217 protein-coding genes, 7 tRNA genes, 2 pseudogenes and 1 riboswitch (2 of these 227 only partly in view) are annotated in these 226,126 nt (G+C 71.8%); of the genes and pseudogenes, 167 read left to right on the plus strand and 59 right to left on the minus strand.

What is annotated here, in order from left to right; genetic code table 11:
* Positions 1-650, minus strand: partial view of an ethanolamine permease gene (gene eat / locus ACV7NM_RS25545; protein ID WP_463412470.1) — the 5' portion only. The gene continues 823 nt to the left of window position 1, outside the view; only the first 650 of its 1,473 coding nucleotides appear in the window; the start codon lies at positions 648-650; the stop codon falls past the left edge of the window.
* Between the two features lie 188 nt (positions 651-838).
* Entirely contained in the window at positions 839-1,585 is a 747-nt protein-coding gene (locus ACV7NM_RS25550) for a FadR/GntR family transcriptional regulator (protein ID WP_463412471.1), read from the minus strand.
* 77 nt (positions 1,586-1,662) lie between these two features.
* On the opposite strand from ACV7NM_RS25550, the gene ACV7NM_RS25555 reads away from it, so the two are divergent.
* The 4 genes from ACV7NM_RS25555 to ACV7NM_RS25570 all read left to right on the plus strand — a co-directional run bounded on the left by ACV7NM_RS25555 (position 1,663) and on the right by ACV7NM_RS25570 (position 6,700).
* Positions 1,663-3,027, plus strand: coding sequence for a glutamine synthetase family protein (locus ACV7NM_RS25555; protein WP_463412472.1), 1,365 nt, complete (start codon positions 1,663-1,665; stop codon positions 3,025-3,027).
* Between the two features lie 20 nt (positions 3,028-3,047).
* On the plus strand, positions 3,048-4,439 hold the full coding sequence (locus ACV7NM_RS25560; RefSeq protein WP_463412473.1) for an aldehyde dehydrogenase family protein: 1,392 nt from the start codon (positions 3,048-3,050) through the stop codon (positions 4,437-4,439).
* Between the two features lie 5 nt (positions 4,440-4,444).
* Positions 4,445-5,257: a 3-oxoacyl-ACP reductase gene (locus ACV7NM_RS25565; protein WP_463412474.1), complete on the plus strand. Its 813-nt coding sequence runs from the start codon at positions 4,445-4,447 to the stop codon at positions 5,255-5,257.
* Between the two features lie 126 nt (positions 5,258-5,383).
* Positions 5,384-6,700: a haloacid dehalogenase-like hydrolase gene (locus ACV7NM_RS25570; RefSeq protein ID WP_463412475.1), complete on the plus strand. Its 1,317-nt coding sequence runs from the start codon at positions 5,384-5,386 to the stop codon at positions 6,698-6,700.
* On the opposite strand, the gene ACV7NM_RS25575 is transcribed toward ACV7NM_RS25570, so the two are convergent.
* Together ACV7NM_RS25575 and ACV7NM_RS25580 are read right to left on the minus strand one after the other, a co-directional pair.
* Complete coding sequence (locus ACV7NM_RS25575) at positions 6,690-7,193, minus strand: FBP domain-containing protein (protein ID WP_463412476.1); 504 nt, start codon at positions 7,191-7,193, stop codon at positions 6,690-6,692. The genes ACV7NM_RS25570 and ACV7NM_RS25575 overlap by 11 nt on opposite strands.
* A 131-nt stretch (positions 7,194-7,324) precedes the next feature.
* Positions 7,325-8,518 carry an amino acid deaminase/aldolase gene (locus ACV7NM_RS25580; protein WP_463412477.1) on the minus strand — a complete coding sequence of 398 codons (1,194 nt, stop codon included), beginning with the start codon at positions 8,516-8,518 and terminating at the stop codon, positions 7,325-7,327.
* Positions 8,519-8,672: 154 nt separating this feature from the next.
* On the opposite strand from ACV7NM_RS25580, the gene ACV7NM_RS25585 reads away from it, so the two are divergent.
* Genes ACV7NM_RS25585 through ACV7NM_RS25595 form a run of 3 tightly spaced genes read left to right on the plus strand, consistent with a single transcriptional unit; the run spans position 8,673 to position 11,382 of the window.
* The gene (locus tag ACV7NM_RS25585; RefSeq protein ID WP_463412478.1) at positions 8,673-9,464 is read left to right on the plus strand and encodes a hypothetical protein; all 792 of its coding nucleotides are present in this window, start codon (positions 8,673-8,675) and stop codon (positions 9,462-9,464) included.
* Positions 9,461-10,639, plus strand: coding sequence for a type VII secretion-associated serine protease mycosin (mycP, locus tag ACV7NM_RS25590; RefSeq protein ID WP_463412479.1), 1,179 nt, complete (start codon positions 9,461-9,463; stop codon positions 10,637-10,639). Before ACV7NM_RS25585 ends, mycP begins: the two co-directional genes overlap by 4 nt.
* Positions 10,640-10,641: 2 nt before the next feature.
* Entirely contained in the window at positions 10,642-11,382 is a 741-nt protein-coding gene (locus ACV7NM_RS25595; protein WP_463412480.1) for an SseB family protein, read from the plus strand.
* 89 nt (positions 11,383-11,471) lie between these two features.
* Here ACV7NM_RS25595 and ACV7NM_RS25600 read toward each other — a convergent pair whose 3' ends face one another.
* Entirely contained in the window at positions 11,472-11,858 is a 387-nt protein-coding gene (locus ACV7NM_RS25600) for a DUF1844 domain-containing protein (RefSeq protein ID WP_329193830.1), read from the minus strand.
* A gap of 355 nt (positions 11,859-12,213) precedes the next feature.
* Between ACV7NM_RS25600 and infC the strand changes: the two genes are divergently transcribed.
* The 9 genes from infC to ACV7NM_RS25645 all read left to right on the plus strand — a co-directional run bounded on the left by infC (position 12,214) and on the right by ACV7NM_RS25645 (position 22,961).
* Positions 12,214-12,948: a translation initiation factor IF-3 gene (gene infC, locus ACV7NM_RS25605; RefSeq protein WP_463412481.1), complete on the plus strand. Its 735-nt coding sequence runs from the start codon at positions 12,214-12,216 to the stop codon at positions 12,946-12,948.
* A gap of 101 nt (positions 12,949-13,049) precedes the next feature.
* On the plus strand, positions 13,050-13,244 hold the full coding sequence (gene rpmI, locus ACV7NM_RS25610; protein ID WP_030012385.1) for a 50S ribosomal protein L35: 195 nt from the start codon (positions 13,050-13,052) through the stop codon (positions 13,242-13,244).
* 104 nt (positions 13,245-13,348) lie between these two features.
* Positions 13,349-13,735, plus strand: coding sequence for a 50S ribosomal protein L20 (gene rplT, locus ACV7NM_RS25615; RefSeq protein WP_007263143.1), 387 nt, complete (start codon positions 13,349-13,351; stop codon positions 13,733-13,735).
* Between the two features lie 187 nt (positions 13,736-13,922).
* Complete coding sequence (locus tag ACV7NM_RS25620; protein ID WP_463412482.1) at positions 13,923-14,783, plus strand: TrmH family RNA methyltransferase; 861 nt, start codon at positions 13,923-13,925, stop codon at positions 14,781-14,783.
* Between the two features lie 55 nt (positions 14,784-14,838).
* A complete protein-coding gene (locus ACV7NM_RS25625) occupies positions 14,839-16,002 on the plus strand; it encodes a sensor histidine kinase (RefSeq protein WP_463412483.1) in 1,164 nt (387 codons plus the stop codon).
* A gap of 150 nt (positions 16,003-16,152) precedes the next feature.
* Positions 16,153-17,280: a phenylalanine--tRNA ligase subunit alpha gene (gene pheS, locus ACV7NM_RS25630; protein ID WP_463412484.1), complete on the plus strand. Its 1,128-nt coding sequence runs from the start codon at positions 16,153-16,155 to the stop codon at positions 17,278-17,280.
* On the plus strand, positions 17,280-19,808 hold the full coding sequence (gene pheT, locus ACV7NM_RS25635; protein ID WP_463412485.1) for a phenylalanine--tRNA ligase subunit beta: 2,529 nt from the start codon (positions 17,280-17,282) through the stop codon (positions 19,806-19,808). Before pheS ends, pheT begins: the two co-directional genes overlap by 1 nt.
* Positions 19,809-21,041: 1,233 nt before the next feature.
* Positions 21,042-22,379: a transcriptional regulator gene (locus ACV7NM_RS25640; protein WP_463412486.1), complete on the plus strand. Its 1,338-nt coding sequence runs from the start codon at positions 21,042-21,044 to the stop codon at positions 22,377-22,379.
* Between the two features lie 51 nt (positions 22,380-22,430).
* Complete coding sequence (locus ACV7NM_RS25645) at positions 22,431-22,961, plus strand: NUDIX hydrolase (protein ID WP_463412487.1); 531 nt, start codon at positions 22,431-22,433, stop codon at positions 22,959-22,961.
* Between the two features lie 58 nt (positions 22,962-23,019).
* Here the strand turns inward: ACV7NM_RS25645 and ACV7NM_RS25650 are convergent, their stop codons facing one another.
* On the minus strand, positions 23,020-23,913 hold the full coding sequence (locus tag ACV7NM_RS25650; RefSeq protein ID WP_463412488.1) for a 3-hydroxybutyryl-CoA dehydrogenase: 894 nt from the start codon (positions 23,911-23,913) through the stop codon (positions 23,020-23,022).
* Between the two features lie 154 nt (positions 23,914-24,067).
* Here ACV7NM_RS25650 and ACV7NM_RS25655 point away from each other — a divergent pair, with 154 nt between their 5' ends.
* A complete protein-coding gene (locus ACV7NM_RS25655) occupies positions 24,068-25,324 on the plus strand; it encodes a glycoside hydrolase family 10 protein (protein WP_463412489.1) in 1,257 nt (418 codons plus the stop codon).
* Positions 25,325-25,365: 41 nt separating this feature from the next.
* On the opposite strand, the gene ACV7NM_RS25660 is transcribed toward ACV7NM_RS25655, so the two are convergent.
* The gene (locus ACV7NM_RS25660) at positions 25,366-25,563 is read right to left on the minus strand and encodes a DUF1918 domain-containing protein (RefSeq protein WP_190185235.1); all 198 of its coding nucleotides are present in this window, start codon (positions 25,561-25,563) and stop codon (positions 25,366-25,368) included.
* Positions 25,564-25,619: 56 nt separating this feature from the next.
* The gene (locus ACV7NM_RS25665; protein WP_463412490.1) at positions 25,620-26,525 is read right to left on the minus strand and encodes a DMT family transporter; all 906 of its coding nucleotides are present in this window, start codon (positions 26,523-26,525) and stop codon (positions 25,620-25,622) included.
* Here ACV7NM_RS25665 and ACV7NM_RS25670 point away from each other — a divergent pair.
* Both ACV7NM_RS25670 and ACV7NM_RS25675 read left to right on the plus strand, forming a co-directional pair.
* Entirely contained in the window at positions 26,524-27,966 is a 1,443-nt protein-coding gene (locus ACV7NM_RS25670) for an aminotransferase-like domain-containing protein (RefSeq protein ID WP_463412491.1), read from the plus strand. The two genes, ACV7NM_RS25665 and ACV7NM_RS25670, sit on opposite strands and share 2 nt — an antisense overlap.
* Positions 27,967-28,023: 57 nt before the next feature.
* On the plus strand, positions 28,024-28,782 hold the full coding sequence (locus ACV7NM_RS25675; protein WP_463412492.1) for an N-acetyltransferase: 759 nt from the start codon (positions 28,024-28,026) through the stop codon (positions 28,780-28,782).
* 32 nt (positions 28,783-28,814) lie between these two features.
* Here the strand turns inward: ACV7NM_RS25675 and ACV7NM_RS25680 are convergent, their stop codons facing one another.
* Together ACV7NM_RS25680 and ACV7NM_RS25685 are read right to left on the minus strand one after the other, a co-directional pair.
* Positions 28,815-28,949, minus strand: coding sequence for a hypothetical protein (locus ACV7NM_RS25680; RefSeq protein WP_463412493.1), 135 nt, complete (start codon positions 28,947-28,949; stop codon positions 28,815-28,817).
* Positions 28,950-29,023: 74 nt separating this feature from the next.
* Positions 29,024-30,403, minus strand: a complete 1,380-nt coding sequence (locus ACV7NM_RS25685) for an MFS transporter (protein WP_463412494.1) — start codon at positions 30,401-30,403, stop codon at positions 29,024-29,026.
* 84 nt (positions 30,404-30,487) lie between these two features.
* Here ACV7NM_RS25685 and ACV7NM_RS25690 point away from each other — a divergent pair, with 84 nt between their 5' ends.
* From ACV7NM_RS25690 to ACV7NM_RS25720, 7 genes are all read left to right on the plus strand, one after another.
* Positions 30,488-31,057, plus strand: coding sequence for a CGNR zinc finger domain-containing protein (locus ACV7NM_RS25690; RefSeq protein ID WP_463414067.1), 570 nt, complete (start codon positions 30,488-30,490; stop codon positions 31,055-31,057).
* A 190-nt stretch (positions 31,058-31,247) separates the two neighbouring features.
* Entirely contained in the window at positions 31,248-32,306 is a 1,059-nt protein-coding gene (locus ACV7NM_RS25695; protein WP_463412495.1) for an MBL fold metallo-hydrolase, read from the plus strand.
* Positions 32,307-32,387: 81 nt separating this feature from the next.
* Positions 32,388-33,416 carry an N-acetyl-gamma-glutamyl-phosphate reductase gene (gene argC / locus ACV7NM_RS25700; protein WP_463412496.1) on the plus strand — a complete coding sequence of 343 codons (1,029 nt, stop codon included), beginning with the start codon at positions 32,388-32,390 and terminating at the stop codon, positions 33,414-33,416.
* 37 nt (positions 33,417-33,453) lie between these two features.
* The gene (gene argJ, locus ACV7NM_RS25705; protein WP_463412497.1) at positions 33,454-34,632 is read left to right on the plus strand and encodes a bifunctional glutamate N-acetyltransferase/amino-acid acetyltransferase ArgJ; all 1,179 of its coding nucleotides are present in this window, start codon (positions 33,454-33,456) and stop codon (positions 34,630-34,632) included.
* The gene (argB, locus tag ACV7NM_RS25710; RefSeq protein ID WP_463412498.1) at positions 34,629-35,567 is read left to right on the plus strand and encodes an acetylglutamate kinase; all 939 of its coding nucleotides are present in this window, start codon (positions 34,629-34,631) and stop codon (positions 35,565-35,567) included. The genes argJ and argB overlap by 4 nt, the downstream gene beginning before the upstream one ends.
* The gene (locus tag ACV7NM_RS25715; RefSeq protein WP_463412499.1) at positions 35,564-36,817 is read left to right on the plus strand and encodes an acetylornithine transaminase; all 1,254 of its coding nucleotides are present in this window, start codon (positions 35,564-35,566) and stop codon (positions 36,815-36,817) included. The genes argB and ACV7NM_RS25715 overlap by 4 nt, the downstream gene beginning before the upstream one ends.
* A 7-nt stretch (positions 36,818-36,824) precedes the next feature.
* Entirely contained in the window at positions 36,825-37,388 is a 564-nt protein-coding gene (locus ACV7NM_RS25720) for an arginine repressor (protein ID WP_463412500.1), read from the plus strand.
* Positions 37,389-37,427: 39 nt separating this feature from the next.
* Here the strand turns inward: ACV7NM_RS25720 and ACV7NM_RS25725 are convergent, their stop codons facing one another.
* A complete protein-coding gene (locus tag ACV7NM_RS25725; protein WP_463412501.1) occupies positions 37,428-38,117 on the minus strand; it encodes a L,D-transpeptidase family protein in 690 nt (229 codons plus the stop codon).
* Between the two features lie 186 nt (positions 38,118-38,303).
* Here ACV7NM_RS25725 and ACV7NM_RS25730 point away from each other — a divergent pair, with 186 nt between their 5' ends.
* Both ACV7NM_RS25730 and argH read left to right on the plus strand, forming a co-directional pair.
* The gene (locus tag ACV7NM_RS25730) at positions 38,304-39,497 is read left to right on the plus strand and encodes an argininosuccinate synthase (RefSeq protein ID WP_463412502.1); all 1,194 of its coding nucleotides are present in this window, start codon (positions 38,304-38,306) and stop codon (positions 39,495-39,497) included.
* Between the two features lie 110 nt (positions 39,498-39,607).
* Positions 39,608-41,035 carry an argininosuccinate lyase gene (argH, locus tag ACV7NM_RS25735; RefSeq protein WP_463412503.1) on the plus strand — a complete coding sequence of 476 codons (1,428 nt, stop codon included), beginning with the start codon at positions 39,608-39,610 and terminating at the stop codon, positions 41,033-41,035.
* Positions 41,036-41,089: 54 nt separating this feature from the next.
* Here argH and ACV7NM_RS25740 read toward each other — a convergent pair whose 3' ends face one another.
* On the minus strand, positions 41,090-41,599 hold the full coding sequence (locus ACV7NM_RS25740) for an HAD domain-containing protein (RefSeq protein ID WP_463414068.1): 510 nt from the start codon (positions 41,597-41,599) through the stop codon (positions 41,090-41,092).
* 98 nt (positions 41,600-41,697) lie between these two features.
* On the opposite strand from ACV7NM_RS25740, the gene ACV7NM_RS25745 reads away from it, so the two are divergent.
* The 3 genes from ACV7NM_RS25745 to ACV7NM_RS25755 all read left to right on the plus strand — a co-directional run bounded on the left by ACV7NM_RS25745 (position 41,698) and on the right by ACV7NM_RS25755 (position 45,333).
* Positions 41,698-42,249 (plus strand): TetR/AcrR family transcriptional regulator, encoded by a 552-nt coding sequence (locus ACV7NM_RS25745; RefSeq protein ID WP_463412504.1) that lies wholly within the window; start codon positions 41,698-41,700, stop codon positions 42,247-42,249.
* The gene (locus tag ACV7NM_RS25750) at positions 42,246-43,790 is read left to right on the plus strand and encodes an MFS transporter (protein WP_463412505.1); all 1,545 of its coding nucleotides are present in this window, start codon (positions 42,246-42,248) and stop codon (positions 43,788-43,790) included. Before ACV7NM_RS25745 ends, ACV7NM_RS25750 begins: the two co-directional genes overlap by 4 nt.
* Before the next feature lie 67 nt (positions 43,791-43,857).
* A complete protein-coding gene (locus ACV7NM_RS25755; RefSeq protein WP_463412506.1) occupies positions 43,858-45,333 on the plus strand; it encodes a membrane-associated oxidoreductase in 1,476 nt (491 codons plus the stop codon).
* Between the two features lie 16 nt (positions 45,334-45,349).
* On the opposite strand, the gene ACV7NM_RS25760 is transcribed toward ACV7NM_RS25755, so the two are convergent.
* Positions 45,350-45,982 carry a lysophospholipid acyltransferase family protein gene (locus tag ACV7NM_RS25760; protein WP_463414069.1) on the minus strand — a complete coding sequence of 211 codons (633 nt, stop codon included), beginning with the start codon at positions 45,980-45,982 and terminating at the stop codon, positions 45,350-45,352.
* A 294-nt stretch (positions 45,983-46,276) separates the two neighbouring features.
* Here ACV7NM_RS25760 and ACV7NM_RS25765 point away from each other — a divergent pair, with 294 nt between their 5' ends.
* From ACV7NM_RS25765 to ACV7NM_RS25775, 3 genes are all read left to right on the plus strand, one after another.
* Positions 46,277-47,440, plus strand: coding sequence for a glycerophosphodiester phosphodiesterase (locus ACV7NM_RS25765; protein ID WP_463412507.1), 1,164 nt, complete (start codon positions 46,277-46,279; stop codon positions 47,438-47,440).
* 148 nt (positions 47,441-47,588) lie between these two features.
* Positions 47,589-48,128 carry a sigma-70 family RNA polymerase sigma factor gene (locus ACV7NM_RS25770; RefSeq protein ID WP_463412508.1) on the plus strand — a complete coding sequence of 180 codons (540 nt, stop codon included), beginning with the start codon at positions 47,589-47,591 and terminating at the stop codon, positions 48,126-48,128.
* 37 nt (positions 48,129-48,165) lie between these two features.
* Positions 48,166-48,672, plus strand: coding sequence for a GNAT family N-acetyltransferase (locus ACV7NM_RS25775; RefSeq protein WP_463412509.1), 507 nt, complete (start codon positions 48,166-48,168; stop codon positions 48,670-48,672).
* 68 nt (positions 48,673-48,740) lie between these two features.
* Here ACV7NM_RS25775 and ACV7NM_RS25780 read toward each other — a convergent pair whose 3' ends face one another.
* Both ACV7NM_RS25780 and ACV7NM_RS25785 read right to left on the minus strand, forming a co-directional pair.
* A complete protein-coding gene (locus tag ACV7NM_RS25780; protein WP_463414070.1) occupies positions 48,741-49,175 on the minus strand; it encodes a hypothetical protein in 435 nt (144 codons plus the stop codon).
* Position 49,176: 1 nt separating this feature from the next.
* Positions 49,177-49,545 (minus strand): hypothetical protein, encoded by a 369-nt coding sequence (locus ACV7NM_RS25785; RefSeq protein WP_463412510.1) that lies wholly within the window; start codon positions 49,543-49,545, stop codon positions 49,177-49,179.
* A 442-nt stretch (positions 49,546-49,987) separates the two neighbouring features.
* On the opposite strand from ACV7NM_RS25785, the gene ACV7NM_RS25790 reads away from it, so the two are divergent.
* From ACV7NM_RS25790 to ACV7NM_RS25825, 8 genes are all read left to right on the plus strand, one after another.
* Positions 49,988-51,073, plus strand: coding sequence for a methionine ABC transporter ATP-binding protein (locus ACV7NM_RS25790; RefSeq protein WP_463414071.1), 1,086 nt, complete (start codon positions 49,988-49,990; stop codon positions 51,071-51,073).
* Complete coding sequence (locus ACV7NM_RS25795; RefSeq protein WP_463412511.1) at positions 51,070-51,738, plus strand: methionine ABC transporter permease; 669 nt, start codon at positions 51,070-51,072, stop codon at positions 51,736-51,738. The genes ACV7NM_RS25790 and ACV7NM_RS25795 overlap by 4 nt, the downstream gene beginning before the upstream one ends.
* 120 nt (positions 51,739-51,858) lie before the next feature.
* The gene (locus tag ACV7NM_RS25800) at positions 51,859-52,722 is read left to right on the plus strand and encodes a MetQ/NlpA family ABC transporter substrate-binding protein (RefSeq protein WP_463412512.1); all 864 of its coding nucleotides are present in this window, start codon (positions 51,859-51,861) and stop codon (positions 52,720-52,722) included.
* A gap of 215 nt (positions 52,723-52,937) precedes the next feature.
* Positions 52,938-53,636: a GNAT family N-acetyltransferase gene (locus tag ACV7NM_RS25805; RefSeq protein WP_463412513.1), complete on the plus strand. Its 699-nt coding sequence runs from the start codon at positions 52,938-52,940 to the stop codon at positions 53,634-53,636.
* Between the two features lie 78 nt (positions 53,637-53,714).
* A complete protein-coding gene (gene cbiE / locus ACV7NM_RS25810; protein ID WP_463412514.1) occupies positions 53,715-54,947 on the plus strand; it encodes a precorrin-6y C5,15-methyltransferase (decarboxylating) subunit CbiE in 1,233 nt (410 codons plus the stop codon).
* Positions 54,948-55,175: 228 nt separating this feature from the next.
* Complete coding sequence (cobT, locus tag ACV7NM_RS25815; RefSeq protein WP_463412515.1) at positions 55,176-58,475, plus strand: nicotinate-nucleotide--dimethylbenzimidazole phosphoribosyltransferase; 3,300 nt, start codon at positions 55,176-55,178, stop codon at positions 58,473-58,475.
* A gap of 174 nt (positions 58,476-58,649) precedes the next feature.
* Positions 58,650-59,867 carry a uroporphyrinogen-III C-methyltransferase gene (gene cobA, locus ACV7NM_RS25820; RefSeq protein WP_463412516.1) on the plus strand — a complete coding sequence of 406 codons (1,218 nt, stop codon included), beginning with the start codon at positions 58,650-58,652 and terminating at the stop codon, positions 59,865-59,867.
* Positions 59,868-59,930: 63 nt separating this feature from the next.
* Complete coding sequence (locus ACV7NM_RS25825) at positions 59,931-60,779, plus strand: TrmH family RNA methyltransferase (RefSeq protein WP_463412517.1); 849 nt, start codon at positions 59,931-59,933, stop codon at positions 60,777-60,779.
* Here the strand turns inward: ACV7NM_RS25825 and ACV7NM_RS25830 are convergent.
* Entirely contained in the window at positions 60,776-61,954 is a 1,179-nt protein-coding gene (locus ACV7NM_RS25830; RefSeq protein ID WP_463412518.1) for a serine/threonine-protein kinase, read from the minus strand. The two genes, ACV7NM_RS25825 and ACV7NM_RS25830, sit on opposite strands and share 4 nt — an antisense overlap.
* 552 nt (positions 61,955-62,506) lie before the next feature.
* Here ACV7NM_RS25830 and ACV7NM_RS25835 point away from each other — a divergent pair.
* On the plus strand, positions 62,507-62,692 hold the full coding sequence (locus tag ACV7NM_RS25835; protein ID WP_463412519.1) for a hypothetical protein: 186 nt from the start codon (positions 62,507-62,509) through the stop codon (positions 62,690-62,692).
* 241 nt (positions 62,693-62,933) lie between these two features.
* Here the strand turns inward: ACV7NM_RS25835 and ACV7NM_RS25840 are convergent.
* From ACV7NM_RS25840 to ACV7NM_RS25860, 5 genes are all read right to left on the minus strand, one after another.
* A tRNA-Val gene (locus tag ACV7NM_RS25840) sits at positions 62,934-63,008 on the minus strand.
* 50 nt (positions 63,009-63,058) lie between these two features.
* Positions 63,059-63,130: transfer RNA gene (locus ACV7NM_RS25845), tRNA-Val, on the minus strand.
* A gap of 20 nt (positions 63,131-63,150) precedes the next feature.
* Positions 63,151-63,222 (minus strand) — tRNA-Val (locus ACV7NM_RS25850).
* Position 63,223: 1 nt separating this feature from the next.
* Positions 63,224-63,297, minus strand: a tRNA-Cys gene (locus ACV7NM_RS25855).
* 38 nt (positions 63,298-63,335) lie between these two features.
* Positions 63,336-63,408 (minus strand) — tRNA-Gly (locus ACV7NM_RS25860).
* A gap of 179 nt (positions 63,409-63,587) precedes the next feature.
* Here ACV7NM_RS25860 and ACV7NM_RS25865 point away from each other — a divergent pair.
* From ACV7NM_RS25865 to ACV7NM_RS25875, 3 genes are all read left to right on the plus strand, one after another.
* Positions 63,588-64,682 carry a chorismate-binding protein gene (locus ACV7NM_RS25865; protein WP_463412520.1) on the plus strand — a complete coding sequence of 365 codons (1,095 nt, stop codon included), beginning with the start codon at positions 63,588-63,590 and terminating at the stop codon, positions 64,680-64,682.
* Entirely contained in the window at positions 64,679-65,500 is an 822-nt protein-coding gene (locus tag ACV7NM_RS25870) for an aminotransferase class IV (protein WP_463412521.1), read from the plus strand. Before ACV7NM_RS25865 ends, ACV7NM_RS25870 begins: the two co-directional genes overlap by 4 nt.
* A gap of 71 nt (positions 65,501-65,571) precedes the next feature.
* On the plus strand, positions 65,572-66,396 hold the full coding sequence (locus ACV7NM_RS25875; RefSeq protein WP_463412522.1) for a GNAT family N-acetyltransferase: 825 nt from the start codon (positions 65,572-65,574) through the stop codon (positions 66,394-66,396).
* A 4-nt stretch (positions 66,397-66,400) separates the two neighbouring features.
* Here the strand turns inward: ACV7NM_RS25875 and ACV7NM_RS25880 are convergent, their stop codons facing one another.
* Complete coding sequence (locus ACV7NM_RS25880; protein ID WP_463412523.1) at positions 66,401-66,937, minus strand: DsbA family protein; 537 nt, start codon at positions 66,935-66,937, stop codon at positions 66,401-66,403.
* Between the two features lie 187 nt (positions 66,938-67,124).
* Between ACV7NM_RS25880 and ACV7NM_RS25885 the strand changes: the two genes are divergently transcribed.
* On the plus strand, positions 67,125-67,565 hold the full coding sequence (locus ACV7NM_RS25885) for a hypothetical protein (RefSeq protein WP_463412524.1): 441 nt from the start codon (positions 67,125-67,127) through the stop codon (positions 67,563-67,565).
* 253 nt (positions 67,566-67,818) lie between these two features.
* Here ACV7NM_RS25885 and ACV7NM_RS25890 read toward each other — a convergent pair whose 3' ends face one another.
* A complete protein-coding gene (locus ACV7NM_RS25890; RefSeq protein ID WP_463412525.1) occupies positions 67,819-68,439 on the minus strand; it encodes a CGNR zinc finger domain-containing protein in 621 nt (206 codons plus the stop codon).
* A gap of 252 nt (positions 68,440-68,691) precedes the next feature.
* Positions 68,692-69,105, minus strand: coding sequence for an SsgA family sporulation/cell division regulator (locus ACV7NM_RS25895; protein WP_030011909.1), 414 nt, complete (start codon positions 69,103-69,105; stop codon positions 68,692-68,694).
* 188 nt (positions 69,106-69,293) lie between these two features.
* Between ACV7NM_RS25895 and ACV7NM_RS25900 the strand changes: the two genes are divergently transcribed.
* The 4 genes from ACV7NM_RS25900 (at position 69,294) to ACV7NM_RS25915 (ending at position 70,734) form a co-directional block, all read left to right on the plus strand.
* Complete coding sequence (locus ACV7NM_RS25900) at positions 69,294-69,731, plus strand: TIGR02611 family protein (RefSeq protein WP_463412526.1); 438 nt, start codon at positions 69,294-69,296, stop codon at positions 69,729-69,731.
* 64 nt (positions 69,732-69,795) lie between these two features.
* A tRNA-Val gene (locus ACV7NM_RS25905) sits at positions 69,796-69,867 on the plus strand.
* Positions 69,868-70,126: 259 nt separating this feature from the next.
* Positions 70,127-70,624 (plus strand): SRPBCC family protein, encoded by a 498-nt coding sequence (locus ACV7NM_RS25910; RefSeq protein WP_463412527.1) that lies wholly within the window; start codon positions 70,127-70,129, stop codon positions 70,622-70,624.
* 38 nt (positions 70,625-70,662) lie between these two features.
* Positions 70,663-70,734 (plus strand) — tRNA-Val (locus tag ACV7NM_RS25915).
* Positions 70,735-70,879: 145 nt separating this feature from the next.
* Here ACV7NM_RS25915 and ACV7NM_RS25920 read toward each other — a convergent pair.
* Positions 70,880-71,605 (minus strand): exonuclease domain-containing protein, encoded by a 726-nt coding sequence (locus ACV7NM_RS25920; protein ID WP_463412528.1) that lies wholly within the window; start codon positions 71,603-71,605, stop codon positions 70,880-70,882.
* A gap of 211 nt (positions 71,606-71,816) precedes the next feature.
* Between ACV7NM_RS25920 and ACV7NM_RS25925 the strand changes: the two genes are divergently transcribed.
* Together ACV7NM_RS25925 and ACV7NM_RS25930 are read left to right on the plus strand one after the other, a co-directional pair.
* Complete coding sequence (locus ACV7NM_RS25925) at positions 71,817-72,407, plus strand: DUF4365 domain-containing protein (RefSeq protein WP_463412529.1); 591 nt, start codon at positions 71,817-71,819, stop codon at positions 72,405-72,407.
* The gene (locus tag ACV7NM_RS25930) at positions 72,407-73,645 is read left to right on the plus strand and encodes a hypothetical protein (protein WP_463412530.1); all 1,239 of its coding nucleotides are present in this window, start codon (positions 72,407-72,409) and stop codon (positions 73,643-73,645) included. The genes ACV7NM_RS25925 and ACV7NM_RS25930 overlap by 1 nt, the downstream gene beginning before the upstream one ends.
* 47 nt (positions 73,646-73,692) lie before the next feature.
* On the opposite strand, the gene ACV7NM_RS25935 is transcribed toward ACV7NM_RS25930, so the two are convergent.
* Positions 73,693-74,181 (minus strand): GNAT family N-acetyltransferase, encoded by a 489-nt coding sequence (locus tag ACV7NM_RS25935; protein ID WP_463412531.1) that lies wholly within the window; start codon positions 74,179-74,181, stop codon positions 73,693-73,695.
* Between the two features lie 122 nt (positions 74,182-74,303).
* Here ACV7NM_RS25935 and thrS point away from each other — a divergent pair, with 122 nt between their 5' ends.
* Positions 74,304-76,280, plus strand: a complete 1,977-nt coding sequence (thrS, locus tag ACV7NM_RS25940; protein WP_463412532.1) for a threonine--tRNA ligase — start codon at positions 74,304-74,306, stop codon at positions 76,278-76,280.
* Positions 76,281-76,291: 11 nt separating this feature from the next.
* Here thrS and ACV7NM_RS25945 read toward each other — a convergent pair whose 3' ends face one another.
* Positions 76,292-76,978 carry a potassium channel family protein gene (locus tag ACV7NM_RS25945; protein ID WP_463412533.1) on the minus strand — a complete coding sequence of 229 codons (687 nt, stop codon included), beginning with the start codon at positions 76,976-76,978 and terminating at the stop codon, positions 76,292-76,294.
* 67 nt (positions 76,979-77,045) lie between these two features.
* On the opposite strand from ACV7NM_RS25945, the gene ACV7NM_RS25950 reads away from it, so the two are divergent.
* Positions 77,046-77,606, plus strand: a complete 561-nt coding sequence (locus ACV7NM_RS25950; RefSeq protein WP_463412534.1) for an HIT family protein — start codon at positions 77,046-77,048, stop codon at positions 77,604-77,606.
* A 36-nt stretch (positions 77,607-77,642) separates the two neighbouring features.
* Here ACV7NM_RS25950 and ACV7NM_RS25955 read toward each other — a convergent pair whose 3' ends face one another.
* Together ACV7NM_RS25955 and ACV7NM_RS25960 are read right to left on the minus strand one after the other, a co-directional pair.
* Positions 77,643-79,292, minus strand: a complete 1,650-nt coding sequence (locus tag ACV7NM_RS25955) for a hypothetical protein (protein ID WP_463412535.1) — start codon at positions 79,290-79,292, stop codon at positions 77,643-77,645.
* A gap of 139 nt (positions 79,293-79,431) precedes the next feature.
* Positions 79,432-81,627, minus strand: a complete 2,196-nt coding sequence (locus ACV7NM_RS25960) for an elongation factor G-like protein EF-G2 (RefSeq protein WP_463412536.1) — start codon at positions 81,625-81,627, stop codon at positions 79,432-79,434.
* A gap of 243 nt (positions 81,628-81,870) precedes the next feature.
* Between ACV7NM_RS25960 and pgsA the strand changes: the two genes are divergently transcribed.
* From pgsA to ACV7NM_RS26035, 15 genes are all read left to right on the plus strand, one after another.
* Positions 81,871-82,536: a phosphatidylinositol phosphate synthase gene (pgsA, locus tag ACV7NM_RS25965; protein ID WP_463412537.1), complete on the plus strand. Its 666-nt coding sequence runs from the start codon at positions 81,871-81,873 to the stop codon at positions 82,534-82,536.
* Complete coding sequence (locus ACV7NM_RS25970; protein WP_463412538.1) at positions 82,536-83,438, plus strand: phosphatidylinositol mannoside acyltransferase; 903 nt, start codon at positions 82,536-82,538, stop codon at positions 83,436-83,438. Before pgsA ends, ACV7NM_RS25970 begins: the two co-directional genes overlap by 1 nt.
* A complete protein-coding gene (locus ACV7NM_RS25975; RefSeq protein WP_463412539.1) occupies positions 83,438-84,598 on the plus strand; it encodes a glycosyltransferase family 4 protein in 1,161 nt (386 codons plus the stop codon). The genes ACV7NM_RS25970 and ACV7NM_RS25975 overlap by 1 nt, the downstream gene beginning before the upstream one ends.
* Before the next feature lie 211 nt (positions 84,599-84,809).
* Complete coding sequence (locus ACV7NM_RS25980) at positions 84,810-85,349, plus strand: LemA family protein (RefSeq protein WP_463412540.1); 540 nt, start codon at positions 84,810-84,812, stop codon at positions 85,347-85,349.
* Between the two features lie 159 nt (positions 85,350-85,508).
* Positions 85,509-86,426, plus strand: coding sequence for a pyridoxal 5'-phosphate synthase lyase subunit PdxS (gene pdxS / locus ACV7NM_RS25985; protein ID WP_030157377.1), 918 nt, complete (start codon positions 85,509-85,511; stop codon positions 86,424-86,426).
* Positions 86,426-87,016 (plus strand): pyridoxal 5'-phosphate synthase glutaminase subunit PdxT, encoded by a 591-nt coding sequence (gene pdxT, locus ACV7NM_RS25990; RefSeq protein ID WP_463412541.1) that lies wholly within the window; start codon positions 86,426-86,428, stop codon positions 87,014-87,016. Before pdxS ends, pdxT begins: the two co-directional genes overlap by 1 nt.
* Before the next feature lie 57 nt (positions 87,017-87,073).
* Positions 87,074-87,826, plus strand: coding sequence for a YebC/PmpR family DNA-binding transcriptional regulator (locus tag ACV7NM_RS25995; RefSeq protein WP_329193708.1), 753 nt, complete (start codon positions 87,074-87,076; stop codon positions 87,824-87,826).
* Positions 87,827-87,953: 127 nt separating this feature from the next.
* Positions 87,954-88,490, plus strand: coding sequence for a crossover junction endodeoxyribonuclease RuvC (ruvC, locus tag ACV7NM_RS26000; protein WP_463412542.1), 537 nt, complete (start codon positions 87,954-87,956; stop codon positions 88,488-88,490).
* On the plus strand, positions 88,487-89,113 hold the full coding sequence (gene ruvA, locus ACV7NM_RS26005) for a Holliday junction branch migration protein RuvA (protein WP_463412543.1): 627 nt from the start codon (positions 88,487-88,489) through the stop codon (positions 89,111-89,113). Before ruvC ends, ruvA begins: the two co-directional genes overlap by 4 nt.
* A 143-nt stretch (positions 89,114-89,256) precedes the next feature.
* A complete protein-coding gene (gene ruvB, locus ACV7NM_RS26010) occupies positions 89,257-90,315 on the plus strand; it encodes a Holliday junction branch migration DNA helicase RuvB (RefSeq protein ID WP_463412544.1) in 1,059 nt (352 codons plus the stop codon).
* 163 nt (positions 90,316-90,478) lie between these two features.
* The gene (yajC, locus tag ACV7NM_RS26015) at positions 90,479-90,961 is read left to right on the plus strand and encodes a preprotein translocase subunit YajC (RefSeq protein WP_463412545.1); all 483 of its coding nucleotides are present in this window, start codon (positions 90,479-90,481) and stop codon (positions 90,959-90,961) included.
* A gap of 153 nt (positions 90,962-91,114) precedes the next feature.
* On the plus strand, positions 91,115-92,932 hold the full coding sequence (gene secD / locus ACV7NM_RS26020) for a protein translocase subunit SecD (protein ID WP_463412546.1): 1,818 nt from the start codon (positions 91,115-91,117) through the stop codon (positions 92,930-92,932).
* Between the two features lies 1 nt (position 92,933).
* On the plus strand, positions 92,934-93,995 hold the full coding sequence (gene secF, locus ACV7NM_RS26025; protein WP_463412547.1) for a protein translocase subunit SecF: 1,062 nt from the start codon (positions 92,934-92,936) through the stop codon (positions 93,993-93,995).
* Entirely contained in the window at positions 93,992-94,543 is a 552-nt protein-coding gene (locus ACV7NM_RS26030) for an adenine phosphoribosyltransferase (RefSeq protein ID WP_463412548.1), read from the plus strand. Before secF ends, ACV7NM_RS26030 begins: the two co-directional genes overlap by 4 nt.
* A gap of 199 nt (positions 94,544-94,742) precedes the next feature.
* On the plus strand, positions 94,743-97,205 hold the full coding sequence (locus ACV7NM_RS26035) for a RelA/SpoT family protein (protein ID WP_463412549.1): 2,463 nt from the start codon (positions 94,743-94,745) through the stop codon (positions 97,203-97,205).
* 80 nt (positions 97,206-97,285) lie between these two features.
* On the opposite strand, the gene ACV7NM_RS26040 is transcribed toward ACV7NM_RS26035, so the two are convergent.
* Positions 97,286-98,515, minus strand: coding sequence for a DUF349 domain-containing protein (locus tag ACV7NM_RS26040; protein WP_463412550.1), 1,230 nt, complete (start codon positions 98,513-98,515; stop codon positions 97,286-97,288).
* 195 nt (positions 98,516-98,710) lie between these two features.
* Positions 98,711-99,490 (minus strand): peptidylprolyl isomerase, encoded by a 780-nt coding sequence (locus ACV7NM_RS26045; protein ID WP_463412551.1) that lies wholly within the window; start codon positions 99,488-99,490, stop codon positions 98,711-98,713.
* 163 nt (positions 99,491-99,653) lie between these two features.
* Between ACV7NM_RS26045 and ACV7NM_RS26050 the strand changes: the two genes are divergently transcribed.
* The 19 genes from ACV7NM_RS26050 (at position 99,654) to nusB (ending at position 118,537) form a co-directional block, all read left to right on the plus strand.
* The gene (locus tag ACV7NM_RS26050; protein WP_463412552.1) at positions 99,654-100,364 is read left to right on the plus strand and encodes an MBL fold metallo-hydrolase; all 711 of its coding nucleotides are present in this window, start codon (positions 99,654-99,656) and stop codon (positions 100,362-100,364) included.
* A 10-nt stretch (positions 100,365-100,374) separates the two neighbouring features.
* Positions 100,375-101,634 (plus strand): histidine--tRNA ligase, encoded by a 1,260-nt coding sequence (hisS, locus tag ACV7NM_RS26055; RefSeq protein WP_463412553.1) that lies wholly within the window; start codon positions 100,375-100,377, stop codon positions 101,632-101,634.
* Positions 101,635-101,923: 289 nt separating this feature from the next.
* The gene (locus ACV7NM_RS26060) at positions 101,924-102,535 is read left to right on the plus strand and encodes a vitamin K epoxide reductase family protein (RefSeq protein WP_463412554.1); all 612 of its coding nucleotides are present in this window, start codon (positions 101,924-101,926) and stop codon (positions 102,533-102,535) included.
* 41 nt (positions 102,536-102,576) lie between these two features.
* A complete protein-coding gene (locus ACV7NM_RS26065; RefSeq protein WP_463412555.1) occupies positions 102,577-103,932 on the plus strand; it encodes a replication-associated recombination protein A in 1,356 nt (451 codons plus the stop codon).
* Positions 103,933-104,408: 476 nt separating this feature from the next.
* Positions 104,409-105,020 (plus strand): 30S ribosomal protein S4, encoded by a 612-nt coding sequence (gene rpsD, locus ACV7NM_RS26070; protein ID WP_008740451.1) that lies wholly within the window; start codon positions 104,409-104,411, stop codon positions 105,018-105,020.
* 180 nt (positions 105,021-105,200) lie between these two features.
* A complete protein-coding gene (locus tag ACV7NM_RS26075) occupies positions 105,201-105,629 on the plus strand; it encodes a DUF948 domain-containing protein (RefSeq protein WP_463412556.1) in 429 nt (142 codons plus the stop codon).
* 8 nt (positions 105,630-105,637) lie between these two features.
* Positions 105,638-106,000, plus strand: coding sequence for a DUF6167 family protein (locus ACV7NM_RS26080; RefSeq protein WP_463412557.1), 363 nt, complete (start codon positions 105,638-105,640; stop codon positions 105,998-106,000).
* Positions 106,000-108,684, plus strand: a complete 2,685-nt coding sequence (gene alaS, locus ACV7NM_RS26085; protein WP_463412558.1) for an alanine--tRNA ligase — start codon at positions 106,000-106,002, stop codon at positions 108,682-108,684. Before ACV7NM_RS26080 ends, alaS begins: the two co-directional genes overlap by 1 nt.
* A gap of 2 nt (positions 108,685-108,686) precedes the next feature.
* Positions 108,687-109,157, plus strand: a complete 471-nt coding sequence (gene ruvX, locus ACV7NM_RS26090) for a Holliday junction resolvase RuvX (protein WP_136210922.1) — start codon at positions 108,687-108,689, stop codon at positions 109,155-109,157.
* Between the two features lie 125 nt (positions 109,158-109,282).
* Complete coding sequence (mltG, locus tag ACV7NM_RS26095) at positions 109,283-110,995, plus strand: endolytic transglycosylase MltG (RefSeq protein WP_463412559.1); 1,713 nt, start codon at positions 109,283-109,285, stop codon at positions 110,993-110,995.
* 175 nt (positions 110,996-111,170) lie between these two features.
* A complete protein-coding gene (locus tag ACV7NM_RS26100) occupies positions 111,171-112,001 on the plus strand; it encodes a shikimate dehydrogenase (RefSeq protein WP_463412560.1) in 831 nt (276 codons plus the stop codon).
* 182 nt (positions 112,002-112,183) lie between these two features.
* Positions 112,184-113,368: a chorismate synthase gene (gene aroC / locus ACV7NM_RS26105; RefSeq protein WP_463412561.1), complete on the plus strand. Its 1,185-nt coding sequence runs from the start codon at positions 112,184-112,186 to the stop codon at positions 113,366-113,368.
* Entirely contained in the window at positions 113,365-113,883 is a 519-nt protein-coding gene (locus ACV7NM_RS26110; protein WP_463412562.1) for a shikimate kinase, read from the plus strand. The genes aroC and ACV7NM_RS26110 overlap by 4 nt, the downstream gene beginning before the upstream one ends.
* Positions 113,880-114,971 (plus strand): 3-dehydroquinate synthase, encoded by a 1,092-nt coding sequence (gene aroB / locus ACV7NM_RS26115; RefSeq protein WP_463412563.1) that lies wholly within the window; start codon positions 113,880-113,882, stop codon positions 114,969-114,971. The genes ACV7NM_RS26110 and aroB overlap by 4 nt, the downstream gene beginning before the upstream one ends.
* Entirely contained in the window at positions 114,968-115,408 is a 441-nt protein-coding gene (gene aroQ, locus ACV7NM_RS26120; RefSeq protein WP_463412564.1) for a type II 3-dehydroquinate dehydratase, read from the plus strand. The genes aroB and aroQ overlap by 4 nt, the downstream gene beginning before the upstream one ends.
* Before the next feature lie 117 nt (positions 115,409-115,525).
* Positions 115,526-116,314, plus strand: a complete 789-nt coding sequence (locus tag ACV7NM_RS26125) for an AAA family ATPase (RefSeq protein ID WP_463412565.1) — start codon at positions 115,526-115,528, stop codon at positions 116,312-116,314.
* Between the two features lie 59 nt (positions 116,315-116,373).
* On the plus strand, positions 116,374-117,480 hold the full coding sequence (locus ACV7NM_RS26130; RefSeq protein ID WP_463412566.1) for an aminopeptidase P family protein: 1,107 nt from the start codon (positions 116,374-116,376) through the stop codon (positions 117,478-117,480).
* Between the two features lie 59 nt (positions 117,481-117,539).
* On the plus strand, positions 117,540-118,106 hold the full coding sequence (gene efp / locus ACV7NM_RS26135) for an elongation factor P (protein WP_351375249.1): 567 nt from the start codon (positions 117,540-117,542) through the stop codon (positions 118,104-118,106).
* A 2-nt stretch (positions 118,107-118,108) separates the two neighbouring features.
* Positions 118,109-118,537: a transcription antitermination factor NusB gene (gene nusB, locus ACV7NM_RS26140; protein WP_136210902.1), complete on the plus strand. Its 429-nt coding sequence runs from the start codon at positions 118,109-118,111 to the stop codon at positions 118,535-118,537.
* 195 nt (positions 118,538-118,732) lie between these two features.
* Here nusB and bldD read toward each other — a convergent pair whose 3' ends face one another.
* A complete protein-coding gene (bldD, locus tag ACV7NM_RS26145) occupies positions 118,733-119,233 on the minus strand; it encodes a transcriptional regulator BldD (RefSeq protein ID WP_030026184.1) in 501 nt (166 codons plus the stop codon).
* A 259-nt stretch (positions 119,234-119,492) separates the two neighbouring features.
* Here bldD and pyrR point away from each other — a divergent pair, with 259 nt between their 5' ends.
* The 14 genes from pyrR (at position 119,493) to ACV7NM_RS26215 (ending at position 136,075) form a co-directional block, all read left to right on the plus strand.
* Positions 119,493-120,071, plus strand: a complete 579-nt coding sequence (gene pyrR, locus ACV7NM_RS26150) for a bifunctional pyr operon transcriptional regulator/uracil phosphoribosyltransferase PyrR (protein WP_361315829.1) — start codon at positions 119,493-119,495, stop codon at positions 120,069-120,071.
* A 111-nt stretch (positions 120,072-120,182) separates the two neighbouring features.
* On the plus strand, positions 120,183-121,187 hold the full coding sequence (locus ACV7NM_RS26155; RefSeq protein WP_463412567.1) for an aspartate carbamoyltransferase catalytic subunit: 1,005 nt from the start codon (positions 120,183-120,185) through the stop codon (positions 121,185-121,187).
* A gap of 2 nt (positions 121,188-121,189) precedes the next feature.
* A complete protein-coding gene (locus ACV7NM_RS26160; protein ID WP_463412568.1) occupies positions 121,190-122,476 on the plus strand; it encodes a dihydroorotase in 1,287 nt (428 codons plus the stop codon).
* On the plus strand, positions 122,473-123,054 hold the full coding sequence (locus tag ACV7NM_RS26165; RefSeq protein WP_463412569.1) for a PH-like domain-containing protein: 582 nt from the start codon (positions 122,473-122,475) through the stop codon (positions 123,052-123,054). Before ACV7NM_RS26160 ends, ACV7NM_RS26165 begins: the two co-directional genes overlap by 4 nt.
* Complete coding sequence (gene carA / locus ACV7NM_RS26170) at positions 123,051-124,208, plus strand: glutamine-hydrolyzing carbamoyl-phosphate synthase small subunit (protein ID WP_463412570.1); 1,158 nt, start codon at positions 123,051-123,053, stop codon at positions 124,206-124,208. The genes ACV7NM_RS26165 and carA overlap by 4 nt, the downstream gene beginning before the upstream one ends.
* Positions 124,201-127,509: a carbamoyl-phosphate synthase large subunit gene (gene carB / locus ACV7NM_RS26175; RefSeq protein ID WP_463412571.1), complete on the plus strand. Its 3,309-nt coding sequence runs from the start codon at positions 124,201-124,203 to the stop codon at positions 127,507-127,509. The genes carA and carB overlap by 8 nt, the downstream gene beginning before the upstream one ends.
* 84 nt (positions 127,510-127,593) lie before the next feature.
* Positions 127,594-128,703, plus strand: a complete 1,110-nt coding sequence (locus ACV7NM_RS26180; protein WP_463412572.1) for a quinone-dependent dihydroorotate dehydrogenase — start codon at positions 127,594-127,596, stop codon at positions 128,701-128,703.
* Positions 128,700-129,554 (plus strand): orotidine-5'-phosphate decarboxylase, encoded by an 855-nt coding sequence (gene pyrF / locus ACV7NM_RS26185; protein WP_463412573.1) that lies wholly within the window; start codon positions 128,700-128,702, stop codon positions 129,552-129,554. Before ACV7NM_RS26180 ends, pyrF begins: the two co-directional genes overlap by 4 nt.
* A gap of 300 nt (positions 129,555-129,854) precedes the next feature.
* The gene (locus tag ACV7NM_RS26190; RefSeq protein WP_030234009.1) at positions 129,855-130,178 is read left to right on the plus strand and encodes an integration host factor; all 324 of its coding nucleotides are present in this window, start codon (positions 129,855-129,857) and stop codon (positions 130,176-130,178) included.
* Positions 130,179-130,239: 61 nt separating this feature from the next.
* The gene (gene gmk / locus ACV7NM_RS26195) at positions 130,240-130,803 is read left to right on the plus strand and encodes a guanylate kinase (RefSeq protein ID WP_463412574.1); all 564 of its coding nucleotides are present in this window, start codon (positions 130,240-130,242) and stop codon (positions 130,801-130,803) included.
* A gap of 61 nt (positions 130,804-130,864) precedes the next feature.
* Positions 130,865-131,137 (plus strand): DNA-directed RNA polymerase subunit omega, encoded by a 273-nt coding sequence (gene rpoZ / locus ACV7NM_RS26200; RefSeq protein WP_030879741.1) that lies wholly within the window; start codon positions 130,865-130,867, stop codon positions 131,135-131,137.
* Positions 131,138-131,235: 98 nt separating this feature from the next.
* On the plus strand, positions 131,236-132,450 hold the full coding sequence (gene coaBC / locus ACV7NM_RS26205) for a bifunctional phosphopantothenoylcysteine decarboxylase/phosphopantothenate--cysteine ligase CoaBC (RefSeq protein WP_463412575.1): 1,215 nt from the start codon (positions 131,236-131,238) through the stop codon (positions 132,448-132,450).
* A 195-nt stretch (positions 132,451-132,645) separates the two neighbouring features.
* Complete coding sequence (metK, locus tag ACV7NM_RS26210; RefSeq protein WP_463412576.1) at positions 132,646-133,854, plus strand: methionine adenosyltransferase; 1,209 nt, start codon at positions 132,646-132,648, stop codon at positions 133,852-133,854.
* Positions 133,855-133,942: 88 nt separating this feature from the next.
* Complete coding sequence (locus ACV7NM_RS26215) at positions 133,943-136,075, plus strand: primosomal protein N' (RefSeq protein WP_463412577.1); 2,133 nt, start codon at positions 133,943-133,945, stop codon at positions 136,073-136,075.
* A 152-nt stretch (positions 136,076-136,227) separates the two neighbouring features.
* Here the strand turns inward: ACV7NM_RS26215 and ACV7NM_RS26220 are convergent, their stop codons facing one another.
* On the minus strand, positions 136,228-136,758 hold the full coding sequence (locus ACV7NM_RS26220; protein ID WP_463412578.1) for a hypothetical protein: 531 nt from the start codon (positions 136,756-136,758) through the stop codon (positions 136,228-136,230).
* A gap of 251 nt (positions 136,759-137,009) precedes the next feature.
* Between ACV7NM_RS26220 and fmt the strand changes: the two genes are divergently transcribed.
* The 17 genes and pseudogenes from fmt (at position 137,010) to ACV7NM_RS26305 (ending at position 151,954) form a co-directional block, all read left to right on the plus strand.
* Positions 137,010-137,954: a methionyl-tRNA formyltransferase gene (fmt, locus tag ACV7NM_RS26225; protein WP_463412579.1), complete on the plus strand. Its 945-nt coding sequence runs from the start codon at positions 137,010-137,012 to the stop codon at positions 137,952-137,954.
* A 134-nt stretch (positions 137,955-138,088) separates the two neighbouring features.
* Positions 138,089-139,597 carry an RsmB/NOP family class I SAM-dependent RNA methyltransferase gene (locus ACV7NM_RS26230; RefSeq protein ID WP_463412580.1) on the plus strand — a complete coding sequence of 503 codons (1,509 nt, stop codon included), beginning with the start codon at positions 138,089-138,091 and terminating at the stop codon, positions 139,595-139,597.
* 180 nt (positions 139,598-139,777) lie between these two features.
* On the plus strand, positions 139,778-140,161 hold the full coding sequence (locus tag ACV7NM_RS26235; protein ID WP_136210872.1) for a DUF6507 family protein: 384 nt from the start codon (positions 139,778-139,780) through the stop codon (positions 140,159-140,161).
* On the plus strand, positions 140,158-142,485 hold the full coding sequence (locus tag ACV7NM_RS26240; RefSeq protein WP_463412581.1) for a hypothetical protein: 2,328 nt from the start codon (positions 140,158-140,160) through the stop codon (positions 142,483-142,485). The genes ACV7NM_RS26235 and ACV7NM_RS26240 overlap by 4 nt, the downstream gene beginning before the upstream one ends.
* The gene (locus tag ACV7NM_RS26245; protein WP_463412582.1) at positions 142,466-143,125 is read left to right on the plus strand and encodes a pentapeptide repeat-containing protein; all 660 of its coding nucleotides are present in this window, start codon (positions 142,466-142,468) and stop codon (positions 143,123-143,125) included. Before ACV7NM_RS26240 ends, ACV7NM_RS26245 begins: the two co-directional genes overlap by 20 nt.
* 326 nt (positions 143,126-143,451) lie before the next feature.
* Entirely contained in the window at positions 143,452-144,258 is an 807-nt protein-coding gene (locus ACV7NM_RS26250) for a hypothetical protein (RefSeq protein WP_463412583.1), read from the plus strand.
* On the plus strand, positions 144,255-145,685 hold the full coding sequence (locus ACV7NM_RS26255; protein WP_463412584.1) for a DUF6177 family protein: 1,431 nt from the start codon (positions 144,255-144,257) through the stop codon (positions 145,683-145,685). The genes ACV7NM_RS26250 and ACV7NM_RS26255 overlap by 4 nt, the downstream gene beginning before the upstream one ends.
* A gap of 144 nt (positions 145,686-145,829) precedes the next feature.
* Positions 145,830-145,988: pseudogene (locus ACV7NM_RS26260) on the plus strand (ribulose-phosphate 3-epimerase); the annotation flags it as partial.
* 126 nt (positions 145,989-146,114) lie between these two features.
* A complete protein-coding gene (locus ACV7NM_RS26265) occupies positions 146,115-146,651 on the plus strand; it encodes a pentapeptide repeat-containing protein (protein WP_463414072.1) in 537 nt (178 codons plus the stop codon).
* 41 nt (positions 146,652-146,692) lie between these two features.
* A complete protein-coding gene (locus ACV7NM_RS26270) occupies positions 146,693-146,926 on the plus strand; it encodes a hypothetical protein (protein ID WP_463412585.1) in 234 nt (77 codons plus the stop codon).
* A 149-nt stretch (positions 146,927-147,075) separates the two neighbouring features.
* Positions 147,076-147,261, plus strand: coding sequence for a hypothetical protein (locus ACV7NM_RS26275; protein WP_463412586.1), 186 nt, complete (start codon positions 147,076-147,078; stop codon positions 147,259-147,261).
* Positions 147,258-148,688: a DUF6177 family protein gene (locus ACV7NM_RS26280; protein ID WP_463412587.1), complete on the plus strand. Its 1,431-nt coding sequence runs from the start codon at positions 147,258-147,260 to the stop codon at positions 148,686-148,688. The genes ACV7NM_RS26275 and ACV7NM_RS26280 overlap by 4 nt, the downstream gene beginning before the upstream one ends.
* A 134-nt stretch (positions 148,689-148,822) precedes the next feature.
* Entirely contained in the window at positions 148,823-149,521 is a 699-nt protein-coding gene (rpe, locus tag ACV7NM_RS26285; protein ID WP_190187141.1) for a ribulose-phosphate 3-epimerase, read from the plus strand.
* A 112-nt stretch (positions 149,522-149,633) separates the two neighbouring features.
* Positions 149,634-150,647 (plus strand): sugar-binding transcriptional regulator, encoded by a 1,014-nt coding sequence (locus tag ACV7NM_RS26290; RefSeq protein ID WP_136211161.1) that lies wholly within the window; start codon positions 149,634-149,636, stop codon positions 150,645-150,647.
* A gap of 105 nt (positions 150,648-150,752) precedes the next feature.
* Positions 150,753-150,974, plus strand: coding sequence for a CarD family transcriptional regulator (locus ACV7NM_RS26295; protein ID WP_031145007.1), 222 nt, complete (start codon positions 150,753-150,755; stop codon positions 150,972-150,974).
* A gap of 63 nt (positions 150,975-151,037) precedes the next feature.
* On the plus strand, positions 151,038-151,508 hold the full coding sequence (locus ACV7NM_RS26300; RefSeq protein ID WP_463412588.1) for a guanyl-specific ribonuclease: 471 nt from the start codon (positions 151,038-151,040) through the stop codon (positions 151,506-151,508).
* A complete protein-coding gene (locus tag ACV7NM_RS26305; protein ID WP_463412589.1) occupies positions 151,505-151,954 on the plus strand; it encodes a barstar family protein in 450 nt (149 codons plus the stop codon). Before ACV7NM_RS26300 ends, ACV7NM_RS26305 begins: the two co-directional genes overlap by 4 nt.
* A 47-nt stretch (positions 151,955-152,001) precedes the next feature.
* Here ACV7NM_RS26305 and ACV7NM_RS26310 read toward each other — a convergent pair whose 3' ends face one another.
* The 5 genes from ACV7NM_RS26310 to ACV7NM_RS26330 all read right to left on the minus strand — a co-directional run bounded on the left by ACV7NM_RS26310 (position 152,002) and on the right by ACV7NM_RS26330 (position 155,583).
* The gene (locus ACV7NM_RS26310) at positions 152,002-152,481 is read right to left on the minus strand and encodes a group II truncated hemoglobin (RefSeq protein WP_463412590.1); all 480 of its coding nucleotides are present in this window, start codon (positions 152,479-152,481) and stop codon (positions 152,002-152,004) included.
* Entirely contained in the window at positions 152,478-152,807 is a 330-nt protein-coding gene (locus ACV7NM_RS26315) for an antibiotic biosynthesis monooxygenase family protein (protein ID WP_463412591.1), read from the minus strand. Before ACV7NM_RS26315 ends, ACV7NM_RS26310 begins: the two co-directional genes overlap by 4 nt.
* Positions 152,808-152,887: 80 nt before the next feature.
* Positions 152,888-153,391, minus strand: a complete 504-nt coding sequence (locus tag ACV7NM_RS26320) for a hypothetical protein (RefSeq protein ID WP_463412592.1) — start codon at positions 153,389-153,391, stop codon at positions 152,888-152,890.
* A gap of 75 nt (positions 153,392-153,466) precedes the next feature.
* Positions 153,467-155,173 (minus strand): NAD(P)/FAD-dependent oxidoreductase, encoded by a 1,707-nt coding sequence (locus ACV7NM_RS26325; protein ID WP_463414073.1) that lies wholly within the window; start codon positions 155,171-155,173, stop codon positions 153,467-153,469.
* Between the two features lie 137 nt (positions 155,174-155,310).
* A complete protein-coding gene (locus ACV7NM_RS26330) occupies positions 155,311-155,583 on the minus strand; it encodes a UBP-type zinc finger domain-containing protein (RefSeq protein WP_136210852.1) in 273 nt (90 codons plus the stop codon).
* A gap of 277 nt (positions 155,584-155,860) precedes the next feature.
* Here ACV7NM_RS26330 and ACV7NM_RS26335 point away from each other — a divergent pair, with 277 nt between their 5' ends.
* From ACV7NM_RS26335 to ACV7NM_RS26465, 27 genes are all read left to right on the plus strand, one after another.
* On the plus strand, positions 155,861-156,685 hold the full coding sequence (locus ACV7NM_RS26335; RefSeq protein WP_463412593.1) for a type 1 glutamine amidotransferase domain-containing protein: 825 nt from the start codon (positions 155,861-155,863) through the stop codon (positions 156,683-156,685).
* A 31-nt stretch (positions 156,686-156,716) separates the two neighbouring features.
* Positions 156,717-158,354 (plus strand): thiamine pyrophosphate-binding protein, encoded by a 1,638-nt coding sequence (locus ACV7NM_RS26340; RefSeq protein ID WP_463412594.1) that lies wholly within the window; start codon positions 156,717-156,719, stop codon positions 158,352-158,354.
* A gap of 53 nt (positions 158,355-158,407) precedes the next feature.
* Positions 158,408-158,839: a nuclear transport factor 2 family protein gene (locus ACV7NM_RS26345; protein ID WP_361315774.1), complete on the plus strand. Its 432-nt coding sequence runs from the start codon at positions 158,408-158,410 to the stop codon at positions 158,837-158,839.
* Positions 158,840-158,868: 29 nt separating this feature from the next.
* Positions 158,869-159,324, plus strand: coding sequence for a nuclear transport factor 2 family protein (locus ACV7NM_RS26350; protein ID WP_463412595.1), 456 nt, complete (start codon positions 158,869-158,871; stop codon positions 159,322-159,324).
* Positions 159,325-159,337: 13 nt separating this feature from the next.
* A complete protein-coding gene (locus tag ACV7NM_RS26355; RefSeq protein WP_463412596.1) occupies positions 159,338-159,718 on the plus strand; it encodes a nuclear transport factor 2 family protein in 381 nt (126 codons plus the stop codon).
* A gap of 11 nt (positions 159,719-159,729) precedes the next feature.
* Positions 159,730-161,334 (plus strand): GMC family oxidoreductase, encoded by a 1,605-nt coding sequence (locus tag ACV7NM_RS26360; RefSeq protein ID WP_463412597.1) that lies wholly within the window; start codon positions 159,730-159,732, stop codon positions 161,332-161,334.
* Positions 161,327-161,938 (plus strand): DJ-1/PfpI family protein, encoded by a 612-nt coding sequence (locus tag ACV7NM_RS26365; protein WP_463412598.1) that lies wholly within the window; start codon positions 161,327-161,329, stop codon positions 161,936-161,938. The genes ACV7NM_RS26360 and ACV7NM_RS26365 overlap by 8 nt, the downstream gene beginning before the upstream one ends.
* On the plus strand, positions 161,938-162,393 hold the full coding sequence (locus tag ACV7NM_RS26370) for a VOC family protein (RefSeq protein WP_463412599.1): 456 nt from the start codon (positions 161,938-161,940) through the stop codon (positions 162,391-162,393). Before ACV7NM_RS26365 ends, ACV7NM_RS26370 begins: the two co-directional genes overlap by 1 nt.
* 3 nt (positions 162,394-162,396) lie before the next feature.
* Positions 162,397-164,217, plus strand: coding sequence for an AGE family epimerase/isomerase (locus ACV7NM_RS26375; protein WP_463412600.1), 1,821 nt, complete (start codon positions 162,397-162,399; stop codon positions 164,215-164,217).
* Positions 164,218-164,269: 52 nt separating this feature from the next.
* Positions 164,270-164,602, plus strand: a complete 333-nt coding sequence (locus tag ACV7NM_RS26380) for an STAS domain-containing protein (protein WP_463412601.1) — start codon at positions 164,270-164,272, stop codon at positions 164,600-164,602.
* Positions 164,599-166,746 carry a glycogen debranching protein GlgX gene (gene glgX / locus ACV7NM_RS26385; RefSeq protein ID WP_463412602.1) on the plus strand — a complete coding sequence of 716 codons (2,148 nt, stop codon included), beginning with the start codon at positions 164,599-164,601 and terminating at the stop codon, positions 166,744-166,746. The genes ACV7NM_RS26380 and glgX overlap by 4 nt, the downstream gene beginning before the upstream one ends.
* A 16-nt stretch (positions 166,747-166,762) precedes the next feature.
* Positions 166,763-167,074, plus strand: a complete 312-nt coding sequence (locus ACV7NM_RS26390; RefSeq protein ID WP_463412603.1) for an STAS domain-containing protein — start codon at positions 166,763-166,765, stop codon at positions 167,072-167,074.
* A gap of 14 nt (positions 167,075-167,088) precedes the next feature.
* Positions 167,089-167,544 carry an ATP-binding protein gene (locus ACV7NM_RS26395; RefSeq protein WP_463414074.1) on the plus strand — a complete coding sequence of 152 codons (456 nt, stop codon included), beginning with the start codon at positions 167,089-167,091 and terminating at the stop codon, positions 167,542-167,544.
* A complete protein-coding gene (locus tag ACV7NM_RS26400) occupies positions 167,526-168,776 on the plus strand; it encodes a PP2C family protein-serine/threonine phosphatase (RefSeq protein ID WP_136210827.1) in 1,251 nt (416 codons plus the stop codon). The genes ACV7NM_RS26395 and ACV7NM_RS26400 overlap by 19 nt, the downstream gene beginning before the upstream one ends.
* Positions 168,776-169,522 (plus strand): MinD/ParA family ATP-binding protein, encoded by a 747-nt coding sequence (locus ACV7NM_RS26405; RefSeq protein ID WP_463412604.1) that lies wholly within the window; start codon positions 168,776-168,778, stop codon positions 169,520-169,522. Before ACV7NM_RS26400 ends, ACV7NM_RS26405 begins: the two co-directional genes overlap by 1 nt.
* 70 nt (positions 169,523-169,592) lie before the next feature.
* Positions 169,593-170,333 (plus strand): type 1 glutamine amidotransferase domain-containing protein, encoded by a 741-nt coding sequence (locus ACV7NM_RS26410; RefSeq protein ID WP_463412605.1) that lies wholly within the window; start codon positions 169,593-169,595, stop codon positions 170,331-170,333.
* A gap of 33 nt (positions 170,334-170,366) precedes the next feature.
* On the plus strand, positions 170,367-171,860 hold the full coding sequence (locus ACV7NM_RS26415) for an aldehyde dehydrogenase family protein (RefSeq protein WP_463412606.1): 1,494 nt from the start codon (positions 170,367-170,369) through the stop codon (positions 171,858-171,860).
* A 9-nt stretch (positions 171,861-171,869) separates the two neighbouring features.
* Entirely contained in the window at positions 171,870-172,484 is a 615-nt protein-coding gene (locus ACV7NM_RS26420; protein WP_463412607.1) for an NADPH-dependent F420 reductase, read from the plus strand.
* Positions 172,469-173,008, plus strand: a complete 540-nt coding sequence (locus tag ACV7NM_RS26425; protein ID WP_463412608.1) for a (2Fe-2S)-binding protein — start codon at positions 172,469-172,471, stop codon at positions 173,006-173,008. The genes ACV7NM_RS26420 and ACV7NM_RS26425 overlap by 16 nt, the downstream gene beginning before the upstream one ends.
* Positions 173,009-173,012: 4 nt before the next feature.
* The gene (locus tag ACV7NM_RS26430) at positions 173,013-175,418 is read left to right on the plus strand and encodes a xanthine dehydrogenase family protein molybdopterin-binding subunit (protein ID WP_463412609.1); all 2,406 of its coding nucleotides are present in this window, start codon (positions 173,013-173,015) and stop codon (positions 175,416-175,418) included.
* Positions 175,415-176,239, plus strand: a complete 825-nt coding sequence (locus ACV7NM_RS26435; RefSeq protein ID WP_463412610.1) for an FAD binding domain-containing protein — start codon at positions 175,415-175,417, stop codon at positions 176,237-176,239. Before ACV7NM_RS26430 ends, ACV7NM_RS26435 begins: the two co-directional genes overlap by 4 nt.
* A 30-nt stretch (positions 176,240-176,269) precedes the next feature.
* The gene (locus ACV7NM_RS26440) at positions 176,270-177,529 is read left to right on the plus strand and encodes an MFS transporter (RefSeq protein WP_463412611.1); all 1,260 of its coding nucleotides are present in this window, start codon (positions 176,270-176,272) and stop codon (positions 177,527-177,529) included.
* Positions 177,526-179,025, plus strand: a complete 1,500-nt coding sequence (locus ACV7NM_RS26445; RefSeq protein WP_463412612.1) for an ATP-binding protein — start codon at positions 177,526-177,528, stop codon at positions 179,023-179,025. The genes ACV7NM_RS26440 and ACV7NM_RS26445 overlap by 4 nt, the downstream gene beginning before the upstream one ends.
* Positions 179,026-179,055: 30 nt before the next feature.
* Positions 179,056-179,397, plus strand: a complete 342-nt coding sequence (locus ACV7NM_RS26450; RefSeq protein WP_136210809.1) for a nuclear transport factor 2 family protein — start codon at positions 179,056-179,058, stop codon at positions 179,395-179,397.
* An 84-nt stretch (positions 179,398-179,481) separates the two neighbouring features.
* A complete protein-coding gene (locus ACV7NM_RS26455; protein ID WP_136210807.1) occupies positions 179,482-180,129 on the plus strand; it encodes a TMEM175 family protein in 648 nt (215 codons plus the stop codon).
* A gap of 72 nt (positions 180,130-180,201) precedes the next feature.
* Positions 180,202-181,482 carry an IS701 family transposase gene (locus tag ACV7NM_RS26460; RefSeq protein ID WP_463412613.1) on the plus strand — a complete coding sequence of 427 codons (1,281 nt, stop codon included), beginning with the start codon at positions 180,202-180,204 and terminating at the stop codon, positions 181,480-181,482.
* The gene (locus tag ACV7NM_RS26465; RefSeq protein WP_463412614.1) at positions 181,482-182,639 is read left to right on the plus strand and encodes an XdhC family protein; all 1,158 of its coding nucleotides are present in this window, start codon (positions 181,482-181,484) and stop codon (positions 182,637-182,639) included. The genes ACV7NM_RS26460 and ACV7NM_RS26465 overlap by 1 nt, the downstream gene beginning before the upstream one ends.
* A 7-nt stretch (positions 182,640-182,646) precedes the next feature.
* Here the strand turns inward: ACV7NM_RS26465 and ACV7NM_RS26470 are convergent, their stop codons facing one another.
* Entirely contained in the window at positions 182,647-183,012 is a 366-nt protein-coding gene (locus ACV7NM_RS26470; RefSeq protein WP_463412615.1) for a cupin domain-containing protein, read from the minus strand.
* Between the two features lie 256 nt (positions 183,013-183,268).
* On the opposite strand from ACV7NM_RS26470, the gene ACV7NM_RS26475 reads away from it, so the two are divergent.
* Entirely contained in the window at positions 183,269-184,714 is a 1,446-nt protein-coding gene (locus tag ACV7NM_RS26475) for a GuaB1 family IMP dehydrogenase-related protein (protein WP_463412616.1), read from the plus strand.
* A gap of 99 nt (positions 184,715-184,813) precedes the next feature.
* Here ACV7NM_RS26475 and ACV7NM_RS26480 read toward each other — a convergent pair whose 3' ends face one another.
* The 6 genes from ACV7NM_RS26480 to ACV7NM_RS26505 all read right to left on the minus strand — a co-directional run bounded on the left by ACV7NM_RS26480 (position 184,814) and on the right by ACV7NM_RS26505 (position 191,459).
* Complete coding sequence (locus ACV7NM_RS26480) at positions 184,814-186,049, minus strand: sensor histidine kinase (RefSeq protein ID WP_463412617.1); 1,236 nt, start codon at positions 186,047-186,049, stop codon at positions 184,814-184,816.
* A gap of 8 nt (positions 186,050-186,057) precedes the next feature.
* Positions 186,058-187,800, minus strand: coding sequence for a sodium/solute symporter (locus ACV7NM_RS26485; RefSeq protein WP_463412618.1), 1,743 nt, complete (start codon positions 187,798-187,800; stop codon positions 186,058-186,060).
* 137 nt (positions 187,801-187,937) lie between these two features.
* Entirely contained in the window at positions 187,938-188,213 is a 276-nt protein-coding gene (locus ACV7NM_RS26490; protein ID WP_463412619.1) for a hypothetical protein, read from the minus strand.
* 205 nt (positions 188,214-188,418) lie between these two features.
* Complete coding sequence (locus tag ACV7NM_RS26495) at positions 188,419-189,252, minus strand: LytR/AlgR family response regulator transcription factor (protein WP_463412620.1); 834 nt, start codon at positions 189,250-189,252, stop codon at positions 188,419-188,421.
* A 137-nt stretch (positions 189,253-189,389) separates the two neighbouring features.
* Positions 189,390-190,325, minus strand: coding sequence for an SCO0930 family lipoprotein (locus ACV7NM_RS26500; protein ID WP_463412621.1), 936 nt, complete (start codon positions 190,323-190,325; stop codon positions 189,390-189,392).
* A 117-nt stretch (positions 190,326-190,442) separates the two neighbouring features.
* Positions 190,443-191,459 (minus strand): GDSL-type esterase/lipase family protein, encoded by a 1,017-nt coding sequence (locus ACV7NM_RS26505; protein ID WP_463412622.1) that lies wholly within the window; start codon positions 191,457-191,459, stop codon positions 190,443-190,445.
* 370 nt (positions 191,460-191,829) lie between these two features.
* Here ACV7NM_RS26505 and ACV7NM_RS26510 point away from each other — a divergent pair, with 370 nt between their 5' ends.
* Positions 191,830-193,284, plus strand: a complete 1,455-nt coding sequence (locus ACV7NM_RS26510) for an amino acid transporter (RefSeq protein WP_463412623.1) — start codon at positions 191,830-191,832, stop codon at positions 193,282-193,284.
* 10 nt (positions 193,285-193,294) lie between these two features.
* Positions 193,295-193,750: an Lrp/AsnC family transcriptional regulator gene (locus ACV7NM_RS26515; RefSeq protein WP_030027017.1), complete on the plus strand. Its 456-nt coding sequence runs from the start codon at positions 193,295-193,297 to the stop codon at positions 193,748-193,750.
* Positions 193,751-193,808: 58 nt separating this feature from the next.
* Here the strand turns inward: ACV7NM_RS26515 and ACV7NM_RS26520 are convergent, their stop codons facing one another.
* Complete coding sequence (locus ACV7NM_RS26520) at positions 193,809-194,111, minus strand: WhiB family transcriptional regulator (RefSeq protein ID WP_463412624.1); 303 nt, start codon at positions 194,109-194,111, stop codon at positions 193,809-193,811.
* A gap of 100 nt (positions 194,112-194,211) precedes the next feature.
* Positions 194,212-194,928, minus strand: a complete 717-nt coding sequence (locus ACV7NM_RS26525; protein ID WP_463414075.1) for a GNAT family N-acetyltransferase — start codon at positions 194,926-194,928, stop codon at positions 194,212-194,214.
* 471 nt (positions 194,929-195,399) lie between these two features.
* Between ACV7NM_RS26525 and ACV7NM_RS26530 the strand changes: the two genes are divergently transcribed.
* Positions 195,400-196,200 carry a carbon-nitrogen hydrolase family protein gene (locus ACV7NM_RS26530; RefSeq protein WP_463412625.1) on the plus strand — a complete coding sequence of 267 codons (801 nt, stop codon included), beginning with the start codon at positions 195,400-195,402 and terminating at the stop codon, positions 196,198-196,200.
* A gap of 59 nt (positions 196,201-196,259) precedes the next feature.
* Positions 196,260-197,954: a flavin monoamine oxidase family protein gene (locus ACV7NM_RS26535; protein ID WP_463412626.1), complete on the plus strand. Its 1,695-nt coding sequence runs from the start codon at positions 196,260-196,262 to the stop codon at positions 197,952-197,954.
* 63 nt (positions 197,955-198,017) lie between these two features.
* On the opposite strand, the gene ACV7NM_RS26540 is transcribed toward ACV7NM_RS26535, so the two are convergent.
* The 6 genes from ACV7NM_RS26540 to ACV7NM_RS26565 form a co-directional block, all read right to left on the minus strand.
* Positions 198,018-198,698, minus strand: coding sequence for a DUF5995 family protein (locus tag ACV7NM_RS26540; RefSeq protein ID WP_463412627.1), 681 nt, complete (start codon positions 198,696-198,698; stop codon positions 198,018-198,020).
* A 76-nt stretch (positions 198,699-198,774) separates the two neighbouring features.
* Entirely contained in the window at positions 198,775-200,169 is a 1,395-nt protein-coding gene (locus ACV7NM_RS26545; protein WP_463414076.1) for a uracil-xanthine permease family protein, read from the minus strand.
* Positions 200,170-200,248: 79 nt separating this feature from the next.
* Positions 200,249-201,469, minus strand: a complete 1,221-nt coding sequence (locus ACV7NM_RS26550) for an MFS transporter (protein WP_463412628.1) — start codon at positions 201,467-201,469, stop codon at positions 200,249-200,251.
* A gap of 138 nt (positions 201,470-201,607) precedes the next feature.
* Complete coding sequence (locus ACV7NM_RS26555) at positions 201,608-202,345, minus strand: SDR family oxidoreductase (protein WP_463412629.1); 738 nt, start codon at positions 202,343-202,345, stop codon at positions 201,608-201,610.
* A gap of 32 nt (positions 202,346-202,377) precedes the next feature.
* Entirely contained in the window at positions 202,378-203,298 is a 921-nt protein-coding gene (locus ACV7NM_RS26560; RefSeq protein WP_463412630.1) for an RNA polymerase sigma-70 factor, read from the minus strand.
* A 71-nt stretch (positions 203,299-203,369) separates the two neighbouring features.
* Positions 203,370-205,748, minus strand: a complete 2,379-nt coding sequence (locus ACV7NM_RS26565; RefSeq protein WP_463412631.1) for a chitinase C-terminal domain-containing protein — start codon at positions 205,746-205,748, stop codon at positions 203,370-203,372.
* A 310-nt stretch (positions 205,749-206,058) separates the two neighbouring features.
* Positions 206,059-206,189: riboswitch (FMN riboswitch) on the plus strand.
* A 216-nt stretch (positions 206,190-206,405) separates the two neighbouring features.
* Between ACV7NM_RS26565 and ribD the strand changes: the two genes are divergently transcribed.
* From ribD to ACV7NM_RS26615, 10 genes are all read left to right on the plus strand, one after another.
* Positions 206,406-207,515, plus strand: a complete 1,110-nt coding sequence (gene ribD, locus ACV7NM_RS26570; RefSeq protein WP_463414077.1) for a bifunctional diaminohydroxyphosphoribosylaminopyrimidine deaminase/5-amino-6-(5-phosphoribosylamino)uracil reductase RibD — start codon at positions 206,406-206,408, stop codon at positions 207,513-207,515.
* Entirely contained in the window at positions 207,516-208,139 is a 624-nt protein-coding gene (locus ACV7NM_RS26575) for a riboflavin synthase (RefSeq protein ID WP_463412632.1), read from the plus strand.
* A complete protein-coding gene (locus tag ACV7NM_RS26580; RefSeq protein ID WP_463412633.1) occupies positions 208,136-208,789 on the plus strand; it encodes a nicotinamide mononucleotide transporter family protein in 654 nt (217 codons plus the stop codon). The genes ACV7NM_RS26575 and ACV7NM_RS26580 overlap by 4 nt, the downstream gene beginning before the upstream one ends.
* Positions 208,786-210,087 (plus strand): bifunctional 3,4-dihydroxy-2-butanone-4-phosphate synthase/GTP cyclohydrolase II, encoded by a 1,302-nt coding sequence (locus ACV7NM_RS26585; RefSeq protein ID WP_463412634.1) that lies wholly within the window; start codon positions 208,786-208,788, stop codon positions 210,085-210,087. The genes ACV7NM_RS26580 and ACV7NM_RS26585 overlap by 4 nt, the downstream gene beginning before the upstream one ends.
* A gap of 50 nt (positions 210,088-210,137) precedes the next feature.
* Positions 210,138-210,623, plus strand: coding sequence for a 6,7-dimethyl-8-ribityllumazine synthase (gene ribH / locus ACV7NM_RS26590; protein WP_007262951.1), 486 nt, complete (start codon positions 210,138-210,140; stop codon positions 210,621-210,623).
* A gap of 35 nt (positions 210,624-210,658) precedes the next feature.
* Positions 210,659-210,940 carry a phosphoribosyl-ATP diphosphatase gene (locus ACV7NM_RS26595; RefSeq protein WP_136210765.1) on the plus strand — a complete coding sequence of 94 codons (282 nt, stop codon included), beginning with the start codon at positions 210,659-210,661 and terminating at the stop codon, positions 210,938-210,940.
* Between the two features lie 70 nt (positions 210,941-211,010).
* The gene (gene hisG, locus ACV7NM_RS26600; protein WP_463412635.1) at positions 211,011-211,859 is read left to right on the plus strand and encodes an ATP phosphoribosyltransferase; all 849 of its coding nucleotides are present in this window, start codon (positions 211,011-211,013) and stop codon (positions 211,857-211,859) included.
* A 42-nt stretch (positions 211,860-211,901) separates the two neighbouring features.
* The gene (locus ACV7NM_RS26605) at positions 211,902-212,363 is read left to right on the plus strand and encodes a PH domain-containing protein (RefSeq protein WP_463412636.1); all 462 of its coding nucleotides are present in this window, start codon (positions 211,902-211,904) and stop codon (positions 212,361-212,363) included.
* A 196-nt stretch (positions 212,364-212,559) separates the two neighbouring features.
* Positions 212,560-213,909, plus strand: coding sequence for a hemolysin family protein (locus ACV7NM_RS26610; RefSeq protein ID WP_463412637.1), 1,350 nt, complete (start codon positions 212,560-212,562; stop codon positions 213,907-213,909).
* Positions 213,906-214,982 (plus strand): hemolysin family protein, encoded by a 1,077-nt coding sequence (locus tag ACV7NM_RS26615; RefSeq protein WP_463412638.1) that lies wholly within the window; start codon positions 213,906-213,908, stop codon positions 214,980-214,982. Before ACV7NM_RS26610 ends, ACV7NM_RS26615 begins: the two co-directional genes overlap by 4 nt.
* Before the next feature lie 48 nt (positions 214,983-215,030).
* On the opposite strand, the gene ACV7NM_RS26620 is transcribed toward ACV7NM_RS26615, so the two are convergent.
* The 3 genes from ACV7NM_RS26620 to ACV7NM_RS26630 form a co-directional block, all read right to left on the minus strand.
* The gene (locus ACV7NM_RS26620) at positions 215,031-216,014 is read right to left on the minus strand and encodes a phosphotransferase family protein (RefSeq protein WP_463412639.1); all 984 of its coding nucleotides are present in this window, start codon (positions 216,012-216,014) and stop codon (positions 215,031-215,033) included.
* Positions 216,015-216,073: 59 nt separating this feature from the next.
* A complete protein-coding gene (locus ACV7NM_RS26625; RefSeq protein WP_463412640.1) occupies positions 216,074-218,047 on the minus strand; it encodes an AAA family ATPase in 1,974 nt (657 codons plus the stop codon).
* Between the two features lie 378 nt (positions 218,048-218,425).
* On the minus strand, positions 218,426-219,043 hold the full coding sequence (locus ACV7NM_RS26630; protein ID WP_463414078.1) for a uridine kinase family protein: 618 nt from the start codon (positions 219,041-219,043) through the stop codon (positions 218,426-218,428).
* 194 nt (positions 219,044-219,237) lie between these two features.
* On the opposite strand from ACV7NM_RS26630, the gene ACV7NM_RS26635 reads away from it, so the two are divergent.
* The 3 genes from ACV7NM_RS26635 (at position 219,238) to ACV7NM_RS26645 (ending at position 221,644) form a co-directional block, all read left to right on the plus strand.
* The gene (locus tag ACV7NM_RS26635; protein WP_463412641.1) at positions 219,238-220,674 is read left to right on the plus strand and encodes a peptidase C39 family protein; all 1,437 of its coding nucleotides are present in this window, start codon (positions 219,238-219,240) and stop codon (positions 220,672-220,674) included.
* Positions 220,675-220,834: 160 nt separating this feature from the next.
* Positions 220,835-221,281, plus strand: a complete 447-nt coding sequence (locus ACV7NM_RS26640) for an SPW repeat protein (protein ID WP_463412642.1) — start codon at positions 220,835-220,837, stop codon at positions 221,279-221,281.
* Positions 221,282-221,458: 177 nt separating this feature from the next.
* Positions 221,459-221,644 carry an SCO1431 family membrane protein gene (locus ACV7NM_RS26645; RefSeq protein WP_463412643.1) on the plus strand — a complete coding sequence of 62 codons (186 nt, stop codon included), beginning with the start codon at positions 221,459-221,461 and terminating at the stop codon, positions 221,642-221,644.
* Positions 221,645-221,674: 30 nt separating this feature from the next.
* Here ACV7NM_RS26645 and ACV7NM_RS26650 read toward each other — a convergent pair whose 3' ends face one another.
* Entirely contained in the window at positions 221,675-222,004 is a 330-nt protein-coding gene (locus ACV7NM_RS26650) for a hypothetical protein (RefSeq protein ID WP_463412644.1), read from the minus strand.
* Between the two features lie 372 nt (positions 222,005-222,376).
* The gene (locus ACV7NM_RS26655; RefSeq protein WP_463412645.1) at positions 222,377-222,889 is read right to left on the minus strand and encodes a DUF6230 family protein; all 513 of its coding nucleotides are present in this window, start codon (positions 222,887-222,889) and stop codon (positions 222,377-222,379) included.
* 98 nt (positions 222,890-222,987) lie between these two features.
* Here ACV7NM_RS26655 and ACV7NM_RS26660 point away from each other — a divergent pair.
* Both ACV7NM_RS26660 and ACV7NM_RS26665 read left to right on the plus strand, forming a co-directional pair.
* Positions 222,988-223,718 (plus strand): annotated as a pseudogene (locus ACV7NM_RS26660) (TetR/AcrR family transcriptional regulator).
* Positions 223,719-223,864: 146 nt separating this feature from the next.
* Entirely contained in the window at positions 223,865-225,037 is a 1,173-nt protein-coding gene (locus tag ACV7NM_RS26665) for an acyl-CoA dehydrogenase family protein (RefSeq protein ID WP_463412646.1), read from the plus strand.
* 1,053 nt (positions 225,038-226,090) lie between these two features.
* Here ACV7NM_RS26665 and ACV7NM_RS26670 read toward each other — a convergent pair.
* Positions 226,091-226,126: the 3' portion of a hypothetical protein gene (locus tag ACV7NM_RS26670; protein ID WP_463412647.1), read on the minus strand. It continues 93 nt past the right edge of the window; 36 of the gene's 129 nt are visible here — the last part of the coding sequence; its start codon lies off the right edge, out of view; its stop codon occupies positions 226,091-226,093.

Here is a 226,126-nt window from a genome sequence, read left to right on the forward strand (position 1 = left end):
CTCGCGCCCGCGGCGGAGGTGTCGACGGCGATGTCGTCGAGACGGGCCGGGTCGAACTCGGTGAACGCGCCCACCGCGAAGACGAGAAGGGCGAGCACGGCGACGGCGGTGACGACGAGCGAGAAGCGCAGGGCCTCGCCCACCCCCCACAGGTGGATGCCGATGAACACGGCGAAGCAGGCGAGGTAGACGGGCCATCCGGAGGTGAGGCCGAAGAGGTGCAGGGACTCGACGTAGTCGCCGATGAAGATGGAGATCGCGGCGGGCGCGAGGATGTACTCGATGAGGATGGCCGTACCCGTGAGGAAGCCGCCCCAGGTGCCCAGCGCCCGGCGGGCGAAACCGTAACCGCCGCCCGCAGTGGGCAAGATGGCGGACAGCTCGGCGAGCGAGAACACCAGGCAGGCGTACATCGCGCCCATCAAGGCGGTCGCGATGGCGAGGCCGCCGAACCCGCCCTGGGCGAGGCCGACGTTCCAGCCGGAGAAGTCCCCCGAGACGACGTAGGCGACGCCGAGGCCCGTGAGCAGCAGCCAACCGGCGCTGCCGCGGCGCAGTGTGCGGCGTTCCAGGTACGTGTCGCTTCCGGCCTCGGGGGCCTTGGTGGGTCCGGGCGCGGCGGTCAGCCGGCCCTCGATGTCGTCGGCCATGTGCGCTCCTGCCTGGGGCAAGGTGGTGCAACGGGTGGTGGGGTGACGCGTGCGGTGGTTGTGAGGGCGATGCCTGTGAGGGCAATGGTCGTGAGGCGTACCTTTGCGTCATGTGGGTGGAACGCGCAAGTCCCCCGCGTTGAACAGGCGTTACGAAACCCTCTCGATCCGGCGCCGCCCGCGACCGTTCACGCCAGGAAGCCCCGCAGCAGCGCGGCCGTGCCGCAGCAGTGCTCGCGCATCGTCTCGCGGGCCGAGTCCGCGTCCCGCTCCAGCACCGCCTCGACGAGCGCGGTGTGCTGCTGCTGCGAGTGCTCCAGGTTGCGCACCAACAGCGGGATGCAGTCCAGCAGATCGTTGACGGTGGCCCGGACGGCGGCGTACTGGGCCGTCAGGGTGGGGGAACCGGCCAGTTCGCACAGGGTGAGGTGGAACAGGGTGTCCTGGCGGCGGTAGTCCTGGAGCGGGGCGTCGTGGGTGGCGGCCAGAGCGGCGAGCAGCCGTTCCGTCCCCTCCTCGGTCAGCCCGTGCGCGGCGCACAGACCCGCCGCGCCCACCTCCAGGACCTCGCGGAAGCGCAGGGCGTCCTCGATGTCCACCCGCGCGACCCGGCGCCGCAGCTCCCGCTCCGCGCCGTCGGCCGGCGTGTCGGGACGGGCCAGCACGAACGTTCCGCCGTACCGGCCGCGCCGGGCCTCCACCAGGCCCTGGTCCTGGAGCACCTTCAGCACCTCGCGCAACGTGACCCGGCTGATGCCCATCCGCTCCGCCAACTCCCGCTCCGGCGGTAGCCGTTCCCCGCCAGGCACCAGCCCCAGTCGAACCACCTGGAGGATCTGCTCCAGCGCCTCCTCGAAACCGTTGCCGGCCCGCACCTGCCGCAGCACGGGATTCAACCGCGCGATCGCGTCGCCCTCGCCCGCCGTGTCGGTCATCTGGGCTCCACCCCTTCCCAAGCAATGGTTCTGTTCAATACCTTAGGCCCACTCGGCTCACCGAAGGAGAGATTCCAGTGGTAGACCGCAAGCCGCCGCTCGCGCCCGAGGAGCTCCGCTCCCTGGTCGCGGACGGCGAGATCGACACAGTCGTCCTGGCCTTCCCCGACATGCAAGGGCGCCTCCAGGGCAAGCGGTTCGCCGCACAGTTCTTCCTCGACGAGGTCCTCGCCCACGGCACCGAGGGCTGCAACTACCTGCTCGCCGTCGACACCGAGATGAACACCGTCGACGGATACGAGATGTCCTCCTGGGACCGCGGCTACGGCGACTTCGCCATGCACCCCGACCTCGCCACCCTGCGCCGCGTCCCGTGGAACCCCGGCAGCGCCTTCGTCCTCGCCGACCTCGCCTGGAACGACGGCACGCCCGTCGTCGCCGCGCCCCGGCAGATCCTGCGCCGCCAGTTGGAGCGCCTCGCCGAACACGGGTACGACGCGATGGTCGGCACCGAGCTGGAGTTCATGGTGTTCCAGGACACCTACGAACAGGCCTGGAACTCCCGCTACCGCGACCTGACCCCCGCCAACCAGTACAACATCGACTACTCGGTCCTCGGCACCGGCCGCGTCGAGCCCCTGCTGCGCCGCATCCGCAACGAGATGCAGGCCGCCGGCCTGGTCGTCGAGTCCGCCAAGGGCGAGTGCAACCTCGGGCAGCACGAGATCGTCTTCCGCTACGACGAGGCCCTCACCACCTGCGACCAGCACTCCGTCTACAAGACGGGTGCCAAGGAGATCGCCGCCCAGGAAGGCGTCTCGCTCACCTTCATGGCCAAGTACGACGAGCGCGAGGGCAACTCCTGCCACATCCACCTCTCGCTCACCGACGCCGACGGGCACAACGCGATGGCCGGGGACGGCCCCGACGGCATGTCCCCGGTGATGCGGCACTTCCTGGCCGGCCAACTCGCCGCGCTGCGCGACTTCTCCCTTCTCTACGCCCCGAACATCAACTCGTACAAGCGTTTCAGGCCCGGTTCCTTCGCCCCTACCGCCGTCGCCTGGGGCGTGGACAACCGGACCTGCGCCCTGCGCGTGGTCGGCCACGGCCGCTCCACGCGCTTCGAGAACCGCCTCCCCGGCGGCGACGTCAACCCCTACCTCGCCGTCGCCGGACTGGTCGCGGCCGGCCTCTATGGCATCGAGAACCGCCTCGAACCGCCCCAGGCCTGCACCGGCAACGCCTACACCGGCGACTACGCGCACGTCCCGAGCACCCTGCGCGAGGCCGCGGAACTCTGGGAGAACAGCGAGATCGCCAAGGCCGCCTTCGGCCCCGAGGTCGTCGCCCACTACCGCAACATGGCCCGCGTCGAACTCGACGCCTACGACTCGGCGGTCACCGACTGGGAACTGCGCCGCTCCTTCGAACGCCTGTAACCCCCCCCTTGGAGAAGTCTGTGAGGCACCACGTGTCCGATGTGTCGGCCCCCTCCGTCCTGCGCGTGCTGAACCCGGCCACCGAGGAACTCGTCGCCACCGTCCCGACCGCCACACGGGACGACGTCGACGCCGCCGTCGCCAGAGCCGCCGCCGCACAGCGGGGCTGGGCGGCGGCGTCCCCCGCGGACCGGGCCCGGTCGCTGCGCCGCTTCGCCGCCGTGGTGGACGGACACATCGAGGAACTGGCCCTGCTGGAGGTCCGCGAAGCCGGCCACACCATCGGCAACGCCCGCTGGGAAGCAGGCAACGTACGCGACCTGCTCGACTTCGCCGCCGGGGGAGTCGAACGGCTCTCCGGCCGCCAGATCCCCGTCGCCGGCGGCATCGACGTCACCTTCCTCGAACCCCTCGGCGTCATCGGCGTGATCGCCCCCTGGAACTTCCCCATGCCGATCGCCGCCTGGGCGCTTGCGCCGGCCCTCGCCGCGGGCAACGCCGTCCTCCTCAAGCCCGCCGAGACCACCCCCCTCACCGCCCTGCGCCTCGCCGAACTGGCCCTGGAAGCCGGGATTCCCGAGCACCTCTTCCAGGTGCTCCCCGGGCCGGGCGCCGTCACCGGCGACGCGCTCGTGGAACACCCCGGAGTCGCGAAGATCGTCTTCACCGGCTCCACGGCGGTCGGCAAGCAGATCATGGCCAAGTGCGCCGACCGGGTGAAACGGCTCACCCTCGAACTCGGCGGCAAGAGCCCCAACATCGTCTTCGCCGACGCCGACATCGAGGCCGCGGCCGCCGCCGCCCCCATGGCCTTCCTCGACAACACCGGCCAGGACTGCTGCGCCCGCACCCGCATCCTCGTCCAGCGCTCCGCCTACGACCGGTTCCTGGAACTGGTCACCCCCGCCATCGAGGCCGTACGCGTCGGCGACCCGGCCGACGAGAAGACCCAGATGGGCCCGCTGATCTCGCGCGCCCAGCTCGAACGCGTCCGCGGGTACGTCACCGACGACCTGACCGCCGTCCGCGGCACGGCCCCCGAAGGACCCGGCTTCTGGTACCCGCCGACCCTCGTCACGGACGTCGCCCCCACCGCGCCCGTGGCCGTCGAGGAGGTCTTCGGTCCCGTCGCCGTCGTCCTGCCCTTCGAGGACGAGGAGGACGCCGTACGCCTGGCCAACGCCACCGACTACGGGCTCTCCGGTTCCCTGTGGACCCGCGACATCGGCCGCGCCCTGCGCGTCTCGCGCGCCGTCGCCGCCGGGAACCTGTCCGTCAACTCCCACAGCAGCGTCCGCTACTGGACCCCCTTCGGCGGCTACAAGCAGTCCGGCCTCGGCCGGGAGCTCGGACCCGACGCCCTGACCGCATTCACCGAGACCAAGAACGTCTTCATCAGCACGGAGGCCTGAAGCGCATGTCGAACGAGCCCAACGAGTCCAACGAGTCGAACGAAGAGATCGTCTGCCGCCGCCTGGTCGGCCGTACCGCCGTCATCACCGGCGCCGGCAGCGGCATCGGCCTCGCCACCGCCCGCCGCCTGGCCTCCGAGGGCGCCAACGTCGTCTGCGGCGACATCGACGAGAGGGCCGGCAAGGCCGCGGCCGAGGAAGTCGGCGGCACCTTCGTCAAGGTCGACGTCACCAGCCCCGAGGAGGTCGAAGCCCTCTTCAAGACCGCCTTCGACACCTACGGCTCCGTCGACATCGCCTTCAACAACGCCGGCATCTCCCCGCCGGACGACGACTCCATCCTCACCACCGGCCTGGAGGCCTGGAAGCGCGTCCAGGACGTCAACCTCACCTCCGTCTACCTCTGCTGCAAGGCCGCCCTGCCCTACATGCGGCGCCAGGGCCGCGGCTCCATCATCAACACCGCCTCCTTCGTGGCCGTCATGGGCGCCGCCACCTCCCAGATCTCCTACACCGCGTCCAAGGGCGGCGTCCTCGCCATGTCCCGCGAACTGGGCGTGCAGTTCGCCCGCGAGGGCATCCGCGTCAACGCCCTGTGCCCGGGACCCGTCAACACCCCGCTGCTCCAAGAGCTGTTCGCCAAGGACCCCGAGCGGGCCGCCCGGCGCCTGGTGCACATCCCGCTCGGCCGGTTCGCCGAACCCACCGAGATCGCCGCCGCCGTCGCGTTCCTCGCCAGCGACGACTCCTCCTTCGTCAACGCCACCGACTTCCTCGTGGACGGCGGTATCGCCGGCGCGTACGTCACACCCCTGTAGGACGCCCGGGCCTCCACGCCCGTCCCGTCCTCCCCCGACAGCCGGGCGTCGCACGACGCCCGGCCGTCGTGCTCCGGACCGTCCCCGCAAATCCCGGTGATCTTCGTAGAGCAGGAGCGTCCCCCCATGACCCCACCCGCCCGCGCGCGCCGCCTCCGGGCCGCGGCCGCCGCCGTCACGCTCGCCGCCGGCGCCCTCGCGGCCACCGCGCCCACCGCCCAGGCCGTACCCGGAGCCCGCTGCACCACCCCGAAGGTCGCGGGCGGCTGGTACGGGGACAACCGGGAGCGGCTCCAGCGACTGATCGACCGGTACGGGACGTGCGACCCGTACCGGCCCGCCCACACCAAGCCCGTCGCCGTCTTCGACTGGGACAACACCGTCGTCAAGAACGACGTCGGGGACGCAACGATGTACTGGCTGCTGCGCAACGGGAAGATACGCCGGCCCGGGACCGGCGACTGGTCGTCCACCAGCCGCTACCTCACCCCGGCCGCCGCCTCCGCCCTCGCCGACGCCTGCGACGCCCTGGCCCGCCCCGGCGCCCCGCTGCCCACCGGCACCCCGTCGGGCACGGCCTGCGCGGACGAGGTGCTGGCCGTCTACGGCACCGCAGCCACCCGGGCCGGCGCCCCGGCCTTCACCGGCTGGGACCACCGCACGGTCGAACCCGCCTACGCCTGGCTGGCACAACTGACGCAGGGGCGGAGCCCCGCCGAGGTCCGCGCCTTCGCCGCCGCCGCCCGCGCCGAGAACCTCGCCGCGCCCGTCGACGCCACACAGCGGGTCGGCAGCGCCACCGTCACCGGCTGGGTCCGCTACTACGACCAGCAGAAGGACCTCGTCGACGCGCTGCGGAAGGCCGGCTTCGACGTGTGGATCACCTCCGCGTCGCCCCAGCCCGTCGTGGAGGTCTGGGCGAAGGGCGTCGGCGTCGCCGCCGACCGCGTCATCGGCATCCGCAACACCACCACACCCGACGGCAGGTTCACCGCCCACCTCAAGGGCTGCGGGTCGGTGCGGGACGGCGCGGACACGATGATCACCTACATCGACGGCAAGCGCTGCTGGATCAACCAGGAGGTCTTCCACGTGCGCGGAGCCGCCGCGCAGAAGGTCGGGCCGGCCGCCCGGCGACAGGTCTTCGCGGCGGGCGACTCCGACACCGACGTCTCGTTCCTGCGCGACGCGACCGCGCTGCGGCTCGTACTGAACCGGAACAAGGACGAACTGATGTGCCGCGCCTACGACAACGGCGACGGCGCGTGGATCGTGAACCCGATGTTCATCGAGCCGAAGAAGCGGAAGATCGCCCCGTACCCGTGCGCGACGACGGGCTACGTCGACCACGACGGCACGCCCGGCCCTGTCCGCCGGGCCGACGGGAGCGTCGTCCCCGACCAGACGGACCCGGTGTTCCCGCCGGCGGCCGTCAGCCGGTGACCTTGGCGGCGAAGACGTCCAGGTTCGCCTCCGCGCGCGCCACCCGCTCCTCCAGGGTCAGCGTCTCCTCGTAGCCGCGCGCCCGCAGCTTCGGCTGCCGCTTGCCCCGCATGTAGAGGGAGCACGCCAGGTCGGCGCAGACGTACGTCCCCACGCTGTTGCCCTCCCGGCCGCGAGCCCCCGCCAGGGGGGCGACGAGGAGGGCGACGCCGGAGGAGGCGTGCCCGGTCAGGCAGATCTGGCAGATGCTGGACTTGAAGGCGCCCGCCCGGTTGGCGCCCGGCACCCGCAGGGTGATGCCGACGGGGGAACCGTCCGTCCCGGGCCGCACGATGTGGGCGCGCAGCGGCGCGCCGGGATCGACCCAGCCCAGGAAGTCCAGGTCGTCCCACGGCAGTTCGGCGAAGTCCAGCGGCAGCTTCAGCCGGGCCGCCTCGCCCTTGCTGCAGTTCACGAAGGACGAACGGATCTGTTGTTCGGTGAGCGGGTCCATGGGCGGCAGGTTACGTGCCGGTACGGACGCCGGTCATCCGATATTCCCCCTGGTCGCCTCCCCCTGCTCCGTCGCCGTTCGCCGTCACAGGAAGGTGCGGCCCTCGCCCCGGTAGGTCGGGGCGGTGGCCGTCACAGGAAGGTGCGGCCCTCGCCCCGGTAGGTCGGGGCGGTGGCCGTCACCCGGTCACCCTCGACCAGGTGCAGGGCGTCGAAGCGCTCACACAGCTCACCGGCCTTCGCGTGGCGGAACCAGACCCGGTCCCCGATCAGCAGGTCGTCGGCCGGGGCGCCCAGGAGCGGCGTCTGCACCTCGCCCGCGCCCTCCTGCGGGTCGTAGCGCAGTCCCCGCGGCAGGTACGGCTCCGGCAGCCGGTCCGGGCCGGCCGCGCCGGAGGCCGGGTAGCCGCCGCCGAGCACCGTCACCACCCCGACGCCGGGCCTGCGGACCACCGGCTGGGCGAAGAGCGCGGCCGGCCGGCCCCGGAACGAGGTGTAGTTGTCGAACAAGCGCGGCACGTACAGCCCCGACCCGGCGGCGATCTCCGTGACGGCGTCCTCGGCGGCGGTCTGCTGCACGCTGCCGGTGCCGCCGCCGTTGACGAACTCCAGGTCCGGGACGACGGCGCGCACGGCCCGCACCGCCTCGGCGCGGCGGGCGGCGAGCTCCTTGCGCGCCGCGGCCTGCATCAGCCGGATCGCCCCGGAGCGCACGGGGCGTCCCGCGAGGCGGTCGCCGACCCCGGCGACGTGGCCCTCGTATCCCATCACCCCCACCACCCGGAACCCCGGCCGCGCGCTCACCGCCCGGGCGAGCGCCGCGAGCTCGGCCGGCTCGCGCAGCGGCGAACGGCGGGCTCCGACGCGGACCCTGCCGCCGAGCAGACGCAGCGAGGTGTCCAGCTCCAGACAGACCCGGATCTCCTGGGCGCCGCCGTCGCGGGAGCGGTCGATCAGCTCCAACTGCGCGGGGTCGTCGACCATCACGGTGACGGCGGAGGCGAGTTTCGGGTCACCGGCCAGCTCGGCGAAGCCGGCGCGGTCGGCGCAGGGGTAGGCGAGGAGCACGTCCTCGAAACCGGAGCGGGCCAACCAGACGCTCTCCGCGAGGGTGTACGACATGATCCCGGCGAACCCGGGCCGGGCCAGCACCCGTTCGAGCAGCGCCCGGCAGCGCACGGACTTGCTGGCCACGCGGATCGGCTTGCCGCCGGCGCGACGGACGAGGTCGTCGGCGTTGGCGTCGAACGCGTCCAGATCGACGATCGCCAGCGGGGCGTCGAGGTGGGCGGTGGCCGCGTCGTACCGGGCACGGTCGGAAGTCATGGCGGCAGCCTGCCACGTGGGTGTACCCGCGGGTAAGGGGTCGGCCGCGCTCCCCTGGGACGTCCCACCATCCGGGACGCCGCCGGCGGGCCCGCGCGACCTCGTAGAGTACGGACGAAGGCCGCAGCGGACGAACGGGGGGCTGAGCCGCCGGATGACGACGTCCACACCGCTGCCCGCGGACCTCGCCGAACCCGGACCAGGGGCGAGCACCGGCCGCCGGAGCCCCGCCCGTGTCACCGCCGCCGTGCTCTGCGCGCTGCTCGGCACCGGCCTCACCGCCGGGGCCGCCGCCACCGCCTGGAACGACCACCGCGCCGCCCACCGCCCCCTGCCGGCCCGAGCCGCCTACCGCGCGGCCGGGTCGCTGTGGCGCGACGCCCCCGTCGACCGCCTCTTCCCGCCCGTGCTCGACGGCCCCGGTGACGGTCCCGGCGGCGCCGACCGGACCTGGACCCGGATCGCCCTCGCCCCCGACGCCGACTGCGGCCCCGCCGCCCTCAACGCCGACTGGCGCGCCGCGCTGGCCGCCACCGGCTGCGCCCGCGTCCTGCGCGCCACCTACACCGACTCCACCCGCAGCTCCCTCGTCAGCGTCGGCCTGGTCTTCACCACCGCCGACCCCGCCACCATGGACGGGCTGCGCGGCCGGCTCCCGGCCCCCTCCGGCTTCGGCTTCACCGACCCGCGACGCGCCACCTGGGCCGCGGGTGTCGTCCCCGGTGCCCCGGCCGTGGTCTACGCCGTCTCCGCCTTCGCCGACGGTCGCCTCCAGGACGCGCCCCAGCCGGCCGAGGAGGCCGCGCGGCCCGCCGCGACCGGGGCCGCGGCGCAGGCGGGGCTGGGGTACGAGGCCAAGGCGGTCGCCGGGCGCCTCGAACGCGCCGTCGAGGACCTCGCCGCCCCGCCGGCGCCGCACCCCACGGACCCGGAGCCCGCCCGATGAGCCGAACCCGTACCTCGGCGGCCCTGACCGTCGCCGCCCTCGTCACCGCCGCCACCGCCCACCCCGCGACCGCCGACACCATCCGCGACCACCAGTGGGGCCTGCTGACCCTGCGCGCCGAAGAGGCCTGGGGCACCACCCAGGGCGAGGGGGTCACGGTCGCCGTCGTCGACACCGGCGTCGACGCCACCCACCCCGACCTCACCGGCCAGGTACTCGACGGCGCCGACCTCGTCGGCATGGGCGCCGGCCCCGGCGATCGCGCCTGGGCCCGCCACGGCACCGCGATGGCCGCCATCATCGCCGGGCGCGGCCACGGCCCCGACCACGCCGAGGGAGTGCTCGGCGTGGCCCCGCGGGCCAAGATCCTCCCGGTCCGGGTGATCCTGGAGGAGAACGACCCCGGTCGGGCCAAGGCCCGTGACAGCAAGGCGGGGGCCCTCGCCGAAGGCATCCGCTGGGCCGCCGACCACGGCGCCGACGTCATCAACCTCTCGCTGGGCGACGACAGCGAATCCGCCCACCACGAAGGCGCCGAGGACGAGGCGGTCCAGTACGCCCTCGGCAAAGGCGCGGTGGTCGTCGCCTCCGCCGGCAACGGCGGCGAACACGGCGACCCCATCTCCTACCCGGCCGCCTACCCCGGCGTGATCGCCGTCGCCGCCGTCGACCGCAAGGGCCGCAAGGCCGACTTCTCCACCCGCCACTGGTACGCCACCGTCAGCGCCCCGGGCGTCGACGTGGTCAGCGCCGACCCCGACCGCAGCTACTACGTGGGCTGGGGGACCAGCGCCGCCGCCGCCTTCGTCTCCGGCACGGTCGCCCTGGTCAAGGCCGCCCACCCCGGACTGTCCCCGGCCCAGATCAAGAAGCTGCTGCGGGACACCGCCGCGGACGCCCCGGCGGGCGGACGCGACGACTCCCGCGGCTACGGCACGGTGGACGCCGTCGCGGCGCTCCAAGGGGCGCAGGGCCTGCGGCCGGAAGCCCCGCTGCCCACGCCCGTCGCGGCCGGGCGGCCGTACTTCGGCCCCGGTCCGGAGCGGGCGGCCCGCCCCGAGCGCAGGCCCCGGCTGGGCGCCGGGGCGGCGGGGGTCGCGGGCGTGGCGCTGCTGGTGGTGGCCGGCGTACTGGCCCGGCGTCCGCGCGTCGCGCGGCGGGATAGGGTCGGTTGATTGTGGCGAACAAGAACATCCCCGACCCCGGTTTCTCCGACGACGACGGCTCCGCCGATCCCGCTCTGAGCGCGGCCCTGGCCGCCTGGGCGCAGGACCGCTCCCGCGAACCGCAGGTGCTGGCCGCCTTGAAGGGCGCCCGCCTGCTGGTCCCCGTCGTCGCCATGCTCGGCGAGGTCGAGACCGACCCCGAGACGGGCCTGAAGCGCGAGAAGACCAGCGACATGGCCGTGCCCACCCTGACCGCGGGCGACCGCCGGGCGCTGCCCGCCTTCACCTCGACGGCCTCCCTGGCGCTGTGGGACCCGGCGGCCCGCCCCGTGGCGGTCCCCCTGCACCAGGCCCTGGCGGCGGCAGCTCACGAGAAGGCCGACACGATCGTGCTCGACCTGGCCGGTCCCGTCCCGTACCAGCTCGCCGGCCCCGCCCTGCTGGCCCTCGCGGAGGGCCGCACGGACCCCGACCCGCTCGCGGACCCCGCGGTGCGCGAGGCCGTACGGGCGGCGGTGGCGGGGGAGCCGGACGTGCGGCGCGCCCACCTCGGCCCGGGGGCCGCGGGCTCCGACGGCATCCTCGCCATCGTGCCGACCTCCGACGCGGGCGGACCGGCCGCCGCCCGGCGGGTGGCCGAGGCCTTGGCGGCCGACGAGACCCTGCGGGGCCGACTGGTGCGCGGGCTGGACCTGGCCCTGCTGCCGGCGACCGCCGCGGCGCCGCCGGGGGAGCCGCTCTTCACGCGCTGAGGCGCCGGCCCGGGACGAGGGCGGCGTGCGTACGACGAAGGGCCGGGACTGCCGCGCGGCGGCGGTCCCGGCCCTTCGTCGGTCGAGGGCTACGCGTAGACCGGCCCCGTGAACTTCTCGCCCGGCCCCTGGCCCGGCTCGTCCGGGACGATCGACGCCTCGCGGAAGGCGAGCTGGAGCGACTTGAGGCCGTCGCGCAGCGGGGCCGCGTGGAAGGAGCTGATCTCGGTGGCGCTCGCGGTGACCAGGCCGGCGAGGGCGGTGATCAGCTTGCGGGCCTCGTCGAGGTCCTTGTGCTCGGAGTCGGGCTTGTCCAGGCCCAGGTTGACCGCCGCGGCGCTCAGCAGGTGCACGGCCACCGTGGTGATCACCTCGACGGCGGGCACGTCCGCGATGTCGCGGGTCATGGCGTCGTAGTCGGGGGCGTCCGGCGTGGAGCCGTCCTCGGTGGCGGGGGTGGGGGTCGCGTCAGTCATGCCTCACACGATAAGCCGGGTCGCGGTGGCCGCCGACCGCCCGCTCGGGGTGAGCGGCTCTGGCGCGGAATGCTATATTGGGCTACGACCGGCCGGAGACCTGTGTCCCCGGCCCACAAGTGGAGGCTCCGATTCTCCCACCTGACCGCCTTCCGGGGCGGCGGGTCACCGGTCAGGTGGTATCCATCGTTCCGTACGGACGATGGAAAGCCGCCCGAGTCTGCGCCCCGCGGTTCGCACGCGACGGTGCTCCGGTTGTTTTGGAGCCCCTGCCTGTGTCCCGGCGGGGCTTTTTTCATATCCCGCCGAGGCCGGTCTGACGACACCAACGTCAACGGCTGCCTGCCAGGCAGTCGTGTGGTGCTACCGAGGAGGATCCATCAGCACCGAGCCCCGCATCAACGACCGGATTCGCGTTCCCGAGGTACGACTCGTCGGTCCCAGCGGCGAGCAGGTCGGCATCGTGCCGCTTGCCAAGGCGCTTGAGCTCGCGCAGGAGTACGACCTCGACCTGGTCGAGGTCGCGGCGTCCGCACGCCCGCCGGTCTGCAAGCTCATGGACTACGGCAAGTTCAAGTACGAGTCGGCCATGAAGGCCCGTGAGGCGCGCAAGAACCAGGCGCACACGGTCATCAAGGAAATGAAGCTCCGGCCGAAGATCGACCCGCACGACTATGACACCAAGAAGGGTCACGTCGTTCGGTTCCTCAAGCAGGGCGACAAGGTCAAGATCACGATCATGTTCCGTGGTCGCGAGCAGTCCAGGCCGGAACTCGGCTACCGACTGCTGCAGCGCCTCGCTTCGGACGTCGAGGACCTCGGGTTCATCGAGTCGAACCCGAAGCAGGACGGCCGAAACATGATCATGGTTCTCGGTCCGCACAAGAAGAAGACCGAGGCGATGGCCGAAGCCCGCGAGGCGCAGGCCGCCCGCAAGGCCGAGCGCCAGGGTGTCGCCCCCGCCGGCGAGGAGGAGGCTTCCGAGGAAGCCGCCACCGCCGTCGAGGCCGACACAGACGAGGCAGTGGTCTCCGCCGAGGCCGCCTCCGACGAGGCGGACACCTCTCACGAGGCATCTGCCGAGGCCTGATCCCGAGGCAGCCGTCTCGGAATCACCGACACAACATGACGCTCCCGTGAGCCGGTCCCCAGGACCGGCGGGAGCGCCACCGACGAGGAGATAACGGCGCCATGCCGAAGAACAAGACGCACAGCGGAACCAAGAAGCGCTTCAAGGTCACCGGCTCCGGCAAGGTGCTCCGTGAGCGCGCCGGCAAGCGCCACCTGCTCGAGCACAAGTCGTCCCGTGTCACCCGCCGCCTGACCGGCAACGCGGAGATGGCCCCCGGCGACGCCGCGAAGATCAAGAAGCTTCTCGGCATCTGATCCGCTTCCGCTCCCGTGCCGGGAGCGGGCGGTTCACGACCGGGACCCCATCTGAATTCGGGCCGTGTGAAGACACCCACGGCCCCGCTACAAGGAGTTAAAAAGTGGCACGCGTCAAGCGGGCGGTAAACGCCCACAAGAAGCGCCGGGCGATCCTCGAGGCGGCCTCCGGCTACCGCGGTCAGCGTTCGCGCCTGTACCGCAAGGCCAAGGAGCAGGTCACCCACTCGCTGGTCTACAACTTCAACGACCGCAAGAAGCGCAAGGGCGACTTCCGTCAGCTGTGGATCCAGCGCATCAACGCCGCTGCCCGCCAGAACGGCATGACGTACAACCGCCTCATCCAGGGTCTCAAGGCCGCCAACATCGAGGTGGACCGCAAGATCCTCGCGGAGCTGGCCGTCAACGACGCCAACGCGTTCGCCGCGCTCGTCGAGGTCGCGCAGAAGGCCCTCCCGGCCGACGTCAACGCCCCGAAGGCCGCTGCCTAAGGACTGGCCGGCCGCTTAACGCAGTCGGCACCCACGGACCCGCAGGCGAATCGCCTGCGGGTCCGTGTGCTTTCGCCCCGCGCGCCGGGGCCCCGCGACCCCGCTCGTCTCCGACCGGCCAGGCCCCCGTGGCCCGACGTCCCGCCGGAGCCGGGCCCAGGACACCCGAGAAAGAACCGCTGACGCCATGGGCACCCCCGCCGAGCTGATCTCCCCCCGGTCCCCGCGGGTGGCCGCCGCCAGGCGCCTGGCGCGGCGCAACTTCCGCACCAAGGAGCGCCGGTTCATCGCCGAGGGCCCGCAGGCGGTCCGCGAGGCCGTCGAGCACCGGGGCCCCGACGGCGCCCCGACCCTGATCGAGCTGTTCGCCACCGTCGAGGCCGCCGAGCGGTACGCCGACATCGTCGAGGCCGCGCTGCTGGCCGGGGCGCGCGTGCACTACGCCTGCGACGAGGTGCTCGCCGAGGTCTCGCAGACCGTCACCCCCCAGGGCCTGGTCGGCGTCTGCCGATTCCTCGACTCGCCGTTCGAGGACATCCTCGGAGCCGGCCCCAAGCTGGTCGCCGTCCTCGCGCACGTACGCGACCCCGGCAACGCCGGCACGGTGCTGCGCTGCGCGGACGCCGCCGGTGCCGACGCGGTGGTGCTGACCGACGCCTCCGTGGACCTGTACAACCCGAAGTCGGTACGGGCCTCGGTCGGCTCCCTCTTCCACCTGCCGGTGGCCGTCGGAGTGCCCGTGGAGCAGGCCGTGGAGGGCCTGCGGGCCGCGGGCGTACGCATCCTCGCGGCCGACGGGGCGGGCACGGACGACCTGGACGCCGAACTGGACGCGGGCACCATGGGCGGGCCCACCGCCTGGGTCTTCGGCAACGAGGCGTGGGGGCTGCCCGAGGAGACCCGGGCGCTGGCGGACGCCGTCGTACGCGTCCCGATCCACGGCAAGGCGGAGAGCCTGAACCTCGCCACGGCCGCCGCGGTGTGCCTGTACGCGTCCGCGCGTGCACAGCGGGCGCCCGGAGGGTGCCGCTCCGTGACCCCCAGCTAGTAATGTGGCGGCCCGGGGACCCACCGTGGTACTCGGAAATGTGGGGTACGGGGACATGAGCGTCGGTACGAACAGCTCGCCGGCGGCCGCCGGAGCGGCCGGGCCGTCGCGCCGCGCCGTTCCCGCGGAGGCCGGTCCGGCGGATCTCGGGGCCTTCGGGATAGACGCCGACGACCTCCCCGACGGGCTGGTCGTCGCCGATGCCACCGGCCGGGTCATCTGTTTCAACTCCGCCGCCGCCCGGATCACCGCGCTCGCGCCCGGCGAGGCGCTCGGGGCACGGATCGAGCGGGCGCTGCCGCTGGAGGACCTCGAAGGCCGCCGCTGGTGGGCGCTGACCGACCCGTACGGGGGCCTGGCCACCCGACGCGGGCAGCCCGAGCGGAACCTGCTGCTCCCGGGCGGCCGGGAGGTCCTGGTCTCCGCCCGCTACGTGCGCACCCATCCCACCGGCCCGCTGCGCCGCCTGGTGATCACCCTGCGCGGCACCGAGGCCCGGCGGCGCACCGAGCGCAGCCACGCCGAGCTGATCGCCACCGTCGCGCACGAACTGCGCTCGCCGCTGACCTCCGTCAAGGGCTTCACCGCGACCCTGCTCGCGAAGTGGGGCCGGTTCACGGACGACCAGAAGCGGCTGATGCTGGAGACCGTCGACGCGGACGCCAACCGCGTCACGCGGCTGATCACCGAACTGCTGGACATCTCCCGCATCGACTCCGGGCGGCTGGAGGTGCGCCGCCAGCCGGTGGACATCACCACCGCCGTCGGCCGCCACGTCCAGGCGCTCACCGCCAACGGGCAGGCCCCCGAACGGTTCCTCGTACGGGTCAGCCGGCCGCTCCCCGACCTGTGGGCCGACCCGGACAAGATCGACCAGATCCTGGGCAACCTGCTGGAAAATGCGGTGCGGCACGGTGAGGGAACCGTCACCATCGACGTATCGCCGACCACCTTCGCGAACGCCGCGGGGAAGACCGAGAAGGGAACCGCCGTCACCGTGACCGACGAGGGCCCCGGTATCCCCGAGGAGTCGATGGGCCGCGTGTTCACCCGCTTCTGGCGGGGCAGCAAACGCGGCGGCACGGGCCTGGGCCTGTACATCGTCAAGGGCATCGTCGAGGCCCACGGCGGCACCATCACCGTCGGCCGAGGCCCCGGCGGCGGCGCCGAGTTCCGATTTGTCCTGCCCGTCGCCGCCCCGGCCTACCTCACGCAGTAACCCTGCGGAGCGTCTCGCCAGGCGGCCCACGGGCTCCTTCACCCCCGGCGACCTTTAGACTCGTGCTTTGGCACCTTTGTGTCTCTGCTTCGATCGGTCTGATCGAGTCGTACGGGGACCACCAGCCAGCCATCGGAAGTACGGGAAGAGATGTCGGCACCGAACAAGTCGTACGACCCTGTCGAGGTCGAGGCACTGAAACCGGAAGAGATCGAGCGCATGCGGGACGAGGCGCTCGCCGCCTTCGCGGCCGCCGGCGACCTCGACGAGCTCCGGGAGGCGAAGACCGCGCACATGGGCGACCGCTCGCCCCTGGCGCTCGCCAACCGCGAGATCGGCGCCCTGCCGCCCCAGGCCAAGGCCGAGGCGGGCAAGCGCGTCGGCCAGGCCCGTGGCGCCGTGAACAAGGCCTTCGGGGCCCGCACCGTCGAGCTCGAAGCCGAGCGCGACGAGCGGGTGCTGGTCGAGGAGGCCGTGGACGTCACGCTGCCCCACGACCGGGTGCCCGCCGGCGCCCGGCACCCCCTGACCACCCTGATGGACCGCATCGCGGACATCTTCACGGCCATGGGGTACGAGGTCGCCGAGGGACCCGAGGTCGAGGCGGAGTGGTTCAACTTCGACGCCCTCAACTTCACGCCCGACCACCCGGCACGCCAGATGCAGGACACCTTCTTCGTCCGGGGGCCGGAAGGCACCGAGGGCGACGAGTCGGGCGTCGTGCTGCGCACCCACACCTCCCCGGTGCAGGCGCGCTCGCTGCTGGAGCGCAAGCCGCCCGTCTACATCGTCTGCCCGGGCCGGGTGTACCGCACCGACGAGCTCGACGCGACGCACACCCCGGTCTTCCACCAGGTCGAGCTGCTCGCCGTGGACGAGGGCCTGACCATGGCGGACCTCAAGGGCACCATGGACCACATGGTCCAGGAGCTCTTCGGCGAGGGCACCACCACGCGTCTGCGCCCGCACTTCTTCCCGTTCACCGAGCCGTCCGCCGAGATGGACATGCAGTGCTACGTCTGCCGCGGCGAGTCGGTGGGCAACCCCGACCGCCCCTGCCGTACCTGCTCCAGCGAGGGCTGGATCGAGCTGGGCGGCTGCGGCATGGTCAACCCCAAGGTGCTCGTCGCCTGCGGTGTGGACCCCGAGAAGTACAGCGGGTTCGCCTTCGGGTTCGGCATCGAACGGATGCTGATGTTCCGCCACAACGTCGAAGACATGAGAGACATGGTCGAGGGTGACGTCCGTTTCACCCGGCCGTTCGGGATGGAGATCTGATGCGGGTCCCGCTTTCCTGGTTGCGGGAGTACGTCGACCTCCCCGCGGGTGAAACCGGTCGCGACGTCGCGGCCAAGCTCGTCGACGCCGGCCTGGAGGTCGAGACCGTCGAGCAGCTCGGCGCCGGGCTCAAGGGCCCCCTCGTCGTCGGTCAGGTCCTGACCATCGAGGAGCTGGAGGGGTTCCGCAAGCCGATCCGGTTCTGCACGGTCGACGTCGGCGGTGCCAACGGCACCGGCGAGCCGCAGGAGATCGTCTGCGGCGCCCGGAACTTCTCCGTCGGCGACAAGGTCGTCGTGGTCCTGCCCGGCGCGGTGCTCCCGGGTGACTTCGCGATCGCCTCGCGCAAGACGTACGGCAAGACCTCCCACGGCATGATCTGCTCCGGCGAGGAGCTGGGCATGGGCGACGACGGCACGCACGGCATCATCGTGCTGCCGCCGGAGCACGAGGTCGGCACCGACGCGATCGAGCTGCTCCAGCTCGTCGACGAGGTCCTCGACATCGACATCACCCCGGACCGCGGCTACTGCATGTCGATGCGCGGCGTGGCCCGCGAGGCCGCCACCGCCTACGGCCTGCCGCTGCGCGACCCGGCGCTGCTGGACGTGCCCGCGCCGAACTCGTACGGCTACCTCGTCAAGATCGACGATCCGGCCGGCTGCGACCGTTTCACCGCCCGTACGGTGACCGGTCTCGACCCGGAGGCCCGCTCCCCGATCTGGCTCACGCGCCGCCTGCAGAAGGCGGGCATGCGCCCGATCTCGCTCGCCGTCGACATCACCAACTACGTGATGCTGGAGCTCGGCCAGCCGCTGCACGCGTACGACCGCTCGCGCCTGGACGGCGCCATCGGCGTCCGCCGCGCCGAGCAGGGCGAGACGTTCACCACCCTCGACGGGGTCAAGCGCACGCTCGACGCCGAGGACCTGGTGATCACCGACAACAACGGGCCGATCGGCCTCGCCGGTGTCATGGGCGGCGCCAACACCGAGATCGCCGACTCCGTGACCGACCCCGAGACCGGACAGGTCACGGGCACCACGGACGTCGTCATCGAGGCCGCGCACTTCGACGCCGTGTCGATCTCGCGCACCGCCCGCCGGCTCAAGCTGTCCTCGGAGGCGTCCAAGCGCTTCGAGCGGGGCGTCGACCCGCAGGCCGCCGCCGCGGCCGCCCAGCGGACCGTCGACCTGCTCGTCCTGCTCGCCGGCGGCGCCGCCGAGGCCGGCGTCACCGAGCTCACCGCCCCGGGTGCCCCGCGCACCATCGCGATGAGCGCGGACCACCCGGACCGGGTGGCGGGCATGGACTACGGCCGCGAGACCGTCGTGCGCCGCCTCCAGGAGATCGGCTGCGACGTGTACGGGCAGGACGAGCTCGTCGTCACCGTCCCGTCCTGGCGGCCCGACCTCGCCGAGCCCAACGACCTCGCCGAAGAGGTCATCCGACTGGAGGGCTACGGGAACCTCCCGTCGACCCTGCCGCAGGTGCCCTCGGGCCGCGGCCTGACCGCCCGGCAGCAGTTGCACCGCCGGGTCGGCCGCGCGCTGGCCGGCGCGGGCTACGTCGAGGCGCTCAGCTACCCGTTCATCGGGGAGGGCGTCCTCGACCAGCTCCAGCTGCCCGAGCACGACGCCGCCCGGCAGGTCGTCAAGCTGGTCAACCCGATCTCCGACGAGGAGCCGGCGCTGCGCACGACGCTGCTGCCGGGTCTGCTGGGCGCGCTGCGCCGCAACGACAGCCGGGGCAGCCACGACCTCGCGCTCTTCGAGACCGGTTCCGTCTTCCTCGCCGCCGGGCAGCCGGGCGTCGCCGTGCGACTGCCCGTCGACCGTCGTCCCACGGACGAGGAGATCGCCACGCTGAACGCCGCCCTCCCGGCGCAGCCGCGGTACGCCGCGGTCGTGCTGGCCGGGGCGCGTGAGCAGGCCGGCTGGTGGGGCAAGGGCCGTCCGGCGGACTGGGCGGACGCCGTCCAGGCGGCGCGTTCGCTGGCCGTCGAGGCCGGTGCCGAGCTGGTGGTGCGTCAGGGTCAGTACGGACCGTGGCACCCGGGCCGGTGCGCGGAGCTGGTCGTCACCCTGGACGGGGTGGAGACGGTCATCGGCCACGCCGGTGAGCTGCACCCGCGCGTGGTCAAGGCGATGGGCCTGCCGGCGCGCACCAGCGCCATGGAACTCGACCTGGACCGCCTCGCGGCGGCCGGCGGCGAGGCCGTGCAGGCGCCCCGGATCTCCACCTTCCCGGTGGCGACCCAGGACGTCGCGCTGATCGTGGACGCGTCGGTCGCGGCGTCCGCGGTGGAGGCGGCCCTGCGCGAGGGCGCGGGCGAACTCCTCGAATCGCTGCGGTTGTTCGACGTGTTCACCGGTGAGCAGGTCGGGGAGGGCAAGAAGTCCCTGGCGTACGCGCTGCGCTTCCGCGCGGCCGACCGGACGCTGACGGCGGAGGAGTCGACGGCGGCGCGAGACGCGGCCGTGGCGCTGGCCGCCGAACGCACGGGGGCGGCGCTGCGCGGAGCGTAGCCGCCGCGGGCTCTGCCGAGGGGCGCATCCGGATTCCCGGCTGCGCCCCTCACCCATTCCCGGCCCCCACCTCAGCGCCCGCCGCACCGGCGGCGAATCCCGTCCACCCCGGACCGTGCGCTTCAAGCGCCGGCGGGGCTGCAAGGTCGGCTCTGCCTCCCGGCCGTGCCCTCGGCATCGCCGGTGTCGGCGGCGAGTGCGGCCGCGCGAGCGCCCCGGTGTCCGGCCAACCGGCCTGTCCGGGGCTCCGCACCGCTCGCCGCGTCGCAAACGCCGGCGAGGCTGAAGGACCGGCCCCCGGCGTCGCCGGGGGCGGTGAGCCAGGCAGGGAAGCGCCGCGGCGTGACGGCCCCGGCCCCTGCCCAGGCCGGTCGCGGCTCCGCCGCACCCCGCGCCCCCGCCGCACCCCGCGCCCCCGCGCCGGTGCCCCGGCCTCCGCCTGGAATGTCGGGGCGCCATCGTGCGCCCAGTGCCGCCTGCGTCGGCGCGGCCGAAGGGTCGGCTCCGGCCGCCGGCCGTGATCTCGGCGTCGCCGCCTCGGCGGTCGAGCGCCGCGGCGCGAACGCCCCGGTCTCCGCCTGGACCTGTCGGGCCTTCGGCCCGCGCCTCAGGCCTCACGTCCCGGCGGCCTGCAAGATCGGCCCCGTCCCCATGCACTCGCCGGGTCGGGCGAGCCCGGCGGTAAGGCGTCGCCGCGCGAGTGCCCCGGTCTCCGACCGGCCTTTCGGGGCTCCGCACCGCTGCCCGCGCGCCGCCGCGCCCGGTTCCCAGGCCTCTGCTCCGGCATATCGGGGCTCGGGCCCGCGCCTGTGCCCCTGGGTCGGCACGGCCGAGGGATCGGGTGCGGCCCGCGCAGTGGGGCTGGGCCGGCCGGGCGCAGGGGGCGGCCCCGGGCGGGACAGCGCACCGGGTCCCGGTGGAGGGCCCGGTGCGCGGTCGCCCCGGTTCCCGCCGGGCCCGGCGACCAACCGGGCGGCGGCGGAACCGCGGCGCGCCGCCCGCCTGCCGTGGAGTGTCGGGCAGACAACAGGACGGGCGGCGCGGTGCCGGGTCGTCGCACTGTACGAGGGGGAGCCGACGACCCGAGCGGCCTCTTGGCGAGGCCCTTAAGTGAAGCGTCCCCGGGCACCCCAGCGGCAGGGTGCGTATCGCATTTATGCGCGTACTCGGTTCACACCCCGTGTGAACCGCGCACCCACTAGCCTGAGCGGGACAAAGCCCTTGGAGGGGTCCATGCAGCCCAACGCCCTGCTCGACGCCCTCCTCGTCGAGGCGGGAATGTCACACGCGGGCCTCGCCGCGCACGTCAACCAGGCGGGCCGGTCCCGCGGACTGGCGCTGCGCTACGAACACACCGCCGTCTCACGCTGGTTGAAGGGGCAGCGGCCCCGCGGTCAAGTGCCCGAGCTGATCTGCGAGGTGCTCGGCGGGCGGCTGCGGCGGCCCGTCTCGCTGGACGACGCCGGACTCGGGCCACCCGGGAGGCCCGCGCTCCATCCGACCCCGCTCAGCGGCTTCGTGGACCGCGCCGCCGCGCTCTGGCGGGCCGACGAGCAGGGCCGGTCCCTGCCCACGGCCGCTGAGGCGCTCACCGGAACGCCCGCCGTGATCCCCGTCTGGGAGTGGGAGAATCCGCCCGAGGACGGTGACGTGTCCCGTGAGGGCACCCACCGCGTCGGCCCCGAGCACATCGAGATCCTGTGCGCCGCCCGCGCCCACTACGAGCTGATGTACCGCCGCTCGGGCGGCCTCGCCACCCGCGCCCGCATCGTGCGCTTCCTCGGCAGCGAGACCGCGCCCATGCTGCGCGGGAGTTACTCCGACGCCCTCGGACGGCAACTGCACCGTGCGACCGGGTCCCTGGTGGCGGTGGCGGGGATCTGCGCGTACGACTCGGACGCCCACGGCCTCGCGCAACGGTACTTCCACCAGGCGCTGCGACTCGCGAAGGCGAGCGGTGACCGGGGCCTCGGGGCGTACGTGATCGCACTGCTCGTCAACCAGTCGCTGCACCTGCGCGACCACCGGCAGGCCGTTGCCTTCGCGGAGGCCGCGCTGCGGGCCGCCGGAGGGCAGACCACCCCGGCCCTGGCCGCCGACCTCTACGCCATGCAGGCCAAGGCCTACGCCCGACTCGGCGACGCGGCAGCCGCGTTGGCCTGCATCCGGCGCGCCGAGACGGCCGCCGAACGGATCCACCCGGGCGCGGAGCCCGCCGAGACCGGGTACGTACAGCCCGGGTTGGTCAACGTACAGGTGGCCGAGGCCCTGCTCAGCCTGGGCGATCTGGCGGCCGCGCACGCCCAGGCGGCGGCGGCCGCCGGGACCCCGGCGCACGACCGCGGCCGGGTCCACCGGCTGGCCATGCTGTGCGAGGTGCAACTGCGCCAGGGGGAGGCGGACCGGGCGGTGGCGTCCGCGGCCGAAATGGCGGAACGGGCCAAGGGGATGGAGTCGCTGCGGCTGCGCGAACGGTTGCGCACGGTCCGGGAACAGTTGCTGACCAGCCGCTGCGCGGGCGCCGAGGAGACCGCCCGGCTCATCGACGGGGCTTTGCGCGTTCCCCTGTGACGGCCACAACTGCTGCCATGTTGCCACCCGTTGAAGAAAGGTGGCAAAGCCGTGCAGTGGACGAACCTGAGTGAGCAGACCGTGTACAAGAACCGCTGGTTCGATGTGAACCTCGCGGATGTGGAACTCCCCGACGGGCGGCACCTGGACCACTTCGTGATCCGGCTGCGGCCCGTCGCCGCGGCCACGGCCGTCAACGACGCCAACGAGGTGCTGCTGCTGTGGCGCCACCGCTTCATCACCGACAGCTGGGGCTGGGAACTTCCCGCCGGGGTGGTCGAGGACGGCGAGGACATCGCGGTCGCGGCGGCCCGCGAGATGGAGGAGGAATCGGGCTGGCGGCCCGGCCCGCTGCACCACCTGATGACGGTCGAGCCCTCCAACGGGCTGACCGACGCGCGCCACCACCTCTACTGGGCGGACGGGGCGACGTACACCGGCCACCCCGAGGACGACTTCGAGTCATCGCGCCGCGCTTGGGTCCCGCTCAAACAGGTCCCGGACATGATCACCCGAGGCGAGATACCGGCCGCCAACATGGCGGCCGGTCTGCTCCTGCTGCGCCACCTGCGCCTGGGCTGAGCCCTGCCCGGCCGGTGCGTCCCGTCCGGCCCTGCCCGGCCGGCGCGTCCCGTCCGGTTCAGCCGTACGGGTAGAAGCCCGCACCCGTCTTGCGACCGAGGCGGCCGGCGTCCACCATCCGCTGGAGCAGCGGGGGAGCGGCGTACAGCGGCTCCTTGAACTCGGCGTACATGCTGTCCGCGACCGAGGCGACGGTGTCCAGGCCGATCAGGTCCGCCAGCTTCAGCGGGCCCATCGGGTGGGCGCAACCCAGCTCCATGCCGTTGTCGATGTCCTCGCGGCTGGCGATGCCGGACTCGAACATCCGGATCGCGGACAGCAGGTACGGGATGAGCAGCGCGTTGACCACGAAGCCGGACCGGTCCTGGGCGCGGATCGCGTGCTTGCCGAGCCCGTGCCGCACCAGGGCCTCGGCCCGCTTCACGGTCTCGTCGCTCGTGGTCAGCGCGGGAATCAGCTCGACCAGCTGCTGCACGGGGGCCGGGTTGAAGAAGTGGATGCCGATGACCTGGTCGGGCCGTGAGGTCGAGACGGCCAGCTTGACCAGCGGGATCGAGGAGGTGTTGGACGCCAAGATCGCGTCCGGACGGGTGATCACCTGGTCCAGGACCTGGAAGATCTCCGTCTTGACCTGCTCGTTCTCGACGACGGCCTCGATGACGAGGTCCCGGTCGGCGAACTCACCGAGGTCTGTGGTGAAGGTGAGGCGGGCCAGGGTGGCGTCCCGCTCCTCCTCGCTGATCTTGCCGCGTTCGGCGGCCTTGGTCAGGGAGTTGTACAGCCGGGTACGTCCGATCTCCAGGGCCTCGCCCGTGGTCTCGGCGACCTTGACCTCAAGGCCACTGCGGGCGCACACCTCGGCGATACCCGCGCCCATCTGGCCACAGCCCACTACGCCGACTCGAGTGATGTCGGAAGGGAGGTCAGTCACTTCGTGCCTTTCGCTGCTCATCCGTCGGCGGGTCCCCCGTCCTCCGCAGTGGTAACTGCTGTCCGGCGCCCGCCACGCCCCACGACGTTACCCCCGACCATCCACCGGGTGAGGGCCCGGGGCGGGCATGCTGGGCGAACGCGAGCGATGTCACAGAACGGAACGGAGCCGTCACATGGCGCACATCGGACGACGCAGGCTACTGGCCGGAGCGGCGGGCCTGCTGGCCGCCGGGGCCGCGGCGGGGCCCGCACGGGCCGCGCGGGAGTCCGCGGCCGAGCGCCGCGGGGCCGCCGCCGCGGGGGCCCCCGCCGAGTTCCGCGGCATGTGGATCGCCTCGGTGGAGAACGTCGACTGGCCTTCGAAGACCGGACTGTCCGCCGACCGGCAGCGCTCCGAACTGCTGGCCCTGCTCGACACCGCCGTCGAGCGCCGGCTGAACGCCGTCGTCCTCCAGGTCCGGCCGACGGCGGACGCCCTGTGGCCCTCGCCGTTGGAACCGTGGTCACAGTGGCTGACCGGGACACAGGGTCGCGACCCCGGCTGGGACCCGCTGGGTACGGCGGTCGCCGCCGCGCACGAGCGGGGGCTGGAGCTGCACGCCTGGTTCAACCCGTACCGGGTGGCCAACCACACCGACCCCGATCGGCTCGCCCCCGGCCACCCCGCCCGCCGCAACCCCGAGTGGGTGGTTGCGTACGGCGGGAAGCTGTACTACAACCCCGGGCTGCCGCAGGTGCGGCGGTTCGTGCAGGACGCCATGGCCGACGCGGTGGCCCGCTATCCGGTGGACGGGGTCCACTGGGACGACTACTTCTACCCGTATCCCGTCCAGGGCGAGGACTTCGACGACGACGCGGCGTTCGAGGAGTACGGCGGTTCCTTCGACTCCCGCGCCGACTGGCGCCGGAACAACACGGACAGCCTGGTGCGGGAGATGTCCGAGCGGCTGCGCCGCATCCGGCCCTCGACCCGGTTCGGCGTCAGCCCGTTCGCCGTCTGGCGCAACGACGACGTCGACCCGCTGGGCTCGCGCACCCGCGCGGGCGTGGGGACGTACGACGACCTGTACGCGGACACCCGCAAGTGGGTCAAGGAACGCTGGATCGACTACATCGTGCCGCAGGCCTACTGGCAGCTCGGTCACCCGAGCGCCGACTACGCCGAGATCGTGCCCTGGTGGGCCCGCACCGTCGCGGGGACAGGGGTGAGCCTGTACGTGGGGGAGGCGCTGTACCGCTGCGACGCCGACAGCGCGACCGAAGCCTGGCGCGACCCCGCGGAACTGTCGCGGCACGTGAGCTTCGCCAAGGGCCACCCCGAGGTCCGCGGCCACGTCTACTTCTCGGCGAAGCAGGTGGTCGCGGACCCCAACGGGGCGATGGCCCGGGTGGTCGCCGATCACTATCCGACGCCGGTGCCACCGCGCTGAACCCGGCCGCGGTCAGGGCTCAGGAGTGAAGGAGAGGAGGGTCACTGGGGGGATTCGGTCGGGTGCTTCACCACGCAGTCGGGGCCCGGTGACATCACGGCCTCGTGCCCGTCCTGGAAGCGGACCCGGTAGGGAGGAGTGCCGTTCTCTCCCAGGACCTGCGTGATCTCTCCGACCTTGTCGTGCTGGCCCACGATCCTGCCGTGCTGCACCAACTGGTCGCCCTCGGTCGCGCGCATAGCTGACCTCCTCGGTGGCGGTCCGATCCGTGCTAGCAGTTTAGGCCGATACGCCCCTATTTGACCCGTTGGGTCACTGCGATGCAGACCAGGACCGCGCAAGCTGCCACCGGCGCGGCCGGCGACAGCCGCTCGCCCAGCAACGCGACCGACCACACGAGTGTCAGCAGGGGCTGGGCGAGTTGGAGCTGACTGGCCCGGACGGCGCCGATCTCCGCCATGCCCCGGTACCAGACGTACAGGCCGAAGAAGGAGGACCCAGCCGCGACCCAGACGAGCCCGGCCACCCCGTGCCAGTTCAGGTGCACCGGCTCGTACGCGAGCCCGACCGCCGAGCCGACCAGCCCGACGGGCAGGCAAAGCACCAGCGCCCAGCCGATCACCTGCCAGCCGGGCAGCACCCGGGCGAGCCGTCCGCCCTCCGTGTAACCGGCCGCGCACACCAACAGCGCGCCGAACAGGTACAGGTCGCCGGTCGAGAGCGAACCGCCGCTCTGGCCGAGGGTGAACCCAAGTACGACCGCCGCCCCGGCGACGGCGGCGGCCCAGAAGCGGCCCGAGGGCCGGGCCCCGGTGCGCAGCGAGGACACCACCGCCGTGGTCAGCGGCAGCAGTCCCACCACGACGGCGGCGTGCGAGGTGGTGGAGGTCTGGAGCGCGAGCGTGGTCAGCAGGGGGAAGCCGACGACGACCCCCAGCGCCACGACCGACAGCCCCGCCCAGTGCTCGCGTGCGGGCAGCGGCACGCGAAGGGCGAGCAGGAGGCCACCCGCCACCACGGCCGCGAGGACGCCGCGCAGGGCGACGAGCGACCAGGGGCCGAAGCTCCCCAGGCCCCAGGCGGTGCCGGGGAAGGTCAGGGAGAAAGTGGTGACGCCGAGCGCGGCCAGAGCCGTTCCGCCCCTCACCGATCCCCGGACCGCTATCGGGGAGGTGAGAGTAGCGCTATTGTGTGCTGTCATGTATGAGCGTAGCAGTGTGGCGGCCTTGGCAGAATCCCTGCGGGGGGAGCTCAACCGCTACTCGGTCGGTGGAAAGCTGCCGTCCAGTCGCGCCCTGGTGGAGCGCTACCGGGTCAGCCCCGTCACCGTCTCCAGGGCCCTCGCGCAACTCGCCGCCGAAGGGCTCGTGGTCACCCGGCCCGGTGCCGGGGTGTTCCGCGCGCAGCCCCGTACGTCGGCCCCCGCGCCCGGGGACACCTCGTGGCAGGAGGTCGCCCTCACCGCCGAGGGCGCCGGGGACGTCGTGCCGCGTTCCGTCGACGCATCCGGGGTCCTGGTGACGCTCGCGGCGCCGCCACCCGGGGTGATCGAGCTGCACAGCGGCTACCTGCACCCCTCGCTCCAACCCGAGCGGGCCATGGCGGCGGCGCTGGCCCGGGCCGGGCGGCGCCCGGGGGCGTGGGGGCGAACGCCCGTGGAGGGGCTGCCCGAGCTGCGCGACTGGTTCGCCAGGGAGATCGGCGGCGCCACCCGGGCCCTCACCGCGGCCGACGTCCTGATCACCGCGGGTGGCCAGAGCGCGCTGACCACCGCGCTGCGGGCGCTCGCGCCGCCCGGGGCGCCGATCCTGGTGGAATCGCCGACCTACCCCGGCATGCTGGCGATCGCCCGCGCCTCGGGGTGCCGGCCCGTGCCGGTCCCGGTCGATTCCGACGGGGTCCGGCCGGAGCTGCTGGCCGCCGCCTTCGAAGCGACGGGCGCGCGGGTCTTCGTATGCCAGCCGCTGTTCCAGAACCCGACCGGCGCCGTGCTGGCCGGGGCGCGGCGCGCCGAGGTGCTCCGGATCGCGCGGGCCGCCGGGGCGTTCGTGGTCGAGGACGACTACGCGCGGGCGCTGGCCCACGAGGACGCCGGAGCGCTGCCGCCCACGCTCGCCGCCGAGGACGAGGACGGGGTGGTGGTCCACGTACGGTCCCTGACCAAGGTGACCTCGCCCAGCCTGCGGGTGGGGGCGCTGGCCGCCCGGGGCCCGGTGCTGGACCGGCTGCGCGCCATCCAGGTCGTGGACAGCTTCTTCGTGCCCCGGCCGCTCCAGGAGGCCGCCCTCGAACTGGTCGGCGCGCCCGCATGGCCGCGCCACCTGCGCGCCGTCGCCGCCGAGTTGCGCCACCGCCGGGAAGTGCTCGCGGGCGCGCTGCGCCGGGAGCTGCCCGCCCTGGAACTGCCGCACCTGCCGTGCGGCGGCTACCAGTTGTGGGTCCGGCCGGGGGAGGGCACCGACGAGGCGGCCTTCGTGGCGGCCGCACTGCGGGCGGGCGTGGCCGTCGCCCCGGGCCGGTCGTACTTCTGCGCGGAACCGCCGGGCCCGTACGTGCGGCTCAGCTTCGCCGGGGTCGCGGCCGCGGCCGAGCTGACGGAGGCGGTCCGGCGGCTGCGGGACGGCCTGGGCGGGCGGCCCTGAACGCGGTCGCGCGATAAAGGGATTGAGGCGGACCCCTCGCCGCCCTAGCCTCCGGGCATGACCGGCATCGTGATCACCACCCTCGCCCAGCGCCCCGAACTCGCCGAGCGCCTCTGGGGCATGAAGAGCCCCTGGCCGGCGTTCGCCGCCCACGACCCCCTGTCCTCGCTGCTGTACCCGTGGATGGTGGCGGAGCTTGCGGAGTACGTGTTCATCGCCACGGACGCCGAGGAGGTGATCGCCCGGGCGTTCAGCGTGCCCTTCGCCCTGCACGCCGACGGTCGCGGCGGCCGGCTGCCGGCGCGGGGCTGGGACCAGGTCCTGATGTGGGCCTTCGCGGACCGGCGGGCCGGGATCGAGCCGGACACGGTCAGCGCCATCGAGATCACGGTCACCCCCGACCGGCAGGGCGAAGGCCTGTCCGGGCGGATGCTCGCCGCCATGCGGGACAACGCCCGGGCGCACGGTTTCGCGGAGGTGGTGGCGCCCGTGCGGCCGAACGGGAAGCCGGCCGAGCCGGACACCCCGATGGGGGAGTACGCGTACCGCACCCGCGAGGACGGGCTGCCCGCCGACCCCTGGCTGCGGGTACACGTGCGGGCGGGGGCCGTCATCGACTCGGTGGCCCCGCTGTCCATGACGATCAGCGGCTCACTGGAGCAGTGGCGGACGTGGGCGGGCCTGCCGTTCGACACGCCCGGTCCGGTGCGGGTGCCCGGCGCCCTCGTCCCCGTCCACTGCGAACCGGAACACGACCACGCGGTCTACGTCGAACCGAACGTATGGGTCCGCCACCCGCTCGACCGGCCCGCTTAGCGGCAGCCGCGGGGGCCGGTCGCAGGCCGGTCTCAGGCTTCCGGGGGCGGCTCGGCGGTCACCTCGACGGGGTCGGGCGCCGGTCGGGAGACGAGGTCCTCGAAGGCGCCCATCCCGATCAGGAACAGCATCATCAACACAGGTACGCACAGGGCTGCGAAGAGCACGAGAGCCTCCCCATGGGGACCCGAAGGAACTCCGCCTGGCTTGGCCGGTCCGGCCGCGTCGGCGGGGGCCAAGCTCAGTGTGCGTCCGAACGGGGTGCCCTGCATCTCGGCGGCCCCGCGCTCATCGGCGCAGGCCGGAGCCGGAGCCGGGGCCTGGGCAGGAACCGGAGCCTGGGTCGGGATCGGGGTCGGGGTCGGGGTCGGGGTCGGAACCGAAACCCGCATCCGCGCCGGAGCCTGGGCCCGTACCGGAGCCGACCCGTACGGTCGGCGCGGCGGCCACCGCCCGGGGCCGCGGCGCGCGGCTGACGAGCGGTCCGACCACGAGGAGTTGGACGGCGGCGAGGGCGAGGCACAGACCCGCCGTCGCGACCCACAGGGCGGCGACCCCCGGCATGGGCGAGGAACTGGGTGGCGGTGACCGGGGCGGCGGTCGTGGCGATGCCCCAACTGATGCCGTACGCGGCGAGGTAGCGGTCCGTACCGCCCGGCGGCGCGAGCCCGGCCACGACGCCGAACGCCCGGCCGAGGACGAGCACGTCGCCCAGACTCCACACCGCGGTGGCCACCGCGAACCCGGGCAGGGTGTGCGCGACCGCGTAACCCGCCAGGCCGATCGCCATCATGGAGTAGCCGAGGGCGAGCGCCGCCGAGGCGGGCAACGCGGCGAGTCGGCGCAGGCGCAACGCCGGCTGGGCCGAGACGGCGGTCACGGCCGAGACGGCGAACAGCAGTCCCGCGTCGGCCGGCTCGAAGCCGGACCGGGCGAGGCCGAGCGGCAGCGCGACGACGATCTGCATCGACACCAGCGCGAAGGCGCTGCCGGCGAGGAACATGGCCCACAGCGCCCGGTCCCGCCACGGCCGGACCGGCTCCGGGCACCCGCCGGGTCCGGCGGAGGCCCGGAAGGGGCGGTCTGCGGGCAGTGCCAAGCGCAGGATCAGCGCACAGACCAGGCAGGTGAGCGCGTCGGCGACGAACAGCCGGCATAGGTCCGACCGGCCGAGCGCCGCCGCGATCAGGCCGGCGCCGATGCCGCCGGCGGCGAGCGCGGCGCCCAACAGGCTGAACGCGCGTACCCGCTCGGCGGGCCCCACGGCGTCCGCGATCATCGCCTGGCTAGGCGGCTCGTACAGCTCGAAGGCGAGACCGAGCAGGATCGCGAAGGCCGCCACCGCGGCCAGGGAGCCGGCCGTGGCGATCCCCAGCTGCGCGAGGGCGCATCCCGTGAGGCCGAGCACGATCGTGCGCCGCCGCCCGAGGCGGGCCGCCAGGCGGCCGCCGGCCAGTCGGGAGGGGATCGTCGCGAGGCCGAAGGCGGCGGAGAGCAGGCCGGCGGTGGTGGCGCCGGCGCCGAAGTCCGTACTGATCAGGACGGTCAGGAAGGGCAGGGAGAAGGCGCCGAGTCGATTGATCGCCCGAGCCGCCACCAGCAGCCATACGATCCGTGGCATGTCCACCCACCCCTCACGTAACTGTCGAACCGGCTAATGTCAGTCACGGGAACGCTAGCCATGGAAGGAGTGACTGGTCAAGTGATGTTCGACAGTCACGTTGCGGTACTGCTCGACCAAGCCGTCGCGCTCGTGAACGCGTTGACCGACGGCGAGGCGCGCGGCCGCCCGTACGTCACGCCGGGCGCGGCGGACCTGCCGGGGGTGATCGAAGCCGCCGTGGGGCGGGCCGCCGCCTCGCTGCCGCGCGACATCGACGCCGCGCAGGCGGACTACATGGTCGGGACGGCGCGCCGGATGCGCGAGGTCTTCCGGGCGATGCAGGACGGGGAGCCGGACGTCGCCGCCCGGGCGGTGAACGCCCTGCTGCGCGACACCGCCGCGCGGCCCCGGCTGGACCGCGCCGCCGGCGGGGGGTGGCAGGTGCACTTCCATGGCCCGGACGACTCCTTCGCGGCGGGATGCGGCGCCAGTTGCGCGACCGCGCTGGCCCTGGCGGTGGGCGGGGGCCTCGCCGGCCGGCTCGGCGTGTGTCGGGCCGACCGCTGCGACCGCGTGTACGTCGACACCTCCCGCAACGCGGCGCGCCAGTACTGCTCCACCGCCTGCCAGAGCCGCACCAAGGCCGCCGCCTTCCGCGCCCGAAACGGGTGACCGGGCGCCCGGGGTGAGCGGGGCGTCCGGGGTGGGCGTGGCGTCCGGGGTGGGCGTGGCGTCCGGGGTCGGCGGCTCCCCGGGGACACCGCGTGGGGTGCGGCGTAGGCTCGTCGGCAGGACTGGTGGCCGACATCGCCGACATCTTCGAATGGGCGGCGACGGCTCGCCCGGGACCGCGGGAGGGCTCATGACCGCGCTCGGTGACCTGATCGGGATCGACGAACGGACCGTGCTGGTGCGCGGTCAGGAGATGGATCTCGGACGCGACCAGCCGGACGTCGCCAACGCCCTCGTGCACCGCAGTGGCGACACCCTGGTACTGGTCGACACCGGCGTCACTCCGGCGTTCCGCGCGGCACTGCGGGAGGCGATCGACCGGGTGGGGCGCTGGTCCCGGGCCCTGGTGCTGACCACGCACGGCCATCCCGACCACGTCGCCAACAACGACCTGGCCGACGAGCTGGGTGTGCCGGTGGAGCACTACGTCCCGGCCCCCGACCTCGACCAGATGCGGGACCCGATGTCGTACTGGGTGCGGTCCTTCGAACGCATCGCGGGGTTGGCGCCCCTGCCCGCGCCCGCCCCGGCGGCGGACGGCCTGTTGTCCCTCTTCCGGCCCATGCGCCCCTTCGGCGCGACGACCCGTACCTACGAGGGGCGACCCCTGGAGCGGATACGGATCGGCTCGCTCCGCTTCACCGGCTGGTCCTTCGTCGACGGCGCCGTACGCGTACTGCGCAGCCAGGGTCACTGCGCCGGGCACGTGATCGTGTACCTGCGCGACTGCGGCGTACTGCACCTGTCGGACGAAGACAACGGACCCTGCGGGGCGATGATCGACGCCGACCAGTTCAAGATCCAGACCACCCTCGGCGCCGTCGCCCGCCTGCTGGAGGAGGGGGAAGCCGCACTCCTCGCCGACGGGCACACCTTCGTACTGCGCCGTGGCGTCGAGGCCGTCTCCCATCTGGACGGCCTGCTGGAGCAGGCCGCGGCGCTACAGGCGGCGGCGCTCGGGCTGACGGACGGGAGCGAGCGGGTCCGGCCGAGCGCGTTCACCGCCCGGTACGCGCAAGCCGTTGCCGCACTGGGGGGCGGCGGCGCCAACCCGAACGCGATGTTCACGGCCATGATGGCGATCAACCAGCTCCGTGAAATCGGGCTGCGGCCGGAGTCCGACGCCATGGACGCGCCCTGGTCCCGGCCCCCTCTCGACCAGCCGCCGCCGCACCCGCCCGGGCCGTGATCCACAGCGTCTCCGACCGAGGGAGGCCTTTGCATAAAACTGCGAAGAACCGTATAGTCATGCCATCGAGGAGGAGGTCCGATGGTGGTACGTGTAGCGGTGGCCGGAGCGAGCGGATACGCGGGCGGTGAAGTCCTGCGCCTGCTCCTCGCGCACCCCGAGGTGGAGATCGGCGCGCTGACCGGCAACACCAACGCGGGACAGCTCCTCGGCGCGCTCCAACCGCACCTCGTACCCCTCGCGGGCCGGACGCTGGAGGCGACCACCCCCGAGGTGCTCGCCGGGCACGACGTCGTCTTCCTCGCGCTGCCGCACGGCCAGTCCGCCGCCGTCGCCGCGGAGCTCGGCGAGGACGTGCTCGTCGTCGACATGGGCGCCGACCATCGGCTCAAGGACTCCGCCGACTGGGACGCCTTCTACGGGGCGCCGCACGCCGGCACCTGGCCCTACGGGCTCCCCGAACTCCCCGGCGCACGCGCCGCGTTGGAAGGGAGCAAGCGCATCGCCGTCCCCGGCTGCTTCCCGACGGCCGTCTCGCTCGCCCTCTTCCCGGCGTACGCGGCCGGCCTCGCCGAGCCCGAAGCCGTGATTGTCGCCGCCACCGGCACCTCCGGCGCGGGCAAGGCGCTCAAGCCGCACCTGCTGGGGTCCGAGGTCATGGGCTCCGTCACCCCGTACGGGGTGGGCGGCGGCCACCGCCACACCCCCGAGATGGTGCAGAACCTGAGCCCGCTCGCCGGAGAGCGGGTGTCGGTCTCCTTCACCCCGACCCTCGTGCCCATGGCCCGCGGCATCCTCGCCACCTGCTCGGCGAAGGCGCTCCCCGGCATCACGGCCGACGCGGTCCGCGCCGCGTACGAGAAGGCGTACGCCGACGAGCCCTTCGTCCACCTCCTTCCCGAGGGGCAGTGGCCCGCCACCCAGTCGGTGCAGGGCTCGAACGCCGCGCAGATCCAGGTCGCCTACGACGGCTGCGCCCGGCGGATCATCGCGATCAGCGCCATCGACAACCTCACCAAGGGCACCGCCGGCGGAGCGGTGCAGAGCATGAACATCGCCCTCGGGCTGCCCGAGCAGCTCGGGCTCTCCGCGGTCGGAGTCGCTCCGTGAGCGTCACCCCCGAGGCCACCACGAACAAGGAGATGCAGTGAGCGTCACGGCAGCACAGGGATTCACGGCCGCGGGCATCGCCGCCGGGATCAAGGCGAACGGCAACCCGGACCTGGCCCTCGTGGTCAACAACGGGCCGCGTCTGGCCGCCGCGGGCGTCTTCACCTCCAACCGTGTCAAGGCCGCGCCCGTCCACTGGTCCGAGCAGGTCCTGCGCGGCGGCACCGTCAGCGCGGTGGTCCTCAACTCCGGCGGCGCCAACGCCTGCACCGGCCCCAAGGGCTTCCAGGACACCCACGCCACCGCCGAGAAGGTGGCCGCCACGCTCAACGGGCACGGGCACGGGCACGGCGTCGAGCACAACGCCGGCGAGATCGCCGTCGCCTCCACCGGGCTGATCGGTGTGCTGCTCCCCATGGACAAGCTGCTCCCGGGCATCGACACGGCGGCGGCCGCCCTCTCGGCCGATGGCGGCGAGGCCGCCGCCATCGCCATCAAGACCACGGACACCGTCCACAAGACGGCCGTCGTCAGCCAGGGAGGGTGGACGGTCGGCGGCATGGCCAAGGGCGCGGGCATGCTCGCCCCGGGACTGGCCACCATGCTCGTCGTCCTCACCACCGACGTCGACCTGGACGGCGCCACCCTGGACAAGGCGCTGCGCGCCGCCACCCGCACCACCTTCGACCGGGTCGACTCCGACGGCTGCATGTCCACCAACGACACGGTGCTGCTGCTCGCCTCCGGAGCGTCGGGCCGCGTGCCCGCGTACGAGGAGTTCGCGGAGGCCGTGCGGGCCGTGTGCGCGCACCTGGCCCGGCAGCTCATCGGGGACGCGGAGGGCGCGAGCAAGGACATCCGCATCGAGGTCATCGGCGCGGCTAGCGAGGACGACGCGGTCGAGGTCGGCCGCTCCATCGCCCGCAACAACCTCCTCAAGTGCGCCATCCACGGCGAGGACCCCAACTGGGGTCGGGTGCTCTCCGCGATCGGCACCACCAAGGCCTCCTTCGACCCGGACCGGTTGAACGTCGCCATCAACGGCGTGTGGGTCTGCAAGAACGGCAGCGTCGGCGAGGACCGCGACCTGGTCTCGATGAAGGACCGCGAGGTCCGCATCACCGCCGACCTCGCCACCGGTTCCCAATCCGCGGTCATCTGGGCCAACGACCTCACCGCCGAGTACGTCCACGAGAACAGCGCGTACAGCTCATGAGCGACGACAAGGCCGGACAGCCCGGCACCGGAACCGCGCGCAAGCACACCGCGCTGCCCAAGGCGCAGATCCTCATCGAGGCGCTGCCCTGGCTGACCCGGCACAACGGCAAGGTCGTCGTCATCAAGTTCGGCGGCAACGCCATGATCGACGAGGACCTCAAGGCGGCCTTCGCCCAGGACGTGGTCTTCCTGCGCCAGGCCGGCCTCAAGCCCGTCGTGGTGCACGGCGGCGGCCCCCAGATCAACGCCCAGCTCGACAAGCAGGGCCTGGTCAGCGAGTTCAAGGCGGGCCTGCGCGTCACCACCCCCGAGGCCATGGACGTCGTACGGATGGTGCTGGCGGGTCACGTCCAGCGGGAGCTGGTCGGCCTGCTCAACCAGCACGGGCCGCTCGCCGTCGGCATGACCGGCGAGGACGCCCACACCATCACCGCCGTCAGGCACAGCCCGCGGATCGACGGCGAACACGTCGACATCGGGCGGGTCGGTGAGATCACCGCCATCGACACCGGCGCGATCGAGGCCCTGCTGGCGGACGGCCGCATCCCGGTCATCTCCTCCATCGCGCGCAGCGCCGACGACCACCACGTGTACAACGTCAACGCCGACACGGCGGCCGCGGCGCTCGCCGCCGCGCTCGGAGCCGAGACGTTGATGGTCCTCACCGACGTCGAGGGCCTGTACGCGGACTGGCCCGACAGCGACGAGGTCATCAGCCGGCTGACGGTGAGTCAGCTGGAGAAGCTGCTGCCCGAGTTGTCCAGCGGCATGGTGCCCAAGATGGAGGGCTGCCTGCACGCCGTCCGCGGCGGTGTCAGCACCGCGCGCGTGATCGACGGCCGGGTCCCGCATTCGATCCTGCTGGAGATCTTCACGGACGAGGGCATCGGCACCATGGTCGTGCCCGACGCACAGGGAGGGGAACCCCGATGACCGGCACGACCGGAAGCCAGGACACCGGCTCGACCGGAAACCAGGACTACGCGGCCCGCTGGCAGGGGGCGCTGACCAACAACTACGGCACCCCGGCGCTGGCCCTCCTACGCGGTGCGGGCGCGCGGGTATGGGACGCGGACGGAAAGCAGTACACCGACTTCGTCGGCGGGATCGCCGTCAACGCCCTCGGGCACGCGCACCCGGCGGTCGTCGCGGCGGTGACCGCCCAGATCTCCACCCTCGGCCACGTCTCCAACCTGTACGCCTCCGAACCGGTGCTCGCGCTCGGCGAGCGGCTGCTCCAGCTCTTCGGGCGCCCCGGCCGCGTCTTCTTCTGCAACTCCGGCGCCGAGGCCATCGAAGCCGCCTTCAAGATCGGTCGGCTCACCGGGCGCACCCACATGGTCGCGACCGACGGCGGCTTCCACGGCCGGACCATGGGCGCGCTCGCGCTCACCGGCCAGCCCAAGAAGCAGGACCCCTTCCTGCCCCTGCCCGGCGACGTCACCCACGTCCCCTACGGCGACGTGGAGGCCCTGCGGGCCGCCGTCACCGAGGAGACCGCGCTGGTGGTGATCGAACCGATCCAGGGCGAGAACGGTGTCGTCGTCCCCCCGGCCGGCTATCTGACGGCCGCCCGCGAGATCACCCGGGCCACCGGGACGCTGCTCGTCCTCGACGAGGTGCAGACCGGCATCGGGCGCTGCGGCCAGTGGTTCGAGCACCAGGCGCACGAGGGCGTGGAGCCGGACCTCGTCACGCTCGCGAAGGGACTGGGCGGCGGGCTGCCGATCGGCGCGGTGGTCGCCTTCGGCCCGGCCGCCGACCTGCTCCAGCCCGGACAACACGGCACCACCTTCGGCGGGAACCCGGTCGCCTGCGCCGCCGGACTCGCCGTGATCGACACCATCGCCGCCGACGGACTGCTGGACCGGGTCAAGGCGCGCGGGGAGCGGTTGCGCTCCGGAATCGAGGGCTGTGGGCACGGGCTCGTCGCGCACGTCCGCGGCGCGGGCCTTTTGCTGGGTATCGTGCTGACCGAGCCGCTCGCACCGCTGGTGCAGAAGGCGGCTCAGGACGCCGGCTTCCTGGTCAACGCGCCCGCCCCCGACGTCGTACGGCTCATGCCGCCGTTCGTACTGACCGAGGAGGAGGCGGACGCGTTCGTCCGGGTGCTGCCGGGCGTCCTCGACGCGGCCCGCGCCGCGTCGGACGGGGCCAATGGGGACGGACGAACCGGGGAATGAGACGACGATGAGTCAGGCGCAGGAACACGAGCCCTGGGGATCCACCCAGACGGAGTCCGGGGGCGGCCCGTCCGTTCCGCAGACCCGCACCGCCCGCCACCGCCGGATCGTGGACATCCTCAACCGGCAGCCGGTCCGGTCGCAGAGCCAGTTGGCCAAGCTGCTCGCCGACGACGGGCTGAGCGTCACCCAGGCGACGCTCTCCCGGGACCTCGACGAGCTGGGCGCGGTCAAGATCCGCAACACGGGCGGCGAGCTGATCTACGCGGTTCCCAGCGAGGGCGGCTTCCGCACCCCGCAGGCTCCGCTCGGCGAGTCGGCGAAGGAGGAACGCATGCGGCGCCTCTCCGGGGAACTGCTGATCTCGGCGGAGGCGTCCGCGAACCTCGTGGTCCTGCGCACCCCGCCGGGTGCGGCCCAGTTCCTCGCCTCGGCGATCGACCAGGCGGAACTCCAGTCGATCCTCGGCACGATCGCCGGGGACGACACCCTGATGCTGATCAGCCGCGACCCGGCGGGCGGCCAGGCCCTCGCGGACCACCTGCTCCGGCTGGCACAGAAGGAGAGCTGACCCGCCCGGCGCCGACCGGGCCCCGTGCGCCGACCCGGCCTAGTACCGCGTCACGGCCAGGGGCCCGGTCTCCGTACCGATCACGATGTGCGGGTGCCTGCGCGGGTTCGCCCAGCGCAGGACCGCCCGCATCGTCCGCTCCGGGACGGATACGCAACCGGCCGTCGCGCCCTTCCCGTTGACGTGCAGGAAGATCCCCGCGCCCCGGCCGCGCACGGGCCGGTCGTAGTTGAAGCCGACGACCAAGGCGTGCGCGTACTGCTTCTCGTACCCGGCCAGGTGCTCCGCCTCGCCGGGCGCGCAGTCCGCCGGCAACGGCTCCACCCAGCGGTTGTAGCTGCCCGAGGCGTTGTCCTGACACCACCAGGAGCGGTCCGACGCCCTGCGGTAGGGGTACTCCGTGCCCGCCGGGGCGTGCGCGAGACCGAAGGCGTAGGGCAGGTCGTACAGCCCGGCCGGGGTGGTGTTCGCCCCCTGGACCCGGCTCGCCCCCTCCGCCAGCCCGTTCGCCCCGAACCGCGCGGGAGCCCGCCCCTCCTCGTACCACCGGCCCGCGCGCCGGTCCCACCAGGTCAGCCACCCCACGTCGGAGCCCGCCGAGGGCGCGACGGCGACGATGAGCTGACTGCCGCCGCCGGTGTCGGCGAGACGGGCGGGCAAGGGCGTCGAGCCGTGGGGCAGCAGGCAGGCGACCACCAGCGACCCGGCGAGGAGAGCGGTACGCAGCACGCCCCAGACGCTACGCCCGCCCCCGCCCCACCCCCGGCAGACAGGCCGCCCCCTCACCCACCGGGCCCACGTTCCCCACGGCTGCGAACCTCCGCCGGCGACGGACCTCGGCGTCTGTCGATTGACGAAACATACGGAGCAGTGCATAGTTATGCCTGTTGTTGCTTGCGCCGTGAGGAGAAGCCCGTGACCGAGCGCGTCGTACTCGCCTACTCAGGCGGCCTTGACACCTCCGTCGCCATCGGCTGGATCGCCGAGGAGACGGGCGCCGAGGTCATCGCCGTCGCCGTGGACGTCGGTCAGGGCGGTGAGGACCTGGACGTCATCCGCAAGCGCGCGCTCGCCTGCGGCGCCGTCGAGGCCGAGGTTGCGGACGCCAAGGACGAGTTCGCCGAGGAGTACTGCCTCCCGGCGATCAAGGCGAACGCCCTCTACATGGACCGCTACCCGCTGGTCTCGGCGCTCTCCCGGCCCACGATCGTCAAGCACCTCGTCGCCGCCGCCGAGAAGCACGGCGCGACGACCGTCGCCCACGGTTGCACCGGCAAGGGCAACGACCAGGTCCGCTTCGAGGCCGGTATCGCCGCCCTCGGGCCCGACCTCAAGTGCATCGCCCCGGTCCGCGACTACGCCATGACGCGCGACAAGGCCATCGCCTTCTGCGAGCAGAAGAACCTCCCGATCGCGACCACCAAGAAGTCCCCGTACTCCATCGACCAGAACGTCTTCGGGCGCGCCGTCGAGACGGGCTTCCTGGAGGACATCTGGAACGCCCCGATCGAGGACATCTACGAGTACACCGCGAACCCGGCGACCCCGCGCGAGGCAGACGAGGTCGTCATCTCCTTCAAGGAGGGCGTCCCGGTCGCCGTCGACGGCGAGCCCGTCACCGTGCTCCAGGCCATCCAGCGGCTCAACGAGCGCGCCGGCGCCCAGGGCGTCGGTCGGATCGACATGGTCGAGGACCGTCTCGTCGGCATCAAGTCCCGCGAGGTGTACGAGGCTCCGGGCGCGATCGCCCTGATCACCGCCCACCAGGAGCTGGAGAACGTCACCGTCGAGCGTGAGCTGGCCCGCTACAAGCGGCAGGTCGAGCAGCGCTGGGGCGAGATGGTCTACGACGGCCTCTGGTTCTCCCCGCTCAAGCGCGCCCTGGACGGCTTCATCAACGAGGCCAACCAGTACGTCACCGGCGACATCCGGATGACGCTGCACGGCGGTCGCGCCGTCGTCACCGGCCGCAAGTCGGACGTGTCGCTGTACGACTTCAAGCTGGCCACCTACGACTCGGGCGACACCTTCGACCAGTCGAAGGCCCAGGGCTTCATCGAGATCTTCGGCCTGTCCTCGAAGATCGCCGCGCGCCGCGACCTCGCCTGAGCCGATTCGTTTCACACAGTACGAAGGTCACGCCGTACCAAGGCCGGCTCCCTGTTTCCCTCCGCGACAGGGAGCCGGCCGTACATCCACCCTCTTGAGGAGCAGTAGCTGTGAGCAGCAACAACGGTGACGTCCGGCTCTGGGGCGGCCGGTTCGCCGACGGCCCGGCCGAGGCCCTGGCCAAGCTGTCCGCGTCCGTCCACTTCGACTGGCGCCTCGCGCCCTACGACATCGCCGGCTCCCGTGCCCACGCGCGCGTGCTCGCCAAAGCGGGCCTGCTCACGACGGACGAGCTCGACCGCATGATCGCGGGCCTGGACCGGCTCGAAGCCGACGTGGCCGACGGTTCCTTCACCGGCACCATCGCCGACGAGGACGTGCACACCGCCCTGGAGCGAGGCCTGCTGGAGCGGCTCGGCGCCGACCTCGGCGGCAAGCTGCGCGCCGGCCGGTCCCGCAACGACCAGGTGGCCACCCTCTTCCGGATGTACCTGCGCGACCACGCCCGGATCGTCGGCGGTCTGCTCGCCGACCTCCAGGACGCGCTGGTCGGACTCGCCGAGGCGCACGCCGACGTGGCCATGCCGGGCCGCACCCACCTCCAGCACGCGCAGCCGGTGCTCTTCGCCCACCACGTGCTGGCCCACGTGCAGTCCCTGTCCCGGGACGCGGAGCGGCTGCGCCAGTGGGACACCCGCACCGCGGTCTCGCCGTACGGCTCCGGCGCCCTGGCCGGCTCCTCGCTGGGCCTGGACCCGGAGGCGGTCGCCGCGGACCTCGGCTTCGAGCGCGGGTCGGTCGGCAACTCCATCGACGGCACGGCCTCGCGTGACTTCGTCGCCGAGTTCGCCTTCATCACCGCGATGATCGGGATCAACCTGTCCCGGATCGCGGAGGAGATCATCATCTGGAACACGAAGGAGTTCTCCTTCGTGACGCTGCACGACGCCTTCTCCACCGGGTCGTCGATCATGCCGCAGAAGAAGAACCCGGACATCGCGGAGCTGGCGCGCGGCAAGTCGGGCCGCCTCATCGGCAACCTGACCGGCCTGCTCGCCACCCTCAAGGCCCTCCCGCTCGCGTACAACCGCGACCTCCAGGAGGACAAGGAGCCGGTGTTCGACTCCTGCGACACCCTGGAGGTGCTGCTGCCCGCCTTCACCGGCATGATGGCGACGCTCACCGTCAACCGCGAGCGGATGGAGGAGCTGGCCCCGGCGGGCTTCTCGCTCGCGACGGACATCGCGGAGTGGCTGGTCAAGCAGGGCGTGCCGTTCCGGGTCGCGCACGAGGTGGCCGGCGAGTGCGTCAAGGAGTGCGAGGCGCTCGGCATCGAACTGGACGAGCTCACGGACGCGCAGTTCGCGAAGATCTCGGAGCACCTGACGCCGGAGGTCCGCACGGTCCTCAACGTCAAGGGCGCCCTCGCGTCCCGCAACGGTCGCGGCGGCACCGCGCCGTCGGCGGTGGCGACCCAGCTGACCGAGCTCAAGGCGGACCTGGTCATCCAGCACGCCTGGGCCGCGCACAAGCAGTAGCCGCGTCCCCGTCAGGGGCGGCCGGAGCACCCGCTCCGGCCGCCCCTGCGTCGTCTACGCCGCCCACGCCGCGAGCGCTTCGAAGTCCGCCGGGAGCAGCCCGACCCGCTCATCGATCCGCATCAGCAGCGCCGGCGCCGGGTGGAGCCGGTCGACGTACTCCCGGTCCATGGCCGTGATGTCGTCGTCGACCCACGCGAACGACCGGCGCCCCGCGTACTCCAGGACGTACTGCGTCTTCCAGAAGGTGCCGCGCGGCGCCCGCCCGTGCATCTGCGGCCAGTCGATGAACGGCAGCCGCGGCAGTCCCAGGTGCGGTCCTATCCAGTCGTTGGCCTCGTCCTTCCAGGTCGTCGCCCAGACCAGTTCGTACGTGTCCGCCGGCGCGAGCAGCTCCGCGCCGTGACCCCGGTTCAGCCACACCCGCAGGGGCCGGCGGCTCTCGGCCTCCGACCAGCCCCTCGGGCGCATCCGGTGGGTGCCGTAGCCCTCGGGGCGGCGCTGGGGCTTGGCCGCGTAGGGGTTCAGCGGTCCGTCGACGTCGATCAACAGCAGCGGCTTCAGCGGTTCCATCTCGGCATGATTCCCTCCGGGCGCCGCCATGGCAGCCCATTTCCGCAAGGAATGAGACATCAACGTCTCATTTGGGGTACAGTTGTCTCATGGCCATGGATCGTGACCAGGTGCTCCGCGACGCGGCGGCCCTGCTCTCCCGCAAATCGACCGCGACGATGGACGAGGTCGCCCGCGCCGCCGGCATCGGGCGGGCGACCCTCCACCGACACTTCGCCGGACGCGACGCCCTCGTACGGGCCCTGGAGGAAATGGGCATCCGCGAGTTCGAGGTGGCGTTCGACAAGGCCCGCCTCGGCGAGGGAACGGCCGTCGAGGCGCTGCGGCGCCTCATCGCCGAGACGGAGCCCAACGCCCAACTGCTGGCCTTCCTCGTCACCGAGAACCAGCTCTTCGAGGGCGATCAGGTCCACGAGGGGTGGGCCCGGCTCGACGCCCGCGTCAGCGCCCTGTTCCGGCGCGGCCAGGACGAGGGGTCCATCCGGATCGACCTGAGCCCCGCCTGGCTCACCGAGGCCCTCTACGGCCTCATCGGCACCTGCGCCTGGGCCGTCATGGACGGCCGGGTCGCGGCCAAGGACTTCCAATACATGATCACCGAGCTGTTGCTCGGTGGCGCACGACGGAGTGTGGAGAAATGACCCGTACCGAACAGCTCACGCGACAGAGGGACGCGGAGGTGACGAGCGGCGGCCGGTGGCTCGCGCTCTGCGTGCTCGTCCTGGCCGTGCTGCTGGTCGCGGTCGACGCCACCGTACTCGGTCTCGCCACCCCCTCCCTCAGCGAGGACCTGGAGCCGTCCGGCACCCAACTGCTGTGGATCGGCGACATCTACTCCTTCGTCATCGCCGGTCTGCTCGTCTCCATGGGCTCGCTCGGCGACCGGATCGGCCGCAAGAAACTGCTCCTCATAGGCGCCACCGCCTTCGGCGCCGTCTCCGTGCTGAACGCCTGCGCGACCAGCCCCGAGATGATGATCGCCGCCCGGGCGCTGCTCGGCGTGGCCGGTGCGACCCTCATGCCGTCCACCCTCGCGCTGATCCGCAACATCTTCCACGACCCGAAGGAGCGCAGCCTCGCCATCGGGATCTGGGGCGCCACCGCCTCGGCGGGCGCCGCCGTGGGGCCGGTCGTCGGCGGGGCCCTGCTCCAGCACTTCTACTGGGGCTCGGTCTTCCTCATCAACCTGCCCGTGATGGCCGTCCTGGTCGTCGTCGGCGTCAAGCTGCTGCCGGAGTCCAAGAACCCCGTCGCCGGTCCCTGGGACCTGCCCAGTGTCGGCCTCTCGCTGATCGGCGTCATCGCTGTGGTCTACGCGGTCAAGGAAGTCGCCACCCACGGCGTCACCTGGGCGGTCGGTGGCACCGCCGTCCTCGGCGCCGGAGCCCTGTACGCCTTCGTACGGCGCCAGTTCACGCTGAGCGCGCCGCTGCTCGACATGCGGCTGTTCAAGCACCGGGGCTTCTCCGGCGCTGTCCTCGCCGACCTGCTCACCGTCTTCGGGCTCTCCGGACTCGTCTTCTTCCTCTCCCAGTTCCTCCAGCTCGTCCAGGGACGCGACCCGCTGGAGGCGGGCCTGGCCGAACTGCCCGCCGCCATCGGCGCGGTGGCCACCGGATTGCTCGCCGGCCGCTACGCCCGCCGGTACTCGGTCCGCGTCATCGTCAGCGGCGGCCTCGCCGCCATCGGCCTGGCCCTCGGCGCGCTCACCCTGCTCCACAAGGAGAGCGGCTACCCACTGCTCGGCGCGGCCCTGCTCGTCGTCGGCCTCGGCGCCGGTTTCTCCTTCACCGTCACCGCCGACGTGATCCTCTCCAGCGTTCCCAAGGAACAGGCCGGTTCGGCCTCGGCCGTGTCCGAGACCGCCTACGAGCTGGGCGCCGCCCTCGGCATCGCCCTGCTCGGTTCCGTCGTGACCGGCGTCTACCAGGGGTTCACCGCCCCCGCCTCGGTCCCCGCGCCGGTCGCCGAGGCGGCGCACGAATCGCTGGGCGGCGCCGTCGAGGCGGGCCGGATGCTGGACCCGCAGACCGCCGGGGCGATGGTCGGCGCGGCCCAGGACGCCTTCGTCGACGGGCTCCGCTTCGCCTCGGGAGTCGGCGCGGCCGTCCTGCTGGCGACCGCCGCGGCCGCCTGGTTCCTGCTCCGCGGCCAGGAACTCCAGGACGGCGTGGAGCGCTGAGCCGCACCAAGGGATGCCGTTCCGGCCAAAGTTGACACCCCGTCGACGCGCCGGACACCATCCCGCGATGGAGATCAACGATCTGACGCCCGCCGAACGCCGCGTGTGGGACGCCTTCCCGCGCGGTGAGGCCGTCGACTTCCGCGAAGAGCCCGAGGACAGCTCCGTCGACGGGGCCGGGTGGGGACCGGACCGCACCGTCCGCGCCGAGGTGCTCCGGGCCCTCCTGCTCGGCGCCGGGCCGGTCGAAGAGGGCCAGGTCGCGGGACTCAAGGTCAAGGGCGCCCGGATCACCGGCCCGCTCGACCTCAGGTACGCTGTCGTCGACCACCCGATCCGGCTGCGGGACTGTTTCTTCGAGCGCAAGCCGCTCCTGTACGGGGCCCAGTTGAAGGCGCTCGTCCTCGGCTACTCGACCCTGCCCGGCCTGACCGCCGCCACCGTACGGGTCGAGGTGGTCCTGCGGCTCTCCTGCTGCCGGATCACCGGGCCAGTCCGCCTCCAGGGCGCGCGGATCGCCGGTGGTCTCTTCCTCCAGGGAGCCGTGATCGAACCGGCCCCAGGCCAGGAGGAGGGCGAGGCCGCGCTCCAGCTCAACCACGCCGAGATCGGCACCGACATCATCGCCAACGATCTCACCGTCCACGGCCAACTGCGCCTGAACGGCGCCATCGTGGGCGGACAGGTCCAGCTCGACGACGCCCGCCTCCTCGCCCCCGGCGCGATAGCCCTGCACGCCGAGACACTGACCGTCGGAACCGACCTGCGTGCCGCCCGGCTACACGCCCGCGGCATGGTCAACCTCACCGGATCGCGCATCCCGGGGCAGGCCATGTTCACCCGCGGCGACCTCGCCAACCCCGGCGGCACCGCCCTGCGGGCCTCCAGCTGCTCCATCGGCGAGCTGTGGCTGCGCCGGTGCCCGCCGATCCGGGGCGCTGTGAACCTGCGCCGGTCCACCCTCGACATGCTCCACATCGAGCCGCAGAGCTGGCCCGAACGGATCGCCGTCGACGGCCTCACCTACCGCACCCTCAGCCCCCACCTGCCCGCCGAGCAGCGGCTGCCCGCGCTGGAGCGGGAGGAGTCGGGGTACCTCCCGTACGCCTACGAGCAGCTCGCGGCGGCCTACCGTACGGCCGGCGACGAGGAGGCGGCCCGGACCGTCCAGCTCGCCAAACTACGCCGGCACCGGAGCACGCTGCCCCGGCACGCCAGGCTCTGGGGCCTGCTCCAGGACGGCACGGTCGGCTACGGGTTCCGCCCGCTGCGCGCGGCGCTCTGGCTGCTGGCGCTGCTGGTGACGGGCTCGCTCGCGTACGCCCTCCACCATCCCCGGCCGCTCAAGCCGGGGGAGGCCCCCGACTTCAACCCGGTGTTCTACACCATCGACCTGATGCTGCCGATCATCGGCTTCGGCCAGGAGGAGGCCTTCGCGCCGGGCGGCTGGTACCAGTGGCTGTCGTACCTGCTGATCGTGACCGGCTGGGTCCTCGCCACCACGACCGCGGCGGGCGTCAGCCGGTCACTGCGGCGGCAGTAGCGGTCGCCTGACAGGCCTACGCGGCTTCCTTGGCCTTCGTGGCGTACATGTCCACGTACTCCTGGCCCGACAGCCGCATGACCTCGGCCATCACCGAGTCGGTGACGGCGCGCAGCACGTAGCGGTCGCGGTCCATGCCCTCGTACCGGGAGAACTCCATCGGGCTGCCGAAGCGGATGGTCACCCGGCCTGGGCGGGGCATGCCCTTGCCGCCGGGCTGGAGCTTGTCGGTGCCGATCATCGCGAACGGCACCACGGGCGCGCCCGTCATCAGGGTGAGGCGGGCGATGCCGGTGCGGCCGCGGTAGAGCCGGCCGTCGGGGGAGCGGGTGCCCTCGGGGTAGATGCCGAAGATCTTGCCTTCGTCGAGGACGCGGCGGCCCGTCATCAGGGCCGCGACTCCGCCGTTGGCGCCGTCCCGGTCCACGGGGATCATGCCGGCGCCGGTGAAGAACCAGGCCATCAGACGGCCCTTGACGCCCTTGCCCGTGACGTACTCGTCCTTGCCGATGAAGTGGACCGTACGGTCGCACACCAGCGGCAGGATCATCGAGTCGATGAAGGTCAGGTGGTTGCCCGCGAGAATGACCGGACCGGTGCCCGGAATGTTCTCGATGCCCTCCACCCGGGTGCGGATCAGCATCCGCATGACCGATCCGACGGTGGCCTTGATGAGCGCGGTACGGAACAACGTGAGCCCTCCGGCATCGAAAAGCGGCTTCGCACACACAGTGGTAGTGCAGGTGAGGACGATACTCGCGGGTCACCGCTGATCGCACATCGGGTTCACGTGTCGGATACACAGTGTTGACGCGTGTTCGCGCCATGTTCCGTCCGCACCCCCCTCCCCGCCACCCGTCGGCGCCTACCATCGGCGGGCCGGTCCGGCCGCTGACCTGGAGATCCCGGGGCGTGCGGCCCTCAGACACAGGGAGTGACACTCATGACGCAGGGCGGGGCAGCACGGCGTACGGTCCTGGGGGCCGCGGTGCTCGCGGCGGGGACCGGCATCACCGGACTGGCGGAGGGCACGGCCGCGGCGGCGGGCCCGGACGGCCGGCGCGAGGGCGGCTACCGGGACCTGCCCGTGCCGCTGATCGTCGGTCACCGCGGCTCCAGCGGCTACCGGCCCGAGCACACCCTGGGCTCGTACCAATTGGCCCTCGACCTCGGTGCCGACGTCATCGAGCAGGACCTCGTCCCCACCAAGGACGGACATCTGGTCTGCCGTCACGAGAACGAGATCGGCGGCACCACCGATGTCGCCGACCACACCGCGTTCGCCTCGCGGCGCACCACCAAGTCCGTCGACGGGGTGTCCGTCACCGGGTGGTTCACCGAGGACTTCACTCTGGCCGAGCTCAAGACACTGCGCGCGAAGGAACGCATCCCCGCCGTGCGGCAGCGCAACACGCTCTACGACGGCCGCTGGGACGTGCCGACCTTCGAGGAGGTGCTGCGCTGGGCCGACCAGGAGGGCCGCAGGCGCGGCAGGCGCGTCTGGCTCCACTGCGAAACCAAGCACCCCAGCTACTTCCGGGCGCTGGGCCTCGGCCTGGAGGAGCCCCTCGCGAAACTGCTGCGCCGCTATGGTCGTGACGGAGCGAACGCGCCCCTGTTCCTCCAGTCCTTCGAGCCGTCCAGCATCCAGCGGCTCTCCCGGCTGGTCTCCGCGCCCCGCGTGGTGCTGCTGGCAGCGGCCGGCACCCGCCCCTGGGACTTCGAACTGGCCAAGGACCCCCGCACCGTCGCCGACCTTGTCACGCCCGAGGGCCTCAAGTGGATCGCCGGCTTCGCCCAGGGCATCGGCCCCACTCTCGACCTGATCGTGCCGCGTGACGCCGACGGCAAGCTGGGCACCCCGACGACCCTGGTCGGCGACGCCCACGCGCGGCGACTGGTCCTGCACCCCTACACCGCGCGCAACGAGAACAGCTTCCTGCCGGCCGAGTACCGCAAGGGAACCGATCCGACCGCCTACGGGGACGCCTTCGGCGCCTTCCGCAGGTACTTCGAGCTCGGCGTCGACGGCATCTTCACCGACAACCCGGACACCGGGCTGCTCGCCGCCGAGGCCTTCCGGCCGGGCCGGCCTCCCCGCCGGTAGGCGTCCGGCGTCACGGCGATCGGCGTCACGGCCTCCGGTGTCGTGGCGATCGGCGTCAACGGGCGAGCGGAGTTTCTCGTACGGGTGTGCTGTGCCCGGCGGGGAAACCGCCGGGCACACGCCTCGCGTCCCGGCCGGCATGGACGTGATGAAGGACACCGACCTCCTGGACGAACTGGGCCCGCTGCTCTCCGCCGAGGCCGCCGCGGAGGCACCGGCCGCCGGGGTGGACGCCGCCGATCTGGAGCAAGCCGTCTGGGTCCGGCTGTTGGAACGCGGGGCCGCCGCCCCCGGCCCGGCCGGCGACGCGGCCGACGCCTGGGCCGAACGGGCCCGCTGGCTGCGCCGGGCGGTGCGCGCCGAGGCCCGCCGCGCCCGCCGCCGGGCCCGGCGCGAGGTGCCCTACGGCGCCCGGCCCGGCTGTGCGGGCGCCGACCCCGAGGACGCGGTGCTGCACGGGGAGCAGCGGAGGGTCCTTCGATCGGCCGTCGCCCGGTTGCCCGGACGCTGTCCCGAACTCATAGGGGCACTTCTTTCGCCCAGGGACCTCACATACCGTGAAATCGCAGGAGAGTTGGGTATCTCACAAGGAAGTTTGGGACCCGTGCGTTCCCGTTGCCTGGGATGTCTGCGCAGAATGCTGGCTGCAGAGGTTGCGGCTCCACGCCCGCGGGGAATGGAGCGGTAGACCAACGGGCTACCAGGTGAGCTGGAGGCATGCGCACATGGGTATGAGCGTGACCATTTCGGCGGCGGCCGCCGAGGACGTCGAGCAGATCTTCAAGCTCCAGTACCTGGCGTTCCAGCGCGAGGCCGAGCTCTACGGCAACTACCGCATCCAGCCGCTCACCCAGACCCTCGACTCCCTCAAGGCGGAGCTCGCGACAGACACCGTGCTCGTGGCCCGGCTCGGCGACGAGGTCGTCGGCACGGTCCGGGGCAACGTCGACGCGGACGGCACCGGCAAGATCGCCAAGCTGTGCGTCCACCCCCGGCTCCAGGGCCACGGGCTCGGCGCCCGGCTGCTGCGCGCGGTGGAGGAGGCCCTCGCGGGCGACGGCGTCACCAGCCGGTTCCGGCTGCACACCGGCCACAAGAGCGAGTCGAACCTGCGCCTCTACCGCAAGGCGGGTTACGTCCGGGTCGGCGACCGGACCGCCTCCGACGGGGTCCACCTCGTCATCCTGGAGAAGGAGACGAAGGACGCGGCCGACTTCGCGGTCAGCGCCTGAACCGGTCCGGCTGAGTCCACGTCAGCCGGGGCCCCGGGTCCGCTCGTCCGCGGCACCGCGGCTCCGAGTCAGCGCTTCGCCCGCAGCCAGAGCATCCCGGTGATCGGCAGGATCACCGGGATGAACAGGTAGCCCATGCCGAACTGCGACCACACCGTGCTGTCGGGGAACGCCTCGGGCCGCACCACGGTCCAGGTACCGACGACGAGCACACCGGTCAGCTCGGCGGCGCAGCACAGCCGCGCCGCCTTGCGGGCCGTCTCCCCGCCGCGCACCAGCGAGTACGTGATGAAGACGTACACGAGCGCGGCCACCGCCGACAGCGAGTACGGCAGCGGGGCCCGGTCGAACTCGGTGGAGATCTGGTAGGCCGAACGCGACACCGCGCCCACCGTGATCACCCCGTACAGCCACACCAGCAGCAGCCCCGGCCCGGATACCAGCCGTTCGCGTCCCACGGGCGCCCCGGCGGTGTCGGCCGCGGCGGAATCGGTGTCGGGCAGATCAGGCACCGGCGGTTCCCCAGATGTCGTAGAGGCGCACTTCGAGGACGGCGAGGACGACCGCGCCGGCCGCCACCGTCACCGAACCCCACTTGGTGCGTTCGGTGAGCGAGAGCAGTCCGGCTGCCGGGACCGCCGCGAAGGCGCCGAGCAGGTAGGCGACGAACAGCACCGTGCCCTGCTCCGGCTTCTCGCCCGAGGCCAGCTTGACCACGCCGACCACCAGCTGGGCGAGGACCAGGACGGTCACCACGGCCATGCCGATGAAGTGCCAGTCCTTGGTCGGCTGGTTCCGCCAGGCGGCGAAACCGCACCAGGCGGCGAGGGCGAGTGCGGCCGCGCCGAGGGCGACCGTCAGGGCGTCGAGCATGCAGCGAGGGTATTACGGGGCGAAAGATCCGCTGCGCGCGCCCCCGCGGGGCCCCGGACGCACGCTCGGCGCGCGTCCGACATGCGAACCGATTGCGTCCGGTATCCGGACAGCGTTGAACGCTGAGCCGGTAGGTCTGCTTTACTGGGCCCATGACCACGACGAGCAGCCGCACCCTTGCGACCGAGGCGACGATGACGCCCGGTGCTCGTTGTATGTGTCGAATGTGCGCCTTCTGAGGGCCCCTTCCCCGCAGTCTCGCGCCCCGAAGCGAGACCGGCCGAGCCCCGTGGACACCACCGTGTGACACCCGGAAACGCTCCCGCCCCGCGCACGCGTCCGCCTCACCCATTTGTGACGGTACGACCCGTATCGCGTGCCAGATGTTTGCCCCGTGCCCGGCACCCCGCTGCGCCGCGCACTCGACAGCGACGGAAATCCTGTGATCACCACATCGGGCCTCACGAAGGTCTATCAGTCACGTGGCCGCGAGGTCACCGCCCTGGACGGCGTCGACCTCCACGTGAAGGAGGGCGAGGTGTTCGGAGTCATCGGCCAGAGCGGCGCCGGCAAGTCCTCCCTCATCCGCTGCGTGAACCTGCTGGAGCGCCCCACCAGCGGCACCGTGACCGTCGACGGCGTCGACCTCACCGCGCTCGCCGGCCGCGGCCGGCGAGCCGGCAAGGAACTGCGCGAGGCGCGTGCCCGCATCGGCATGGTCTTCCAGCACTTCAACCTGCTGTCCTCGCGCACCGTCCAGGGCAACATCGAGCTGCCCCTGGAGATCCTCGGCGTCTCCGGCCGCGAGCGCTCCCGCAAGGCCGCCGAACTCCTCGACCTCGTCGGGCTCTCCGACAAGGCCAAGGCCTACCCCGGCCAGCTCTCCGGCGGTCAGAAGCAGCGCGTCGGCATCGCCCGCGCCCTGGCCGGCGACCCCAAGGTGCTCCTCTCCGACGAGGCCACCAGCGCGCTCGACCCCGAGACCACGCGCTCCATCCTCCAACTGCTGCGCGACCTCAACCGCCGCCTCGGTCTGACCGTGCTGCTCATCACGCACGAGATGGACGTGGTCAAGGCCGTCTGCGACTCCGCCGCGCTGATGAAGGGCGGTCGGGTCATCGAGTCCGGCACCGTCTCCGAACTGCTGGCCACCCCCGGCTCCGAACTCGCCGGTGAGCTCTTCCCCGTCAGCGGCGCCGCCACCGGCCCCGACCGCACGGTCATCGACGTCACGTTCCACGGTGCGGCGGCGACCCGGCCGGTCATCTCCCAGCTCGCCCGGACGTACAACATCGACATCTCCATCCTGGGCGCCGCGATGGATACCGTCGCCGGCAAGCAGATCGGCCGGATGCGCATCGAACTGCCCGGCCGCTACGAGGACAACGTGGTCCCGGTCGGCTTCCTGCGCGAACAGGGCCTCCAGGTCGACGTGGTCGAAGACGACGCGTCCGCCGAGCAGGGCGTGGACGAAGACGTGATCGCCGACGCGGAGCTCGCCGAGCTCGTCAAGGACGGTGCCGAGTGACCTGGTCCGAAATGCAGCCCCTGCTCACCCAGGGCACCTACGACACCCTCTACATGGTGCTGTGGTCGACGCTGGTCACCGTCGCGGGCGGACTGCCCATCGGCATCCTCCTCGTCCTCACCGACCGGGGCGGGCTGCTGCAGAACCAGCCGCTCAACAAGGCGCTCGGCGTGATCGTGAACATAGGCCGCTCGCTGCCGTTCATCATCTTGCTGATCGCCCTGATCCCCGTCACCACCGCCGTCGTCGGCACCTTCATCGGCCCCACCGCCATGATCGTCCCGCTCGCCATCGGCGCCGTCCCCTTCTTCGCCCGGCTCGTCGAGACGGCCGTCCGAGAGGTGGACCCCGGCCTCGTCGAAGCCGTCGAGTCCATGGGCGGCGGAGTCCCGACCCTGGTCGGCAAGGTCCTGCTGCCGCAGGCCCTGCCCTCCCTCATCGCGGGCGTCACCACCACCGTCATCACCCTGGTCGGCTACTCGGCCATGGCGGGCGCGGTCGGCGGCGAAGGGCTCGGCTCCAAGGCCATCACGTACGGCTTCCAGCGCTTCGAGACCGGCTTCATGGTCGCCACCGTCGTCGTCCTGATCGCCCTCGTCACGGTCATCCAGCTGATCGGCGACGGCGTCGTACGCGTCCTCTCCCGCCGCGGCCGCACCGCCTGACCGGCCACCGGCCGGCAAGACTTCCCACCCCCCGAAAGCCCGCACTTGTCGTGCTTGGGCCACCACCCGCAAGTCCCGCGCGAGATCCGCGTACTTGCACCGCAATGAAAGGCACTCTTCGTGCGTAAGAACATCAAGCTCACCGCCTTCGCCGCCGCCTCCGCCGCGCTCGCCCTCGGCCTCACCGCGTGCGGCAGCTCCTCGGACCCGTCCTCCGCCAAGGCCGACGGCGGCAAGGCCGACGAGAGCAAGCCGCTTGTCATCGCCGCCTCCCCGAGCCCCCACGCCGACATCCTGAACTTCGTGAAGGACAAGCTGGCGGCCAAGGAAGGGCTCAAGCTGGAGGTGAAGGAGTTCACGGACTACGTCCTGCCCAACACCGCCACCGAGCAGGGCCAGGTCGACGGCAACTACTTCCAGCACAAGCCGTACCTCGACGACTTCAACAAGAAGAACGGCACCCACATCGTGCCCGTCGTGAACGTGCACCTGGAGCCGCTGGGCCTCTACTCCAAGAAGGTCAAGGCCGTCGGTGACATCAAGTCCGGCCAGACGATCGCCGTCCCCAACGACACCACCAACGAGGGCCGCGCGCTCCAGCTGCTCGCCGCCAACAACCTGATCACCCTCAAGGAGGGTGTCGGCACCGGCGCCAAGCTGTCCGACATCACGGACAAGAAGGGCCTGGAGTTCAAGGAGCTGGAGGCCGCCACGGTCCCGCGCGCCCTGAACGACGTCGACGCCGCCGTCATCAACGGCAACTACGCCCTGGAAGCCAAGCTCGCGCCCGCCAAGGACGCCCTGATACTGGAGAAGGCCGACGGCAACCCCTACGCCAACTTCCTCGCGGTCGAGGACGGCCACCAGAACGACCCGCGCGTCCAGAAGCTCGCCAAGCTCCTGAACTCCGACGAGGTCAAGAAGTTCATCGAGGACAAGTACCAGGGCTCGGTCACCCCCGCCTTCGGCACCCCCAAGGCTTAGGCAGCGCCCGGCGGGCCGGATTCGCACATCCACTGACCCCGCCAGGGCTTTCGGCCCCGCGCGCCCACCCGGGCGAGCGGGGCCGGCGCCTGCCCGCGTCCGGGCGGCCAGACCCTGCACATCACCACCGCGATGCTGCATGCTGTGGCCTACGACCCGCACGAACGGTCCTCCCGCACCACGGTCGCACCACGGTCTCAGGCATGGAGCTGCGCATGACTACCACCTTCCCGGACGTCACGATCAGCACGGACCGGCTGGTGCTGCGCCCGTTCGAGGAGGAGGACGTCACCGCGCTGACCGAGATGATGAACGACGAGCAGGTCATCGCCTGGACCTCCGCCCCCCACCCCTACACCCGGGCCGACGCCCACGACTGGGCCATCCGGCGCTCGCACGCCGAACGCACCGAGGGGCGGGGCATCGTCCTCGCCGTCACCGAGTTCCTCACCCACCGCCTCGTCGGCGCCGTGCACCTGCGCAACACCGACTGGCGCACCCGCACCACCGAGGTCGGCTACCTCACGGCCCCCTGGGCCCGCGGCGAGGGCTACGCCGGCGAGTCCGTCCTCGCCGTCGCCCAGTGGCTGTTCAGCGACCGCCACTTCGAGCGCCTCGAACTGCGCACCGCCGCCGACAACACCGCGTCCCAGCAAGTGGCCCAGAAGATCGGCTGCATCAGCGAGGGCGTCCTGCGCAACGCGTGCATAGTGCGCACCCAGACGGCGGACGGCGCCTGGACCGAGACCCGCAGCGACCTCATCGTGTGGGGGCTGGTCCCCGAGGACGTCGAAGACAGCGGCGGCTACGACGAGTACCCCGGCTACGACGAGTACCCCGGCTACGCCGAGCCGTACGAGTTCCGGGAGCGGGCGGACGTGAGCGGCCACACCGTAGGCGCCGAGCGGAACTGACCCGATGACCAGGTAGTCTCACCGTGCCCCCCCGCCCGACGAAGCTTCGCCTGCCCCCACCCCAGGAGACTGACGACGATGGCCGACCGGGTCACGGTGATCGGCTGGGACGGCTCCGCGCTGACCGCGCCCGCCCGGTCCGCGCTCTCGGCCGCCACCCTGGTGGCCGGCGCCGCCCACCACCTCGCGCTGCCCGAGGTACCTCCCACCGCCGAACGCATCCGCCTCGGCAGCATCGGGCTCGCCGCCCGCCGCATCGCCGGCCACCGCGGCACCGCCGTCGTGTTCGCCGACGGCGACCCCGGCTTCTTCGGGGTCGTCCGCACCCTGCGCGCCCCCGAGTACGGCCTCGAAGTCGAGGTGGTCCCCGCCGTCTCCTCCGTCGCCGCCGCCTTCGCCCGCGCCGGGATGCCCTGGGACGACGCCCAGGTGGTCGTCGCGCACCCGCGCACCCTGCGCCGCGCCGTCAACGTCTGCCGCGCCCACCCCAAGGTCGCCGTCCTCACCGCGCCCGGCGCGGGGCCCGCCGAACTCGCCCTGCTGCTCGGCCCGGTGCACCGGACCTTCGTCATCTGCGAGGAACTGGGCACCACCCGGGAACGGGTCACCGTCCTCACCTCCGACAAGGCCGCCGACCACAGCTGGCGCGACCCCAACGTCGTCATCGTCATCGGCGGCCAGGCCCCCGCGACCGCCGAACCGGCATGGCTGCTGGGCCGGAACGCCTCCCGCCCCGCCGAACGCGGCTGGGCCGGCCCAGGACTCGGCACCGGCGAAGGAGAGGCGGCCCACCTGCGCGCCGCCCAACTCGCCCGCCTCGGCCCGCGCCCCGGCGACCTCGTGTGGGACATCGGCTCCGGCTCCGGCGCGTTCGCCGTGGACGCCGCCGCGTTCGGCGCCGCCGTCATCGCCGTCGACGTGGACCCGCGGGCGTGCGAATGGGTAACCGCCCTCGCCCGTACCCGAGGAGTGCAGATCCAGGTCGTCGCCGGACGCGCCCCCCTCGTACTCGAAGACCTGCCCGAACCCGACGTCGTGCGGGTGGGCGCCGGCGGGGCCGCGGTGGTGTCGGCCGTCGCCGACCGACGGCCCGAACGGATCGTCAGCCACGCCTCCACACGCGACGAGGCCGAGGCCGTCGGCCGCGCGCTCACCGAACACGGGTACACCGTCGAGTGCGCCCTGCTCCAGTCCGTCGGACTCGACACCCGCACCTGGGAGGAACAGGACCGTTCCGTCGTGTTCCTGCTGGCAGCCGAGCGGCCCCGAACCGCCCGGACAGGACCGGACGCGGCCCCCGGGGTAGGCTGACCGATCGTCGTACCGCCTCGGCAGCCACGGGACGTGGCGCAGTCCACAACGGACCGTGCCGATTTATGGCCCACACGGTGGCTGACGAGCGCGACAATGCTCAGTAGTTGTCGTGCGGACGCACCCGAGGCGAACGCGGCTCACGGCAACCCGCACGGCAACTCCGCGTGGCGGCCCTGTGGGCGACCGGGCGATCGAAGAGGCAACACCGATGGGCGAGGGGTACGCATGACTGACACCGGCCAGGTCCCGGGCGAGGGTTACCCGGACAACACGGGCATGGTGGATCAGCAGGGCATCCCCGCGCAGGCCCCGCCCCTTCCCCCCGTCCCGCCCCAGGCTCCGGCGGGCTACGCCTTCCAGGACCTGGTGGACGACTCCGCCGAGGCGGAGGACGAGGAACTCCTGCTGATGCCGAGCGGGCAGGGCGCGTGGAGCGACCCGCAGCCCGTCCCGCCGGCCCCGGCGTTCCCCGTCGAGCAGGCGCAGGCGTACCCCGACTACCCGCAGCCGCTCTACACCGAGCAGACCGGCGGGGTCTACGCCGAGCCCGCCTACGTCGACCACGCCGCCGCCGAGATCTCCGCCGCGACCAACGCGTCAGCGGACAACGGCTACCCCGGCTTCCCCGAGGCCGCTCACCCCGCGCCCGCGCAGCCCGGCTTCCCCGACGCGGCCCAGACCGAGTCCGCGTACAGCGCCGGCGCGCACGAGACGGGCGGCCGGGACTCCGGGGCGCTCGACCTCGGCGGTCTCACCGTCCCGCCGCCGGCCGTCGCGCCGCAGGTCCCCGCCGCCACCGCCCGCCGCCCGCTGCACATGGGCCCGGCCGTGCCCGAGGCCGGGGGAGTCGTACGGTCCCTCGCCGACCGGGGCCCGGCCACCGCCCCGGCGGCGGCGCCCGCGCCGGTGACCCCGATCCCGGTGCGCAACCCCGGTCCGCCCACCACGGGCCCGGAGTACCTGGACGTCCCGCAGCCGGAGGAGACCGCCCCGGCCGCGGCCCCGGCCGCGTCGCAGCCCACCGAGATCCCGCCGCAGGCCGGGACGCCGTGGGCCGCGGAGCCGCCGGCCGAGGTCGCCGACCCGGCGCCCGTGACCGTCGCCGAGCCGCAGCCGCAGCCGCAGCCGCAGCCCGAGCCCGTCCAGGAGATCGCTCCCGAGACCGTCGTGGCGCCCGCGGAGCCCGCCGTGGAGCCGGCCGCCGTGGCGGAGCCCGTTGCCGAGCCCGAGGTCGTTCCCGAGCCGGAGGCCGCCGCCGCGACCGCACCCGCCGCCGCGACCGCACCCGCCGCCGCGACCGCACCCGCCGCCGCGACCGCACCCGAACCCGCGCCGGAGGCCGTGGCCGCCCCGGCCGAGCCCGTCGCCGTCGTGGAGCCCGCGCCGGTGGAAGCCCTCCCCGAGGCCGCCCCGCAGCAGGAGCCGGAGCCGCAAGAGGAGCAGCAGCAGGCACAGCAGCAGGAGCCCGCCCAGGTCGCCGCCGTGGCCCTCGCCCAGCCCGTCGAGGCCCCTGCCGCGGCCGAGGCACCCGAGCTCCCCGTCGCCGAGGAGGCCGCCCCCGCCGAGCCGGAGCCGCTCGCCGCCGACGCCGCGCCCGCCGACGCCGCGCCCGCCGACGCCGCGCCCGCACCCGCCGACCCCGGGCCGGAAGCCCCCGCGGCGGCGCCCGCCGAGCCCCTCCCGGCCGCCGAGGAAGCCCCCGCGCCCGCCGGGACACCGCAACTGCCCGAGGCCGTGGAGGCCTCCGAGACCCCCGAGGCAGCCGAAGGGCTCGTACCGGCCGTCGCTCCCGGCGAACCGGCCCCGGCCTACGCCGATGCCGACCGTGAGGCCATCCAGCGCGTCATGCGCGAGCGCCGCGACATCCGCAAGGGTTTCCGCCCCGACCCGATCCCGCACGATGTCCTGCTGCGGGTCCTGGAAGCCGCGCACACCGCGCCCAGCGTCGGCCACTCCCAGCCCTGGGACTTCGTCGTCATCCGTTCGGCCGAGACCCGCCGGACCATGCACGAACTCGCCCAGCGCCAGCGCGAGGCCTATGCCAAGTCGCTGCCCAAGGGCCGGGCGAAGCAGTTCAAGGAACTCAAGATCGAGGCCATCCTCGACACCCCGGTGAACATCGTCGTCACCGCCGACCCCACGCGCGGGGGCCGCCACACCCTCGGCCGGCACACCCAGCCGCAGATGGCCCCGTACTCCTCGGCGCTCGCCGTCGAGAACCTCTGGCTCGCCGCCCGCGCCGAAGGCATCGGCGTCGGCTGGGTCAGCTTCTTCGACGAGCGCGAGATGGTCCGCGAGCTCGGCCTGCCCGAGCACCTCGAAGTCGTCGCGTACCTGTGCGTCGGTTACGTCGACGAGTTCCCGGAGGAGCCCGAGTTGGCGCAGGCCGGCTGGTCGCAGCGGCGACCGCTCGCCTGGGTCGTGCACGAGGAGACGTACGGGCGCCGCGCGCTGCCCGGCGAGGAGCCGCACGACCTGCTCTCCGAGACCGTCGCCGGCATCCGCCCGCTGGACGCGAAGGCGCTCGGCGAGGCCTGGGAGCGACAGAAGCGCATGACGAAGCCGGCCGGCGCGCTCGGCATGCTGGAGATCATCTCCGCCCAGCTCGCGGGCCTGTCCCGGGTCTGCCCGCCGCCGATCCCGGAGCCCGCCGCCGTCGCGATCTTCGCCGGTGACCACGGGGTGCACGCCCAGGGTGTCACCCCCTGGCCCCAGGAGGTCACCACCCAGATGGTGGCCAACTTCCTGGGCGGCGGAGCCGTCTGCAACGCGTTCGCCAATCAGGTGGGCGCCGAGGTCTGCGTGATCGACGTGGGCGTCGCCGGAGACCTCCCGGCCACGCCGGGACTCCTTCCGCGCAAGGTCCGCCCCGGCACGGCCGACCTCTCGACCGGCCCGGCGATGACCCGCGAGGAGGCGATCCAGGCCATCGAGGTGGGCATCGAGACCGCCCGTGACCTGGTCGCGGCGGGCAACAAGGCCCTGCTGACGGGCGAGATGGGCATCGCGAACACCACGGTCTCGGCCGCGCTGATCTCCGTGTTCACCGGAGTCGACCCCGCCGAGGTAACCGGCCGCGGCACCGGCATCAACGACGAGACGCACGCCCGCAAGGTCGAGGTCGTCCGCCGCGCCCTGGAACTCCACCAGCCCGACCCGGCGGACCCGATCGGCGTCCTCGCGGCCATCGGCGGCCTGGAGCACGCGGCGATCGTCGGCCTGCTCCTCGGTGGCGCCTCCCTGCGCACCCCGGTGATCCTCGACGGCGTCAGCGCCGGCGCGGCCGCCCTCGTCGCCCGGGCCATCGCCCCCGAGTCCCTGTCGGCGTGCATCGCGGGCCACCGCAGCGCCGAACCCGGCCACGTCGCGGCCCTGAACAAGCTCGGCCTGCGCCCCCTGGTCGACCTGGACCTCCGTCTCGGCGAGGGCACGGGCGCCCTGCTGGCCCTGCCGCTGGTGCAGAGCGCGGCCCGCGCCATGCACGAGGTCGCCACCTTCGACTCCGCCGGAGTCACGGAGAAGTAGCCGCGAGCCGCCGTGCACGGGCAGGCACGGGCAGGAGCCCGCCTGCCCGCGCTGCGGCGGGAGCGCCGGGTCGTATCGTGGACCCGCACACCCGAAACCGCACGTCACACCGGACAAGCCGCTCCAGCGCAGCAGCGGCCGCAGACCCACCGCCGTATCAGGAGCCGCACCGCCATGGCCGAACACCCCGCGTACCCCGTTGGTCTGCGCCTCTCCGGCCGCCGCGTCGTCGTCATCGGCGGCGGCCAGGTCGCCCAGCGCCGCCTGCCCGCGCTGATCGCGGCCGGCGCCGACGTCCTGCTCGTCTCGCCCTCGGCCACCCCTTCCGTGGACGCCATGGCCGAGACCGGGGAAATCCGCTGGGAACGCCGCCGCTACGAGGACGGCGACCTGGCCGGGGCGTGGTACGCGCTGATCGCCACCCAGAACCGCGAGGCGAACGACCGTGCCTCCGCCGAGGCCGAGCGTGAGCGGATCTGGTGCGTACGCGCCGACGACGCCTCCGCCGCCACCGCCTGGACCCCCGCCACCGGCCGCGTCGACGGCGTCACGGTCGCCGTGCTGACCGGCAACGACCCCCGCCGCTCCGCCGCCGTCCGCGACGCCGTGGTGGAGGGCCTGCGGGACGGCTCCCTCGTCTCCGCCCGCCGGCGCGGCCACACCCCCGGCGTGGCCCTGGTCGGCGGCGGCCCCGGCGACCCCGACCTGATCACCGTGCGCGGCCGGCGCCTGCTCGCCGAGGCGGACGTCGTCATCGCCGACCGGCTGGGCCCGCGCGACCTCCTCGACGAACTCCCGCCGCACGTCGAGGTCATCGACGCGGCGAAGATCCCGTACGGCCGTTTCATGGCCCAGGAGGCCATCAACAACGCCCTGATCGAGCACGCCAAGGCCGGCAAGGCCGTGGTCCGGCTCAAGGGCGGCGACCCGTACGTCTTCGGCCGCGGCATGGAGGAACTCCAGGCCCTCGCGGAGGCCGGCATCCCCTGCACCGTCGTCCCGGGCATCTCCAGCTCCATCTCGGTGCCGGGCGCCGCCGGCATCCCCGTCACCCACCGCGGCGTCGCGCACGAGTTCACCGTCGTCAGCGGTCACGTCGGCCCCGACGACCCGCGGTCCCTCGTGGACTGGGCCTCCCTCGCCAAACTGACCGGCACCCTCGTCATCCTGATGGGCGTCGACAAGATCGGCCTGATCGCCGAGGCCCTGGTCCGCCACGGCCGTCCCTCCGACACCCCGGTCGCCGTCGTCCAGGAGGGCACCACCGCGACCCAGCGCCGCGTGGACGCCACCTTGGCCACGGTCGGCGAGACCGTGCGCGCGCGGGAGGTCCGCCCGCCGGCCGTCATCGTCATCGGCCCGGTCGTCACGGTCAACGCGCCGACGGCCTGAAGAAGTTCACCGGCGCCCCACCGGGCCGTTGGCACCACACCCAGGACAAGGCAGTATCACCCCGTGGCTGATCTCATCACCGTCGACGACCCCGACGACCCGCGCCTGCGCGACTACACGGGCCTGACCGACGTCGAACTGCGGCGCAGGCGCGAGCCCGCCGAAGGACTCTTCATCGCCGAGGGCGAGAAGGTCATCAGACGTGCCAAGGACGCGGGCTACGAGATGCGCTCGATGCTGCTCTCCGCCAAGTGGGTCGACGTCATGCGCGACGTCATCGACGAACTCCCGGCCCCGGTCTACGCCGTCACCCCCGAGCTCGCCGAACGGGTCACCGGCTACCACGTGCACCGCGGCGCGCTCGCCTCGATGCAGCGCAAGCCCCTTCCCGCGCCGGGCGACCTGCTGGCCGACGAGGCCTCGGGGCGCCGGATCGGCGTCTTCGAGGGCTTCGTCGACCACGCCAACCTGGGCGCCGCCTTCCGCAGCGCGGCGGCGCTCGGCATCAGCGCGATACTCCTCTCCCCGGACTGCGCGGACCCCCTCTACCGGCGCGCCATCAAGGTCTCGATGGGCTCGGTGTTCTCCGTCCCCTACGCGCGCCTCGACCAGTGGCCGGCCGACCTGGAGAAGGTCCGCGAGGCCGGCTACCGGATCCTCGCCATGACCCCCAGCCCGAAGGCGACCCCCCTGGACCAGGTCCCGCCGGAGCGCTTCGAACGCTCGGCGATCATGCTCGGCTCGGAGGGCCACGGCCTGTCGACGTACGCCCTGCGCGCCGCCGACGAGTGGGTGCGCATCCCCATGGCGGAGGGCATCGACTCCCTCAACGTGGCCGCCGCCTCGGCGGTCGCCTTCTACGCCACCCGCCCCCCCGTCGGCCTGACCCGGGGCTCCCCGAGCCCTGGCTAGAGCTTCTGCGCGGCGGCGATGCCCAGGGCGACGATCAGCGTCACCACGACGAACACGATCAGCCGCTGCCGCATCAGCTTCGGGTCGGGCCCCGCGGGGCGGCGGCCCGTCCCCGTCGTGCGCGGCGCCGGGCGGCCACCGCCGCGCCCGGCGGTGGAGCCGGGGTTGCGGGGCGACGAGGGGCGCGAGTGCGGGCCGCCGGAGGAGCCGTGCGGCCGCGGGGTGGCGCCACCGCCTTCCGCACCGCCTCCGGTACGCCGCTCCGTGCGCTGGTCGGTGTACTGCTCGGTCAGCCGGCCCGTGGGCCGCTCGGTACGGGCGCGCTGCGCCGGCGGCCGCGGCTCGCCCAGCCCCTGCGCTTCACGGGCGGCGATCTCCTTGAGCCGCATCGACAACTGGAGCGTGCTCGGCCGGTCCTCGGGGTCCTTGGCCAGGCAGGCCCGGACGAGGGGCGCGAGGGCGTCCGGGACCCCTTGGAGGTGGGGCTCCTCGTGCACCACTCGGTACAGCATGACCTCGGAACTGCCGTGCCCGAAAGGCGAGTCGGCGGTCGCGGCGTAGGCGAGGGTGGCGCCGAGGGCGAACACGTCGGTCGCGGGGGTCACGACGGCGCCGCGCACCTGTTCGGGCGCGAGGAACCCGGGGGAGCCGACCGCCGTGCCCACATGGGTGAGGGTGCTCGCCCCGGTGGCCCAGGCGATCCCGAAGTCGATGATGCGCGGACCCTTGGGCGACAGCAGGATGTTCGAGGGCTTGAGGTCGCGGTGGACGACACCCGCCTCGTGGACGGCCACCAGGCCCTCCGACAGCGCGGCGCCGATCGCGGCGATCTGCGCGGCCGTCAGGGGGCCCTCCTCGGCCACCTTGTCGTGCAGGGAGGGGCCGGGCACGTACTGGGTCGCGAACCACGGCCGCTCGGCCTCCAGGTCGGCGGCGACCAGCCGCGCCGTGCAGCCCCCGCGGATGCGCCGCGCGGCGGACACCTCACGGGCGAAGCGGGAGCGGAACTCCTGGTCCTCCGCCAGGTCCGGGCGGATCACCTTCAACGCGACCCGCTGACCGCGCCGGTCGGACCCCAGGTAGACGACCCCCATGCCGCCCGCCCCCAGCCGCCGGTGCAGCCTGAAGGAGCCGACGACACGCGGGTCCTCGCGCCGGAGCCGCATCATCGCCATGTCCACCCCGCTGCCCGGTCGTCCTGTTGACGTGCCACAGCTTACGGACCATCCGGCACGAGCGCTCAGAGGCCGCGCCCTCGCCGGGACAATCGATAGTCAGTGCGGAGCACGCCACTTGAGGGTGGCTCAGATGCTTCGGCGGCCGTCCGGCCGCGGTCGCCGGGTACCTCCAAACGGCCCTCACCCCAAGGAGGTTGGCCCCTTGACCGGTCCCGTGGGCGGGTTGCGCGCGGGCGGCCGGACCGCCGGCGGCCACGCCGGGCGTGGACGGCTCGTGCGAAGACACGCGTGTGCGGGGAGTGACGGAAGTGAGCGAAGTCACTACCCTCCGGTCATCCCCTCCGGGGAGACCCTCACGCCGGGGGAGTGATCTCCACCCAGGGGAGTACACGGGAGGGTGGTCCCTCATCCTCTCGGAGGCCCGGCAATGGGTACGAGGGCATGAGGCCAGGGCCCTTGCGCCCGCCTAGTGTTGAGGACAAGCGGCGGGCGGCACACTCGTCCCCCGAGGTCACGAGCCCGCCGCTGCCAGACGACAGGGAGAGGACCATGACGGGCTCCGCACGGCAAGGGCGCAAGGCATTCGCGTTCAACGGCCATGAGTCCGGTACGCGCCACCCGTTGGTGGCCGCGGCCATGGTGCTCCCCCTGGCCGTCCTCCTGCTCTTCCTCTTCGGAGGCTTCGAGCAGGTGGCGGCACAGGCGTCGTCCGTGGGCGCGATGATGGGGCGCTGAGCGGCGCTCCAGGCCCGGGAAGAGCGGCCCGGGCCGGGACATCGCCTTGTCGCACCCCGTGGGGACGGGGGCGTGACGACGGACGGCAGGTGAAGGGTGCTGCCCGTACGACTGGGGAGTCGGACGGGCGGCACCCTTTTTCATGCGCGCTTCTTCCCGTCCGCCCTCCCGCCGCCCGCCTCCCGCCCGGCGGGGACGGAACGCGAAAGCCCCGACCGTGGGAACGGCCGGGGCTTTCCGGTGGTGCGCGATACTGGGATTGAACCAGTGACCTCTTCCGTGTCAGGGAAGCGCTCTCCCGCTGAGCTAATCGCGCGGGACCACGGCTCGAAAGCCGCAGGTGAAGCAGGTGTCGCAGGTGATGCGTGCGCGATACTGGGATTGAACCAGTGACCTCTTCCGTGTCAGGGAAGCGCTCTCCCGCTGAGCTAATCGCGCGGGTGGTCCTCGCGGACCAGTGGACGATACTGGGATTGAACCAGTGACCTCTTCCGTGTCAGGGAAGCGCTCTCCCGCTGAGCTAATCGTCCTTGGAGGTGGAGACGGGATTTGAACCCGTGTAGACGGCTTTGCAGGCCGTTGCCTCGCCTCTCGGCCACTCCACCAGGAGCTGTGGGGGTTCTCGGGAAGACCCCCCACTTCGAGCGGACGACGAGACTCGAACTCGCGACATCCACCTTGGCAAGGTGGTGCTCTACCAACTGAGCTACGTCCGCAGGTCACCGTGTTCACTCCGGGGTGTTCCCCTTCGCTCCCTGGCGACGTGTTGAACTCTAGCGGATTCCCGTGCCAGCTCAAAAACGCGTTTCCGCAGCGTGATGCCGCTCGATCACCGCCGGTCACCCCGCTGTCACCTCTCCGGCGCCATCGCGCCACCGGTCATAGACTCGCAGCCGTGCACGACCTGCCTCCCCTGGCCCGCTTCGGCGGCCGCCTCGCGACCGATCTCCGCGACGTCACCAGCGACCCCTCCGCCCTCGACTCCTCCGGCTTCTGGGCGGTGGTCGCGGACTTCGAGGGGCGCCTGGTGTGCGCGCGCTTCGGGGACATACGCCCCGATCCCGTCCCCGGGCCCGCTCCCGGCGCGTGGCGCGGGCCCGCCGCCGACCAGTGGACCTCCTCGCTGGACCGGGCCGCCTACGTGGCCGGCGTACGCCGTGTCCGGGAGCACATCGCCCGCGGGGAGGTGTACCAGGCCAACCTCTGCCGCGTGCTGTCCGCCGCCCTGCCCGACCCGGCCCGGGCGGACGTGGACGCCCTGACCGCCCTGCTCGCGCGCGGCAACCCCGCGCCCTACGCAGGAACGATTCGGCTGCCGGCGCACGGCGTGGAGATCGCCACCGCCTCCCCCGAACTGTTCCTGCGCCGCGACGGCCGTCACGTGCGGTCCGGGCCCATCAAGGGCACTGGCCGCACCGTCGCCGACCTGCTGCCCAAGGACCACGCCGAGAACGTGATGATTGTGGACCTCGTGCGCAACGACCTCGGCCGCGTCTGCGCCCCGGGCTCGGTCGCGGTCCCCGAACTGTGCGCCGTCGAGGAGCACCCGGGCCTGGTCCACCTCGTCTCCACCGTCAGCGGCGAGCTGACCGAGGACGCCGGTTGGCCGGAGCTGCTGGAGGCGACCTTCCCGCCCGGCTCCGTCACGGGCGCCCCGAAATCCTCGGCGCTGCGGATCATCGAGGCCCTGGAGACCGCACCGCGCGGCCCCTACTGCGGCGGTATCGGGTGGGTCGACGCGGACCGGGGCACCGCCGAGCTGGCCGTCGGCATCCGCACCTTCTGGATCGACCGCGAGGTGCCCGCCGGCCCCCGCCTGCTCTTCGGCACCGGGGCCGGGATCACCTGGGGTTCCGACCCGGAGCGGGAGTGGGCCGAGACCGAACTGAAGGCGGCCCGGCTCCTCGCGGTAGCGTCAGGAACGCACGATGCGCACGAGCCGCACGATGCGCGTGATGCGCACGGGCTGAGCGAAGGGACCGTACGGTGAGGATCTGGCTCAACGGAGCGCTGCGGGACGCGGACGCCGCGAAGGTGTCCGTACTGGACCACGGGTTGACCGTGGGCGACGGCCTCTTCGAGACGCTCAAGGCGAAGGACGGGAGCGTGTTCGCGCTCACCCGTCACCTGGACCGGCTGACGCGCTCGGCCCGCGGGCTCGGGCTGCCCGACCCCGACCACGACGAGGTGCGCCGGGCCTGCGCCGCCGTGCTGGAGGCCAACCCGATGCCGCTCGGCCGGCTGCGCATCACCTACACCGGCGGCGAGTCCCCACTGGGCTCCGAGCGCGGCAAGACCGGCCCCACCCTGGTCGTCGCCGTCGGCGAGACCACGCGGCGTCCCGACACCACCGCCGTGATCACCGTGCCGTGGGTCCGCAACGAGCGCTCGCCGCTGACCGGTCTCAAGACCACGTCGTACGCCGAGAACGTCGTCGCGCTCGCCCGGGCGAACGCGGCCGGGGCCTCCGAGTCCCTCTTCGCCAACACGGTCGGGCAGCTTTGCGAGGGCACCGGATCGAACGTGTTCGTCGTCCTCGACGGGGAGCTGCACACCCCGCCCCTGCCCTCCGGCTGCCTCGCGGGCATCACCCGCGCCCTCGTGGTGGAGTGGACCGGCGCCAAGGAGACCGACCTCCCCTTCGAGGTGCTGGACCGCGCGGACGAGGTCTTCCTCACCTCCACCCTGCGCGACGTCCAGGCGGTCCACAGCGTCGACGGCCGCCTCCTGACGGCCGCCCCGGGGCCCGTCACGGCCAAGGCGATGCGGATCTTCGACGAGCGCGCGGGTTCCGACCTCGACCCGTAGACCCGGTGGGGGCGGCCCCTTCGCGCCCGCACGCCCTGTCGCGGCGGCCGTCCGGAGGGTAGAACTCGACGATGACCACCACATTGCGGCCGAGCGGGCCGCTCCGGCAGGACGACGGGGGCGCGCGGTCGCGCCCGTACGAGGTGCGCGTCAACAGCAGGCGCGTCGGGGAGCTGGTGATCAGCGCCGGAACCAGGTTCGGACCGCGGGTCGGCGAGATCGGCGATCTGGTCATCGACCCGCCGGACCGCCGCCGGGGCCGCGCCACCGTCGCCGCGCTCGCCGCCGAGGAGGTGCTGCGCGGCTGGGACTGTCGACGGGTCCTGGTGTCGATCCCCGCCGCGTCCGCGGCCGGCCTGAGGCTGGCCGAGACCCTCGGGTACACCGAGTACAGCCGCTACCTCGTCAAAGCGCTCCCGGCCGAGCCGCCCGCCCTGCCGGAAGGAGTCACGGCCCGCCCCATGACGGACGCGGAGTACGCGGCCTGGGCCGCCGAGGCGCCGGCCGGCTACGCCGCGGAACTGGCCGCGCGCGGTATGCCCGAGCCCGACGCGCACGCCCGGGCGGTGGCCGACCACGCGGCCCGCTTCCCGGACGGCCGGGGCACCGAGGGAGTCACCCTCGCCGTCCTGGAGGTGGCCGGCGCCCCCGTGGGCCACCTGTGGCTCGCCGAGCACGGCGAGGGCGCCCACGTCTTCGAGGTGGAGGTCGCCGAGGGACACCGCGGTCGCGGTCACGGGCGCGCGCTGATGCTTCTGGCGGAACGCGAGGCGCTCCGGGCCGGTCACCGGACGCTCACCCTCCAGGTGTTCACCACCAACACGCCCGCGCTGCGCCTGTACGAGTCCCTCGGCTACCGACCCGCGGACCTGAACTACGCCAAAGACCTCATCTAGGCGCTCAGCCCGCCAACAGCCGGTCGGCGATCTCCTCGATGCGGGCGCGCAGGCCCTCCTGGCTCTTGCCGCCGTCGAGACGCTCGCCGCCGATCACGTACGTGGGGGTGCCGGTCACACCGATCGCCTTGCCCTCGGCCTGGTCGGCGTCGACGATCAGGATGTGCCGGCCGTCGACCAAGGCGGTGTCGAACTCCTCGACGTCCAGGCCGAGTTCACGCGCCACATCGAGAAGGACCGCTTCCCCGCGATCGCCCAGCTCGGAGGTGCGGGCCAAGACGGCCTCCGCGTACGGCCAGCCCTGCCCCTGCTCCGCGGCCTCCTCGGCGGCCTGGGCCGCGGCGAAGGCGTGCTTGTGCTTCTCCAGCGGGAAGTGCCGCAGCACGATGTCCAGCCGGTCGCCGTAGCGGGCCCGCAGGGCGCGTACGTCGTCCAGGGCGCCGTGGCAGTCCGGGCACTGGAGCTCGCACCAGACCTCCAGGACGACGGGGGCGGCGGGCGCGGCCGCGGGAACGGAGTCGGGGGAGTGGGAATCGGTCATGCGCACAGTCTCCCAGTCGGTCCCCCCTCGCACCGACCGGGACCTGGGGAGGAGGGCCGACCCGGAGATGTCCCGGAGATCCGTCCGGGCGCCGCCCGGGCCGTGGCCCCCGTGCCGGTGGCCGGTGCACGATGGACGGGGGCGGAGCGCCGCTCCCCGCCCGACCCGTCGGCCCCTGGAGGACAGCATGCTCGCCGAGACCATTTGTTCCGCGGTGTCCGCGGCGGGCCTGGGCATCGCCGCGCTGACCGCGTACCGCAGGCGTTTCCTCGCCGCGACGCGCATCGCCGCGTATTCGCTGGTGCCGGTCGCACTGGTGCTGACCGGCGTCGTGGAGTGGGTGTCGGGGATGGTGTTCAAGCCCTCCGTCTGGATCGGCTTCGGTCTGTTGGGCCTCTCCTGGGCGCTGTTCCTGGTCACCCGGACCGTCGAGCGCCGCGCGGTCGGCCGGCCCGCGAAGCCGACGGGGCCCGAGGCGGTCCGGGGCCGCCGCGCCCGGGACGCCGTCGCGCCCGACGCCTCCGCGCCCTCCCTCGGCACCGGCTCCCGGCCGACGCCGGAGCGGGCCGCCGCCCCGGCGGACGACTTCTCCGACATCGAGGCGATCCTCAAGAAGCACGGCATCTGAGCGCGGCGTCCGGGCGCGGCATACGACCGCGCGGGGACGGGCCCCCGCCGACCCCTCCCCGCCCGCCCGCCCGTCACGTGAAAGGACGAACTCCCGTCATGCCCTGGCGTGTTGAGGGGCGATTCCGTTCGCGCTGGGCGATCATCGGCCCGACATGCCGGACACATCACCTGGTGAGCCCTCGGCTCGCGTTCCCGCCCAAGAGGCCCGCGGTTGTCTCTTCGCGCTGTCCCAGCCGCCCCTGATGATCTTCCTAGCGGTGATCGGCACCCTGCTGCTGCTCGCCGCCGTACACGACCTCTTCCTGCTCTGAGCCGTGTGCGTCCGCCTCCTTGCGGCGCGCCCGGTACGCGGCCACGTGCAGCCGGTTCCCGCAGGTCCGGCTGTCGCAGTAGCGGCGCGAACGGTTGCGGGAGAGGTCGACGAAGGCCCGTCGGCAATCCGGGGCCTCGCAGCGCCGCAGCCGCTCCTGCTCGCCCGAGACCACGATGAACGCCAGCGCCATGCCGCCGTCGGCCGCCAGGTGGTCGCCCACGGAGGCCCCCGGCGCGAAGTAGTGCACGTGCCAGTCGTAGCCGTCGTGGTCGGTCAGTCGCGGCGTGGTGCCGGCCGTGGCCACCAGCTCGTTGATCAGCGTGGCGGCGGCCCGGGGGTTCGGGGCGGCGAAGGTCTGCGCGAACTTCTCGCGCACGGTGCGCACCCCGGCGAGATCACGGGCGCCGAGTTCGCCCACGTCGCTGATCGCGTACTCCTGGACGAAGCCGCGCAGCGCGCCCACATCGGACAGTCCGTCGGGGCTGCCGGGCTCGGCCGCGGTGTTCACCAGCGCGACGACGACGTCGAGCGCGCGACGGGTGTCGTGGGGGATCTGCACGGGGTCTCCCTGGGGGCCGGGCCTGCGGCGATCGGTCTGAGCCGCGTGGGGGGCCGACTCTAGCGTTCCCCGGCGGCGGCCGGGAGGTGCGTCCGTCCCCGCGACGCACGACGGCGCCGCCCCCGCGGTTGGCTTCCGCGAGAACAGCGCCGGCACTGCCGCATGTGGTTGTCCATCCCGCACCGTCGCCCCGAGTCGGACGGTGTCGGGTGGTCCCCCGGCCGTGGCCGGGAGGGTCGCCCTCGTCCTGGGTCAGCTTTCGGCCAGGATGTGGGAGAGCTCCTTGTCGAGGTCGAAGTGCCGGTGTTCGGTCCCCGGTGGGACCGCGGCGTCCGTCCGCTTGAGGAAGGACTCAAGTGCTCGGGCGGGTGCTTCCAGCAGTGCTTCTCCTTCCGGAGAGCTCAGGGCGATGCAGACGACTCCCTGACCGTGGCTGCGGGACGGCCAGACGCGGACGTCGCCGGTGCCGGTGGGTCGGTGGAGACCCTCCGCGAGGAGGTCGCGGGCGAATACCCATTCGACCGTCTCCTCGGCGCCGGTGTGGAAGGTGGCGTGCACGGCGTAGGGATCGGCCGTGTCATACCGCAGGCCCGCGGGAACAGGCAGTGAGGACTCGCTCGACACAACGAGGCGCAGGTGCAGCTCGCAGCTGACCGTGGTGTTCATAAGCGCCAGGGCCTTTCGCTCAGTGTGCGCTCGGGGATTCGCACGTCGGCGAAATCGACATGCCACCTACGGTGGCGTTGTAAACCCCTCTGACCGTTTTGCGGACCTCTGGGTCCCTCGGACGGCGGATCCAAACGACCGATCACGTGTGCTTCCGGCCCGCGATTCGACTCCGGTAGATTCGACCCATGAATACGGGGAGTGACCACGGGACCGAGGAGTCGGCGCCGAACGGAACGGCTTCGGCATCCGAACCGCACGTGTCGAAGGCGCCGGCCTTCGTCAAAGCCAACCGCAGCCTGCACCTGACCTGGCAGGTTGGCGTGTTCATCGTCGGCCTGGCCGTCATCGCCGCCGGCATCGCGATGCTCGTCCTGCCGGGCCCGGGGTGGGTCGCGATCTTCGCAGGCCTGGTGATCTGGGGGACCGAGTTCGCCTGGGCGCAGGTGGTGCTGCGCTGGACGAAGCGGAAGGTGGCCGACGCGGCGCACAAGGCGATGGACCCCAGGGTGCGCCGGCGCAACCTGATCCTGACCGGCGTGGGGCTCGCCGTGGCGGCCGCGTTGATCGGCTTCTACCTGTGGAAGTACGGCCTGATGCTGCCGTGGAACATCAAGGACCAGTGATCGGCCCGCTCCGAGCCGGTGGCGTAGAGCACCGCTGACATGCGGTAATGTTTGCGGTGCGTCCGGGCGATTAGCTCAGTGGGAGAGCACTTCGTTCACACCGAAGGGGTCACTGGTTCGAACCCAGTATCGCCCACCCGGACCCAAGGCCCGGAGACTCGAAACGAGTCTCCGGGCCTTCGGCGTGTCCGGGGGCCGAGAGGGCCTTGACGGGGCCTGTGCCGTCCTCGCGGGAGGCCGCCGGTCCAACGGGGCCGAGCGCACGCCGCGGGGCTTCCACGGGCGCGGACGGGGCATTGTGGGGGCCCTCGTGAGGCAGTCCGGAGACCTCGCGGCCGTCGTGGGCCTCCCCGCCGGCAGGGATGGCCGTGCGCGAGCCGGGGCAGGCTGCGAGCATGGATCACAGCCCCCGACACGGGTGGAGCCGCTTCCGCTTCCGCAGCGTGTGGGACCTCGACGCCCCGCCCGCCGTCGTCTACCGCGCCTTGGAGCGCGCCGAGGACTACCCGCGCTGGTGGCCACAGGTCCGCCGCTTCGAATCCGCCGCCGGCGACGGCGCGACCACCGGCGGCAGCGCCGGAACCGCCGTCATCCGCTCCGCGCTGCCCTACGAGCTCCGCGTCACCGCCACCGAGCTGCTCCGCGATCCCGCCGGCGGCGTGCTGGAGGTCACGCTGAGCGGGGACGTCGAGGGCTGGGCGCGGTGGACCGTACGCCCGCGAGGGGCCCGTACGCGCGCCCTCTACGAACAGGAGGTCGAGGTGCGCCGGCCGCTGATGCGCTGCCTCGCGGTGCCCGGGCGGCCCCTGTTCCGGCTCAACCACACGCTCATGATGCGCGCCGGACAGCGTGCTCTCGCGGCGCGGCTGGCGGGCCGGTCGGAAGCGGTTTGAACAGAACCCCGGGGCTCTTGTATTGTTCAACCCGTTCCGGGCGATTAGCTCAGCGGGAGAGCACTTCGTTCACACCGAAGGGGTCACTGGTTCGATCCCAGTATCGCCCACCGGGACAGGCCGGTCCGTCGCAAGACGGACCGGCCTTCCGCGTTTTCCGGGTGGGATTCCGGGGGGAGTCCGGCGCGGTGGCGCTCCGGCGCCGTGGGGCCGGCTGCGGTGGTGTTCCCGCCGCAGTGATGTTCTGGCGCGCGCCTACGCCGCGGCCGGGAGTTCCGGCCGTAGCGGCCAGTGCGGGTCCACCGGTTCCGGGGTGCCCTGACGGGCGAACCAGGCCTGTAGCCCCCGCGCCTGCGCCGCGTGCCACACCGCCTGGAGCGTGTGCAGTTCGGCCGGTGTCAACCGCTCCAGCCGGCCCGCGAACCGGCGCCCGAGCGCCCGGACGACCTCCAGCGAGGCCAACGCGTCGGCCGCCGCGTCGTGCGCGCCCTCCAGCTCTATCCCGTAGTGCGCGCACAGGTCGCCCAGCGTCCGGCGCCCCTTGCGGTAGCGGTCCAGGTGCTTGTCCAACACCCGCGGGTCCAACACCGTCAGCGGCCGGTCGTCCAGGTACCGCGCCAGCGACGACGCCCGGTGCCTGCGCAACTCCCGGTCCAGCAGCGTCAGGTCGAACGGCGCGTTCATCACCACCACCGGCCGGCCGGCCAGTTGCTGCTCGCCGAGCGAGCGGGCTATCTCCTCCACCACCGGCGCGGGCCAACGGCCGTTGCGCTGGAGGTGTTCGTCGGTCAGGCCGTGCACTTCCGTGGCGCCCCGCGGCACCGGGATGCCCGGATTGACCAGCCAGCGCGTGGTGCGGACCCGGCCGCCCGCACACTCCTGCACGACGAGCGCGGCGGACACGATCCGGTCCTGCTCGACGTCCACCCCGGTCGTCTCCGTGTCGAATGCGGCCAGCGGTCCCTCGTACCAGCGTGTCATGGCGAACTCCTCGTCCCCGATCGGCAGATGGGGTCGCGACGGGAACTCGCCACCCCTTGCCCGAATCGGTGATACCCGGGCTGTTTGCCCCGTACGCCGTTTGCCCGAGGTCTGCTGCGGAAACAACCTCCTTGGGGGTCCGCACGCCTGAACGGTCGTCACCCCCACGACCCCTCACGAGGCAGAGCCCGGAAGGCATGGGGAGCCGGCCATGGCGCTCGCACAGCCCGAACCGGGCGGGGTGCTGCAAGGGCGGATCGGACCGCGGACCGACGCGGGGACCGGACCGTCCCGCGGCTCACTCGCCACCACCGCCTGCATGGAGACCCTTCAGGTGGGATACCTGCACGCGGTCGCCGCCGCGGCCGGTTGCTCGCTGTCCCAGCCCTTTCCCGACAACGGCATCGACTGGCACGTCAGTCACGGCGCGCCCGAGCACGTCATCGACGACGAGGTCACCATCAAGGTGCAGTTGAAGGCGACCTACCAGATACCGCCGCGCCCGGCCGGAGCCACCTTCGGCTTCACCCTCGACAACGAACACCTCGTGAAGCTGGCCCGAACCCCGGTCGCCGTCCACAAGATCCTCGTGGTGATGCTCGTCCCGCGTGAGCGCGGGGAGTGGCTCAGCGCCGGGCACGATCGGCTCGACCTGCGGCACTGCTGCTACTGGACCAATCTCGCGGGGCAGCCCGTGACCGGCAGGCGCCGGACCACCGTACGGATACCCACCACACGGATCTTCGACGACCGGGCGCTCTGCGAGATCATGACCCGGGTCGGGTCGGGAGGGACACCCTGATGGACCGGAACGCACCACGCCTCGAACCGCTGTCGTCCCCGTCGCCGTACGCGGACCCGTCCGCCTACGCGGACCCGACCTTCCCCGGGACGCCCGACGTCGCGCACGTCGACCCGGCCGTGCTCGGCGCGCTGCTGCACCGGCACGGCTGGCTGCGGCGGGGCGGCGCCGCCGGGCGGTACGGACGCTGGACCCCGCCCGGGCGGTCGGGCACCAGCCTGCTCGTCCCGGAGAGCCGGACCTTTCCCGACTGCGCCGACCTCTTGGAGGAGGCGCTGGCCGCCCTCTCCCACGGCGGGCTGCCCTCGGCGCGGGAGGTGCTCTTCGGGCTGAGCGTGCCGAGCGACGAGATCCGCTGGGAGCGGGAGTTCCCGGAGGGCGCGTACGCCGCGCGGCGGGCGGAGGCCTGGCCCGTGCAGGAGCAACTCCGTACGGCCGCCCGGCAGGTGCTGTTGGCCGGCGCCCTCGCCGCCCGCGCCCGGGCCGGGTACTACGGCGCGCGGCACCGCGCCCAGGCCGAGCGGAGCCTGGACGGCGTGCTCGTGGGCCCCTCGCCGGGCGGCCGCCGGCTGACGGCGTACCTCCCGGTGGACGGGGGGCGCGGGGTCGTGACCCGGCTGCACCACGCCCTGCACGCGGCGCGCGAAGCGGTGGACTACCGGCGGGCCACCGGGGGCATGGAGGCCTTCGACGCGGCGGTGGAGGCCGGTGTCAGCCGCGAGCTGGCGGACGCGCTGATCGCCCTCGTACGGGGCACCGAGGGGGCCCGCGTCCACCTGGCCTGGTCCCCGGCCGCGGGGGTGCCCGCGGGGTGCGCGGCGCGACCGGAGCCGGTGGAGTTCTCCCCGGGTGACCTCCCCGTGCTGCGGGAGGCCGCCGCCCGCTACACCCGCGACGAGCCGGCCGTCCCGGTCCGGATCGCCGGGGCGGTGGTCCGGATGCGGCGCTCGGCCCCCGGGGGCGGGGGGACGGTGCGGCTGCGGGTGTTGGCGGGCGCGGAGGTGCCGCAGGTACGGGCCAGGCTCGACGAGGAGGCGTACCGGGTCGCCGGACACGCGCACCTGGTCGGCCTCCCGGTCCGCGTCAGCGGCCGGCTCCAGCGCCGGGGCGGCTTCCGCCGGCTGACCGAGGCCACCGACGTCGTCCCCGTCCCGTTGGACGAGGTGGAGCGGGACCGGCTGATGAAGTCGCTGGACGAGCCCTTCGACCCGTCGGACGTCCTGCCGTCCGACGAGTGACCGGCAGCAGCCCGCCGGTCACCGCGATCGGGCGCCGAGGGGGCTGCTCAGACGTCTCGTCCCGCGGCGCGGGTGAAGGAGGCCATCACGAGGCCGGGGGCGGGGGAGAAGTCATCGCCGCGGAGGAAGCCCAGGCGGTCGTACAGGGCCACCGCCGGGGCGTTCGCGGCGCCGGTCGTGACCGTGACCCGGCGGTCGGGGACGGTGTCCGTCAGCAGGTGGCGCAGCAGGAGCGAGGCGATGCCCCGGCGGAAGGCGGCCGGGGCCACGCACAGCCGGTCGACGCAGACGGAGCCATCGGGCTCCTCCTCCCAGGCCAGGAAACCCGCGATCTCCCCGTCCGCGCCGCTCACGCCCAGCCAGCGCAGGGGCCGCTCCCGCAACTGCGCGAGGCTCTCGCGCAGCGCCGGTATCCCGTCGAAGCCGATCAGTTCGGCCTCCACCGCGTACGCCTCGCGCCCGACGCGGTGTACGGCGGACGCGGTGGCGTCGTCGGTCAGGTCCAAGGGCCGCACCGGCCCGGTCGTCTTCGGCATGGGGCCACCGTAGACGGGCTCCGGGGGCGGCGGAACAACCGTTTGGCGGCGCGGCCCCCGCGCTCGGTACGATTCAGGCGCGCAGTGTTCGCTCGCGCACCCCCAGAGTTCAGGAGAGACCGGTGTCAGACGTCCGTGTGATCATCCAACGCGATTCCGAGCGGGACGAGCGCGTGGTGGCCACGGGCACTACGGCGGCCGACCTCTTCACCGGCGAGCGCACCGTCGTGGCCGCGCGCGTCGCGGGCGAGCTCAAGGACCTCTCCTACGAGGTGCGGGACGGCGAGACCGTCGAGCCGGTGGAGATCTCCTCCGAGGACGGCCTGAACATCCTGCGCCACTCGACCGCGCACGTCATGGCGCAGGCCGTGCAGGAGCTCTTCCCCGAGGCCAAGTTGGGCATCGGCCCGCCGGTCCGCGACGGCTTCTACTACGACTTCGACGTCGCCAAGCCCTTCACCCCCGACGACCTCAAGGCCGTCGAGAAGAAGATGCAGGAGATCCAGAAGCGGGGCCAGAGGTTCGCCCGCCGCGTGGTCACCGACGAGGCCGCCCGCGCGGAGCTCGCCGACGAGCCGTACAAGCTGGAGCTCATCGGGATCAAGGGCTCAGCGTCGAGCGACGACGGCGCGGACGTCGAGGTGGGCGGCGGCGAGCTGACCATCTACGACAACCTGGACGCCAAGACGGGCGAGCTGTGCTGGAAGGACCTCTGCCGCGGTCCCCACCTGCCCACCACCCGCAACATCCCGGCGTTCAAGCTGATGCGCAACGCCGCCGCCTACTGGCGCGGCAGCGAGAAGAACCCGATGCTCCAGCGCATCTACGGCACCGCCTGGCCCTCGAAGGACGAGCTCAAGGCCCACCTCGACTTCCTCGCCGAGGCCGAGAAGCGCGACCACCGCAAGCTCGGCACCGAGCTCGACCTGTTCTCCGTACAGGACGAGATCGGCTCCGGCCTCGCCGTCTTCCACCCCCGCGGTGGCGTCATCCGCCGCACCATGGAGGACTACTCGCGCAAGCGGCACGAGGAAGAGGGCTACGAGTTCGTCTACACCCCGCACGCCACCAAGGGCACCCTCTTCGAGAAGAGCGGCCACCTGGACTGGTACGCGGAGGGCATGTACCCCCCCATGCAGCTCGACGGTGGTACCGACTACTACCTCAAGCCCATGAACTGCCCGATGCACAACCTGATCTTCGACGCGCGCGGTCGCTCCTACCGTGAGCTGCCCCTGCGGCTGTTCGAGTTCGGCACCGTGTACCGGTACGAGAAGTCGGGCGTCGTGCACGGTCTGACCCGCTCGCGCGGCTTCACCCAGGACGACGCGCACATCTACTGCACCAAGGAGCAGATGGCGCAGGAGCTCGACCGCACGCTGACCTTCGTGCTGAACCTGCTGCGGGACTACGGTCTGACCGACTTCTACCTGGAGCTGTCGACCAAGGACCCGGAGAAGTTCGTCGGCTCGGACGAGATCTGGGAAGAGGCCACCGAGACCCTGCGCCAGGTCGCGGAGAAGCAGGGTCTGCCGCTGGTGCCCGACCCGGGCGGCGCGGCGTTCTACGGCCCGAAGATCTCGGTGCAGTGCCGGGACGCGATCGGCCGCACCTGGCAGATGTCGACGGTCCAGCTGGACTTCAACCTGCCGGAGCGGTTCAACCTGGAGTACACCGGCCCGGACGGCTCGCGCCAACGCCCGGTCATGATCCACCGTGCGCTGTTCGGCTCGATCGAGCGCTTCTTCGCCGTTCTGCTGGAGCACTACGCGGGCGCCATGCCGCCGTGGCTGGCCCCGGTCCAGGCGGTCGGCATCCCGATCGGCGACGGTCACGTGGAGTACCTCCAGGCGTTCGCCGCCGAGGCGAAGAAGAAGGGCCTGCGCGTCGAGGTGGACGCCTCCTCCGACCGCATGCAGAAGAAGATCCGCAACCACCAGAAGCTGAAGGTCCCCTTCATGATCATCGTCGGCGACGAGGACATGGCCGCGGGCACCGTCTCCTTCCGTTACCGCGACGGTTCGCAGGAGAACGGCATCGCCAAGGACGAGGCACTGGCCAAGCTGGCCAAGGTCGTCGAGGACCGCGTCCAGGTCTGACCGCACGGCCCTCAGGGAGCCCCCGCAGAACGTCGGTTCTCCGGGGGCTCCGCCTCGTCCTCGCGGCGGAACACCTGGAGCAGCCAGGAGGAGAACGAACCGGTGACCGCGCCCAGCAGCGCCAGCCCGCACAGCATCAGCCCCACGGCGATCAACCGCCCCACAGGGGTCACCGGCACCACGTCGCCGTAGCCGACCGTCGTCAGGGTCGTGCAGACCCACCACACCGAGTCGCCGAACGTGCGGATCGAGGCGCCGGGGGCGTCCCGCTCCTGGTCGAAAACGGCGAGCGCGCCCGAGAACCCCAGCAGGAGGCCGGCCAGACCGGCGTACGTGATCACGCGTACGTGCAGCTCACGGCGCGCGCGGTGGGTCTTGGCCTGGACGGCGTCGTGGAGCTTGACCACCCGCAGGGGCCGCAGCTGCGGCAGGAGCACGATGAGCGTGTCCAGCCAGTGGCGGCCGACGAAAGACAGCGGCCGCCGGCGGCTCAGCACCAGCCGGACCAGGTAGTCGGCGATGAAGCACGCCCACGTCAGGCCGGTCACCGCCAGCGCCACGTCGCGCAGGACCTCGCTCGCCCCGGTGGCGAGCACCCGAACCGCGTAGCTCGCGGTGAAGAGCAGGGAGGCGTAGAACAAGGGCAGCTCGCTGCGGCGCTCCCAGGCCGCCTCCCGGGTCGTCCGATCGTCGCGCATCCGCCCAGCATGGCCGGTCCACGGCCGGTGTACGCCCCGGCGACACGCCCACGGAGGGCAAGGTCATATGCTGCTTCCCATGACGAGTGAGCCGGAGCAGCAGATCGGTGTGGGTACGCAGGACGCGTTCCAGCGTCTGTGGACGCCCCACCGGATGGCCTACATCCAGGGCGAGAACAAGCCGACCGGGCCGGAGTCCGGGGACGGCTGTCCCTTCTGCGGGATTCCGGAGATGTCCGACGAGGACGGGCTGATCGTGGCCCGCGGCACGTACGTGTACGCCGTGCTGAACCTCTACCCGTACAACGGCGGACACCTGATGGTCGTCCCCTACCGGCACGTCGCCGACTACACCGAACTGGACGGCCCCGAGACGGCCGAGCTCGCGGAGCTCACCAAGCGGGCCATGACCGCGCTCCGCAAGGCCTCGGGGGCCCACGGCTTCAACATCGGCATGAACCAGGGCGCGGCGGCCGGAGCGGGAATCGCCGCGCACCTGCACCAGCACATCGTGCCCCGTTGGGGCGGGGACACGAACTTCATGCCGGTGGTCGGCCACACCAAGGTGTTGCCCCAACTCCTCGCGGACACCCGCCGGATGCTCGCGGAGGCCTGGCCGACCGACTGACCGGGGTGCCGGCCGGTCGGACCACCGACCGGCCGCCTAGGCGTCGTAGACGTCCGCCTTGCGCGGGGCGGGCTCCTGGATGACGCCGCTCATGATGGACGAGCGGTTCATGAAGCGGTCGGTGTCGACGCCGTTCTCCTCCAGCACCCGGAACGCGGCGGCGTGCACCGCCCGCAGGACCGGGGTCACCGTGCGCAGGGCGTCGTCCGCCATGAACCGGTGGCGCCACATCGAACCCGCCCAGACGTGGCGGACACCGAAGGGCTCCGGGAGGATCAGCTTGCCGCCCAGGTAGTCCAGTATCGGCGGGTACCAGCTCAGCGGGGCGCGCACGGCCAGGCGCACCACCTCGTCCGCGTCCACCAGCGGCAGCCCGCGTTCCACCGTCTCCCAGAACCGGACGGACTTGGGAACCTCGACGGTCTTGGGCGCGGACTTCGTGGTGAACAGGCCGTGCACGGGACCGAGCGCGTGCGCGGTGACGTCCACCCGCAGGGTCTTGTACAGCACGGTGACGGTCACCAGCATGGTGATCACCAGCTGGCCGTCCCAGAGCGGGTATTGGATGCCCAGGTAGTGCCGGTTGCCCGCGCTGAACTGTTGCTCGTTGCAGATCCGGGTGATCTCGTGCGGCTTCACCAGGAAGGTGTCGACGTCCTCACCGGTGGGGCGGGCCACCTCGGTGGCGCCCTCGCCGATCGGGGTGACGATCCAGTGCTGGATCGAGGCGGTAGGGAAGCCGCCGGTGTGCAGGGGGCCGCGCTCCAGCTTGCGCAGTTCGGTGTCGACGGCGCGTATGACGTCCCAGCTGCGGAACGGGTGGATCTCGGCGCCCTCGGTCTTGGGGACCAGTTCCTCGGCCATCTGCCAGCTGCCCCAGCGGGTGCCCATGCCGAGGATGCCCTTGGGGCCGGCGTAGAAGACGGAGTTGCTGCGGTCCTCGGCGGTCAGTCTCGCCAACTGCCGGCGCAGGTCCTCGCGGGCCTTCTCGTCGGGGTTGCCGGGCACGGCCTCGGGGATCTTCGCGGCCACCCCGCCGCCGCCGAGCAGACCGTCCCAGCGCGAGCGCATGTCGACCGCGGTCGTCTCGCAGAGCCGGCGGGCCAGGAACCAGCCCACGGTCGGGGCGATGACCATGGCACGCAGGTAGAGGCCGAAGAACCCGGTGAACGGCAGCCGGAACATCAGTACGGCGATGACCAGCGCGACGCCGACCAGCAGCGCCGTGCCCACCCAGGACCCCCGCTTGCCCCTGCCGAGCGACTTGCGGAGCTGGAACAGGCCCAGCCAGAGCAGCAGTCCGGGCAGGAACAGCACCCCGCACACGAGGGTGATCAGGCGCAGCTTGCGGTCGCGCTCCTTGCGGATGCGGGACGCGGCCAGGCAGTGCTCGACGACGGTCTGCGGGTCGGCGCCGAAGGACTGGATCAGCGGCTTGCGCCCGGCGCCCAGGGTGCGGGCCTCCACGGCCCGGCAGAAGGCCTCGCCGAGATTGGGTTCCAGGAGGGAGATCTTGCCCGGCTTGATCTTCGACTCGTGGTACTCGTTGTTGGCCTTGAGGATCTCGTCGACCTTGCCGTCGCGGTACGCGGCGGAGGCCAGCGCGTTGGTCGCCGCGGTCTGCCCGCCGCCCCCCTGGAGCGGGATCTGCGCCCCGGGCCTGAAGTCGAATCCGTCGTCCGCCACCGTTGCCCCCATCGACGTGCCGTCATGCGTTCGCCCCGCCCAAGAGCCTATCGGCGGAGCTCACCCCGTGGTCATGGGACAGGGAAATACCGCCCACCGCAACACGGTTGAATGGGCGGCATCCCGTGTGCTATGTCGGTTAACTTCCCTTCTCGGCCTGTTCGCGAACCTTGTCCGCCAACTGCGGGGGCATCGGCTCGTGCCGGGCGTACGTACGGCTGAACCCGCCCGTGCCGTGGGACACGGAGCGCAGCTCCACCGCGTACCGGCCGATCTCGATCTCGGGGATCTCGGCCCGCACCCGGGTCCGCCCGGGACCGGCCTGGTCGGTGCCGACGACGCGGCCGCGACGGCCCGCGAGGTCGCTCATGACGGGGCCGACGTACTCGTCCGGGACCAGGACGTCGAGTTCCGCGACGGGTTCCAGGAGGTGGATCGGCGCCTCGGCGGCGGCTTCGCGCAGGGCGAGGGCGCCCGCGGTCTGGAAGGCGGCGTCGGAGGAGTCCACCGAGTGCGCCTTGCCGTCGAGCAGGGTGACGCGTACGTCGACCAGCGGATAGCCGGCCGCGACTCCCCGGGCGGCCTGGGCGCGTACGCCCTTCTCCACGGACGGGATGAACTGGCGGGGCACGGACCCGCCCACCACCTTGTCGACGAACTCGACGCCGCTGCCCGGCGGGAGGGGTTCGACCTCGATCTCGCAGATGGCGAACTGGCCGTGGCCACCCGACTGTTTGACGTGCCGACCGCGTCCGGCGGCCTTGGCGCCGAAGGTCTCGCGCAGGCTCACCTTGTGGGGGACGGGGTCGACCTGGACCCCGTAGCGGGTGCGCAGCCGTTCCAGCGCGACGTCCTGGTGGGCCTCGCCGAGGCACCACAGGACGAGCTGTCCGGTGTGCGGGTTCTGCTCCAGCCGCATGGTCGGGTCCTCGGCGACGAGCCGGGCCAGACCCTGGGAGAGCTTGTCCTCGTCGGCTTTGCTGTGGGCCTCGATGGCCAGGGGCAGCAGCGGTTCGGGCATCGGCCAGGGCTCCATGAGGAGCGGGCCGTCCTTGGCGGAGAGGGTGTCGCCGGTTTCGGCGCGGGCCAGTTTGGCGACGCACGCGAGGTCGCCCGCGATGACGTGGGTGAGGGTGCGCTGCTGCTTGCCGAAGGGCGAGGTCAGGGCGCCGACCCGCTCGTCGACATCATGATCGTCGTGGCCCCGGTCGGCCAGTCCGTGCCCGCTGACGTGCACGGTCTCCTCCGGGCGCAGGGTGCCGGAGAAGACGCGGACGAGGGAGACGCGACCCACGTACGGGTCGGAGGAGGTCTTGACCACCTCGGCGAGGAGCGGCCCGTCCGGGTCGCAGGTGACCTCGGGGCGCGCCGCGCCGTCGGGGGCGGTGACGGTGAGCGGCGGACGTTCCAAGGGGGTGGGGAATCCGCCGGTGACCAGTTCGAGGAGTTCGACGGTGCCGAGGCCCTGGCGGGCCCCCTCGGCGGCGGGCGCCGCCATCAGGACGGGGTGGAAGGTGCCGCGCGCGACGGCCCGCTCCAGATCGTCGACGAGGGTCTTGAGGTCGATGTCCTCGCCGCCGAGGTAGCGGTCCATCAGGGTCTCGTCCTCGCTCTCCGCGATGATCCCCTCGATCAGGCGGGAGCGGGCCTCGGAGATCAGCGCGAGCTCGGCCGGGTCCGGGTCCCGTTCGGCGCGCTCGCCGGAGGTGTAGTCGTAGACCCGCTGGGAGAGCAGCCCGAGGAGTCCGGTGACGGGCGCGTGCCCGTCGGGACCGGCGGGGCCGTGCAGGGGCAGGTAGAGGGGGATGACGGCGTCCGGGTCCTCGCCGCCGAAGCTTTCGCCGCAGATCGAGGTCATCTGGGCGTAATCCGCCCGGGCTGCCTCCAAATGGGTGATGACGATGGCCCTGGGCATGCCCACGGCCTCGCATTCGTCCCACACCATGCGGGTGGCCCCGTCGATGCCGTCGGCCGCGGAGACGACGAAAAGGGCCGCGTCCGCGGCGCGCAGACCGGCCCTGAGTTCCCCGACGAAGTCGGCGTATCCGGGGGTGTCCAACAAATTGATCTTGATTCCGCCCCACTCGACCGGCACGAGGGACAGCTGTATGGAGCGTCGGCGGCGTTGTTCGATCTCGTCGTAGTCCGAGACGGTGGCCCCGTCCTCGACCCGTCCGGCCCGGTTCACGGCCCCCGCCGTGAGCGCCAGGGCTTCGACCAGCGTGGTCTTCCCGGCGCCGCTGTGGCCGACCAGCACGACGTTCCGTACGGATGCGGGGCGGTCGGCCGTCAGTGCCCTGCCGGCGGCCCCGGCTTGGTGTGATGTGGCTCCCATGGTGATCGTGCCTCCCGGTGTCGCGGTGAGGAGGGTGACTGGGGTTCTTCGAGCTTTGCACCGCCGTCACACTGCGTCCATACGTCGTACCGGGCGCTGTCCGGACCGTTGACCTACGGGTGGCGCGCGGATTGTCCGGCGAGAACCGGTGGGTGCGGGGCGGTGGGGGTCCGGGGCGCCGGCTACGATGGGCCAGCCGGTGGCCGATGGGGCCGTGCGGCCCAGCGACCCTCCGGGAAGGCCATGCTGAACAAGTACGCGCGTGCATTCTTCACGCGTGTTCTCACGCCATTCGCCGCTTTTCTCCTCCGTCGGGGGGTGAGCCCGGACGCCGTCACGCTGATCGGCACGGCCGGAGTGGTGGCGGGAGCGCTGGTCTTCTTCCCCAGGGGCGAGTTCTTCTGGGGCACGATCACCATCACCCTCTTCGTCTTCTCCGACCTGGTGGACGGGAACATGGCCCGCCAGGCCGGGGTCTCCAGCCGCTGGGGCGCGTTCCTCGACTCCACGCTCGACCGGGTGGCCGACGCGGCGATCTTCGGCGGACTCGCGCTCTGGTACGCGGGCTCCGGCCACGACAACGTGCTGTGCGCGGTGGCGATCTTCTGCCTGGCCAGTGGGCAGGTGGTCTCGTACACCAAGGCCCGCGGCGAGGCGATCGGGCTTCCGGTCGCCGTCAACGGGCTCGTCGAGCGCGCCGAGAGGCTGGTGATCTCGCTGGTCGCGGCCGGCCTGTCCGGCCTCCAGACCTTCGGCGTGCCGTCGTGGATCGGCGTACTGCTGCCGATCGCGCTGTGGGTGGTGGCCGCGGGCTCGCTCGTCACGCTGATCCAGCGCGTGGTCACGGTACGGCGCGAGGCGGCGGAAGCCGACGCCGAGGCGCACCTGTCCGAGGGCGGCGCGGCCTGATGGGCGCGGCGCGGGACAAGCTCGTCGACGGGCTCTACGGGCTCGGCTGGGCGGCCGTCAAAAGGCTGCCCGAGCCGGCCGCGGTGGCCCTGGGCCGCCGGATCGCCGACGTGGCGTGGAAGCGGCGGGGCAAGAGCGTGTTGCGGCTGGAGTCGAACCTGGCCCGGGTCGTGCCCGACGCCGGTCCGGAGCGGCTGCGGGAGCTGTCCAGGGCGGGCATGCGCTCGTACATGCGGTACTGGATGGAGTCCTTTCGGCTGCCGACGATGGACGCGCGGCGGTTCTCCGCCGACGTGGAGATGGCCGACGAGCACATCCTGCGCGAGGCCATCGCCTCGGGGCGCGGGGTCATCGTGGCCCTGCCGCACCTGGCGAACTGGGACCTGGCCGGGGCCTGGGCGACCGGCCACCTCGGCATCCCGTTCACCACGGTCGCCGAGCGGCTCAAGCCGGAGTCCCTGTACGACCGGTTCGTGGCCTACCGCGAGAGCCTGGGCATGGAGGTACTGCCGCACAGCGGCGGCGCCGCCTTCGGCACCCTCGCCCGCAGGCTCCGCTCCGGCGGCCTGGTCTGTCTGGTCGCCGACCGGGACCTGTCCGCCTCCGGTGTCGAGGTGGACTTCTTCGGCGCGGCGGCGCGGATGCCCGCCGGGCCCGCGCTGCTGGCGCAGCAGACCGGGGCGGCGCTGCTGCCGGCCACCCTGTACTACGGCGACACCCCGCGGATGTACGGGCGCATCCACCCCGAGGTGGCGGTCCCGGAAACCGGGACCCGGACCGAGAAGGCCGCCGTCATGACGCAGGCGGTCGCCGACGCGTTCGCCGCGGGCATCGCGGCGCACCCCGAGGACTGGCACATGTTGCAGCGGCTGTGGCTGGACGATCTGGAGGAGCGCGCCTAGTGAAGATCGGCATCGTGTGCCCGTACTCGTGGGACGTGCCGGGCGGCGTCCAGTTCCACATCCGGGACCTGGCGGAACACCTGATCCGCCTGGGCCACGAGGTGTCGGTGCTCGCCCCGGCGGACGACGAGACCCCGCTGCCGCCGTACGTGGTCTCGGCGGGGCGGGCGGTGCCGGTGCCCTACAACGGGTCCGTCGCCCGGCTGAACTTCGGCTTCCTGTCGGCGGCCCGGGTGCGGCGCTGGCTCCACGACGGGGTCTTCGACGTGATCCACATCCACGAGCCCGCCTCCCCGTCACTGGGACTGCTGTCCTGCTGGGCGGCGCAGGGCCCGATCGTGGCCACCTTCCACACCTCCAACCCCCGCTCCCGGGCGATGATCGCCGCCTACCCGATCCTCCAACCGGCCCTGGAGAAGATCAGCGCCCGGATCGCGGTGAGCGAGTACGCGCGGCGCACCCTGGTCGAGCACCTGGGCGGGGACGCCGTCGTCATCCCCAACGGGGTGGACGTGGACTTCTTCGCCTCGGCCTCGCCCAAGGCGGAGTGGGGCGGCACGACCCTGGGCTTCATCGGACGCATCGACGAACCGCGCAAGGGCCTGCCGGTCCTCATGGCGGCGTTCCCGAAGATCGTCGAGGAGTGCCCGGAGGTACGCCTCCTGGTGGCCGGCCGCGGTGACGAGGAGGAGGCGGTGGCCTCCCTCCCGGCCGACCTGCGCTCGCGGGTGGAGTTCCTCGGCATGGTCTCGGACGAGGACAAGGCCCGGCTGCTGCGCAGCGTCGACGTGTACGTCGCTCCCAACACGGGCGGGGAGAGCTTCGGGATCATCCTGGTCGAGGCGCTGTCGGCCGGGGCGCCGGTCCTGGCCTCCGACCTGGACGCGTTCGCCCAGGTCCTGGACCAGGGCCGGGCGGGCGACCTCTTCGCGAACGAGGACTCCGACGCGCTGGCCGCCGCCGCGGTGCGCCTGCTGCGCGACCCGGCCCGCCGCGAGGAACTGAGCGCCCGCGGCTCCGCGCACGTCCGCCGCTTCGACTGGTCGACGGTCGGCGCGGACATCCTGGCCGTCTACGAAACGGTCACGGACGGCGCGGCGGCGGTCGCCACGGACGAACGCGTCAGCCTCCGCACCCGCCTGGGCCTGAGCCGGGACTAGGTCCTGTCGTCAAAGTAGCGCCGTCAAGGCCCGGGGTGTCCGGTGCCGTGCATCGCAAGGCGGAGGGGCGCCCGTGTACTGGACGTACTCGGGCGCTCCGACAACGCGGCGAGGTGCGGTACCGGACACCCCGGGCCAGGCGGGACTTTGACGACAGGGCCTATCGGCCGCCGCACAAGCCGTTTGGGCGTGGACGGTAGGCTCGCCGTCCGTGATCGAAACCCTTGTCTGGATCGCCCTCGCGCTCGGTGTCGTCGGCGTGTACCTGAGCTGGACCGCCGGGCGGCTCGACCGGCTGCACTCGCGGATGGACGCCGCGCGGGCCGCGCTCGACGCGCAGTTGGTGCGCCGCGCCTCCGTGGTGCTGGAGGTCGCCACCTCGGGGGTGCTCGACCCCGCCTCCTCGCTGGTGCTGTACGAGTCGGCGCACGCCGCCCGGCAGGCCGAGGAGGAGCAGCGCGAGGTGGCGGAGAGCGAGCTGAGCCAGGCGCTGCGCGCCGTGTTCGCCGACGTGGACCAGGTCGAGGCGGTGAAGGCGGCGCCCGGCGGGGTGAAGGCCGCGGAGGAGCTGGCGGCGGCCGTGCGCAGGGTGCCGATGGCGCGCCGCTTCCACAACGACGCCGTACGGGCCGCCCGGGCGCTGCGCAGGCACCGCAAGGTGCGCTGGTTCCGACTGGCGGGCCACGCCCCCTTCCCGCTCGCCTTCGAGATGGACGACGAGCCGCCCGCGGACCTCGCCGACCGGCCCTAGCAGGTCCCCCGGCACGTGCGGACGGGCGCATTTGTACCCGATGGCCAAATCGGAAGGAGCCACCGGCTCCTCATTGGCCCTTGCAGTGGACTGGACTCGGGGGGTTTGCTCAGTGCTGTAGTACCGCAGCACCCTTCTTCCTTCGAGTGAGGTCAATCCGTGAGCACGCTTCCCTCCACCCCGCAGTCCGCTGAGTCGGCTATCGGCACCTCCCGCGTCAAGCGCGGTATGGCCGAGCAGCTCAAGGGCGGCGTGATCATGGACGTGGTCAACGCCGAGCAGGCGAAGATCGCCGAGGACGCCGGCGCCGTCGCCGTCATGGCCCTGGAGCGGGTCCCGGCCGACATCCGCAAGGACGGCGGGGTCGCCCGCATGTCCGACCCGAACATGATCGAAGAGATCATCGAGGCCGTCTCGATCCCCGTCATGGCCAAGTCCCGCATCGGCCACTTCGTCGAGGCCCAGGTCCTGCAGTCCCTCGGCGTCGACTACATCGACGAGTCCGAGGTCCTGACCCCGGCCGACGAGGTCAACCACTCCGACAAGTGGGCGTTCACCACCCCCTTCGTCTGTGGCGCCACCAACCTCGGTGAGGCCCTGCGCCGCATCGCCGAGGGCGCGGCGATGATCCGCTCCAAGGGCGAGGCCGGCACCGGCAACGTCGTCGAGGCCGTCCGTCACCTGCGCCAGATCAAGAACGAGATCGCCAAGCTGCGCGGCTTCGACAACAACGAGCTGTACGCCGCCGCCAAGGAGCTGCGCGCCCCGTACGAGCTGGTCAAGGAAGTCGCCGAGCTCGGCAAGCTCCCCGTCGTGCTGTTCTCCGCCGGTGGCGTGGCCACCCCGGCCGACGCCGCCCTGATGCGCCAGCTCGGCGCCGAGGGCGTGTTCGTCGGCTCCGGCATCTTCAAGTCGGGCGACCCGGCCAAGCGCGCCGCCGCCATCGTGAAGGCCACCACCTTCTACGACGACCCGAAGATCATCGCGGACGCCTCCCGCAACCTGGGCGAGGCCATGGTCGGCATCAACTGCGACACCCTGCCCGAGGCCGAGCGTTACGCCAACCGGGGCTGGTAATGACGACTCCCACCATCGGCGTCCTGGCTCTCCAGGGCGATGTACGGGAGCACCTGATCGCCCTGGCCGCGGCTGACGCCGTGGCCAGGCCGGTCCGGCGTCCCGAGGAGCTCACCGAGGTCGACGCCCTGGTGATCCCCGGCGGCGAGTCGACGACCATGTCGAAGCTCGCCGTGCTGTTCGGGATGCTGGAGCCGCTGCGCGAGCGCGTACGGGCCGGCATGCCGGTCTACGGCACCTGCGCAGGCATGATCATGCTCGCGGACAAGCTGCTGGACGGTCGTGAGGACCAGGAGACGCTCGGCGGCATCGACATGATCGTGCGCCGCAACGCCTTCGGCCGGCAGAACGAGTCGTTCGAGGCGAAGGTCGACTTCGCGGGCATCGACGGCGGCCCCGTGGAGGGCGTCTTCATCCGCGCCCCCTGGGTCGAGTCGGTCGGCGCCGCCGCCGAGGTGCTCGCCACGTACGACGGCCACACCGTCGCCGTCCGGCAGGGCAACGTGCTGGCCACCTCGTTCCACCCGGAACTCACCGGCGACGACCGCGTTCACGCTTACTTCGTCGACATGGTGCGCGCGGGGCTGTGAACGGGTCCCGGTAGGATCGGGTACGAACACTGTTGGTGACGCGAAGGAGACAGGCGGATGTCCGGCCACTCTAAATGGGCTACGACCAAGCACAAGAAGGCCGTGATCGATGCCAAGCGCGGCAAGCTCTTCGCGAAGCTGATCAAGAACATCGAGGTCGCGGCCCGTATGGGCGGCGCCGACATCGACGGCAACCCGACGCTCTTCGACGCCATCCAGAAGGCCAAGAAGAGCTCGGTCCCGAACAAGAACATCGACTCCGCGGTCAAGCGCGGCGGCGGCCTCGAGGCCGGCGGCGCCGACTACGAGACGATCATGTACGAAGGCTACGGCCCGAACGGCGTCGCGGTGCTCATCGAGTGCCTCACCGACAACCGCAACCGTGCCGCCTCGGACGTCCGCGTGGCCATGACCCGCAACGGCGGATCGATGGCCGACCCGGGCTCGGTCTCGTACCTGTTCAACCGCAAGGGCGTCGTCCTGCTGCCCAAGGGCGAGCTCACCGAGGACGACGTCCTGGAGACGGTGCTCGAGGCCGGTGCCGAAGAGGTCAACGACAACGGCGACACCTTCGAGATCATCAGTGAGCCCACCGACATGGTCGCGGTCCGCACCGCGCTCCAGGAGGCGGGCATCGACTACGACTCGGCCGACTCCAGCTTCGTCCCGACCATGCAGGTCGAGCTGGACGAGGAGGGCGCGCGCAAGATCTTCAAGCTGATCGACGCGCTGGAGGACAGCGACGACGTGCAGAACGTCTTCGCCAACTTCGACGTCTCGGACGAGGTCATGGAGAAGGTCGACGCCTAACCGGCGCCCCACACTTCGCATCAGTGCGACGGGCCGACAGGACACGTCCTGTCGGCCCGTCGTCATGTCAGTGGGGCCCGATAGCCTGCACGTGCACACGGACAGGCGATCGAAGAAGGGGGGCGAAGTGCGCGTACTCGGTGTGGACCCCGGGCTGACGCGGTGTGGTGTCGGCGTGGTCGAGGGGGTCGCCGGCCGTCCCCTGACGATGCTCGGCGTCGGGGTCGTACGGACGCCGGCCGACGCCGAGTTGGGGCTCCGGCTCGTCGCCGTAGAGCGCGGCATCGAGGAGTGGCTCGACGAGTACCGGCCCGAAGTCGTCGCCGTGGAGCGGGTCTTCAGCCAGCACAACGTCAGCACGGTGATGGGCACCGCCCAGGCCAGCGCCGTCGCCATGCTGTGCGCGGCCCGGCGCGGCCTGCCGGTGGCCCTGCACACCCCGAGCGAGGTCAAGGCCGCCGTCACCGGCGCGGGCCGGGCCGACAAGGCGCAGGTCGGTTCGATGGTGACCCGGCTGCTGCGGCTGTCGGCACCACCGAAACCCGCCGACGCCGCCGACGCCCTCGCGCTCGCCATCTGCCACATCTGGCGGGCCCCCGCCCAAAACCGCCTCCAGCAGGCGCTCGCCCAGCATGCCTCCGCCGTGAAAGGCCGCCCCTCATGATCGCGTTCGTCAGCGGCCCGGTCGCCGCCCTCGCCCCCACCCTGGCCGTGATCGAGGTCGGCGGAGTGGGCATGGCCGTGCAGTGCACGCCCGCAACCATTGCCGGCCTGCGCCTGGGGGAGACGGCCCGGCTGGCGACGTCCCTGGTCGTACGGGAGGACTCGCTCACCCTCTACGGCTTCGCCGACGACGACGAACGGCAGGTCTTCGAGCTGCTCCAGACCGCCAGCGGGGTCGGCCCGCGGCTGGCGCAGGCCATGCTCGGGGTCCACAGCCCCGACGCGCTCCGCCTGGCCGTCTCGACCGGGGACGAGAAGGCCCTGACGGCGGTCCCCGGCATCGGCAAGAAGGGCGCGCAGAAGCTGCTGCTGGAGCTCAAGGACAAGCTGGGCGCGCCGTTGGGAGCCGTGGTGGGGGCGCAGCGGGCCGCCGCGGCCGGTCCCGCCCCCTGGACGGAGCAGCTCGCCGCCGCGCTGATCGGCCTCGGGTACGCCTCCCGCGAGGCCGAGGAGGCCGTCACGGCGGTGACCCCGCAGGCGGAGGCCGCCATCGCCGCGGGCGGCTCGGCCCCGGTCCCACAGCTGCTGCGCGCCGCGCTCCAGTCCCTGAACCGGGCCCGCTGAACCGGGTCGGTCCGGCCCTGGCCGCACCGGGCCGCGTCGAACCGGCCCGCTGAACCGGGCCGGGCCGCACCGGGCAGCTGAACCGGACACCGCCGCGAGCGGGACGATGATCACCGTACGAACCGAGAAGGCAGACTGAGACCGTGAACTGGGACGACGAGAGCGACCGCATTGTCGCGGCGGCGGCGGACGGCGAGGACACCGCCGTCGAGGCCGCCCTGCGCCCCAAGGACCTCGGGGAGTTCGTCGGCCAGGAGAAGGTCCGCCAGCAGCTGGACCTCGTCCTCAAGGCGGCCCGCCAGCGCGGGGCCACCGCCGACCACGTCCTGCTCTCCGGCGCTCCCGGCCTCGGCAAGACCACCCTCTCCATGATCATCGCGGCCGAGATGGGCGCGCCCATCCGGATCACCTCCGGCCCCGCCATCCAGCACGCCGGAGACCTCGCCGCGATCCTCTCGTCCCTCCAGGAGGGCGAGGTGCTCTTCCTGGACGAGATCCACCGCATGTCCCGGCCCGCCGAGGAGATGCTGTACATGGCCATGGAGGACTTCCGCGTCGACGTGATCGTGGGCAAGGGGCCGGGAGCCACCGCGATCCCGCTGGAGCTGCCGCCCTTCACCCTGGTCGGCGCCACCACCCGCGCCGGGCTGCTCCCGCCGCCGCTGCGCGACCGGTTCGGTTTCACCGGGCACATGGAGTTCTACGCCCCCGAGGAGCTGGAACGCGTCATCCACCGTTCCGCCCGCCTCCTCGACGTGGAGATCGACACCGCCGGGGCCGCCGAGATCGCCGGACGTTCGCGCGGCACCCCGCGCATCGCCAACCGCCTCCTGCGCCGTGTCCGGGACTACGCCCAGGTGCGGGCCGACGGAGTGATCAACCGTGAGATCGCCGGTACGGCCCTCCAGGTCTACGAAGTGGACGCGCGCGGACTCGACCGGCTGGACCGGGCCGTGCTGGAGGCGCTGCTCAAGCTGTTCGGCGGCGGCCCCGTCGGTCTGTCGACCCTCGCCGTCGCCGTGGGGGAGGAACGCGAGACCGTCGAGGAGGTGGCCGAGCCCTTCCTGGTCCGCGAGGGTCTGCTGGCCCGTACCCCGCGCGGGCGGATCGCGACCCCCGCCGCATGGGCTCACCTGGGCCTTGTCCCGCCCGGGCAAGGCGCCAGTGGATCAAGCGGACAACAGGGCTTGTTCGGGGCGTGACGGCGCGGAGGTTCGACCGTCCAGGAACCGCGGTGCCATGCTGGGCGTTGTTCCATCGGTGCGGACTCGCCTAGACTCCGCCGATGCCGACCCTTCGGGTCGGTATGCCCACCCCCGTAGAAAAGGCCGCCTCCCGCGCGGTCGTGCGAAGGATCTTCGTCCCGTGAATATCGGCATGCTCCTCCCATTCATCGTGCTCATCGGGGCGATGTTCCTGATGACCCGCTCCGCCAAGAAGAAGCAGCAGGCTGCCGCGCAGATGCGCGAACACCTGGCGCCGGGCACCGGCGTCCGCACCATCGGCGGCATGTACGCCACCGTCAAGGAGATCGGCGACGACACCCTCACCCTTGAGGTGGCCCCCGGTGTCCACGCGATCTACGCCAAGAACGCCATCGGCGCGGTCCTGGAGGACGCGGAGTACAACCGCATCGTCCACGGCATCACCGATGAGCCGATCGACGACGCGCCGGTCGTACCGGACGACGCCTCCTCGCTCACCGCGGGCGAGACGGACGAGCCGGTCAAGACCGACCTCTCCAAGGACCAGGACGAAGCTCCCAAGCTCGACCTGGGCAAGAAGGACGAGCCCAAGGGCGACGAGCCGAAGGACGGCAAGACCGACGGCGAGGCCGGCGCCAAGTAGCGACCGGCCGGGGACCGCGACGGCGCCTGACCGGCGGCCGGCGCGGCCCCCGTCAGCGACACTTCTGCGGGGGGCAGGGGTCCCCACCACACATTTCGTGGCCGTCCGCGCGCTGACCCGGCGCGGGGCGGTTGGACAGGGAGATACGACAAGGTGGCAGCACCGAAGAAGGGCCGGCGGCCCACGGGGGCTCAGGGGAGGCCGGGGCGCGCCCTGGCCATCATCCTGATCGCGATGGTGGCGCTCACCGCGGGGATGTTCCTCACGAAGCAGACGACGCCCCGGCTGGGCATCGACCTCGCGGGCGGCACGAGCATCACGCTCAAGGCCAAGAGCGAGCCCGGCAAGCCGGACGCGGTCAACGAGACCAACATGAACACGGCGGTCGGCATCATCGAGCGCCGCGTCAACGGTCTCGGCGTCTCGGAGGCCGAGGTCCAGACCCAGGGCCGCGACCACATCATCGTGAACATCCCCCGCGGGATGAACGAGCAGCAGGCGCGCCAGCAGGTCGGCACGACCGCCCAGCTGTACTTCCGCCCCGTCCTGGCCTTCGCCGACGGCGCCCCGGCCGCCCCGCAGACGACGCCGAGTCCCTCCACGAGCGGTGCCCCGAGCCCCTCCGCGAGCGGTTCCGGCGCCCCCAAGGCGGAGAGCGGCAAGCCCGGCTCCTCGGCCACCCCGTCGTCCAGCGCCACTTCCCAGGGACGTGTGCTCAGCGAGGCCCTCAAGGCCCCGGGCGCGCCCAGCCCCACTCCCTCGCCCTCGGCGAGCGAGTCGAAGAAGGCAGACGACAAGGCGCCGAACCCGGTCCCGACCCCCTCGGGAGCCGATGCGGCCGTCGCGGACCTCCAGGCGAAGTTCGCCGCGCTGGACTGCAACGACGAGAAGCAGCGCGCCACGGTGGGCAAGGACGTCAAGCCCGAGGACCCGACGCTCGCCTGTGGCAAGCGCGGTACCACCTGGGGCAAGTGGGTGCTCGGCCCGGCCGCCGTCAACGGCCAGGACGTGGACAACGCCAAGGGCGCGATCAACCCGCAGACCGCCCAGTGGATCGTCACGATGCAGTTCACCGACAAGGGCGCCGACAAGTTCGCCAAGGTCACCGGTGAGCTCGCCACCAAGCAGTCCCCGCAGAACCAGTTCGCCATCGTGCTCGACGGCCAGGTCATCTCCGACCCGTCCGTGAGCCAGGCGCTGACCGGCGGCAACGCCGAGATCTCGGGCGGCTTCACCCAGCAGTCCGCGCAGGACCTGGGCAACATGCTGTCGTACGGCGCGCTGCCGCTCTCCTTCCAGGAGGACAGCGTCACCACCGTCACCCCCGCGCTCGGCAGCGAGCAGCTCCAAGCCGGCCTCATTGCGGGCGCCATCGGCCTCGCGCTAGTCGTGATCTACCTGCTCGTGTACTACCGGGGTCTGGCCTTCATCGCCATCGTCAGCCTCCTGGTGTCGGCGGTCCTCACCTACACGATCATGGCGCTGCTCGGCAAGGGCATCGGGTTCGCGCTCAACCTGCCCGCGGTCTGCGGTGCCATCGTCGCGATCGGCATCACCGCGGACTCGTTCATCGTGTACTTCGAGCGAATCCGCGACGAGATCCGTGAGGGCCGCACCCTGCGTCCCGCGGTGGAGCGCGCGTGGCCGAGGGCCCGGCGCACCATCCTGGTCTCCGACTTCGTGTCCTTCCTCGCCGCCGCGGTGCTGTTCATCGTCACCGTCGGCAAGGTGCAGGGCTTCGCCTTCACGCTGGGTCTGACCACCCTGCTCGACGTGGTCGTGGTGTTCCTCTTCACCAAGCCGGTCATGACCCTGCTGGCACGCACGAAGTTCTTCTCCAGCGGCAACCCGTGGTCCGGGCTGGACCCCAAGCGCCTCGGCGCCAAGCCGCCGCTGCGCCGGTCCCGTCGTACCGGCGGCGGAGCGACCGCCGCCGCCGTGCCCGCCCCCGTCGACGCAAAGGAGGCGTGAGATGTCGAAGCTGGGAGATCTCGGCGCCAGGCTGTACCGCGGTGAGGTCGGATACGACTTCGTCGGCAAGCGTTTCCTCTGGTACGGCGTTTCCATCCTGATCACCATCACGGCGATCGTGGCCCTGGCCGTACAGGGCCTCAACATGGGCATCGAGTTCAAGGGCGGTGCCGTCTTCACCACCCCGAAGACGGCCGTCTCGGTCGCCAACGTGACGGAGGACGCCAAGAAGGCCTCCGGTCACGACGCGATCGTCCAGGAGCTCGGCACCGGCGGCATGCGGATCCAGATCTCGGGTCTGAACACCGACGACGCGGCCGGCGTGAAGAAGCAGCTCGCGACCGACCTCAAGGTCGACGCGAACCAGATCAACGCCGACCTGGTCGGCCCCAGCTGGGGCGAGCAGATCGCGAACAAGGCCTGGACGGGCCTCGGCATCTTCATGATCCTCGTGGTGCTCTACCTCGCCATCGCCTTCGAATGGCGGATGGCGGTGGCGGCGCTCGTCGCGCTGATCCACGACCTCACCATCACCGTCGGCGTGTACGCGCTCGTCGGTTTCGAGGTCACGCCGGGCACCGTGATCGGCCTGCTGACGATCCTCGGTTACTCCCTCTACGACACCGTCGTCGTCTTCGACGGTCTCAAGGAGGGCTCGAAGGACATCACCAAGCAGACCCGCTACACGTTCAGCGAGATCGCCAACCGCAGCATCAACGGCACGCTGGTCCGCTCGATCAACACCACGGTCGTGGCGCTGCTCCCGGTCGGCGCGCTCCTGTTCATCGGCGGCGGCTTCCTGGGCGCGGGCATGCTCAACGACATCTCGCTGTCGCTGTTCGTGGGTCTGGCGGCCGGTGCGTACTCCTCGATCTTCATCGCGACCCCGCTGGTCGTCGACCTCAAGGAGCGCGAGCCGGCGATGAAGGCCCTGCGCAAGCGGGTCCTCGCGAAGCGGGCGGCCGCCGCGGCCAAGGGCGAGTCCCCGGACGACGGGTACGAGGCCGAGGACGGCCCGCAGGTCGTCGCGCAGGGCCACGGCCCGGGACGGCGGCGCCGGTGACCGCCTGCACGACCGAGGTGCGCGAGCTGCTCCTCTCCAAGATCAAGGACGTGGCGGACTACCCCAAGCCGGGCGTCACGTTCAAGGACATCACCCCGCTGCTGGCCGATCCGAAGGCCTTCGCGGCACTGACGGACGCGCTCGCGGCCCTGGCGGTGCGGTACGGCGCGACGAAGATCGTCGGGCTGGAGGCGCGCGGGTTCATCCTGGCCGCGCCGGTGGCCGTCCAGGCCGGGATCGGCTTCGTGCCGGTGCGCAAGGCCGGCAAGCTGCCGGGGGCGACGCTCGGGCAGGCCTACGACCTGGAATACGGGACCGCGGAGATCGAGGTCCACGCCGAGGACCTGGCCATCGGCGACCGGGTCATGGTCATCGACGACGTCCTGGCCACCGGTGGCACCGCGGAGGCCTCGCTGTCGCTGATCCGGCGGGCGGGCGCCGAGGTGGCGGGAGTGGCGGTCCTGATGGAGCTGTCCTTCCTGCCCGGCCGCGCGAAGCTGGAGCCTGCTCTGGGCGGCGCCCCGCTGGACGCGCTGATCGTGGTCTGACGGCGCCCCAGCGCCGTGGCGGCGGGCATCCGGGATCTCCCGGGTGCCCGCCGCTTTCGTGTGCGCGTCCGTTCCCCGACCCGGGAGGAGGCTCGGAGAACGAGGGGACGCAACCCTCGCTACCATGGGTTATCCGGACCTGACCGGGGCCCCGGATCCTCCCCCGGACTCCGTCCGGGGGGACCCCCAAGGAGCGCTCTTGCCAGACGAGGCCCAGCCACTCTCCGCCGCGCAGCCCGACCCGCAGCCCGAGCAGGCCGCGGCGACCGCCGCCACGCCCCCGCCCGCCCCGCCGGTCAAGCCCGTGCCGCCGGTGCCGGTCAAGGCCGCCCCGGCGGCCAAGCCCGCTCCGGCGAAGCAGGCCGGGTCCTCCAACCGGGTGCGCGCCCGCCTCGCGCGCCTCGGGGTCCAGCGCTCCAACCCGTACAACCCGGTACTGGAACCGTTGCTGCGCATAGTCCGCAGCAACGACCCGAAGATCGAGACGGCCACCCTGCGCCAGATCGAGCAGGCGTACCAGGTCGCCGAGCGCTGGCACCGGGGGCAGAAGCGCAAGAGCGGTGACCCGTACATCACCCATCCGCTCGCGGTGACGACCATCCTGGCCGAGCTCGGCATGGACCCGGCCACCCTCATGGCGGGTCTGCTGCACGACACGGTCGAGGACACCGAGTACGGCCTGGAGCAGCTCAGACGCGACTTCGGCGACGCGGTCGCCCTGCTGGTCGACGGCGTCACCAAGCTGGACCGGGTCAAGTTCGGCGAGGCCGCGCAGGCCGAGACCGTCCGCAAGATGGTCGTGGCCATGGCCAAGGACCCCCGGGTCCTGGTCATCAAGCTCGCCGACCGCCTGCACAACATGCGCACCATGCGCTACCTCAAGCGGGAGAAGCAGGAGAAGAAGGCCCGCGAGACCCTGGAGATCTACGCCCCGCTGGCGCACCGGCTGGGGATGAACACGATCAAGTGGGAACTCGAAGACCTCTCCTTCGCGATCCTGTACCCGAAGATGTACGACGAGATCGTGCGCCTGGTCGCCGAGCGGGCCCCCAAGCGCGACGAGTACCTCGCGGTCGTCACCGACGAGGTCCAGGCCGACCTCCGGGCGGCCCGGATCAAGGCCACCGTCACCGGCCGGCCCAAGCACTACTACAGCGTCTACCAGAAGATGATCGTGCGGGGCCGCGACTTCGCCGAGATCTACGACCTGGTCGGCATCCGGGTCCTGGTCGACACCGTCCGGGACTGCTACGCGGCCCTCGGCACCGTGCACGCGCGCTGGAACCCGGTCCCCGGCCGGTTCAAGGACTACATCGCGATGCCGAAGTTCAACATGTACCAGTCGCTGCACACGACGGTCATCGGGCCCAGCGGCAAGCCGGTCGAGCTCCAGATCCGCACCTTCGACATGCACCGCCGTGCCGAGTACGGCATCGCCGCGCACTGGAAGTACAAGCAGCAGACCGTCGCGGGCACCTCCAAGGTCCGCACCGACGTCCCGCAGGCCGCCAAGGGCAGCGCCGGGCAGGACACCGTCAACGACATGGCCTGGCTGCGCCAGCTGCTGGACTGGCAGAAGGAGACCGAGGACCCGGGCGAGTTCCTCGACTCGCTGCGGTTCGACCTCTCCCGCAACGAGGTCTTCGTCTTCACGCCCAAGGGTGACGTCATCGCGCTGCCCGCCGGTGCCACCTCGGTGGACTTCGCCTACGCCGTCCACACCGAGGTCGGCCACCGCACCATAGGGGCGCGGGTCAACGGGCGGCTGGTCCCGCTCGAATCGACCCTGGACAACGGCGACTTGGTCGAGGTGTTCACCTCCAAGGCCGAGGGCGCCGGGCCGTCCCGCGACTGGCTGGGCTTCGTCAAGTCCCCGCGCGCCCGCAACAAGATCCGCGCCTGGTTCTCCAAGGAGCGCCGCGACGAGGCCATCGAGCACGGCAAGGACGCCATCGCCCGGGCCATGCGCAAGCAGAACCTGCCGATCCAGCGCATCCTCACGGGCGACTCCCTCGTCACCCTCGCGCACGAGATGCGCTACCCCGACATCTCGTCCCTGTACGCGGCCATCGGCGAGGGCCACGTGGCCGCTCAGGGCGTCGTGCAGAAGCTGGTGCAGGCCCTCGGCGGCGAGGACGCGGCCAACGAGGACATGGAGGAGAGCGTCCCGCCCTCGCGCGGCCGCAAGCGTCGCGGCAGCGCGGACCCGGGCGTGGTCGTCAAGGGCGTCGACGACGTCTGGGTCAAGCTGGCCCGCTGCTGCACCCCGGTACCGGGCGATCCGATCATCGGATTCGTCACGCGAGGCAGCGGCGTATCGGTGCACCGCGCCGACTGCGTCAACGTGGACTCGCTGTCCCAGCAGCCCGAGCGGATGCTGGAGGTCGAGTGGGCGCCCACCCAGTCCTCCGTCTTCCTGGTCGCCATCCAGGTCGAGGCGCTGGACCGGTCCCGGCTGCTGTCGGACGTCACCCGCGTCCTGTCGGACCAGCACGTCAACATCCTCTCGGCGGCCGTGCAGACCTCCCGCGACCGGGTGGCCACCTCCCGGTTCACCTTCGAGATGGGCGACCCGAAGCACCTGGGACACGTCCTCAAGGCCGTACGGGGCGTCGAGGGCGTCTACGACGTCTACCGCGTCACCTCGGCCCGCAGGCCGTAACCCGGGCGCCCACCGGGCCCGGCACGACGACGGGCGCCACCCCCTCGGGGTGGCGCCCGTCGTCGTGACCGCCCGGGGCGTCAGCCCCCGAACTCCTCCAGGCCCTTGAGGGCCTGGTCCAGCAGGGCCTGGCGGCCCTCCAGCTCACGGGAGAGCTTGTCGGCCTTCGCGTTGTTGCCCGTGGCGCGGGCCGCGTCGATCTGCTGGCGCAGCTTGTCGACCGCCGCCTGCAGCTGACCCGTCAGACCGGCCGCACGGGCCCGTGCCTCCGGGTTCGTACGACGCCACTCGCCTTCCTCGGCCTCCTGGATGGCCCGCTCCACGGCGTGCATCCGGCCCTCGACCTTGGGGCGCGCGTCGCGCGGGACGTGGCCGATGGCCTCCCAGCGCTCGTTGAGGGAGCGGAACGCGGCCCGGGCCGCCTTCAGGTCCGTCACCGGGACGAGCTTCTCGGCCTCCTCGGCCAGCTCCTCCTTCAGCTTGAGGTTCTCCACCTGCTCGGCGTCGCGCTCCGCGAAGACCTCGCCGCGGGCCGCGAAGAACACGTCCTGCGCACCGCGGAAACGGTTCCACAGGTCGTCCTCCGCCTCCCGCTGCGCCCGACCCGCCGCCTTCCAGCTCTCCATCAGCTCGCGGTAGCGGGCGGCCGTCGGACCCCAGTCCGTCGACTTCGACAGCGACTCGGCCTCCGCGACCAGCTTCTCCTTGGCCTTGCGGGCCTCCTCGCGCTGCGCGTCCAGTGAGGCGAAGTGCGCCTTGCGGCGCTTGGAGAACGCCGAGCGGGCGTGCGAGAAGCGGTGCCACAGCTCGTCGTCCGACTTGCGGTCGAGCCGGGGCAGCCCCTTCCAGATGTCCACCAGGGCGCGCAGCCGCTCGCCCGCGCTGCGCCACTGGTCGCTCTGCGCCAGCTGCTCGGCCTCGGTGACCAGCGCGTCCTTGGCCGCACGGGCCTCGTCCGCCTGCTTCGCCTTCTGGACCTTGCGCTCCTCGCGCCGCGACTCCACCGTCGCGACCAGCTTGTCCAGCCGCACGCGCAGCGCGCCGAGGTCGCCCACGGCGTGGTGCTCGTCCACCTGCGTGCGCAGGTGGTCGATCGCCGTCTGGGCGTCCTTGGCGGACAGATCGGTGGTCCGCACCCGCCGTTCGAGGAGGCCGATCTCGACCACCAGGCCCTCGTACTTGCGCTCGAAGTAGGCCAGGGCCTCCTCAGGGGTGCCCGCCTGCCAAGAGCCGACGACCTGCTCGCCCTCGGCAGTACGCACGTACACGGTGCCGGTCTCGTCGACTCGGCCCCACGGGTCGCTGCTCACAGCGCCTCCTCCACCTGATGCCTCGCGAGGGGTTCGCCCTCGGGCATCGTCCACAGTTTCCTGGGGCGGGCCGCGCCCGCCCTGCACAACGCCAACATAGGCGACCGTCGGGCCGGCTGTCCGCATCCCGCACGACGCAATATCGACGTACGGGCGCGGCCCGGCCGCGTCCGGTCACCGCTTCCCCGGCCCGGGTCAGTCCTTGGTGACGGTGCCCTTCTGGATGGTCACCGGGTTCTTGGGAGCGCCGTCCTGCGCCCCGTCGGCCGTCCCCGCCTTCGCGATGTCCTCCACGACCTTGAGACCGGCCGCGTCGATCTTGCCGAAGGGGGTGTACGAGGGAGCCAGCGGGCTGTCCTTGTACACCAGGAAGAACTGGCTGCCGCCGGTCCCGGGCTGCCCGGTGTTGGCCATCGCCACCGTGCCCGCCGGGTAGATCACCTGGCCCTGGTCGTTCGGCTTGCCCAGGGAGTCGAGGTTCTCGTCCGGGATGGTGTAGCCAGGACCGCCCATGCCGGTGCCCTGCGGGTCACCGCACTGGAGCACGAAGATGCCGCCGGTGACGAGCCGGTGACACTTGGTGTTGTCGAAGAAGCCCTTGTCGGCGAGCGACTTGAACGAGTTGACCGTCTGGGGGGTCTTCGACGCGTCCATCTGGAACGTGACGTCGCCCGCGCTCGTCTTCAGGGCGAAGGTGTACTTCGCCTTGTCGTCGATCGCCATGGCCGGGGGAGACTGCTTCGGCGTCGGGGACGCGGACGGCGAGGGGGTGTCCGAGGCCTCGGTCTTCTTGCCCTTGGAGTCGAAGACACCGCCCGCCACGAGGCCGACCAGCGTCGCGACCACCACGGCCACGGCCGCGCCGATCACCGCCGCACGGCGGCGCGCCTTCTGCCGGGCCTCCGCCCGCCGCTTCTGCTGGCGCTCGTACTTCTCCCTGGCGAGCTGTCGCCGACGCTGATCGCTGCTGACCACCGGTCGTCTCCTTGTGCGTCTCTGGTACCGCTGTCCGGGCTGGGTTAGGCCGTACCGTATATGGGTTCGCTGTGTCATGAGCCGCGCCGGTAGGCTCTGAGCAGCGGCGTCGCGCTCCGTGCGCACCGCCCGAGCTCCCGCCGGACGACGATTGAGGACGAACGTGCTGATTGCCGGGTTCCCCGCAGGGGCCTGGGGGACCAACTGCTATGTGGTCGCCCCCGCCGCCGGTGAGGAGTGCGTCATCATCGACCCGGGCCACCAGGCGGCCCAGGGCGTCGAGGAGACGCTGAGGAAGCACCGGCTCAAGCCCGTCGCGGTAGTCCTCACCCACGGCCACATCGATCATGTGGCCTCGGTGGTCCCGGTGTGCGGAGCACACGACGTACCGGCCTGGATCCACCCCGAAGACCGCTACATGATGAGCGACCCGGAGAAGGCCCTCGGGCGTTCCATCGGGATGCCGCTCATGGGCGAGCTGACCATCGGCGAACCGGACGACGTCCGTGAGTTGACCGACGGAGCGGACCTGAAGCTGGCCGGGATGGACTTCTCGGTGGCCCACGCGCCCGGACATACGAAGGGGTCGGTGACCTTCAGGATGCCCGAGGCGGCCGACATCCCGTCGGTGTTCTTCTCGGGCGACCTGCTCTTCGCCGGCTCCATCGGACGAACCGACCTGCCCGGCGGCTCCCACGCCGAGATACTCCGGTCGCTGGCCCGCGTGTGCCTGCCGCTGGACGACTCGACGGTGGTGCTGTCCGGCCACGGTCCCCAGACCACCATCGGCCGCGAGCGCGCGACCAACCCGTACATGCGGGACGTCGCCGCCGGCCTGGGGGACGGCGCCGCCGCCCCACGACGAGGAATGTGACGAGAATTTCGTGAGTACTTTTCAGGCTCCCAAGGGCACGTACGACTTGCTGCCGCCCCGTTCCGCCACCTTCCTGGCGGTGCGCGAGGCGATCTCGGCGCCCCTGAGGAACTCCGGGTACGGGTACGTCGAGACCCCGGGCTTCGAGAACGTCGAGCTGTTCTCGCGCGGTGTCGGCGAGTCCACGGACATCGTGAGCAAGGAGATGTACACGCTCACGACCAAGGGCGGCGACGAGCTGGCCCTGCGCCCCGAGGGCACCGCGTCGGTGCTGCGCGCGGCGCTCCAGGGCAACCTGCACAAGCTCGGCGGCCTGCCCGTCAAGCTCTGGTACTCCGGTTCGTACTACCGCTACGAGCGGGCGCAGAAGGGCCGCTACCGCCACTTCTCCCAGGTCGGTGCCGAGGCCATCGGCGCCGAGGACCCGGCGCTGGACGCCGAGCTGATCATCCTCGCCGACCAGGCGTACCGCACGCTGGGGCTGCGCGACTTCCGCATCCTGCTGAACTCGCTGGGCGACAAGGAGTGCCGCCCGGTGTACCGGGAGGCGCTCCAGTCCTTCCTGCGCGGGCTGGACCTCGACGCGGACACCGTGCGCCGCGCAGAGATCAACCCGCTGCGCGTCCTCGACGACAAGCGGCCCGAAGTGCAGAAGCAGCTGGTCGGCGCGCCGATGCTGCGCGACTACCTGTGCGACGCCTGCAAGGCGTACCACGAGGAGGTGCGGGCGCTGGTGACGGCGGCCGGCGTCGCCTTCGAGGACGACGAGAAGCTGGTGCGCGGCCTGGACTACTACACGCGCACCACCTTCGAGTTCGTGCACGACGGTCTCGGCTCGCAGTCGGCGGTCGGCGGCGGTGGCCGCTACGACGGCCTGTCCGAGATGATCGGCGGCCCGGCGCTGCCGTCCGTGGGCTGGGCGCTGGGCGTGGACCGGACCGTGCTCGCGCTGGAGGCCGAGGGCGTCGAGCTGGACATCCCGGCGGCCACCTCGGTCTTCGCGGTGGCGCTCGGCGAGGCGAAGCCGGTGCTCTTCGGGCTCGTCACGGAGCTGCGCCGGGCGGGGGTCGCGGCCGACATCTCGTACGGCGGCAAGGGGCTCAAGGGCGCCATGAAGGACGCGAACCGCTCGGGCGCCCGCTTCGCGATCGTCGCCGGCGAGCGGGACCTCGCCGAGGGCGTCGTGCAGCTCAAGGACCTGGAGTCCGGCGAGCAGAGCCCGGTGGCCGTGGCCGAGGTGGTCGAGGTGCTGCGGGCGAAGCTGGCCTGACGGCCGCATCGTCCGCAGGGGCGGGCCGGGGGAGCGCCCCCGGCCCGCCCCTGCGTCGTTCCGCGCCCGCGAGCACCGTAGGGCCCGTGAGCGCCGGAAGCGCCGTAAGTCCCGTAAGGCCCGTAAGTCCCGTCAGCCCGGACGGGTCGGGGCGGCTCGGGTATGCCTCGAAAAGCCCTGGAGGGCCGGGCCGCCCTCCCCGTCCTTATCCCCGTCGAACGGCCCCGGCGCCGCCCCGTACGGCACAATGGCCGGTGCTTGATGACCTTGCAGATGTGGAGCGGGCGGGATGACGACAACAGGCGCTGACGCGGACACCGCCCGGACCTTCGGCGCGAGCCGGGCCCTGGCGCTGCTCCTGGTGATCACCGGCGCGGCGGCGCTGCTGGCCGCCTGGGTGATCACCATCGACAAGTTCAAGCTGCTGGAGGACCCGAACTTCACGCCGGGCTGCAGCCTGAACCCGATCGTCTCCTGCGGCAACATCATGAAGAGCGACCAGGCCGCCGTCTTTGGGTTCCCGAACCCGATGCTGGGCCTCGTCGCCTACGGCATCGTGATCTGCGTCGGCGTGAGCCTGCTGGCCGGGGCCCGCTTTCGCCGCTGGTACTGGCTCACCCTCAACGCGGGCATGCTGTTCGGCGTCGGATTCTGCACCTGGCTGATGTACCAGTCGCTGTACAACATCAACTCGCTGTGCCTGTGGTGCTGCCTCACCTGGGTCGCCACGATCTTCATGTTCTGGTACGTCACCGCCCACAACGTGCGCACCCGCATGCTGCCGGCCCCCGGCTGGCTGCGCGGCTTCCTCGACGAGTTCCCCTGGGTGCTGCCCGTCCTGCACGTCGGGATCATCGGGATGCTGATCCTGACCCGCTGGTGGGACTTCTGGACCTCCTGACGACCCCCGTGGTTGTCAGTGGCCTCGCATAGGCTTCCGGTGTGGAACCAGATCTCTTCACCGCCGCCGCCGAGGACCGCCAGGAGAAGGACCCGTCCAGTTCTCCGCTCGCCGTCCGGATGCGCCCGCGCACCCTGGACGAGGTCGTGGGCCAGCAGCACCTGCTCAAGCCCGGCTCGCCGCTCCGGCGGCTGGTCGGGGAAGGCGCCGGGGGACCGGCCGGAGCCTCCTCGGTGATCCTTTGGGGCCCTCCGGGCACCGGGAAGACCACCCTCGCCTACGTGGTCAGCCAGGCGACGCAGAAGCGGTTCGTGGAGCTGTCGGCGATCACCGCCGGAGTGAAAGAGGTCCGCGCCGTCATCGAGGGCGCCCGCCGGGCGGCCGGCGGGTACGGCAAGGAAACCGTCCTCTTCCTCGACGAGATCCACCGGTTCAGCAAGGCGCAGCAGGACTCGCTGCTCCCGGCCGTCGAGAACCGCTGGGTGACCCTCATCGCGGCGACCACCGAGAACCCCTACTTCTCGATCATCTCGCCACTGCTCTCGCGCTCCCTGCTGCTGACGCTGGAGCCGCTGACCGACGAGGACCTGACGGCGCTGCTGCGGCGGGCGCTGACGGAGGAGCGGGGACTGGGCGGGGCGGTGACGCTGCCGGCCGACGCCGAGGCGCACCTGCTGCGCATCGCCGGCGGTGACGCCCGTCGGGCGCTGACGGCGCTGGAGGCCGGGGCCGGTTCCGCGATCGCCAAGGGCGAGCCGGAGATCACCCTGCGGACGGTGGAGGAGGCCGTCGACCGCGCCGCCGTCAAGTACGACCGGGACGGCGACCAGCACTACGACGTGGCGAGCGCCCTGATCAAGTCCATCCGGGGCTCGGACGTGGACGCGGCGCTGCACTACCTGGCCCGGATGATCGAGGCGGGGGAGGACCCCCGCTTCATCGCGCGGCGCCTGATGATCTCCGCCAGCGAGGACATCGGACTCGCGGACCCGACGGCCCTGCCGCTCGCGGTCGCCGCAGCGCAGGCCGTGGCCATGATCGGCTTCCCGGAGGCCGCGCTGACCCTGTCGCACGTGACGATCGCCCTGGCGCTGGCCCCCAAGTCGAACACCGCGACGACGGCGATCGGCGCGGCCCTGGCGGACGTCAGGGCGGGCCTGGCCGGTTCGGTCCCGGCGCACCTGCGGGACGGCCACTACAAGGGCGCGGCCAAGCTCGGCCACGCGGTGGGGTACGTCTACCCGCACGACGTGCCGGGCGCGATCGCCGCCCAGCAGTACGCGCCGGACGAGGTCCAGGGCAAGAGGTACTACGAGCCCACGAGGTACGGCGCCGAGGCGCGGTACGCGGACGTGGTGGAGAAGGTCCGCGAACGCCTGCGGGGCGAGCGGGGCTGACCCGCCCGCAGGCATCCCCGCCCGCCGGGGCCTCGGATACGATGGTCCACGGACACCGGCGCCACATCCGTGATCTCGATCACGGTGGGGTCGTGGTCCTGGGCGTGAGCGGTGGCCTCCTCGGCCGCGGATCCCTTGGCAACAAGGAGGATCACGTCCCCGTCCGGGGTGACGGCCGCAGCGGCCGGTTCCCCGTCCCGCACCCGTCACGCCCCCGTCTGTCGGGAGCACCCGGCGGCGTGGGGGATACTGAGGCGTTGGACTCTACGAGGGTTCGTACGCGTTCGGCTCCGGTGAGCTGCCGAACGCCTTCCCTGGGACGCGGCTGACCTTGTCTACCGTCGTCGAAAGCGGATTCCGTTGTGGTGGAACCCGAACTTCGATGCGCACTGGACAGGGGGATCCCATGTGGTCGAGGCATTACGTCCTCCTCGTTACGGTAAGCCTCACCTGAACTACATGGAGGTAGGTTCCACGTGAACCAGAAGCGACCCAAGGTCAAGAAGTCGCGTGCCCTCGGCATTGCGCTGACCCCGAAGGCCGTCAAGTACTTCGAGGCCCGCCCCTACCCGCCGGGCGAGCACGGCCGTGGCCGCAAGCAGAACTCGGACTACAAGGTTCGTCTGCTCGAGAAGCAGCGTCTGCGCGCCCAGTACGACATCTCTGAGCGTCAGATGGCTCGCGCCTACGACCGCGCCAAGAAGGCCGAAGGCAAGACGGGCGAGGCGCTGGTCGTCGAGCTCGAGCGTCGCCTCGACGCCCTGGTTCTGCGTTCGGGCATCGCCCGCACCATCTACCAGGCCCGCCAGATGGTCGTTCACGGCCACATCGAGGTCAACGGTGACAAGGTCGACAAGCCGTCGTTCCGTGTCCGCCCGGACGACGTCATCACGGTGCGCGAGCGCAGCCGCGAGAAGGTTCCGTTCCAGGTTGCCCGTGAGGGTGGCTACGCGGGCGAGGGCGAGACGCCCCGTTACCTGCAGGTCAACCTGAAGGCCCTGGCCTTCCGCCTGGACCGCGACCCGAACCGCAAGGAAATCCCGGTCATCTGCGACGAGCAGCTGGTCGTCGAGTACTACGCCCGCTGATCTTCCGGCGGTCGTAGCCTCACAGGCTGGTCAGCCCGCCGGTTCCCCCTCGGGGGAGCCGGCGGGCTTCCTGCTTTCCCGGCCGGGTCGTAATTGCGGTACGGCCGGGGATCTCCGGCGCGATAGGGTCGGAGAAGACTTTTCATACGCAGTGATCAACGTGCAGAGAGCGGTGCGAACGTGTCCGGTGGAGAGGTGGCCGGGATCCTCGTGGCCGTCTTCTGGGCCATTCTGGTCTCCTTCCTCGCCGTGGTGCTGGCGAGACTGGCCCAGGTGCTCAGGGCGACCACCAAGCTCGTGGCGGACGTGACCGAACAGGCGGTCCCGCTGCTCGCGGACGCCTCGACGACCGTGCGCTCCGCACGCACTCAGCTCGACCGGGTCGACGCGATCGCGAGCGACGTCCAGGAGGTCACCTCCAACGCCTCCGCCCTGTCCTCGACCGTGGCCTCCACCTTCGGCGGCCCGCTGGTCAAGGTCGCGGCCTTCGGCTACGGCGTGCGCAAGGCCCTGGGCCGGACCGACGCCGAGCCCGCCAAGACCCCCCGACGCACTGTGATCGTCGGTCGTACGGTGCCGGGCGCCCGGCGCCGGAAGCAGAAGGGCTGAGACCTCCGATGTTCCGCCGAGCCTTCTGGTTCACCGCCGGCGCGGCCGCCGGCGTGTGGGCCACCACCAAGGTCAACCGACAGCTCAAGAAGCTGACCCCGGAGAGCCTCGCCGCGCAGGCCGCCGACAAGGCCGTCGAGGCCGGCCACCGCCTGAAGGACTTCGCCCTGGACGTCAAGGCGGGAATGACCCAGCGCGAGGACCAGCTGAACGACGCACTCGGATTGCGCCGGTCCGACGAGGACGCGGACCGGCTCGACAACGTCACCGCGTTGCCCGGGCCCCGGCGGACGCGGGCCCTCGCGCTCGACCCGCACGACCAGACCACCCACCGCCCGAATCTCTCGTACAACCGGAATGAGGACCACTGATGGAGTCGGCTGAAATCCGCCGCCGCTGGCTGAGCTTCTTCGAGGAGCGCGGTCACACCGTTGTCCCTTCGGCGTCGCTCATCGCGGACGACCCGACTCTGCTGCTGGTGCCCGCGGGCATGGTGCCGTTCAAGCCCTACTTCCTGGGCGAGGTCAAGCCGCCGGCCCCGCGGCTGACCAGCGTGCAGAAGTGCGTCCGTACCCCGGACATCGAAGAGGTCGGCAAGACCACCCGCCACGGCACGTTCTTCCAGATGTGCGGCAACTTCTCCTTCGGGGACTACTTCAAGGAAGGCGCCATCAAGTACGCCTGGGAGCTGCTCACCAGCCCCGTGGCGGACGGCGGCTACGGCCTGGAGCCCGAGAAGCTCTGGATCACGGTCTACCTCGACGACGACGAGGCCGAGCAGATCTGGCGCGACAAGATCGGCGTGCCCGCCGAACGCATCCAGCGCCTGGGCAAGAAGGACAACTTCTGGTCCATGGGCGTCCCCGGACCCTGCGGGCCCTGCTCCGAGATCAACTACGACCGCGGCCCCGAGTTCGGCGTCGAGGGCGGCCCGGCCGTCAACGACGAGCGGTACGTGGAGATCTGGAACCTGGTCTTCATGCAGTACGAGCGCGGCGCCGGCGACGGGAAGGAAGACTTCCCGATCCTCGGGGACCTGCCCTCGAAGAACATCGACACCGGCCTCGGCCTCGAGCGCCTCGCGATGATCCTGCAGGGCGTGCGGAACATGTACGAGACCGACACCCTGCGCGTGGTCATGGACAAGGCCACCGAGCTGACCGGCGTGCGGTACGGCGCCGCCCAGGGCTCCGACGTCTCCCTGCGCGTTGTCGCCGACCACATCCGCACCTCCACCATGCTCATCGGCGACGGCGTCACCCCCGGCAACGAGGGCCGCGGCTACGTGCTGCGCCGCATCATGCGCCGCGCCATCCGCAACATGCGCCTCATGGGCGCCACCGGCCCGGTCGTCAAGGACCTCATCGGCGTCGTGATCGACACGATGGGGCAGCAGTACCCGGAGCTCGTCACCGACCGCAAGCGCATCGAGACCGTGGCCCTCGCCGAAGAGGCCGCCTTCCTCAAGGCCATCAAGGGCGGCACGAACATCCTCGACTCCGCGGTCACCGAGACCAAGGCCGGCGGCGGCACCGTCCTCTCCGGCGACAAGGCGTTCCTGCTCCACGACACCTGGGGCTTCCCGATCGACCTCACCCTGGAGATGGCCGCGGAGCAGGGCCTGTCCGTGGACGAGAGCGGCTTCCGCCGCCTCATGCAGGAACAGCGCGACCGGGCCAAGGCGGACGCCAAGGCCAAGAAGACCGGCCACGCGGACATGTCCGCCTACCGGGAGATCGCCGACGGCTCCGGCGCCACCGAGTTCACCGGCTACGCCACCAATCAGGGCGAGTCCACCATCGTCGGCCTGCTGGTCAACGGCGTCTCCGCGCCGGCCGCCTCCGAGGGCGACGAGGTCGAGGTCGTCCTGGACCGCACCCCCTTCTACGCCGAGGGCGGCGGCCAGCTCGCCGACCAGGGCCGGATCAAGCTCGACTCCGGCGCGGTCATCGAGGTCCGCGACGTCCAGCAGCCCGTCCCGGGCGTCTCCGTGCACAAGGGATCGGTACAGGTCGGCGAGGTCACGGTGGGTGCCTCGGCCTACGCCGCCATCGACGTCCGGCGCCGTCGGGCCATCGCCCGCGCCCACTCCGCCACCCACCTGACCCACCAGGCCCTGCGCGACGCCCTCGGCCCGACGGCCGCCCAGGCCGGTTCCGAGAACTCGCCCGGCCGCTTCCGCTTCGACTTCGGCTCGCCGAACGCCGTCCCCGGTACGGTCCTCACCGACGTCGAGCAGAAGATCAACGACGTTCTCTCCCGTGAGCTCGACGTCACCGCCGAGATCATGAGCATCGACGAGGCGAAGAAGCAGGGCGCCATCGCCGAGTTCGGCGAGAAGTACGGCGAGCGCGTGCGCGTCGTGACCATCGGCGACTTCTCCAAGGAGCTGTGCGGCGGTACGCACGTCGGCAACACCAGCCAGCTCGGCCTGGTCAAGCTGCTCGGCGAGTCCTCCATCGGCTCCGGCGTCCGCCGCGTCGAGGCACTGGTGGGCGTGGACGCGTACAACTTCCTCGCCAAGGAGCACACGGTCGTCGCCCAGCTCCAGGAGCTGGTCAAGGGCCGTCCGGAGGAGCTGCCGGAGAAGATCGCCTCCATGCTCGGCAAGCTGAAGGACGCCGAGAAGGAGATCGAGAAGTTCCGCGCGGAGAAGGTCCTCCAAGCCGCCGCCGGTCTCGCCGAGAACGCCCAGGACATCCGCGGCGTGGCCCTCGTCGTCGGTCAGGTGCCCGACGGCACCGGCGCCGACGACCTGCGCAGGCTGGTCCTCGACGTCCGCGGGCGGCTCGGTCAGATCTCGGGGCAGGGCGGCCGGCCGGCCGTCGTGGCCCTGTTCACCGTGGCGGGCGGCCGTCCGCTGACCGTCATCGCCACCAACGAGGCCGCCCGCGAGCGCGGTCTCAAGGCCGGTGACCTGGTCCGCGCCGCCGCCAAGACCCTCGGCGGCGGCGGTGGCGGCAAGCCGGACGTGGCCCAGGGCGGCGGCCAGAACCCGGCCGCCGTGCCGGAGGCCATCGCCGCGGTCGAGCGCCTCGTCACCGAGACGGCCTGACGATGACACTGCGCCGCGGCCGCCGACTGGCCATCGACGTCGGGGACGCCCGGATCGGGGTCGCTTCCTGCGACCCCGACGGGGTTCTGGCCACACCGGTGGAGACCGTGCCCGGTCGGGACATCCCGTTCGCCCACCGGCGGCTGCGGCAGCTCGTGCAGGAGTACGAGCCGCTCGAAGTGGTGGTCGGCCTTCCCCGTTCGCTCAGTGGGCGGGAGGGGCCGGCCGCGGCCAAGGTGCGCGTCTTCGCCACTGAACTCGCCAAGGGCATCAAGCCGGTGACGGTCCGTCTGGTGGACGAGCGGATGACCACGGTCACCGCCGCCCAGGGGCTCCGGGCCTCCGGGAAGAACGCCAAGAAGGGGCGGGCGGTCATCGACCAGGCGGCCGCCGTGGTGATCCTTCAGAACGCTCTTGAGACCGAACGGGTATCAGGTAATCCGCCCGGTGAGTGCGTCGAAGTGGTTGTCTGATCGCGATACGGTAACGTTCCGCGCGATGTGACGGCATTCGAACAGCCGTCGCCCACCACTTCAGAGGCGGAACCGGGTGCCGTGGCGTCGAGCCGCTGCCTCCGTCTCGCGGCTCTAGGGGATCGATGACTGAGTATGGCCGGGGCCGCGCCCCCGAACCGTGGCACCCCGAGGACCCCTTGTACGGGGACCAGGGGTGGAACGGGCATCCGGCCCAGCAGGGTCCGATGCCTTACGCCGGTGGTCCGCAGGAGCAGTACGCGCAGGCGCCGCAGCACCAGGACCCGCAGTTCCAGGACCCGCAGCAGTACGAGCAGCAACACCAGCAGCAGCACCCGGACCAGTTCCAGCAGCAGTACCAGCAGGTCCCGCAGGAGGGCTATCTCCCGCACCAGCAGTACCAGCAGAACGACCAGCCGCAGCCGCAGCCGGCGTACGGGGGCAGGCCGTGGGACACCGGCCAGGCCCAGTACGCCGGCGCGCCCGCTCCGGTGGACCCGTACGCGGGTGCGGAGCCGTACGCCCAGCAGACCGGCGGCGGCTTCCCCGGCGAGGCCCCCGACCTGTACGGCACCCCGGAGGCCTTCCCGCCGCCGGTACCCCCGAGCCGGCGCCACCTGGAGCCGGAGCCGGGGAGCCAGGACGCCGACGTACTCGCGGAGGACCCCGAAGAGGAGCCCGGGCTCCCCGAGGGCGACGACGGCCGTCCCGGCGGCGGTGGCCGCCGTGCGGGCCGTTCGAAGAAGGCCAAACCCAGACGCAGGGGCGTGTCCTGCCTGGTCGCGGCGGTGGTGGTCACGGCGGTCCTCGGCGGAGGCGGCTACTACGGCTACACCTTCATCAAGGAGCGGTACGGCCCGGGCGAGGACTACGCGGGCTCGGGCCTCGAAGAGACGGTCGACGTCGAGATCCCCAAGGGCGCCACCCTCGGCCAGATGGGCAGCATCCTGGAGAAGGCGGGGGTCGTCGCGAGCGCCAAGGCGTTCGTGAGCGCCGCGAACACCCCCAAGGGCAAGGGCATCCAGCCGGGTACCTACCCGCTGAAGAAGAAGATGTCCGCCGCCGCCGCCGTCGCGCTGATGACGGACCCCTCGAAGCTGAACGTCCTCACGATCGCCGAGGGCTCCCGCAACGTCCAGATCTACGACGCCATCGACAAGAAGCTCGGCCTCCAGGAAGGCACCACGAAGAGCGTCGCCGGCAAGGAGTTCAAGAACCTCGGGCTCCCGGACTGGGCGAACACCAACAAGGACATCAAGGACCCGCTGGAAGGATTCCTCTACCCGGCGCGGTACGACCTCACCAAGGACATGAAGCCGGACGCGCTGCTCAAGCAGATGGTGGCGCGGGCGAACGAGGAGTACACGAAGTCCGACGTCAAGGGCCAAGCCTCCAAGCTCGGTCTCAAGAGCCCGCTGGAACTGGTCACCGTCGCGAGCCTCGTCCAGGCCGAGGGCAAGTACCCGCACGACTTCGTCAAGATCTCCCGGGTCGTCTACAACCGCCTCAAGCCCGGCAACACCGAGACGTACGGCCTTCTCGACTTCGACTCCACGGTCAACTACATGAAGGGCCAGAGCACGCTGGACATCGGGTCCGTCAACGACCTGCGCAAGATCGACGACCCGTACAACACCTACCGGATCAAGGGCCTGCCCGCCGGTCCGATCGGCAACCCGGGAGCGGAGTCGCTCAGGGCCGCGATCAACCCCGAGCCCGGTCCCTGGTACTACTTCGTGTCCGTCAACGAGAACAAGACCCTGTACGCGGTGACCAACGAGGAGCAGAACCGCAACCGCGCCGAGTACGAGAAGGAGCGGCAGAAGACGGGGCAGTAGGCCCGCGTCCACGACGTCCCCCACGCACCGCCCCCGCCGCCCCCGGACCCCGCGTCCGGGGGCGGCGGGGGCGGCCGCCCTCCCGGTGCGAGGGCTGGGGTACTGTTTTGCGCGCCCGGGGCAGGCCCGGTCGGCCGCGCTGGTACGCGGGGCCCACGCGAGAGGGGCGACGCAATTGCAGCCGACAGTGCGGCGGGCCGCGGTGCTGGGTTCGCCCATCGAGCACTCCCTCTCACCTGTGCTGCACCGCGCCGCGTACCGGGAGCTCGGCCTCGCCGACTGGTCCTACGACCGGTTCGAGATCGACGAGGCGGCGCTGCCCGGCTTCATGGCCGACCTCGGGCCCGAATGGGCGGGGCTGTCCCTGACCATGCCGCTCAAGCGGGCCGTCATGCCGCTGCTCGACGGCGTCAGTGACACAGCGGCCTCCGTCGAGGCCGTCAACACCGTCGTCTTCACCGACGACGGCCGCCGCCTCGGCGACAACACCGACATCCCCGGCATCGTGGCCGCGCTGCACGAGCGCGGCGTCGACAAGGTCCCGGCCGCCGCGATCCTCGGCGCCGGCGCCACCGCCTCCTCGGCTCTGGCCGCGCTCGCGCGGATCTGCACCGGCGAGGTGACCGCGTACGTCCGCTCCCGCGCCCGGGCCGACGAGATGCGGCAGTGGGGCGAGCGGCTCGGCGTCGACGTCCGCACCGCCGACTGGTCACGCGCGGCCGAGGCGCTGGCCGCGCCGCTGGTCATCGCCACCACTCCGGCCGGGGCCACCGACGAGCTGGCCCCCGCCGTGCCGACCGCCCCCGGCACGCTGTTCGACGTCCTGTACGACCCCTGGCCCACGGCGCTGGCCGCCGCCTGGTCCGGCCGGGGCGGCGCGCTGGTCGGCGGCCTCGACCTGCTCGTCCACCAGGCGGTGCTCCAGGTCGAGCAGATGACCGGCCGCACCCCCGGCCCCCTCGCCGCCATGCGGGCCGCCGGCGAGCGCGCCCTCGCCGCGCGTTAGGTCCCACGGGAGGTCCTACGGCGGCTCGGTCGTCCGATAGCTGGACCGGAGCGTGGTCCACCGGCCCGGACGTGGGAGGATCGGCTACGGCGGGTCCGGGCCGCGTACCTCCCACAGCTAGCGTGGGGAGGTGCCCCCAGATCGCGCCGTGGCTGTACCAGGCGCGAGCATGAGGAGCATCGTTGAGCAGGTTGCGTTGGCTGACCGCAGGAGAGTCGCACGGACCGGCCCTGGTGGCGACGCTGGAGGGCCTTCCGGCAGGCGTCCCGGTCACCACCGAGCTGGTGGCCGACCACCTGGCCAGGCGCCGGCTCGGCTATGGCCGCGGTGCCCGGATGAAGTTCGAGCAGGACGAGATCACCTTCCTCGGCGGCGTCCGCCACGGGCTCTCCCTCGGGTCCCCGATCGCGGTCATGGTGGGCAACACCGAGTGGCCCAAGTGGGAGACGGTCATGTCGGCCGACCCCGTGGACCCCTCGCTGCTCAAGGACACCGGCCGTAACGCGCCGCTGACCCGCCCGCGCCCCGGCCACGCCGACCTCGCCGGCATGCAGAAGTACGGCTTCGACGAGGCGCGCCCGATCCTGGAGCGCGCCAGCGCCCGTGAGACGGCCGCCCGCGTGGCCCTCGGCGCGATCGCCCGGTCCTTCATCAAGGAGACCGCCGGCATCGAGATCGTCTCCCACGTGGTCGAACTCGCCTCCGCCAAGGCCCCGTACGGGGTGTACCCGACCCCCGCCGACGTCGAGAAGCTCGACGCCGACCCGGTGCGCTGCCTCGACGCCGACGCCTCGAAGGCGATGGTCGCCGAGATCGACCAGGCCCACAAGGACGGCGACACCCTCGGCGGCGTCGTGGAGGTGTTGGCGTACGGGGTCCCCGTCGGCCTCGGCTCCCACGTGCACTGGGACCGTCGCCTCGACGCGCGCCTCGCGGCCGCGCTCATGGGCATCCAGGCCATCAAGGGCGTCGAGGTCGGCGACGGCTTCGACCTGGCCCGCGTGCCCGGCTCCCAGGCCCACGACGAGATCGTCAGCACCCCCGAGGGCCTGAGGCGCACCACCGGCCGCTCCGGCGGCACCGAGGGCGGCCTGACCACCGGTGAGCTGCTGCGCGTCCGCGCCGCGATGAAGCCCATCGCGACCGTGCCGCGCGCCCTCGCCACCGTCGACGTCGCCACCGGCGAGGCCACCGTCGCCCACCACCAGCGCTCCGACGTCTGTGCCGTCCCGGCCGCGGGCATCGTCGCGGAGGCCATGGTCGCGCTGGTGCTCGCCGACGCCGTCGTGGAGAAGTTCGGCGGCGACTCCGTCCCCGAGACCCGGCGCAACGTCCGCGCGTACCTCGACAACCTGCAGATCCGGTGACCGGCGGACCCCTGATCGTCCTCGTCGGGCCCATGGGGTCCGGCAAGTCCACGGTGGGCGGACTCCTCGCCGAGCGGCTCGGCGTCCCCTACCGGGACACGGACGCCGACATCGTCGCGGCCCAGGGCCGCGAGATCGCCGACATCTTCGTCGACGAGGGCGAGCCGTACTTCCGTGACCTCGAGCGGCAGGCGGTCGCGGCCGCCGTCGCCGGGCACACCGGAGTGCTCGCCCTCGGCGGCGGGGCGATCCTCGACGCCGGCACCCGCGAGCTGCTCGCCGGCCTGCCCGTCGCCTACCTGTCGATGGACGTCGAGGAAGCGGTACGGCGCGTCGGCCTCGGCGCCGCGCGCCCGCTGCTCGCCGTCAACCCGCGCCGGCAGTGGCGCGAGCTGATGGACGCCCGCCGCCACCTGTACACCGAAGTCGCGCGCGTCGTGGTGACCACCGACGACCGCACCCCCGAAGAGGTCGCCCAAGCGGTCCTCGACGCTCTGGAGTTGAAGGACGTATGACAGACCAGGTGACGCGGATCAACGTCGGCGCGAGCGCCGGACACGACGCGTACGACGTGCTGGTCGGCCGGCAGCTGCTCGGCGAGCTCGGCACGCTGATCGGTACGAAGGCCCAGCGCGTGGCCGTGATCCACCCCGAGGCGCTGGCCTCGACGGGCGAGGCGCTGCGGGACGACCTGGCGGCGCAGGGCTACGAGGCCGTCGCCATCCAGGTGCCGAACGCCGAGGAGGCCAAGACCGTCGAGGTCGCGGCGTACTGCTGGAAGGCGCTCGGACAGTCCGGGTTCACCCGCACCGACGTCATCGTGGGCGTCGGCGGCGGGGCCACCACCGATCTCGCGGGCTTCGTCGCGGCGAGCTGGCTGCGCGGCGTGCGCTGGATCGCGGTCCCGACCACCGTGCTGGCCATGGTGGACGCGGCCGTCGGCGGCAAGACCGGCATCAACACCGCCGAGGGCAAGAACCTCGTCGGCGCCTTCCACCCGCCGGCCGGGGTGCTCTGCGACCTCGCGGCCCTGGACTCCCTGCCGGTCCACGACTACGTCAGCGGCCTCGCCGAGATCATCAAGGCCGGGTTCATCTCGGACCCGGAGATCCTCGACCTGATCGAGGCGGATCCCGAGGCCGCCCGCACGCCCGCCGGCCCGCACACCGCCGAGCTCATCGTGCGCTCGATCCGGGTCAAGGCGGACGTGGTCTCCAGCGACCTCAAGGAAGCCGGACTGCGGGAGATCCTCAACTACGGCCACACGCTCGCGCACGCCATCGAGAAGAACGAGCGCTACAAGTGGCGCCACGGCGCGGCGGTCTCCGTCGGCATGGTCTTCGCCGCCGAACTCGGCCGGCTCGCGGGCCGACTGGACGACGCGACCGCGGACCGGCACAAGGCGGTGCTCGCCTCCGTCGGGCTGCCGCTGACCTACCGGGGCGACCAGTGGCCCAAGCTGCTGGAGACCATGAAGCTCGACAAGAAGTCCCGAGGCGACATGCTGCGCTTCATCGTGCTCGACGGGCTGGCCAAGCCGACGGTCCTGGAGGGGCCGGACCCGGCGGTGCTGTTCGCCGCCTTCGGCGAGGTCGCCGCGTGAGCCGGCGCGTCCTGGTCCTCAACGGCCCGAACCTGGGCCGGCTCGGATCGCGGGAGCCCGACGTGTACGGGGCCACCTCGTACGCCGGGCTGGTGGAGAGCTGCCGGGCGCTGGGCGGGGAACTCGGCTTCGACGTCGAGGTCCGCGAGACCAACGACGAGGGCGAGCTGGTGCGCTGGTTGCACGAGGCGGCCGACGGCAAGGTCCCGGTCGTGATCAACCCGGGGGCGTTCACGCACTACTCGTACGCCATGCGGGACGCGGCCGCGCAGCGCACCGCCCCGCTGATCGAGGTGCACATCTCCAACCCGTACGCCCGCGAGCAGTTCCGTCACACGTCGGTCATCGCCTCGGTGGCCACGGGTACGGTGGCGGGCTTCGGCATCGGCTCGTACCGGCTGGCGCTGCGGGCGCTGGCGGAGGAAGTCGACGCCTGAGCCGCTGGTCCCGGCCGTCCCCGGCGCGCGTCACGACCGCGCGGGTGGCCGGGACGCGGCCCGCGGTCAGATAACGTTCTCGCATCAGTCGCCGGAAACGAGACGGAGTGGCAGCGGATGCAGCAAGGAGTGGGGGGCGGCGGCTGGGGGCAGTCCGGACAGCATCCGCAGACGCCCCCGCAGCCCCCGATACCCCCCGCGCGGGGCTGGCCGGGACCGGGGCAGCCGACGCCGCCCACGGGGCCCCCGGCGGCCGAGAGCGGATACGTTCCCCTGCCGCCCGCGCAGGCGCCGTCGCAGGAGGCCACCGGGCACATTCCGCTGCCGCCCGCCGTCGCCCCCGGCACCGGCGCGGCCACCCTCGCGGTGCTGCTGATCGGCCCGGCGGGCGCGGGCAAGACCACCGTGGCCCGGCACTGGGCCGCCGCCCGGCCGGTGCCGACCGCGCACGTCAGCCTGGACGACGTCCGCGAGTGGGTGTGCTCGGGCTTCGCGGACCCCCAGGCGGGCTGGAACGACCATTCCGAGGCCCAGTACCGCCTCGCCCGCCGCACCTGCGGCTTCGCCGCCCGTAACTTCCTGGCGAACGGCATCTCCTGCATCCTGGACGACGCCGTCTTCCCGGACCGGCCCGTGGTGGGGCTGGGCGGCTGGAAGCGGCACGTGGGCCCCGCCCTGCTGCCGGTGGTCCTCCTGCCCGGCCTGGAGGTCGTACTGGAGCGCAACGCGGCCCGTTCCGGGAACCGCCGGCTCTCCGACGAGGAGGTCGCCCGCATCCACGGGCGGATGGCCGGCTGGTACGGATCGGGCCTGCCGATCATCGACAACTCCCAGCTCGACGTCGAGGGCACGGCCCGCGCGCTCGATGAGACCCTGGCCCGCGTCATCGGCTCGCCCGCCTTCTGAGGCCCCGTACGGCGGCGCTCGTCAGGCCGGATCGGCGGTGCGCTCGTACGCTCGAATACATGTCAGACGTGTACGCGGCCCGTCGGGCCCTGCTTCGCGACCGCTGCGCCGCCGCGGGCAACGCCGCCGCGCTGATCACGCGTCCGGCGAACGTCCGCTACCTCACCGGGGCCTCCCCGCCGGGAGCCGTCCTGCTGGTCGGGCCGGCCGAGGACGCGCTGTTCTGCGGCGGCGCGCCGACCGGCGAGAACGACGAGGGCCGTCTCGACGAACAGCTTCGGGTCACCGTGCTGGGCGCCCCCGGCGGGGACCCCGCCGTGGCCGCCGCCGATCTGGCGGCCTCCGCACGGGCGGACTCCCTCGCGGTCGAGGAACACCACCTCACCGTCGGCCGGCACCGGGCCCTGCACTCCGTCGCCCCGAAGCTGCGCCTGGCGGACCTCGGACTCGCCGTGGAACAGCAGCGCCTCGTCAAGGACGAGGAGGAGATCGCCTGTCTGCGGATCGCCGCCGAGATCGCCGACCAGGCCCTCGGCGAGCTGCTGGAGTCGATCCTCGTCGGCCGCACCGAACGCCACCTCGCGCTGGAGCTGGAACGCAGACTGGTCGACCACGGGGCGGACGGCCCGGCCTTCCCGACCTCCGTCGGCACCGGCCCCCACTCCGGCCGCTCCCGGCACCGGCCCTCCGACCGCCGGGTAGAGGAGGGCGACTTCCTCTCCGTGTGCCTGGGCGCGAACTACCGGGGCTATCGCTGCGAGATCGGCCGTACGTTCGTGATCGGCACCACTCCGGCCGCATGGCAGATCGAGCTGTACGACCTCGTCTTCGCCGCCCAGAGGGCGGGCCGGGAGGCCCTCGTCCCGGGCGCCGCCCACCGCGACGTCGACCACGCGGCGCGCTCGGTGCTCGACTCCGCGGGGTACGGCGAGGCGCTGGCCGCGTCCACCGGACACGGCGTGGGACTCGAAATCGACGAGGACCCGCAGCTTGCACCTACGGCCATGGGTAAACTGGACGCTTGCGTGCCGGTCACCGTCGAACCGGGGGTTCACCTCCCGGGCCGGGGAGGTGTCCGGATCGATGACACGCTCGTCGTACGCCCCGAGGCGGACGGCGGTCCAGAGCTACTCACCATTACGACCAAGGAACTGCTCGCGCTGTAGCCCGCTCGGCCGGGCTGTGCGCGCACCCGTGGTCTTCCAGTGCAGGAGATTCCGCAACCGTGGCTTCCACGAACGACCTCAAGAACGGCATGGTGCTGAAGCTCGACGGGGGCCAGCTCTGGTCCGTCGTCGAGTTCCAGCACGTCAAGCCCGGCAAGGGCCCGGCCTTCGTGCGCACCAAGCTCAAGCACGTGCTTTCCGGCAAGGTCGTCGACAAGACCTTCAACGCCGGCACCAAGGTCGAGACGGCCACCATCGACCGCCGTGACATGCAGTTCTCGTACATGGACGGCGAGTACTTCGTCTTCATGGACATGGAGACCTACGACCAGCTGATGGTCGACCGCAAGGTCGTCGGCGACGCCGCCAACTTCCTCATCGAGGGCTTCACCGCCTCCGTGGCCCGCCACGAGGGCGAGGTGCTCTACGTCGAGCTCCCGGCCGCGGTCGAGCTGGTCATCCAGCACACCGACCCGGGCGTCCAGGGCGACCGCTCCACCGGTGGCACCAAGCCGGCGACGCTGGAGACGGGCCACGAGATCCAGGTCCCGCTCTTCGTCAGCACCGGCGAGAAGATCAAGGTCGACACCCGCACCAGCGACTACCTCGGCCGGGTGAACAGCTAACCGTGGCTGCCCGGAGCAACGCGCGAAAGCGCGCTTTCCAGATCCTCTTCGAGGCCGATCAGCGCGGTGTGCCCGTGCGCGAGGTCCTCGCGGACTGGATCCGCCACGCGCGGTCGGACGACCGGCAGCCGCCGGTCAACGCCTACACGATGGATCTTGTCGAGGGGTACGCCGACAAGGTGAACCGCATCGACGACCTGATCGTCACCTACGCCGTGGACTGGGACCTCGACCGCATGCCGGTCGTGGACCGGAACATCGTGCGTCTCGGCGCGTACGAGCTGATCTGGGTGGACGAGACCCCGGACGCCGTGGCGATCGACGAGGCCGTCCAGCTGGCCAAGGAGTTCTCCACGGACGAGTCGCCCTCGTTCGTGAACGGGCTGTTGGGCCGGTTCAAGGACCTCAAGCCGAGCCTGCGCCGCGAGTAGTCCGCGACGGACCGGCGAGAACGGAGGGCCCGCGGCGCATGACGCGCCGCGGGCCCTCCGTCGTGCGCGGCCCCTGCCGCCACGCGTCCCACGCGCCCCACACGAACGGCGGGTGCCGGACCCCTGGGGGTCCGGCACCCGCCGGGAACGTTTCTGCTGGGCTTGGGCCCGGGGGACTTATGTGTCCTGGTGGGACTAGACGTCCTCGTGGGCCACGGCGCGCCGGGCGTCCGCGTCCAGCACGCCCCAGCTGATGAGCTGCTCGGTCAGGACCGAGGGGGACTGGTCGTAGATGACGGCGAGGGTGCGCAGGTCGTCCTGGCGGATCGAGAGCACCTTGCCGTTGTAGTCGCCGCGCTGGCTCTGGATCGTCGCGGCGTAACGCTGGAGCGGGCCGGCCTTCTCGGCGGGCACGCCCGCGAGCCGCTCCAGGTCCAGGCGCAGCTTCGGCGGCGGCTCGGCCGCTCCGCCCGGCGTGGTGCCCGGAAGGAGTTCCTGCACCGGCACCCCGTAGAAGTCCGCCAGCTCGGCGAGGCGCTGGACGGTCACGGCGCGGTCCCCGCGCTCGTACGAACCGACCACCACGGCCTTCCACCGGCCCTGGGACTTCTCCTCGACACCATGGAGGGAAAGGCCCTGCTGGGTGCGGATGGCGCGGAGCTTGGCCCCGAGCTGTTTGGCGTATTCGCTGGACATAACGCTCCCGGACGCTGTGACGCTGTGACGACATGGACGGCATGACCACGAGCGGCTCCGCCGCGCGGCTGGTAACTCACTGTGAGGTTACGCAGCGTTACTTGGATGCGTCAAGCCGAATGCTCTTCAACCCCCACTTACGAGGGGTCCCGGCTCGCGCCCGGTGGACGGACCCGGGCCGTCTCCCTGCTACGGTGGAACGCGAACATCAGACGTCCTTTAAGGTCCGTCCCGTGAGGCGGAGAAGGAGGTCCTTTTCATGGACACCCAGCAGAGCTCCGATGTCATGCGTCCCGTGCTGGACGCCCAGGACATCGCGCGGGTACTGACCCGCATCGCCCACGAGATCGTCGAACGCGCCAAGGGCGCCGATGACGTGGTGCTCCTCGGCATCCCCACCCGCGGCGTGTACCTCGCCCGACGGTTGGCCGCCAAGCTGGAGGAGATCACCGGTACGAAGATCCCGGTCGGTTCCCTCGACATCACCATGTACCGCGACGACCTGCGGCTGAAGCCGGCCCGCGCGATCGGCCGCACCGAGATCCCCGGCGACGACATCGAGGGCCGCCTGGTCATCCTCGTCGACGACGTGCTCTTCTCCGGCCGCACCATCCGCGCCGCCCTGGACGCCCTCGGCGATCTCGGCCGCCCCCGCGCGGTCCAGCTCGCGGTCCTCGTCGACCGGGGCCACCGCGAACTGCCGATCCGCGCCGACTACGTCGGCAAGAACCTCCCCACGTCGTTGCGGGAGACCGTCAAGGTCCAGCTCCAGGAGGAGGACGGCCGCGACGCCGTACTGCTCGGCCAGCGGACCGACCGGGCAGCCGGGCAGCAGTAGCCCGAACCGGTCCGGGTCCCGCCACGGGTGCCCCGGCCGCAGCCTGCCCTGCCCGCGCCACCCGCCAGACAGCCCGCCTGCCTGCCCTCCCGCTACCTACGGAGCACCCAGATGAAGCGCCACCTCATCTCGGCCGCCGACCTCACCCGCGACGACGCCGTCCTCATCCTCGACACCGCCGAGGAGATGGCCCGTGTCGCGGACCGGCCGATCAAGAAGCTTCCCACCCTGCGCGGTCTCACGGTCGTGAACCTCTTCTTCGAGGACTCGACCCGCACCCGGATCTCCTTCGAGGCGGCCGCCAAGCGGCTGTCCGCGGACGTCATCAACTTCTCCGCCAAGGGCTCCTCGGTTTCCAAGGGCGAATCCCTGAAGGACACCGCCCTGACCCTGGAGGCGATGGGCGCGGACGCCGTCGTCATCCGCCACCACGCCTCCGGCGCCCCCTACCGCCTGGCCACCTCCGGCTGGATCGACTCGGCCGTGGTCAACGCCGGCGACGGCACCCACGAGCACCCCACCCAGGCCCTGCTCGACGCCTTCACCATGCGCCGCCGACTCGTCGGGCGCGACGCCGGCCTCGGCAAGGACCTGAACGGCCGCCGGATCACGATCGTCGGCGACGTCCTGCACAGCCGGGTCGCCCGCTCCAACGTCCAGCTCCTGCACACGCTGGGCGCGCAGGTCACCGTCGTCGCCCCGCCCACGCTGGTCCCGATCGGCGTCGAGAGCTGGCCGTGCGAGGTGTCCTACAACCTGGACGAGGTGCTGCCGAAGTCCGACGCGGTGATGATGCTCCGTGTGCAGCGCGAACGCATGAACGCCGCCTTCTTCCCGACCGAGCGCGAGTACTCCCGCCGGTACGGGCTCGACGGCGACCGCATGGCCAAGATGCCCGAGCACGCCATCGTGATGCACCCCGGCCCGATGAACCGCGGCATGGAGATCACCGCCGAGGTCGCCGACTCCGACCGCTGCACGGCCGTCGAGCAGGTCGCCAACGGCGTCTCCACCCGGATGGCCGTCCTGTACCTGCTGCTGGGCGGCTCCGAGCCCGCCGTCACCACCACCAGCACGCCCCGTGTCGACACGCCCCGTATCGAGGAGAGCAAGTAACCATGAGCAAGATCCTGATTCGCGGGGCGAAGGTACTCGGTGGCGAGGCGCAGGACGTCCTGATCGACGGCGAGACCATCGCGGAGGTCGGGCAGGACCTGTCCGCCGAAGGCGCGACCGTCATCGAGGCCGCCGGCCAGGTGCTCCTGCCGGGCCTGGTCGACCTGCACACCCACCTGCGCGAGCCCGGCCGCGAGGACTCCGAGACCGTCCTGACCGGCACCCGCGCCGCCGCCTCCGGCGGTTACACGGCCGTCTTCGCCATGGCGAACACCTTCCCGGTCGCCGACACCGCCGGTGTCGTCGAGCAGGTCTGGCGCCTGGGCAAGGAGTCCGGCTACTGCGACGTACAGCCCATCGGCGCCGTCACCGTCGGCCTGGAGGGCAAGCAGCTCGCGGAGCTCGGCGCGATGCACGACTCCGCCGCGCACGTCACCGTCTTCTCCGACGACGGCAAGTGCGTGGACGACGCGGTGATCATGCGGCGCGCCCTGGAGTACGTGAAGGCCTTCGGCGGCGTCGTCGCGCAGCACGCCCAGGAGCCCCGCCTCACCGAGGGCGCCCAGATGAACGAGGGCGTCGTCTCCGCCGAGCTGGGTCTGGGCGGCTGGCCGGCCGTCGCGGAGGAGTCGATCATCGCCCGTGACGTGCTCCTCGCCGAGCACGTCGGCTCCCGCGTGCACATCTGCCACCTGTCCACCGCCGGCTCCGTCGAGATCGTCCGCTGGGCCAAGTCCCGCGGCATCGACGTCACCGCCGAGGTCACCCCGCACCACCTGCTCCTCACCGACGAGCTGGTGCGCTCGTACAACGCCGTCTACAAGGTCAACCCGCCGCTGCGCACCGAGCGCGACGTGCTGGCCCTGCGCGAGGCGCTCGCCGACGGCACGATCGACATCGTCGCCACCGACCACGCCCCGCACCCGCACGAGGACAAGGACTGCGAGTGGGCCGCCGCCGCCATGGGCATGGTCGGCCTGGAGACCGCGCTCTCCGTCGTCCAGCAGACGATGGTGGAGACCGGTCTGCTCGACTGGGCGGGAGTGGCCCAGCGGATGTCCTTCGCCCCGGCGCGCATCGGCGGCCTGGAGAACCACGGCCGGCCCGTCTCGGCAGGTGAACCCGCGAACCTGACCTTGGTCGATACCTCGTACCGTGGAGTCGTGGACCCCGCACACTTCGCCTCCCGCAGCCGCAACACGCCTTACGAGGGCCGTGAGCTGCCGGGGCGCGTCACTCACACCTTCCTGCGGGGCCGGGCAACGGTCGTGGACGGGACGCTGGCGTGACACCTGCAGTAATCCAACTGGCCGCCGAGGCCGCCGAACGACACTCGGCGGAGGTGACGGACTGGGGCGCCCGCATCGCGTGGGTGATCGGTCTGCTCGTCTTCGTCGCGTTCGTCTACTGGCTGATGCGGCAGGGCTGGAAGTGGCGCGGCACCCTGCAGAGCGATCTGCCGGAGCTGCCCGCCGCCCCGGAGGGTCTGCCCGCCCACCGGCTGGCGCTGACCGGCCGGTACCACGGGTCGACCACCGCCGGACAGTGGCTCGACCGGATCGTCGCCCACGGCCTGGGGGTGCGCAGCCGGGTCGAGCTCACGCTCACCGACGCGGGCCTCGACGTGGTCCGTCCGGGTGCCACCGACTTCTTCGTACCGGCCGCGCGGCTGCGCGGCGCCCGCCTCGACAAGGGAATCGCGGGCAAGGTACTCACCGAGGGCGGTCTGCTCGTCGTCACTTGGGCGCACGGCGACAAACTGATCGACTCCGGATTCCGCTCCGACCGGGCGGCCGAACACGCCGCCTGGGTGGACGCCATCAACCTCATGAACCCAACCATCACGACGGAAGGCGCCGAACGATGACGACCTCCACCAGGGGAGCAGCCAAAGCTCCCGCCGTACTCGTCCTGGAGGACGGTCGGATCTTCCGCGGCCGTGCCTACGGCGCCGTGGGGGAGACCTTCGGCGAGGCCGTGTTCTCCACCGGCATGACCGGCTACCAGGAGACCCTCACCGACCCGTCGTACCACCGGCAGGTCGTCGTGATGACCGCCCCGCACGTGGGCAACACCGGCGTCAACGACGAGGACCCCGAGTCCGGGCGCATCTGGGTCTCCGGGTACGTCGTGCGCGATCCCGCCCGCGTCCCGTCCAACTGGCGCTCGCGCCGGTCGCTGGACGAGGAGCTCGTCGCGCAGGGCGTCGTCGGCATCAGCGGTGTCGACACCCGCGCCCTGACCCGCCACCTGCGCGAGCGCGGCGCCATGCGCGTCGGCATCTTCTCCGGCGAGGCGGTGATGGACGACGCCGTACTGCTGGCGAAGGTCCAGGACGCCCCACAGATGAAGGGCGCGAACCTCTCGGCCGAGGTCGCCACCAAGGAGGCCTACGTGGTCCCCGCCATCGGCGAGAAGAAGTTCACCGTGGCGGCCGTCGACCTCGGCATCAAGGGCATGACCCCGCAGCGGATGGCGGAGCGCGGCATCGAGGTGCACGTGCTGCCCGCCACCGCCACCGTCGAGGACGTGTACGCGGTCGAGCCGGACGGCGTGTTCTTCTCCAACGGCCCCGGCGACCCGGCCACCGCCGACCACGCGGTCTCCGTCATGCAGGGCGTCCTCGCCCGCAAGACGCCGCTCTTCGGCATCTGCTTCGGCAACCAGATCCTCGGCCGCGCCCTCGGCTTCGGCACCTACAAGCTGAAGTACGGCCACCGCGGGATCAACCAGCCCGTGCAGGACCGCACCACCGGCAAGGTCGAGATCACCGCGCACAACCACGGCTTCGCCGTCGACGCGCCCCTCGACAAGGTCTCCGAGACCCCCTTCGGCCGCGCCGAGGTCTCCCACGTCTGTCTCAACGACAACGTGGTGGAAGGGCTCCAGCTGCTCGACCAGCCGGCCTTCTCCGTCCAGTACCACCCCGAGGCGGCGGCAGGCCCGCACGATGCCGCGTACCTCTTCGACCGCTTCACGTCTTTGATGAACACCGTCCCGATGGAGGCCGAGCGTGCCTAAGCGCACCGATATCCAGTCCGTCCTGGTCATCGGCTCCGGCCCGATCGTCATCGGCCAGGCCGCCGAGTTCGACTACTCCGGCACCCAGGCCTGCCGCGTCCTGAAGGCCGAGGGCCTGCGGGTCATCCTGGTGAACTCCAACCCGGCCACGATCATGACCGACCCGGAGATCGCCGACGCCACCTACGTCGAGCCGATCACCCCCGAGTTCGTCGAGAAGATCATCGCCAAGGAGCGCCCCGACGCCCTCCTGCCCACCCTCGGCGGCCAGACCGCGCTCAACACGGCCATCTCCATGCACGAGCAGGGGGTGCTGGAGAAGTATGGCGTCGAGCTGATCGGCGCCAACGTCGAGGCCATCAACAAGGGCGAGGACCGCGAGCTCTTCAAGGGCGTCGTCGAGGCCGTCAAGGGCAAGATCGGCTACGGCGAGTCCGCCCGCTCGGTCATCTGCCACTCGATGGACGATGTCATCAAGGGCGTCGAGACGCTCGGCGGCTACCCCGTCGTCGTCCGCCCCTCCTTCACCATGGGCGGCGCCGGCTCCGGCTTCGCCCACGACGAGGACGAGCTGCGCCGCATCGCCGGCCAGGGCCTGACGCTCTCCCCGACCACCGAGGTGCTCCTGGAGGAGTCCATCCTCGGCTGGAAGGAGTACGAGCTGGAGCTGATGCGCGACACCAAGGACAACGTGGTCGTCGTCTGCTCCATCGAGAACTTCGACCCGATGGGCGTGCACACCGGCGACTCGATCACCGTCGCACCGGCGATGACGCTGACCGACCGCGAGTACCAGCGCCTGCGCGACATCGGCATCGCGATCATCCGCGAGGTCGGCGTCGACACCGGCGGCTGCAACATCCAGTTCGCGATCGACCCGGTCGACGGCCGCGTCATCGTCATCGAGATGAACCCGCGCGTCTCGCGCTCCTCGGCCCTCGCCTCGAAGGCCACCGGCTTCCCGATCGCCAAGATCGCCGCCAAGCTGGCCATCGGCTACACGCTCGACGAGGTCCCCAACGACATCACCGAGAAGACGCCGGCCTCCTTCGAGCCGACCCTCGACTACGTCGTCGTCAAGGCCCCGCGCTTCGCCTTCGAGAAGTTCCCGTTGGCCGACGCCACCCTCACCACCACCATGAAGTCGGTGGGCGAGGCCATGGCCATCGGCCGCAACTTCACCGAGGCCCTGCAGAAGGCCCTGCGCTCGCTGGAGAAGAAGGGCTCGCAGTTCACCTTCGTCGGCGATCCCGGCGACAAGGACGAGCTCCTCGCCACCGCCGTCCGCCCGACCGACGGCCGCATCAACACCGTCATGCAGGCCATCCGCGCCGGGGCCACCCAGGAGGAGGTCTTCGAGTCCACGAGGATCGACCCGTGGTTCGTCGACCAGCTCTTCCTCATCAAGGAGATCGCCGACGACCTGGCCGCCGCCGAGAAGCTCCACCCCGAGCTGCTCGCCGAAGCCAAGCGGCACGGCTTCTCCGACGCCCAGATCGCCGAGATCCGCGGCCTGCGCGAGGACGTCGTGCGCGAGGTCCGTCACGCGCTCGGAGTCCGCCCGGTCTACAAGACGGTCGACACCTGCGCCGCCGAGTTCGCCGCGAAGACCCCGTACTTCTACTCGTCCTACGACGAGGAGTCCGAGGTCGCGCCCCGCACCAAGCCCGCGGTGATCATCCTGGGCTCCGGTCCGAACCGCATCGGCCAGGGCATCGAGTTCGACTACTCCTGCGTCCACGCCTCCTTCGCGCTCAGCGACGCCGGCTACGAGACCGTGATGGTCAACTGCAACCCGGAGACCGTCTCCACGGACTACGACACCTCCGACCGCCTGTACTTCGAGCCGCTGACGCTGGAAGACGTGCTGGAGATCGTCCACGCGGAGTCGCTGGCCGGTCCGATCGCGGGTGTCGTCGTCCAGCTCGGCGGCCAGACCCCCCTCGGTCTCGCCCAGGCGCTCAAGGACAACGGCGTCCCCGTCGTCGGCACGTCCCCCGAGGCCATCCACGCCGCCGAGGACCGCGGCGCCTTCGGCCGGGTCCTCGCCGAGGCCGGTCTGCCCGCCCCCAAGCACGGCACCGCCACCACCTTCACGGGTGCCAAGGCCATCGCCGACGAAATCGGCTACCCGGTCCTGGTCCGTCCGTCGTACGTGCTCGGCGGCCGCGGCATGGAGATCGTCTACGACGAGACCCGGCTGGAGTCGTACATCGCCGAGTCCACCGAGATCTCGCCGACCCGCCCCGTGCTGGTCGACCGGTTCCTCGACGACGCCATCGAGATCGACGTCGACGCCCTCTACGACGGCACCGAGCTCTACCTCGGCGGCGTCATGGAGCACATCGAGGAAGCCGGCATCCACTCCGGCGACTCGGCCTGCGCCCTGCCCCCGATCACCCTCGGCGGCTACGACATCAAGCGCCTGCGCGCCTCCACCGAGGCCATCGCCAAGGGCGTCGGCGTCCGCGGCCTGATCAACATCCAGTTCGCGATGGCGGGTGACATCCTCTACGTCCTGGAGGCCAACCCCCGCGCGTCCCGCACCGTCCCCTTCACCTCGAAGGCGACCGCGGTCCCGCTCGCGAAGGCCGCCGCCCGCATCTCGCTCGGCTCCACCATCGCCGAGCTGCGCGCCGAGGGCATGCTCCCGAAGACCGGCGACGGCGGCACCCTGCCGCTGGACGCGCCGATCTCCGTCAAGGAGGCCGTCATGCCGTGGTCGCGCTTCCGCGACATCCACGGCCGCGGCGTCGACACCGTCCTCGGCCCGGAGATGCGCTCCACCGGCGAGGTCATGGGCATCGACACGGTCTTCGGCACGGCGTACGCCAAGTCGCAGGCCGGCGCCTACGGCCCGCTGCCCACCAAGGGCCGGGCGTTCATCTCCGTCGCCAACCGCGACAAGCGCTCGATGATCTTCCCGGCGCGCGAGCTGGTCGCCCACGGCTTCGAGCTGATGGCCACCTCCGGCACCGCGGAGGTGCTGCGCCGCAACGGGATCAACGCCACCGTCGTGCGCAAGCTCAGCGAGGGCGAGGGCCCGGACGGCGAGAAGACCGTCGTCCAGCTGATCCACGACGGCCAGGTCGACCTGATCGTCAACACCCCGTACGGCACGGGCGGCCGCCTCGACGGCTACGAGATCCGTACCGCTGCCGTGGCGCGCGGCGTCCCGTGCCTGACGACGGTCCAGGCGCTCGCCGCCGCCGTCCAGGGCATCGACGCGCTCAACCGCGGAGACGTCGGCGTCCGCTCCCTCCAGGAGCACGCCGAGCACCTGATCGCGGCCCGCGACTAGCAGCCCGTACGAGGAGGGGGACACCGGATTCGCGACAGCGACGGGTGTCCCCCTCTTCATGAGCGCAGAAGGACCACCACGTCGATGTACAAACTCTTCTTCGACCTCGTCTTCAAGCGGATGGACCCCGAGCGGGCCCACCACACCGCCTTCCGCTGGATCCGCCTCGCGGCCCGTACCCCGGTGCTGCGCACCTTCGTAGCGGCCGCCCTCGCCCCCCGGTACGAGGAACTGCGCACGGAGGCGCTCGGCCTGCGCATGCACGGCCCCTTCGGCCTCGCCGCCGGCTTCGACAAGAACGCCGTCGCCATCGACGGCATGTCGATGCTCGGCTTCGACCACGTCGAGATCGGCACGGTCACGGCCCAGCCGCAGCCGGGCAACCCCAAGAAGCGGCTCTTCCGCCTCGTCCCCGACCGCGCGCTGATCAACCGGATGGGCTTCAACAACGAGGGCTCGGCGGCCGTCGCCCGACGTCTGGCGGCGCGCGAGGAGGTCTTCCGGACCGTCGTCGGCGTCAACATCGGCAAGACGAAGGTCGTGCCCGAGGAAGAGGCGGTGGCGGACTACGTCGCCTCCACCGAGCGCCTGGCCCGCCACGCCGACTACCTGGTCGTCAACGTCTCCTCGCCCAACACCCCGGGCCTGCGCAACCTCCAGGCAACCGAGTCGCTGCGCCCGCTGCTGAGCGCCGTACGGGAGGCCGCCGACCGGGTCGTGACCGACCGCCGGGTCCCGCTGCTGGTCAAGATCGCGCCCGACCTCGCCGACGAGGACGTGGACGCCGTCGCCGACCTCGCCCTGGAGCTCGGCCTGGACGGCATCATCGCGACGAACACCACCATCGCCCGCGAGGGACTGGGGCTGAAGTCCGACCCCGCGCTGGTGAAGGAGACCGGCGGCCTGTCCGGCGCCCCGGTCAAGGCGCGCTCCCTGGAGGTCCTGCGCCGCCTGTACGCCCGTGTGGGGGACCGGCTGGTCCTGGTCGGCGTCGGGGGCATCGAGAACGCCGAGGACGCCTGGCAGCGCATTCTGGCGGGTGCCACGCTCATCCAGGGCTACAGCGCCTTCATCTATGAGGGCCCCGCCTACGCCCGCGCGATCCACAAGGGCCTGGCCCGGCGCCTGGCCGACAGCCCGTACGAGACGCTCGCCGACGCGGTGGGCGCCGAGACCCGGAAGGCCTCCCAGTGACCCCAGCGACCCCCGTCACCCCCTTCGGCGCCCGCCTGCGGGCGGCGATGGACTCCCGAGGCCCGCTGTGCGTCGGCATCGACCCGCACGCCGCCCTGCTGGAGTCCTGGGGCCTGGACGACGACATCGCCGGGCTGGAGACCTTCTCCCGCACGGTCGTGGAGGCCCTCGCGGACTCGGTCGCCGTCTTCAAGCCGCAGGCAGCCTTCTTCGAGCGGTTCGGCTCGCGCGGCATCGCGGTGCTGGAGCGGACCGTGGCCGACGCCCGGGCGGCCGGGACGCTGGTCGTCATGGACGCCAAGCGCGGGGACATCGGCTCGACGATGGCCGCCTACGCCGAGACGTTCCTCTCGCCGGGCTCGCCGCTGTTCTCCGACGCCCTGACGGTCTCCCCGTACCTCGGCTACGGCTCGCTCGCCCCGGCGGTGGACCTGGCCCGCCGCTCGGGCGCCGGGCTCTTCGTCCTGGCGCTCACCTCGAACCCCGAGGGTGCGGAGGTCCAGCGGGCGGTGCGCTCCGACGGCCGGTCGATCGGCGCGACGATGCTGGCCCACCTGGCGGCGGAGAACGCGGGGGCCGAGCCGATGGGCTCCTTCGGGGCCGTCGTCGGCGCGACCCTCGGCGACCTCTCCTCCTTCGACCTGGACATCAACGGCCCGCTCCTGGCGCCCGGCATCGGCGCGCAGGGCGCCACCGCCGCCGACCTCCCGGCGGTCTTCGGCGCGGCCGTCGCCAACGTCGTCCCGAACGTCTCGCGGGGCGTCCTGGGGCACGGCCCGGACCCCGCCGCCCTGCGAGCGGCGGCGGCCGGCTTCGCGGCCGAGATCCGCGCGGCGATCCCCTCCGCCTGAACGGGTGCGGTGAGCTGCGACGGACTCCGAGGAGGGAGTTCGTCGCACCGCTTGACGAAAACCGAACGTCCTCCACCGGACAAAACCAGGGTAGTTTGTCCGTGATGTACGTTTCAACGGAGGCTGACCAGGACTTTTCGTCCGTTCTCGCTGACTGGAGCGGCCCAGGCCGCTAGTCTCCGAGCAGAGTCAACGAACAACGGGGCAGTATCACCGCTGTTCGGGCGCTCGCCTGGTGTGGTGCCTCCTGGCTCCGTGCCGGTCCGTATCCGACAGTTCGACATCCGAGGTGACGTAGGCGTGGCTCTTCCGCCCCTTACCCCTGAACAGCGCGCAGCAGCGCTCGAAAAGGCCGCCGCGGCTCGCCGGGAGCGGGCCGAGGTGAAGAATCGACTCAAGCATTCCGGCGCCTCCCTCCACGACGTGATCAAGACGGGACAGGAGAACGACGTCATCGGCAAGATGAAGGTCTCCGCCCTTCTCGAGTCGCTGCCCGGCGTGGGCAAGGTCCGCGCCAAGCAGATCATGGAGCGCCTCGGCATCTCCGAATCCCGGCGTGTCCGAGGTCTCGGCTCCAACCAGATCGCCTCTCTGGAGCGTGAGTTCGGCGGTAGTGGCGCCTGAGGCGTCGCCCGAAGTTCTCCCGGCGTTCTCAGGCAGTCCCTGGAACCTGGATAATCGCTCTATGGCAGCAGAGGTTCGTCCGCGGCTGACCGTGCTCTCCGGCCCCTCAGGGGTCGGCAAGAGCACGGTCGTCGCGCATATGCGCAAGGTCCACCCCGAGGTATGGCTCTCGGTGTCGGCCACCACCCGCAAGCCGCGACCCGGTGAGCGACACGGTGTCCACTACTTCTTCGTCGGCGACGACGAGTTCGACAAGCTGATCGCCAACGGCGAGCTGCTGGAGTGGGCCGAGTTCGCGGGCAACCGCTACGGCACGCCGCGCGGTGCGGTACTGGAACGCCTGGAGAACGGCGAGCCGGTCCTGCTGGAGATCGACCTCCAGGGCGCACGGCTGGTCCGCCAGTCGATGCCGGAGGCCCAACTGGTCTTCCTCGCGCCGCCGAGCTGGGACGAGCTGGTCCGCCGCCTCACCGGCCGCGGTACCGAGTCGGCCGAGGTCATCGAGCGCCGCCTGGGCGCCGCCAAGATCGAACTTTCTGCCGAAACCGAGTTCGACACCACCCTGGTCAACACCTCCGTCGAGGACGTGGCGCGTGAGCTGCTAGCCTTGATGGACGTTGTCTGATCGTTGTTCGGTATTTGTCCGAACGACGCAAGATCTTTCACCCATCTTCGGAAGGTAGAGCGTGTCCTCTTCCATGACTGCGCCCGAGGGCATCATCAACCCGCCGATCGACGAGCTGCTCGAGGCCACGGACTCGAAGTACAGCCTCGTGATCTACGCGGCCAAGCGCGCGCGTCAGATCAACGCGTACTACTCGCAGCTCGGTGAGGGCCTGCTCGAGTACGTCGGCCCGCTGGTGGACACCCACGTCCACGAGAAGCCGCTTTCGATCGCGCTGCGCGAGATCAACGCGGGTCTGCTGACCTCCGAGGCCATCGAGGCCCCGGCCCAGTAAGGCACCAGGAATTCCTTTCACCACAGGCCCGGCAGAACATCTGCCGGGCCTGTGGTGTGTCATAGGTGCAGAGATGGTTCCTCGAAGGGGAGTGCGTGGTGGGTAAGCCGAAGGTCGTGCTGGGGGTCAGCGGCGGTATCGCCGCCTACAAGGCGTGCGAGCTGCTGCGCCGGCTGACCGAATCCGGCCACGACGTACGCGTGGTGCCGACGGCCGCGTCGCTGAACTTCGTCGGCGAGGCCACCTGGGCCGCGCTGTCCGGCAACCCGGCCTCCACCGAGGTCTGGGAGAGCGTCCACGACGTCCCCCACGTACGCATCGGACAGGGCGCCGACCTGGTCGTCGTCGCCCCGGCCACCGCCGACATGCTGGCCAAGGCCGCCCACGGACTGGCCGACGACCTGCTCACCAACACGCTGCTCACCGCCCGCTGCCCGGTGGTCTTCGCCCCCGCGATGCACACCGAGATGTGGGAGCACCCCGCCACCCGGGAGAACGTGGCCACGCTGCGCCGGCGCGGCGCCGTCGTCATCGAGCCCGCCGTAGGCCGGCTCACCGGCAAGGACACCGGCAAGGGACGGCTGCCCGACCCCGACGAGATCTTCGAGGTGTGCCGTCGGGTCCTCGCCCGGGGCGCCGGTGAGCAGGACCTGGCCGGGCGGCACGTGGTGATCAGCGCCGGGGGCACCCGGGAACCGCTGGACCCGGTCCGCTTCCTCGGCAACCGTTCCTCGGGCAAGCAGGGCTACGCGCTCGCCCGCACCGCCGTCGCGCGCGGCGCCCGGGTCACGCTCGTCGCGGCCAACACGGCGCAGGCCGACCCCGCCGGCGCGGACGTCGTACGGGTCGGGACGGCCCTCCAGCTCCGGGAGGCGGTGCTCAAGGCGGCCGCCGACGCCGACGCCGTGGTGATGGCCGCGGCCGTGGCCGACTTCCGGCCCGCCCGATACGCCGGGGGCAAGATCAAGAAGCAGGACGGGCAGGACCCCGAGCCGGTGGCGCTCGTCCGCAACCCCGACGTACTGGCGGAGATCTCCGCCGAGCGTGCCCGCGAGGGCCAGGTGGTTGTCGGTTTCGCCGCCGAGACCGACGACGTCCTCGCCAACGGAAGGGCCAAGCTCCGGCGCAAGGGATGTGACCTGCTCGTCATCAACGAGGTGGGCGAGTCGAAGACCTTCGGTTCGGAGGACAACGAAGCCGTCATCCTTTCCTCCGATGGCACGGAGACTGCCGTTCCGCGTGGACCGAAGGAAGACCTGGCCGACGCGATTTGGGACCAGGTGGCTCCGCGCCTGACGCCCCGACGCGCCTGAGCGGATCGCCTTCCCGACGGCGAGTCCGTACGCCAGAATGTAGTGCCGCAGGTCACACGGCTCCCACAAGGCGAGACGGGTGGTCCGGCAAACGGTGGCGACCGATAAACTGCACTTGGAACGCGACCGGGAGCAGCCCCCGGTAAGGTTCCGCCAAATGATCAGCCAGCAGCCGCTGCAACCCCAGGGAGCGTTGTGTCCCGTCGCCTGTTTACCTCGGAGTCCGTGACCGAGGGTCACCCCGACAAGATCGCTGACCAGATCAGCGACACGATCCTCGACGCGCTCCTCACCGAGGACCCGACCTCGCGTGTGGCCGTGGAGACGCTGATCACCACCGGTCTCGTGCACATCGCGGGCGAGGTGACGACGAAGGCGTACGCGCCGATCGCGCAGCTCGTCCGCGACAAGATCCTGGAGATCGGCTACGACTCCTCGAAGAAGGGCTTCGACGGCGCTTCCTGTGGCGTTTCGGTGTCCATCGGCGCGCAGTCGCCCGACATCGCCCAGGGTGTCGACACCGCCTACGAGCAGCGCGTCGAAGGCGACGAGGACGAGCTGGACAAGCAGGGCGCCGGCGACCAGGGCCTGATGTTCGGCTACGCCTGCGACGAGACGCCCGAGCTGATGCCGCTCCCGATCCACATCGCGCACCGGCTCTCCCGCCGGCTGTCCGAGGTCCGCAAGAACGGGACCATCCCGTACCTGCGCCCCGACGGCAAGACGCAGGTCACCATCGAGTACGACGGCGACAAGGCCGTCCGCCTCGACACGGTCGTCGTGTCCTCGCAGCACGCCGCCGACATCGACCTGGACTCGCTCCTCGCCCCGGACATCCGCGAGTTCGTCGTCGAGCACGTGCTCGCGCAGCTCATCGAGGACGGGATCAAGCTCGACACCGAGGGCTACCGGCTGTTGGTGAACCCGACCGGTCGTTTCGAGATCGGTGGTCCGATGGGTGACGCGGGCCTGACCGGCCGCAAGATCATCATCGACACGTACGGGGGCATGGCCCGCCACGGTGGTGGCGCGTTCTCCGGCAAGGACCCGTCCAAGGTGGACCGTTCCGCCGCGTACGCGATGCGTTGGGTCGCGAAGAACGTGGTGGCCGCGGGTCTCGCCTCGCGCTGCGAGGTGCAGGTCGCGTACGCGATCGGCAAGGCCGAGCCCGTGGGCCTGTTCGTGGAGACCTTCGGCACCGCCAAGGTCGACACCGCGAAGATCGAGGAGGCCATCGGCCGGGTCTTCGACCTGCGCCCGGCCGCGATCATCCGCGACCTGGACCTGCTGCGGCCCATCTACGCGCAGACCGCCGCCTACGGCCACTTCGGTCGCGAGCTGCCGGACTTCACCTGGGAGCGCACCGACCGCGTCGACGCCCTGCGCACCGCCGCCGGCCTGTAGACACGTTCTCCCCGTGAGGCCCCGGACCGAGAGGTTCCGGGGCCTCACGCATGTCCGGGTGTCGGTGGCGTTTGGTAAGAATGCGGGTGTGAGCAGCGCGAACGAGTCGGATCAGCGGGGCGGGGAGCGGGATCCCGGCGGCCCGCCGGAGCAGCTCGCGCTCATCCGGGACATCGTGGCCGAGGCGAAGGCCAAAGCCCCCAAGGCCAAGCCGCGCACCTGGCGCGGGGCGGCACTCGCCGAGGAACTGCCGGTCGCCCGCGTCCTGGTCAACAAGGGAGTGCTCCACCTCGACCAGCTGTGGGACTACGCGGTGCCCGCCGAGCTGGCCGAGGCCGCGCGGCCCGGCGTGCGGGTCCGGGTGCGCTTCGGGGCGGGCTCCCACCAGGTGCACGGCGGACGCCGCGAGGGCGGCGGCCTGATCGACGGCTTCATCGTCGAGCGGCGCGCCGAGTCCGACTACCACGGGGCCTTGGCCGCGATCGCCCAGGTCGTCTCCTCCGAGGTCGTCCTCACCCCCGCCCTGCTCGCACTCGCACGGGCCGTCGCCGACCGGTACGCGGGCAGCCTGGCCGATGTCCTCCAGCTCGCCCTGCCCCCGCGCAGCGCCCGCGCCGAGGCGAAGCCGTCGCCGGAGCCGCTGCCGCCGCCACCGGCGCCCGAACCCGGCGGCTGGGAGCGGTACGGGGCCGGCCCGGCCTTCCTGCGGGCCCTGGCCGGCGGAGGCGACCCCCGCGCCGTGTGGACGGCCCTGCCCGGCCCCGGCTGGGCGGACGAGCTCGCCCGGGCCATGGCCGCCACCCTCGCCTCCGGCCGGGGCGCCCTCGCCGTCCTGCCCGACGGGCGGACCGCCGCCCGGGTGGACGCGGCGCTCACCGCCCTGCTCGGCGAAGGCCGGCACGCGCTGCTGACCGCCGAATCCGGACCGGAGAAACGCTACCGCCAGTGGCTCGCCGTCAGCCGGGGCTCGGTGCGGGCCGTCGTCGGCACCCGCGCCGCCATGTTCGCGCCCGTGCGCGACCTCGGACTGGTCGCCGTCTGGGACGACGGGGACTCCAGCCACAGCGACGACCACGCGCCGTTCCCGCACGTCCGCGAGGTACTGGAGCTGCGCGCGGTGAACGACGGCTGCGCCTTCCTGGCCGGCGGCACGAGCTGCACCGTCGAGGCCGCCCAACTGGTCGAGTCCGGCTGGGCACGGCCCCTGGTCGCCGACCGCGAGACGGTACGGGCCTGCGCGCCCCGGATCAGGACCGTCGGGGACGAACTGCTGGCCCGGGACGAGGCCGCCCGCGCCGCGCGGCTGCCGAGCCTGGCCTGGGAGACGGTGCGCGAGGGACTCAAGAGCGGGCCCGTCCTGGTGCAGGTGCCCCGGCGGGGGTACGTGCCCCGGCTGGCCTGCGAACGCTGTCGGACCCCGGCCCGCTGCCGGGTCTGCGCGGGGCCCCTGGAGGCCCCCGACGAGCGGGACCTGCGGTGCGGGTGGTGCGGGCGCGGCGAGCCGTCCTGGCACTGCGAGGAATGCGGGTCGTTCCGGCTGCGGGCCCGGGTGGTCGGTGCCGGGCGCACCGCCGAGGAGCTGGGACGCGCGTTCCCGGCCGTACCCGTGCGAACCTCCGGGCGCGATCACGTGCTGGACGAGGTGCCGGACCGGCCCGCGCTGGTGGTGTGCACCCCCGGCGCGGAGCCCGTCGCCTCCGGCGCCGGGTACGCGGCGGCTCTGCTGCTGGACGGCTGGGCCATGCTCGGCCGGCCCGACCTGCGGGCCGGGGAGGAGGCGCTGCGGCGCTGGATCGGCGCCGCAGCGCTGGTCCGCGGGGAGGGACAGGTGGTGATCGTCGCCGAGCCGACGCTGCGGCCGGTGCAGGCGCTGGTGCGCTGGGACCCGGTGGGGCACGCCGTGCGCGAGCTCGCGGAGCGCGCCCAGCTCGGCTTCCCGCCGGTGTCCCGGATGGCCGCGGTGGCCGGGCGGCCCGAGGCGCTGGAGGCGTTCCTCACCGCCGCGGAACTGCCGCCCGACGCGGAGGTCCTGGGCCCGGTGCCGCTGCCCGGCCGGCGCGGTGCGCCGTCGCCGGGGGAGCGGGCCTTGATCAGGGTCCGGCCCGGCAGCGGGGCGGAGCTGGCGAGGGCCCTGAAGAAGGCGCAGGCCGCCCGCCTGGCGCGCGGGGTGACGCCCGCGGAGGCGGTCCGGATCAGGATCGACCCGCCGGACATCGGCTGAAGGAGCCGCCGCGGGAGTCGCGGCTCCCGGACGGAGACCGCCCCCGGTGGGAGCGGCCTCCGGTGGAGGACCGCCGCGTGCCGGGGGCGGAGGATGTCACGGCGGGGACTGCCCGTCCGTCAGGGGTCGGCGTCCCGGCGGCGGGCCGCGGGTCAGCCGTTGCGCGGGCCGGGGAACGCGGGCGAGCGGGACGCCGCCGTGCCTTGCGCCCCGGCGGCCGACTCCTCGCGTACGGGCTGCGGCGGTACGGAGCGCGCCGCCGGGATGGTGGGGAGCGGCCCCAGGGTCCGGGCGGTCGTCCCGTCCGCCGGAACCTCCACGGACTCGGCGGCCTGGGCGCGCCGGGCCCCGTAACGACGGTGCACGGCCTGCTTGGTGACGCCGAGCGCCGAGCCGACGGCGTCCCATGAGAAGCCGAGCGAGCGGTCGAAGTCCACCGCGGCGGTGACCAGCGTCTCGACGCTGTCCCGCAGTTCCTGCGCGAGCCGGACGGTGGGCGCGGGGGCCCTGCCGTAGACGACGAAGCCCGTGGAGGGACCGGAGCGGCGCGGACGGTACACGTTGCCGAGCTGGGCGGTGAGCGTACGCAGAGCATCCACCTGTCGGCGGACCCGCTCGATGTCCCGCACCAGGAGATGCAGGCTGGCCCGTGCTTGGGCGTCGTGGGTGGCGTGGTCGGCCATGAAGAAGCCTCTCGAACCGGTGCTTAAGAGCGGATCGGGCCGCGAACACCGTTCTCAATCGCGGCCCGTTTCGGTCAATCTCTCTTGACCAACGCGTCAGCGGGCGCCCAGGTCACGCTCTGGGGGCGTGTCGGCATATGCGAGAGGCGCGCGCGTATTGGCACGCCCCCGCGGCGCACCAAGTGGGAGGTACGCCGTGCGGCCCATACACTGGTGCGCTGCTGACAGCCGAGATAGCGAGGTAGCACCCAGTGAAGCTCGTCTTCGCAGGCACCCCCGAGGTCGCCGTGCCCGCCCTGGACGCCCTGATCGCCTCCGGGCGCCACGAGGTCGCGGCCGTCGTCACCCGCCCCGACGCCCCGGCCGGGCGGGGCCGCCGGCTCGTCGCCAGCCCCGTCGCCGAGCGCGCCGAGGAGGCCGGGATCGAGGTCCTCAAGCCGGCGCGGCCGCGCGACCCGGACTTCCAGGAACGGCTGCGCGAGATCGCGCCGGACTGCTGCCCCGTCGTCGCCTACGGGGCGCTGCTCCCCAAGAGCGCCCTGGACATCCCCAAGCACGGATGGGTCAACCTGCACTTCTCGTTGCTGCCCGCGTGGCGCGGCGCCGCCCCCGTACAGCACTCGGTCATGGCGGGCGACGAGGTGACCGGCGCCTCGACCTTCCTCATCGAGGAGGGGCTGGACTCCGGCCCGGTCTACGGCCACCTGACCGAGGAGATCCGCCCCGCCGACACCAGCGGCGATCTGCTCACCCGTCTCGCCTTCGCCGGGTCGGGCCTGCTCCTCGCCACCATGGACGGCATCGAGGACGGCACCCTGCGCGCGGTGCCGCAGCCGGCCGACGGGATCTCCCTCGCGCCCAAGATCACGGTCGAGGACGCCCGCATCGACTGGAACGCCCCCGCGATGCGCGCCGACCGCGTGGTGCGCGGCTGCACCCCCGCGCCGGGCGCGTGGACCGTGTTCCGCGGCGAGCGCCTCAAGCTGATCTCGGTCGCGCCGGTGCCCGACCGCACGGAGCTGGAGCCCGGTGTACTCGCTCCGGCCAAGAACAACGTCTACGTCGGCACCGGCTCGCACGCCGTGGAACTGCTCTGGGTGCAGCCGCAGGGCAAGAAGCCGATGAAGGGCGCCGACTGGGCGCGCGGGGTGCGGATCGCGCCCGGCGAGCGGCTGGGCGGAGCCGACGTAGGCTGATACCGGCCGCGCGGCCCTTCTCCCACCGGCTTCCCACGGCCCTTTTTCCCACCGGCTTCCACGGAACTTTCCGCACCACCCGCTTCCCCTACTTCGTCACCCCAGGCATTACGTACAACCGGAGCACCTTTCACGTGAGCGAACAGCCTCGTCAGCCCCGTCAGCCGCGTCGGCGGACCGCCGCCGGCGGCGACGGAAAGCCGTCCGGCCCCCAAGGCGGCAAGCCGGGCAAGCCCCACCGCCGGCCGAAGAAGGACCCCGTCCGGATGCTGGCCTTCGAGGTGCTGCGGGCGGTGGACGAGCGGGACGCGTACGCGAACCTCGTGCTGCCGCCGCTGCTGCGCAAGGCCCGCCAGGACGAGAGCTTCCAGGCGCGCGACGCCGCCCTGGCCACCGAGCTGGTGTACGGGACCCTGCGCCGGCAGGGCACGTACGACGCGGTGATCAAGGCGTGCATCGACCGGCCGCTGCGCGAGGTCGACCCGCCCGTGCTGGACGTGCTCTCGCTCGGCGCGCACCAGCTGCTCGGCACCCGCATCCCCCCGCACGCGGCCGTCTCGGCGAGCGTGGAGCTGGCCCGCGTCGTGCTCGGCGACGGGCGCGCCAAGTTCGTGAACGCCGTCCTGCGCAAGATCACCGCGCATGACCTGGAGGGTTGGCTGGAGCGGGTCGCGCCGCCGTACGAGGACGACGCCGAGGAGCACCTCGCGGTCTACCACTCGCACCCGCGCTGGGTCGTCAGCGCCCTCTGGGACGCGTTGGGCGGCGGCCGGGCCGGTATCGAGGACCTCCTGGAGGCCGACAACGAGCGCCCCGAGGTCACCCTCGTCGCCCGCCCGGGCCGCTCCACGCCCGAGGAACTGCTGGAGGCCGTCGGCGAGGAGTCGGCCCTGCCGGGGCGCTGGTCCCCGTACGCGGTACGGATGGCCGAGGGCGGCGAGCCGGGCGCGCTGGAGGCGGTGCGCGAGGGCCGCGCCGGAGTGCAGGACGAGGGCAGCCAACTGGTGGCGATGGCCCTGGCGGCGGTGCCCGTGGAGGGCCGCGACGAGCGCTGGCTCGACGGTTGCGCGGGACCGGGCGGCAAGGCCGCCCTGCTGGGGGCGCTGGCCGCGCAGCGCGGGGCGTTCCTGCTGGCGTCCGAGAAGCAGCCGCACCGGGCGCGCCTGGTGGCGAAGGCGCTGGCCGGCAACCCCGGCCCGTACCAGGTCATCGCGGCCGACGGCACCCGCCCGCCGTGGCTGCCGGGCTCCTTCGACCGGGTCCTGGTGGACGTCCCCTGCTCGGGACTCGGCGCGCTGCGCCGGCGCCCCGAGGCACGGTGGCGGCGCCGGCCCGAGGACCTGGAGGGCTTCGCGCCGCTCCAGCGCGGGCTGCTGCGGGAGGCGCTGGCGGCGGTGCGGGTGGGCGGCGTCGTGGGTTACGCGACCTGCTCGCCGCACCTGGCGGAGACCCGGGTCGTGGTGGACGACGTCCTCAAGGGCCGGGGCGCGGGCGCGTCGGCCGGGGTGGCGGCGGAACTGATCGACGCCCGCCCGTACATGTCCGGCGTCCCGGCCCTCGGCGACGGCCCGGACGTCCAGCTCTGGCCCCACCTCCACGGCACGGACGCCATGTACCTGGCCCTCCTCCGCCGGACGGCCTAGCCCTCCCTGCCGGCAGGCCCCGCCCTCTGCCCGGCCGAAGCCGGGCGGGGCGGCCCCGCCGCGCGTGTCACTGCTCCGTAACAGATGTCCACATGACTGGAACTCACTTTGCAGACGGCAATGCGTAGTTGGTAGACATGGCACGTCAGTGCGGGACGTGTTTGCAGAACAGGGGGCACCGTGTCGACGTGGGACATCAAGCCGGATGGCGTTCAAGGGGTTCTCAGCAAGACCGCGGAGGCCGGCGGCAAATTCGAGGAAGAGTTCACGGCGTACGGCGAGGGCTTGGTGGGCGCCGCGACGTGGGCGGGCACGATGGTCCTGGGTGGCACCGAAATCCCCAAGGGGGGTGCGTTCGGTCCCGTGGCCCAGGCGCTGCAAGAGTTCCAGCAGCACACGGAGAACGACGTGAAGTTCCTTCCCGTGCGCACGGGGAAGTCCATCACCGGGGCGCGTCTGGCCACTGAGGAGTACCTCAAGGGCGACCTTGCGATGGCGAAGAACAAGCAGGACGAGTACTCCAAGGCTCCGACTCCGGAAGAGTTGAAGGGCCCCCAGAAGTGATCGACCTGGGGAAGATACCGACCTTCACGGGCAATCTGGAGACTTTGGAGACGCATGCGGCTTCGCTGAAGACGACTGCCTCCGGCATTCGCGGTACGGGCAAGGACGTGCACAACGCCTTCCAGGCGTTGGATGCCGTCTACGACGCGCCTGAGCAGGAGGAGTTGCTCAATTCGACGATTCCGGTGCGGGACAAGGCCGGTGAGTTCGCGAAGAAGCTGGAGTCCGTCAGCGGCGCGCTGACGACCTTCGCGACGACTGCCCGTCCGCTGGTGGACAAGATGAAGCAACTCCGCGTGGACGCGGAGAAGTTCGTCGCGGACAACAAGGACGACGACTGGCAGAAGGACCAGGGCAAGATCGACGAGAACGCTCGTCTCGTCCGTGAGGTCGGTACGACGTGGGTGGCGTTCCAGGGCGTCGAGCGTGACGCGGCCAACAAGATCACCGCGTTGGTCGGTGGCACCCACTTCGTCGTCGATGACGGTTCGCACAAGGCCGGCATGTACGGCTTCAAGGAAAGCGACGTCAAGGACGCGAAGGAGACGCCTTGGGGGACGGCCGACGAGCGTGAGTACACCGGGCTGCGGGCCGCGTGGGAGTGGACGAAGGACCACGCCGGTGGCGCCCTTAAGGGGTTCTTCGTTGACGGTGTCTGGGGCACGCTCAAAGGCCTGGGCAGCATGGTCAACGTGTTCGACTGGGACAACTTCAAGAAGACCTGGTCAGGTGTCGGCAATGTCTTCGGCGGTGTCAGCGCCTACATCATGACCCCGTACGACTGGGCGATGGACAAGATGTTCGGGCCGGTCGACCACAGCGACACTGACAAGCAGAAGGCGGCCCTGCGCAACTTCGGCAAATCACTGGTCGCATGGGACGAGTGGGACAAGGACCCCTCGCGGGCGTTCGGAACGGTGCTGTTCAACGGAGTGACCCTCGGCTCTGGCACGCTGCTCAAGCTCGGCAAGGCCGGGAAGCTGGGTGTGGCCGCGGAGGCCGCGACCGCGCTGGGCAAGGCGGGGGCGCTCGTCGATCCGATGAGCTACCTCGGCAAGGCGGCGGTCGTCACCAAGTTCAAGGTCGGCGACCTCATGGAGAGCTTGAGGGCCAGCCGGGCGGGCGTCGACGACATGGCCCGCAACATGCCCTCCGGTACCTCGCCGCATCCCGGCGACGGAGCCCCCCACCCCGCCGGTGTCGGCGAGAGCACGCCTCCGGGGCATGAGTACGTCGACCCCGCGGGCAACAAGCGCGTCATCGGAGCCGACGGGTACATCAGGGACGAGCACGGCAACGTGGTTCCCGACACCGAACCCGTCAGGGAACCGCACAAGGACGACCTGCCCAACGTCCACGAGCACGAGACCGCGCCGGTCAGGGAAGAGCCGAAGGTCCTCGAAGGCGCGGGCGGCCCGGGTCACGTGGAGAACGGACAGGGCCATCCGTCCGGCGGCTCCCACCCGACCTCGATGCACCAAGGCCTCGGTTCCCACCCGAGCGGCGGGGGTGGCGGTACGCACGAGACGTCGTTCACGGGTGGCCACTCCACGGGCCCCACGCCCGGTGGCAGCTCGGGCGGCGGTGCGGGTTCACACACGCCGTCGGATGCCGGAGGGCCCCACACGCCTTCCGGTGGCAGCGGCCACGGCTACACCCCGGGTACGGGTGCCGACGGCCACTCCGGGACCGGCCATGGCGGCGACACCCCCACGACCGGTTCCAACGATCACGGATCCGGGACCGCGGAGACCGGAACGTCGGATGCCTCGGGCGAGACGGGCGCGCCGCCCGGCGAGCGTACGAACGAACCCATTCCGGAGTTGACGGCTGAGGAGCGGGCCGGACACTGGGGCCATCTTGATGAGGTGGAGAAGCAGGCTCCGGAAGTATTCGACCACCTGAAGCACGACCCGGATCACAGGGGTAAAGTCACCGATAAATCGATGGACGAGGCGCGGGTTGGCCTCGACCTACGGGCACAGGGTCGCCTCCCGGCGGACATCCGCCGCCCGGATATAGCCGATATGGGTGAATTTTATTCCGAGACGACCGGCAAGTATTATGACATCAAGGGTGTCCATTCATTCTGGCCGCCATTCCATAATGTGCGCAATCCGGCCCTCCTCGCCCGCCCGTTCCCTGGCGCGTACAACGCGGCCAGGGATGCTCAGAAGTGGGTGAATACGTTCACAGACCAAATTGCCGAAAAGGGTCGCGTGGTCGTCGTCGACGTCCGAAACGCTGATCAAGCAGCGATCGACAGCATTAAACATATTGTGGAAAGTCGCGGTTGGGGAGATCATGTCATTTGGTATCCGTAAAAACTGGCACCCAACCGCGTTTCCGGCTGATCCTGAAGCGGTACGCGCATTGCAGGAATGGATTGCCGAGGAGGGTGGCAGCCTCTTCGGGGTTGAGTGCGACTTCCGAGGCGCCGACCTATCAGGCGGCGATTTCACGAATGCGTGGTTCACGCAGGCGGTCCTGGCGGGCGTGCGATTTCAGGGAGCGATTTTCTACAGGGCCGACCTTCAGTGGGCGGATCTGACCGGGGCGGATCTCACCAGTGCCGACTTCGTCAGGGCAAATCTTGACGGGGTCGTGCTCCGGTCGGCGCGGCTCGACGGAGCCGACATGGCCAAGGCTTCGCTCCACGGGGTCGATGCGTCCGGAGCGAGCTTCAGGGGAACGCGGGTCATGGGGGCTTCGCTCTTCGGCGTCGATCTGAGGGGAGCGGACCTGACCGACGCGGTCTTGTTCCAGAACACCTTCAAGGTCACAGTCGACGACTCCACGGTGGTGCGTGGTCTGACAGGAACCGTTTTTGGGCCGATCACAGTCTGCGGTGGCGAATCGTCCCGAGAACTTGCCGGAGCGGAACTGGAGGCGTGGATCGCTGAGCGGGGTGGACAGGTACAGGTGATTCCTCCGCACGGCACACCGCGCACGAGCCCGGCATGACCCCGAGGAGTCCCTGGTTGGGTCGCGCTGAGTGGGAGGCGTGCCGGTGGAAATGGCACATCGACGCCCCCGGGGTGCCCTGGTGTACGACGACTGGCGGGCCCAGCGTTGTTTCTTCCCGATCATGGCTGCTGTGAAGACCATTTACCCGCTCATACCGCGGCAATCAAGTGAGAGAACAGAGCAGTGATCCGCACTCGGTACTACCTTGAGGACCACTTCGAGATGCCGTTCTTCTGCGGGCCTGACGAGCTCGGCGTCCTGGGACAGTGGGTGACGGCCGATATCAGCTCTCACCCCTGTCTGTCCTGGAAGCGATCGACCTTGTGGCCGAGGCCAAGGCCGACCCGAACTTTGCGCCGGAGGATCTCGACGGAAACGCACACACCGTCACCATCAGCTCTCAGGGCGTGCGGGTCGAGGATTTCTTCGCCGACCATGTCCGGGGCGACTACTCACTCGACGACGCCTTCCGCGTGCTGGTCGACTTCTGGGACTACTGCTGCCAGGCGAATCCCGTGAAGGCAGAGTCGCGCCGACGCGAGTACGCCCATGAACGCGGGCGCGACCCGCTGGCCGGAAGCCGCGACATCCAGACCACCGCATTCGAGATCCGGCCCGGCCGCACGGCCTCCACTCCGCGTCTGACCGGGGTAGCCGCGGATCTGGCCGACGCCGTCGGGGGGATGTACGCAGCCGAGGCCGAGGACGCCGTCCTGGTGTGGAACCAGGTGCCGATCCGGCTGACGTACCGCTACGACATACCGGTTCTGCTCGACGATCTCGTGCCGCTGCTGGAAGAGGTTCGGCGTCCGGAGTTCACCGCCGCCGAGGTCTTCTGGGGGTCGGACACCTTCTCCGCCGAATGGAAGCTGGCCCGCGAGGGCGATCACGTGCGCATCCGGGCGCGTTGGTACAGCACGCTCGGGAACCACGAGTCGTCACTCACCGAGCGGGGCGATGTGACGGTGGGGGTGACGGAGTTCGTCAGTGCATGGTGCGAGGTCCTGTGGCGCATCGTGCGCGATGTCGAAGCGGGCTCTGTGGAGCCGGCAGACGACGACCTTCTCGTCCGTGCCAGGGCGCTGCTCGGGGACGACAATGATCAAGCAGTCAGGGGGAACACCGCATGACGAAGGACGTGATCGCGCTCACCGAGCGGATGCCCGACCCGCTGAGCGTGCTGGCGGGGCTGCTCGCCGGTGGGCCGGACCTGCGGGTGGGGACCGCCGGTGAGGGCGCCGTGGTGCAGCTCTGTGACGCCGAGGGCCGGCCGCTCGTCTCGATCGAGGTGCCGCTGCTGCTCCAGGTGCCCGGCGAGGCGTCCAGATTGCTGGGCCCCGGCTCCGAGCCGTCAGGGGACGGCCCGGCCTGGTGGATCGAGGCCCGGGCCGCCGTCGGCGTACCGCAGGCAGAGCGGCTCGCGGGTGCGTTCGCGGCCCGTATGACCATGCTGTTGGGCGGCCGGGTATGGCCGCCGGACGCCCTCGGCACGGTCGGCGCGGCTCGCCCTGTCGATGTCTCGGGCGTCACCGCGGTACCGGCCCCCGCCGCCGTCCAGCCGGCCGTCGACATGCTCACCGACGAAGCCGCCGTGGTTCTCCAGGACCGGCCGGTCGTCCCCATGACGAGCTGGCTCTCCGATGCCCTGCGGGCCACCCTGGAGAGCGACCGCTCCTTGCAGATCGTCACCCCGCCGCACTGCCGCCTCTCCCTGCCCACCCGCATGCTGCTGCAGTCCGCCCCCTCGCGCTGGGTGGTCCAGGACGAGCGGTGCGGCTACTACGACGGGCTGACCGGTGCGGTACTGGAATGGCGCGACGGCGCCTTCGCCCCGGACCGGGGCGAGGGCGGGGAGACCCCCGTGGCGGACGCCTTCACGGAGGTGTACGAGCCTACGGGCGAGCGTCAGCTCATCGTTTCCTTCCGTACCCTGCACCGCGCCGAGGAGGATCTCGTTCTCGGCGGCGCGGTGGAAGCCGCCTGGCAGGCACTCACCGGCGGTCCGCCCGCCGGCTGGGGGACGTCGGAGCCGGCCGGACTGACCTGGTCCAGGCGGCAGCTGACCGACTTGGCATACGAGCGCGCCCCCCGGCCCACCTGGACGGTGGTCGTCGGCACCCCGGACCGGCCCGCCGTCGCCACCCTGCGCGTGATCCGCACCCCGGAAGGCGTGGAGGAGGACGTCACCCTCACCGTGGGGTACGGCCCGGCTGAGAAGCCGGCCCTGGAAGCGCTGCCGGAGCTGGCCGACGAGCTGGTGACCCGGCACGGGCTGAAGACCATGATGTGCCAGGTGCGCGAGGCACGCCGGGACCTGAGCGCCCCGCCGCGCTTCGAGCCTCCGCCGCTGCCCTACGCGTTCGTTCTGGGCCCCGCGGAGGTCGACGAGGCAGGGCGCGACACCGCGAGCCGGACGCCGCTGAAGGAACCACCGGTGCGGCTGGGACACAGGAGCCGGCCGGGCTATTACTACCCGCTCGGCGACGGCGAGAGCGCCGAAGGCTGGGCCGCCCTCGAACAGCTCATGCGCCATTTGCGCGGGGCGCCACCCCTGTGAAGGGCGGGGGCCGGAACGGCCATGCCCCAAGCGTGCCATGCCGAAGGCCACTTCCGGCCACGACCCCGGAACTCCCCCTCCCGTTAGCCGCGCTTAAGCGACGGGTCCCCTCACTTCACACCCACTTAACCTCTGTCACCTCCCGCGCCCGTGCGGCTGGCGCGGGAGATCCGGGCCAAGGGCGCGCGGGCGGCCATGGCGCTGAAGCCGGCCACCCCGATCGAGCAGTACGAGGACATCCTGCCCGAGCTGGACATGGTGTTGATCATGACCGTCGAGCCCGGCTTCGGCGGTCAGGCCTTCGCGGTTGGGGAGATCGTGTCATCTGGTATCCGTAAGAACTGGAATCCGGCTGCGCTCCCGGCCGACCCGGAAGCCGTGCGGGAACTACAGGAATGGCTGGCCTCAGAGGAATACGACCTCAATGGCATGGGGCGTGACTTCCGGGGCGCCGACCTCTCGGGCGGGGACTTCTCCAATGCGTGGTTCACCGATGCGGTCCTCGTGGGTGTGAGGCTGGCCGGCGCGTCCTTCTACCGGGCCGACCTGCAGTCGGCGGATCTGACCGGGGCGGACCTGAGCGGAGCGGATCTCGTACGGGCGAACCTGGACGAAGCCGTGCTCCGGTCGGCGCGGCTCGACGGGGCGGACATGGTCGGGGCATCACTGTGTGACGCCGACGCGTCGAAAGCGAGCTTCCGTGGAGTGAGGTTCCTCGGTGCTTCGTTGATTGACACCGACATGAGGGGGGCCGACCTGACCGATGCTGTCCTTGATGAAAACCTTTTCGAGATCAAAGTCGACGATGCCACGGTGGTGCGGGGCCTGACAGGAACGGTTTTCGGCCCGATTACTGTCGTCGGTGGAGCTTCGTCCCGAGATTTGGCCGACGCGGAACTCGAAGCGTGGATCGGTGCGCGAGGTGGTCATGTGGAGGTAATTCCTTCGCGTCGGCCGCCGAAGTAGCGCAACGGCCGAAACCCACGGGAGGGCAATGCGGGTGATCCATGCAAGTATCCGCACTCGTCAATGTCGTCGCGGCCGACCTGGCTGACGCCGTCGGTGAGATGTACTCATGCGATGCCGAAGACGCCGTCCTCCTGTGGAACCAGATGCCGATCCGGCTGAGTCCGGCGCGCCGCCCGGATGGACCACCACGCTGGCCGTACCGCTACGACATACCGGTTCTTCTCGACGATCTGGTGCCGCTGCTGGAAGAGGTTCTGCGCCCGGACTTCTGAGGCGCCGAGGTCTTCTGGGGATCGGACACCTTCTCCGCCGAGTGGAGGATGACCCGCGAGGGCTGTGACCTGACGATTCGAGCGCGCCGGCACAGCACGCTCGGGAGCCACGAGTCGTCACTCGCGGGCGGGGCGACGTGACAATAGGGGTGACGGAGTTCGTCGGCGAATGGTCCAAGATCCTGCGGCGGGTCGTGACCGATGTCGAAGCGGCCTTTGTGGAGCCGGCCGACGACGATCTTCTCCTGCGCGCCAACGCGCTGCTGGGGCAACGACAAGGAGGGCCGCGAATGAGTCATTGCCGGACAGGCGTGACCAGGGGGAACACCGCATGACGAAGGACGTGATCGCGCTCACCGAGCGGATGCCCGACCCGCTGAGCGTAGTGGCCGGGCTGCTCGCGGGCGGGCCGGACCTGCGGGTGGGGACCGCCGGTGAGGGCGCCGTGGTGCAGCTCTGTGACGCCGAGGGGCGACCGCTCGTCTCGATCGAGGTGCCGCTGCTGCTCCAGGTGCCCGGCGAGGCGTCCAGATTGCTGGGCCCCGGCTCCGAGCCGTCAGGGGACGGCCCGGCCTGGTGGATCGAGGCCCGGGCCGCCGTCGGCGTACCGCAGGCAGAGCGGCTCGCGGGTGCGTTCGCGGCCCGTATGACCATGCTGTTGGGCGGTCGGGTGTGGCCGCCGGACGCCCTCGGCACGGTCGGCGCGGCTCGCCCTGTCGATGTCTCGGGCGTCACCGCGGTACCGGCCCCCGCCGCCGTCCAGCCGGCCGTCGACATGCTCACCGACGAAGCCGCCGTGGTTCTCCAGGACCGGCCGGTCGTCCCCATGACGAGCTGGCTCTCCGATGCCCTGCGGGCCACCCTGGAGAGCGACCGCTCCTTGCAGATCGTCACCCCGCCGCACTGCCGCCTCTCCCTGCCCACCCGCATGCTGCTGCAGTCCGCCCCCTCGCGCTGGGTGGTCCAGGACGAGCGGTGCGGCTACTACGACGGGCTGACCGGTGCGGTACTGGAATGGCGCGACGGCGCCTTCGCCCCGGACCGGGGCGAGGGCGGGGAGACCCCCGTGGCGGACGCCTTCACGGAGGTGTACGAGCCTACGGGCGAGCGTCAGCTCATCGTTTCCTTCCGTACCCTGCACCGCGCCGAGGAGGATCTCGTTCTCGGCGGCGCGGTGGAAGCCGCCTGGCAGGCACTCACCGGCGGTCCGCCCGCCGGCTGGGGGACGTCGGAGCCGGCCGGACTGACCTGGTCCAGGCGGCAGCTGACCGACTTGGCATACGAGCGCGCCCCCCGGCCCACCTGGACGGTGGTCGTCGGCACCCCGGACCGGCCCGCCGTCGCCACCCTGCGCGTGATCCGCACCCCGGAGGGCGTGGAGGAGGACGTCACCCTCACCGTGGGGTACGGCCCGGCTGAGAAGCCGGCCCTGGAAGCGCTGCCGGAGCTGGCCGACGAGCTGGTGACCCGGCACGGGCTGAAGACCATGATGTGCCAGGTGCGCGAGGCACGCCGGGACCTGAGCGCCGCGCCGCGCTTCGAGCCTCCGCCGCTGCCCTACGCGTTCGTTCTGGGCCCCGCGGAGGTCGACGAGGCAGGGCGCGACACCGCGAGCCGGACGCCGCTGAAGGAACCACCGGTGCGGCTGGGACACAGGAGCCGGCCGGGCTATTACTACCCGCTCGGCGACGGCGAGAGCGCCGAAGGCTGGGCCGCCCTCGAACAGCTCATGCGCCATTTGCGCGGGGCGCCGCCCCTGTGAAGGGCCGAGGCGGAACGCCGCCCGAGGGTTAAGTGGGCATGAAGTTACCCGATGCATTGCTTAAGCACGGCTAACGGGATGGGGACTTCCGGGGTCGTGGCCGGATGTGGCCTTCGGCATGGCACGCTTGGGGCATGGCCGTTCAGATCAATCCCAGCATCCTGTCCGCCGACTTCGCCCGACTCGCCGAGGAGGCGAAGGCCGTCGAGGGAGCCGACTGGCTGCACGTCGACGTCATGGACAACCATTTCGTCCCGAACCTCACCCTCGGCGTGCCGATCGTGGAGTCCCTGAGTCGCGCGACGGACATTCCGCTCGACCTGCACCTCATGATCGAGAACCCGGACCGCTGGGCCCCGCAGTACGTCGAGGCCGGTGCGGGATCGGTCACCTTCCACGCCGAGGCCGCCGCCGCGCCGGTGCGGCTGGCGCGGGAGATCCGGGCCAAGGGCGCGCGGGCGGCCATGGCGCTGAAGCCGGCCACCCCGATCGAGCAGTACGAGGACATCCTGCCCGAGCTGGACATGGTGTTGATCATGACCGTCGAGCCCGGCTTCGGCGGTCAGGCCTTCTTGGACATCATGCTGCCCAAGATCCGCCGTACCCGGGAGATGATCGCCAAGCACGGACTGGAGCTGTGGCTCCAGGTGGACGGCGGGGTGTCGGCTTCGACGATCGAGCGGGTAGCGGAGGCCGGCGCGGACGTCTTCGTCGCCGGGAGCGCGGTCTACGGGGCCCCCGATCCGGCCGCCGCCGTCCGGTCGCTGCGCGAGCAGGCGGGCGCGGCGATCGCGGCGGCGCCCTGGGCTTGCGACCACGGGGCCAAGGCTTGATGAACAGCTCGGTGAACCGAGGCTGTACGGGCTGATCAACGGCCGTCGGATCTGACAGGATGAACGGCGAGTCGAGAGTGTGAACAGCAGTGAGGAGAACGCGGTGTCTGCAATGTCGGCGGGACGGTCAGCCCTGCGGATGGGACCCGCGGAGCTGGTGCAGGCGGCGGCCATGGCGCGCCGTTTCTACCTGGAGGGCAAGTCCAAGATCCAGATCGCCGAGGAGTTCGGCGTGAGCCGCTTCAAGGTGGCCCGGGTCCTGGAGACCGCCCTCGAACGCGACCTCGTACGGATCGAGATCAGGGTGCCGGCGGAGCTCGACGCCGAGCGGTCCGACGCGCTGCGGGCCCGGTACGGACTTCGGCACGCCGTGGTGGTCGAATCCCCGGCCGACGCGACCGAGGACGCCCCCGACCCGGAGAACCTCGGCGCGGTCGCCGCCGACCTGCTGGGCGAGCTGGTCAACGAGGGCGACGTGCTCGGTCTCGCCTGGGGCCGCTCGACCATCCACATGGCGGCCTCCCTGCACCGGCTGCCGCCCTGCACCGTCGTCCAGCTGACCGGCGTGTACGACGCCGGGACGGCGGAGCGGGGCTCCGTGGAGGCCGTACGGCGCGCCGCTCAGGTCTCGGGCGGTGACGCGCACCCGATCTACGCGCCCATGCTGCTGCCCGACCCGGCGACGGCGGCCGCGCTGCGCGGCCAGACGGGGATCGCGCGGGCCTTCGAGTACTTCGACAAGGTCACCGTCGCGGCGGTGTCCATCGGCTCGTGGGAGCCCGGCATCTCCACCGTGCACGACATGCTGAGCGACGAGGAGCGGGCGCACTACGCCTCGCTCGGCGTCGCGGCCGAGATGTCCGCGCACCTGTTCGATGCCGAGGGTCGGCGGGTCGGCCGGGACCTCGGCGAGCGGTGCATCACCGTCGAGGCGGACCGGCTGCGCCGTATCCCGGAGGTGGTGGCGATCGCCGGCGGGCTGCGCAAGGCGTCCGCCATCGGGGCGGTGCTGCGGTCGGGGCTGGTGACCAGCCTGGTCACCGACACGGCGGTGGCGGACTACCTGCTGACCGAGTCCCAGCCCGGGCTGCGTCCGGCCCTGGAGCGGGCCGATCCGGACGACTGATCGGCCCCGTGGGTCCGCTTCCACGCCCTCCCGGTGCGGATGGTGCCGGAATTGAGATCCGAACGGCGGACCGCAGGGCGGCCCGCTGGGCGCATACTGGAGTCAATGACTAAGTCAGCAGTACCTCGCCGCCATTTGCCGTCCAGCCCGTTCAAGGCCCCCGTGGAACCGCCGCTCCGGCAGTTCAGCGTCGGCGACCGGGTCACTCACGATGAGCACGGCCTCGGCCGTGTCGTCGGTATCGAGGAGGGGATCGCTGTCCTCGTCGACTTCGGGTCGGTCCAGAAACGCATCCTGAGTCCCTATACCAAGATGGCCGCGCTCTAGGCCGTCTCCACACCCCGGTTCCCGCGATTCGCGGGTGAATCGGATATTTGGCACGATCGGCGCATGATCCTTCGGAACGTGCCCCGATCGTTGCTACGCGTGCTGGGGGCTCTGTTCCTCTGTGCCGCGCTGGTGGCCGCGGTCGGCTGCGCCGGGAAGACGCCCGGGGCGGCGACACGCACCGGCGCTCCCGCGAGCCCCGGTACCGCGAGTCCGAGCGCCGGAGCTCGCGCCGTCGTGCCCGGGTGGGCCAAGGGGATGGCCACCGTACGGGCCGACACGCTGCCGCCGCAGGCGCGCGAGGTGCTGGCGCTGATCGACAAGGGTGGCCCGTACCCCTACCGGCAGGACGGTACGGTCTTCGGGAACTTCGAGAAGGTCTTGCCGCCGCAGGCCCGCGGCTACTACCACGAGTTCACCGTGCGGACACCGGGCGAACGCGACCGTGGGGCGCGGCGGATCGTGACCGGTGGGGGTGGGGAGTTCTTCTACACCGACGACCACTACGACACCTTCAAGGCGGTTCTGCGATGACCCTGGGAGCGGGGCCGCTCGGCCCGGCGCTGGCCGCCGCCGACGAGGCGGGTTGGACGACGCTGCGGCTGGACCTGGACGGTGTCGGGAGCAAGTCGGAGCTGCTGCGGCGGTTCGGGGACGCGCTGCGCGCGCCGGACTGGTTCGGGGGGAACTGGGACGCGTTGGCGGACGTGCTGACCGATCTGTCGTGGCTGCCGCGGGCGCCCGGGCGGCTGGTGGCGATCACGTCCTGGCACGACTACGCGCGGGACCGGCCCGGTGAATGGGCGACCCTGCGCGAGATCCTGCGACAGGCCGTGGACTTCTGGCGGGGCGAAGGCGACGGCGACCGCGAAGGCGAAGGCGAGGGCGAAGGTGCCGGCGGCGACGGCGTGGTCCCCCTTGCGGTGGTCCTCGCCGACCGGCCGGGCGCCGGGGACGACCCGGGTCGCCGACGGGGCTGAAACGGCCGGGGGCGCCGTCGCGGCGGCCCCGGCCGTCTCGGTCCGGATCAGGCCTTCGGGATCCAGGGCGGGGTCTGCCCCCAGGACCAGACGGGGATCTTCGCCGCGTCGACCGGCGGCGGGTTGGGGCCCGAGTAGATCAGGGCCATGCGCGTGCCCCACTCGATGTAGTAGGCGAACACCGCCCGGAACTCCGGGTCGGACGGAAGCCCGACCTCGTCCGCCGTGTCCATGAGGAGGTCCACCCAGCGGCGGCGCTGCGTCTCGGTGATGCCGCGGCCCAGGTGTTTGGTGGCCATGTGCTGGTGACCGCCGTGGTGGGCCGAGTAGTCGGAGGGGCCGCCGAAGACCTCCGACAGCCAGACGGCGACGTGCTGCGGGTGGTTCTTGTCCATTCCGGCGAAGACCGGCGCCAGGATCTCGTCCTGGAGGGCGTGCGCGTAGAAGACGTCCGTGAGGCGCTTCATCGCCTCGGCCCCGCCCATCCACTCGTAGATGGTGGGCGTCGTGTCGGGCGTGGTGCTCATGACTGGGAGGCGGCCTTTCCCGTGCCGAAGACGTCGGTGACCCGGTAGTGCTTCATTTCCTCGATGTTGTTCAGGTACGGCCGGATCGCGGCGAAGAACGCCGGGAACTGCTCGCCCTTGCGGAAGCCCTGGAGGTGGTCCTCGACCGATGTCCAGCGGATGCGGAGGATGTAGCGCTCGGCCTCCTCCTCACTGTGGGCGAGTTCGTAGTCGATGCACTCGGGCGAGGCGGCCAGGGACTCGGCCGCCCGCGCGTAGGCGTCCTCGAACGCCGGCTGGTCGTCCGCCCCGATCCGGTAGCGGATGTATTCGACGGTGGTCGTCATCGTGTGGAGCCTCTCCCTGAGGTCGTTGGTCCCGTCCCGGCTACCTTTCCGGGATCTTGCGCGCCCGGCGAGGTTTTCCGCTATTCGGACTCGGACTTCTGGATGTCCGCCTTGACGTCGGGGCCCTGCGAGCGGACCTTCCGGACCGTGTCGAGGGAGTCGCGCAGTTCGGTGAGCCAGGTGTCCGTGTTGCGGCTCACGAGGCGGACGCACCACGCCAGCGCGTCGGCGCGGCTGCGGGCCACGCCGCCCTCGACCAGGGTGTCGAGCACCTGGCGTTCGGACTGGCGCAGCCGGGTCATCACCGGGACCGCGAGGTGGGTGAAGAGCGTGGTCCCGTCGGCGGAGCGCACGCCCCAGGACACCTTGCGGCGGTAGAGCTCCTCCGCCTCGCGTGCCACCTCGACGCGCTGCTCGCGGGTGCGTTCGCGGAAGTCCTTCACCGACTCGTTCGCCGGGAGGGCGCCGATGACCGTGATCTCCTCGCGGTCGGCGGTGACGGAGACCAGGGACTCGTAGACGTCCACCGGCAGGCGGTCCGCGAACCAGGTACGGAGCTGTGTCTGCTGCTCGGGTGTAATCATGTAATCAACGTTGCATCCGCTCCTTCTTGATCGCAAGGACTTCGGTGTTCGCTCTCGGCCGGTGCTCCGGAGGGTTCAGCCCATCGAGCGGTAGCGGTGGATCAGGGAGACGGCCATCGCGCCCTCGCCGACGCCCGAGGCGACCCGCTTGACGGAGTGGGCGCGGACGTCACCCGCCGCGAAGACTCCGGGCACGCTGGTCTCCAGCGGGTACGGAGCGCGCTCCAGGCTCCACTCCGCGGGCAGTTCGCCCCCGTTGGAGATCAGGTCGGAGCCGGTGAGGACGAAGCCGTACTCGTCGCGCTCCACGACCCCGGCCAGCCAGTCCGTGTGGGGGCGGGCGCCGATGAACGTGAACATGAACCGGGCCGGGACCTCGGTGTCCTCGCCCGTGTCGGCGTCGTGGAGGGTCAGCCGTTCCAGGTGCTCGTCGCCGTCCAGCGCGACGACGGTCGTGCGGACCCGGACCTCGATGTTGGGGGTGCGCGCGATCTCGTCGATCAGGTAGCGGGACATGCTGGCGTCGAGGGACGCCGCGCGGACCAGGATCGTGACGCGGGCGGCGTACTTGGCGAAGTGCACCGCCGCCTGGCCGGCCGAGTTGGCGCCGCCCACGATGAACACGTGCTGCGAGATGCAGGCCGAGCTCTCGGTGGTGGCCGCCCCGTAGTAGAGGCCGGCGCCCTCGAAGCGGTCCGCTCCCGGCGCCTGAAGGCGGTTGTAGGAGACCCCGGTGGCGAGGAGGACCGTCTCCGCGCTGATCTCCGTACCGTCCGCCAGGGTGAGGATCTTCGCCGGGTCGTCCCGGGTCAGCGAGACGACCTCAACCGGGTGCAGGATCTCGGCGCCGAAGCGCGAGGCCTGGATGGTGGCCCGGCGGGTCAGGTCGCCGCCCGAGAGGCCCGACGGGAACCCGAGGTAGTTCTCGATCAGGCTGGAGGTGCCGGCCTGACCTCCGGGGGCGCGGGAGTCCAGCATGAGGGTGGACAGGCCCTCGGACGCCGAGTACACCCCGGCCGCCAGCCCCGCCGGGCCGGCGCCGACGATGACGCACTCGTAGTGCGGGCGGGAGGCGGTGGTCGCCAGGCCCAGGCGCTGGGCGAGCTGGGTGTCGGTCGGCGCGGAGAGCACCGCCCCGTCCGGGAAGCGGACCAGGGGCAGCGCCGCGTCGGGGTCGGCCGCGGCGAGCACCGTCAGCGCCTCGGGGTCGCGCTCGACGTTCAGGAACCGGAAGGGCTGCCCGTTGCGGGTGAAGAAGTCCCGGACGGCGTGGGTGCCCGGGGACACCAGGTGGCCCGCGACGATGATCCCGTCGTAGGCGGGGCGGTAGGTGGCGAGCCAGTCCGACAGCAGGTCGTCCAGTACCGGGAACAGCCGCTCGTGCGGCGGGTCCCAGGGCTTGAGCAGGTAGTAGTCCAGGCGGACCCGGTTGATGGCGGTGATCGCGGCGTCGGTCTCCGCGTAGGCGGTCAGCAGGACCCGGCGGGCGTCGGGGAAGCGGCTGACGGCCTCCAGAAGGAACTCCACCCCGGTGACGTCGGGCATCCGCTGGTCCACCAGGAACAGCGCCGGGTCGTGGCCGCGTTCGTCGAGGGAGTCGAGGATCTTGAGGGCGTCGGCGGCCGAGGAGGCGCCCAGTACCCGGTAGCGGTCGCCGTAGGCGCTGCGCAGATCGCGCCGGACGGCGCGCAGCACCTGCGGGTCGTCGTCGACGGCGAGGATGACGGGCTTGCGGTTCTCGGAGCGCTCGGTGGCGGCCGCGGCGTGTCCCGCCGTGGTCACGGGCGCGGCGGACCCGGTGTGGGCCACCGCGGAGGAGCGGGCGGGAGGGGAGCCTGCGGCGGAGCGGGCGGCGGGGGAGGGGGCCGTGGGGGAGCCGGCGGCGGAGGAGGGAGCCGCCGCGCGCTCCGGGGCCGCGCTCACGCGGGGTCCAGCATCAGCTTGTCGGCGTAGCACCAGGCCCAGTCCTCGCCGGGTTCGTGCGAGGCCGCGATGGGGTGTTCGGTGGTGCGGTAGTGCCGGGTGGCGTGACGGTTCTTCGAGGAATCACAGCAGCCGACGTGCCCGCAGCTCAGGCACATCCTCAGGTGTACCCAACCGTCCCCCGTGGCCAGGCACTCCTCGCAGCCCTCGGTCCCGGGCTTCACCGGACGTATCTGGTCGATGTGTGTGCACAACAGGTCCATCGTCATCGTCCCCGTCCCTCTCCTCGCGCATTCGTCCCGCTCGTCACACCCGTGAATCACGGGCGCGTCCAGACCATAAGTCGCGGATCCCGCAAAGGTTCATCGATTCGGCCGAAGTCATGGAGTACCGGGTCTACTTCATGACCTCGCGCGGCGACTACGTGAGGTGTCGGGGCGGCCCGCCCTTCTACCTCACGAAGTCGCATACGGGCGCTTTGACGCTGGCCCCGGGCGCAAGCAGGGTGGGGGACGCCAACACAACAGGCGGCGCCTGGAGGAATCTGTGAGCAGAAAGATTCTGGTCATTGTCTCCGAACACGGTTACTGGGCCGAAGAACTGATCGGACCGGTATCGAAGTTCGACGAGCGGGGCTATGAAGTCGTATTCGCCACGCCGACCGGGAAGCGCGCCCACGCACTTCCGCCGAGCCTCGACGCCCACTACGTCGACCCCCCGCTGGGTCGGTCGGTGACCACCGAGGAGAACGCGCGGCTGGGCCGCGAGTTCGAGCAGTCGAGCCGACTCGACTCGCCGCTCGACATCGAGGCGTGGGCGCCCGAACGCCCGTACACCAGCGACAAGGACTACCTGCCCAAGCTGGAGCAGTACCACCGCGATCTGGACAAGCTCCAGGAGGACATCGCCTCCTTCGACGCGATCCTCATCGTCGGCGGCAGCGGCCCCATCGCCGACCTCGCCAACAACGAGCGGGTCCACGCCCTCATCCTCGCCTTCAAGAACGCCGGCAAGGTCGTGGCGGCCGAGTGCTACGGGGTGGCCTGCCTGGCCTTCGCCCGGGACTGGGGCGACCGCAAGAGCATCATCTGGGGCAAGCACGTTACCGGCCACTGCAAGGAATACGACTACAAGGACGGCACCGGATTCCTCGGTACCGACTTCAACATGGGGCCGCCCCCGTATCCGCTGGAGTACATCCTGCGCGATGCCACCGGCCCGCGCGGCGCGTACCACGGGAATTTCGGCCACCCCCTTTCGGTGATCGTCGACTTCCCCTTCGTGACCGGCCGTTCGACCCCCGATTCATATCTGACGGGGCAGAAGATCGTGGAAGTCCTGGAGAACGGGCTCACCCGATACGGATGGTAGTCCGGTAACTCCTGGGAAAGAGGGGGAATTCATGGAAGCCACTCCCGGACGGGAAAGGCTGATCGATCAGTTCAAGGCCGACGGCCTGAATGTGATGTTCGGAAACCCGGGGACGGTCGAACAGGGATTCCTCGACGCGGTCGACGCGGCAACGGACTTCCGGTACGTCCTCGCCCTCCAGGAGACCGTCGCCGCCGGCATCGCCGACGGCTACGCCCGGGCCACCGGCGGCGCGGCCCTGCTCCAGCTGCACTCCGGTGTGGGGCTGGGCAACGGCATCGGAATGCTCTACCAGTCGCTGCGCGGCCACACCCCGCTCGTGGTGGTCGCCGGTGACGCCGGGGTCCGCTACGACGCCATGGACGCGCAGATGGCGTCCGACCTGGTGGCGATGGCCAAGCCGGTGACGAAGTACGCGACCCGGGTCACCGACCCGCGCTCGGTGCTCCGCACGATCCGGCGGGCCGTCAAGATCGCCCTGACCCCGCCGCGGGGACCGGTGTTCGTGGCACTGCCGATGGACGTGCTGGACGAGCCGAACTCGGAGCCCGTACTGCCCACCCAGGTGCCGCTCACGGACGTGGCGCCCTCACCCGCCTCGGTGGGCCGGGCGGCCGAGCTGCTCGCCTCCGCCGAACGCCCGGTCGTACTGATCGGCGACGGGGTGGCGCTGTCGGGGGCACAGGCCGAACTCGTGGCGGTCGCCGAACTGCTGGGCGCCGACGTGTACGAGGTGGACTCCTCCGAGGTGAACATCGCGGCGTCACACCCGCTGCGCCGCGGCCAGACGGGCCACATGTTCGGCCCGCACAGCAAGGAGCTGGTCGCCGGCGCGGACGGGGTCCTGATCGTCGGCACCTACGTCTTCCCGGAGGTGTTCCCCGAGCTGGAGAGCCCCTTCCGGGCCGGTGCGAAGGTCGTGCACATCGACCTCAACGCCTACGAGATCGCCAAGAACCACCCCGTGGACCTGGGCCTGGCCGCCGACCCCAAGCAGGCGCTGCGCGCGCTCGCGGGCGTACTGGAGCACCGGCTGACCACCGGGCAGCGCGCCGCCGCGGCCGCCCGGCTGGACGCCCGCGCCCGGGAGCGGGCCGCCGAGGCGGGCGCCCCGGACGCCGACGGCACGCCGATGGCCGTCTTCCTGCGAACCCTGGCCGAGCGGACGGGGGGCGACCTCATCGTCTTCGACGAGGCGCTGACCACCTCGCCGCTGGTCACCAGGTACCTGCCGGCGGAGCGGCCGGGCGACTACCACCTCACCCGGGGCGGTTCGCTCGGGGTGGGCTTCCCGGGAGCGGTCGGCGCCAAGCTGGCCCGACCGGACCGCCTCGTCGTCGGCTTCGCGGGCGACGGCGGGTCGATGTACACCTACCAGGCGCTCTGGACCGCGGTCCGGCACGGCATCGACGCCAAGTTCGTGGTCTGCAACAACCGCAAGTACCGGCTGCTCGACGACAACATCGCCCAGTACTGGCGGGAGCGGGACATCGCCGAGCACGACTTCCCGGGCTCCTTCGACCTCTCCCGTCCCGAGATCGACTTCGCCGGGCTGGCACGCGCCCTCGGCGCGGACGGGACACGGGTGGAGAAGCCGGACGAGGCGGTCGCGGCCGTGGGCCGGATGCTGGACCACCCCGGCCCGTACCTCGTCGACATCCAGATCTGATCCCCGCACCACGCCCTGACACCACTGCACCGGTACGGACAGGAGGAGACCGCATGCCCGCCGAGCGGCTGACCGAGGACGCGATCCGCAGCTTCGCCGAGAACTGGTACGTGGCCCTGGACCAGCACCTTCCGCTGGACCGGGTGCTCGGCCTCATCACCGAGGACCTGGAGTTCAAGGTCCCCGAGGACACCTTCCTCGGACACGAGGGCTTCGGCCGCTGGTACGCCGCCGTGACCTCCCGCTTCTTCGACGAGGTCCACACCGTCACGAAGGTCGAGCCCGTCATCGAGGGCGACCGGGCGATCGTGCGGGTCCTCGTGAACTGGCAGGCCAAGATCTGGGACCCGCCGGCCGCGCGCAGCCAGTGGCTCGGCTTCGACGCCGACCAGACCTGGGTCGTGGTGGCGGGCCAGGACGGCCCGCTGATCAAGCAGTACACCGTCAACGAACTGGCGCCGATGCCCGGTTCCGGTTCCCTCTGACCGGCTGCGCAGACGTAGGAGGAGGGGCGATGACCGAAGTGACGCGGGAGCGGGTGCGGGCGGCCTACCAGGCGCTCGGCTCCGGTGACCGGGCGCGCATCCTGGAGTACTACTCCGAGGACCTGCGCTGGCTGGTGCCGGGCAACCATCCGCTCGCCGGCTGGTACGAGAGCCTGGACGCCTTCCTGGAGCTGATGGGGCAGACCCACAAGCTCACGGGCGGCACCTTCCGGATGGACATCGAGGCGGTGCTCGTCGGCGAGGACTGCAGCGCCGACGTGTGCCGCAACGTCGCCGTGCGCGACGGCGCGGACGGGGCGAGCGGGTCCCCGTACGAGCGGATGGACTACCCGGTCTTCCACTTCATGCGGTGGCGGGACGGGCGGATCGTCGAGGGCCGCGACGGGCTCTTCGGCGACACGGCGACCGCCTTCAGCCAGTTCTGGGCGCCCTTCGCGCCCGACGGAACCCGCAGAGACCGATAGGGGGAGGAACGCGATGAGCGCGTTGGACGCACGAGAGATCCTGCGGAAGTACTACGAATACGCCAATGCCGGGGACTGGGACCGCTGGTGCGACCTGTTCGCCGACGACCAGGTCATGGACGAGCAGCTCGCCGGACACGTCGAGGGCCTGGAGACGCTGCGCTCGATGATGAAGGGCATGGGGACGATGTACCGGAGCTTCCGGAACGAGCCCGTGCACTTCCTCGTCGACGGGGAGCAGGCCGCGGCCGTCTCCCACCTCACCGCCGTCAGTCCCGCCGGCGAGGCCATCGAGGCCGAGGTCATGAACTTCTTCCGGATCGTGGACGGAAAGATCGTCTACATGTCGAACCACCACGACACCGTGCCCTTCCAGGTGCTCGGCCAGGGCTGAGGGGCGGCGTGATGGCGAGAGATGAGTACGACTACATCATCGTGGGGTCCGGCACCGCCGGCAGTGTCCTGGCGAACCGTCTCTCCGAGGACCCGGACGTCTCCGTCCTCGTCCTGGAGGCCGGCGGCGACCGCATCCCGCCCGAGGTGGACGACCCGTCCTCCTGGTACAAGCTGCTGGGCGGACCCGTCGACTGGGGCTACACCAGCGTCCCGCAGCCGGGGCTCGACGGCCGCCGTACGTACGAACCGCGCGGCAAGGCACCCGGCGGCAGCAGCAACCTCTACATCATGATGCACATCCGGGGCCACGCCTCGGACTTCGACAACTGGGCCTACCAGGGCGCCGCGGGCTGGGCGCACGAGGACGTGCTGCCCTACTTCGCCCTCCTGGAGGGCCAGGAGGACGCCACGGCCGGCACCACCGGTACCGGCGGCCCGCAGCGCATCACCCACGCCGGACGGCACAACCCCAACCCGACCTCCCGCGCCTTCATCGACGCGGCCGTGGAGCTCGGCCACCAGGAGATCGCCGACTTCAACACGGACGGGCCCCGGCGCGGACTCTTCGGCACCGGCTGGCACCACATCGACGTCGCGGACGGCCGCCGCCAGGGCGCCCTCGCCGCCTACCTGGAGCCGGCGCTGGAGCGGGCCAACCTGACCCTGCGCACCGGTGCGCAGAGCACCCGGCTGCTCTTCGACGGGGACACCTGCACCGGTGTCGAGTACGTCCGCCTCGCACCGGCCGCCCCCATCGCGGGCCGCGTGGTGGGCGACGGGCACAGCGCCGCCGCCGAGCCGGGGACGCACACCGTACGGGCCCGCCGGGAGGTGATCGTGGCCGCCGGGGCGATCGAGTCCCCGAAGCTGCTGCTGCTCTCCGGCATCGGGCACCCCGAGCAGCTGCGCGAACACGGCATCGGGGTCACCGCGGCCGTGCCCGGGGTGGGCGAGAACTTCCACAACCACGTGCTGACCGGGCTGATGGCGGAGGTCACGCAGGAGCTGCCGCCGCCGGCGCAGAACCTGTCGGAGAGCGCTCTGTTCCTGTCCTCGCAGCCGGGACTGCCCGCGCCCGACCTCCAGATCGCCTTCGTGCACGTGCCGTTCGACGTGATCGTCGGTCAGGACCACCCCAACACGGTGAGCATCCTGCCCGGGGTCGTACGACCCGTCTCGCGCGGCTGGATCAGGCTGGCGGGCGCCGACCCGCTGGCCCACCCGCTGATCAACCCGAATTACCTGGGCGACCGGTGGGACCTGGAACGGATGGTGCAAGGCGTCAAGATCGCCCGGGAGCTCTTCGCCACCTCCGCGTTCTCCCCCTGGTACAAGCAGGAGCTCCAGCCCGGGCCGGGCTACGTGAGCGACGAGGACCTGCGGACCTTCGTGAAGCAGAAGTCCGAGAGCTACCACCACCAGGCCGGCTCCTGCCGCATGGGCGTCGACGACCTCTCCGTCGTCGACCCGCAACTGCGGGTGCACGGCGTACGGAACCTGCGCGTCGTCGACGCCAGCGTGATGCCCGCGGTCCCCTCGGGCAACTGCCACACCGCCATCGCGATGATCGCCGAGCGCGCGGCGGACTTCCTGAAGGGAGTGTCCCGTGCCTGACGTCGTACTACGCGAGGGCGCCCTGACCGGGACCCGGATCGCGGTCCTGGTCGAGAGCGACTTCTACGAGCCGGAGATCTTCTACTACCAGCACCGGTTCGCCGAGGAGGGCGCCGAGGTCGACTTCCTGACCCGGCTGTGGGGAAACGACTCCATCACCTTCACCGGCCACGAGTACCGGGCGCCGTTCACCGCCGACAAGTCCCTGGAGGGGCTGGGCGACGAGGAGCTGCGCCGGTACGCGGCGATCATCGTCCCCTCGGGCATGGTGGCCGACCGGCTGCGCTACACCGAGGACGTGGACGTCCTGGCGCCCGCCACGGAGCTGCTGCGCCGGGCGTTCGAGGAGCCGACGGTCCTCAAGGGGATCATCTGTCACGGCATGTGGCTCGCCTCCTCGATCCCCGAGAAGATCCGCGGTCGCAAGGTGGTCTGTCACAACAACCTCATCGGCGACGTCCGGAACATGGGCGCCGAGTACGTCAACGAGGACGTGGTCGTCGACGGTGACCTGGTCACCGGGCGCACCGGCGCCCACCACCACCTCTTCGCCCGCCGGATCATCGAGTTGATCGCGGCGGGGCGGGGCCGGGGGGCGGCCTGATGGCCGGGACGGTCTGGTCCCACGTGGGCCTGAACTGCGCCGACCAGAAGACCACCGAGGAGTTCTACACCCGCTACTTCGGCTTCGCCCGAGCCCGGGTGGTCGACCTCGGCGACTCGCGGATCGTGTTCCTGCGCAAGGGGGACGCGTACCTGGAGCTCTTCACGGCCGGCACCGAACCGGACCGACCGGCGCAGGGGGCCTCCCCGACGGCAGCCGGGGGAGACGGGCCGCAGGCCCCGGGCCGCATGCGCCACCTGGCCTTCCAGACCGACGACGTGGACGCGTTCTTGGCGGAGCTCGGCGACGCGGCGGAAGTGACCCTGGGGCCGCTCGACTTCGACGACTTCATCTGCGGGTGGCGGACCGTGTGGCTCCGCGACCCGGACGGCGTGATCGTCGAGGTCAGCCAGGGATACGAGGACGACAGCTCTCACGACAAGGACGGTGTGTGAAACATGGCTGACGCCGTGGGTTTCTCCTTCTCCGACACGATCGCGGGCTACGTCGTCCGCTTCGACTCCCGCAGCAGGCTGTTGCGGCTGAAGACCTCCGACGGCCGCGAGTTCGACGTCTCGCTGGCCGGTGACCCCAGCGCCGAGCTGGTGCGCAACCTCGACGAGCCGTACATCGACGCCTCCGGGCACATCGACGAGATGCTCTCGCCGGGCCGGCTCCTGTTCGCCTACGGCGTCCACTACCCGCGGGCCGACGGCCGCTTCGACGCCAAGCGCCTGGTGTTCCTCGGCCGCGGCGCGGAGGACTACCGGTTCGAGGAACCCAGCTGGTGGATCAAGCAGATCGAGTCGCTGGCCGACTTCTACAAGCGGGCCCAGTTCGGCGACGGGCCCGTGGACTTCGCCGAGTACCGCACCGAGATCCGGCTCGGCGGCGACAAGACCGCCAGCCACGTCCAGGAGACCGACACCATCTCCCGCCTGGTCTACGGCATGGCCTCGGCCTACCTGCTGACCGGCAAGGACGAGTACCTGGAGGTCGCCGAACGCGGCACCGAGTACCTGCGCAAGCACATGCGGGTCGTGGACAGCGAGGAGGACGTGGTCTTCTGGTACCACGGCATCCGCGTCGACGGGGACAGCGAACGCAAGCTGTTCACCTCGGAGTTCTCCGACGACTACGACGCGATCCCGATGTACGAGCAGATCTACGCCCTGGCCGGTCCCATCCAGACGTACCGCGTCACCGGTGACGTACGGATCAAGGACGACGCGGACGCCACCATCCGGCTGTTCGACAAGTTCTTCAAGGACGAGGAACTGGGCGGCTACTACTCGCACATCGACCCGATCCTCTTCAGCGCCGACCACGAGTCGCTGGGCGAGAACGCGGAGCGCAAGAACTGGAACTCGGTCGGCGACCACGCGCCCGCCTACCTGATCAACCTGTACCTGGCGACCGGCGACCAGAAGTACGCCGACTTCCTGGAGTACACCTTCGACACCATCGCGGACAAGTTCCCGGACTACAAGAACAGCCCCTTCGTCCAGGAACGCTTCTACCGCGACTGGTCACACGACACGACGCACAGCTGGCAGCAGAACCGCGCCGTGGTCGGTCACAACCTCAAGATCGCCTGGAACCTGATGCGGATGAACTCGCTGAAGGCCAAGCCGGCCTACGAGGAGCTCGCCCGCAAGATCGGCGAGATCATGCCCGCCGTCGGCAGCGACCAGCAGCGCGGCGGCTGGTACGACGTGGTCGAACGGGTGAGGGAGGGCGACGAGGAGTCGTACCGCTTCGCCTGGCACGACCGCAAGGCGTGGTGGCAGCAGGAGCAGGCGATCCTCGCCTACCTCATCCTGAACGGCACGGTCGGCGGGGACGGCTTCCTGCGCGAGGCCCGGCAGGCGGAGGCCTTCTACAACACCTTCTTCCTCGACCACGACGAGGGAGCCGTCTACTTCAACGTGCTCGCCAGCGGTACGCCGTACCTGCTCGGCACCGAGCGGCTCAAGGGCAGCCACTCGATGTCCATGTACCACTCGGCGGAACTCTGCTACCTCTCCGCCGTCTACAACAACCTGCTCATCAACGGCCGGGAAATGGACTTCCACTTCCAGCCCGACCCCACGGACCTGCCCGACCGCGTCCTGCGCGTCTCACCCGACCTCCTGCCCGCAAGCTCCGTCGAGGTCGCGTCCGTCGAGATCGACGAGAAGCCGTGGACGGACTTCGACGCGAAGGGCCTCACGGTCCGGCTGCCCGACGTCCAGGGCCGGGTCAAGGTCAAGGTCCGGCTCCGGCCGGTCACCAGGTAATGCCCAACGGGGGGCGCCCCACCATGAGGGGAAGAAGACAATGACTCTTCACGTGAAAGAACGCCGGAACAAGGGCGGCACGGTCCTCGTCGCCACCGGTGAGATCAACAGCGAGACCTCGGGGCAGCTGCTCCAGGCCCTGCTGCCGCTCGTCCGCGAGGGACGGTCGCTGCGCATCGACCTCACCGCCGTCACCTACGTCTCCAGCGCCGGCCTGCGCACCCTGCTCGTCGTCTACCGGGAGGCCCAGCACGCCGGTGTCGCCGTCACCCTGTACGGGGTGAGCGAGGAAGTCCGGTTCGTCATGTCGGCCACCGGCTTCCTGGACTTCTTCTCCACCGGCGAGGCGGAAGCGGCCATCGCGAAGGTCCGGGCCGCGCGATGAGCGAAACCACGAGCGAACAGGTCCTGCGCGTCGACGCCTACCCGACCCACGAGGTGGGCGGGTACCGGGTCCGCGCCGGCAAGCCGTTCCCCTTCGGGGCCAACGTGGTCCCCGGCGGGGTCAGCTTCTCCGTCTTCTCCGACCAGGCCACCTCCATGACCCTGGTCATCTACAAGCGCGGCGAGGCCGAGCCGATGGCCGAGCTGGAGTTCCCCGAGGAGTTCCGCACCGGCAGCGTCTTCGCGATGACGGTCTTCGGTCTCGACCACGAGAACATCGAGTACGGGTACCGGGCCGACGGCCCCTACGACCCCGTCACCGGCCACCGCTTCGACGCCCGCCAGGTCCTCTCCGACCCCTACGCGCGGCTGATCGCCGGCCGTGACGTGTGGGGCGTGGAACCGGACCGCAGCCGCGGCTACCAGTACCGTTCGCGGGTCTGCCTCCAGGACTTCGACTGGGGCGACGACACCCCGCTGCGGATACCCGCCGAGGACCTCGTCGTCTACGAGGCCCACGTACGCGGTTTCACCCGGCACCCCTCCTCGGGGGTCACCGCCCCCGGGACGTTCGCCGGGCTGCGCGAGAAGATCCCGTACCTCAAGGAACTCGGGATCAACTGCATCGAGCTCCTGCCGGTGTTCGAGTTCGACGAGAGCGACAACCCGCGGAGCAACCCGGAGACCGGCGAGAAGCTCTACGACTACTGGGGCTACAACACCGTCTCGTTCTTCGCGCCCAAGGCCGGCTACGCGGCCACCGGACGCTACGGGATGCAGGGCGACGAGTTCCGCACCCTGATCAAGGATCTGCACGCGGCCGGCATCGAGGTCATCCTCGACGTCGTCTTCAACCACACCGCCGAGGGCAACGAGCAAGGCCCGACGATCTCCTTCAAGGGGCTCGACAACGCCACGTACTACATGCTCACGCCCGAGGGGTACTACTTCAACTTCAGCGGCACCGGCAACACCGTCAACTGCAACCACCCCGTGGTGCGCAACTACGTACTCGACTGCCTGCGCCACTGGGTGGCCGACTACCACATCGACGGCTTCCGCTTCGACCTCGCGGCCATCCTCGGCCGCTCCGCGGACGGCACCCCGCTGCCCAACCCGCCGCTGCTGGAATCGCTCGCCTTCGACCCGGTGCTGCGGCACACCAAGCTCATCGCCGAGGCCTGGGACGCCGGCGGCCTCTACGAGGTCGGCAACTTCCCGGCGTACGGACGCTGGGCCGAATGGAACGGCAAGTACCGTGACACCGTCCGCAGCTTCCTCAAGGGCGACCCCGGGGTCACCGGGGAACTCGCCACCCGGGTCGCGGGCTCGCCCGACCTCTACTCCACCCGCGGCACCTCGGCGTCGGTCAACTTCCTGACCGCGCACGACGGGTTCACCCTCGCCGACCTCGTCTCGTTCAACGACAAGCACAACGAGGCCAACGGCGAGGGCAACAACGACGGTGGCAACGACAACGCCAGCTGGAACTGCGGGGCCGAAGGGCCCACCGACGACCCCGACGTCAACGCGCTGCGCCTGCGCCAGATGAAGAACGCGCTGGCCATCCTCTTCACCAGTCAGGGCATCCCGATGCTGCTGTCCGGTGATGAGGTGGCGCGCACCCAGCAGGGCAACAACAACACGTACTGCCAGGACAACGAACTGTCCTGGTTCGACTGGGACCAGGTCGACGAGAACGCCGAACTGCTCCGGTTCACCCGCGAGCTGATCGCCTTCCGCAAGCACCATCGCGAGCTGCGCTCCACCTCGCACCCCACCGGACAGATGCGGGACGCCCTGGGGCTGCCCGACATCAGCTGGCACGGGGAGCGGGCCTGGCAGCCCGACTGGTCGCAGGAGAGCCGGCTGTTGGCGGTGGCACGTTGCGGCACCGGGGACGACGACGTGGTGTACGTGGCCATGAACTCGCACTGGGAGTCGCACGACCTGGAACTGCCCGCCCTGCCCGGCGGGCGGACCTGGCACCTGTTCGCCGACACCTCGGCCGAGGCGCCGTACGACATCCGCACCCCCGGTGCGGAGCAGGAGCTGGACAACGCCGGCAAGTACCTGATCGGCCCCCGCTCCGTCGTGATCCTCGTGGGCCGTACGAACGAGCCCGAGACGACCGGGACGTTCTGACCGAAGGAGACCTGACATGCCGCTTTCCGTGTCCCTGAGCATCGAGGGCGACACCACCGTGATCGAACTGGCGGGCGAGCTGGACGCCAACACGGCCCCGGACTTCCACCAGACGATCGAGAAGGCCGCGGGCCACGGCACCAACACCGTCGAGATCCGGATGGCCGGCGTCGGCTACATGGCCAGCGCCGGACTGCGCTCCCTGGTCTTCGCCCAGCAGAAGGTGGCCGACCACGTCACCATCAAGGTGGTCGGCGCCATCGAGCCCGTGTCCCGGACCATCCGCACCGCCGGACTGGACCGGAGCATCCTGCTCTCCGACGACTGACGGCCGTGGGCGACATGGTCGAACTGGCGAGCAAGCCCTCCGTACTGGACGTGCCCGCGAAGGTCGGGGCACTGGGCGACATCGCCGCGTTCGTCCTGCGCCTGGCCGGCCGGGCACGCCTGGGCAAACGGGCCACGTACCGGATCCGGCTGGCCGTGGACGAGCTGGCCACGAACGTGATCACGCACGGGTACCGGTGTGGCGGCGGACGGATCACCGTCCGCGGCCACTCCCGCCCCGGCGGGGTGCGGATCGTCATCGAAGACGCCGCACCTCCCTTCGACCCCGTCCGAGGCTGCCTGCCCCCCGCCACCGGGGTCCCCCCGGAACGGCGGCGGGTCGGCGGTCTCGGCATCCACCTGGCTCTCACCAGCGTGGACGAATTCAGCTACGCACGCATGGACGGCCGGAACGTCAGCACGCTGACCGTGAAGGCCGAGGGGACGGACCCATGCCCTCCACGACCGTGATCATCCTCGACGAGTACCCGCCTCCCACGCCCGAACTGCTCGACGCACTCAGGCTGATGGACGCGGAACTCGTCCCCCGCACCCTGACGGAACTGCTGCGAGGCCCACTGGAAGTGCTGCCCGTGGCGGACGTGCTGCTCGCCCCGGCCGAGGCCGACGGCGAGAGCGTGCGGATGGCCGTACGCCGGCTGCGCCGCTGGGCCGGGGCCCCGATCGTGGTCGTCTGGACGGTGGCGGAGTTCGCCGCCCTCGAGCAGCACGTACGGCTCGGCCACGACTACCTCGTACCGCCGTTCCTGCCCGCCCTGGTCGGTGCCAGGCTGCACAGCTGCTCCGAGCGGGCCGGGCTCGGCCGGACCCTGCGCGAGGCGGACGCCCGCGCCGAACTGATGGGCTACGAGAAGGAACTGGAGATCGGCCGGGAGATCCAGGCCGGGTTCCTGCCCGAATCGCTGCCCGTCCCGGCCGGCTGGGAGATAGACGTACGCTTCCGGCCCGCACGCCAGGTCGCCGGCGACTTCTACGACGTCTTCGAGATGTCCCGGGGCCGCCGGCTCGCGGTGGTCGTCGCCGACGTCTGCGACAAGGGTGTCGGGGCGGCCCTCTTCATGGCACTGATCCGCTCCCTGCTGCGGCACACCGCCGAGAACAGCGGTCTCCAGCACCTGATGGCGGCCGGCCGTACGGGGGGCAGCCGTCGCACCCCCGTCGTCGGCGCCACCCCGCTGCTCAACGCGGTCACGGCGACCAACGGCTACCTCACCCGCAACCACCTGCGGCAGGGCTACTTCGCCACCCTGTTCTTCGGGGTGCTCGACCCGCTCACCGGCAGCCTGGTCTACATCAACGGCGGCCACAACCCGCCCCTGCTGCTGTCCGGCTCCGGCGACGTGCCCGTCCCGCTCGACGTCACAGGGCCGGCCGTCGGCGTCCTGCCCGACTGCGTCTACACCCTCGGCTACGCCCAGTTGAACCCCGGGGACACCCTCTTCGTGTTCACGGACGGGGTACCGGAGGCCCGCTGCCCGGAAGGAACCTTCCTCGGCGACGAGCGGATGCTGGAACTGCTCGGGGGCCCGCCCGTGAGCGGCAAGGACGTGGTCGACCGGATCGACCTGGCGGTGCGCGAGCACACCGGGCTCGCCGAACAGCACGACGACGTCACCATGCTGGCCCTGCACCGGCCACGTGCGGCGCGGGGGCCGCACGCGGACCGAACGGCGGCGGCCTGATGACCCGGACCATCGTGGTGCACTCACACCGTGGCGGTACCGGCAAGTCCTCGGTACTGGCGAACCTCGCGCTGCTGATCGCGGCCGGGGGACGCCGGGTGGGGGTGGTCGACACGGACATCCAGTCGCCCACCCTGGACCTGCTGTTCCGGATCGGCCCGGGCGCCGGCTCGCTCGCCGACTACCTCCTCGGCCGCTGCGAGATCGAGACCGCGGCACAGAAGACCGGTGTACCCGGGCTGTACGTCGTACCGGCGCGGACCGGGACCGCGGCCCTGCGCGAACTCATGTCCACCGGCTACGACGTGGGGCTGCTCCCGGAGGGCTTCGAGCGGCTGTCCGAGCACTACGCGCTCGACGTCCTGTTGCTCGACACCCACGCCGGGCTCAACAACGAGTCGGTGACCGCCATGGCCAGCGCCGACGTGGTGCTGATCATGGCGCGGGCCGACCGCGTCGACCTCTCCGGGGTCGAGGAGACCCTCTCCCTCGCCGGGCGACTGGCCTGCCGGCGGGCGCTCGTCCTGAGCATGGCCCCCGAGGGCGTCGACCGGGTGGACGCCCGCCGGCGCGCCGAGGAGGTCTACGGGGCGCCCCTGGCCGGAATCCTTCCGTACGTACCGGAAATGGCCGCTCTGTACGGCGAGCGCATATTCGCCGAAGCCCATCCCGACCACCCCCTGGTCGGTGAATTCCGCACCATCATCTCGGCGCTGGACGCACGTGACGAAGTATCGCGCGCCTGACGCTCCCCCCTTACGCCCCTCGCGGGCGGCGTGTTGAATCGGCAGCGATTCCAGAACAAGGAGATCAGTCATGAAGATCCTCGTCGTCATGACGGCAAAGGCCACGCTCCATCTGCTCGACGGGGAACAACACCCCTCGGGTTTCTGGGCAGAGGAATTCGTCGTGCCCTACACCCTCTTCCGCGACGCCGGCCACACCGTGGACGTGGCGACGATCGGCGGCCAGGCCCCGACGGTCGACCGGACCAGCATCGACCCGCAGTTCCTCCAGTACGTCCGGCCCGCGGGCTCCCCCGACGAGGACGCCGCCAACGCGGCCGAATACGTACGGGTCATCGGGAGCACCCCGCAACTCGAAAGCCCGATCGCGCTCGAATCCCTCGGCGAGAAGGACATCGCCGACTACGACGGGATCTACGTCAGCGGCGGCCACGGCGCCATCGGCGACCTGCCGAAGTCCGACGAGCTCGCCCAGATCCTGCGGTGGGCCATCGCCCAGGACAAGCCGCTGGCCACCGTCTGCCACGGTCACACCTCGCTGCTCGCGCTGCGCGACGGCGAGGGCCGCTGGCCGTTCGAGGGCTACCGGATGACGGCCTTCTCGCACAGCGAGGAACTCGTCACGAACATGGCCGGGCGGCTCCCGCTGATCCTCGAGGTCGAACTCACCAGACTCGGCGCCCGCTACGAGAAGGCCGAGGCGATCTGGGACTCGCACGTCGTCGTCGACCGCAAGCTCACCACCGGCCAGAACCCGTACTCCTCCAAGGCCCTCGCCGAGACCTTCTTAGCGCAGCTCGCGAAGGGCTGACAGGCCCCCGCACCCCCGACACGGAAGGCAGCCATGACCAAGCGTGAGCTGAGCGGCCAGCCCCTCGCCAACCCCGGGAAGCTCTTCATCGGCGGCAGATGGGTCGCGTCCCAGGACGGCCGGACCGAACCGGACGTCAGCCCCGTGGACGGGCGGGAGATCGTACCGGTGGCCCAGGCCACCGCCGCGGACGCGGACGCGGCCGTGGCCGCCGCCCGCCAGGCGTACGAGGAAGGCCCGTGGAGCAGACTGTCCGCCCAGGAACGCGCGCTGCGGCTGAACCGGGTCGGTGAGCTCATCGAGCGGGACCTGGAGGAGATCGCCCTGCTGGAGACGGTGGACATGGGCAAACCGTTCGCCTTCTCCAGCACGGTCGACGCCCCGATGGCCGCCCAGCTCATGCACTACTACGCGGGCGCGGTCACCCGTGTCGACGGCTCCTCGCGGGCCCCGGCCGGCGGCCAGCTCGCCTACACCCTGCGCGAACCGCTGGGCGTGGTGTGCGCCATCACCCCGTTCAACTTCCCGCTGCTGCTGTCGATGACCAAGATCGCCCCGGCCCTCGCCGCGGGCAACACGGTCGTCCACAAGCCCTCCCCGGCCACCCCGCTCACCGCCCTCAAGATCGCCGAACTGTTCCAGGAGGCGGAGATCCCGGACGGGGTGTTGAACGTCATCACCGGTCCGGGCGTGGAACTGGGGGAGACCCTCACCGACCACCCCGGCATCGACAAGATCGCCTTCACCGGCTCCACGGCGGTCGGCCAGGCGATCATCCGCAAGTCGGCCGGCACCCTGAAGAAGGTCACGATGGAACTCGGCGGCAAGTCCGCCAACATCGTCTTCGCCGACGCGGACCTGGCCGCCGCCGAGGAACTGGCCTTCTTCGGCATCTACTACAACAAGGGCGAGATCTGCACCGCCGGCTCCCGGCTGCTGCTCCAGCGCCCCATCCACGACGAGATGGTCGAACGGCTGGTGCGGCGGGCCTCCGCCCTCAAGCCCGGAGACCCGCGCGACCCGGCCACTTTGTTCGGGCCGCTCGCCCACCGAGGCCAGTTCGACAAGGTGAGCTCCTACATCGAGGTCGGGGAGAAGGAAGGCGCCGTCCTGCGGACCGGCGGCACCGGATGGATCCCGGAGGGCACGTCCACGGGCCTGTCGGGGGGCCTGTACTTCCTGCCGACCGTCTTCACCGGTGTCGACAACGGGATGCGGATCGCCCAGGAGGAGATCTTCGGCCCGGTCCTGTCGATCATCCCCTTCGACACCGAGGAGGACGCCGTGCGCATCGCCAACGACAGCGCGTACGGCCTCGCCGCCGGGGTGCACACCAAGGACCTGCGGCGCGCCCACCGGGTGGCCTCGCAGATCAAGGCGGGGACCGTCTGGGTCAACTGCTACAACCAGTACGACCCCTCGGTGCCCTACGGCGGCTACAAGGCCTCCGGTTACGGCCGTGAGTGCGGGCCCGAATCCCTGGAGAGCTACACCCAGACCAAGTCGGTCTGGATCGGGATGGACTGAGGAGTGTCAATGCGCACAGGCATCATCGGCACCGGCCGGATCGGCACGGTCCTCGCCCGCATCCTGGTCGCCGCCGGCCACGAGGTCGTGCTCGCCAACGCCCGTGGCCCGCGGACCCTGGCCCCGCTGCTGGCCGAACTGGGCCCCGCGGCATCGGCGGCGCACCCCGCCGATGCCGCCGGCCGGGCCGACCTGCTGGTGCTGATGCTGCCGTTCGACCGCGTACGGGGGCTGCTGCCGCCGCACGTCGTACAGGACAAGGTGCTGGTGGACGCCACCAACGCGTTCGGCGGCGCCGGGACCCCCGCCGATCTCGGCGGCCGCGGCTCCAGCGACCTGGTCGCCGAGTGGTATCCCGGCGCCCGGGTCGTGAAATCCCTGAACACCATGCATTTCGAGACTCTCGCCGTGGCCGGCACCGAAGCGGGCGAACGGCTGGCCCATTTCACGGCGGGCGACGACGGAAAAGCGAAGGAAATCGTCGCGGGAATCATCTCTGATCTGGGATTCGCCCCCGTCGACACCGGACCGCTGCACTCCGGAGGAATTCTCCAACAGCCCGGCGGACCTCTCTTCAACCGGCCGCTCACGGAAGCGCAGGCGCTCGCATGGATCTCTCACTGAACGTGAACGGAAGACCCGAGCAGTTCTCGGCCCCGCCGAACGAACTGCTCGTGGAACGGCTCCGTGAAGGCTTGGGACTGACCGGGACCAAGGTCGGCTGTGACACCGGCCAGTGCGGCTCGTGCGTCGTGCGGCTCGACGGCAGGTCCGTCAAGAGTTGCCTGGTCCTCACCGCGTCGGCCGCGGGAGCCCAGGTGACCACCATCGAGGGGGTCACCACCCCCGGCGGCGAACTCAACGGCCTCCAGGAAGCCTTGCGTCAAGAGCACGGCACCCAGTGCGGCTTCTGCACCCCCGGCATGGTGATGGCGCTCGGGGAATTCGTCGAGACCGCGCTCACCGATGACGCCGCCGACCGCGAGGCACCCACCGAGGCCGAGATCCGCGAATGGCTCACCGGCAACCTGTGCCGCTGCACCGGCTACCACAGCGTCGTGCGCGGAGTGCAGCGCGCCTGCTCCGCCGCCCGCGCCGAGGAACCCGCCGCCGCGCCCGCCGCGTCGGCGTCCGGACAGGAGGTGTGAGGCGATGACCACAGTAACGGGGGAGAGCGCTCTCCAGGGCAACGGAGTGCTGGGACAGCCGCTGGACAGCCGGGAGGATCCGCAGCTGCTGCGCGGCGAGGCCACGTACGTCGCCGACATCAACCTGCCGGGCACCGCCCACATGGCCATCCTCGGCAGCCGGGTGGCCCACGCGAAGATCCTGTCCATCGAGACCAAGGCCGCGGAACAACTGCCCGGCGTACTGAAAGTGGCCACCGCCGCCGACTTCACCGACGTGATGCCGTTGCCCTGCATCTGGATACCCGGCGGGGTCGAGAGCCACTTCCCGCCCCACCCCTACGGGCTTCCCGGCGCCCGCCCCGTCCTGACCGGTGACGCCGTCCGGCACGTCGGCGACCCGATCGCCGTGGTCGTCGCCGAGACCCCCCGCCAGGCCGCCGCCGCGCTCGCCGCCATCGCCGTCGAGTACGAGCCGCTGCCCGTCGTCACCCGGGCCGACGAGGCCCTCGCCGAGGGCGCTCCCCAACTGCACGAGGCCGTCCCCGGCAACCTGAACGCGTACTGGACCTGCGGCGACAAGGACCGCACCGACGCGGCCATCGCCGAGGCCGAGGTCACCGTCGAACTCGACCTCGTCAACCAGCGCACCATCAACAGCCCCATCGAGCCCCGCGGCGCGGTCGGCGACTACAACGCCGCCACCGGCGAGTACACCCTCTACGCCTCCACCCAGGGCCCGCACAACCACCGCTTCCTGCTCTCCGCCCTGGTCCTCGGCATCCCCTTCAACAAGCTGCGGGTGATCGCGCCGACCGTGGGCGGAAGCTTCGGCACCAAGGGCTACCTCTACCCCGACATGGCGCTGGTCCTCTTGCTGTCCAAGGCGCTCGGCCGGCCCGTGAAATGGGTGGACACCCGCACCGGCCTGATGAACTCCACCGTCCAGGGCCGCGACCACCGCCAGCACGTCACCCTCGCCGGCACCCGCGACGGCCGGATCACCGCCGTGCGCGCCACCAGCTACGCCAACCTGGGCGCCTACCCCTCCACCATCGGCCCCGGAGTCGCCACCGCCCTGATGGGACGCTCCATCAGCGGCATGTACGACATCCCCGCCGCCTTCTGCGAGGTCTACGCCGCCTTCACCAACACCGTCTCGCTCGGCGCCCAGCGAGGCAGCGGACGCGCCGAGGCCGCGTTCCTGATGGAACGCCTCGTCGACCGGTACGCGAGCGAGATCGGCATGGACCCGGCGGTCGTGCGACGCAAGAACCTGGTGCCGAAGGAGAAGTTCCCGTACGACAACGGGCTGGGCTGGACCTACGACTCCGGTGACTACCAGCTCAACTTCGACCGGGCCATCGAGCTGTCCGGCTACGCCGACATGCCCGCCCGCAAGACGCAGGCCCGGGCCCGAGGCAAGCGGCTCGGCGTGGGCATCGCCTCCTACGTCGCCATCTGCGGCGTCGGCCCCTCCACCCGGATGTCGAAGGAGGGCATGCTCGGCGGCACCTGGGAGAGCGCGAACATCCGCGTCCACCCCACCGGCGAGGTCACCGTGACCGTCGGCTCCGCCTCCACCGGCCAGAGCCACGGCACCGTCTTCGCCCAGGTCGCCGCCGACGAACTCGGCATCGACCCGGCGCAGGTACAGGTTCTGGAGGGGGACACGCAGAAGGCCCCGTACGGGCAGGGTACCTACGGCTCGCGCTCCTACAGCATGGCCGCGCCGGCCGTCGCCCTCACCGCCCGCAAACTCAAGGCGAAGCTGGTCAAGGCTGGCGCCGTCTTCCTGGGCGTCCCCGAGGAGAAGGTCGTCTACGCGAACGGCGGCGTCCACGAGGAGGGCAACGAGGAGAACGCGAAGACGTTCGCCGAGCTGGCCATGGCCATGTGGTACGGCTGGGGGCTGCCCCCCGAGATCGAACCCGCCCTCGACGAAACCACCCACTTCGACCCGCCGGACTTCAACTATCCGTTCGGCACGCACGTCGCGGTGGTCGAGGTGGACGAACTGACCGGCGAGACCGAGGTGGTGTCCTACACCGCCGTGGACGACGCGGGCAACATCGGCAACCCGAAGATCGTCCTCGGTCAGATCGAGGGCAGCATCGTGCACGGCCTCGGGCAAGCCCTCATGGAGGCCGCCGAATACGACGAGAACGGGCTGCTCATCAGCTGCGACCTGGGCCACTACGCCCTGCCGCGCGCCGCCGACGTGCCCTTCTTCTCCCTCGACAAGACGACCACCCCGAGCCCGCACAACCCGCTCGGCGCCAAGGGGGCCGGCGAGATCGCCACCGTGCCGCCGGCCGCCGCCGTCGTCAACGCCGTCGTGGACGCCCTGTCCGACCTGGGCGTCCGGCACATCGACATGCCCCTCACACCGGAAAAGGTCTGGCGCCGCCTGAGAGGGGAAGCCCAGTGATCCTCACCGAGTTCGACTACGTACGGCCCGTCGGCCTCGAAGAGGCGCTCGCCCTCCTGGCGGGCACCCCCGGGGCCGTGGCCCTGGCCGGTGGCCAGAGCCTGCTGCCCGACCTGCGCGCCGGCGCCGCCCGGACCGGCCTGCTCGTCGACGTACGGCACCTGGAGGAACTCCGGGGCGTGGAGACCACCCCGGACGGCACGCTGCGGATCGGGGCGCTGACCACGCTCGCCGAACTCGCCGCGCACCCACTGGTGCTCGCGCGGGCCCCCGAGATCGCCGCCGCGGCCCGCGCCAACGGTGACCCCCAAGTGCGCAACCTCGGCACCACCGGGGGGAACCTGGCGGCCACCGGCCGCCCCACCGACCTGCCGCCGGCGGCCATCGCGGCCGGCGCCGAGGTCGAACTGGCCGGCCCCCGCGGCCGGACGACGGTGGCGGCCGAGGACCTCGCCGCCTCCGGGGTACCGGCGGGCCGTGTGATCACGGCCCTGCTGGTGCCCGCCGGCGGACCCGCGGCCGCCTTCGAGAAGAGCGCCGACCGGGCCACCCGCTACCCGCTGTGCGCGAGCGCCGTACGCCTCACCGCCGACGGCCCCCGCATCGCGGTGACCGGGGCAACCGCCCGCGCCCTGCGCCTGCGCGGGGTCGAGGACCGGCTGCGCGCGGGCCCGTACACGACGGACGAGGTGCTCGCCGCCTTCCGCGCCGAGCCCCGCGAGCTGTTCGTCCCGGGCCGCGGCACATCGGCCGAGTACCTCGGCCATCTCGCGGGGGTCCTGACGGCCCGCGCACTGGCGAGGGCCCAGGCACTCGCCTGATCACCGTCCATCACGGGGGAGTTGACGACAGTGGCCGAACCGACCAAGACGACCACGGGGGACATCGCGCACCCGAGCGGCCGGCCGGCCGGCGCGCCCAGAGGCTCCGGCTTCTGGGTGGTGGGGGCGGTCCTCGTCCTGCTGATGCTCTCGTCCTCCGTGCCCTCGGCCCTGTACGTGCTCTACCAGCAGAAGTGGGGCCTGTCGTCGGGCACCATCACGGTGGTCTTCGCCCTGTACGCCGTCACCGTGCTGGCCGGGCTCCTGCTGTTCGGGTCGCTGTCCGACACCCTCGGACGGCGGCCCGTCCTCGGCGCCGCGCTGGTCCTCGCGATCGTGTCCATGGGCCTGTTCGCCGGGGCCCAGGGGCTCGGGCTGCTGCTGGCCGCCCGCGCCGTGCAGGGGCTGGCGGTCGGCCTGGCCACCGGGGCGATGGGCGCTGCCCTGCTGGAACTCACCCCGCGCTCCAAACCCGCGCTCGGGGCCCAGGTCAACAGCGCCGGCCCCACCGTGGGCATCGGGCTGGGCGGCCTGGGCGCCGGGCTGCTCGTCCAGTACGGGCCCGCGCCCACCGTGCTGAGCTACGTCCTGCTGGTCGGGGCCTTCGCGCTCACGCTGGTCGGGGTGGTCCGGATGGGCGAGAGCGCGCCGGGGCTGCGGGCCGGCGGCTTCCGCATCGCCCCGCACCGCATCCGGATACCGCGCGGCGCCGGCGGCCGCTTCGCCGTCCTGGTGCTCACCATCGTCGCCGTCTGGTCGGTCGGCGGGTTCTACCTCTCGCTCGGCCCGCACCTGGCCCTGTCCCTGCTCCGCAGCACCAACTACCTGGTGGGCGGGGCCACCGTGGCCCTGCTCGCGGGCGCCGCGACCGGCGCGCAACTGCTGCTCGGCCGCACCGAGGCGTTACGCACCGCCGTCATCGGACTGCTGGGCCTGCTGGCCGGTCTGGGGCTGGTGCTGCTTGCGCTCGGGCTCGGGTCGGCCCCCGTCTTCCTCGTCGCCACGGCCGTGCTGGGCGCCGGCTGGGGGGCCGCCTTCCTGGGCTCCTTCCGGGCACTCAGCACGCTCGCCGATCCCGCCCACCGCGGCGAGCTCACCGCCGCCGTCTACGTGTTCGCGTATCTCGCCATGAGCGTCCCGTCGGTGCTCGCCGGGATGCTCACCAACATCCACGGCCTGCACCGCACCTCGGTCGGCTTCATGGCCGTCGTCGCCGGGGTGTGCGCGCTGGCCCTGATCGTCACCTTGCGGCTGTCCGCCCGTACGCGGGCAGAGGGGAGTACGGCATGAGCGGCCCGGAGTTGCGGTCTGCCCTGCGCGAGCTGGAGATCTTCGCCGGTCTCACCGAGGAGCAACTGGACTGGCTGGTCTCGGTCACCGAACCCCGGGTGCTGTCCGACGGCGAGGTGCTCTTCCGCGACGGGGACGAGGCCACCTGCTTCCACGTGCTGCTCTCCGGCGGCCTCGTCGTCACCAAGGTCATCGACGGCCGCGAGGAGGTGCTCACCCGACACTCCACCGAGGAGGAGAGCGCCGCCGCCGAGGAACACGACGGCAAACCCTCGGCCGCGCACCGCTTCACCGGCGAATTGCCGCTGCTGACGGACGGCTCCTACGTGGCCACCGCGTCCGCGTCCGGACCCGCGACCACGGTCGTCGGATACCCGAAGCCGGTGTTCTTCGAGATGCTGACCCGCTGCCACGGCGTGGCGGCCGTCCTGCTGCCCGTACTGGCCTGGCGGATCAAGTCCTCCGAGGTGCAGGCCCGCAAACGCGCCACCGTCGAGGCGCTCGGCACCCTCGCCGCGGGCCTCGCCCACGAGCTGAACAACCCGGCGGCCGCGGTGGCCCGGGCGGCGCAGGAGCTCGCCCCCGCCCTGGAGCGGCTGACCCGCACCGCACACGCCTGGGGCGCGGCCGCCTCGGGAGGAGAGCGCTCCCTGCTGGACCGGCTCACCGACGAGTTGGACAAGCTGACGCCGCCGCAGACCTCCGACCCGCTGGCACAGGCGGACGCCGAGGAGGAGATATCGGACTGGGCGGAGGATGCGGGCACCGAACGGCCGGGGCTGCTGGGATCGGGGGTGTCGGACCTCGGGCTGGACCTGGGTTGGTTGCTGGAGCGGTTGGAGGGGATCGGCGAGCCGGCCCTGCCCGCCGCCCTGGACCACCTGGCGGCGCTGCTGGAGATCCGCTCCCTGGCCGCCGAGCTGCGGGCCGCGGGCCCGCGCATCTCCCAGCTCGTCGCCGCCACCCGCGATTACGCCAACCTGGACCGGGCCCCCGAACAGCGCTTCCCGGTGACGGACGGTCTGGAGAACACGCTGGTCGTGCTGCGCTCGAAGCTCTCCGGCATCACCCTGGTACGTGAGTACGAACCCGACCTGCCCGAACTGACGGGCTATCCCGGCGAGTTGAACCAGGTGTGGACCAACCTCGTCGACAACGCGGCCGAGGCCATGGAAGGCGACGGCACCCTCACGCTGCGGGCCCGGGAGGAGGGCGTCTGCATGGTCGTGGAGGTAATCGACACCGGGCGCGGCATCCCCGAGGACGTCCTGCCGCGGATCTTCGAACCCTTCTACACCACCAAGGACGTGGGGAAGGGCACGGGTCTGGGGCTGCACCTCAGCTACCGGATCGTGACCCAACGCCACCACGGGTCGATCACGGCCCGCTCCCGTCCGGGCGAGACCCGGATGGTCGTACGGCTGCCGCTCGCCAGCCCGCCGACGGCAACCGTCGCAGCCGTTCCGGCCGGTCGGGCCGGTTCCGGCACCAGTTGAGCCCGTTCCATCGAGACAGTGGAGTCGAACATGGCCACGTACGACATCTCCAAGCTGCACCCCGTCTTCGTCCGCCAGATGGAGGCGCTCGCCGCACTCGACATCGAGGCGGTCATGAAGAACTACACGGACGACGCCGTGCTGCTGCGCTTCGAGGGGGCCTCGGTGGGGATCGAGGCCGTGCGCGAGACGTTCACCGGCTACCTCTCGGTCAAGCCCACCCTGGTCGAGCTCCAGGAGTACGTCGAGACCGAGGACACGATCTTCTATCGGGCGATCATGAACCTGAACGGCCAACCGGAGCACGCGTTCGGGACACTTGTGGTCCGCGATGGCCGGATCTGGCGTCAGACCGCCGGATTCGGCGGCTGAGCCCCGAGGACTGGGTAGCGTGTGCGGGGAGGGCGGGGGCAGCGCCCTCCCCGTATGCGCGGAACGAGTGACAAAGGGGAGTCAATGGAGCGCGAAACCGGTCGCGTCGAGGCATTCAGCGACGGCGTGTTCGCCATCGTCATTACGATTCTCGTTCTGGAACTCAAAGTTCCGAAAGAAACGGGGTCCGAGTTCTGGCACGGCGTTTGGGAGCAGTGGCCGCATTACGCCGCCTATGTGGTGAGCTTCCTCATCATCGGCGTGATGTGGGTGAACCACCACACCATCTTCAGTCACCTCAAGCGGGTCGACCGCCCGCTGTTGTTCCTGAATCTCCTGGTGCTGATGGTGGTATCGGTGATCCCGTACACGACGACCGTTCTCGCCGAACACCTCATGGAGGAGGGCGGGTCGGCCAACGCGGCCGCCATCCTCTACAGTTCGCTCACCGTGGCCTACGCCTTGGCCTTCCTCGCCTTCTGGTGGTACGTCACCCGGGTCGGCCACCTCTTCCACGAACAGGTGGACAAGGACGGTGCCCGGGCGACCCGAATGCGGTTCGGTCTGGGGGCGATCGCTTACCCCATGACGGTGCTCCTGTCCTTTTTCTCCGCACCACTCACTCTCGTCGCACACTTCGTCATCGCGCTCTACTACGCGGCGAACCAGATCCCGATCCCGCTCGTGGTAGAGGAAGAGCGGCTCGCAACTGCCGGCGACCTCAGGAAGTAGCCGCCCGGGCCTACGGCCGTTCTCGGCGGTCAAGTAGGGTATTGGATCTAGCTGGTCGCGGGGGAGGCCCAGATGGCTCGCGTAGTCCTGCCGGAGGATTCCGCAAAGGAAATCTCCGAGTTGATCGACGTCCTGATCTCTCTGTTCTTCGAGTCATTACCCCGGCGGGACCAGCGAAACTGGGCCCGCGTTTATCTCAATGGTCTCGTACGGACCAACGGGAAGAAAACAATCCGCAACATCGCCGGAACCGGCGCAAGCTCCGTCGAGCAGAGCCTCCAGCAGTTCATCAGCAAATCCCCCTGGGACTGGACCCCCGTACGCCGGTCCCTCGCCCAGCACATCGAACGCACCGCCCAGCGCCCGCTCGCCTGGGTGGTGCAGCCGATGGTCGTCGAGAAGGCGGGCGACCGCTCGGTGGGCGTGGGGCGGCAATTCGTCCCACAACTCGGGCGCACCGCCAACTGTCAGCAGGCCGGGGGGATTTGGCTCGCCTCCAGCGAGGCCAGCTTCCCGGTCGAATGGACCCTCACCCTCCCCGGGCCCTGGACCAGCGAACTGCTGCGCCGTCGCCGGGCCGGCATCCCCGACACGGCGCGCTCGCTCACGCCCGCGCAGGACGCCGTACACGCCGTTCAGCGCATGGCCGCCACCTGGCAACTCCAGCGGCGGCCCGTGGTGATGGAGGTCTCCAACAGCGACCTCCCGCAGTGCATCGAGTCCTTCACGCTCCAGGACATCCCCTTCGTCTTCAAGGTCGACGGCTCACTGCCCGTCTCCTTCGGCGGGTCCGGACGCCACAAGCCCGGACCGCACACCGCGCCCGCCCGGGAACTCATCGACTCACTGCGCTCCCAACGCCGCGTCGTCGAATGGACCCGCCACGGTCGCGCCGAGGGCGCGGTCACCCTGCTCACCTCGGCCTCCATCCTCGCCACCGCGGGCGAGGACCGGCCCGCCCCCGCGCCCGCCACCCCGCTGCTGCTCGTCGGCGCCTGGACGGAAGCCGCCCTGCTGCCCTCGGAGTTCTGGATCACCAACATCGGGGACCGGCCGCTCGCCCAACTCTTCCTGCTGGCCAAACTCACCGACCGGGTCTCCCTGGACTTCGCCGAGACCTGCGAACCCGTCGGGATACGCGACTTCGAGGGCCGCTCCTTCCGCGGTTGGCACCACCACGCCACCCTCGCCAGCGTCGCCCACGCCGCCCGGCTGCTGGGCAGCGCCGGCGCCCGCCTCCCCGACCCGGCAGCCCTGCCCTACCAGGGCCCGACCCGCCCCCGCCCGCCCGCCGTCCTGCCGCCGAGGCCGCTCATACCCGGGCAGGCCCCCCGCCGCGCGTACATCCGCTGATGCTGGACATCGCGGGGGAACTCCGCGCCTGGTGCGCCGAGCGGCGCGAGTTCGCACTGGCCACGGTCGTCGCCGTCAGCGGGAGCGCGCCGCGCGGGCCCGGGGCCTCGCTGGCCGTCGACGCCGGGGGCACCGCGCTCGGCTCCCTGTCCGGGGGCTGCGTCGAGTCCGCCGTCCACGAGCTGTGCCTGGAGGCGATCGCCACCGGGGAAGGGGGCGTCCACCGCTTCGGATACAGCGACGACGACGCCTTCGCGGTAGGGCTGACCTGCGGGGGTGTCCTGGACGTACTGATCACCCCGGTGCGCGGGCACGACCCCGTGCGGCCCGTCCTGCGCGCGGTGCTCCACCACGCCGAGACCGGCAGGCGCACCGCGCTGGCCCGGGTGGTCACCGGGCCGCCCCGCCAGCTCGGCCGGGCGCTGGCCGTCCACGCCGACGGCTCCTACGAGGGCCACCTGGGCGGCGAACCCGCCCTGGACCGGGCCGCCGCCGAACGGGTGCGCGACATGCTGCTCGCCGGGCGGACCGGCACCGCCGCCCTGGGGACGGCCGGCGGACTGTGCGGGGCGCCCCTGACCCTGCTGGTCGAGTCGGCCGCCGAGCCGCCCCGACTGATCGTCTACGGGGCCATCGACTTCGCCGCCGCGCTGGCACGGATCGGGGCCTTCCTCGGACACCGGGTCACCGTCTGCGACGCCCGGGCGGTCTTCACCACAGCGGCCCGCTTCCCCGGCGCCGACGAGGTGGTCGTGGAGTGGCCGCACCGCCACCTCGCCGCCGAGTGGGAGGCGGGCAGGCTCGACTCCCGTACCGCCGTCTGCGTCCTGACCCACGACGCGAAGTTCGACGTACCGCTGCTGTCCCTCGCGCTGCGGCTGCCGCTCGCGTACGTGGGGGCCATGGGATCGCGGCGGACCCACACCGAGCGGGCCGCCCGGCTGCGGGCGGAGGGCGTACCCGAGGCCGCGCTGGCCCGGTTGCGCTCGCCCATCGGCCTCGACCTGGGCGGCGGCACCCCGGAGGAGACGGCCCTCGCCATCGCCGCCGAGTTCACCGCGGTCCGCCACGGCGGCAGCGTGACCCCCCTGACCGACCGCCCCGGCCCCGTCCACCGCCGCGTCCTCCCGGTGGGCGAGCCGGCGGGGAGGGGCTGAAGCGGCCCTAGCCCGCCTTGCCCTTGACGTGGTCCACGACCTGCCGGATCGCGTCGCCGGGGGAGAAATCGACGTAGTCGGTGTCGCTGAGCGCCACCGGAACGTGGCCCGGCCCCCAGTAGAAGGCCTGCCCCTCTTCGTAGACCGTCTCCCCGTCGGAGGACCGCATCAGCAGCCGGCCCTTGAGCAGGTAGCCCCAGTGCGGGCACGGGCACATGTCGTCGGGCAGCCCCGTGAGCGCCGGGCCCATGTCCGTGCCCTCGGGCAGATGGAAGAAGCCCACGCTCAGGCCACCGCCGATCTCCTCGACCCTGACATCCAGGCCGTCACCCTCGAGGACGACGGGTGTCTCGTCCCGCTTCATCGCAGGCATGCTTCCTCCAGGAGGTGCTCCGCCGGGGGCCGGACAGGTCCCCTGACGTCCTCTCTCCCACTCTCCGCCGCTGCCGGGTCCCCTGCGCGACGAGCCGGTGCGGCCGCTCGGCCTGGAGGAACCGACCAGGTGGTCCCTTATGTCCTGGACGATCGGACCGGGCTGCATAAACACCGGGTCATGGGAGAATGAAGTACGTGCGTTTCCTCGGCTGCCCTGTCGAGGGCCAACTCCGATCGACTGGGATGTTCAGCACGTGCGTTTCCTCAATGACCAGAAGCCGCCGTACGACCTGACGTACGACGATGTGTTCATGGTGCCGAGCCGGTCCGCGGTCGGTTCCCGCCAGGGCGTGGACCTCTCCTCGCCCGACGGCACCGGTACCACCATTCCCCTCGTCGTGGCCAACATGACCGCGATCGCGGGCCGCCGGATGGCCGAGACCGTCGCCCGCCGCGGCGGCATCGTCGTCATTCCGCAGGACATCCCGATCGAGATCGTCACCGACGTCATCTCCTGGGTCAAGACGCGCCACCTCGTGCTGGACACCCCCATCACCCTGGCGCCCACCCAGACCGTCGCCGACGCGCTGTCCCTGCTGCCCAAGCGGGCCCACGGCGCCGGAGTCGTCGTCGACGCCGACAACCGGCCCGTCGGCGTCGTCACCGACCACGACCTGACCGGCGTGGACCGCTTCACCCAGCTCTCCGAGGTCATGTCGAAGGAGCTGCTGCTCATCGACGCCGACATCGACCCCCGCGAGGCCTTCAACAAGCTAGACGCCGGCCACCGCAAGCTGGCCCCGGCCGTCGACGGTGACGGCCGGCTCGTCGGCCTCCTGACCCGCAAGGGCGCCCTGCGCGCCACCCTCTACACCCCGGCGACCGACGCGAACGGCAAGCTGCGCCTCGCCGCCGCGGTCGGCATCAACGGCGACTTCGTCGGCAAGGCCAAGCAGCTGCTCGACGCGGGCGTGGACACGCTCGTCATCGACACCGCCCACGGCCACCAGGAGTCGATGATCAGCGCGATCAAGGCGGTCCGCGCGCTGGACCCGCAGGTCCCGATCGTGGCCGGCAACATCGTCGCCGCCGAGGGCGTCAAGGACCTGATCGACGCCGGCGCGGACATCATCAAGGTCGGTGTGGGCCCCGGCGCCATGTGCACCACCCGCATGATGACCGGCGTGGGCCGGCCGCAGTTCTCCGCGGTGCTGGAGTGCGCCGCGGAGGCGAAGAAGCACGGCAAGCACGTGTGGGCCGACGGCGGCGTCCGCCACCCGCGCGACGTGGCGATGGCCCTGGCCGCCGGCGCGTCGAACGTGATGATCGGCTCCTGGTTCGCGGGGACCTTCGAGTCCCCGGGCGACCTCCAGCAGTCGGCGGACGGCCGGTTCTACAAGGAGTCGTTCGGCATGGCGTCGGCGCGCGCCGTGCAGAACCGCACCTCGGAGGAGTCCGCGTACGACCGTGCGCGCAAGGGCCTGTTCGAGGAGGGCATCTCCACCTCCCGCATGTTCCTGGACCCGGCCCGGCCCGGCGTCGAGGACCTGATCGACTCGATCATCGCGGGCGTGCGGTCCTCCTGCACGTACGCGGGCGCGGGCTCGCTCGCCGAGTTCGAGGAGAAGGCCGTGGTCGGCGTCCAGTCGGCGGCCGGCTACGCCGAGGGCAAGCCCCTGCACGCCAGCTGGAACCAGTAGCCCCCTCCGTGGCCCCGGCCCCCGTCCGCTCGGACGGGGACCGGGGCCACGGTCGTACCCGGTGCCGCCGCTGCCCGACCGGTCGAGCGTTCGCCGCGTTCAAGGCCGGTGGGGCCGCTCCCGGGGGCCCGAGGTGTGCACGCCCGCCCGGTACTTGGGAATCCGTACCGTGACCTTCATCCCGGCGCCGATCCCCGTCTCGATGACGAGCCCGTAGTCGTCCCCGTAGACCTGTCGCATCCGCTCGTCCACGTTCGGCAGCCCCACCCCCGAGGAAGAGCCCGTCCGCTCGCCGGTCAGGATGCGGCGCAGCAGGGCCGGATCCATCCCCACGCCGTTGTCCTCGATGGTGAGCACCGCCTCGGCGCCCGCGTCCCGGGCCGCGATGGTGATCCGGCACCGGTCGGTGGAGTCCTCCAACCCGTGCTTGACCGCGTTCTCCACCAGCGGCTGCAGGCACAGGAACGGCAGCGCCACCGGCAGCACTTCCGGCGCGACCTGCAAGGTCACCGTCAGCCGGTCCCCGAACCTGGCCCCGGCCAGGGCCAGGTACTGCTCGATGGAACGCAACTCCTCGGCGAGCGTGGTGAAATCGCCGTGCCGGCGGAACGAATACCGGGTGAAGTCGGCGAACTCCAGCAGCAGGTCCCGCGCCCGCTCGGGGTCGGTACGCACGAACGAGGCGATCGCGGCGAGCGAGTTGAAGATGAAGTGCGGGGAGATCTGCGCCCGCAGTGCCTTGATCTCCGCCTCCATCAGCCGCGTCCGCGACCGGTCCAGCTCCGAGAGCTCCAACTGGACCGACACCCAGCGCGCCACCTCCGTCGCGGCCCGCACCAGCACCGCCGACTCCCGCGAGCCGTACGCGACGAGCGCGCCCAGCACCCCGTCCTCGCCGGTCAGCGGGGCGAACACCGCCCACTTCAGCGGACAGCCGGGCCGCTGGCAGTCGGTGCGCAGACTCAGGCTGCGCCCCGACTCCAGCATCCCGGCCACCCGGGCCATCGCCCGTCGCTGGTGGTGGTCGGCGCCCGGCCCGTCCCAGGCCAACACCGCCTCCCGGTCCGTGAGGCACAGCGCCTCGGTCCCCAGCAGCGACCGCAGTCGCCGGGCGGCCTTGCGCGCAGCGTCCTCCGTAAGCCCTGCCCGCAGCGGAGGAGCTGCCAGCGAGGCGGTGTGCAGGGTGTGGAAGGTGGCCCGTTCGACGGGGGTGCCCAGGTCCATGCCCGCGGCCCGTTCCCGGCGCCGGGCCTGCCACCGGCCGCCCGCCCAGCCCAGGGCCAGGAGCGCCACCGCCGCCAGCGCGGCCACCGCCGGCAACACCGTCCCCGTCATCCCCCCCGTCACCGCCCCGGCCACCGCGCGCGCCCGCTCCGGTCCCCGGCCACGTCCTCCGGCAGGTGCAGCCGCGCCAGGGTCGCCGCCGTCCCGGCCGGGACACGGGACCGGGTGGCCAGCGAGACCGTCACCATCGTCAGGAACCCCAACGGCACCGACCACACCGCCGGCCACGCCAGCAGGGTGTGCGCCCAACCCGCCGGCACCAGCCCGCCCCGGGTGGCCACCACCGCGCCGAGCGCCGCCCCGCCACCCGTGACCAGCCCCGCCACCGCGCCCGGCGGGGTCAGTCCGCGCCACCAGATGCCGAGTACCAGCAGCGGGCAGAAGGACGACGCCGACACCGCGAAGGCCAGCCCCACCGCGTCCGCCACCGGCACGTTGGTGGAGGCCACCGCCCCCAGCAGCGGCACCAGCATCGCCACCACCACCGCGAACCGGAACGTCCGTACCCGGCGCCCCGGCAGCACGTCCTGGTGCAGCACTCCCGCCACCGCCATCGTCAGCCCCGAAGCAGTCGACAGGAACGCCGCGAAGGCGCCCCCGGCCAGCAGCGCCCCCAGCAGCTCCCCGAGCAGCCCGCCCAACACCCGTTCCGGCAGCACCAGTACGGCGGCGTCGGCGTCCCCCGTCAGGGCCAGCTCGGGCGCGTAGATCCGACCGAGCGCCCCGTACACCGGCGGCAGCAGGTAGAACACCCCGACGAGCCCGAGCACCACCAGCGTGGTGCGACGGGCGGTCCGCCCGTCGGGGCTCGTGTAGAACCGCACGGCGACGTGCGGTAGGCCCATCGTGCCGAGGAAGGTGGCCAGGATCAGCCCGTACGTGGCGTACAGCCGGTGTTGCCGCCGGTTCGTCGACAGCGGCTCCGACCGACCGGCCCCCTCCGGCCCCGCCTGCGCCCCGGAGTCCGGCACCGCGCTGTCCGGGGCGAACCGGAGCAGCGCGTGAGCCCGTACGGTGTGCTGTCCGGCGGCCAGGGTCACCGGCTCCGCCGTGTACGAGCGACCGTCCACCCGCCCCGTCACGGTCAACGTGAGCGGTTCGGCCAGTGAGATCCGCAGGTCCTCGCCCGGAGTGACGGTGGTGTGCTCGCGGAACACCGCCGGAGCGTCGAAGGTGGCGCGCGGCGCACCGTCCGCGGCCCAGGCGCCGATCAGGAAGAACGCGGGGACCAGCAGGGCCGTGAATTTGAGCCAGTACTGGAAGGCCTGCACGAAGGTGATGCTGCGCATCCCCCCCGCCCCCACGGCCGCCGTGACCACGGAGGCGACGACGACGCCGCCCACCCAGTGCGGTGCGCCCGTCAGGATGCTCAGGGTCAGCCCGGCGCCCTGCAGTTGGGGCAGCAGGTACAGCCAACCGACGCCGATCACGAACAGCACCGCGAACCGCCGCACCGCCCGCGACTCCAACCGGGCCTCGGCGAAGTCGGGCAGCGTGTAAGCGCCGGAACGCCGCAGCGGAGCCGCCACCAGGACCAGCAGCACCAGGTACCCGGCCGTGTACCCGACGGGGTACCAGAGCATCTCGGGCCCCTGGAGCAGCACGAGCCCCGCGATCCCGAGGAAGGAGGCGGCGGAGAGGTACTCCCCGCTGATCGCCGCCGCGTTCAGGCGGGGGCCGACGGTGCGCGAGGCCACGTAGAAGTCGGAGGTGGTCCGGGATATGCGCAGACCCAGCGCGCCGACCAGCACGGTGACCAGGACGACGACGATGACCGCGGTCAGCGCGTACGTCTGGTTCACCGGCGCGTCCTTCGGCTCGGAGAGAGGTCTCCGGAGTCTATGCAGCGCCGCGCACCGGGGGACAGACGCGATCCGGCTCATGGCCGGCCGAACCCGGGGTCACGTGGCGGGGGTCGGGGCGGTGGGGCGAGAGCGGCTCAGACGGCGGGGTCGCGGTGCTCCGCACAGTCCCGCAGGGCGATCTCCAGCTCCACGTACGACTCCTCCGCCCGCCGGAAAGCGAGCGTCAGCGCCGCCTCCGCGCGCGGCGGCACCTGCTGCCGGGCGCCCTCCTGGGCCTCGTACAACACATCGGCCCAGCGTGCCGCCACGCTGCGCAACCGGGCGAGCAGGGCCTCGGCCTCGGCGGGGCCGGCCGGCCGGGTCCGGGGCAGTTCGGTGAGGGCGTCCAGCATGGCCTGGATGTCGGGCATGTGCGGGGCTCCTCCCGGACCGGAAGATCCACGATACGCGCGGGCCCCACGGCCGGGGCCGGTTCCGTTCACCGCTGCGACGGACGGGCCCGGAGGATCGCCGTACGCCCGTTCCGGCGCGACGAACGGCGCCCGCGCACGCCGGACGGTCGGCGGATGACGCTCGGCGGATGCCGCACACCGCGGGCCGGACGGCGCCCGGTGGTCAGCCGGTCGCCTGCCGCATCAGCAGGTCCCGTAGCTCCCGCGAGTGCCGCCGGCTCACCTGGAGCTCCGCCGACCCGACGCGGACGCTGGTGGTGCCCCCGTCGAGGCGCAGTTCGTCGATCCGGCCGAGTGCCACCAGGTGCCGCCGGTGGATGCGCACGAAGCCGCGGGGCGCCCAGCGTTCCTCCAGCGTCGACAGCGGGATGCGCACCAGGTGGCTGCCGTCGTCGGTGTGCAGCCGGGCGTAGTCGCCCTGTGCCTCGACGTACGCGATGTCGGCGATCGCCACGAAGCGGGTCACCCCGCCCAGTTCGACGGCGATCTGCTCCGCGGACCGGTCGGCGACGGTGACGTCGGGGGCCGGACGGCGCTGTGCGGGGACGACCGGGGGCGGCGACGGGAGCCCGGCCGCGTCCGGCGCGGTCGCGGTCCCGGTCGGCCGGCCCAACTGGGCGCACGCGCGGCGAACGGCTTCCGCCAGCCGCTCCGGACGCACCGGCTTGAGCACGTAGTCCACCGCCTTCAAGTCGAAGGCCTGGACGGCGAAACCCTCGTGCGCGGTGACGAACACGATCAACGGGGGTCGGGCGAACCCGGCCAGCAGCCGGGCGATGTCCAGCCCGGTCAGCCCGGCCATGTGGATGTCGAGGAAGACCACGTCGATGCCGTCGGGGCCGTCCGGGCCGCTCTCCAGTGCCCGAGTGACCCGGCGCAGGGCCTCGGTGGCGTCCGAGGCGCCTTCCGCACTGCTCACGCGCGGGTCGGAGCGCAGCAGGTAGAGGAGTTCCTCCAGGAGGGGCTTCTCGTCGTCGACGGCGAGTACGCGCAGCATGCGGCCGAGTCTAGGTTCCACCGCCGCCGCGGGGAACGGGGGCGGGAGCGGCGGCGGGAAACGGGTGCGCGGCCCCGGCCCTCGGGGGGAGGGGAGGACGGGGGCCGCGCGGTCCGGTGGTCGTTCGGTCGGGCGCCCTACTGCGCCGTGATGAGCTTGCCGTCGGGGGCGACCGCGTACCAGGTGCCGCCCACGCCCTGGCCGTTGGTGTCGCCGGCCTTCTTGTCCCCGGTGAAGGTGTAGACGGGCCAGCAGTTCACCGTCTGCTGCTTCTTGCCGTCGGGGCGGTCCAGCACCAGGTAGTTCTTCTCGATGATGCCCTTGGCGTTCACCTTGTCCACCGGGGGCACCACCGGCCACTTGGCGACGCAGTCGCCCTCGCACTTGGAGACCATCGGCCAGGCGGTGTCCGGCTTGAACCGGTAGACCGTCATCCCGTTGCCGTCGACGATGTGCTCACCGAGCTTGGGGTCCTTCGCCACGGTCAGCGCGTCCGCGGTCCGACCCGCTCCGGCCGGCGCGGTGGCCGGCTTCGCGGCCTTCTTGCCGTCGGGCGCCGAGGCGAACCAGGTGCCGCCCACGCCCTGGCCATTGGTGTCGCCCGCCTTGGTGTCCTTGGCGAACCGGTACACCGGCCAGCCGGCCACCGTGAGCTGCTTGCCGCCGTCGGTGCGCACCACCTCGCCGAGCAGTGACGCGTCCATGCCGGCGGCGGCCGTGGCGTCCCCGGCCGCGACCGCCGGCCAGGCCTTCGCGCAGTCGCCGTCGCAGTTCGACTTGGGCGGCTTGGCGGTGTCCTTGTCGAAGCGGTAGAGGGTGAAACCGGCACTGTCGGTGAGCACCGGGCCCAGCTGGTCGTTGGCGGCGATGGCCAGCTGTCCGGCGCCCTTGGCGCCCGGGGCGCCGGCCGCGGCCGGGTCGGCCCCGTAGGCATCCGCCGCGGGAGCCTGGGAGGCGACGGCCGCGGCGGGCTTGGTCGTGTCGGCCGCCTTGTCGTCGCCACCGCACGCGGTCGCCGTCATGGTGACGACGATCGCGATCGCGGCCAGGGAAGTTCCGCGCTTGATACCCATGTTGATCTCTCCCACGTGTGGTGTCCGCCGAGTCCGTCGTCGGAGCGTCGGCAACTTGTGCAGGACACGTCGTCGGGGGAGCGCTCTGTTCAATCGCGTCGCTGTGTCCTCTTTCACCTATCCCGCGTCGAACCCGGCCCGCCGCAGGGCCGTGACCACAGCGAGGCCCAGGACCCGGTGTCCGTCGTCGTTGGGGTGCAGCCCGTCCGCGAGGTGCTCGGGTCCGAGCAGGTCCCGGCCCGGCAGCAGGGCCAGCCGGCCGTCCCCGGCGGCGATCCGGTCGCGAACGGCGCGCTCCATGGCGTCGCGCAGGGCGCCCAGGGTGGCGCCGAGCCGGTTCGGGACGCGTTCGGCCTCCGGGCGCAGCACGGGGGACAGGAGCAGCAGCGGGGTGTGCGGGTGGCCCTGGCGGACGAGGTCGAGGAAGGCGCGCGTGGTCTCGTAGAGCATCGGGGCGGAGAAGGGCACGCGGGACCAGCAGTTGGTGCCGAAGGCGAGGGTCAGGGCGTCGGCGGGGAGCCCCGCGAGCTGTTCGGCCGTGGCGAGCTCTCCGCGCGCGGCGCCCGCGTACCCGAGATTGACGGTGTCCCAGCCCAGTTCCCGCCCGGCGACGGCGGCCCAGCCGTGGGCGGGGCGCGTGGACCACCAGCCCTCGGTGATCGAGTCGCCGTGCACCACCCAGCGCGGGGCCGGCGGGGCGGGGGAGAGGGGGCCGCCGACACCGCGCACGCCGAGGATCAGCGGCGACTGGGCCTCGGGCGGGTGGACGGTGAACGGCCCCGCGCCGCCCGGCAGGCCCATCCGTACGACGGCCTCCGGGGCCGGGTCGGTCCACACCTCGGTGACCACCCCGTGGCGGTCCCACAGGGCGAAGCCGTGCGCGATGTCGCGCAGCGCGTCGGTGGGCGCGGGCACGGTCGCCCGGTACCGGATCTCCACGGCGTGCGCCCGGCCGGCGGTGAACTCCAGTCGCACCCCGATGGGGATCGCGGCCCGTTCGCCGGTGTCCCAGGGCAGCCGCATGGTGTCCGCCGGGTCGGCGCGCACCGGACGGCCCTCGTCCAACCAGGCCACTCCGCGCAGGAAGGGGCCCGGGTCCTGCCACGCGTCGTCCGCGCCGCTCGCCGCTCTCACGCATCGCCTCCGTCGTCTCGGGTGGGGGAACCGCTTCGACTCGTACCCCGCCGGGGAGGGGTTCGACCGCCGCGGGGCACAAGCCCTGAAAACGGGCTTCGGAGCGGCCTGCGCAGTGATCGATCATCCGCGCGCAACAAAGGACCATCCGGGACAGATCCGCGCAACGATCGTGCGTCAATGTGCAAGGATGGTGCATTACGGGCGGTATCACTCAGCTCGTAGGCTCACTCGCTGTACGTGGAGTGGCGCGGACCGCCTGCTCGGCGGTCCCCCATGCCCAGGCACGCTCCTGCTCGCCTGTTCCTGCTCCGGACTGCTGCGGTCGACGCCTGAGAGTCCCCATCCGCAGTGTCAAAGGAGTCCTTTCGTGCTCGAAACCGGCCAGGCGCCACCGCTCACGTCCGAGCCCAGCAAGCCTGCCCATCCTTTGCTGCGCCGCAAGCCGGTCGAGCAGCTGGTCGCCGAGGGCGGCCAGGGTGAGGGCGGCTCCCTGCGCCGCTCGCTCACCATGTGGCAGCTGACCATGATCAGCATCGGTGCCACCCTGGGCACCGGCATCTTCGTCGTCCTCGGCGAGGCCGCCCCCAAGGCCGGCCCGGCCGTGACGATCTCCTTCGTCATCGCGGGCCTCACCGCCCTGTTCTCGGCCCTCTCCTACGCCGAGCTGGCCGGTTCCGTCCCGGTCTCCGGGTCCTCGTACTCGTACTCCTACGCCACGATGGGCGAGTTCGTCGCCTGGATCTGCGGCTGGTGCCTGGTCCTGGAGTACGCGGTGTCCGTCGCGGCCGTCGCCGTCGGCTGGGGCCAGTACCTCAACGAGCTGCTGGACGGGACCATAGGCGTCACCCTCCCCGAGAAGATCGCGGCCCCGATGGGCGAGGGCGGCTGGATCAACCTGCCCGCGCTGGTCGTGGTCCTGCTCGCCATGGTCTTCCTGATGCGCGGCGCCAAGGAGAGCGCCACGATCAACTCAATCATGGTCGGCGTGAAGATCGTGACGCTCGTGCTCTTCATCGGCATCGGCGTGATGGGCATCAAGTCCGGCAACTACACCCCGCTGGCCCCGCTCGGCGTCACCGGCATCAGCGCCGCCGCCTCCACGCTCTTCTTCTCCTACATCGGCTTCGACGCCGCCTCCACCGCCGGTGAGGAAGCCAAGAACCCGAAGAAGGACCTCCCGCGCGCGATCATGCTCTCCCTGGGCATCGTCACGATCCTGTACGTCCTCGTCGCCTTCGTCGCCGTCGGCGCCATGCCGTGGAAGGACTTCGCGGGCACCGAGGCCGCGCTCGCCCAGATCATGACCAACGTGACCGGCACCAGCGTCTGGGGCGTCGTCCTCGCCGCCGGCGCGGTCGTCGCCATCGCCTCCGTCGTCTTCGCCGTGCTCTACGGCCAGACCCGCATCCTCTTCGCGATGTCCCGCGACGGCCTCGTCCCCAAGGTCTTCGCCAAGGTCGACGCCAAGACCGGCGCGCCCCGCGCCAACGTGGTGATCGTCTCGCTCTTCTGCGGCGCCCTCGCCGCCTTCATCCCCCTGGGCGAGCTCGCGAACGCCACCAGCATCGGCACGCTCTTCGCCTTCGCCCTGGTCAATGTGGCCGTCGTCATCCTGCGCCGCACCAAGCCCGACATGCCGCGCACCTTCAAGGTGGCACTCTTCCCGGTGACGCCGATCCTCGGCTTCCTCGCCTGCGCCTACATGATGTACAGCCTGCCGGGCGCCACGTGGGTCGCGTTCGGTGTCTGGATGGCCGTCGGCCTCGTGGTCTACTTCCTGTACGGCATCCGCCGCTCCCGACTGGCCACAGCAGAAAAGTGATCCACCCGCAGTGCGACTGAACGATCTCGACGAACGCATCGTGCACGCCCTCGCCGAGGACGCCCGGCGTTCCTACGCGGACATCGGCTCCGAGGTCGGGCTCTCCGCCCCCGCCGTGAAGCGGCGCGTGGACCGGCTGCGCGCGGAAGGGGCCATCACCGGTTTCACCGTCCGCGTGGACCCGGCCGCCATGGGCTGGGAGACCGAGGGCTTCATCGAGATCTACTGTCGCCACAACACCTCGCCGGACGACATCCGGCGGGGCCTGGAGCGGTACCCCGAGGTGGTGTCCGCGTCGACCGTCACCGGCGACGCGGACGCCCTCGTCCAGATCTTCGCCTCCGACATGCGCCACTTCGAGCGGGTGCTGGAGCGCATCGCGGGCGAGCCCTTCGTGGAGCGCACCAAGTCGGTCCTGGTCCTCTCCCCGCTGCTGCGCCGCTTCACCTCCGGCGCCCCGGCGTAGCCCCTGCCGGGGCGATCTCCTCGGCCGCCCGGCGCCGAAGACCGCCCGGACAGGGACCTCAAGCCGACTGCGCGACCCGGGCCGGGGTGCGCTCGTCCAGCAGGGCGCGGCGCTCCTCCTCCGTGAGGCCGCCCCACACCCCGAACGGCTCGCGGGTCGTCAGCGCGTGTTCCAGGCAGGCCGCGCGCACCGGGCATCCGGCGCAGACGCGCTTGGCCGCCTCGTCCCGGACCTCGCGGTCCTCGCCCCGCTCTCCGGCGGGGTGGAAGAACCGGCCGGAACCCAGGTCCCGACAGGCGGCACGGGTCTGCCACTGCCAGTAGTGGTGGGCGGAACCCGGCAGGCGGGAGACGTCGGACATGGCGGTTCCTTTCCGTGGGAAGTCGTCGGTATCAGCGCGTGTGACCCCTTCCCCGCCCACTGAAACCCCTTCTCGCGTACGGGAATCCCCGCATTCCGGCTCAGCGGCCGCCGGGGGTGCGAAGTCCGATGAACACCGGCTCGCGGCGCAGGCTGAACCCCATCGACCGGTACAGCCGGATCGCGCCGGTGTTCGCGGCGGCCGCGTGCAGGAAGGGAACGTCCCCGCGCTCGCGGACGCCGGCGGCCACCGCGCGGACCAGCCGCCCGGCCAGTCCCTCGCCCCGGTGCTCGGGAAGCGTGCACACCGCGCTGATCTCCGACCAGCCGGGCGGTCGCATCCGCTCGCCGGCCATCGCGACCAGTCGGCCACCGCGCCGTATCCCGAGGTACGTGCCCAGCTCCACGGTGCGCGGGGCGAACGGCCCCGGCTCGGTCAGGCGCACCAGCTCCAGCATCTCGGGCACGTCGTCCGACCCCAGCCGGACCGCCTCGGGGTCGGCCTCGGCACGTACCGCGCTGCCGTCCAACTGCACGCCCGGTATGGAACGCACCGTCTCCCACCCCTCGGGCGGGGTCGGCAGACCGGTGAGCCAGACCTCTCGGCCCGGGCCGACGAGGGCCGCCAGGTCCGCCCACGCCCTCGGGTCCGTCGGATCGGCGAGGGCGGCGAAGGGGTTGGCGTCCGGCAGGTAGCGGGCCGCGCGTCCGGCCACCTCGGCGTAGGCGCGGTGCGTACCCGTCAGGGCGGCCCAGACCGGGTTGTCGAGGGGGTGGGTGACGCCGGCGGCGGCGAGGGTGTCCGAGTCGGGGGCCATGGAGGGCGGGTCCTTCGGGTCGGAGGCGTGTGGCATCGGCCGTCCCCCTTCCCGACGGCCCTGAGGGACGCCATGACGCTGCGGGACACGGCCACGGACGTCAGCGCCCCACCGGGGCGGTTTATGCCCCGGGGCCGGGAGCGCGAGGGATGGCCCCGGCCATGAGGCCCCCTCGCCGCCCGCCGCGCCCGCCGCCCGCCGCGCCCGCCGGCCGAGCCGGCGTCCCGGGAGGGAATTCCGCGCCGGCCGGGTACGCGCGTACCCTCGTACCCGCGCCCTTCGCGCGCCCACGCCGTCGCGACGACGGGACCCGACACAGGCCCGCACGCCGGCCGTGCAACGAATCTCCGCGGCAGTCGCGAAACACGCAACGAATCGGTGCTCCGAGCGCAACGGACACGTCTTGTCGCGGTCGAACGGACGAACGTACCGTCTAAGGACACCCTCCCCACCCGTCACAGAGGTACGCCCATGCCCCCGCTGCGCACCGCTCTCCTCCAGAGCTCCGGAGTCCTCGGCCACCCCGCCGAGAACCTCAAGAGGCTCGACGAGGCCGCGGCGCGCGCCGCACAGGGCGGGGCCGGGCTCCTCGTGACCTCGGAGATGTTCCTGACCGGCTACGCGCTGGACCTCCAGGACATCCCCGGGCTCGCCGAACCGGCCGACGGCCCGTCCGCCGTCGCCATCGGCGAGATCGCCCGCCGCCACGGGGTAGCCGTCCTGTACGGCTACCCCGAGCGGGCGGGCGAGGCGGTCTACAACTCGGCGCAGCTCATCGGTCCCGACGGGAGCGCGCTCGCGAACTACCGAAAGACCCATCTCTTCGGCTGCTTCGAACAGGACGCCTTCACCCCCGGCGACACCCCCGTCGTCCAGGCGGACCTGAACGGCCTCCGCGTCGGCGTCATGATCTGCTACGACGTGGAGTTCCCCGAGAACGTCCGGGCCCACGCGCTCGCCGGGACCGACCTCCTCCTGGTCCCCACCGCGCAGATGCACCCGTTCCAGTTCGTCGCCGAACAGCTGGTACCGGTACGGGCCTTCGAGAACCAGATGTACGTCGCGTACGTCAACCGCACGGGCCCCGAGGGCGAGTTCGAGTTCGTCGGCCTCAGCTGCCTGGCCAGTCCTGACGGGGTCACCCGCACGCGGGCCGGCCGCGGCGAGGAGCTGGTCCTCGGTGACGTGGACCCCGAGCTGCTGCGGGTCTCGCGCGAGACCAATCCGTACCTGCGCGACCGCCGTCCCGGGCTCTACGCCTCCCTCGTCTGAGCCCTCCCCCTCCCCGCCCGCCCCACCTGTCACAGTCCGTTCGCAAGGAGCCGTACCCCATGACGTCCACGGTGCCCCCCGCCGTCCCGCACAGCGACGGACAGCCCCCGATCACCATGTTCGGTCCGGACTTCCCGTACGCGTACGACGACTTCCTCGCCCACCCGGCGGGGCTCGGCCAGGTACCGGCGACCGAGCACGGCACCGAGGTCGCCGTCATCGGCGGCGGGCTGTCCGGCATCATCTCCGCCTACGAGCTGATGAAGATGGGCCTCAAGCCCGTCGTGTACGAGGCCGACCAGATCGGTGGCAGGCTGCGGACCGTCGGGTTCGACGGCCCGGGCACGGACGGCCTCACGGCCGAGATGGGCGCGATGCGCTTCCCGCCGTCCTCCACGGCCCTCCAGCACTACATCGACCTCGTCGGCCTGGTCACGGAGCCCTTCCCGAACCCGCTCGCCGAGGCCACCCCCTCGACGGTCGTCGACCTCAAGGGCGAGACCCACTACGCCGAGACCATCGCCGACCTCCCGCAGGTCTACCGCGACGTGTCCGCCGCGTGGAACGCCTGCCTCGAAGAGGGCGCCGACTTCTCCGACATGAACCAGGCGATGCGCGAACGGGACGTCCCGCGCATCCGTGAGATCTGGGCGAAGCTCGTCGAGAAGCTCGACGACGAGACCTTCTACGGCTTCCTCTGCAAGTCCGAGGCCTTCCAGTCCTTCCGCAAGCGCGAGATCTTCGGCCAGGTCGGCTTCGGCACCGGCGGTTGGGACACCGACTTCCCGAACTCCATCCTGGAGATCCTGCGCGTCGTCTACACCGAGGCGGACGACCACCACCGCGGCATCGTCGGCGGCTCGCAGCAGCTGCCGCTGCGCCTGTGGGAGCGCGAGCCGGAGAAGATCGTCCACTGGGCCCAGGGCACCTCGCTGTCCTCCCTGCACGACGGCACCCCGCGCCCGGCCGTGACCCGCCTGCACCGCACGGCCGGCAACCGCATCACGGTCACGGACGCCTCGGGCGACATCCGCACCTACCGGGCCGCGATCTTCACCGCCCAGTCCTGGATGCTGCTGTCCAAGATCGCGTGTGACGACTCGCTGTTCCCGATCGACCACTGGACCGCGATGGAGCGCACCCACTACATGGAGAGCTCCAAGCTCTTCATCCCGGTGGACCGCCCGTTCTGGCTGGACAAGGACGAAGAGACGGGCCGCGACGTCATGTCGATGACCCTGACGGACCGCATGACCCGCGGCACCTACCTCCTGGACAACGGCCCGGACAAGCCCGCCGTCATCTGCCTGTCGTACACCTGGTGCGACGACAGCCTGAAGTGGCTGCCGCTGTCCGCGAACGAGCGGATGGAGGTCATGCTGAAGTCCCTCGGCGAGATCTACCCGAAGGTCGACATCCGCCGCCACATCATCGGCAACCCGGTGACGGTGTCCTGGGAGAACGAGCCCTACTTCATGGGCGCGTTCAAGGCGAACCTGCCTGGCCACTACCGCTACCAGCGCCGGCTGTTCACCCACTTCATGCAGGACAGCCTCCCCGAGGACAAGCGCGGCATCTTCCTCGCGGGCGACGACATCTCCTGGACGGCGGGTTGGGCCGAGGGCGCGGTCCAGACGGCCCTCAACGCCGTCTGGGGCGTGATGCACCACCTGGGCGGCTCCACCGACGCCACCAACCCCGGCCCGGGCGACGTCTACGACGAGATCGCCCCGGTCGCACTCCCCGAGGACTGACCCGTCCCGGCCCCCGATCACGGGCCGCCCCCGCGCTCCCCCCGGCGCGGCGGCGGCCCGTCCTCATACCCGGGTGGCGAGGGCCCGGGCCGCGCGGGGTCCGGGGGGCGTCGGGGTCAGCAGGCAGCGGCCCACCAGGCCGACGCTCGCGTCGAGGGTTTCGCGGAACTCCTCGGCCAGTTCCGGGGAGCGGCGCAACGTCCACAGGAGACGGGCCGCCGCCCATGCTCCCGAGCGGGCGCGGTCCAGGCTCCAGGAGCCGAGCAGGTGCGTCAGCGGGTCGGCGACCTCCAGTAGGTCGGGGCCCGGCATCAGGTCCTCGCGGATGCGCTCCTCCAGGGAGACCAGGACGTCCCCGACCCGGTCGAAGTCCGCTTCCAGGGCCCCCGGTTCGCAGCGCAGCCGGTGACAGGTGGCGACCACCGCCAGCGCCAGGTCGTGGCCGATGTGCGCGTTGATCCCGGCCAGCGCGTGCTGGAGCGGGCGGACGCCGGGGTGGCGGCGGTACTGGAGCAGGGGCCGCCAGCAGGCGGGGGCGCGATCCGCCTCCACCGCCGCCAGGTAGCGCTCGGCGAAGCGGACCGTCAGGGTCTGGGCCCGGCGCGGCGCGGGGAAGTCCCCGTCCCGGACGCGCCGCTGGAGCGTCTCCGTCACCGTCAGGTAGACCCGGTTGAAGACGGCGACACCGTCCTGCGCGGGCAGCCGCTCGTCCAGGGCGCGCATCCGCGCGAGCACCGCTTCCATGGGAGGCAGCGTCGCAGCCGGGGCCGCCCGATCGGGGAACTTGGCCGTACGCTTCCCCGGTTCGGGCGAAACTCCGTCAACCGCGCGTGTCCGCGGCGCCTTGGTCGTCGTAGGCGGAGGTGCCCGCGTCGAGCAGCGGTCCCTGCTCCTTCAGGTGCGCGGGGGCGAGGTACCGCAGCACGTGGTAGCCGGTGATCACCACGATCGTGCCCAGTGCGATGCCGCCCAGCTCGAACGTGCCGGCGATGTGCAGCTTGACGCCGCCGATGCCGATGACGATGCCCGCCGCGGCCGGGACCAGGTTCAGCGGATTGCGCAGGTCCACTCCGGCGGTCAGCCAGATCTGGGCGCCGAGCAGGCCGATCATCCCGTACAGGATCACGGTGATGCCGCCGAGCACCCCGCCGGGAATCGCGGCGACGACCGCCCCGAACTTCGGGCACAGGCCGAACAGCAGGGCGAAGCCCGCCGCCGCCCAGTAAGCCGCCGTCGAGTAGACGCGGGTGGCCGCCATGACGCCGATGTTCTCGGAGTAGGTGGTGTTCGGGGGACCACCGAGCGCGGTGGACAACATGGAGGCCGCGCCGTCGGCCGCGATGGCGATGCCCAGCTTGTCGTCGAGCTGGTCGCCGGTCATCTCGCCGACGGCCTTGATGTGTCCGGCGTTCTCCGCGACGAGGGCGATGACGACGGGCAGCGCGATGAGGATCGCCGACCATTCGAACGCCGGGGCCTGGAAGGACGGCAGGCCGATCCAGTCGGCCTTCGTGACCGCGGAGAGGTCCAGGCGCCAGTGGTCGACGGCCGGTCCGCCGCCCGTCGTCGAGTGGATCTTGCCGAAGGCGAGGTCGAGGAGCCAGGAGATCCCGTAGCCGAAGAGCAGACCGAGGAAGATCGCGATCCGGGACCAGAACCCGCGCAGACACACCACGGCCAGACCGGTGAAGATCATCGTCGACAAGGCCGTCCACTGGTCCTGCGGCCAGTACGTCGACGCGGTCACCGGCGCCAGGTTGAACCCGATCAGCATCACCACCGCGCCCGTGACCACCGGCGGCATCACCGCGTGGATGATCCGGGCCCCGAAGCGCTGCACGGCCACACCCGCGAGGAAGAGCGCCAGCCCGACGACGAACACCGCGCCCGTGACGACCGCGCTGTCACCGCCGCCCGCCCGGATCGCCGCGGCCACACCCACGAACGAGAGGGAGCAGCCCAGGTACGAGGGCACCCGGCCGCGCGTCGCCAGCAGGAAGACGACGGTCGCGACGCCCGACATCATGATGGCGAGGTTCGGGTCCAGACCCATCAGGACCGGCGCGACGAAACTCGCGCCGAACATCGCCACCACGTGCTGGGCGCCGAGCCCGGCGGTCCGCGGCCACGACAGCCGCTCGTCCGGCCGGACCACCGCGCCGGGGGCGGGCGTCCGCCCGTCACCGTGCAGGGTCCAGCCCACGCCGAAGCCCATGTCCACCACTTCCGTTCCGCCGCCCGATCACCGATATTGGCTGCACGCGGTCAAACGCTCACGCGGGCCGGCGGACATCCTACGGGCGGACAGCAGCCGGTTCGGTCCGATCGGCCGGGCCGTCGCCCTCCTCGCCCGGCGGCCGGCGCCGCAGCACCGCCGCGCCCACGACCAGGGCGAACGCCAGCAGCGTGACCAAGGCGAACGACACCACCAGCGAGGTCGCGTCCGCCACCGCCCCGATCGCCGACGGGGCGATCAGGCCCGAGGTGTACGTGATCGTCGCCACCCCCGCGAGGGCCTGCGCCGGGGCGGGCCCACTGCGCGCCGCCGCCGCGAAGGCCAACGGCACCACCACCGCGATGCCCAGCCCGATCAGGGCGAACCCCGCCAGGGCGCCGGCCGGGTGCCGGACCGCCACCACAGCCAGCCCGCCCGCGGTGGCCAGCAGTCCGCCGGCCCGCACGGTGCGGACCGGGCCGAAGCGGTCGACCACCCGGTCCCCGGCGAGCCGCGCGACCGCCATGGTCAGGGCGAAGGCGGTGGTGCAGGCGGCCGCGAGGCCCGCGTCCGTGTGCAGGACCTCGCGCAGGTAGACGGCCGACCAGTCCAGGCCCGCGCCTTCGGCGAAGACCGCGCAGAATCCCACCGCGCCGATGAGCAGCGCGGACTTGGGCGGCAGCGTGAAGTGGGGCGGCGCCTCGGCCTCCGCGTCGCCGGGCGGGTCCAGGACGCCCCGTACGGCGAACAGCCCCGCCGCCGTCAGGGCGAGCGCCGCGACGAGGTGGTGCGGTCGGGCGTCGGTTCCCGCGTGCGCCGCGACCGTACCGGCCGCCGAGCCGATCAGCGTCCCCACGCTCCACATGCCGTGCAGGGAGGACATGATCGAGCGGCCGAGCCGGTCCTCGGTCTCCACGCCGAGCGCGTTCATCGCCACGTCGGCCATGCCGGAGGTCGCCCCGTAGACGAACAGGGTGCAGCAGAGGGCGGGCAGGCCGGGGGCGAGGCTCGGGAGGGCGAGCGACAGGGTCCACAGGGCCAGCAGGCCGCGCAGCGCGGTACGCGCCCCGAACCGGTGGTTGATCCGTCCGGCGAGCGGCATCGCCAGGGCCGCGCCGAGTGCGGGGAAGGCGAGGGCCAGGCCCAACGCGCCCGCGCCCAGCCCGGCGTGGTCCTGGATCCAGGGGATGCGGGTGGCGAACGAGCCGGTCACCGCGCCGTGGACGCAGAAGACGGCGGCTACCGCGAACCGGGCGCGGCGCAGCCGCGCGGGGGTGAGGGCCGTGTCCCCGTTCGTCATGCCGCCAACCTAACCGGTGGTTGCCGTGCCGACTGCCGTGCGCTGCGGCGCCGCCCGCGCGGGCCTTTGCGGGGCTCCACCCCGGACCCTGCGCCTCAATCGCCGGCGGGGCTGGATTTGCCCGGGCGGCTGGGCCGGTCAATGGGCCGTCTTCAGGAACTCCGCGAAGCTCTGCCGCCCCACGGCCCGCGACGGCGCCAAGTGGCCGCCCCGGCGGAACGCCGCGTACGCCTTGCCCGCCAGCGGCACCCGCACCACCCGCCGACGTCGGCCCGTCGCCGCGAGCCGGGCTCGGACCAGCTCCGCCGACGTGAGGATCTGCGGCCCGCCCATGTCCGGGACCCGCCCCGCCGGCGCCGGCGCCGCCAGCTCCGCGAGCCGGTCCGCGACCTCCCCCACGGCGATCGGCTGCACCCGTACGCCCTTCGGCACCGGCACCACCGGCAACTTGCCCAGCGCGTCGGCGGCCTGCGCCACCAGGTCGTGGAACTGGGTCGTCCGCAGGATCGTGAGACCCAGCCCCGATTCCTCCAGCATCCGTTCCACCTTGAGCTTCGTCACGTAGTAGCCGAACGGCACCACGTCCACCCCGACGATCGAGATGTAGACGATGTTGGTGACGGTCCCCGACCGCCGGGCCGCTTCGATCAGGTGCCCGGCCGCCACGTCGTCGCCGCCCCGGGGCGAGCTCGCGCAGTGCACGACGACCTCCACGCCCGCCATGGCCGCGTCCAGCCCGCTGCCGTCCCGCAGATCGACGGGATACTCCTTCGCGTGCCGGCTCAGGACGCGGACCTCGTGGCCCGCCTCCCGCAGCCGGGAGACGACGAGCGCCCCGAGGTTGCCGGTACCTCCGGTGACCAGGATCGTGCTCATGGCGGTGTGCGTCCTTTCCGGGAGAAGTGCGTTCACCAGCCAGGACCGGACAGCCTCCCCGGATGTGACAGCTGTCGCCGCAGGAATTCCAGCTTCTCCGGGTTCAGGACCGCCCGCATGCCGGTCACCAGCCCGTCCGGCCCGTCCCCGAACTCGACGACCAGCACGCTCACCTCGCCGAACACCAGCGCGGGCGTCCCGTTGACCTCCGCCAGGGCGACCGGCAGGTCCGACGCGAACTTCTCCAGCACGCCCACCAGGAACCGGGCCACCTTGTCCCGCCCCACGATCGGCCGCCGCGCCGCGCTGACCACACCACCGCCGTCCGACACCAACCGGGCGTCGGCGCTCAGCAGGGTCTCCAGCCGCGCCACGTCACCGTCGCGCGCGGCCGCCAAGAAGGTGTCCACCAGGTCCTGCCAGTGCCGCGGGTCCGGTGGCCGCAGACGCGGACGCTCGGCCTCCACCCGCTGGGCCGCACGCCGGTACAGCTGGCGGCAGTTGGCCTCGGTGAGGTCGAGCAGTTCGGCGATCTCCCGGTGCCCGTAGGCGAACGCCTCGCGCAGTACGTACACCGCCCGCTCCACCGGCGTGAGCCGCTCAAGCAGCACGAGCAGGGCCATGGAGACGCTGTCCCGCCGCTCCGCCGAGTCCAGCGGGCCGAGCGTGCCGTCCGAGGTGAGCACCGGCTCGGGCAGCCAGGGGCCGACGTACTCCTCGCGCCGGGCCCGGGCCGAGGTCAGGCGGGTCAGGCACAGACGGGTCACGGTCTTCGCGAGCCAGGCGCCGGGGTGCTCGACGTCGCCCCGGTCGGCCGCGCTCCAGCGCAGGTACGCGTCCTGCACGGTGTCCTCGGCCTCGTGCGCGGAGCCCAGCATCCGGTAGGCGATGCCGAACATCCGCCCCCGGTGTTCCTCGAAGTCCGCCGCGGAGGCGGGTGCGGGCGTGTTCACCGGAGCAGCGTACGCGGGAGGGCCCGGTGGCCGCCGGGCCACCGGGTCCTGACCTTCATTCACCCCGGGTGTCAGCAGGCACCCTGGTCCTTCCAGACGCCCCAGTCGCCCGTGGTGCCGGGCTCCTCGTTCTGCGTCCACCACTGGGCCTTCCAGGTGTGGCCCTTGTGGGAGACGAGGTTCCCGCTGTTGTAGACCGTGCCCGCGACGTACGCCGCGGCGGTGCAGGTCCCGCCGGGGGGCGTGGTGGGCGGAGTGGTCGGCGGCGTCGTGGTCGGCGGCGTCGTGGTCGGTGGCGTCGTGGGGGGCGTGGTCGGGGGCTGGGTTCCGGCGCCCGGCTCGACCACCGTCGTGCCGCGCGCCAGATCGCCGACGAGGGCGTAGGTGGTGCCGGAGATGTTCACCGTCCAGTTGGAGGGTGTGGAGACCGGCAGGTAGTAGTTGAACGCCAGGTCCACCGAGGCGCCGGGAGCCAGCGTCTGCCAGGCCGGCAGCTTCAGTGAGACCCGCTGGAAGTCGCCCTTGAGGCCACCGACGTTGTTGCCGCTGTGGCCGGTGCCGATCACCTTGGTGCCGAAGCCGGACTGGTCCGAGGCGTTGGCCGGGGCAGAGGTCCCGTAGTCGAACTGGAACTCGGTGCCGCCGGGCAGCGTGGCCTTCGTGTTGTTCGTGATCCTCAGCTTCGGGGTGATCGGGTAGTTGGAGTCGCCCAGCTTGAAATCGGTGAACTCCGTCTTGATGTCCACGGCCTGGGCCGGCAGCGCGCTGCCCGCCGTCTTCGCCCCGTACGGCGCCGCCGACTTGAACTTCTCGTACATCGTCGTGGTGAGCGTGTCGCCCATCTCGTACTGGCCCTTGGCGGCGTTGTAGCCGTAGTCGCCCGCCAGCTCCCAGACCATCGTGCCGCCGATGCCCTTGTCCACCACGTAGTCGGCCTTGGCGGCGACGGACTGCTCGTCCTCCGTCGACAGGAAGACCTTCTTCTGGTCGTTCCACAGCCATGGCGCCACCAGCGTGGAGTCGTACTTGCGAACGTAGCTGCCGGTCAGGGTGGTGTTCGCGGAGAAGCCGTACTTCGTGACGTAGTCGCCGACGACGCCCTTCTCCAGGTTCTTCGCGTGCCACATCGGGTTGGAACCGGCCGGGGACTCCTTGCCCGCCGTGTCCAGGTCGTGCCACAGGTTGTCGATGCCGACCGCGCCGTCACCGCACTTGGTCAGTCCCGCGCCGGCCGGACAGTCGGTGGCCGGGGCCTTGCCCCACAGGCCGTCGGTGCCGCCCTGCACGTTCTTGAACCCGCGGGTGTAGTACGGCAGGCCCATGTTGACGCGGCCGGCGGGCATCGAGCCGCGGAAGTAGTGGTAGGCCCAGTCGGAGTTCAGGTACCCGATGCCGCCGTACTGGGAGGTTGAGTAGACGCCCGCGGCGGCCAGTTCGCCGTCCTTGCCGTCGTCGAAGAGGGAGGCGTTGGGGCCGACGTACTCGTTCCAGGCGCCGTGCAGGTCGTAGGACATGATGTTGACGTAGTCCAGGTACTTCTGCATCTGGAACGTCTCCATGCCCCGCAGCAGGTAGCCGGAGGAGGGCGCGGCGACCGAGAGCAGGTAGTGCCTGCCGTCGGTGGCGCCCGCGCGGTCGAGCTTCTCGCGCAGCGACTTCATCAGCGCGGCGTAACCCTTGACCAGACCGGCCCGGCGGCCGTTGGAGAGCTGCCAGTCGAGGGGGTTGCCCGCGTCCTTCATCGTCGTGGGGTACTCGTAGTCGATGTCGACGCCGTTGAAGCCGTACTTGCGGATGAACGCGACGGAGGAGTCGGCGAAGGTGTCGATGCCGGCCTGGTTGACGGAACCGTCGGCGTTGGTGGCCATCGAGTAGAAACCGCCGGAGGCGACCCGGTTGCCGTCGTCGCCGAAGTAGCCACCGGTCTCCGCCCAGCCGCCCACCGAGATCAGCGTCTTGACGTTGGGGTACTGCTTCTTGAATTTGTTCAGCAGGTTGAAGTGGCCCTTGTAGGGGAGGGCCGGGTCCATCTCGGCGCCGGCGACGCCTGGCCAGGTCATCCCGGTGGCGGCGTTGTTCGCGTTGTCCGCGCTGACCGAGATCTTGTTGTCGGAACCGACGTGGGCGAAGGCGTAGTTCACGTGGGTGACCTTGGACCACGGGACGTTGTTGGCGAGGTAGGCGGGGGTGCCGTCCTTGCCGGTACGCCAGCCGGTGAAGTAGCCGATGACCCGGCGCTGGTGGTCGGCGCCCATCTTCTCGCGGCCTTCGGAGTCGTAGACCGAGCAGTACGGGACGTCGACACCGGGCGTGGTGTACAGCCCGTCGGGGCGGCAGCCCTGGTTGTCGGCGGCCTGGGAGACGCCCGTCGAGAGCCCTGCGACCAGCAGTCCGGCGATCGCGGCGCCGGATGCCAGGAGCATCGCTCTCGTACGTGTGGGGGACGGCATGGTGCCTCCTGGGGAGGGGAGGATGGCAGGACACGACGGCTCAACGTGCGGCGGTGCAGCACTGGTTGGCCCGAGGCGTGCGCACGCCGACGGGCCTCCTCCCGGGGAAGATGAAGGGAACGTTAAGAGGACTAGACCACCCCGTCAATAGGTCTGGACCAAAGTGCCCACCGGGCGCGTGCCCGACCCGTGCCGCGCCGCGGGTGGCGCGATGGTTGCGCTCAAGAACGGCCGGTTTGTGAGCCAGGCCACAGCGCCTCGCCCGCATGGCCGCAGATCGCCCGTGGCACACTGGCCCTAGTACCAGTAGCAGCGCACTCCGGGGTCGGTGTAATTCCGAACCGGCGGTTATAGTCCGCGACCCGTCCGCAGCCGGCGGCCGGTTGACCAGGTGAAATTCCTGGACCGACGGTTAAAGTCCGGATGGGAGGCAGTGCGCGGCGGGCAGTCACCGGTACGCCGTCGTCGGCGGTCCATCGGGCGTATCCCACGGGATACCGCCGACAGGACCGGTTTTTCCGGCCCCGGCGTTCCCGCGTGCGCTTCCCGCTTCATCTGTCGTATCCCGACAGGCCCCGGAGTCCGTGCCCGATGAGGCAGGAGGACCCGGTGGCGACAGACGCCGCGCAGACCGCACCCGAGACGGGTGCCGCCGCCATGCGCCGGGCGATCGCCCTCGCGGCCCGCGGACTCGGCTCCACCAGCCCCAACCCGGTCGTCGGCTGCGTCATCACCGACGCCGCCGGGGCGGTAGTGGGCGAGGGCTGGCACCAGCGCGCCGGCGGCCCGCACGCCGAGGTCCACGCCCTGCGCGCCGCCGGTCCCGCCGCCCGCGGCGGGACCGCCTACGTCACCCTCGAACCCTGCAACCACACCGGACGCACCGGCCCCTGCGCGCAGGCCCTCATCGACTCCGGCGTCGCCCGGGTCGTCTACGCGGTCCCCGACCCCACCCCGCAGGCCGGCGGCGGCGCCGCCACCCTGCGCGCGGCCGGCGTCGAGGCCGAGGACGGCCTCCTGCGCGCCGAGGCCGAGGCGGGCAACACCGCCTGGCTGACCTCCGTACGCCTGGGCCGCCCCCACGTCACCTGGAAGTACGCCGCCACCCTCGACGGCCGCAGCGCCGCCGCCGACGGCAGCAGCCGCTGGATCACCTGCCCGGAGTCCCGCGCCGACGTCCACCGGCTGCGCGCCGAGGCCGACGCCGTCCTCGTCGGCGGCGGTACCCTGCGCGCCGACGACCCGCACCTCGCCGTACGCGGCATCGAAGGCGCCACCCAGCCCCTGCGCGTCGCCCTCGACACGCACGCCGCACTCCTCCCGGGAGCCCGCATCCTCGACGACGCGGCCCCGACACTGCTCGTCGTCGCCGAGGACGCCGACACCCGGCACCTGCCCGGCGTCGACCTGCTCCGGCTGCCCCTGCACGACGGCCGCGTCTCGGTCCCCGAACTCCTCACCGCCCTGCACGCGCGCGGCGTGCGCTCCGTGTTCCTCGAAGGCGGCCCCACCCTGGCGGGCGCCTTCCTCGAAGCCGGGGCCGTCGACCGGGTCGTCGGCTACCTCGCCCCGGCCCTGCTCGGCTCGGGCCCCGCGGCCCTCGCCGACGCGGGCGTCACCACCATCGCCCACGCCGTGCGCCTCGACATCACCGAGGCCGTCCGCGTCGGCACCGACCTGCGCGTCACCGCCGTCCCCCGCACGACGGTCCCCACGGCCGCCTTCCCCACCACCGCCGTCCCCACCACCGCCCCCAAGGAGCACTGAGTGTTCACCGGAATCGTCGAAGAACTGGGCGAGGTCACCGCCGTCGAGCAGCTCGCCGAAGCCTCGCGCTTCCGCCTGCGCGGCCCCCTCGTCACCGAGGGCGCGAAGCACGGCGACTCCATCGCCGTCAACGGCGTCTGTCTGACCGTCGTGGAGACCGCGGACGGCGAGTTCACCGCCGATGTCATGCAGGAGACCCTGAACCGCTCCGGCCTCGGCGCGCTGACCGAGGGCTCACGGGTCAACCTGGAGCGCCCGATGGCGCTCGGCGGACGCCTCGGAGGCCACCTGGTCCAGGGGCACGTGGACGGCACGGGCCAGATCCTCTCCCGTACCCCCTCCGAGCACTGGGAGATCGTCAAGGTCGCCCTCCCGGCACACCTGTCCCGCTACGTGGTGGAGAAGGGCTCCATCACCGTCGACGGTGTCAGCCTCACCGTGGTGGAGGCCGCCGCCGACTGGTTCACCATCAGCCTCATCCCGACCACCCTCGCCCTGACCACGCTCGGCCTCAAGCAGCCCGGCGATCCGGTCAACCTGGAGGTCGACGTCCTCGCCAAGTACGTGGAGCGGCTGCTGGCGGCCGGAGTGAACCCGCTGCGCACCGAAGGAGACGACCAGTGAGCGCCCTGACCTGGCTCAACGCGCAGGCCTTCGAGATCGTCGGCCAGAAGGTCATCTGGTCCGACATGATCGGCAACCTGATGGGCCTGGCCGCCCTCGCGCTCGGCTGGCGCCGCTCCATATGGACCTGGCCCGCCCAGCTCCTGTCCGGCCTGATCCTGATCGCCGCCTACGCCTCCGCCCACCTCGCCGGCGGCGTCGGCAAGCAGCTCCTCGTCATCGGAGTGGCCGCATGGGGCTGGCGCGCCTGGCAGCGCGGCAGGCAGCAGGCCCAGGACGGCTCCATCGCCGTCCGTACGGCGAGTTGGCGCGAGCGCGGCCTGCTCCTGGCCGGAGCGGCCCTCGGCACCCTCGCCCTGGGGGGCCTGTTCACCCTGTTCCCGAACCTGTCGTGGAGCCCCTGGGCCGACGCGTACATCTTCGTCGGCACCATCGCCGCGATGGTCGCCCAAGCCCGCGGCCTGGTCGAGTTCTGGTTCGCCTGGCTCCTCGTCGACCTCGTCGGCGTCCCGCTCGCCTTCACGGGCGGCCTGGCCTTCTCCGGCCTCGTCTACGTCGTCTACTTCGCGCTCGTCCTGTGGGGCGCGTACGACTGGTACCAGCGCTCGCGCACCACCACCGCCCCGGCCCTCGAAGGAGCAACGGCATGACCACCCTCAAGCCCGTGCCGGACATGCCCGAAGACGCCCCCGGGGAGAGCTTCCGCCTCGACCCCGTCGAGCAGGCCGTCCGGGACATCGCGGCAGGCCGCCCGGTCGTCGTCGTCGACGACGAGAGCCGCGAGAACGAGGGGGACCTCGTGATCGCGGCCGAGAAGGCCACGCCCGAGATCATCGCGTTCATGATGAGCGAGTGCCGCGGCCTGATCTGCGCCCCCATGGAGGGGCCCGAGCTGGACCGGCTCGAACTGCCCCAGATGGTCCAGCACAACACCGAGTCGATGAAGACGGCCTTCACCGTCTCCGTCGACGCGAGCGCCGCCCACGGGGTCACCACCGGCATCTCCGCCGCCGACCGCGCCACCACCCTGCGGCTCCTGGCCACCGGAACCTGTGAGCCCTCGGACTTCGTCCGGCCCGGCCACATCTTCCCGCTGCGCGCCAAGCCCGGCGGTGTCCTGGTCCGCGACGGCCACACCGAGGCGGCCGTCGACCTCGCCCGCCTCGCGGGCCTGCGGCCGGCCGGCGCCATCGTGGAGATCGCCGGCGAGGACGGCGTCATGCTGCGGCTGCCCGAGCTGATCCCCTTCGCCCGCAAGCACGGTCTGACGATCATCTCCATAGAGGATCTGATCGCCTACCGCCGCTCCGCCGAACCGACCGTGCGCCGCGAGGCGGAGGTCAACCTGCCGACCGCCTTCGGCGCGTTCACGGCCTACGGCTACCGCTCCACCGTCGACGGCGTCGAGCACGTCGCCCTCGTCCACGGCGAGGTCGGCGACGGTGACGACATCCTGGTCCGCATGCACTCCGAGTGCCTGACCGGCGACATCTTCCAGTCCCAGCGTTGCGACTGCGGCCCTCAGTTGCACGCCTCCATGGCCCGCATCCAGGAAGAGGGCCGCGGCGTGGTCGTCTACCTGCGCGGTCACGAGGGCCGCGGCATCGGACTGCTGTCCAAGCTGCGGGCCTACGAACTCCAAGAACGCGGCCGCGACACCCTGGACGCCAACCTGGAGCTGGGCCTGCCCGCCGACGCCCGCGACTACGGGGCCGGCGCGCAGATCCTCGCCGACCTCGGCGTCCGCAGCGTGCGACTGCTCACCAACAACCCCGACAAGGCGGACGCGCTCGTCGGCCACGGCATCGCGGTCGCCGGCCGGGAGTCGATGCCGATCGAGGCCGGCGAGCACAACCTGCGGTACCTGCGCACCAAGCGGGACCGGATGGGTCACGACCTGCCCTGGCTGGACGGACCCGTGACCACCTCCGCCTGCGGCAACCAGTAACCCCGTCCACCAAACCACCCACCTACGTACGACCAACGAGGAGCAGAGCTGTGAGCGGCAAGGGCGCACCCGAACTGAGCGTGAAGAACTGTGGCGACCTGCGGGTCGCCGTGATCGCGGCCCAGTGGCACGAGAAGGTCATGGACGGCCTGGTCGACGGCGCCCTGCGGGCCCTGCACGAGCTGGGCATCGACGAGCCCACCCTGCTGCGCGTCCCCGGCAGCTTCGAGCTTCCGGTCGTGGCGAAGGTACTGGCCGGTCGCGGCTACGATGCCATCGTCGCGCTCGGTGTGGTCATCCGGGGCGGCACCCCGCACTTCGACTACGTCTGCCAGGGCGTCACCCAAGGCCTGGTACAGGTGTCGATCGACACCGGAGTCCCCGTCGGCTTCGGCGTCCTGACCTGCGACAACGACGAACAGGCGCTCGACCGCGCCGGACTCGAGGGGTCGAACGAGGACAAGGGGCACGAAGCGGTCACCGCCGCCGTCTCCACCGCCATGACCCTGCGGACCGTCAGCGAACCCTGGCGCTGAGTGGCAGCGGGGGACCCCTTATTCTGAGGACCATCATGGCGAACAAACCCACCAAGAGCTTCGAAGAGCTCTTCACCGAGCTCCAGCTCAAGGCCGCCAACGGCGACCCCGGCTCCTCCCGTACCGCCGAGCTCGTCGGCAAGGGCGTCCATGCCATCGGCAAGAAGGTCGTCGAGGAGGCCGCCGAAGTCTGGATGGCCGCCGAGTACGAGGGCAAGGAAGCCACCGCCGAGGAGATCTCCCAGCTGCTCTACCACGTCCAGGTGATGATGGTCGCGCGCGGGATCTCCCTCGACGACGTCTACGCGCACCTCTAGGCCGCAGCCCCTCCCCGCGGTTCCCCCGCCCCACCCGGATCTCTCGCACCTACGCACCCAAGGAAGCCCCATGCTGCGCATCGCCGTCCCCAACAAGGGTTCACTCTCCGGACCGGCGTCGGCGATGCTCCATGAGGCCGGTTACCGGATGCGCAAGGAGTCCAAGGAGCTCGTGGTCGTCGACCCCGAGAACGGGGTCGAGTTCTTCTACCTCCGCCCGAAGGACATCGCGATCTACGTGTCCTCCGGCAAGCTCGACATCGGCATCACCGGCCGGGACCTGCTGCTCGACTCCGGCGCCAGCGCCGAGGAGATCCTGCCGCTGAACTTCGGCCGGTCCACCTTCCGCTACGCCACCCTTCCGGGCACCGCGAAGGGCCCCGAGGACTTCACCGGGATGACGATCGCGACCTCTTACGAGGGAATCGTCGCCAAGCACCTCGCCGAGAAGGGCATCGACGCCTCCGTCGTCCACCTCGACGGGGCGGTCGAGACCGCCATCCAGCTCGGCGTCGCCCAGATCATCGCGGACGTCGTGGAGACCGGCACCAGCCTGCGCAACGCCGGCCTGGAGGTCATCGGCGAGCCGATCCTCACCTCCGAGGCCGTCGTCATCCGCGGCAACGGCACCGACCCGGACGACCAGCAGGCCCAGCAGTTCCTGCGCCGCCTCCAGGGCGTCCTGGTCGCCCGCAGCTACGTGATGATGGACTACGACTGCCGCGCCGAGCACCTGGAGCGCGCGGTCGCCCTCACCCCCGGTCTGGAGTCGCCGACCGTCTCCCCGCTGCACAACGAGGGCTGGGTCGCGGTCCGCGCGATGGTTCCCGCCAAGGAAGCCCAGCGGATCATGGACGACCTGTACGAGCTCGGCGCGCGCGCGATCCTCACCACGTCGATCCACGCCTGCCGCCTCTGATCCCCGTCCCACTCCGGCACCTCGCAGAACCGAGCACACACCATGGCCGACGCCGCCGCCCAGCCCGTACAGCCCGCCCTGCCGGTCACCTTCCGGCCGACCCGCACCCGGGCCGTCCTGCTGGGCGCCGGCCTCGCCATCTTCGTCACCATCACGGCGATCGCCCTGCTCCTGGACCTGCACCCGGGCGAGCGGATCAGCTTCGTCCTCACCGCGGCCCTGCTCAGCTCCGTCCTCGTCCTGCTCAGCCGCCCCAAGGTGGTCGCGGACGAGGCGGGGGTCACCGTCGTCAACCTCACCCGGACCCGCCGCCTGGAATGGGCGCAGATCCTGCGGGTGAACCTCCGTCCGGGCGACCCCTGGGTCTTCCTCGACCTCAGCGACGGCTCCAGCCTCCCCGTCCTGGGCATCCAGCCCGGCATCGCCAAGGCCCGGGCCATCGACGACGCGCGGACCCTGCGCGCCCTCTCCGAAGCCCGGGGAACCGGTGTGAAGGACCACTAGCCCGGGGTTCCCCGCTGCGTCCCATTGCGGCGGCGATCCCAATGACTACCCTGGTGGCGGGGCGCAGCCGTGCGCCCTCCCACCGGCCCCGGGACCCCGTGGCCCGTGGGCAACTGCGACTTGAGGAGTGACTCCCTCCAGCAATGGACGGATCGTCCGGTAGTACCCGCGCCGCCCTCCCCCCGGAGGCGGCGGCATGACCATCCCGCTACTCCTTCTCGTGGCGGCGTTCGCCCTGATCCTCGCCAACGGCTTCTTCGTGGCGGCCGAGTTCGGCCTCGTCACCGTGGAGCGGCCCGAGGCCGAACGCGCCGCGGCCGACGGTGACCGCCGTGCCCGAACGGTCGTCGACGCCCTGCGCGAGCTGTCGTTCCAGCTCTCCGGCACCCAGCTCGGCATCACCATCACCTCCCTGGTCGTCGGCATGCTCGCCGAACCGGCCCTCGCGGCCCTGCTGTCCGGGCCGCTCGGCGCGACCGGCCTGCCCCGGGGAGCCGTCTCCGGCGTCGCCGTCGTCATCGGCATGCTGCTCGCCTCCGCCGTCCAGATGGTCATCGGCGAGCTCGTCCCGAAGAACTGGGCGGTCTCCAGGCCGCTCCAGGTGGCCCGGTTCGTGGCCGGACCGCAGCAGACCTTCTCCCGTGCCTTCCGGCCGGTCATCGCGGCCCTCAACGCCGTGGCGAACCGTCTCGTACGGGCGCTCGGCGTGGAGCCGGCCGAGGAGATGGCCTCCGCCCGCACCCCCGGCGAGCTGGTCTCCCTGGTCCGCCATTCGGCCCAGGCCGGCGCCCTGGAACAGGACACCGCCGACCTCTTCGTACGGACCCTTTCGCTCGGCGGTCTCACGGCCCAGCACGTCATGACGCCCCGGGTGAAGGTCAGCGCCCTCCAGCACACGGCCACCGCGGCCGACGTGCTCAACCTGACCCGGGCCACCGGCCTGTCCCGCTTCCCCGTCTACCGCGAGCGCATCGACGAGATCACCGGCGTCGTGCACCTCAAGGACGCCCTCGCCGTACCGGAGGCGGAGCGGGCCCGCACCACCGTGTCGCGCATCTGCGTCGCCCCCCTGCTGGTGCCCGGCTCGCTGCCGGTGCAGCCGCTGCTGGAGCGGCTGCGCAGCGAACAGCCGATGGCCGTCGTCGTCGACGAGTACGGCGGCACCGCCGGTGTCGTCACCCTGGAGGACATCGTGGAAGAACTCGTCGGCGAGGTCCGCGACGAGCACGACCTCAAGGACGACGACAGCCCCGAGCTGGCCGTCGTGGCCGCCGAGGACGGCAGCCCCTCCTGGGAGGCCGACGGCAGCTGCCGTGTGCACACCCTGCGCCGGATAGGCCTGGAGGTACCCGAAGGCCCGTACGAGACCGTCGCCGGCCTCGTCGCGGATCTGCTCGGCCGCATCCCCGCCCCCGGGGACCGCGCGGAACTGCCCGGCTGGAAGCTCTCCGTCCGCCAGGTGCGCCGCTACCGGGCCGAACGCGTGCGACTCGTCCGCACCGCCCCGCTCACGGCTCCCGCGGAACTGGAGGCGGTGGGCCGGTGAACGCGCTACAACTGCTCTTCGCCCTGCTGCTCGTACTGGCCAACGGTTTCTTCGTCGGCGCCGAGTTCGCCCTCGTCTCCGTACGCCGCAGCCAGATCGAACCCCTCGCGGCCGGCTCCAAGCGGGCCCGCCAGGTGTTGCACGGCCTGGAGAACCTGCCCCGGATGATGGCCGCCGCGCAGTTCGGCATCACCCTGTGCTCGCTGACCCTCGGCGCGGTCGCCGAACCCACCGTGGCCCGGCTGCTGGAGCCCGTCTTCCACGCCGTCCACGTCCCCGAGGGACTGGTCCACCCGCTCGGCTACGCGGTCGCGCTCGCCGCCGTGGTCTTCCTCCACCTGGTCATCGGCGAGATGGTCCCCAAGAACCTCGCCATGGCCGCGCCCGAGAAGACCGCCCTGTGGTTCAGCCCCGGCCTGGTCGCCTTCGCGCGCCTGTGCGGACCCGTGACCACGGCGCTCGGCGCCTGCGCCGCCTTCATCCTGCGGCTCTTCAAGGTGGAGCCGAAGGACGAGGTCGAAGCCGTCTACACCAGCGCCCAGCTCGGGCGGCTCCTCAAGGACTCCCGGCAGGCCGGGCTCCTGGAGCCGGTCGAACAGGAGCGGCTGGAGGACGCCCTGGAACTGGGCACCCGCCCCGTCACCGACGTCCTCCTCGCCCGGGACCGGCTCGTCACCGTCGGCCCCGACGTCACGCCGCGGCAGATCGAACAGCTGACGGTGCGTACCGGCTACTCCCGCTTCCCCGTCCGCTCGGGCAACGGCGCCTTCATGGGCTACCTGCACGTCAAGGACGTGCTGGACCTGGAGGACCGGGAGCGGGCCGTACCCCAGCGGGTCTGGCGCCGGATGACGACGCTGTCCTCCACCCTCCCGCTGGACGATGCCCTGACGGTCATGCGCCGCGACGCCACCCACTTGGCGCAGGTCGCCGACGCCGGTGGCCGGGTGTTGGGCCTGGTCGCCATGGAGGACGTCCTGGAGATGCTGGTGGGGGAGGTCCGCGACCCCGCCCACCGCACGACCCCACCGGCCCGCCGCGCCCCCGTCCCGGAAGACGCGCTGGCCCGCTGACCCGCCCCGGCCCCCGAACCCGGCACCACCGGTTCGGGGGCCGGCCGGTCACGCGTAGCGGTCGAAGAGGGCCTGGAGGTAGTCCTCCAGCCGTCGGGTCAGGACCTCGGCCGTCAGGTCGACGCGGCCCACCTCCCGCCAGGGCACGGCGACCTTCTCCGCGTCCGGGGCGAAGGCCAGCGCGTCCAGCAGCCGCCAGTGGAGATGGGCGGTGCGCTCCTCGCTCAAGGTCCCTCCCGCGGCGACGTAGCGGTCGGCGAAGCCCATGCCGGCCGGGACCCCGTGCAGCAGGGCCAGGGCCGTCGAGCAGTGCGCCACGTCGAGGTCGGCGGGCCCCCAGGAGGTCTCCACCCAGTCGACGACACCGCTGACCCGAAGATCGTCGCCGGTGCCGGTGAACAGGACGTTCCCGGGATGGAAGTCCCGGTGGAGGAAGCAACCCCGGTACGGCGGGGGGTCGCCGCGGATGACGTCGACGGCCCGCCGCCAGAGCTCGGGGCGCCCGGTGGCGGCGGGCGGCCTCACCCGCTCCGGGGAGGTCCAGGCCTGATAGGTGCGGGGCCGTCGAGACGGTGGCACCGGCAGCCGGTGGATGCGCACCAGTTGGCGGGCCAGCAGCTCGGCGCGGCCTTCGGCCCCCTCGTCGTCCAGGCGCACCGTCCCCGGCAACAAGGACATCAGCAAGGAGGGGTGGTCGCAGTACCGCGCGGTCGCGTCCACGGCCGCGAGCGCGGCCGCGGGCACGTCGGTGCCGGCGAGCAGGCGCAGGACGGTCGCCTCGCGGGTCAGCAGCCCCTCCGCGTGCCGAAGGTAGAAGGGCTTGACGAAGGACCGCAGGACGAGCGAGCGCCGGCCCCGCGGACCGCGGACGTCCAGGCGCCGCATCCGCGACGTCCAACCGCCCCGCAGCCGCACCACCTCGTCGATGCGTTCCGCCTCGGACAGCTGCTTCTCCACCCAGGAGCGCGTGGCACTCCAGTCCCGACCGTCACGATCCGCGCCGACGCCCTCGGCCTCTTCGATCACACCCATGGAGGCAGGCTATCCACCGTCCTCGAACGCCTCGACCGGCCCTACGTGTCGACGCACCGCTACAACGGCGGTGGCTCGGGGCGTTCTTGGGGGCCGCGGCCCGAGAGGACCTCGCCGTAGGCCTGCATCAGGTCCGACAGGCGCAGCGTCGACAGGTCGTCCCGGGAGGGGTCTCCGGCGAAGCCGGCCAGGCGCAGGTCCCGGTAGGCGCAGCTCTTCTCGTACAGCGTGCGCAGGAACCGGCCGTTGCCCAACTCGTCGATCCAACCCTGCGCGACCACGTGTCCGCTGATGCTGCGCAGCTCCTCCAGCGCCTCCTCGTCCCAGCGGTCGCCGTTCCCCTCCGCCAACACCTCCCCGATCGCGGTCAGTTCGGTGGGCCGGTAGCTGGGGAAGTCCACCCGGGTGGTGAATCGCGAGGACAGCCCCGGGTTGGTGTTCAGCAGCCGGTCCATCCCGGCCGGATAGCCCGCGAGGATGACCACGAGGTGGTCCCGGTTGTCCTCGGCGCGCTTGAGCAGCACCTGTAACGCCTCGTCGCCGTACGCGTCGCCCTTGCTGTAACCGGAGTTGGACAGGCTGTACGCCTCGTCCACGAACAACACCCCGCCGATCGCCGAATCGATCAGCTCGTTCGCCTTCACGGCGGTCTGTCCCAGGAACTCGCCGACGAGATCCGCCCGTTGCGCCTCGACCAGGTGGTCCCCGCCCAACAGCCCGAGCGCGTAGAAGACCCGGCCCAGAATTCGGGCCACCGTGGTCTTTCCCGTGCCGGAGGGCCCGGAGAAGACGAAGTGCCGCTTGGGCGGCTGCACCGGCAGGCCTTGGCCGGCCCGCAGCCTGGACATGTGAAGCTGGGCCGAGAGGGCCTTCACCTGGCGCTTGACGGGCTCCAGCCCCACCATCCGCTCCAGCTCCGCGAGCGCCTGCTCCAGGGCCCGGGGATCGGCGGGCCCGGGGGGCGGCCCCGCGGGCCCGCCCTGCGCCGGTAACGCCGCCCTGTGGCGCATGCCGCCGGCCCGACCCGCGTCCGTGCGGCCCGCGTCCGTCCGGCCTTGGTCCGGAGGTCCGAAGCGTGGCTCCGACGGGTCGGTGAACAGCGGGTCCGACTCCGCCTGGCCGTCGGGCGCGACGTCCTGCGCGGGGCCGCCGCCCCCGCCGCCGAGCGCCACCGCCGCGAGGTCCCCGCCGGCCGGGGCCGGCCCGTGCCCGGCGAATCCCTCGCCGGAGCGCCCGTAGCCCGCGTAGCCGGCCATGTCGTCGGGGTCGCTGCTGTCCGCGATCGCCGTCAGCCGGGCCGCGGTGTCCATGAACGCCGGGTCCACCCGGTGCACCGCCCGGTACAGCGGCAGCGCGGCGGCGCTGCGGCCCGTCCCCTCGTGGGCCCGGGCCAGCCAGTACCGCAACTCCTTGCGCTGCGGCTGTTCGCTGCGACATCGCATCAGCGCCGCCGCGAGCATCGGCTCCGCCTGCCCGTACATCTCCAGCCGGACCCGGGCCATCCCACCGAACAGGCGGGCCTCGATGCCCAGTTGCGGATCGTCGACCAGCGGTTCCGTGTGCCGCGCCAACTGGTCCCAGTCCTTGACCAGGTAGGCCCGGCAGGCGTGCAGGAAGCGGACCTGTGGATCGGTGTCGACCGGGGGCAGCGCGGCGAGCGCCTGGTCCAGCTCTGGCACGTGCCGCCCGTCCAGCCAGTGCGAGGCGTGGGCCAGCAGAAGGTCCCGTCGGCTCTCCAGCACCGGCTGCACCCACCAGCCCAACCAGTACCAGGAGTTGAGCGTCCTTCGGTGCCGGGCGCGCTGTTCGCCGAAGCGGTCCCGGTGCGCGTACATGCGCAACAACGCGTTGGAGGTGTCCACCCGGAGGGCGTGCAGGCCCAGCCAGGCGTCGGCCATCGCCGGATCGAGGCGGACCGCCGTGCGGAACTCCTCCTCCGCCTGCGGGTAGGCGCCCATGGTGCAGGCGTCGACGCCGCGCAGCCAGGCGAGTTCGGCCGGGGCGTGGGTGCTGCCCGGCATGCCGAAGTCCATCACATCCCCCACAAGCCTGCCCCCGTGGTGCGCGGCAACCCGCGCGACGATCCCGTGAGTTGTCCACCATGCCGATGAAATCAGGGCTGCATCGTACCTGCGGTGACGCTCCTTACCCAGGGTACGGCGGCCGCGGTTCCGGAGCCCCTTCCCGGCCGCCGTCGTGACTCTCGGTGAAGGGTGGGGAGGCGGCGCGGCCCCCGCCGGCCGTCCGAGGCGCGCGTCGCGGCACAACGAAGCCCCCGATCACGGGGGAACAATCGGGGGCTCCGCGTCTGCCGCGGTCCTCGCAGACCGCACATTCAGAACGTAAGGCCGTCGCTGGGGCGCGGTCAAGCGGCTCGGGGAAGCCCCGAGGAGGGCCGGCGGGGCCGGCGCTCAGGCCCGGGGGAGTCCGTGACTTTCAGTGATGGAAGTCGGGGCTGCTGAGGTCGCAGCAGCCCCGGAAGTCCACTCGTATCCCGTACCCCTCTGGCGCACCAGCACGTCGGCGAAGGGGCGCGAAGGGTCGTCCGAGAAGTGCGCGACCTCCGCGCGCTCCCATTCGTCCCAAAAAGCGGAAAGTTCACGCCCGTCCCGGCTCCGCCCGCGCCCCCAGGACCGCTCGCGCGGCGTCTCCAACCACAGCAACCGCGCCAGCCACGGACGCAGCGCCCGCCTGCCCGCCCCGACGCCCTCGACGATCAGCACCGGAGCCGGCTCCAGCACCCGCTCGGGTCCGAAGCGGCGCCCCACCCAGTCGTACGGGGCCCAGTGCGCGGGCCGACCGGCCGCGAGCGGCTCCAGGACCTGCGCGCGCAGCCGCCCGAACCAGCCGAAGAGCTCCTCGTGCGTGGCCACGTCGTCCAGGTGCAGCACGGGGGCACCGTCCAACGCCTCCGCGAGCCGCCCCGCGAAGGTGCTCTTGCCGGACCCGGCATGCCCGTCGACACCGATCAACCGGACCGGCCCGAGGGACGGCGGCAGGGCGGCGAGCTCCCGCGCGAGCGGGTCCAGGGGCCGGCCGGGGGAGAGGGGGGACTGCTGGGGCTGCTCCACCCGGCCAGCCTATGACCCGGGGGCGCGGCGGCCCGATCCGGTGTCCTTCGGGCCCCGACACGGCCGCCCGGCTTCCGTTCCCCGTCGCGCGGGAACTGGAAGGGTGGAGCCGCCGATCCACCGCGTCGACCGACCCCAGGGGGGCCATCATCATGACCACACCCACCCCGCGCAGGGCCCTGCTCACGGCCGCCCTCGCGGCCGCCGCCGTGGCCACCGTCCCCGGGCGGAAGGCCGCGGCCGCCGCCCGGCCCACCCGGGACACCGACACCGGGACCGCCACGGACACCGACACCGGGACCGCCACGGACACCGACGGCGGGGCCGACACCGGCGCCGGGGCCGCCGCCCCGACGATCGACAACCGGTTCTGGTACTCGTACGCCCACTGGCAGGCCGGCACCCACCACGGCACGAAGGCCGTCGCGGGCACCCGCCCCGGCCTGGAGATCGGGACCCCGGCCGGTCGGACCGAGTACACCGACCCGCACACCGGGAAGAAGACCACCTGGGACCACGCCACCTGGACCTCCCCCGTACACCGCTCTGCCGTCCCGGCCACCGAGGCCATCGCCTCCTGGAACGCCCGGACCCCCGCCGGAACCTGGATCCAGACGGAGCTGCGCGCCACCTACGAAGACGGCACGAGCACCCCCTGGTACGTGATGGGTCGCTGGGCCTCCGGCGAGGGCGACATCCGCCGCACCTCGGTCGACGGCCAGACCGACGGCCGCACCACCGTCTGGACCGACACGCTGGCCGTCGACACCCCCGCGAAGGCCGAGGGGACGCGCCTGCGGGACTGGCAGCTGCGCCTGACGCTCCACCGCAAGCCCGGCGCCACCGTCGGGCCCACCGTCTGGCTCGCCGGCGCCATGGCCTCCGGCGTCCCGGACCGGTTCACCGTGCCCCCCTCCAAGCCCTCGGGCACCGCCCACGAGCTCAAGGTCCCGCGCTACTCGCAGGAGATCCACATCGGCAGGTACCCCGAGTACGACAACGGCGGCGAGGCCTGGTGCAGCCCCACCTCCTCCCAGATGGTCATCGAGTTCTGGGGGCGCAAGCCCGCCGCCCGGGACCTGGCCTGGGTTAACCCCTCGTACTCCGACCCGCAGGTCTGCCACGCGGCCCGCTCCACCTACGACGCCGCCTACAAGGGCTGCGGGAACTGGCCCTTCAACGCCGCGTACGCCGCCACCTACCGGGACATGGCCGCGGTGATCACCCGGTTGGCCTCCCTCACCGACCTGGAAACCCTGATCCGCGCCGGCGTCCCGGTCATCACCTCGCAGTCCTTCCTGCCCGAGGAGCTCACCGGGGCGGGATACGGCACCTCCGGCCACCTCATGACCGTCATCGGCTTCACCGGGGCCGGAGACGTGATCGCCAACGACCCCAACTCGCCGAACAACGCCGCCGTACGTCGCGTCTACCGGCGCACCGAGTGGGAGAACATCTGGCTGCGCACCCGGCGCCACAACGCGGCGGGGAAGGAGGTCCAGGCCACCGGAGGGGTCTGCTACCTCTACGTCCCGGCCCGCCCCGGCGTCGCGCAGCTCGCCGCGCTGCGGTCGGTCGGCGTGATCTGACGCGACGCCGGTCGTAGGGAGAAGCCGTCGCTCGGCGGGCGGGGTGTCGAGCATGCGGTCGGTCTTCGCGCCGCCTGATTTTCTTACGCCGAATGGGTTGTAAGTTGGGCATAAAGGGCAGATGCGGTGTAGGAGCAGCTTCAACAGGAGGCAGTCCGACATGACCACGCACTCAAGCATCGAACACCACCCCGACCTCGCGGAGATGCGCACGCGGTTCGAGCAGGTCACCAGCACGCCCCGCGCGCAGGCAGTGGAGGCATTGGCCCTCATCACGGGCCTCTACATCGCGGCCTCGCCGTGGATCGCCGGATTCAGCGTGCTGAGCGCACTGGCGGTCAACAACCTCATCGCAGGCCTGGCGTACTGCCTGTGCATGGGCGGACTCGGGACCGCGTACGAGCGCACCCACGCCATGGCGTGGACCGCCGTCGGCATCGCCCTCTGGACGATCGTCGCCCCGTGGGTGATCGCGGGCAACGTGGACACGACCCGCACGGTGGTCAGCAACGTGATCGCCGGCGGCGTCGCGACCCTGCTGGCCCTGGCGATGGCCGCCATGGCGAGCCCGGGACGCCGGACCGGCGGCCGGATGCGCCACACCTGACGCCGACCGTACGACCTCGTTCGACCCATACGGCTCGTACAGCCGTACGACCCCGCAACCATCCCTCGACCGCCGGACCGTTCACGCCCGCCGCCTCGCGCGCGGCGGGCGTGACGCGTGCCACCCGTGATGCACGTCTCTACCGCGAAAGCCGCGAAGGCTGCCACATTGGACGGCATGACCGCACGCAGCCCCGCCCTCGGCGCCCCCTCCGCCCCCGCCCTCACCGCGCTCACCACCCGCGCCCGCCGACTCGTCGGCACCGGAGGGCCCAAGGAGGACAACGCCTGGCTGGAGCACGTACTCGGCTGGACCCTGGTGGTCGTGGTCGCCATGTTCGTCACCCAGGTCGGCTGGCTCTGACCGTCCCGCCCGAAGCCGCCCCGGCCGCGCTCACGACGCCTCCAGCCGCAGCCCGTCCGTGACGATCACGTCCGCGGTGACCAGCGCCTGCTCGGCGCTGACCCGCGTAATGAAGACGAACGGCGGGATGACCGGGGGAGCGGGCAGCCCTTCGGGGCTGAACGTGACACAGAGCAACCCCTCGATGCACCCGCTGAACCGGGTCAGGTGCAAGGTCACGTCGCCGCGCAGCTCCAGCGTCGAAGCGGCCGGCCCGTACTCGTCCCGGCCGTCCCGGGTGCCCAGCCGGTAGTCGCGGAGCGAGGCGGCCGCCATCTTCAGCACCAGCACCTTGCGCGGCCCGTCGACCGTGGCCAACATCGGCGACCCCGGCGAGCGCGAAGCCCTGGGGCGCGAAGAGCGAGGTCGTCACCGTCGGAGGGGTCCGGGCGGCCGTCACCGGCGCCGCCCGCGCCGCGGCCCTCGCCTCGGGCGCGCCCGCGCCCGCCGTCAACGAGACCAGCAGGGCCGCGGGCAGGGCGGCGGCCAGGACGCGCGGCGCGCCGGTTCGCCCGCGGGAAACGCCGTCCTGCCCATCGGCCCCCTCCGCTCGCCGGACCGGGCGGGGGGTCCAGCCGAAGGCCGGCGCGCTGCCCGCCACGCCCAGCAGCGTTCCCACCAGGAAGCCGCCCAGGTTCGTCGCCACGAAGTGGAAGTTGCCACCCGTGGCGGACCAGGCGTGCGATTTCACGTTCAGCACTCGATGTTCCCCGCCTGGAGCCCGAACTGGCCCGACTCTCCCCTGATCCCGTCGACCTGGTCGAGGGTCGAGGCGTCCCGGCCGATCTGGGCGGTGCCGAAGGTGGCGTCGCCGTCGAGGCCCTCGCCGTCGAGCCCCAGATCGCCGGCGGTCACCTGCCCGGCCGGTCCGCCGGCGGTCAGCTTGAAGACCACCGTGCACAGCGGGGTGTCCACCCGGGCGGTCTGGCAGATGTCGGAGAGGGTCGCCTCACCGATCCCGAGCAGTGCCACCGGGTGCCCCTTGCCGTCCGCGGACCGGTCCGTCTGGACGTAGGAGGCCAGACCCTTGCTGGTCAACTTGGAGGAGGAGACCTGGAAGGAGGTCCCCGACACGGCGAAGGACGCGGCCGGCGCGCCCTGGGCCATGAAGGTGGCCGGCGCCCCGACGGCGAGGATCGCGGGCAGTGCCACGACCGCCGACTTGCGCCAATCGACCCGGCCCTCGGGCCTGGGGTTCGAGCTCATGGAAGTGCCTCCCGTACGTCGTCCGTGCGCAGGGGAAGTGCAGAGGACAGGACGGCCATACTGCGGGCGTCCTGTGGGAGTTCGAGGCAGGGGCGCATTTGAATAATAGTCAACAGCGCGGTCGTCAGGATGCCCGACGGCCCGGCACGACCGCCCGTTCACAGGTTCGCAGAGCGGAACTCAACGCCGTCGGACGCAAGTTGTTCGCCGACACCCCCTACGACGCGCTGTCCATGGACGACATCGCCCAACAGGCCGGTGTCGCCAAGGGGTTGGTCTACTACTACTTCAAGAGCAAGCGCGGCTACTACCTGGCCGTCGCGGAGGAGTCGGTGGCCGAACTCGTCGCCCGCGCCCGCGCGGACACCGACCTGCCCGGCGCCGAACGCGCCCGCCGCGCCATCGACGGCTACCTCTTCTACGCCGAACACCACCAGGCCGCGTACCGCACCATCGTCACGGGCGGCGTCGGGTCCGACGCCGAAGTCCTCGCCCTGCGCGACGCGGTCCGCGAGGAATTGGTGGCCACCATCGCCGAGGCCGCCTACGGGCGCCGCGCCGTCCCGCCGGTCGCCCGCCTGGCCCTCGTCGGCTGGCTCTCCGGGGTAGAGGGAACCACCCTGGAATGGATCGGAGGACTGGGCGCGGACGGCGGCGACGGGCTGCCCGGCCGGGCGGAGCCCGCGGCGCTGCTGGTGCGGCACTAAGGGCCACTTTGACCGTGATCGAGGAATTCGTGCCGGAGTGCCCGGCTCCACCCGTACTCGAGGAGGCTTCGGGCACGGTCGGGGATCTTGACGATCAACGACCGGTGACGGGAAGCCCCTGATCGGGCATACTCAAGCCGCCGCAGCCGCTGAACAGCCCTTCCGTGATCCGGGAGGGCGGTATCGGCTGTGAGAGCACCGAGACCCGACGACGCGTCCCACACCTCACGCGCCGTCGCCGTGCCCGATGAGGGAGGAGAGCGCCGCCATGAACGACCGCGCCCCGCAGCCGGTGGATCGTCAGCTGCCCACCGAAGAGTCCCGCGATCTGCTCGCGCTCGTACGAGAGATCGCGCAGCGGGAGATCCGCCCCCGGGCCGCCGAGGAGGAGGACGCCGGCCGCTTCCCCCGCGAGGTCTTCACCCTGCTGTCCGACTCCGGGCTGCTCGGCCTCCCGTACGACGGTGAGTTCGGTGGCGGCGAGCAGCCGTACGAGGTCTACCTCCAGGTGCTGGAGGAGCTCGCGGCTGCCCGGCTGACCGTTGGCCTCGGCGTGAGCGTGCACTCCCTGGCCTGCCACGGCCTGGCCGGCTACGGCACCAAGGAGCAGCAGGCGGCCCACCTGCCCGCGATGCTCGGCGGCGGACTGCTCGGCGCGTACTGCCTCTCCGAGCCGGCCGCCGGCTCGGACGCGGCCTCCCTCGGCACCAAGGCGGTGCGCGACGGCGACGACTGGGTGATCACCGGCACCAAGGCGTGGATCACCCACGGCGGGATCGCGGACTTCTACACCGTGCTCGCCCGGACCGGCGGCGAGGGACCCAAGGGGATCACCGCCTTCCTCGTCCCCGGCGACGCGGCGGCCCTGACGGCGGCCGTCCCCGAGAAGAAGATGGGGCTCAAGGGCTCACCCACCGCGCAGCTCCACTTCGACGGCGTACGGGTGCCGGACTCGCGGCGCATCGGCGAGGAGGGCCAGGGCTTCACGATCGCCCTCGCCGCCCTCGACGCGGGCCGGCTGGGCATCGCCGCGTGCGCGATCGGCGTGGCCCAGGCGGCGCTCGACGAGGCGGTCGCATACGCCCTGGACCGCAAGCAGTTCGGGCACCCCATCGCGGACTTCCAGGGACTGCGCTTCATGCTCGCCGACATGGCGACGAAGATAGAGGCGGGCCGCGCCCTGTACCTGGCGGCGGCGCGCCTGCGGGACGCGGGTAAGCCGTTCGCCCGACAGGCGGCGATGGCCAAGCTGTTCTGCACGGACACGGCGATGTCCGTGACCACCGACGCGGTGCAGGTGCTCGGCGGCTACGGCTACACGGCGGACTTCCCGGTGGAGCGGCTGATGCGCGAGGCGAAGGTCCTCCAGATCGTCGAGGGCACGAACCAGATCCAGCGCATGGTCATCGCCCGCCACCTGGCCGGCCCGGAATCCCGCTGACACCCCACCGGGCCGTGCACGGCCCCGGCCGGCCCTCCCGGGCGCGCCCGCGCCGTGGCCCTCGGCCTGGACGCGGGGACGGCGGCGGTCGGCGCCGTACGGTGTGCGGCATTTGCGAGCGCAGCGGTCAGGTAGCCGAACGTGGCTCCGACTGATCGCAGGGAGCCCCGGGCCCCTTACGGGCCGCACCGGCGCCGGGCGCGGTGACGGAGCCGACCGCCCGGTGGCCTGGTTCCCGCCGTGCCCTCGTGCGGCGGCAGCGGTCGGGTGACTGACGAATGTGCCCCGGCCCGGTCGCCGGGAGCGTCCGCCTCGTACGGGTGCGCACCGGAGCCGGTGGCTGCTGACGCCAGGAGCCACCCGTGCCGCGGCCCTCGGCCGGGGGCCGCGCGGGGCGGTGAGGCGGTCGGCACCGTGCGGCATGTGCGTGAGCGGAGCGCCCCTTTCGCGGGGCGCGCCGGAACGCCGGTTGCGGTGACGAGATCGGTCGCCCCGGTCACCCGCACCGCCCGTCGGGCGCGCCTGCCACAGCCTTCGGCCGGCGTGGGGAGGCGGGCAGAGCGCGGTGACGGAGCGGGTCGGCGCCGGCGGCGCCGGTCTCGTACGGGTGCGTCGACGGAGCCGGTGCAGGCGACGCAGCCGTAGCCCTGCCCCCTCGGGCGCGCCCGTGTCGCGGCCTCCGTCGGCGCGGGATGTGGGGAGGGCAGGGCGCGGTGACGGTGCCGGTCAGGTGCGCCCCGCGCGGCCGCGATCCCGGGTGTGAGGCGACGAGCCGGTCGCTCCGGCTGCCCGCGCGCGGTCGACGGCGGTAGGTCGAGGAGGGGGCGTCCGGCCACACGGGCCTCCGTTTCCGGGCCGTTCCCTCGTCGCCGGCCGGGCGGCCCGGCCCACTGCCGGGGCCCGCCCTGATGGGAGACCGCGTCGGCGGGCACGGGCGACGTCCGCACCTCACGGATGGCAACCCCGACCGGCCGGCGAGCCTCCCGGCAGGGACGGAGGCGGGCGAGCAGGGGCCGCCGGGGGGCATGCCCGGCTCGCCACCCCGGCCGCCGGCTACCGGCCGTCGGCTCGCTCACGCAGTCGCGCCGT

The organism is Streptomyces sp. Tek67B01, from assembly GCF_055231995.1.

What these genes read in the sequence shown, in the direction of transcription:
- ACV7NM_RS26450 (WP_136210809.1), top strand. Translation starts at nt 179,056, where the DNA reads ATGGCCACGTACGACATCTCCAAGCTGCACCCCGTCTTCGTCCGCCAG.
- ACV7NM_RS26395 (WP_463414074.1), top strand. Translation starts at nt 167,089, where the DNA reads ATGGTCGAACTGGCGAGCAAGCCCTCCGTACTGGACGTGCCCGCGAAG.
- ACV7NM_RS26160 (WP_463412568.1), top strand. Translation starts at nt 121,190, where the DNA reads ATGAGCAAGATCCTGATTCGCGGGGCGAAGGTACTCGGTGGCGAGGCG.
- ACV7NM_RS26410 (WP_463412605.1), top strand. Translation starts at nt 169,593, where the DNA reads ATGAAGATCCTCGTCGTCATGACGGCAAAGGCCACGCTCCATCTGCTC.
- ACV7NM_RS25690 (WP_463414067.1), top strand. Translation starts at nt 30,488, where the DNA reads ATGTTCGACAGTCACGTTGCGGTACTGCTCGACCAAGCCGTCGCGCTC.
- ACV7NM_RS26390 (WP_463412603.1), top strand. Translation starts at nt 166,763, where the DNA reads ATGCCGCTTTCCGTGTCCCTGAGCATCGAGGGCGACACCACCGTGATC.
- ACV7NM_RS25835 (WP_463412519.1), top strand. Translation starts at nt 62,507, where the DNA reads ATGACGGGCTCCGCACGGCAAGGGCGCAAGGCATTCGCGTTCAACGGC.
- ACV7NM_RS26180 (WP_463412572.1), top strand. Translation starts at nt 127,594, where the DNA reads ATGTACAAACTCTTCTTCGACCTCGTCTTCAAGCGGATGGACCCCGAG.
- ACV7NM_RS25755 (WP_463412506.1), top strand. Translation starts at nt 43,858, where the DNA reads ATGGAGATCAACGATCTGACGCCCGCCGAACGCCGCGTGTGGGACGCC.
- ACV7NM_RS26370 (WP_463412599.1), top strand. Translation starts at nt 161,938, where the DNA reads ATGGCCGGGACGGTCTGGTCCCACGTGGGCCTGAACTGCGCCGACCAG.
- ACV7NM_RS25750 (WP_463412505.1), top strand. Translation starts at nt 42,246, where the DNA reads ATGACCCGTACCGAACAGCTCACGCGACAGAGGGACGCGGAGGTGACG.
- ACV7NM_RS25830 (WP_463412518.1), bottom strand. Translation starts at nt 61,954, where the DNA reads ATGGCGATGATGCGGCTCCGGCGCGAGGACCCGCGTGTCGTCGGCTCC.
- bldD (WP_030026184.1), bottom strand. Translation starts at nt 119,233, where the DNA reads ATGTCCAGCGAATACGCCAAACAGCTCGGGGCCAAGCTCCGCGCCATC.
- ACV7NM_RS26340 (WP_463412594.1), top strand. Translation starts at nt 156,717, where the DNA reads ATGGAAGCCACTCCCGGACGGGAAAGGCTGATCGATCAGTTCAAGGCC.
- ACV7NM_RS26375 (WP_463412600.1), top strand. Translation starts at nt 162,397, where the DNA reads ATGGCTGACGCCGTGGGTTTCTCCTTCTCCGACACGATCGCGGGCTAC.
- ACV7NM_RS26125 (WP_463412565.1), top strand. Translation starts at nt 115,526, where the DNA reads ATGCAGCAAGGAGTGGGGGGCGGCGGCTGGGGGCAGTCCGGACAGCAT.
- ACV7NM_RS26645 (WP_463412643.1), top strand. Translation starts at nt 221,459, where the DNA reads ATGACCGCACGCAGCCCCGCCCTCGGCGCCCCCTCCGCCCCCGCCCTC.
- ACV7NM_RS25770 (WP_463412508.1), top strand. Translation starts at nt 47,589, where the DNA reads ATGAAGGACACCGACCTCCTGGACGAACTGGGCCCGCTGCTCTCCGCC.
- ACV7NM_RS25575 (WP_463412476.1), bottom strand. Translation starts at nt 7,193, where the DNA reads ATGGACCCGCTCACCGAACAACAGATCCGTTCGTCCTTCGTGAACTGC.
- ACV7NM_RS26155 (WP_463412567.1), top strand. Translation starts at nt 120,183, where the DNA reads ATGAAGCGCCACCTCATCTCGGCCGCCGACCTCACCCGCGACGACGCC.
- ruvX (WP_136210922.1), top strand. Translation starts at nt 108,687, where the DNA reads ATGACACTGCGCCGCGGCCGCCGACTGGCCATCGACGTCGGGGACGCC.
- ACV7NM_RS25785 (WP_463412510.1), bottom strand. Translation starts at nt 49,545, where the DNA reads ATGCTCGACGCCCTGACGGTCGCCCTCGGCGCGGCCGCACTCGCCCTC.
- ACV7NM_RS26455 (WP_136210807.1), top strand. Translation starts at nt 179,482, where the DNA reads ATGGAGCGCGAAACCGGTCGCGTCGAGGCATTCAGCGACGGCGTGTTC.
- ACV7NM_RS26320 (WP_463412592.1), bottom strand. Translation starts at nt 153,391, where the DNA reads ATGATTACACCCGAGCAGCAGACACAGCTCCGTACCTGGTTCGCGGAC.
- alaS (WP_463412558.1), top strand. Translation starts at nt 106,000, where the DNA reads ATGGAGTCGGCTGAAATCCGCCGCCGCTGGCTGAGCTTCTTCGAGGAG.
- ACV7NM_RS25960 (WP_463412536.1), bottom strand. Translation starts at nt 81,627, where the DNA reads ATGGGAGCCACATCACACCAAGCCGGGGCCGCCGGCAGGGCACTGACG.
- ACV7NM_RS26290 (WP_136211161.1), top strand. Translation starts at nt 149,634, where the DNA reads ATGTCGGCGGGACGGTCAGCCCTGCGGATGGGACCCGCGGAGCTGGTG.
- ACV7NM_RS26400 (WP_136210827.1), top strand. Translation starts at nt 167,526, where the DNA reads ATGCCCTCCACGACCGTGATCATCCTCGACGAGTACCCGCCTCCCACG.
- ACV7NM_RS26540 (WP_463412627.1), bottom strand. Translation starts at nt 198,698, where the DNA reads ATGGAAGCGGTGCTCGCGCGGATGCGCGCCCTGGACGAGCGGCTGCCC.
- ACV7NM_RS25925 (WP_463412529.1), top strand. Translation starts at nt 71,817, where the DNA reads ATGGCGCTCGCACAGCCCGAACCGGGCGGGGTGCTGCAAGGGCGGATC.
- ACV7NM_RS25570 (WP_463412475.1), top strand. Translation starts at nt 5,384, where the DNA reads ATGACCCCACCCGCCCGCGCGCGCCGCCTCCGGGCCGCGGCCGCCGCC.
- argC (WP_463412496.1), top strand. Translation starts at nt 32,388, where the DNA reads ATGGTGGTACGTGTAGCGGTGGCCGGAGCGAGCGGATACGCGGGCGGT.
- ACV7NM_RS25880 (WP_463412523.1), bottom strand. Translation starts at nt 66,937, where the DNA reads ATGACCGATTCCCACTCCCCCGACTCCGTTCCCGCGGCCGCGCCCGCC.
- ACV7NM_RS26080 (WP_463412557.1), top strand. Translation starts at nt 105,638, where the DNA reads ATGTTCCGCCGAGCCTTCTGGTTCACCGCCGGCGCGGCCGCCGGCGTG.
- ACV7NM_RS25715 (WP_463412499.1), top strand. Translation starts at nt 35,564, where the DNA reads ATGACCGGCACGACCGGAAGCCAGGACACCGGCTCGACCGGAAACCAG.
- ACV7NM_RS26610 (WP_463412637.1), top strand. Translation starts at nt 212,560, where the DNA reads ATGACCATCCCGCTACTCCTTCTCGTGGCGGCGTTCGCCCTGATCCTC.
- ACV7NM_RS25670 (WP_463412491.1), top strand. Translation starts at nt 26,524, where the DNA reads ATGTATGAGCGTAGCAGTGTGGCGGCCTTGGCAGAATCCCTGCGGGGG.
- ACV7NM_RS25685 (WP_463412494.1), bottom strand. Translation starts at nt 30,403, where the DNA reads ATGCCACGGATCGTATGGCTGCTGGTGGCGGCTCGGGCGATCAATCGA.
- mycP (WP_463412479.1), top strand. Translation starts at nt 9,461, where the DNA reads ATGAGCCGAACCCGTACCTCGGCGGCCCTGACCGTCGCCGCCCTCGTC.
- ACV7NM_RS25935 (WP_463412531.1), bottom strand. Translation starts at nt 74,181, where the DNA reads ATGCCGAAGACGACCGGGCCGGTGCGGCCCTTGGACCTGACCGACGAC.
- argB (WP_463412498.1), top strand. Translation starts at nt 34,629, where the DNA reads ATGAGCGACGACAAGGCCGGACAGCCCGGCACCGGAACCGCGCGCAAG.
- ribD (WP_463414077.1), top strand. Translation starts at nt 206,406, where the DNA reads ATGCGCCGGGCGATCGCCCTCGCGGCCCGCGGACTCGGCTCCACCAGC.
- ACV7NM_RS25655 (WP_463412489.1), top strand. Translation starts at nt 24,068, where the DNA reads ATGGCGCACATCGGACGACGCAGGCTACTGGCCGGAGCGGCGGGCCTG.
- ACV7NM_RS26415 (WP_463412606.1), top strand. Translation starts at nt 170,367, where the DNA reads ATGACCAAGCGTGAGCTGAGCGGCCAGCCCCTCGCCAACCCCGGGAAG.
- ACV7NM_RS25995 (WP_329193708.1), top strand. Translation starts at nt 87,074, where the DNA reads ATGTCCGGCCACTCTAAATGGGCTACGACCAAGCACAAGAAGGCCGTG.
- ACV7NM_RS26535 (WP_463412626.1), top strand. Translation starts at nt 196,260, where the DNA reads ATGACGTCCACGGTGCCCCCCGCCGTCCCGCACAGCGACGGACAGCCC.
- ACV7NM_RS26310 (WP_463412590.1), bottom strand. Translation starts at nt 152,481, where the DNA reads ATGAGCACCACGCCCGACACGACGCCCACCATCTACGAGTGGATGGGC.
- ACV7NM_RS25930 (WP_463412530.1), top strand. Translation starts at nt 72,407, where the DNA reads ATGGACCGGAACGCACCACGCCTCGAACCGCTGTCGTCCCCGTCGCCG.
- ACV7NM_RS25580 (WP_463412477.1), bottom strand. Translation starts at nt 8,518, where the DNA reads ATGACTTCCGACCGTGCCCGGTACGACGCGGCCACCGCCCACCTCGAC.
- ACV7NM_RS26405 (WP_463412604.1), top strand. Translation starts at nt 168,776, where the DNA reads ATGACCCGGACCATCGTGGTGCACTCACACCGTGGCGGTACCGGCAAG.
- rpe (WP_190187141.1), top strand. Translation starts at nt 148,823, where the DNA reads ATGGCCGTTCAGATCAATCCCAGCATCCTGTCCGCCGACTTCGCCCGA.
- ACV7NM_RS26430 (WP_463412609.1), top strand. Translation starts at nt 173,013, where the DNA reads ATGACCACAGTAACGGGGGAGAGCGCTCTCCAGGGCAACGGAGTGCTG.
- ACV7NM_RS26295 (WP_031145007.1), top strand. Translation starts at nt 150,753, where the DNA reads ATGACTAAGTCAGCAGTACCTCGCCGCCATTTGCCGTCCAGCCCGTTC.
- pheT (WP_463412485.1), top strand. Translation starts at nt 17,280, where the DNA reads ATGCGGGTCCCGCTTTCCTGGTTGCGGGAGTACGTCGACCTCCCCGCG.
- ACV7NM_RS26650 (WP_463412644.1), bottom strand. Translation starts at nt 222,004, where the DNA reads ATGTTGGCCACGGTCGACGGGCCGCGCAAGGTGCTGGTGCTGAAGATG.
- carA (WP_463412570.1), top strand. Translation starts at nt 123,051, where the DNA reads ATGACGACCTCCACCAGGGGAGCAGCCAAAGCTCCCGCCGTACTCGTC.
- ruvA (WP_463412543.1), top strand. Translation starts at nt 88,487, where the DNA reads ATGATCGCGTTCGTCAGCGGCCCGGTCGCCGCCCTCGCCCCCACCCTG.
- cobT (WP_463412515.1), top strand. Translation starts at nt 55,176, where the DNA reads ATGACTGACACCGGCCAGGTCCCGGGCGAGGGTTACCCGGACAACACG.
- secF (WP_463412547.1), top strand. Translation starts at nt 92,934, where the DNA reads ATGTCGAAGCTGGGAGATCTCGGCGCCAGGCTGTACCGCGGTGAGGTC.
- ACV7NM_RS25765 (WP_463412507.1), top strand. Translation starts at nt 46,277, where the DNA reads ATGACGCAGGGCGGGGCAGCACGGCGTACGGTCCTGGGGGCCGCGGTG.
- ACV7NM_RS26280 (WP_463412587.1), top strand. Translation starts at nt 147,258, where the DNA reads ATGACGAAGGACGTGATCGCGCTCACCGAGCGGATGCCCGACCCGCTG.
- ACV7NM_RS26360 (WP_463412597.1), top strand. Translation starts at nt 159,730, where the DNA reads ATGGCGAGAGATGAGTACGACTACATCATCGTGGGGTCCGGCACCGCC.
- ACV7NM_RS25900 (WP_463412526.1), top strand. Translation starts at nt 69,294, where the DNA reads ATGAATACGGGGAGTGACCACGGGACCGAGGAGTCGGCGCCGAACGGA.
- ACV7NM_RS26525 (WP_463414075.1), bottom strand. Translation starts at nt 194,928, where the DNA reads ATGGCCCCCGACTCGGACACCCTCGCCGCCGCCGGCGTCACCCACCCC.
- ACV7NM_RS26345 (WP_361315774.1), top strand. Translation starts at nt 158,408, where the DNA reads ATGCCCGCCGAGCGGCTGACCGAGGACGCGATCCGCAGCTTCGCCGAG.
- ACV7NM_RS25910 (WP_463412527.1), top strand. Translation starts at nt 70,127, where the DNA reads ATGGATCACAGCCCCCGACACGGGTGGAGCCGCTTCCGCTTCCGCAGC.
- rpmI (WP_030012385.1), top strand. Translation starts at nt 13,050, where the DNA reads ATGCCGAAGAACAAGACGCACAGCGGAACCAAGAAGCGCTTCAAGGTC.
- ACV7NM_RS25920 (WP_463412528.1), bottom strand. Translation starts at nt 71,605, where the DNA reads ATGACACGCTGGTACGAGGGACCGCTGGCCGCATTCGACACGGAGACG.
- ACV7NM_RS26495 (WP_463412620.1), bottom strand. Translation starts at nt 189,252, where the DNA reads ATGCTGCGCGTACTCGCCGTCGACGACGAGAAGCCCCTCCTGGAGGAA.
- pheS (WP_463412484.1), top strand. Translation starts at nt 16,153, where the DNA reads ATGTCGGCACCGAACAAGTCGTACGACCCTGTCGAGGTCGAGGCACTG.
- ACV7NM_RS26635 (WP_463412641.1), top strand. Translation starts at nt 219,238, where the DNA reads ATGACCACACCCACCCCGCGCAGGGCCCTGCTCACGGCCGCCCTCGCG.
- ACV7NM_RS25970 (WP_463412538.1), top strand. Translation starts at nt 82,536, where the DNA reads ATGGGCGCGGCGCGGGACAAGCTCGTCGACGGGCTCTACGGGCTCGGC.
- ACV7NM_RS26270 (WP_463412585.1), top strand. Translation starts at nt 146,693, where the DNA reads ATGCAAGTATCCGCACTCGTCAATGTCGTCGCGGCCGACCTGGCTGAC.
- ACV7NM_RS26605 (WP_463412636.1), top strand. Translation starts at nt 211,902, where the DNA reads ATGGCCGACGCCGCCGCCCAGCCCGTACAGCCCGCCCTGCCGGTCACC.
- ACV7NM_RS25565 (WP_463412474.1), top strand. Translation starts at nt 4,445, where the DNA reads ATGTCGAACGAGCCCAACGAGTCCAACGAGTCGAACGAAGAGATCGTC.
- ACV7NM_RS26640 (WP_463412642.1), top strand. Translation starts at nt 220,835, where the DNA reads ATGACCACGCACTCAAGCATCGAACACCACCCCGACCTCGCGGAGATG.
- ACV7NM_RS25720 (WP_463412500.1), top strand. Translation starts at nt 36,825, where the DNA reads ATGAGTCAGGCGCAGGAACACGAGCCCTGGGGATCCACCCAGACGGAG.
- pgsA (WP_463412537.1), top strand. Translation starts at nt 81,871, where the DNA reads ATGCTGAACAAGTACGCGCGTGCATTCTTCACGCGTGTTCTCACGCCA.
- ACV7NM_RS26445 (WP_463412612.1), top strand. Translation starts at nt 177,526, where the DNA reads ATGAGCGGCCCGGAGTTGCGGTCTGCCCTGCGCGAGCTGGAGATCTTC.
- ACV7NM_RS25885 (WP_463412524.1), top strand. Translation starts at nt 67,125, where the DNA reads ATGCTCGCCGAGACCATTTGTTCCGCGGTGTCCGCGGCGGGCCTGGGC.
- ACV7NM_RS25745 (WP_463412504.1), top strand. Translation starts at nt 41,698, where the DNA reads ATGGCCATGGATCGTGACCAGGTGCTCCGCGACGCGGCGGCCCTGCTC.
- ACV7NM_RS26555 (WP_463412629.1), bottom strand. Translation starts at nt 202,345, where the DNA reads ATGAGCACGATCCTGGTCACCGGAGGTACCGGCAACCTCGGGGCGCTC.
- ACV7NM_RS25585 (WP_463412478.1), top strand. Translation starts at nt 8,673, where the DNA reads ATGACGACGTCCACACCGCTGCCCGCGGACCTCGCCGAACCCGGACCA.
- ACV7NM_RS25895 (WP_030011909.1), bottom strand. Translation starts at nt 69,105, where the DNA reads ATGAACACCACGGTCAGCTGCGAGCTGCACCTGCGCCTCGTTGTGTCG.
- ACV7NM_RS26420 (WP_463412607.1), top strand. Translation starts at nt 171,870, where the DNA reads ATGCGCACAGGCATCATCGGCACCGGCCGGATCGGCACGGTCCTCGCC.
- ACV7NM_RS26315 (WP_463412591.1), bottom strand. Translation starts at nt 152,807, where the DNA reads ATGACGACCACCGTCGAATACATCCGCTACCGGATCGGGGCGGACGAC.
- ACV7NM_RS26265 (WP_463414072.1), top strand. Translation starts at nt 146,115, where the DNA reads ATGGGGCGTGACTTCCGGGGCGCCGACCTCTCGGGCGGGGACTTCTCC.
- ACV7NM_RS26620 (WP_463412639.1), bottom strand. Translation starts at nt 216,014, where the DNA reads ATGGGTGTGATCGAAGAGGCCGAGGGCGTCGGCGCGGATCGTGACGGT.
- ACV7NM_RS25675 (WP_463412492.1), top strand. Translation starts at nt 28,024, where the DNA reads ATGACCGGCATCGTGATCACCACCCTCGCCCAGCGCCCCGAACTCGCC.
- ACV7NM_RS26550 (WP_463412628.1), bottom strand. Translation starts at nt 201,469, where the DNA reads ATGACGAACGGGGACACGGCCCTCACCCCCGCGCGGCTGCGCCGCGCC.
- ACV7NM_RS25600 (WP_329193830.1), bottom strand. Translation starts at nt 11,858, where the DNA reads ATGACTGACGCGACCCCCACCCCCGCCACCGAGGACGGCTCCACGCCG.
- ACV7NM_RS26425 (WP_463412608.1), top strand. Translation starts at nt 172,469, where the DNA reads ATGGATCTCTCACTGAACGTGAACGGAAGACCCGAGCAGTTCTCGGCC.
- ACV7NM_RS26255 (WP_463412584.1), top strand. Translation starts at nt 144,255, where the DNA reads ATGACGAAGGACGTGATCGCGCTCACCGAGCGGATGCCCGACCCGCTG.
- ACV7NM_RS26545 (WP_463414076.1), bottom strand. Translation starts at nt 200,169, where the DNA reads ATGGGCTTCGGCGTGGGCTGGACCCTGCACGGTGACGGGCGGACGCCC.
- glgX (WP_463412602.1), top strand. Translation starts at nt 164,599, where the DNA reads ATGAGCGAAACCACGAGCGAACAGGTCCTGCGCGTCGACGCCTACCCG.
- pdxT (WP_463412541.1), top strand. Translation starts at nt 86,426, where the DNA reads ATGACGACTCCCACCATCGGCGTCCTGGCTCTCCAGGGCGATGTACGG.
- ACV7NM_RS26490 (WP_463412619.1), bottom strand. Translation starts at nt 188,213, where the DNA reads ATGCCCGACATCCAGGCCATGCTGGACGCCCTCACCGAACTGCCCCGG.
- ACV7NM_RS25550 (WP_463412471.1), bottom strand. Translation starts at nt 1,585, where the DNA reads ATGACCGACACGGCGGGCGAGGGCGACGCGATCGCGCGGTTGAATCCC.
- ACV7NM_RS26130 (WP_463412566.1), top strand. Translation starts at nt 116,374, where the DNA reads ATGTCAGACGTGTACGCGGCCCGTCGGGCCCTGCTTCGCGACCGCTGC.
- ACV7NM_RS25945 (WP_463412533.1), bottom strand. Translation starts at nt 76,978, where the DNA reads ATGCGCGACGATCGGACGACCCGGGAGGCGGCCTGGGAGCGCCGCAGC.
- ACV7NM_RS25805 (WP_463412513.1), top strand. Translation starts at nt 52,938, where the DNA reads ATGACTACCACCTTCCCGGACGTCACGATCAGCACGGACCGGCTGGTG.
- ACV7NM_RS25695 (WP_463412495.1), top strand. Translation starts at nt 31,248, where the DNA reads ATGACCGCGCTCGGTGACCTGATCGGGATCGACGAACGGACCGTGCTG.
- ACV7NM_RS26500 (WP_463412621.1), bottom strand. Translation starts at nt 190,325, where the DNA reads ATGGGTATCAAGCGCGGAACTTCCCTGGCCGCGATCGCGATCGTCGTC.
- ACV7NM_RS26060 (WP_463412554.1), top strand. Translation starts at nt 101,924, where the DNA reads ATGACGACAACAGGCGCTGACGCGGACACCGCCCGGACCTTCGGCGCG.
- ACV7NM_RS26595 (WP_136210765.1), top strand. Translation starts at nt 210,659, where the DNA reads ATGGCGAACAAACCCACCAAGAGCTTCGAAGAGCTCTTCACCGAGCTC.
- ACV7NM_RS26220 (WP_463412578.1), bottom strand. Translation starts at nt 136,758, where the DNA reads ATGGCCGACCACGCCACCCACGACGCCCAAGCACGGGCCAGCCTGCAT.
- ACV7NM_RS26465 (WP_463412614.1), top strand. Translation starts at nt 181,482, where the DNA reads ATGCTGGACATCGCGGGGGAACTCCGCGCCTGGTGCGCCGAGCGGCGC.
- ACV7NM_RS26585 (WP_463412634.1), top strand. Translation starts at nt 208,786, where the DNA reads ATGACCACCCTCAAGCCCGTGCCGGACATGCCCGAAGACGCCCCCGGG.
- ACV7NM_RS26530 (WP_463412625.1), top strand. Translation starts at nt 195,400, where the DNA reads ATGCCCCCGCTGCGCACCGCTCTCCTCCAGAGCTCCGGAGTCCTCGGC.
- ACV7NM_RS26300 (WP_463412588.1), top strand. Translation starts at nt 151,038, where the DNA reads ATGATCCTTCGGAACGTGCCCCGATCGTTGCTACGCGTGCTGGGGGCT.
- ACV7NM_RS25660 (WP_190185235.1), bottom strand. Translation starts at nt 25,563, where the DNA reads ATGCGCGCGACCGAGGGCGACCAGTTGGTGCAGCACGGCAGGATCGTG.
- mltG (WP_463412559.1), top strand. Translation starts at nt 109,283, where the DNA reads ATGACTGAGTATGGCCGGGGCCGCGCCCCCGAACCGTGGCACCCCGAG.
- ACV7NM_RS26665 (WP_463412646.1), top strand. Translation starts at nt 223,865, where the DNA reads ATGAACGACCGCGCCCCGCAGCCGGTGGATCGTCAGCTGCCCACCGAA.
- ACV7NM_RS25620 (WP_463412482.1), top strand. Translation starts at nt 13,923, where the DNA reads ATGGGCACCCCCGCCGAGCTGATCTCCCCCCGGTCCCCGCGGGTGGCC.
- ACV7NM_RS25640 (WP_463412486.1), top strand. Translation starts at nt 21,042, where the DNA reads ATGCAGCCCAACGCCCTGCTCGACGCCCTCCTCGTCGAGGCGGGAATG.
- aroB (WP_463412563.1), top strand. Translation starts at nt 113,880, where the DNA reads ATGACAGACCAGGTGACGCGGATCAACGTCGGCGCGAGCGCCGGACAC.
- ACV7NM_RS26245 (WP_463412582.1), top strand. Translation starts at nt 142,466, where the DNA reads ATGTCATTTGGTATCCGTAAAAACTGGCACCCAACCGCGTTTCCGGCT.
- ACV7NM_RS26520 (WP_463412624.1), bottom strand. Translation starts at nt 194,111, where the DNA reads ATGTCCGACGTCTCCCGCCTGCCGGGTTCCGCCCACCACTACTGGCAG.
- ACV7NM_RS26565 (WP_463412631.1), bottom strand. Translation starts at nt 205,748, where the DNA reads ATGCCGTCCCCCACACGTACGAGAGCGATGCTCCTGGCATCCGGCGCC.
- ACV7NM_RS25625 (WP_463412483.1), top strand. Translation starts at nt 14,839, where the DNA reads ATGAGCGTCGGTACGAACAGCTCGCCGGCGGCCGCCGGAGCGGCCGGG.
- ACV7NM_RS26350 (WP_463412595.1), top strand. Translation starts at nt 158,869, where the DNA reads ATGACCGAAGTGACGCGGGAGCGGGTGCGGGCGGCCTACCAGGCGCTC.
- ACV7NM_RS26625 (WP_463412640.1), bottom strand. Translation starts at nt 218,047, where the DNA reads ATGGACTTCGGCATGCCGGGCAGCACCCACGCCCCGGCCGAACTCGCC.
- ACV7NM_RS25760 (WP_463414069.1), bottom strand. Translation starts at nt 45,982, where the DNA reads ATGCGGATGCTGATCCGCACCCGGGTGGAGGGCATCGAGAACATTCCG.
- ACV7NM_RS25950 (WP_463412534.1), top strand. Translation starts at nt 77,046, where the DNA reads ATGCTGCTTCCCATGACGAGTGAGCCGGAGCAGCAGATCGGTGTGGGT.
- cbiE (WP_463412514.1), top strand. Translation starts at nt 53,715, where the DNA reads ATGGCCGACCGGGTCACGGTGATCGGCTGGGACGGCTCCGCGCTGACC.
- ACV7NM_RS26355 (WP_463412596.1), top strand. Translation starts at nt 159,338, where the DNA reads ATGAGCGCGTTGGACGCACGAGAGATCCTGCGGAAGTACTACGAATAC.
- ACV7NM_RS26330 (WP_136210852.1), bottom strand. Translation starts at nt 155,583, where the DNA reads ATGACGATGGACCTGTTGTGCACACACATCGACCAGATACGTCCGGTG.
- ACV7NM_RS25665 (WP_463412490.1), bottom strand. Translation starts at nt 26,525, where the DNA reads ATGACAGCACACAATAGCGCTACTCTCACCTCCCCGATAGCGGTCCGG.
- ACV7NM_RS25875 (WP_463412522.1), top strand. Translation starts at nt 65,572, where the DNA reads ATGACCACCACATTGCGGCCGAGCGGGCCGCTCCGGCAGGACGACGGG.
- cobA (WP_463412516.1), top strand. Translation starts at nt 58,650, where the DNA reads ATGGCCGAACACCCCGCGTACCCCGTTGGTCTGCGCCTCTCCGGCCGC.
- ACV7NM_RS25650 (WP_463412488.1), bottom strand. Translation starts at nt 23,913, where the DNA reads ATGAGCAGCGAAAGGCACGAAGTGACTGACCTCCCTTCCGACATCACT.
- ACV7NM_RS26655 (WP_463412645.1), bottom strand. Translation starts at nt 222,889, where the DNA reads ATGAGCTCGAACCCCAGGCCCGAGGGCCGGGTCGATTGGCGCAAGTCG.
- ACV7NM_RS26305 (WP_463412589.1), top strand. Translation starts at nt 151,505, where the DNA reads ATGACCCTGGGAGCGGGGCCGCTCGGCCCGGCGCTGGCCGCCGCCGAC.
- pyrR (WP_361315829.1), top strand. Translation starts at nt 119,493, where the DNA reads ATGGACACCCAGCAGAGCTCCGATGTCATGCGTCCCGTGCTGGACGCC.
- ACV7NM_RS25775 (WP_463412509.1), top strand. Translation starts at nt 48,166, where the DNA reads ATGGGTATGAGCGTGACCATTTCGGCGGCGGCCGCCGAGGACGTCGAG.
- gmk (WP_463412574.1), top strand. Translation starts at nt 130,240, where the DNA reads ATGGCAGCAGAGGTTCGTCCGCGGCTGACCGTGCTCTCCGGCCCCTCA.
- ACV7NM_RS26460 (WP_463412613.1), top strand. Translation starts at nt 180,202, where the DNA reads ATGGCTCGCGTAGTCCTGCCGGAGGATTCCGCAAAGGAAATCTCCGAG.
- ACV7NM_RS26480 (WP_463412617.1), bottom strand. Translation starts at nt 186,049, where the DNA reads ATGACGGGGACGGTGTTGCCGGCGGTGGCCGCGCTGGCGGCGGTGGCG.
- ACV7NM_RS26470 (WP_463412615.1), bottom strand. Translation starts at nt 183,012, where the DNA reads ATGCCTGCGATGAAGCGGGACGAGACACCCGTCGTCCTCGAGGGTGAC.
- hisG (WP_463412635.1), top strand. Translation starts at nt 211,011, where the DNA reads ATGCTGCGCATCGCCGTCCCCAACAAGGGTTCACTCTCCGGACCGGCG.